Source organism: Bacillus salipaludis, from assembly GCF_004358205.1.
In genome coordinates, this window is record NZ_SMYO01000005.1 from 288,357 (window position 1) to 489,260 (window position 200,904).

General features: G+C 35.7%; 213 protein-coding genes, 3 pseudogenes and 1 other annotated feature (1 of these 217 cut by a window edge). Of the genes and pseudogenes, 176 read left to right on the top strand and 40 right to left on the bottom strand.

What is annotated here, in order from left to right; translation table 11 throughout:
• The 24 genes from mnmA to E2K98_RS12125 all read left to right on the top strand — a co-directional run.
• On the top strand, window positions 1-153 hold the final stretch of the coding sequence (mnmA, locus tag E2K98_RS12010) for a tRNA 2-thiouridine(34) synthase MnmA (RefSeq protein WP_133334461.1). 966 nt of this gene lie to the left of the window's left edge; only the last 153 of its 1,119 coding nucleotides appear in the window; the start codon falls outside the window, past its left edge; the stop codon is at window positions 151-153.
• Between the two features lie 140 nt (window positions 154-293).
• On the top strand, window positions 294-947 hold the full coding sequence (locus E2K98_RS12015; protein WP_133334462.1) for a tetratricopeptide repeat protein: 654 nt from the start codon (window positions 294-296) through the stop codon (window positions 945-947).
• A 43-nt stretch (window positions 948-990) separates the two neighbouring features.
• Window positions 991-3,405, top strand: a complete 2,415-nt coding sequence (gene recD2 / locus E2K98_RS12020) for an SF1B family DNA helicase RecD2 (RefSeq protein ID WP_133334463.1) — start codon at window positions 991-993, stop codon at window positions 3,403-3,405.
• 32 nt (window positions 3,406-3,437) lie between these two features.
• Window positions 3,438-3,911 carry a PRC-barrel domain-containing protein gene (locus E2K98_RS12025; protein ID WP_133334464.1) on the top strand — a complete coding sequence of 158 codons (474 nt, stop codon included), beginning with the start codon at window positions 3,438-3,440 and terminating at the stop codon, window positions 3,909-3,911.
• Between the two features lie 12 nt (window positions 3,912-3,923).
• Window positions 3,924-4,115 carry a hypothetical protein gene (locus E2K98_RS12030; RefSeq protein ID WP_026572354.1) on the top strand — a complete coding sequence of 64 codons (192 nt, stop codon included), beginning with the start codon at window positions 3,924-3,926 and terminating at the stop codon, window positions 4,113-4,115.
• 57 nt (window positions 4,116-4,172) lie between these two features.
• Entirely contained in the window at window positions 4,173-4,307 is a 135-nt protein-coding gene (locus E2K98_RS12035; protein ID WP_133334465.1) for a YrzQ family protein, read from the top strand.
• 84 nt (window positions 4,308-4,391) lie between these two features.
• Window positions 4,392-5,471, top strand: a complete 1,080-nt coding sequence (locus tag E2K98_RS12040; RefSeq protein WP_133334466.1) for an AI-2E family transporter — start codon at window positions 4,392-4,394, stop codon at window positions 5,469-5,471.
• A gap of 591 nt (window positions 5,472-6,062) precedes the next feature.
• Complete coding sequence (gene alaS, locus E2K98_RS12045; protein WP_133334467.1) at window positions 6,063-8,696, top strand: alanine--tRNA ligase; 2,634 nt, start codon at window positions 6,063-6,065, stop codon at window positions 8,694-8,696.
• Between the two features lie 119 nt (window positions 8,697-8,815).
• Window positions 8,816-9,082 (top strand): IreB family regulatory phosphoprotein, encoded by a 267-nt coding sequence (locus E2K98_RS12050; RefSeq protein ID WP_026572357.1) that lies wholly within the window; start codon window positions 8,816-8,818, stop codon window positions 9,080-9,082.
• Between the two features lie 3 nt (window positions 9,083-9,085).
• The gene (ruvX, locus tag E2K98_RS12055) at window positions 9,086-9,502 is read left to right on the top strand and encodes a Holliday junction resolvase RuvX (RefSeq protein ID WP_133334468.1); all 417 of its coding nucleotides are present in this window, start codon (window positions 9,086-9,088) and stop codon (window positions 9,500-9,502) included.
• A gap of 12 nt (window positions 9,503-9,514) precedes the next feature.
• Window positions 9,515-9,805: a DUF1292 domain-containing protein gene (locus tag E2K98_RS12060; protein WP_026572359.1), complete on the top strand. Its 291-nt coding sequence runs from the start codon at window positions 9,515-9,517 to the stop codon at window positions 9,803-9,805.
• Between the two features lie 185 nt (window positions 9,806-9,990).
• Window positions 9,991-11,127, top strand: a complete 1,137-nt coding sequence (gene mltG, locus E2K98_RS12065) for an endolytic transglycosylase MltG (RefSeq protein ID WP_133334469.1) — start codon at window positions 9,991-9,993, stop codon at window positions 11,125-11,127.
• 151 nt (window positions 11,128-11,278) lie between these two features.
• A complete protein-coding gene (locus E2K98_RS12070; protein WP_133334470.1) occupies window positions 11,279-11,929 on the top strand; it encodes an O-methyltransferase in 651 nt (216 codons plus the stop codon).
• Entirely contained in the window at window positions 11,926-12,855 is a 930-nt protein-coding gene (locus tag E2K98_RS12075; RefSeq protein WP_133334471.1) for a peptidase U32 family protein, read from the top strand. The genes E2K98_RS12070 and E2K98_RS12075 overlap by 4 nt, the downstream gene beginning before the upstream one ends.
• A 17-nt stretch (window positions 12,856-12,872) precedes the next feature.
• Window positions 12,873-14,144: a peptidase U32 family protein gene (locus E2K98_RS12080; protein WP_133334472.1), complete on the top strand. Its 1,272-nt coding sequence runs from the start codon at window positions 12,873-12,875 to the stop codon at window positions 14,142-14,144.
• A 1-nt stretch (window position 14,145) separates the two neighbouring features.
• On the top strand, window positions 14,146-14,778 hold the full coding sequence (udk, locus tag E2K98_RS12085; RefSeq protein ID WP_133334473.1) for a uridine kinase: 633 nt from the start codon (window positions 14,146-14,148) through the stop codon (window positions 14,776-14,778).
• 167 nt (window positions 14,779-14,945) lie between these two features.
• On the top strand, window positions 14,946-15,422 hold the full coding sequence (gene greA, locus E2K98_RS12090; RefSeq protein WP_133334474.1) for a transcription elongation factor GreA: 477 nt from the start codon (window positions 14,946-14,948) through the stop codon (window positions 15,420-15,422).
• A 63-nt stretch (window positions 15,423-15,485) separates the two neighbouring features.
• Window positions 15,486-17,246, top strand: coding sequence for a peptidoglycan D,D-transpeptidase FtsI family protein (locus tag E2K98_RS12095; RefSeq protein ID WP_133334475.1), 1,761 nt, complete (start codon window positions 15,486-15,488; stop codon window positions 17,244-17,246).
• 90 nt (window positions 17,247-17,336) lie between these two features.
• Window positions 17,337-17,984 (top strand): YrrS family protein, encoded by a 648-nt coding sequence (locus tag E2K98_RS12100; protein ID WP_133334476.1) that lies wholly within the window; start codon window positions 17,337-17,339, stop codon window positions 17,982-17,984.
• 199 nt (window positions 17,985-18,183) lie between these two features.
• Complete coding sequence (locus tag E2K98_RS12105) at window positions 18,184-18,822, top strand: class I SAM-dependent DNA methyltransferase (protein WP_133334477.1); 639 nt, start codon at window positions 18,184-18,186, stop codon at window positions 18,820-18,822.
• Between the two features lie 51 nt (window positions 18,823-18,873).
• A complete protein-coding gene (gene mtnN / locus E2K98_RS12110) occupies window positions 18,874-19,569 on the top strand; it encodes a 5'-methylthioadenosine/S-adenosylhomocysteine nucleosidase (RefSeq protein ID WP_133334478.1) in 696 nt (231 codons plus the stop codon).
• Between the two features lie 20 nt (window positions 19,570-19,589).
• On the top strand, window positions 19,590-20,513 hold the full coding sequence (cysK, locus tag E2K98_RS12115) for a cysteine synthase A (protein ID WP_133334479.1): 924 nt from the start codon (window positions 19,590-19,592) through the stop codon (window positions 20,511-20,513).
• A gap of 1 nt (window position 20,514) precedes the next feature.
• Complete coding sequence (locus E2K98_RS12120) at window positions 20,515-21,648, top strand: bifunctional cystathionine gamma-lyase/homocysteine desulfhydrase (RefSeq protein WP_133334480.1); 1,134 nt, start codon at window positions 20,515-20,517, stop codon at window positions 21,646-21,648.
• A gap of 127 nt (window positions 21,649-21,775) precedes the next feature.
• Complete coding sequence (locus tag E2K98_RS12125; protein ID WP_133334481.1) at window positions 21,776-22,033, top strand: YrhC family protein; 258 nt, start codon at window positions 21,776-21,778, stop codon at window positions 22,031-22,033.
• Window positions 22,034-22,421: 388 nt separating this feature from the next.
• Here the strand turns inward: E2K98_RS12125 and E2K98_RS30915 are convergent, their stop codons facing one another.
• Complete coding sequence (locus E2K98_RS30915) at window positions 22,422-22,589, bottom strand: hypothetical protein (protein ID WP_165976249.1); 168 nt, start codon at window positions 22,587-22,589, stop codon at window positions 22,422-22,424.
• 1,028 nt (window positions 22,590-23,617) lie between these two features.
• Between E2K98_RS30915 and E2K98_RS12130 the strand changes: the two genes are divergently transcribed.
• The 3 genes from E2K98_RS12130 to sigK all read left to right on the top strand — a co-directional run bounded on the left by E2K98_RS12130 (window position 23,618) and on the right by sigK (window position 25,416).
• Window positions 23,618-23,758, top strand: a complete 141-nt coding sequence (locus tag E2K98_RS12130) for a YrzI family small protein (RefSeq protein ID WP_081810617.1) — start codon at window positions 23,618-23,620, stop codon at window positions 23,756-23,758.
• A 42-nt stretch (window positions 23,759-23,800) separates the two neighbouring features.
• Window positions 23,801-23,941, top strand: a complete 141-nt coding sequence (locus E2K98_RS12135) for a YrzI family small protein (RefSeq protein WP_133334482.1) — start codon at window positions 23,801-23,803, stop codon at window positions 23,939-23,941.
• A 758-nt stretch (window positions 23,942-24,699) separates the two neighbouring features.
• On the top strand, window positions 24,700-25,416 hold the full coding sequence (sigK, locus tag E2K98_RS12140; protein WP_133334483.1) for an RNA polymerase sporulation sigma factor SigK: 717 nt from the start codon (window positions 24,700-24,702) through the stop codon (window positions 25,414-25,416).
• An 18-nt stretch (window positions 25,417-25,434) separates the two neighbouring features.
• Here sigK and E2K98_RS12145 read toward each other — a convergent pair whose 3' ends face one another.
• A complete protein-coding gene (locus E2K98_RS12145; protein WP_133334484.1) occupies window positions 25,435-26,406 on the bottom strand; it encodes a F510_1955 family glycosylhydrolase in 972 nt (323 codons plus the stop codon).
• A gap of 185 nt (window positions 26,407-26,591) precedes the next feature.
• Here E2K98_RS12145 and E2K98_RS12150 point away from each other — a divergent pair, with 185 nt between their 5' ends.
• On the top strand, window positions 26,592-28,391 hold the full coding sequence (locus E2K98_RS12150) for a M3 family oligoendopeptidase (protein WP_133334485.1): 1,800 nt from the start codon (window positions 26,592-26,594) through the stop codon (window positions 28,389-28,391).
• A 53-nt stretch (window positions 28,392-28,444) separates the two neighbouring features.
• Here the strand turns inward: E2K98_RS12150 and pssA are convergent, their stop codons facing one another.
• Window positions 28,445-28,984, bottom strand: a complete 540-nt coding sequence (gene pssA, locus E2K98_RS12155; protein ID WP_026572376.1) for a CDP-diacylglycerol--serine O-phosphatidyltransferase — start codon at window positions 28,982-28,984, stop codon at window positions 28,445-28,447.
• A gap of 129 nt (window positions 28,985-29,113) precedes the next feature.
• On the opposite strand from pssA, the gene E2K98_RS12160 reads away from it, so the two are divergent.
• Window positions 29,114-29,896 carry a phosphatidylserine decarboxylase gene (locus tag E2K98_RS12160; protein WP_133334486.1) on the top strand — a complete coding sequence of 261 codons (783 nt, stop codon included), beginning with the start codon at window positions 29,114-29,116 and terminating at the stop codon, window positions 29,894-29,896.
• Window positions 29,897-29,974: 78 nt separating this feature from the next.
• Here E2K98_RS12160 and E2K98_RS12165 read toward each other — a convergent pair whose 3' ends face one another.
• A complete protein-coding gene (locus tag E2K98_RS12165; protein ID WP_133334487.1) occupies window positions 29,975-30,115 on the bottom strand; it encodes a sporulation histidine kinase inhibitor Sda in 141 nt (46 codons plus the stop codon).
• A gap of 380 nt (window positions 30,116-30,495) precedes the next feature.
• On the opposite strand from E2K98_RS12165, the gene E2K98_RS12170 reads away from it, so the two are divergent.
• From E2K98_RS12170 to E2K98_RS12205, 8 genes are read left to right on the top strand one after another with little or no spacing between them, the layout of a single operon-like run.
• Window positions 30,496-31,011, top strand: coding sequence for a YqeG family HAD IIIA-type phosphatase (locus tag E2K98_RS12170; protein WP_133334488.1), 516 nt, complete (start codon window positions 30,496-30,498; stop codon window positions 31,009-31,011).
• A gap of 3 nt (window positions 31,012-31,014) precedes the next feature.
• Window positions 31,015-32,121: a ribosome biogenesis GTPase YqeH gene (yqeH, locus tag E2K98_RS12175; RefSeq protein ID WP_133334489.1), complete on the top strand. Its 1,107-nt coding sequence runs from the start codon at window positions 31,015-31,017 to the stop codon at window positions 32,119-32,121.
• A gap of 21 nt (window positions 32,122-32,142) precedes the next feature.
• Window positions 32,143-32,991, top strand: coding sequence for a shikimate dehydrogenase (aroE, locus tag E2K98_RS12180; protein ID WP_133334490.1), 849 nt, complete (start codon window positions 32,143-32,145; stop codon window positions 32,989-32,991).
• Window positions 32,978-33,268, top strand: a complete 291-nt coding sequence (yhbY, locus tag E2K98_RS12185; RefSeq protein WP_026572382.1) for a ribosome assembly RNA-binding protein YhbY — start codon at window positions 32,978-32,980, stop codon at window positions 33,266-33,268. The genes aroE and yhbY overlap by 14 nt, the downstream gene beginning before the upstream one ends.
• Before the next feature lie 21 nt (window positions 33,269-33,289).
• Entirely contained in the window at window positions 33,290-33,862 is a 573-nt protein-coding gene (locus E2K98_RS12190; RefSeq protein ID WP_133334491.1) for a nicotinate-nucleotide adenylyltransferase, read from the top strand.
• A complete protein-coding gene (gene yqeK, locus E2K98_RS12195; RefSeq protein WP_133334492.1) occupies window positions 33,849-34,415 on the top strand; it encodes a bis(5'-nucleosyl)-tetraphosphatase (symmetrical) YqeK in 567 nt (188 codons plus the stop codon). Before E2K98_RS12190 ends, yqeK begins: the two co-directional genes overlap by 14 nt.
• Before the next feature lie 3 nt (window positions 34,416-34,418).
• On the top strand, window positions 34,419-34,775 hold the full coding sequence (gene rsfS / locus E2K98_RS12200) for a ribosome silencing factor (RefSeq protein WP_026572385.1): 357 nt from the start codon (window positions 34,419-34,421) through the stop codon (window positions 34,773-34,775).
• On the top strand, window positions 34,772-35,524 hold the full coding sequence (locus tag E2K98_RS12205; RefSeq protein WP_133334493.1) for a class I SAM-dependent DNA methyltransferase: 753 nt from the start codon (window positions 34,772-34,774) through the stop codon (window positions 35,522-35,524). Before rsfS ends, E2K98_RS12205 begins: the two co-directional genes overlap by 4 nt.
• A gap of 58 nt (window positions 35,525-35,582) precedes the next feature.
• Here E2K98_RS12205 and comER read toward each other — a convergent pair whose 3' ends face one another.
• Complete coding sequence (gene comER / locus E2K98_RS12210) at window positions 35,583-36,407, bottom strand: late competence protein ComER (RefSeq protein ID WP_133334494.1); 825 nt, start codon at window positions 36,405-36,407, stop codon at window positions 35,583-35,585.
• 87 nt (window positions 36,408-36,494) lie between these two features.
• Here comER and E2K98_RS12215 point away from each other — a divergent pair, with 87 nt between their 5' ends.
• The 3 genes and pseudogenes from E2K98_RS12215 (at window position 36,495) to E2K98_RS12225 (ending at window position 40,087) form a co-directional block, all read left to right on the top strand.
• The gene (locus E2K98_RS12215) at window positions 36,495-37,148 is read left to right on the top strand and encodes a helix-hairpin-helix domain-containing protein (RefSeq protein ID WP_235824792.1); all 654 of its coding nucleotides are present in this window, start codon (window positions 36,495-36,497) and stop codon (window positions 37,146-37,148) included.
• Window positions 37,149-37,224: 76 nt separating this feature from the next.
• A pseudogene (locus E2K98_RS12220) lies at window positions 37,225-37,665 on the top strand (ComE operon protein 2); the annotation flags it as partial.
• A gap of 94 nt (window positions 37,666-37,759) precedes the next feature.
• On the top strand, window positions 37,760-40,087 hold the full coding sequence (locus tag E2K98_RS12225) for a DNA internalization-related competence protein ComEC/Rec2 (protein ID WP_133334495.1): 2,328 nt from the start codon (window positions 37,760-37,762) through the stop codon (window positions 40,085-40,087).
• A 96-nt stretch (window positions 40,088-40,183) separates the two neighbouring features.
• On the opposite strand, the gene E2K98_RS12230 is transcribed toward E2K98_RS12225, so the two are convergent.
• The gene (locus E2K98_RS12230) at window positions 40,184-40,318 is read right to left on the bottom strand and encodes a YqzM family protein (protein ID WP_026572391.1); all 135 of its coding nucleotides are present in this window, start codon (window positions 40,316-40,318) and stop codon (window positions 40,184-40,186) included.
• Between the two features lie 344 nt (window positions 40,319-40,662).
• Here E2K98_RS12230 and holA point away from each other — a divergent pair, with 344 nt between their 5' ends.
• Window positions 40,663-41,679 carry a DNA polymerase III subunit delta gene (holA, locus tag E2K98_RS12235; protein WP_133334719.1) on the top strand — a complete coding sequence of 339 codons (1,017 nt, stop codon included), beginning with the start codon at window positions 40,663-40,665 and terminating at the stop codon, window positions 41,677-41,679.
• A gap of 51 nt (window positions 41,680-41,730) precedes the next feature.
• Here the strand turns inward: holA and rpsT are convergent, their stop codons facing one another.
• A complete protein-coding gene (gene rpsT, locus E2K98_RS12240; RefSeq protein WP_133334496.1) occupies window positions 41,731-41,991 on the bottom strand; it encodes a 30S ribosomal protein S20 in 261 nt (86 codons plus the stop codon).
• A 190-nt stretch (window positions 41,992-42,181) separates the two neighbouring features.
• Between rpsT and gpr the strand changes: the two genes are divergently transcribed.
• From gpr to deoC, 12 genes are all read left to right on the top strand, one after another.
• On the top strand, window positions 42,182-43,309 hold the full coding sequence (gene gpr, locus E2K98_RS12245; RefSeq protein WP_133334497.1) for a GPR endopeptidase: 1,128 nt from the start codon (window positions 42,182-42,184) through the stop codon (window positions 43,307-43,309).
• 301 nt (window positions 43,310-43,610) lie between these two features.
• A complete protein-coding gene (locus E2K98_RS12250) occupies window positions 43,611-43,937 on the top strand; it encodes a DUF3679 domain-containing protein (RefSeq protein ID WP_133334498.1) in 327 nt (108 codons plus the stop codon).
• Between the two features lie 122 nt (window positions 43,938-44,059).
• On the top strand, window positions 44,060-45,895 hold the full coding sequence (gene lepA, locus E2K98_RS12255; protein ID WP_133334499.1) for a translation elongation factor 4: 1,836 nt from the start codon (window positions 44,060-44,062) through the stop codon (window positions 45,893-45,895).
• A 76-nt stretch (window positions 45,896-45,971) separates the two neighbouring features.
• Complete coding sequence (gene hemW / locus E2K98_RS12260; RefSeq protein ID WP_133334500.1) at window positions 45,972-47,111, top strand: radical SAM family heme chaperone HemW; 1,140 nt, start codon at window positions 45,972-45,974, stop codon at window positions 47,109-47,111.
• A gap of 114 nt (window positions 47,112-47,225) precedes the next feature.
• Window positions 47,226-48,257 (top strand): heat-inducible transcriptional repressor HrcA, encoded by a 1,032-nt coding sequence (gene hrcA, locus E2K98_RS12265; RefSeq protein ID WP_133334501.1) that lies wholly within the window; start codon window positions 47,226-47,228, stop codon window positions 48,255-48,257.
• Window positions 48,258-48,365: 108 nt separating this feature from the next.
• Entirely contained in the window at window positions 48,366-48,965 is a 600-nt protein-coding gene (grpE, locus tag E2K98_RS12270; protein ID WP_308913888.1) for a nucleotide exchange factor GrpE, read from the top strand.
• A 30-nt stretch (window positions 48,966-48,995) separates the two neighbouring features.
• Window positions 48,996-50,828 carry a molecular chaperone DnaK gene (dnaK, locus tag E2K98_RS12275; RefSeq protein WP_133334502.1) on the top strand — a complete coding sequence of 611 codons (1,833 nt, stop codon included), beginning with the start codon at window positions 48,996-48,998 and terminating at the stop codon, window positions 50,826-50,828.
• 159 nt (window positions 50,829-50,987) lie between these two features.
• Window positions 50,988-52,115, top strand: a complete 1,128-nt coding sequence (dnaJ, locus tag E2K98_RS12280) for a molecular chaperone DnaJ (RefSeq protein WP_026572401.1) — start codon at window positions 50,988-50,990, stop codon at window positions 52,113-52,115.
• Between the two features lie 17 nt (window positions 52,116-52,132).
• The gene (gene prmA, locus E2K98_RS12285) at window positions 52,133-53,074 is read left to right on the top strand and encodes a 50S ribosomal protein L11 methyltransferase (protein ID WP_133334503.1); all 942 of its coding nucleotides are present in this window, start codon (window positions 52,133-52,135) and stop codon (window positions 53,072-53,074) included.
• Between the two features lie 106 nt (window positions 53,075-53,180).
• On the top strand, window positions 53,181-53,930 hold the full coding sequence (locus E2K98_RS12290; RefSeq protein ID WP_133334504.1) for a 16S rRNA (uracil(1498)-N(3))-methyltransferase: 750 nt from the start codon (window positions 53,181-53,183) through the stop codon (window positions 53,928-53,930).
• Window positions 53,931-53,936: 6 nt separating this feature from the next.
• Entirely contained in the window at window positions 53,937-55,304 is a 1,368-nt protein-coding gene (gene mtaB, locus E2K98_RS12295; protein ID WP_133334505.1) for a tRNA (N(6)-L-threonylcarbamoyladenosine(37)-C(2))-methylthiotransferase MtaB, read from the top strand.
• A gap of 106 nt (window positions 55,305-55,410) precedes the next feature.
• A complete protein-coding gene (gene deoC, locus E2K98_RS12300) occupies window positions 55,411-56,085 on the top strand; it encodes a deoxyribose-phosphate aldolase (RefSeq protein WP_133334506.1) in 675 nt (224 codons plus the stop codon).
• Window positions 56,086-56,111: 26 nt separating this feature from the next.
• Here the strand turns inward: deoC and E2K98_RS12305 are convergent, their stop codons facing one another.
• Window positions 56,112-57,038, bottom strand: coding sequence for a Na/Pi symporter (locus E2K98_RS12305; protein ID WP_133334507.1), 927 nt, complete (start codon window positions 57,036-57,038; stop codon window positions 56,112-56,114).
• Between the two features lie 230 nt (window positions 57,039-57,268).
• On the opposite strand from E2K98_RS12305, the gene rpsU reads away from it, so the two are divergent.
• The 24 genes from rpsU to E2K98_RS12420 all read left to right on the top strand — a co-directional run bounded on the left by rpsU (window position 57,269) and on the right by E2K98_RS12420 (window position 78,745).
• The gene (gene rpsU, locus E2K98_RS12310) at window positions 57,269-57,442 is read left to right on the top strand and encodes a 30S ribosomal protein S21 (protein ID WP_026572407.1); all 174 of its coding nucleotides are present in this window, start codon (window positions 57,269-57,271) and stop codon (window positions 57,440-57,442) included.
• Between the two features lie 15 nt (window positions 57,443-57,457).
• The gene (locus E2K98_RS12315; RefSeq protein WP_026572408.1) at window positions 57,458-57,904 is read left to right on the top strand and encodes a GatB/YqeY domain-containing protein; all 447 of its coding nucleotides are present in this window, start codon (window positions 57,458-57,460) and stop codon (window positions 57,902-57,904) included.
• 180 nt (window positions 57,905-58,084) lie between these two features.
• Window positions 58,085-58,276, top strand: coding sequence for a hypothetical protein (locus E2K98_RS30920; protein ID WP_165976250.1), 192 nt, complete (start codon window positions 58,085-58,087; stop codon window positions 58,274-58,276).
• Between the two features lie 16 nt (window positions 58,277-58,292).
• Window positions 58,293-58,928: an NfeD family protein gene (locus E2K98_RS12320; protein ID WP_133334508.1), complete on the top strand. Its 636-nt coding sequence runs from the start codon at window positions 58,293-58,295 to the stop codon at window positions 58,926-58,928.
• A gap of 18 nt (window positions 58,929-58,946) precedes the next feature.
• A complete protein-coding gene (floA, locus tag E2K98_RS12325; RefSeq protein ID WP_165976251.1) occupies window positions 58,947-59,933 on the top strand; it encodes a flotillin-like protein FloA in 987 nt (328 codons plus the stop codon).
• Between the two features lie 42 nt (window positions 59,934-59,975).
• Complete coding sequence (locus tag E2K98_RS12330; RefSeq protein ID WP_133334509.1) at window positions 59,976-60,416, top strand: hypothetical protein; 441 nt, start codon at window positions 59,976-59,978, stop codon at window positions 60,414-60,416.
• 88 nt (window positions 60,417-60,504) lie between these two features.
• Complete coding sequence (yqfC, locus tag E2K98_RS12335) at window positions 60,505-60,807, top strand: sporulation protein YqfC (protein ID WP_026572411.1); 303 nt, start codon at window positions 60,505-60,507, stop codon at window positions 60,805-60,807.
• Window positions 60,804-61,997 carry a sporulation protein YqfD gene (yqfD, locus tag E2K98_RS12340; protein WP_133334510.1) on the top strand — a complete coding sequence of 398 codons (1,194 nt, stop codon included), beginning with the start codon at window positions 60,804-60,806 and terminating at the stop codon, window positions 61,995-61,997. Before yqfC ends, yqfD begins: the two co-directional genes overlap by 4 nt.
• Window positions 61,994-62,962: a PhoH family protein gene (locus E2K98_RS12345; protein ID WP_133334511.1), complete on the top strand. Its 969-nt coding sequence runs from the start codon at window positions 61,994-61,996 to the stop codon at window positions 62,960-62,962. The genes yqfD and E2K98_RS12345 overlap by 4 nt, the downstream gene beginning before the upstream one ends.
• 263 nt (window positions 62,963-63,225) lie before the next feature.
• A complete protein-coding gene (locus E2K98_RS12350; RefSeq protein WP_133334512.1) occupies window positions 63,226-65,388 on the top strand; it encodes an HD family phosphohydrolase in 2,163 nt (720 codons plus the stop codon).
• A complete protein-coding gene (gene ybeY / locus E2K98_RS12355) occupies window positions 65,385-65,855 on the top strand; it encodes an rRNA maturation RNase YbeY (RefSeq protein WP_133334513.1) in 471 nt (156 codons plus the stop codon). Before E2K98_RS12350 ends, ybeY begins: the two co-directional genes overlap by 4 nt.
• Window positions 65,833-66,222, top strand: a complete 390-nt coding sequence (locus tag E2K98_RS12360) for a diacylglycerol kinase family protein (protein WP_133334514.1) — start codon at window positions 65,833-65,835, stop codon at window positions 66,220-66,222. Before ybeY ends, E2K98_RS12360 begins: the two co-directional genes overlap by 23 nt.
• Before the next feature lie 175 nt (window positions 66,223-66,397).
• Window positions 66,398-66,799 carry a cytidine deaminase gene (locus tag E2K98_RS12365; protein WP_026572417.1) on the top strand — a complete coding sequence of 134 codons (402 nt, stop codon included), beginning with the start codon at window positions 66,398-66,400 and terminating at the stop codon, window positions 66,797-66,799.
• Window positions 66,789-67,712: a GTPase Era gene (gene era, locus E2K98_RS12370; protein ID WP_133334515.1), complete on the top strand. Its 924-nt coding sequence runs from the start codon at window positions 66,789-66,791 to the stop codon at window positions 67,710-67,712. Before E2K98_RS12365 ends, era begins: the two co-directional genes overlap by 11 nt.
• 158 nt (window positions 67,713-67,870) lie before the next feature.
• On the top strand, window positions 67,871-68,014 hold the full coding sequence (locus tag E2K98_RS12375; protein WP_081810619.1) for a YqzL family protein: 144 nt from the start codon (window positions 67,871-67,873) through the stop codon (window positions 68,012-68,014).
• Window positions 68,015-68,047: 33 nt separating this feature from the next.
• Window positions 68,048-68,800, top strand: a complete 753-nt coding sequence (recO, locus tag E2K98_RS12380) for a DNA repair protein RecO (protein WP_133334516.1) — start codon at window positions 68,048-68,050, stop codon at window positions 68,798-68,800.
• Window positions 68,801-68,851: 51 nt separating this feature from the next.
• Window positions 68,852-69,039: a binding site (T-box leader), on the top strand.
• 252 nt (window positions 69,040-69,291) lie between these two features.
• Window positions 69,292-70,674 (top strand): glycine--tRNA ligase, encoded by a 1,383-nt coding sequence (locus E2K98_RS12385; RefSeq protein ID WP_133334517.1) that lies wholly within the window; start codon window positions 69,292-69,294, stop codon window positions 70,672-70,674.
• A 125-nt stretch (window positions 70,675-70,799) separates the two neighbouring features.
• Window positions 70,800-71,429 carry a helix-turn-helix transcriptional regulator gene (locus tag E2K98_RS12390; protein ID WP_035423590.1) on the top strand — a complete coding sequence of 210 codons (630 nt, stop codon included), beginning with the start codon at window positions 70,800-70,802 and terminating at the stop codon, window positions 71,427-71,429.
• 34 nt (window positions 71,430-71,463) lie between these two features.
• Window positions 71,464-72,273 (top strand): pyruvate, water dikinase regulatory protein, encoded by an 810-nt coding sequence (locus E2K98_RS12395; protein ID WP_133334518.1) that lies wholly within the window; start codon window positions 71,464-71,466, stop codon window positions 72,271-72,273.
• 586 nt (window positions 72,274-72,859) lie between these two features.
• Window positions 72,860-74,668 (top strand): DNA primase, encoded by a 1,809-nt coding sequence (dnaG, locus tag E2K98_RS12400; protein ID WP_133334519.1) that lies wholly within the window; start codon window positions 72,860-72,862, stop codon window positions 74,666-74,668.
• 42 nt (window positions 74,669-74,710) lie between these two features.
• The gene (gene rpoD, locus E2K98_RS12405) at window positions 74,711-75,838 is read left to right on the top strand and encodes an RNA polymerase sigma factor RpoD (RefSeq protein WP_026572424.1); all 1,128 of its coding nucleotides are present in this window, start codon (window positions 74,711-74,713) and stop codon (window positions 75,836-75,838) included.
• Window positions 75,839-76,365: 527 nt separating this feature from the next.
• Window positions 76,366-76,734, top strand: a complete 369-nt coding sequence (gene cccA / locus E2K98_RS12410) for a cytochrome c550 (RefSeq protein WP_026572426.1) — start codon at window positions 76,366-76,368, stop codon at window positions 76,732-76,734.
• A gap of 186 nt (window positions 76,735-76,920) precedes the next feature.
• On the top strand, window positions 76,921-77,652 hold the full coding sequence (locus E2K98_RS12415) for a tRNA (adenine(22)-N(1))-methyltransferase (protein ID WP_133334520.1): 732 nt from the start codon (window positions 76,921-76,923) through the stop codon (window positions 77,650-77,652).
• Entirely contained in the window at window positions 77,630-78,745 is a 1,116-nt protein-coding gene (locus tag E2K98_RS12420; RefSeq protein ID WP_133334521.1) for a Nif3-like dinuclear metal center hexameric protein, read from the top strand. Before E2K98_RS12415 ends, E2K98_RS12420 begins: the two co-directional genes overlap by 23 nt.
• Before the next feature lie 63 nt (window positions 78,746-78,808).
• On the opposite strand, the gene E2K98_RS12425 is transcribed toward E2K98_RS12420, so the two are convergent.
• Both E2K98_RS12425 and vrrA read right to left on the bottom strand, forming a co-directional pair.
• Window positions 78,809-79,750 (bottom strand): 4-hydroxy-3-methylbut-2-enyl diphosphate reductase, encoded by a 942-nt coding sequence (locus tag E2K98_RS12425; protein ID WP_133334522.1) that lies wholly within the window; start codon window positions 79,748-79,750, stop codon window positions 78,809-78,811.
• A gap of 183 nt (window positions 79,751-79,933) precedes the next feature.
• Window positions 79,934-80,677 carry a VrrA/YqfQ family protein gene (vrrA, locus tag E2K98_RS12430; RefSeq protein ID WP_133334523.1) on the bottom strand — a complete coding sequence of 248 codons (744 nt, stop codon included), beginning with the start codon at window positions 80,675-80,677 and terminating at the stop codon, window positions 79,934-79,936.
• 258 nt (window positions 80,678-80,935) lie between these two features.
• Between vrrA and E2K98_RS12435 the strand changes: the two genes are divergently transcribed.
• Window positions 80,936-82,252: a DEAD/DEAH box helicase gene (locus tag E2K98_RS12435; protein ID WP_133334524.1), complete on the top strand. Its 1,317-nt coding sequence runs from the start codon at window positions 80,936-80,938 to the stop codon at window positions 82,250-82,252.
• A gap of 21 nt (window positions 82,253-82,273) precedes the next feature.
• Window positions 82,274-83,167 carry a deoxyribonuclease IV gene (locus E2K98_RS12440; RefSeq protein ID WP_133334525.1) on the top strand — a complete coding sequence of 298 codons (894 nt, stop codon included), beginning with the start codon at window positions 82,274-82,276 and terminating at the stop codon, window positions 83,165-83,167.
• 39 nt (window positions 83,168-83,206) lie between these two features.
• Here the strand turns inward: E2K98_RS12440 and E2K98_RS12445 are convergent, their stop codons facing one another.
• Window positions 83,207-83,467: a DUF2624 domain-containing protein gene (locus tag E2K98_RS12445; protein WP_133334526.1), complete on the bottom strand. Its 261-nt coding sequence runs from the start codon at window positions 83,465-83,467 to the stop codon at window positions 83,207-83,209.
• Between the two features lie 167 nt (window positions 83,468-83,634).
• On the opposite strand from E2K98_RS12445, the gene E2K98_RS12450 reads away from it, so the two are divergent.
• From E2K98_RS12450 to E2K98_RS12460, 3 genes are read left to right on the top strand one after another with little or no spacing between them, the layout of a single operon-like run.
• Entirely contained in the window at window positions 83,635-84,408 is a 774-nt protein-coding gene (locus tag E2K98_RS12450; RefSeq protein ID WP_133334527.1) for a metal ABC transporter ATP-binding protein, read from the top strand.
• Window positions 84,405-85,250 carry a metal ABC transporter permease gene (locus E2K98_RS12455; RefSeq protein WP_026572435.1) on the top strand — a complete coding sequence of 282 codons (846 nt, stop codon included), beginning with the start codon at window positions 84,405-84,407 and terminating at the stop codon, window positions 85,248-85,250. Before E2K98_RS12450 ends, E2K98_RS12455 begins: the two co-directional genes overlap by 4 nt.
• An 11-nt stretch (window positions 85,251-85,261) precedes the next feature.
• A complete protein-coding gene (locus E2K98_RS12460) occupies window positions 85,262-85,675 on the top strand; it encodes a Fur family transcriptional regulator (RefSeq protein ID WP_133334528.1) in 414 nt (137 codons plus the stop codon).
• A 358-nt stretch (window positions 85,676-86,033) separates the two neighbouring features.
• Here the strand turns inward: E2K98_RS12460 and E2K98_RS12465 are convergent, their stop codons facing one another.
• Entirely contained in the window at window positions 86,034-86,633 is a 600-nt protein-coding gene (locus E2K98_RS12465) for a hypothetical protein (protein ID WP_133334529.1), read from the bottom strand.
• Between the two features lie 183 nt (window positions 86,634-86,816).
• Here E2K98_RS12465 and E2K98_RS12470 point away from each other — a divergent pair, with 183 nt between their 5' ends.
• Window positions 86,817-87,188, top strand: a complete 372-nt coding sequence (locus tag E2K98_RS12470) for a hypothetical protein (protein ID WP_051590888.1) — start codon at window positions 86,817-86,819, stop codon at window positions 87,186-87,188.
• Between the two features lie 71 nt (window positions 87,189-87,259).
• On the opposite strand, the gene ispG is transcribed toward E2K98_RS12470, so the two are convergent.
• The 4 genes from ispG to E2K98_RS12490 all read right to left on the bottom strand — a co-directional run bounded on the left by ispG (window position 87,260) and on the right by E2K98_RS12490 (window position 90,492).
• Window positions 87,260-88,360 carry a flavodoxin-dependent (E)-4-hydroxy-3-methylbut-2-enyl-diphosphate synthase gene (gene ispG / locus E2K98_RS12475; RefSeq protein WP_208025366.1) on the bottom strand — a complete coding sequence of 367 codons (1,101 nt, stop codon included), beginning with the start codon at window positions 88,358-88,360 and terminating at the stop codon, window positions 87,260-87,262.
• A gap of 144 nt (window positions 88,361-88,504) precedes the next feature.
• On the bottom strand, window positions 88,505-88,834 hold the full coding sequence (locus E2K98_RS12480; RefSeq protein WP_133334531.1) for a hypothetical protein: 330 nt from the start codon (window positions 88,832-88,834) through the stop codon (window positions 88,505-88,507).
• An 87-nt stretch (window positions 88,835-88,921) separates the two neighbouring features.
• Window positions 88,922-89,695: a DUF1189 domain-containing protein gene (locus tag E2K98_RS12485; protein ID WP_133334532.1), complete on the bottom strand. Its 774-nt coding sequence runs from the start codon at window positions 89,693-89,695 to the stop codon at window positions 88,922-88,924.
• 101 nt (window positions 89,696-89,796) lie between these two features.
• Complete coding sequence (locus E2K98_RS12490; RefSeq protein WP_133334533.1) at window positions 89,797-90,492, bottom strand: Crp/Fnr family transcriptional regulator; 696 nt, start codon at window positions 90,490-90,492, stop codon at window positions 89,797-89,799.
• Window positions 90,493-90,855: 363 nt separating this feature from the next.
• Here E2K98_RS12490 and E2K98_RS12495 point away from each other — a divergent pair, with 363 nt between their 5' ends.
• The 4 genes from E2K98_RS12495 (at window position 90,856) to E2K98_RS12510 (ending at window position 96,189) form a co-directional block, all read left to right on the top strand.
• Window positions 90,856-91,464 carry a superoxide dismutase gene (locus tag E2K98_RS12495; RefSeq protein WP_133334534.1) on the top strand — a complete coding sequence of 203 codons (609 nt, stop codon included), beginning with the start codon at window positions 90,856-90,858 and terminating at the stop codon, window positions 91,462-91,464.
• Between the two features lie 119 nt (window positions 91,465-91,583).
• A complete protein-coding gene (locus tag E2K98_RS12500) occupies window positions 91,584-92,801 on the top strand; it encodes an MFS transporter (RefSeq protein WP_133334535.1) in 1,218 nt (405 codons plus the stop codon).
• 214 nt (window positions 92,802-93,015) lie between these two features.
• Window positions 93,016-95,085, top strand: coding sequence for a peptidoglycan D,D-transpeptidase FtsI family protein (locus E2K98_RS12505; RefSeq protein ID WP_133334723.1), 2,070 nt, complete (start codon window positions 93,016-93,018; stop codon window positions 95,083-95,085).
• 189 nt (window positions 95,086-95,274) lie between these two features.
• On the top strand, window positions 95,275-96,189 hold the full coding sequence (locus E2K98_RS12510) for a phosphate ABC transporter substrate-binding protein (RefSeq protein ID WP_133334536.1): 915 nt from the start codon (window positions 95,275-95,277) through the stop codon (window positions 96,187-96,189).
• 59 nt (window positions 96,190-96,248) lie between these two features.
• Here E2K98_RS12510 and E2K98_RS12515 read toward each other — a convergent pair whose 3' ends face one another.
• Complete coding sequence (locus E2K98_RS12515) at window positions 96,249-96,464, bottom strand: hypothetical protein (protein ID WP_133334537.1); 216 nt, start codon at window positions 96,462-96,464, stop codon at window positions 96,249-96,251.
• Between the two features lie 276 nt (window positions 96,465-96,740).
• Here E2K98_RS12515 and E2K98_RS12520 point away from each other — a divergent pair, with 276 nt between their 5' ends.
• The 20 genes from E2K98_RS12520 to E2K98_RS12615 all read left to right on the top strand — a co-directional run bounded on the left by E2K98_RS12520 (window position 96,741) and on the right by E2K98_RS12615 (window position 113,829).
• Window positions 96,741-97,649, top strand: coding sequence for a phosphate ABC transporter substrate-binding protein (locus E2K98_RS12520; RefSeq protein ID WP_133334538.1), 909 nt, complete (start codon window positions 96,741-96,743; stop codon window positions 97,647-97,649).
• Window positions 97,650-97,914: 265 nt separating this feature from the next.
• A complete protein-coding gene (gene pstC / locus E2K98_RS12525) occupies window positions 97,915-98,835 on the top strand; it encodes a phosphate ABC transporter permease subunit PstC (RefSeq protein ID WP_133334539.1) in 921 nt (306 codons plus the stop codon).
• The gene (pstA, locus tag E2K98_RS12530; protein ID WP_133334540.1) at window positions 98,835-99,722 is read left to right on the top strand and encodes a phosphate ABC transporter permease PstA; all 888 of its coding nucleotides are present in this window, start codon (window positions 98,835-98,837) and stop codon (window positions 99,720-99,722) included. The genes pstC and pstA overlap by 1 nt, the downstream gene beginning before the upstream one ends.
• A 30-nt stretch (window positions 99,723-99,752) precedes the next feature.
• Complete coding sequence (gene pstB / locus E2K98_RS12535) at window positions 99,753-100,571, top strand: phosphate ABC transporter ATP-binding protein PstB (protein WP_133334725.1); 819 nt, start codon at window positions 99,753-99,755, stop codon at window positions 100,569-100,571.
• 10 nt (window positions 100,572-100,581) lie between these two features.
• Complete coding sequence (gene pstB, locus E2K98_RS12540) at window positions 100,582-101,355, top strand: phosphate ABC transporter ATP-binding protein PstB (RefSeq protein ID WP_133334541.1); 774 nt, start codon at window positions 100,582-100,584, stop codon at window positions 101,353-101,355.
• Between the two features lie 13 nt (window positions 101,356-101,368).
• Entirely contained in the window at window positions 101,369-102,028 is a 660-nt protein-coding gene (gene phoU, locus E2K98_RS12545; protein WP_133334542.1) for a phosphate signaling complex protein PhoU, read from the top strand.
• Window positions 102,029-102,333: 305 nt separating this feature from the next.
• A complete protein-coding gene (locus E2K98_RS12550) occupies window positions 102,334-103,014 on the top strand; it encodes a DUF4912 domain-containing protein (RefSeq protein ID WP_133334543.1) in 681 nt (226 codons plus the stop codon).
• Window positions 103,007-104,245 (top strand): glycosyltransferase family 4 protein, encoded by a 1,239-nt coding sequence (locus E2K98_RS12555; protein WP_133334544.1) that lies wholly within the window; start codon window positions 103,007-103,009, stop codon window positions 104,243-104,245. Before E2K98_RS12550 ends, E2K98_RS12555 begins: the two co-directional genes overlap by 8 nt.
• 40 nt (window positions 104,246-104,285) lie before the next feature.
• Window positions 104,286-104,918, top strand: coding sequence for a hypothetical protein (locus tag E2K98_RS12560; protein ID WP_133334545.1), 633 nt, complete (start codon window positions 104,286-104,288; stop codon window positions 104,916-104,918).
• A 55-nt stretch (window positions 104,919-104,973) separates the two neighbouring features.
• On the top strand, window positions 104,974-105,123 hold the full coding sequence (gene rpmG / locus E2K98_RS12565; RefSeq protein WP_015594975.1) for a 50S ribosomal protein L33: 150 nt from the start codon (window positions 104,974-104,976) through the stop codon (window positions 105,121-105,123).
• Between the two features lie 57 nt (window positions 105,124-105,180).
• Window positions 105,181-105,747, top strand: a complete 567-nt coding sequence (locus E2K98_RS12570; RefSeq protein WP_208025361.1) for a 5-formyltetrahydrofolate cyclo-ligase — start codon at window positions 105,181-105,183, stop codon at window positions 105,745-105,747.
• The gene (locus tag E2K98_RS12575) at window positions 105,744-106,532 is read left to right on the top strand and encodes a DUF92 domain-containing protein (RefSeq protein ID WP_133334547.1); all 789 of its coding nucleotides are present in this window, start codon (window positions 105,744-105,746) and stop codon (window positions 106,530-106,532) included. Before E2K98_RS12570 ends, E2K98_RS12575 begins: the two co-directional genes overlap by 4 nt.
• Window positions 106,533-106,559: 27 nt before the next feature.
• Complete coding sequence (locus E2K98_RS12580; protein WP_133334548.1) at window positions 106,560-107,513, top strand: L-lactate dehydrogenase; 954 nt, start codon at window positions 106,560-106,562, stop codon at window positions 107,511-107,513.
• Between the two features lie 103 nt (window positions 107,514-107,616).
• A complete protein-coding gene (locus tag E2K98_RS12585) occupies window positions 107,617-107,811 on the top strand; it encodes a hypothetical protein (protein ID WP_133334549.1) in 195 nt (64 codons plus the stop codon).
• A 158-nt stretch (window positions 107,812-107,969) separates the two neighbouring features.
• Window positions 107,970-109,511 carry a rhomboid family protein gene (locus E2K98_RS12590; protein WP_235824793.1) on the top strand — a complete coding sequence of 514 codons (1,542 nt, stop codon included), beginning with the start codon at window positions 107,970-107,972 and terminating at the stop codon, window positions 109,509-109,511.
• A 135-nt stretch (window positions 109,512-109,646) separates the two neighbouring features.
• On the top strand, window positions 109,647-109,853 hold the full coding sequence (locus E2K98_RS12595; RefSeq protein ID WP_133334551.1) for a YqgQ family protein: 207 nt from the start codon (window positions 109,647-109,649) through the stop codon (window positions 109,851-109,853).
• Between the two features lie 9 nt (window positions 109,854-109,862).
• The gene (locus E2K98_RS12600) at window positions 109,863-110,837 is read left to right on the top strand and encodes an ROK family glucokinase (RefSeq protein WP_133334552.1); all 975 of its coding nucleotides are present in this window, start codon (window positions 109,863-109,865) and stop codon (window positions 110,835-110,837) included.
• Between the two features lie 93 nt (window positions 110,838-110,930).
• Window positions 110,931-112,121, top strand: a complete 1,191-nt coding sequence (locus E2K98_RS12605; protein WP_133334553.1) for a M14 family metallopeptidase — start codon at window positions 110,931-110,933, stop codon at window positions 112,119-112,121.
• Between the two features lie 176 nt (window positions 112,122-112,297).
• Window positions 112,298-113,425: a YqgU-like beta propeller domain-containing protein gene (locus tag E2K98_RS12610; RefSeq protein WP_133334554.1), complete on the top strand. Its 1,128-nt coding sequence runs from the start codon at window positions 112,298-112,300 to the stop codon at window positions 113,423-113,425.
• 89 nt (window positions 113,426-113,514) lie between these two features.
• Complete coding sequence (locus E2K98_RS12615; RefSeq protein ID WP_133334555.1) at window positions 113,515-113,829, top strand: MTH1187 family thiamine-binding protein; 315 nt, start codon at window positions 113,515-113,517, stop codon at window positions 113,827-113,829.
• 40 nt (window positions 113,830-113,869) lie between these two features.
• Here the strand turns inward: E2K98_RS12615 and E2K98_RS12620 are convergent, their stop codons facing one another.
• Window positions 113,870-114,046, bottom strand: a complete 177-nt coding sequence (locus E2K98_RS12620) for a DUF2759 domain-containing protein (RefSeq protein WP_026572464.1) — start codon at window positions 114,044-114,046, stop codon at window positions 113,870-113,872.
• A gap of 248 nt (window positions 114,047-114,294) precedes the next feature.
• On the opposite strand from E2K98_RS12620, the gene E2K98_RS12625 reads away from it, so the two are divergent.
• Window positions 114,295-114,930: an MBL fold metallo-hydrolase gene (locus tag E2K98_RS12625; RefSeq protein ID WP_133334556.1), complete on the top strand. Its 636-nt coding sequence runs from the start codon at window positions 114,295-114,297 to the stop codon at window positions 114,928-114,930.
• 153 nt (window positions 114,931-115,083) lie between these two features.
• Entirely contained in the window at window positions 115,084-116,169 is a 1,086-nt protein-coding gene (locus tag E2K98_RS12630) for a class I SAM-dependent methyltransferase (RefSeq protein ID WP_133334557.1), read from the top strand.
• Between the two features lie 228 nt (window positions 116,170-116,397).
• Here E2K98_RS12630 and E2K98_RS12635 read toward each other — a convergent pair whose 3' ends face one another.
• The gene (locus tag E2K98_RS12635; RefSeq protein WP_026572467.1) at window positions 116,398-116,640 is read right to left on the bottom strand and encodes a DUF2626 domain-containing protein; all 243 of its coding nucleotides are present in this window, start codon (window positions 116,638-116,640) and stop codon (window positions 116,398-116,400) included.
• Between the two features lie 84 nt (window positions 116,641-116,724).
• A complete protein-coding gene (locus tag E2K98_RS12640) occupies window positions 116,725-117,420 on the bottom strand; it encodes a helix-turn-helix transcriptional regulator (RefSeq protein WP_133334558.1) in 696 nt (231 codons plus the stop codon).
• Window positions 117,421-117,680: 260 nt separating this feature from the next.
• Here E2K98_RS12640 and comGA point away from each other — a divergent pair.
• The 12 genes and pseudogenes from comGA to E2K98_RS12705 form a co-directional block, all read left to right on the top strand.
• A pseudogene (comGA, locus tag E2K98_RS12645) lies at window positions 117,681-118,472 on the top strand (competence type IV pilus ATPase ComGA); the annotation flags it as partial.
• A 528-nt stretch (window positions 118,473-119,000) separates the two neighbouring features.
• Window positions 119,001-119,627 (top strand): zinc metallopeptidase, encoded by a 627-nt coding sequence (locus tag E2K98_RS12650; RefSeq protein ID WP_133334560.1) that lies wholly within the window; start codon window positions 119,001-119,003, stop codon window positions 119,625-119,627.
• 617 nt (window positions 119,628-120,244) lie between these two features.
• Window positions 120,245-121,066: a hypothetical protein gene (locus E2K98_RS12655; RefSeq protein WP_133334561.1), complete on the top strand. Its 822-nt coding sequence runs from the start codon at window positions 120,245-120,247 to the stop codon at window positions 121,064-121,066.
• 840 nt (window positions 121,067-121,906) lie between these two features.
• Window positions 121,907-122,218 carry a hypothetical protein gene (locus tag E2K98_RS12665; RefSeq protein ID WP_133334562.1) on the top strand — a complete coding sequence of 104 codons (312 nt, stop codon included), beginning with the start codon at window positions 121,907-121,909 and terminating at the stop codon, window positions 122,216-122,218.
• A 471-nt stretch (window positions 122,219-122,689) separates the two neighbouring features.
• The gene (locus E2K98_RS12670; protein WP_133334563.1) at window positions 122,690-123,253 is read left to right on the top strand and encodes a hypothetical protein; all 564 of its coding nucleotides are present in this window, start codon (window positions 122,690-122,692) and stop codon (window positions 123,251-123,253) included.
• A 36-nt stretch (window positions 123,254-123,289) separates the two neighbouring features.
• A complete protein-coding gene (locus E2K98_RS12675; protein ID WP_133334564.1) occupies window positions 123,290-124,243 on the top strand; it encodes a hypothetical protein in 954 nt (317 codons plus the stop codon).
• A gap of 240 nt (window positions 124,244-124,483) precedes the next feature.
• Complete coding sequence (locus E2K98_RS12680) at window positions 124,484-125,017, top strand: hypothetical protein (RefSeq protein ID WP_133334565.1); 534 nt, start codon at window positions 124,484-124,486, stop codon at window positions 125,015-125,017.
• A gap of 202 nt (window positions 125,018-125,219) precedes the next feature.
• Window positions 125,220-125,654: a DUF3888 domain-containing protein gene (locus E2K98_RS12685; protein ID WP_133334566.1), complete on the top strand. Its 435-nt coding sequence runs from the start codon at window positions 125,220-125,222 to the stop codon at window positions 125,652-125,654.
• 234 nt (window positions 125,655-125,888) lie between these two features.
• Window positions 125,889-127,040 (top strand): hypothetical protein, encoded by a 1,152-nt coding sequence (locus E2K98_RS12690; protein ID WP_133334567.1) that lies wholly within the window; start codon window positions 125,889-125,891, stop codon window positions 127,038-127,040.
• Entirely contained in the window at window positions 127,027-128,646 is a 1,620-nt protein-coding gene (locus E2K98_RS12695; protein ID WP_133334568.1) for a hypothetical protein, read from the top strand. Before E2K98_RS12690 ends, E2K98_RS12695 begins: the two co-directional genes overlap by 14 nt.
• A gap of 758 nt (window positions 128,647-129,404) precedes the next feature.
• Window positions 129,405-129,911, top strand: a complete 507-nt coding sequence (locus tag E2K98_RS12700) for a CDI toxin immunity protein (protein ID WP_133334569.1) — start codon at window positions 129,405-129,407, stop codon at window positions 129,909-129,911.
• Between the two features lie 133 nt (window positions 129,912-130,044).
• Complete coding sequence (locus E2K98_RS12705; RefSeq protein ID WP_133334570.1) at window positions 130,045-130,398, top strand: DUF2019 domain-containing protein; 354 nt, start codon at window positions 130,045-130,047, stop codon at window positions 130,396-130,398.
• 123 nt (window positions 130,399-130,521) lie between these two features.
• Here E2K98_RS12705 and E2K98_RS12710 read toward each other — a convergent pair whose 3' ends face one another.
• Window positions 130,522-130,761, bottom strand: a complete 240-nt coding sequence (locus E2K98_RS12710; protein ID WP_133334571.1) for a hypothetical protein — start codon at window positions 130,759-130,761, stop codon at window positions 130,522-130,524.
• Between the two features lie 282 nt (window positions 130,762-131,043).
• Between E2K98_RS12710 and E2K98_RS30925 the strand changes: the two genes are divergently transcribed.
• The 11 genes from E2K98_RS30925 (at window position 131,044) to E2K98_RS12755 (ending at window position 140,981) form a co-directional block, all read left to right on the top strand.
• Window positions 131,044-131,193 carry a hypothetical protein gene (locus E2K98_RS30925; RefSeq protein ID WP_165976252.1) on the top strand — a complete coding sequence of 50 codons (150 nt, stop codon included), beginning with the start codon at window positions 131,044-131,046 and terminating at the stop codon, window positions 131,191-131,193.
• A 125-nt stretch (window positions 131,194-131,318) separates the two neighbouring features.
• Complete coding sequence (locus E2K98_RS12715) at window positions 131,319-131,801, top strand: hypothetical protein (protein ID WP_133334572.1); 483 nt, start codon at window positions 131,319-131,321, stop codon at window positions 131,799-131,801.
• 487 nt (window positions 131,802-132,288) lie between these two features.
• A complete protein-coding gene (locus E2K98_RS12720; RefSeq protein ID WP_133334573.1) occupies window positions 132,289-132,747 on the top strand; it encodes a DUF2716 domain-containing protein in 459 nt (152 codons plus the stop codon).
• 455 nt (window positions 132,748-133,202) lie between these two features.
• Window positions 133,203-133,829: a hypothetical protein gene (locus tag E2K98_RS12725; protein ID WP_133334574.1), complete on the top strand. Its 627-nt coding sequence runs from the start codon at window positions 133,203-133,205 to the stop codon at window positions 133,827-133,829.
• 122 nt (window positions 133,830-133,951) lie between these two features.
• A complete protein-coding gene (locus E2K98_RS12730; protein WP_133334575.1) occupies window positions 133,952-134,626 on the top strand; it encodes a DUF3885 domain-containing protein in 675 nt (224 codons plus the stop codon).
• Window positions 134,627-134,720: 94 nt separating this feature from the next.
• Complete coding sequence (locus tag E2K98_RS12735; RefSeq protein ID WP_133334576.1) at window positions 134,721-135,056, top strand: YolD-like family protein; 336 nt, start codon at window positions 134,721-134,723, stop codon at window positions 135,054-135,056.
• Between the two features lie 148 nt (window positions 135,057-135,204).
• Window positions 135,205-135,336, top strand: coding sequence for a hypothetical protein (locus E2K98_RS32035; protein ID WP_268884081.1), 132 nt, complete (start codon window positions 135,205-135,207; stop codon window positions 135,334-135,336).
• Window positions 135,337-135,529: 193 nt separating this feature from the next.
• Window positions 135,530-137,668 carry an immunoglobulin-like domain-containing protein gene (locus E2K98_RS12740; protein ID WP_133334577.1) on the top strand — a complete coding sequence of 713 codons (2,139 nt, stop codon included), beginning with the start codon at window positions 135,530-135,532 and terminating at the stop codon, window positions 137,666-137,668.
• 185 nt (window positions 137,669-137,853) lie between these two features.
• Window positions 137,854-138,174, top strand: coding sequence for a hypothetical protein (locus E2K98_RS12745; protein WP_133334578.1), 321 nt, complete (start codon window positions 137,854-137,856; stop codon window positions 138,172-138,174).
• A gap of 1,075 nt (window positions 138,175-139,249) precedes the next feature.
• Window positions 139,250-140,095: a hypothetical protein gene (locus E2K98_RS12750; RefSeq protein ID WP_133334579.1), complete on the top strand. Its 846-nt coding sequence runs from the start codon at window positions 139,250-139,252 to the stop codon at window positions 140,093-140,095.
• A gap of 679 nt (window positions 140,096-140,774) precedes the next feature.
• Window positions 140,775-140,981, top strand: coding sequence for a DUF1657 domain-containing protein (locus E2K98_RS12755; protein WP_133334580.1), 207 nt, complete (start codon window positions 140,775-140,777; stop codon window positions 140,979-140,981).
• A 239-nt stretch (window positions 140,982-141,220) separates the two neighbouring features.
• Here E2K98_RS12755 and E2K98_RS12760 read toward each other — a convergent pair whose 3' ends face one another.
• Window positions 141,221-141,433, bottom strand: coding sequence for a DUF5316 family protein (locus E2K98_RS12760; protein ID WP_133334581.1), 213 nt, complete (start codon window positions 141,431-141,433; stop codon window positions 141,221-141,223).
• A gap of 637 nt (window positions 141,434-142,070) precedes the next feature.
• Window positions 142,071-142,541, bottom strand: a complete 471-nt coding sequence (locus E2K98_RS12765; protein WP_133334582.1) for a hypothetical protein — start codon at window positions 142,539-142,541, stop codon at window positions 142,071-142,073.
• Window positions 142,542-142,765: 224 nt separating this feature from the next.
• On the opposite strand from E2K98_RS12765, the gene E2K98_RS12770 reads away from it, so the two are divergent.
• From E2K98_RS12770 to E2K98_RS12790, 5 genes are all read left to right on the top strand, one after another.
• On the top strand, window positions 142,766-143,113 hold the full coding sequence (locus E2K98_RS12770; protein ID WP_133334584.1) for a hypothetical protein: 348 nt from the start codon (window positions 142,766-142,768) through the stop codon (window positions 143,111-143,113).
• A gap of 157 nt (window positions 143,114-143,270) precedes the next feature.
• Window positions 143,271-144,932: a single-stranded-DNA-specific exonuclease RecJ gene (gene recJ / locus E2K98_RS12775; RefSeq protein ID WP_133334586.1), complete on the top strand. Its 1,662-nt coding sequence runs from the start codon at window positions 143,271-143,273 to the stop codon at window positions 144,930-144,932.
• A 369-nt stretch (window positions 144,933-145,301) separates the two neighbouring features.
• Window positions 145,302-145,712 (top strand): BlaI/MecI/CopY family transcriptional regulator, encoded by a 411-nt coding sequence (locus E2K98_RS12780; protein ID WP_133334588.1) that lies wholly within the window; start codon window positions 145,302-145,304, stop codon window positions 145,710-145,712.
• Window positions 145,705-147,930: a M56 family metallopeptidase gene (locus tag E2K98_RS12785; RefSeq protein ID WP_133334590.1), complete on the top strand. Its 2,226-nt coding sequence runs from the start codon at window positions 145,705-145,707 to the stop codon at window positions 147,928-147,930. The genes E2K98_RS12780 and E2K98_RS12785 overlap by 8 nt, the downstream gene beginning before the upstream one ends.
• A 207-nt stretch (window positions 147,931-148,137) precedes the next feature.
• Window positions 148,138-148,644 carry a GNAT family N-acetyltransferase gene (locus tag E2K98_RS12790; protein WP_133334592.1) on the top strand — a complete coding sequence of 169 codons (507 nt, stop codon included), beginning with the start codon at window positions 148,138-148,140 and terminating at the stop codon, window positions 148,642-148,644.
• Window positions 148,645-149,189: 545 nt separating this feature from the next.
• Here E2K98_RS12790 and spoIIP read toward each other — a convergent pair.
• Entirely contained in the window at window positions 149,190-150,335 is a 1,146-nt protein-coding gene (spoIIP, locus tag E2K98_RS12795) for a stage II sporulation protein P (RefSeq protein WP_133334594.1), read from the bottom strand.
• A 135-nt stretch (window positions 150,336-150,470) separates the two neighbouring features.
• Here spoIIP and E2K98_RS12800 point away from each other — a divergent pair, with 135 nt between their 5' ends.
• The gene (locus tag E2K98_RS12800; RefSeq protein WP_133334596.1) at window positions 150,471-150,809 is read left to right on the top strand and encodes a hypothetical protein; all 339 of its coding nucleotides are present in this window, start codon (window positions 150,471-150,473) and stop codon (window positions 150,807-150,809) included.
• Window positions 150,810-151,100: 291 nt separating this feature from the next.
• Here E2K98_RS12800 and E2K98_RS12805 read toward each other — a convergent pair whose 3' ends face one another.
• A complete protein-coding gene (locus tag E2K98_RS12805; RefSeq protein WP_133334598.1) occupies window positions 151,101-151,577 on the bottom strand; it encodes a DUF3888 domain-containing protein in 477 nt (158 codons plus the stop codon).
• A 392-nt stretch (window positions 151,578-151,969) separates the two neighbouring features.
• Here E2K98_RS12805 and E2K98_RS12810 point away from each other — a divergent pair, with 392 nt between their 5' ends.
• Entirely contained in the window at window positions 151,970-152,527 is a 558-nt protein-coding gene (locus E2K98_RS12810) for a DUF3916 domain-containing protein (protein ID WP_165976253.1), read from the top strand.
• 305 nt (window positions 152,528-152,832) lie between these two features.
• Here the strand turns inward: E2K98_RS12810 and E2K98_RS12815 are convergent, their stop codons facing one another.
• A complete protein-coding gene (locus E2K98_RS12815; RefSeq protein ID WP_133334602.1) occupies window positions 152,833-154,266 on the bottom strand; it encodes a hypothetical protein in 1,434 nt (477 codons plus the stop codon).
• Window positions 154,267-154,455: 189 nt separating this feature from the next.
• On the opposite strand from E2K98_RS12815, the gene E2K98_RS12820 reads away from it, so the two are divergent.
• Window positions 154,456-154,794, top strand: a complete 339-nt coding sequence (locus tag E2K98_RS12820) for a helix-turn-helix domain-containing protein (protein WP_133334605.1) — start codon at window positions 154,456-154,458, stop codon at window positions 154,792-154,794.
• A 527-nt stretch (window positions 154,795-155,321) separates the two neighbouring features.
• Here the strand turns inward: E2K98_RS12820 and E2K98_RS12825 are convergent.
• The gene (locus E2K98_RS12825; RefSeq protein WP_133334607.1) at window positions 155,322-155,738 is read right to left on the bottom strand and encodes an SF0329 family protein; all 417 of its coding nucleotides are present in this window, start codon (window positions 155,736-155,738) and stop codon (window positions 155,322-155,324) included.
• Between the two features lie 147 nt (window positions 155,739-155,885).
• Window positions 155,886-156,083, bottom strand: coding sequence for a hypothetical protein (locus tag E2K98_RS12830; protein ID WP_133334609.1), 198 nt, complete (start codon window positions 156,081-156,083; stop codon window positions 155,886-155,888).
• A gap of 582 nt (window positions 156,084-156,665) precedes the next feature.
• Here E2K98_RS12830 and E2K98_RS12835 point away from each other — a divergent pair.
• From E2K98_RS12835 to E2K98_RS12860, 6 genes are all read left to right on the top strand, one after another.
• Entirely contained in the window at window positions 156,666-157,205 is a 540-nt protein-coding gene (locus E2K98_RS12835) for a DUF3916 domain-containing protein (protein WP_133334611.1), read from the top strand.
• Between the two features lie 55 nt (window positions 157,206-157,260).
• Window positions 157,261-158,115: a hypothetical protein gene (locus E2K98_RS12840; RefSeq protein ID WP_133334613.1), complete on the top strand. Its 855-nt coding sequence runs from the start codon at window positions 157,261-157,263 to the stop codon at window positions 158,113-158,115.
• Between the two features lie 138 nt (window positions 158,116-158,253).
• On the top strand, window positions 158,254-159,096 hold the full coding sequence (locus E2K98_RS12845) for an Imm26 family immunity protein (RefSeq protein WP_133334615.1): 843 nt from the start codon (window positions 158,254-158,256) through the stop codon (window positions 159,094-159,096).
• 159 nt (window positions 159,097-159,255) lie between these two features.
• Entirely contained in the window at window positions 159,256-159,564 is a 309-nt protein-coding gene (locus E2K98_RS12850; RefSeq protein WP_133334617.1) for a TIGR04104 family putative zinc finger protein, read from the top strand.
• A gap of 177 nt (window positions 159,565-159,741) precedes the next feature.
• Window positions 159,742-160,359, top strand: a complete 618-nt coding sequence (locus E2K98_RS12855) for a hypothetical protein (RefSeq protein WP_133334619.1) — start codon at window positions 159,742-159,744, stop codon at window positions 160,357-160,359.
• Window positions 160,360-160,505: 146 nt separating this feature from the next.
• A complete protein-coding gene (locus E2K98_RS12860; protein WP_133334621.1) occupies window positions 160,506-160,706 on the top strand; it encodes a hypothetical protein in 201 nt (66 codons plus the stop codon).
• A gap of 140 nt (window positions 160,707-160,846) precedes the next feature.
• Here the strand turns inward: E2K98_RS12860 and E2K98_RS12865 are convergent, their stop codons facing one another.
• Both E2K98_RS12865 and E2K98_RS12870 read right to left on the bottom strand, forming a co-directional pair.
• Entirely contained in the window at window positions 160,847-161,440 is a 594-nt protein-coding gene (locus E2K98_RS12865) for a hypothetical protein (RefSeq protein WP_133334623.1), read from the bottom strand.
• Window positions 161,441-161,557: 117 nt separating this feature from the next.
• A complete protein-coding gene (locus E2K98_RS12870) occupies window positions 161,558-162,076 on the bottom strand; it encodes a tubby C-terminal domain-like protein (protein ID WP_133334625.1) in 519 nt (172 codons plus the stop codon).
• A gap of 206 nt (window positions 162,077-162,282) precedes the next feature.
• Here E2K98_RS12870 and E2K98_RS12875 point away from each other — a divergent pair, with 206 nt between their 5' ends.
• The 10 genes from E2K98_RS12875 to E2K98_RS31655 all read left to right on the top strand — a co-directional run bounded on the left by E2K98_RS12875 (window position 162,283) and on the right by E2K98_RS31655 (window position 169,754).
• Complete coding sequence (locus E2K98_RS12875) at window positions 162,283-162,591, top strand: hypothetical protein (RefSeq protein WP_133334627.1); 309 nt, start codon at window positions 162,283-162,285, stop codon at window positions 162,589-162,591.
• Window positions 162,592-162,729: 138 nt separating this feature from the next.
• On the top strand, window positions 162,730-163,191 hold the full coding sequence (locus E2K98_RS12880) for a DUF4288 domain-containing protein (protein ID WP_235824794.1): 462 nt from the start codon (window positions 162,730-162,732) through the stop codon (window positions 163,189-163,191).
• 73 nt (window positions 163,192-163,264) lie between these two features.
• The gene (locus tag E2K98_RS12885; RefSeq protein WP_133334629.1) at window positions 163,265-163,774 is read left to right on the top strand and encodes a DUF3916 domain-containing protein; all 510 of its coding nucleotides are present in this window, start codon (window positions 163,265-163,267) and stop codon (window positions 163,772-163,774) included.
• 62 nt (window positions 163,775-163,836) lie between these two features.
• The gene (locus E2K98_RS12890; protein WP_133334631.1) at window positions 163,837-164,913 is read left to right on the top strand and encodes a DUF1835 domain-containing protein; all 1,077 of its coding nucleotides are present in this window, start codon (window positions 163,837-163,839) and stop codon (window positions 164,911-164,913) included.
• Window positions 164,888-165,802, top strand: a complete 915-nt coding sequence (locus E2K98_RS12895) for a tetratricopeptide repeat protein (protein WP_133334633.1) — start codon at window positions 164,888-164,890, stop codon at window positions 165,800-165,802. Before E2K98_RS12890 ends, E2K98_RS12895 begins: the two co-directional genes overlap by 26 nt.
• A gap of 771 nt (window positions 165,803-166,573) precedes the next feature.
• Complete coding sequence (locus E2K98_RS12900; protein WP_133334635.1) at window positions 166,574-166,777, top strand: hypothetical protein; 204 nt, start codon at window positions 166,574-166,576, stop codon at window positions 166,775-166,777.
• 136 nt (window positions 166,778-166,913) lie between these two features.
• The gene (locus tag E2K98_RS12905) at window positions 166,914-167,540 is read left to right on the top strand and encodes a hypothetical protein (protein WP_133334637.1); all 627 of its coding nucleotides are present in this window, start codon (window positions 166,914-166,916) and stop codon (window positions 167,538-167,540) included.
• Window positions 167,541-167,637: 97 nt separating this feature from the next.
• A complete protein-coding gene (locus E2K98_RS12910; RefSeq protein ID WP_133334639.1) occupies window positions 167,638-167,856 on the top strand; it encodes a hypothetical protein in 219 nt (72 codons plus the stop codon).
• 75 nt (window positions 167,857-167,931) lie between these two features.
• Window positions 167,932-168,360, top strand: a complete 429-nt coding sequence (locus E2K98_RS12915) for a DUF4275 family protein (RefSeq protein WP_133334641.1) — start codon at window positions 167,932-167,934, stop codon at window positions 168,358-168,360.
• Between the two features lie 1,016 nt (window positions 168,361-169,376).
• On the top strand, window positions 169,377-169,754 hold the full coding sequence (locus tag E2K98_RS31655) for a hypothetical protein (RefSeq protein WP_235824795.1): 378 nt from the start codon (window positions 169,377-169,379) through the stop codon (window positions 169,752-169,754).
• A gap of 613 nt (window positions 169,755-170,367) precedes the next feature.
• Here E2K98_RS31655 and E2K98_RS12930 read toward each other — a convergent pair.
• Both E2K98_RS12930 and E2K98_RS32315 read right to left on the bottom strand, forming a co-directional pair.
• Window positions 170,368-170,910, bottom strand: a complete 543-nt coding sequence (locus tag E2K98_RS12930; RefSeq protein WP_328591974.1) for a YkvA family protein — start codon at window positions 170,908-170,910, stop codon at window positions 170,368-170,370.
• 328 nt (window positions 170,911-171,238) lie between these two features.
• Window positions 171,239-171,355, bottom strand: a pseudogene (locus tag E2K98_RS32315) (excisionase family DNA-binding protein); the annotation flags it as partial.
• A 186-nt stretch (window positions 171,356-171,541) separates the two neighbouring features.
• Between E2K98_RS32315 and E2K98_RS12940 the strand changes: the two are divergent.
• The 7 genes from E2K98_RS12940 to E2K98_RS12970 all read left to right on the top strand — a co-directional run bounded on the left by E2K98_RS12940 (window position 171,542) and on the right by E2K98_RS12970 (window position 182,444).
• Complete coding sequence (locus E2K98_RS12940; RefSeq protein ID WP_268884086.1) at window positions 171,542-173,407, top strand: TniQ family protein; 1,866 nt, start codon at window positions 171,542-171,544, stop codon at window positions 173,405-173,407.
• Window positions 173,408-173,850: 443 nt separating this feature from the next.
• A complete protein-coding gene (locus tag E2K98_RS12945; protein ID WP_165976254.1) occupies window positions 173,851-175,167 on the top strand; it encodes a Mu transposase C-terminal domain-containing protein in 1,317 nt (438 codons plus the stop codon).
• A gap of 102 nt (window positions 175,168-175,269) precedes the next feature.
• A complete protein-coding gene (locus tag E2K98_RS12950) occupies window positions 175,270-175,830 on the top strand; it encodes an ATP-binding protein (protein WP_133334651.1) in 561 nt (186 codons plus the stop codon).
• Window positions 175,831-176,014: 184 nt separating this feature from the next.
• Entirely contained in the window at window positions 176,015-178,018 is a 2,004-nt protein-coding gene (locus tag E2K98_RS12955; RefSeq protein ID WP_165976255.1) for a Mu transposase C-terminal domain-containing protein, read from the top strand.
• A 1-nt stretch (window position 178,019) separates the two neighbouring features.
• Window positions 178,020-178,931, top strand: coding sequence for a TniB family NTP-binding protein (locus tag E2K98_RS12960; protein ID WP_133334655.1), 912 nt, complete (start codon window positions 178,020-178,022; stop codon window positions 178,929-178,931).
• A gap of 443 nt (window positions 178,932-179,374) precedes the next feature.
• Window positions 179,375-180,103 carry a DUF4352 domain-containing protein gene (locus E2K98_RS12965; RefSeq protein WP_133334657.1) on the top strand — a complete coding sequence of 243 codons (729 nt, stop codon included), beginning with the start codon at window positions 179,375-179,377 and terminating at the stop codon, window positions 180,101-180,103.
• A gap of 508 nt (window positions 180,104-180,611) precedes the next feature.
• Window positions 180,612-182,444, top strand: coding sequence for a TniQ family protein (locus E2K98_RS12970; RefSeq protein WP_133334659.1), 1,833 nt, complete (start codon window positions 180,612-180,614; stop codon window positions 182,442-182,444).
• A 129-nt stretch (window positions 182,445-182,573) separates the two neighbouring features.
• On the opposite strand, the gene E2K98_RS12975 is transcribed toward E2K98_RS12970, so the two are convergent.
• Together E2K98_RS12975 and E2K98_RS12980 are read right to left on the bottom strand one after the other, a co-directional pair.
• On the bottom strand, window positions 182,574-184,394 hold the full coding sequence (locus E2K98_RS12975) for an ATP-dependent helicase (RefSeq protein ID WP_133334661.1): 1,821 nt from the start codon (window positions 184,392-184,394) through the stop codon (window positions 182,574-182,576).
• Window positions 184,394-186,394 (bottom strand): ATP-dependent nuclease, encoded by a 2,001-nt coding sequence (locus E2K98_RS12980; protein WP_133334663.1) that lies wholly within the window; start codon window positions 186,392-186,394, stop codon window positions 184,394-184,396. Before E2K98_RS12980 ends, E2K98_RS12975 begins: the two co-directional genes overlap by 1 nt.
• A gap of 143 nt (window positions 186,395-186,537) precedes the next feature.
• On the opposite strand from E2K98_RS12980, the gene E2K98_RS12985 reads away from it, so the two are divergent.
• The 6 genes from E2K98_RS12985 (at window position 186,538) to E2K98_RS13015 (ending at window position 191,911) form a co-directional block, all read left to right on the top strand.
• Window positions 186,538-187,641: a YecA family protein gene (locus tag E2K98_RS12985; protein ID WP_165976256.1), complete on the top strand. Its 1,104-nt coding sequence runs from the start codon at window positions 186,538-186,540 to the stop codon at window positions 187,639-187,641.
• 661 nt (window positions 187,642-188,302) lie between these two features.
• Window positions 188,303-188,821 carry a hypothetical protein gene (locus E2K98_RS12990; RefSeq protein WP_133334667.1) on the top strand — a complete coding sequence of 173 codons (519 nt, stop codon included), beginning with the start codon at window positions 188,303-188,305 and terminating at the stop codon, window positions 188,819-188,821.
• A gap of 493 nt (window positions 188,822-189,314) precedes the next feature.
• Window positions 189,315-189,863: a carbon monoxide dehydrogenase gene (locus E2K98_RS13000; protein ID WP_133334671.1), complete on the top strand. Its 549-nt coding sequence runs from the start codon at window positions 189,315-189,317 to the stop codon at window positions 189,861-189,863.
• A 559-nt stretch (window positions 189,864-190,422) separates the two neighbouring features.
• Window positions 190,423-190,602, top strand: coding sequence for a hypothetical protein (locus E2K98_RS13005; RefSeq protein WP_133334673.1), 180 nt, complete (start codon window positions 190,423-190,425; stop codon window positions 190,600-190,602).
• Window positions 190,603-190,765: 163 nt separating this feature from the next.
• Window positions 190,766-191,254 (top strand): DUF4367 domain-containing protein, encoded by a 489-nt coding sequence (locus tag E2K98_RS13010; RefSeq protein WP_133334675.1) that lies wholly within the window; start codon window positions 190,766-190,768, stop codon window positions 191,252-191,254.
• A gap of 111 nt (window positions 191,255-191,365) precedes the next feature.
• On the top strand, window positions 191,366-191,911 hold the full coding sequence (locus E2K98_RS13015; protein ID WP_235824796.1) for a hypothetical protein: 546 nt from the start codon (window positions 191,366-191,368) through the stop codon (window positions 191,909-191,911).
• 57 nt (window positions 191,912-191,968) lie between these two features.
• On the opposite strand, the gene E2K98_RS13020 is transcribed toward E2K98_RS13015, so the two are convergent.
• Window positions 191,969-192,538, bottom strand: coding sequence for a hypothetical protein (locus tag E2K98_RS13020; protein ID WP_133334677.1), 570 nt, complete (start codon window positions 192,536-192,538; stop codon window positions 191,969-191,971).
• Window positions 192,539-192,689: 151 nt separating this feature from the next.
• Window positions 192,690-192,947 carry a CPBP family glutamic-type intramembrane protease gene (locus E2K98_RS32320; protein ID WP_165976257.1) on the bottom strand — a complete coding sequence of 86 codons (258 nt, stop codon included), beginning with the start codon at window positions 192,945-192,947 and terminating at the stop codon, window positions 192,690-192,692.
• Window positions 192,948-193,034: 87 nt separating this feature from the next.
• Here E2K98_RS32320 and E2K98_RS13030 point away from each other — a divergent pair, with 87 nt between their 5' ends.
• The 5 genes from E2K98_RS13030 (at window position 193,035) to E2K98_RS31440 (ending at window position 196,013) form a co-directional block, all read left to right on the top strand.
• The gene (locus E2K98_RS13030; protein WP_133334679.1) at window positions 193,035-193,340 is read left to right on the top strand and encodes a hypothetical protein; all 306 of its coding nucleotides are present in this window, start codon (window positions 193,035-193,037) and stop codon (window positions 193,338-193,340) included.
• A 146-nt stretch (window positions 193,341-193,486) separates the two neighbouring features.
• Complete coding sequence (locus tag E2K98_RS13035) at window positions 193,487-194,107, top strand: nucleotidyltransferase domain-containing protein (protein WP_133334681.1); 621 nt, start codon at window positions 193,487-193,489, stop codon at window positions 194,105-194,107.
• A gap of 118 nt (window positions 194,108-194,225) precedes the next feature.
• A complete protein-coding gene (gene bamE / locus E2K98_RS13040) occupies window positions 194,226-194,819 on the top strand; it encodes an outer membrane protein assembly factor BamE domain-containing protein (protein WP_133334683.1) in 594 nt (197 codons plus the stop codon).
• Between the two features lie 185 nt (window positions 194,820-195,004).
• Window positions 195,005-195,424 (top strand): DUF4279 domain-containing protein, encoded by a 420-nt coding sequence (locus E2K98_RS13045; protein ID WP_165976258.1) that lies wholly within the window; start codon window positions 195,005-195,007, stop codon window positions 195,422-195,424.
• Window positions 195,425-195,530: 106 nt separating this feature from the next.
• On the top strand, window positions 195,531-196,013 hold the full coding sequence (locus tag E2K98_RS31440; protein WP_208025362.1) for a hypothetical protein: 483 nt from the start codon (window positions 195,531-195,533) through the stop codon (window positions 196,011-196,013).
• A 393-nt stretch (window positions 196,014-196,406) separates the two neighbouring features.
• Here the strand turns inward: E2K98_RS31440 and E2K98_RS13060 are convergent, their stop codons facing one another.
• The 4 genes from E2K98_RS13060 to E2K98_RS13075 form a co-directional block, all read right to left on the bottom strand.
• Window positions 196,407-196,658 carry a hypothetical protein gene (locus E2K98_RS13060; protein WP_133334687.1) on the bottom strand — a complete coding sequence of 84 codons (252 nt, stop codon included), beginning with the start codon at window positions 196,656-196,658 and terminating at the stop codon, window positions 196,407-196,409.
• A gap of 421 nt (window positions 196,659-197,079) precedes the next feature.
• Complete coding sequence (locus tag E2K98_RS13065) at window positions 197,080-197,490, bottom strand: DUF3888 domain-containing protein (protein WP_133334689.1); 411 nt, start codon at window positions 197,488-197,490, stop codon at window positions 197,080-197,082.
• 439 nt (window positions 197,491-197,929) lie between these two features.
• Entirely contained in the window at window positions 197,930-198,760 is an 831-nt protein-coding gene (locus E2K98_RS13070; RefSeq protein WP_133334691.1) for a hypothetical protein, read from the bottom strand.
• A gap of 188 nt (window positions 198,761-198,948) precedes the next feature.
• A complete protein-coding gene (locus E2K98_RS13075; protein ID WP_133334693.1) occupies window positions 198,949-199,554 on the bottom strand; it encodes a hypothetical protein in 606 nt (201 codons plus the stop codon).
• Window positions 199,555-199,800: 246 nt separating this feature from the next.
• On the opposite strand from E2K98_RS13075, the gene E2K98_RS13080 reads away from it, so the two are divergent.
• On the top strand, window positions 199,801-200,106 hold the full coding sequence (locus tag E2K98_RS13080) for a hypothetical protein (RefSeq protein ID WP_133334695.1): 306 nt from the start codon (window positions 199,801-199,803) through the stop codon (window positions 200,104-200,106).
• A gap of 407 nt (window positions 200,107-200,513) precedes the next feature.
• Entirely contained in the window at window positions 200,514-200,732 is a 219-nt protein-coding gene (locus E2K98_RS13085) for a hypothetical protein (protein WP_133334697.1), read from the top strand.
• Window positions 200,733-200,904 lie beyond the last annotated feature (172 nt).

The window sequence follows — 200,904 nt, forward strand, 5'->3', positions numbered from 1 at the left end:
GAAGACAACAAGGCGAAAGTGGTCTTTCATGAGCCAATCCGCGCCGTTACCCCAGGACAAGCCGTCGTCTTCTATAACGGTGACGAATGCCTCGGCGGCGGAACCATCGACGAAGTCTACAAAAATAACGAGCGCCTGACCTACGTCGGCTAAAAAAATCCCTGATTCCCCTTTTGGAATCAGGGATTTTTTCGACAAATTTCGGGCGGTGCCTGTCACCGCCCGAAATTTATCGAATGAACTTACCATAGAAAAAAATATGGTATACTCTCAATAGAATGGAGTTGACTAGTTTGGATAAGAACCAATTGGGTGTTAAATATATGCAGGAGGGTAATTGGGAGGAAGCGGCGAAGGCTTTTAATGAGGCGATTTCTGATAGTCCGCAGGATCCGGTTGCTTATATTAATTTTGGAAATGTGCTTTCTGCTGTTGGGGATGATGAGAAAGCTTTGAAGTTTTATGAGAAGGCGATTGAGCTAGATGAGAATGCTGCAGCAGCTTATTATAGTGCGGGAAACCTCTATTTTAATAAGGAACATTTTGAGCAGGCGAAAAAAATGTTTGAAATGGCGTTGAAAAAAGGGCTTGAATCAAGTGATAACTTTTTTATGCTCGGTATCACCCTTATTCAGCTCGATCAAGGGAAATTTGCACTGCCTTATTTACAAAGAAGTGTGGAATTAAATGAAGAAGATGCTGAGGCACGCTTCCAATATGGATTATGTCTCGCTCAATTACAATTCATTGATGAGTCAATTGTGCAATTGGAAAAATGTTTAGATCTTGATTCCCAGCATGCAGATGCCTGTTATAATTTAGGTGTTGCCTATGGCTTTAAAGAAAATCCAGAAAAAGCAGCAGAAATGTTTGATAAAGCACTTGAAATTCAGCCGGATCATTTGCTTGCCGGCTACGGAAAAAAACTAATTGAGAATGAAAAATAATTATTAACCCTTATGTCTCAAGGCCATGGAAGGAGGGAGTGTAATGGAAAAGCAGGACTCACTTGATTTATTTGCCGAACAAGGAAAGTTCGTGAAGGGGAAGCATCTTGTAACGATTTTTCATAATGAGCAAAATCTATACACCGTCCTGAGAATTCGTGTGGAAGAAACCAATGACCAATATGAGGACAAAGAAGCAGTGGTAACTGGTTATTTTCCGAAAATTCACGAACAGGAAACGTATATTTTTTACGGTGAATTTAAGGAACATCCGAAATTTGGTCTTCAATTTCACACCAATCATTTCCGAAAAGATATTCCTCAAACCGAACAAGGTGTTATTACTTATTTATCAAGTGAAATGTTTAAAGGGATTGGCAAAAAGACGGCGGAGAATATTGTTAAAGTATTAGGAGAAAATGCAATATCAAAAATTCTTAATCAGCCATCATTGCTCGATTCTATTCCAAAGCTGCCTCCTGAGAAGGCGAAAATGCTTTATGATACGTTAATGGAACATCAGGGACTCGAACAAGTCATGGTCGCCTTAAATCAATATGGCTTTGGTCCGCAGCTTTCGATGAGAATTTATCAAGCTTATAAGGAAGAAACCCTTGGTATTATTCAGAAAAATCCTTATAAATTGGTCGAAGATATCGAAGGAATCGGTTTTGGCCGGGCAGACGAACTAGGGTATCAGCTTGGCATCTCCGGAAATCACCCAGACCGAATCAAAGCAGCTTGCCTTTACACGCTTGAAAATGAAAGCATGCAGACAGGACATGTATACATACCTGCCAAAGACTTATTAGAAAAAGTAAAAAACCTTCTAGAAGAAAACAAACGAGATCAAATTGAATTTTTGGATATCTCGAATGAAGTTGTTAAGCTTGAAGAAGAGGGGAAAATAATTGGCGAAGAGCAGCGTGTTTACCTCCCCTCTTTATATTTTGCTGAAAAGGGCCTCGTGACCAATATTCATCGAATCTTAGAGCAATCCGAGTACAAAGAACAATTTCCTGAATCAGAGTTTTTACTTGCACTTGGAAACCTTGAAGAAAGACTCGGCGTGGAATATGCCCCCTCGCAAAAAGAAGCGATCCAAACGGCCTTAATGTCCCCAATGCTTATTTTAACAGGCGGACCAGGCACTGGTAAGACGACCGTCATCAAAGGGATTGTCGAGCTTTATGCCGAACTTCATGGCTGCTCCTTAGAGCCAAAGGATTATCAAAAGAAAGACGAACCCTTTCCTTTTTTACTTGCCGCACCAACGGGCAGAGCGGCGAAAAGGATGAGCGAGTCGACAGGTCTTCCTGCCGTTACAATTCACCGTTTACTTGGTTTTAATGGAACAGAAGGTTTTGACCGAGATGAAACAACACCGCTTGAAGGAAAAATTATTATTGTAGATGAAACGTCCATGCTCGATATTTGGCTGGCCAATCAGTTGTTTAAGGCGCTTCCGGAGCATATACAAGTCATTTTGGTCGGAGATGAAGATCAATTGCCATCTGTCGGGCCAGGACAGGTTTTAAAAGATCTGTTGAACTCAGAAAGAATTCCGACGGTTAGATTAACCGATATCTATCGTCAGGCAGAAGGGTCTTCTATCATTGAACTTGCCCATGATATTAAAAAGGGGTTTATACCGGCTAATGTAACATTCAAACAAGCTGATCGATCCTTTATCCGCTGTTCAACTGCACAGGTTGCGCAGGTTGTGGAAAAAGTCGCATTAAATGCAAAAAACAAAGGATATTCGGCAAAGGATATCCAGGTGTTGGCACCTATGTACCGCGGACCGGCAGGGATTGACCGCTTAAATGTTTTACTACAGGAAATTTTTAATCCCAACCCAGATGGTTCGCGTAAAGAAATTACTTTCGGTGATGTAAAATACCGAATCGGTGACAAAGTGCTTCAGTTGGTCAATCAGCCGGAAAATAATGTTTTTAACGGTGATATTGGCGAAATTATTTCGATCATCTATGCAAAAGAAAATACCGAAAAACAAGATATGATTTACATTTCCTATGAGGGTCATGAGGTAGAATATACAAAGCAGGATTTGACGCAAATTACCCATGCTTATTGCTGCTCAGTCCATAAGTCGCAGGGAAGCGAGTTTCCGATTGTCATTCTCCCAATCACAAGAAGCTACTACCGAATGCTGCGGCGGAATTTAATTTATACAGCGATTACCCGCAGTAAACAATCATTAATTCTCTGTGGTGAAGAAGATGCCTTAAGGATGGGCGTCGAAAGAGCGGATGAATTAAGCAGACTTACGACCCTTTGCCATAAGCTGCAGGAATCCATCCCTGCCAATGGAACCGAAACAAATTCGGAAACACAAATTACCGATGGGTTGACATTAGAGGAAACCTTAATGAAGGTTGATCCAATGATTGGAATGGAAAACCTTACACCTTATGATTTTATGGTTAATAACTGAAACTATAAATGTTCGGAAAGGTGGGACACTTTTTGCGGACATTTTCTTTATTAAAAAATCAACCGGTGTTTGACATCAAATCAGGGACGAAAATCGGTGAAGTAAGTGATTTGTTTATCACAAGCAATGGAGTCGTAAAAGGTTTATTGGTCAAAAAAGGCGTTTTCAAACAAACCGTTTTTTTGGACATTCAGAACATTGCTTCCTTTGGGGCGGATGGTGTCATGATTGAAGATGCTGACCATTTAGAAAAGCTTAAAACACCTCCGGAATATACTTTTTCGCATCAACATCCCTTAAATGGGCACATGATTGTATCAAAGAGCGGAGATTCAATCGGCTTATTAAAGGATGTATATTTTCTGGAAGAATTGGGCACAATCGTAGGGTATGAAATTACGGATGGCTTCTTTTCAGAAATCACTGAGGGGAAACAGGTTATTCAATCCGAAAAGCCCCCGGCGATTGGAAGAGATGCCATCATCGTAGATGTTAACCAAACGTGAGGTGTCTTTTTCATGTTAAAGTGTCCCAATTGCCAGAGTAAGGATATCGGAAAAATTGGTATTAACCAATATTATTGCTGGAATTGTTTTATTGAATTGTCCCTTTCTAAAGGCATTATTAATACCCATCAAGTCGAGGAAGATGGGACTCTTAGTTCCTTAGATGATTTGTTTGAAGAAGAAGAGCGTCGTTACACCATTTAATTTTAATCAGCTAGCACCTGTTCGGAGAATTCCTATCTTAAAGAAGAGGTGATACGTATGAATAAAATGATGACGACTGTTGTTGCTTTTGGGGCGGGAATGGCAGCTTACAACTGGGCACAGCGAAACAATGTTATGTCAGCCCGCAATATGAAAAAAATGCAGAGGAAAGTTAAACGAACGATCTTTTAAACCAAAACCCCCTCCATTAGAGGGGGTTTTTAATGCATAATTCCTACCTCCCCCTCCAACACTAACCAAAAAGGGGTGAGTGGGTTGGATATTCGTATGAAATGGTATTACCGAATTGGGTTCTTGCTCCTTTTATTAGTGGCGATTTATTTGTTTTTTAAAATTCGTTTTGTCTGGCTGCCAATAGTAAAGGTTGTATTTTATATTTTATTACCTTTTCTAATAGCAGGTTTTATTACCTATCTGCTTCATCCGATTATAGAAAAGCTTCATGAAAAAGGACTTCACCGTGGCCTTGCAATATTCCTCATCTACTGCCTATTCTTTGGAGGTCTCGGCTATGCTTTATACAAGGGAATTCCAGCTTTTATCAATCAGTTAAAAGATCTATCGGAAAGTGCTCCACTTTTAGCGGAGCAATACCGTGGCTGGATTCATACTCTTCAATCCCATACACGGGAATGGCCGGATGGACTTCAAGGAAAAATGAATGACGGAATTGATGCATTTGAGGAAAAGTTAAATTCTTTGCTCACTATCATGGTCGAAATTCTCTTAAACTTTCTTAATTCTGCGTTAATCGTGATGATTATTCCATTTATCGCATTCTATATGTTAAAGGATTTCCCCTTAATTAAACGAGTGGTGTGGTATTTAACCCCTCGGAAATGGCGCAGACAGGGAAAACGTTTTTTAAGGGATGTAGACGATTCATTGGGGAGTTACATAAGGGGGCAGCTCCTTGTTTGTGTCATTATTGGCAGTGCTGCATCACTATTATTTTGGGTTTTTCATTTGCGTTACCCGCTCCTTTTAGGATTTATTGTTGGGATAACGGATGTCATCCCTTATTTTGGTCCTATTTTAGGTGCAGTTCCGGCAGTTATTATTGCCGCTACCCTTTCAGTAAAGCTTGTGATTGTTACAATCGTAATTATTTTAGTGCTACAATTTCTTGAAGGGAATATTCTTTCCCCTTATATTGTCGGAAGAAGTCTTCATATGCATCCGCTCCTCATTATGCTCGCCATCACGGCCGGTGGAGAAATTGGCGGTGTTATTGGGCTCATTTTGGCTGTCCCGGTACTTGTTGTCTTAAAGGTGGGAGCTAATCATGCAAAAAATCATTTTATCCAAAAAAATACGAAGGATTCCCCGTCCTAATTGACAAACAATTTTAGAGTGGCTATAATTCGTCATATAGTATGAATAAAAATGTATGTAACATGTTGAAGGATCGAGTATGTTGTAGACCATTTGTAACGCCTAAAGTGCGTGAAGAGAGGAGCTTCCAAGGCTGAAAGAAGCTCTAAATGAAGGATGACAGAAAGCTAATCCAGAGTGCAGCTAATCCCTGCCGTTTTGCCGCGTTAAGGCAGCTGAGAGATGAATACAGCTTTTGTATTCATAATCAGGGTGGTACCGCGAGTCAAGTCCTCGTCCCTGTTTTAGGGATGAGGGCTTTTTTGTATTTTTTTAAATATAGGCTGTGTTAAAGGTCAATGTTGATTTTTTAACCCTATTGATTGGAGCGGAAGGCACGAAGACTCCTCGAAAATGCTAACGCATTTTCTTCGTGCGTGGGCGGATTCAAGGAAGCAATTCAGTGTCCTGTGGGAGTACGGGGCAGGGGAGACCCCGCTTGGAGCAAAGCGACGAGGAGGCTCCCCGGACCGCCCACGAACCGCTTGTGCCTGAGAGCGGAAATCAACAGACAAGTTTAACACACCTAAATATATTAGGAGGTCTAAACAAATGAAAAATTTAACAGGCTCTGAAATCCGCAAAATGTTTTTAGACTTTTTTAAAGAAAAAGGTCATTCCGTTGAACCAAGTGCACCCCTTGTACCGATTGATGATCCATCGCTTCTTTGGATTAACAGCGGGGTTGCAACCTTAAAGAAGTATTTTGACGGCCGGGTCATTCCGGAAAATCCAAGGATTACAAATGCACAAAAATCAATCCGTACCAATGATATTGAAAATGTTGGTCAAACAGCCCGACACCATACATTTTTTGAAATGCTTGGGAATTTCTCCATCGGTGATTATTTCAAAGAAGAAGCGATTATTTGGGCATGGGAGTTTTTAACGGATCAAAAATGGATTAATTTTGATCCAGAATTGCTGTCCGTTACCATCCATCCGGAAGACGAAGAAGCATATGAAATTTGGAACAAAAAGATTGGGATTCCTGAGGAACGCATTATCCGCCTTGAAGGGAACTTCTGGGATATCGGTGAAGGCCCAAGCGGTCCAAACTCAGAGATATTTTATGACCGCGGTCCGGAATATGGTGATGACCCGGCAGATCCAGAGCTTTATCCTGGAGGAGAAAACGAACGATATCTTGAAGTATGGAACCTAGTATTTTCGCAATTTAACCATAATCCAGATGGAACCTACACGCCGCTGCCAAAGAAAAATATTGATACCGGCATGGGCTTAGAAAGAATGGCGTCTGTCGTTCAAAATGTTCCAACAAACTTTGATACGGATTTATTTATGCCAATTATTCGTGCAACAGAAGAAATTTCAGGCGAAAAATATGGTGCAGACAAGGAAAAAGATGTTGCCTTTAAGGTAATTGCCGATCATATTCGGACAGTTGCATTTGCTGTTGGTGATGGTGCATTGCCTTCTAATGAAGGTCGTGGTTATGTATTGCGCCGCTTGCTTCGCCGCGCGGTCCGTTATGCAAAACAAATCAATATAAACCGTCCGTTTATGTATGAACTTGTTTCTGTTGTAGGGGAAGTGATGCATGACTTCTATCCTCAAGTAAAGGAAAAATCAGAGTTTATTCAAAAGGTAATTAAAAATGAGGAAGAGCGTTTCCATGAAACACTTCATGAAGGCTTAGCGATTTTATCAAATGTCATTAAAAAAGAGAAGGAAAAGGGAAGCGACACGATTCCTGGAGCAGATGTTTTCCGACTGTATGACACATACGGATTCCCTGTTGAATTAACGGAGGAATATGCTTTAGAAGACGGGATGAAAATTGATCATGACGGGTTTGAAGAGGAAATGGAACAACAGCGCGAGCGTGCCCGCGCAGCTCGTCAAGATGTTGATTCCATGCAGGTTCAAGGCACTGTGCTTGGAAATCTGAAAGTCGAAAGCCAATTTATTGGCTATGGAAATCTTCAAACAAATGCTAAGGTTGTTGCGATTATTAAAGATGGTGAATTAGTCCAGGAAGCAGCAATTGGCGAAGAAATCCAGTTTATCCTGGATGCTACTCCGTTCTATGCAGAAAGCGGTGGACAAATTGCAGACCATGGTGTACTTCAGGCTGATGGTATTTCTGTAAAAATTAAAGATGTTCATAAGGCTCCAAATGGCCAAAACCTTCATAAGGCTGTGGTTGAAGCGGGAACCCTAAAAACCGGTCAAACGGTTACAGCTGTGGTTGACCAAGTAAACCGTGTGAAAATTACAAAGAACCATACGGCTACCCATTTACTTCATCAAGCATTAAAGGATGTACTTGGAACCCATGTTAACCAGGCAGGATCATTAGTTGAACCTGATCGGCTTCGTTTTGACTTTTCCCATTTTGGACAGGTAAAACCGGAAGAACTTGAGCAGGTTGAGCAAATTGTGAATGAAAAGATTTGGCGAAACATGGAGGTAGATATCAATTTAAAACCAATCGCTGAAGCAAAGGCAATGGGGGCGATGGCCCTATTTGGCGAAAAATACGGTGATATTGTCCGCGTGGTAAAAGTTGGTGATTACAGCCTCGAACTTTGCGGTGGCTGCCATGTTCCGAATACTTCCGTTATTGGTTTATTTAAGATTGTCTCAGAAGGCGGTATTGGTGCCGGGACAAGAAGAATTGAAGCGGTTACTGGTGAAGCGGCATACCTGCTTTTAAATGAACAGGTTGGATTGCTAAAAGAAGCAGCTGAAAAGTTAAAAACTAATCCAAAGGACATCGTATCTCGTATTGAGGGTCTTTCTGCCGAAATTAAGCAGCTGCATCGTGAAAATGAATCATTGGCAGCAAAGTTTGGAAACATTGAAGCAGGAAATCTTGTTTCCAGGGCAAAGGAAATTGATGGTGTTAACGTATTGTTTGCAAAGGTTCAGGCAGCTGATATGAATAACTTAAGGAATATGGCTGATGATTTGAAACAAAAACTTGGATCTGCTGTCATTCTTTTAGGAAGTGTTCATGAAGGAAAAGTGAATTTAATTTCTGCTGTTACAAAGGATTTAAATGAAAAGGGCTATCATGCCGGAAAATTGATAAAAGAAGTGGCAACACGATGCGGCGGCGGTGGCGGCGGTCGCCCTGATATGGCTCAGGCTGGCGGTAAGGATCCTGAAAAACTTGATTCTGCCCTGCAATTCGTCGAAGAATGGGTAAAATCCATTTGATAATGGGACAAAGTAGTGTAAAATGTAGGTAACTGAATTAAAAAGCTCCAGCGACTTATCCAGACACTGGAGCTAGATTAGACAATTTTCTCCTTATCACGAATGCGAGGTGCAATAAAATGAGCTCATTTGACAAAACGATGAGGTTCAGTTTTCCTGAAGAGCCTTTTGAACACGATGTAAACGATGTTCTTTTCCAAGTATACGAAGCCTTACAGGAAAAGGGGTACAATCCAATTAATCAAATTGTCGGCTACCTTTTATCCGGTGATCCTGCGTATATTCCAAGGCATCGGGATGCCCGCAACATTATTCGCAAGCTTGAACGGGACGAAATTATTGAGGAATTGGTTAAATCATATTTAAAACAACAGCGTGAGGTTTAATGAATGCGCATCATGGGATTGGATGTAGGCTCAAAAACAGTCGGGGTGGCCTTAAGTGACGAACTTGGCTGGACTGCACAGGGTTTAAAAACGCTCAAAATCAATGAAGAAAAGAACGAGTTTGGTTTTGATGAAATTGGTCAAATAATAAAAGAGAATCAAGTCAGCCAGGTTGTCATCGGACTCCCAAAAAATATGAACGGCACAATTGGTCCGCGCGGAGAAGCAAGTCAAAATTTTGCAGCGGAGCTTGAAAGACGCTTTGATGTTCCGACCGTTTTGTGGGACGAGCGGCTTTCCACCATGGCCGCCGAGCGCGTGCTTCTTGAAGCAGATGTAAGCCGGAAGAAACGGAAGAAAGTAATCGATAAAATGGCTGCAGTGATGATTTTACAAGGCTATCTAGATAGCAAAAATTAATGAGGTGAAAAAATGGATCACGGCGAAAACAATATTACAGTAGTAGATGAGAATGGAAATGAACAATTATGTGAAGTATTATTTACCTTCGATTCAGAAGAATTCGGTAAATCATATGTTCTTTATTACCCATTAGGTGCGGAGGAAGATGATGCAGATGATATCGAAATCCATGCTTCTGCCTTTATCCCGACTGAGGACGGGGAAGACGGCGAATTAATGCCAATCGAAACCGATGAAGAATGGGATATGATTGAAGAAATGCTCAATACCTTCCTTGAAGAACAAGAGGACGAAGAATAAATGTAAGAAAAATGACCTATTTTATAGGTCTTTTTTTTTGCCGAAAATCCTACTTTTTTCTGCAATTTCACTGAAAAATTGACATTTTTCGCTGCGTATGATGAAATTACTACGATATCTTATTATAATATTTTATTTATTATTGGTAATTTTGTGAACGTTTTACTGGCACAGGGGGGAGACTATTGGCAACTGAAAATAAAGGGCCAAATAAAGAAGCAATTAGAAAAAAATTATTGGAACATCAAAGTGAAGCAAAAATTGTCAGACGTATTGTCTTAATCATTTCGATCATCATTATTTTACTCATTGTTGTCATTGGCGGCGGCGGATATTTATACATTCAATCAGCACTCAAACCAGTGGATCCAAAGAGTAAAATATCAAAAAAGGTCGATATTCCAATCGGTTCATCTGTCACAGGAATAGCTGAAAGATTAGAGTCGAATGGAATTATTAAAAATGCAAAAGTATTTAAATACTATGTGAAATTAAAAAACGAGGGCGGATTTATGGCCGGAAATTATGAGCTAAGCCCTTCGATGGATATCCCGGAGATTGTCGGCCGTCTGAAAACAGGGAAGGTTCTCCAGCAGGCAGCCTTTAAGATTACCATTCCGGAAGGAAAGCAATTAAAAGAAATTGCCCATCTTATGGCAAAGGCAATCCATAAAAAAGATCAAGATGTGTTCAATCAATTAAATGATAAAAATTTTGTTAAAGGCATGATGGCGAAATACCCAATGTTATTAACAAATGAAATTCTAAATTACAATATCAAGTATCCACTTGAAGGATACTTGTACCCGGCAACCTATTCCTTTTATAAGAAAAATCCATCTGTCGAAGAAATAGTATCGGCGATGCTCGATAAAACAAAAACAGTATTATCGCAATATACAGCTGAAAGTGAAAAGAAAAAACTTTCAGTTCATCAACTGTTAACAATGGCATCGTTAATTGAAGAAGAGGCTACCGAAAAGGCAGACCGGAAAAAAATATCAAGTGTTTTTTATAATCGGCTAAAAAAGGGAATGCCCCTGCAGACGGACCCGACCGTGCTTTATGCACAGGGGAAACATAAGAAGAAAGTCTATTATGCAGATTTAGAAGTGAGTTCACCTTATAATACGTATAAAAATACCGGTTTACCTCCAGGTCCCATCTCGAATGCTGGGAAAATCTCCATAGAGGCCGCACTTCGCCCTGAAAAAACAGATTATTATTATTTTCTTGCTACAGCTGATGGGTCGGTTATTTTTACAAAAACACTTGCTGAGCACAATCAGGAAAAAGCCAAGCATATTTCCAATAAAAAATAGGTATAATTTAAGGGGGGAAATTAGCATTCCCCTTTTTTTTATGATAAAATAATTCAAGTGTTTTAATAAAGCAACCCATAGCGTTTCTGTGAACGCTATTTTTTCATGTCTAAAGAGAGCATTATGCTTTTATAGGATTGAGGTGAGTAGCTTGCATTACGAAAAGCTACATTCTTATATAGAAAATTTAATTTTGGATCGAATTCCATTGCTGCAGGAAATGGAAGAATTTGCAAAGAATCACCATGTCCCGATCATGGAACTGGCAGGAATCGAAGCGATGCTGCAACTTCTCAGGATACAGGATTCAAAAAAAATCCTCGAGGTTGGTACTGCGATTGGCTACTCGGCACTGCGCATGGCTTATACCTTACCCGATGCCAAAATTGCCACCATTGAACGAGATGAGGAGCGCTTTGCATTAGCAGAGGCCTTTATCAACCGTTCCGGAAAGAGTGAGCAAATTTCCCTTATTAAGGGGGATGCGCTGGAAGTCGAAGGCCTTGTGGCTGGCCATGCTCCATTTGATGCGATTTTCATTGATGCCGCAAAGGGCCAATATAAGAGGTTTTTTGATATTTATTCAAAGTTCCTTTCTTCAGGTGGAATGATTATCACGGATAATGTCCTATTTAAAGGACTTGTTTGTGAATCAGAAATCGAATCGAAACGAACAAGAAATCTTGTAAGAAAAATAGATGATTTTAATCGCTGGCTTATGGCCCATCCTGACTATGATACGATCATACTCCCTGTTGGTGATGGTGTGGCTATTAGTAAAAGAAGAGGTGAAAAAGAATGAAAAATCCAGAAATTTTAGTGACTCCTTTATCTGTAGAGGATATTCTGCCACTTGCAGAAGCCGGTGCAGATGCATTTGTAGTTGGAGAACAACGATATGGTTTGCGGTTAGCCGGTGAATTCAACCGTGAACAGGTTCAAAAAGCGATTGAACTTGCCCATTCTAAAGGAAAAAAAGTATATGTAGCCATGAATGCCATTTTTCATAATGAAAAAGTGGCGGAATTAAATGATTATATCCGTTTTGCTGAGGAGGCTAATGCGGATGCAATTATTTTCGGTGATCCTGCAGTATTATTGGCTGCTCGGGAAACTGCCCCAAACATGAAGTTACATTGGAGCACAGAGACAACCGGAACAAACTGGTATACCTGTAATTATTGGGGGAGAAAGGGCGCAAACCGGGCCGTTCTCGCACGTGAAGTAAATATGGATGCAATCGTTGAAATCAAGGAAAAAGCGGAAGTGGAAATTGAAGTTCTTGTTCATGGAATGAGCTGCATGTTCCAATCGAAGCGTTCCTTACTTGGTAACTATTATGAGTACCAAGGAAAAGTCATGGAAATCGAAAATCGTAAAATGCAAAAGAATATGTTCCTGCATGACAAAGAACGTGAAAATAAATATCCGATTTTTGAGGATGAAAACGGTACGCATATTATGAGTCCAAATGATATTTGTATCATTGATGAATTGCAGGATATGTTAGAGGCTGGCGTCGATTCTTTTAAAATTGACGGAATTCTGAAAAGCTCTGAATATATCCTTGAAGTGACAAAGGCATATCGAGAAGCCATTGATTTATATTTTAAAGATGAAGAGCTTTATGAAGATAAAAAAGAAGAATTATTAGCGGCCATTGAAGAAATTCAACCGCCTAATCGTCCTTTAGATACAGGGTTCTTTTTCAAAGAAACGGTTTATTAAAAGGAGGGAAATTGAATATGAGTATTGTTAAAGATAAAATATCAGAGATTATTGATGGTAAGCGCGTGATTGTTAAAAAACCCGAGCTGCTTGCACCTGCAGGAAATCTTGAAAAATTAAAAATCGCTGTTCAATATGGGGCTGACGCCGTATTTATCGGTGGCCAGGAATACGGCCTCCGCTCGAATGCCGATAACTTTACATTTGAGGAAATGAAAGAGGGCGTGGAATTTGCTAAAAAGTATGACGCAAAAATCTACGTAACCACTAATATTTATGCCCATAATGAAAATATTGATGGATTAGAAGAATATTTAATGGGCTTAAAAGAAGCTGGTGTAGCCGGAATTATCGTAGCAGACCCGTTGATTATTGAAACATGTAAAAGAGTGGCACCGGGTATTGAAATCCATCTTAGTACGCAACAATCTCTTTCTAACTGGAAAGCTGTCCAATTTTGGAAGGAAGAAGGCTTGGAGCGGGTGGTATTAGCACGCGAAACAAGTGCGGAAGAGATTAAAGAAATGAAAGAAAAAGTGGATATCGAAATTGAAACCTTTATCCATGGCGCCATGTGTATTGCCTATTCAGGACGTTGTACGTTAAGTAATCATATGACAGCACGGGATTCCAACCGCGGCGGCTGCTGTCAATCATGCCGCTGGGATTATGATTTATATCAACTCGAAGGCGAACAAACGGAAGCTCCGCAATTTGCTGAGAATGATGCGCCATTTGCGATGAGTCCGAAAGACCTAAATTTGATCAAAGCCATACCGCAAATGATTGAAATAGGAATCGACAGCTTGAAAATTGAAGGACGGATGAAATCGATTCACTATATTGCCACAGTTGTTAGTGTATATCGTAAAGTCATCGATGCCTACTGTGCAGATCCTGAGAATTTTGTCATCAAGCGTGAATGGTTAGAAGAGCTTGATAAATGCGCAAACCGTGAAACGGCACCGGCATTTTTTGAAGGCGTTCCAGGGTATAAAGAGCAAATGTTTGGTAATCATAGCAAGAAGACAACGTTTGAATTTGTCGGCCTTGTGTTGGATTATAACGAGGAGACGCAAATGGTTACCCTTCAGCAGCGTAATCATTTTAAACCGGGAGATGAAGTCGAATTCTTCGGTCCGGAAGTTCAAAACTTTACGCATGTCATTGATAAAATATGGGATGAAAAGGGTCAAGAGTTGGATGCTGCAAGACATCCGCTTCAAATTGTACAATTTAAATTGGACAAACCGGTTTACCCTAACAACATGATGCGAAAGGAGAACTAAAATGCGCAAACCGGTTGTTATTGGTGTAACCGGCGGCTCCGGCTCCGGAAAAACCAGTGTAACAAAAGCTATTTACGATAGCTTTAAAGGACATTCCATCCTTATGCTTGAGCAGGATTATTACTATAAGGATCAAAGCGAGCTCCCTTTTGAGGAACGGCTGAAAACGAATTATGATCATCCGCTTGCATTTGATAATGATTTGCTAATTGACCATATTGAAAGGCTTTTGCGCTATGAACCGATTGAAAAGCCAGTATATGATTACGCGCTTCATACCCGTTCAGATAAAATTATTCCTGTTGAACCAAAAGATGTTATAATCTTAGAAGGAATCATGGTTCTCGAGGACGAACGTCTTCGGAATTTAATGGATATTAAACTCTACGTGGATACTGATGCCGATTTAAGAATTATCCGCCGAATGCAGCGTGATATTAAAGAACGGGGCCGGACATTGGATTCAGTCATTGATCAATATGTGAACGTTGTACGGCCTATGCATAATCAATTTATCGAACCTTCGAAACGGTATGCGGATGTTATTATTCCTGAAGGCGGACACAATCATGTAGCAATTGATTTAATGGTCACAAAAATTCAAACAATTCTTGAACAAAAGTCATTTTTATGAAACAATAACAAATAATAGCCTAATTGATTCCAATTTGGAAAAATATTATTGCGGCGCGCCCTGATAAAAGGACGCGCTCCTATGCATTTACAAAAGATGCATACAACCTACATATATCTCAAACACAATCTTTTGGGGGATTGTGATACTAGAAGGAGTGAGAAGTTTTGGCAGCAGAAAAAGTATTTCCAATGACACAGGCTGGTAAAGAAAAACTTGAACAGGAACTTGAATACCTAAAATCCGTTAAGCGGAAAGAGGTAGTGGAGCGGATTAAAATTGCCAGAAGTTTTGGTGACTTATCTGAGAACTCTGAGTATGATTCAGCGAAAGAAGAGCAAGCATTTGTCGAAGGCCGTATTACCACATTAGAAAACATGATTCGAAATGCAAAGATCATCGAAGAAGGCGAAATGGCAAGTGATTCCGTAACCCTAGGAAGATCGGTAACATTTATTGAACTTCCTGATGGTGAAGAAGAAACCTATACGATTGTCGGCAGCGCCGAAGCAGATCCATTCGAAGGGAAAATCTCGAATGATTCACCAATCGCGAGAAGCCTTATAGGTAAAAAGGTTGGAGACGAAGTCTCTGTACAAACTCCAGGCGGCGAAATGAGCGTTAGAATTATTACCATTAAATAATAAAACAGAATAAATTGTTTGAAATTTCCAAACCTCGTCAAAACTTTTGACGAGGTGTTTTTTATGTGGAGAAGACGAGCAAAAGGATGGCTTTTCATCTGTATTTTCTTTTTAACGTTTTTATTATTCCGGCTTATGCAGATTCAATTAATGGATACAGAGTCTTTCTCCAAGCATCATATTAATTTGTTGGAGGAAAGCGTTAAACAGCGAACTCAGGAATTAGTGATTGACAATGGCAGAGGGGATTTTCTAGACCGGAATGGAAATATGCTGGCCTATAAAAAGGAATCAGTTCTTGTGCTTTTTCCTTTTTTAAAAAAAATGAATTGGGATGTTGAGAAGGTTTCGTCCATTACTGGTATTCCTCAAGAATCTCTTCAGCATGCGGTTGAAACAGCTAAAAAACCATTTGCCTATGGGAATCCAGAACCCTTGGAATTAACCCATTCACAGGTGGAAAGAATTAATGCACTGGAAATTCCAGGTGTCTTTGCGATTGATAAAAAGTTTGAAAGGGCAACTGTTCCCGCTGAGCAATTAATTGGTCTTACAGGTGAGAATCTAAAGGTAATGATGGAGCGTTATCCAAAAAAGGATCTTCCAAGGGAAACCTTAATCGGAGTGTCCGGCTTAGAGAAAAGCTTTGATGAATTTCTGCTTCCTGAAGGGAAATCAAAGCTTGTTTATCATGTTGATGGTGATGGTGCTCCGCTATTCGGGATAAATGTAAAGTATGTTGACCCTGCCAACCCGTTTTATCCTGTTAATGTAAAAACCACTATTGATAAAAAAATCCAGAAAAAGGCAGAAGAAATCGTCGATAAATATAAAATTAAAAAGGGCGGTTTAGTGCTTTTAGATATTAAAGATAACAGTATTTTAGCAATGGTATCCCGTCCTCATGTAAATAAACAGGATCCATACAATGGTTCAGGAGTCGCAAATCGAATGTTGAAGCAGCAAATTATGGGGTCCGTTTTTAAAACTGTGGTAGCTGCTGCTGCTATTGATCAAAATCTAGATAATCCGGCAAGGTTATTTAATTGCAGTAAGAAAATTAATGGTGAGCCTGAGGTGAAATATGATTACGGAGAATTGAATTTTTCCGAAAGCTTTGCCAGAAGCTGTAATCGTACTTTCGGTGAACTCGCAAAAGAATTACAGAAAATCGATCCAAGTCTATTAGAACAATACGCAGCTAAATTATCATTAATTGGCCCTGTTGGCTGGACGGGGGATGTCTATCATACGAACGATTTTAAACAGCTCGGTGAAGAGGAGAAAGGCCGGGTGTTTCTGTCTGATGCAGCTAGAAAGGACCCTAATTATGTTTCGATGTCCGGTATTGGCCAGCATGAGGTAAGATCCACCCCGTTAGCTGTTGCCAACATGATGGCCACTATTGCTAGAGGCGGTAAAAATGAAATGGTCAGGGCAGTGTCTAAGATTCAATATAAAAATGGGACAACAATGGTGAATTTTCCTCTGCAGGAATTGCCAGGTGATACGATTTCCCCTTATACCGCTATGAAATTGCAAAAATTGTTAAGGGAAGTTGTAATAAACCCAAATGGTACCGGAAAATGGTTTCAGGACCTGCGCTATGAGGTTGCCGGGAAATCAGGTACTGCTGAAACGGGTAAGTTTCAGGACGGAAAGCAGCTTCATAATAAATGGTTTGCAGGGTATTTTCCTTATGAGAGCCCTAAATATGCGCTGGTAGCTGTAAATTTAGATGTGTATGACAATGAGGGCGGGGTTAATTTATTATTTGCTGACATGGTCAAAATGCTTTATGCCTATGATCAGGAGAGTGAATAGTCTTTTCGATTGGTTTTGAGTGATATCTCTTCAAGTTCACGGAGAATCATGGTAGAATGTTGACAGCCTTATTTTTAGGAGGAGAGTAACTTGAATAACGATTTTGATTCTCGTTCGGGATACAGAGCAAAACGTAAAAAGACAAATTTAATATTAAATGGTTTGATTGTCGTTGTAATCGTCTTAATAGTTTTCGTTGCTTACAGAATCTTTGCGTCAGGTGATAGCAGCGCGTCACCGAAAAATGATGTTCAACATACAACTGAAAAACAAACAACACAAAATAAGAATCAAACTGATTCAGCTGAGGAAACCAATGCATCTGTAGCAGATGAAAATGCTTCCTCTGATACTGCAACAGACGGTACATCAGTAGAGGATCAAGAAGGCAGTACAAATGATTCCCAGGAAGAAGCTACAGACAAAGAAAGTACCGCCAATGACGAAAAAACTACTGAAAACAAAGATTGGAAACCAGTAGGGACTACGCAAACAGGTGAACATACCCCAGTATATGACACCAGCTCGGCAGATTGGCAGGAGATGCTTAATGCTATATCCTATGCAACGGGCTTAGACCAAAATAATATGATTGTATGGCATCTTGGCAGGGACCGAAGCAAACAGAATGCTTCGATTGGTACGGTATCATCAAAAGATAAAAAACAAAATTATACAGTCTATATTGAATGGGTTGACGGTCAAGGCTGGAAGCCGACAAAAGTAGATAAAAACTAAGGATGGGCCTAGCGGCTTCATCCTTTTTTAGGCTTGTGCTATTCCATGTTGGCTTTTAAACAAAGTAATTGGAACGGAAATCAAAAACCAGGTTTAACCATATATATTGAGTAAAAAAATGTATTATGGTAACATAGTATTCGTCTAATCCATAGTATGCTTATAGGAATTATATGTTTGCATCAGGAGTGTGGAAATAATGGGCAGAGAATTTTTAGATCTATTTGAACAATGGGCAGATTCATATGATGATACAGTCATTGGCCGTGATCAAGAATATAAAGAAGTATTTTCCGGATATGAGGAAATTTTAGAGTTAACAGCTTTCCAGTCTTCTGGTCATGTGGTAGAGTTTGGGGTTGGAACTGGAAATCTGACTAAAAAGCTACTAGCACGTGGTTTAATCGTAACAGGGATTGAGCCTTCCTCGTCCATGAGGGAAATTGCTCTCCAAAAACTAAATAACCAAGTCGTGGTTCTTGATGGCGATTTTCTAGAGTTTCCAGAGATCAAAAACATCGACACATTTGTAAGCACCTATGCCTTCCATCACCTGACAGATGATGAAAAAGCCTTTGCAGTTGAAAAATATAGCAAGCTGCTTTCAAAAGGTGGTAAAATAGTGTTCGCGGATACGATGTATGAATCCGAGGAAGATTACTATCATGCAATAGAAAAAGCAAAAAGCGAAGGCTTTCATAATCTGGCAAACGATTTGGAAACTGAATACTATACAACAATTCCCGTTTTAAAAGATATATTGGAAAATAACGGATTTAGTGTTTCATTTAAAAAGTGCAACGAGTTTGTCTGGTTAATGGAAGGAATAAAACGCTAAGAAAAGCAAAAGCGCCTAGGTGCAGTAGCTGGACTGGAAAGAGGTTAAGGAATGAAAATCGCAATCATTGGAGCTATGGAAGAAGAAGTAACTTTACTAAGAGATCATATCGAGGGAAGAAGTCAAGAAACAGTGGCAGGCTGTGAATTTACATTTGGCCAAATGCATGGGGTAGAAGTGATTTTGCTTCGTTCCGGAATTGGAAAAGTAAATGCTGCCATGTCAACGACTATTCTCCTTGAAAAATATAAGCCTGACTATATTATTAATACGGGATCTGCAGGAGGCTTTAACCCATCACTTAACGTAGGGGATGCGGTGATATCAACTGAGGTTCGTCATCACGATGTAGATGTAACGGCTTTTGGCTATGAATATGGGCAGGTTCCCCAGCTCCCTGCTGCATTTACCGCAGATGAAAAATTAATTTCCATTGCAGAAGAAGCTGCAAAAGAGCTAGAAAATTTCCAAATTGTAAAAGGCTTAATCGCCACAGGAGATTCCTTCATGGAAGATCCTGCACGGGTTGATTTTGTCCGTTCTAAATTTAATGACCTGCAGGCTGTTGAAATGGAAGCTGCTGCAATTGCACAAGTATCCCATCAATTCGGTGTTCCATTTGTCATCATTCGTTCCCTTTCAGATATTGCAGGTAAAGAATCAGAAGTTTCCTTTGACCAGTTTATTGATCAGGCAGCACGGCATTCAGCTACTTTAGTAATGAAGATGGTAGCAGCATTAAGATAGACTTTGAAAGTGGTGGGAAAATGAATGTTTACAATAATGTTCATGAATTAATTGGTCATACACCTATTGTAGAAATTACGCAGTTTCCATTACCTACGGGTGTTCGTTTATTTGCAAAGCTGGAGTTCATGAATCCGGGTGGCAGTGTAAAGGACCGGCTCGGTGTTGAATTACTAAACGATGCCATTAAGAGTGGAAAAATACGTGAAGGCAGTACCGTCATCGAACCAACCGCAGGGAATACGGGGATTGGCCTGGCACTTGCAGCCATCAATAAAGGCATCCAGATCATTTTATGTGTACCGGAAAAATTCAGTATTGAAAAACAGGAGTTAGTGAAGGCGCTTGGCGCAAAAATTGTTCACACTCCAACGGAAAAAGGAATGAAGGGCGCTATTGCAAGAGCGGAGGAACTTCTTAAGGAAATTCCAAATTCTTATTGCCCACAGCAATTTGGTAATCCGGCAAACCCTGAGACGTATTATAAAACACTCGGCCCGGAAATTTGGGAGCAACTGGATGGCCAGGTGGATGTTTTTATAGCTGGAGCAGGAACCGGCGGAACTTTTATGGGAACGGCCCGGTATTTAAAGGACCAGAAAAAAGAAGTAAAAACAGTTATCGTAGAACCGGAGGGGTCCATCTTAAACGGAGGAGAATCCGGTCCGCATAAAACGGAAGGAATTGGAATGGAGTTTCTTCCAGGATATATGGACCCAGCCTATTTTGATTCGATTTATACGGTTTCCGATGACGATGCATTTGCCCTTGTAAAGGAATTAGCGGCAAAAGAGGGCTTACTTGTCGGAAGCTCTACAGGTGCGGCATTTTATGCTGCCTTAAAAGAGGCAGAAATAGCAAAACCAGGGACAAATATTGTTGTCATCTTCCCTGATGGCAGTGAACGATACTTGAGTAAAAAGATTTTTGAAGGGGGACTTTAGGGTGAAAAGGAAAACAAAATTAATACATGGCGGCATTAGTGAAGACCCGGCAACAGGTGCGGTATCATTTCCAATTTATCAAGTAAGTACGTATAAACAAGAGGGGGTAGGAGGCCATAAAGGCTTTGAGTATTCTCGAACCGGGAATCCAACCAGACACGCACTTGAAGAGCTGATTAAAGATATTGAGGGTGGTAAGGCAGGTTTTGCCTTTGGCTCTGGTATGGCGGCGATTACTGCCGTTTTCATGCTGTTTAACAGCGGTGATCATGTCATTCTAACAGATGATGTATATGGCGGTACCTTCCGTGTGATGACCAAGGTCTTAAACAGAGTCGGGATCGATTCCACTTTTGTTGATACAAGTAATTTAGAAAATATTAAAAAGGAAATTAGACCAAACACAAAAGCCATTTACTTAGAAACACCAACCAATCCGCTTTTAAAGGTAACCGATATTGAAGCAGCGGCTATGATGGCAAAAGAACATAATCTGTTAACGATTGTTGATAATACCTTCTCAACACCATATTGGCAAAACCCTCTTGAGTTTGGAGTAGATATTGTCCTTCATAGTGCGACTAAATATATTGGTGGGCATAGTGATGTCGTTGCAGGTCTAGTTGTTGTGAACGACGACCAGCTTGCCGAAGACCTTCATTTTGTTCAAAATTCCACTGGCGGAATTTTAGGGCCTCAGGACTCATGGCTTCTGATTAGAGGGATAAAAACATTAGGAATTCGCATGGAAGAAACGGAAGCAAATACAAAGGAAATTGTTGAATTTTTGCAATCACACCCTAATGTGAAAAAGGTCTATTATCCTGGGCTTGAAACCCATCCAAATCATGCTATTGCGAAAAAACAAGCCCGCGGTTTTGGCGGTATGGTTTCATTTGATGTTGGCAGTGCGGAAAATGCCGACAAATTATTAAGCAGGGTAAAATACTTTACGTTAGCTGAAAGTCTCGGCGCTGTAGAAAGTTTAATTTCTGTACCGGCTAGAATGACCCATGCATCAATCCCTGCCGAGCGTCGTGCGGAATTAGGAATTGTAGATGGTTTGGTCCGTATTTCCGTTGGACTCGAGGATGTTGAAGATTTAATCGATGATTTGAAACAAGCGTTAAAATAAATCTCTTGACCCGGCTCAGATGCAGCCGGGTTTTTCAGTTCACTTTTTCTAAAATTTACATCCGCTTTCCATTTGGTTTCTATGTTAAAGTAGGTTAGTAGATTTTAAGAAAAGCAGGTGAACAGCATTGAAAATACAAACAAAATATCTTTTTGAGAAGATGGTGGACTTTAAACGGTTTGCAACTGTCTTATTAGCTGTCGGTGTCTTTTTTTACTTAGGCGTAATCATTCCATCCGGGTCAAAGGATCCAACGGATTTAAATATTATGATGCTTGTATCAGCAAGTTTTTTAGCTGTTTCCATTTTATTTTTTGCTCAGTCGAAAATTTACAAATTGAAATTAATGGAAATAGAAGATGACCATGAACATAACTCAAATTAATTAGCGTTCCAAAAAGTGACGTTCAGATTGTCGAGAAAGGTAATTTTTCTCGGCAATTTTTAATTTTGTTAAATGATCTTTATTAAAAGGTTGTCCATGCTAATGGGCCTGTTGATTTCCGCTCCAGGTGCTTCGCTTTCCGCGGGCGTGCCGGGGAGCCTCCTCGGCGCTTTGGCGCCCGTGGGGTCTCCCCTGCCCCGTACTCCCGCAGGACACTGAATTGCTTCCTTGAATCCGCCCACGCACGAAGAAAATGCGTTAGCATTTTCGAGGAGTCTTCGCACCTTCCGCTCCAATCAACAGGGAGCTTTTTCCTAGTACTCCTCCCATATATGTCGTGTTAGGGCTAATAACTTATTTTTCAGATAAGGGGCCTGTTGATTCGGACTCAATCATCTTTGAAATCAACATCCCTGTGGATTATGACTCCATTCAACTCAATCGGCTTTGAAATCAACATCCCTGTCTGAATTAGGGCTCCATCCGGACTTGACCGTCTTTGAAAATAGCATCCCCTGTCTGAATCAGAGCCCCATTCGGACTTGGCCGTCTTCAAAATCAGCATCCTTGTCTGAATTAGGGTTCCATTTGGACACGATCATCTTCGAAATTAACATCCCTGTCTGAATCAGGGCTCGATTCGGACTCAATCATCTTCGAAATCAACAATCCTGTCTGAAGCAGGGCTCCATTCGGACACGACCGGCTTAGAAATCCACAACCATGTCTAAATCAAGGCTTCATTCGGACTCATCGTCTTGGAATCATCAAATTTGTACAATAGTATTTTTGCGAGTAAATTTAGTAAGAGAGCAACAAAGTTTACGAAAATAGCCTTTTAAAAAAAATATGGGGAACAAATGGGCATCATTATCCTCGTTGGGAATGAAAATTTTATCCATTACGGAGAAAAAACTATATATTTGTCAATCAGGCGAAAAGGTGGTTGTCCGGAACTTATACATCAATAAAAACAAATTCAAATTCCCTTTAGCTAGGCTCTTTTGGCTTAAAAAATAAATTTAACACTTATTTTTATTAATTTATTGAGAGTTGTAGAATTTTTAAATCAACAGACCAGTTGAACAGCCTATATATTATGCTTTTTATATAAATTAACGCAGTGAATTGTTAAAGTAAGTGAATGAAATAAAAGGCTATGAAAGTTGTTCGCGCCTTCGAAAAGGGACGCTTATTTTTTTGCCTATTTTGAAAAAATTGCTAAAAAAAGGTTTACAAAGTAATTTGATGTGGATATAATTACCGTAGTTAGTAAAAAATTCTAAAAGGAGGTCGAATCAAATGATGATGTTATTAATTCCATCAGCAGCGAAATTTAATAAACTAAATAATGTGCATTCGACCAGACTGGAATGGATTGCTTAACGTATTTTACAATACATATCCATGCCGCAGGGAGAATGACGCCTTGCGGTATTTTTGTGCCTAAAATTAGCTAATGCTAAAAAGCCGCAGGAGGAGTTGCTTCTTGCGGCCTTTTTGTGCCCTTTTTATAGTCCCTTTGGATATGTACTGCATAATGTGTAGAGGTTGTATAAATTTCTTTAAAGGAGGTGAACCAATATGACCCTGAATATTTTATTCTTTTCAATTACGATCAAAAAACGAAAAATGAGCCTTGAAGAAGCTGTTCAGCAGGAAATGGTTGAAAAGCTATATGAGCAAACAAAAGATCGTCAAAGCTCCATGTATCACATATTCTAATTGCTGCTTGAAAAATAAATCTGTTTTAGGAGGTGAAATCTAATGACCCTGAATATTTTATTCCTTTCGATTACGATTAAGAAACGCCGGATCAGTGCTGAGGAAGCAATGCATCAAGAAATGGTAGAGAAGCTTTACGAGGAAAATAGAGATCGGCAAATTTCAATGCATCATTGGATGTAAGTTCCAAAAATTCGCTAACAAAGAAAGGTGGTTTTATATATGATTTATTTCATTCAAGGAAGAAAAGCTAGTTTGTGGGTTATGAAAGATACCACCTAACGAACGTTAAATAGGAGGTTATGGTAATGCCGTTGCATGTTGTTTTATTATCACTTTTCCTAAGGGGTAAGAAAAAGAAGTCATCATGAATCTGTTTATCATATACTTTGATCGTTAACAAAATGTTCACAACCCTTGAAGATAGATACTGTGAAAATATGATAAATTCTAATTAGACATAGCAGAATCATTCTTAAAGGGGTGGGGAATATGTTGTTTATGGTTGCACTTTCTCTTGTCATTACAGGAGCGATTGCCTGTTATATCGCCGCAGAGGTAGCAGCATAATGATTAAACTCAAGCACCAACCGTTCCAATGGTTGGTGCTTATTTTATTCGACTTCGAGAATTTGTCCAGCTCCAGCGCCTAGCCCTCGAGATTGCTTCGGCCCTGCCAATGAAGTCAAAGAACGACTTCACCGTCAGGTCCTCCAGCACTTGGCTGCAGAAAGCTAACGCTTTCTGTACGCATTAAGTGCGACTAAGTCTTTGGCTTCGCTACGCTCGCCAACCGACTAGTCTTACTATATCGGGGCTGGACAAGGCGCTTCCGCTTTTCTTATAAGAAATAAAAAATAATGGACAGACACAATCTCCCTGTTTTCTACATAGGAATTAGTTATAGGCACTAGTCTAATATGGCTCGGGGGTGGAGATGCATGTCTGGAATTTTTACGGCTCTCGGTTATTTAGTAAAGGAATTTCTTTTTCTTGTTTCCTATGTAAAAAATAATGCCTTTCCACAGCCCTTGTCTGCTGCTGAGGAAAGAAAATATCTTCGTTTAATGGCAGAAGGGGATCCACATGCACGCAATATGCTGATTGAACATAATCTTCGTCTTGTCGCCCATATCGTCAAAAAGTTTGAAAATACTGGTGAGGATTCAGAGGATTTAATTTCAATCGGAACCATTGGACTGATTAAAGCAATCGAGAGCTATTCTGAAGGAAAAGGAACAAAGCTTGCCACTTATGCCGCAAGATGTATTGAAAATGAAATTCTCATGCACTTAAGGGCCCTGAAGAAAACAAAAAAAGATGTTTCCCTTCACGACCCGATTGGGCAGGACAAAGAAGGAAACGAAATTTCTCTCATTGATGTACTCAAATCAGAATCAGAGGATGTTATCGACACCATTCAATTAAATATGGAACTTGAAAAAATCAGAAAATACATTGATGTCCTTGATGATCGGGAAAAAGAAGTCATTATTGGCCGCTTTGGACTGGATTTGCAAAAAGAAAAAACCCAACGGGAAATTGCAAAAGAACTTGGGATTTCAAGAAGTTATGTATCGAGGATTGAAAAGCGAGCCCTTATGAAAATGTTCCATGAATTTTATCGAGCGGAGAAAGATCGAAAGAAAAATCGCTAATGAAAAAATGGAGCGGGATTAATCCTGCTCCATTTTTCCATTCTTTAAGAGAACCTTCCAATTCTTACCGCCATCGGTTGTTTCATATACATCATTCTTATAGGTTGTGAAAGCAATTTCCTTCTTGTTTTTCGGATTAACTGCTAAATACGTAATCGGATTGTCATAATCCAAGAAAGGGATTTTCCAATTTTTTTGGCTTTCATTTTTAGGGTTAATGGTTTTTAATAAGATGTTTCCATCTTCAACACTTGAATATAAAAGGTCATTATCCATAAATGTTAAGGCTGTTACCATAACAGGATTTGTAATCAACTTCATTGTATTTCCATTGTCTTCTGAGTAATAAATACCTGACCTCGTTGACATGGCCATTAAATCACCATTAATAGGGTGAACGGCAATCATACCGAGCGAATCAGCGGTAAAATCTTTGAATTCACTCTTCTTCCAGCTCATCCCGTTATCCTTTGAATAATTGACACCGGGTGCTAGTTTGTCGCTTTGTTCTTCATTAATGACATAAATGCCATTTCCTGAAAAGCTTGCGGCCATGAAATGAAAATCCTTTTGACCGTAAAAAGCCAATTGATCGATTGTTTTGCCTTTATCTATGCTTTGAACTAATCCAAGCGGATTCTTTAAATCCGTTCCTTTTTGCGGATGACCGCTTGCCAGAAATCCCTTTTCGGTTGCTTGAAATCCCATATAGTCATGGAGATTGGCGGTTGTTTCAAACCATTTTGAATCCTTATACATTTTCAAGCCATCATGCGCGGCAATATAAAGCTTATTGTCATTGCCGGGATAACCAATCCCATGGATATGATCCACTTTTAAAGTCTTTGCCTCGATAATCTTATAGGAAATGTTAGTTTTAGAATTTTTTGTTTCTTCTTGTGGTTTCTGGCTTTGACCTTTATTTGAGCAGCCGGCGGCAACCATCATTAATCCTAATAAAATAGTAAAAGTAATCTTTTGAATCTTCACTTCTTCTCCTCCTGAACGAACCAAAAATCATAATCCTTCACGGATCTCTTACTGAATCCTTTTCCTTCCACTTATACCCCAGTCTCTGCAAAGTTGTCAAATTTCTAATTACTTTTCCTAAAAATAGAATTCTTTGAAATATAAACATATAATAAATTTGTACATATATAAAGGAGGGAAAAACATTGACAGCCGTTACATATTCAGATGTTTGGGATCTAGATGTGATTTTTAAAGGTGGGAGTGATTCTCCTGAATTTACTACTCACTTACAAAAAGCAGAACATTTAATTCAGCTGTTTCACACAAAGGTTAATCAGTGGACACCAAAAAATAATCTGGAGGATACGATCTATTTACATGAGTTATTAGTAGATTTTGAGAGCGTTGCCAAAAAGCTGCGTCAAGCCGGGGCGTTTGTTGGCTGCCTGCAGGCACAAAACACGGAGGATCAAAAGGCAAACCAACTTGATTCGAAAGTAACGAGTTTAAGTGCTGTTTTTCAGACAGCTCTTGCAGGCTTTGACAACCTACTAACTTCAATTGGCGATTCCATTTGGGGACAAATGCTAAAGGATGAATCATTGATTGACCTTTCTTTTGTGTTAAATGAACGCCGGGAACGGGCGAAGGATAAATTATCGAAGGAAGAAGAGGCATTAATCAATGCCCTTGGGGTAGATGGCTACCATGGATGGGGACAGTTATATGACTTAGTAGTAGGGAAAATTAAAATTCCATTTACAGAAAATAGCGAAGAAAAGCGGCTGTCAGTCGGTCAGGCATTTAATAAATTTTCAAGCCCTAATCGAGAGATTCGCGCCGAAGTATTTAAAAATTGGGAGCAAGCCTGGGGAGAGCAGGCAGATCTTTTAGCTAAAACATTGAATCACCTCGCAGGCTTTCGTTTAAGTGTTTACGAAAAAAGAGGCTGGGAAGATGTGCTAAAGGAACCGCTTACCATCAGCCGCATGGAAAAAGCAACACTTGAAACGATGTGGGCCGTCATAACAGAAAGTAAGGAATTGCTTGTCCAATATTTAAACCGAAAAGCAAAACTGCTGGGATTAGAAAAATTAAGCTGGTTTGATTTAGATGCCCCATATGGCAAGACGGAATCTAAAGTTTCCTATCAGGAAGGTGCAGAATTTATCCAACAGCAGTTTTCACATTTTGGCGAAAAAATGGCGGCATTTGCCCGAAAGGCTTTTGAAGAACAGTGGATTGAAGGCGAGGATCGTCCTGGAAAAGCACCAGGTGGTTTTTGTACCTTTTTTCCGGAAAGTAATCAATCACGAATTTTCATGACCTATTCCGGGACTCCATCCAATGTCTCCACTCTTGCGCATGAATTAGGGCACGGCTTCCACACATTTGCAATGAAAGGTGTCCACTATTTAAATCGAAATTACGCAATGAATGTTGCGGAAACAGCCTCTACCTTTGCTGAAATGATTGTTGCTGATGCCGCCGTAAAAAATGCAAAAAATGAAGAAGAAAAGCTTGTTCTCCTGGATGATAAAATTCAAAGAACGGTTGCCCTATTAATGAATATTCACGCGAGGTTCTTGTTCGAAACAAGCTTTTATGAAGAAAGAAAACAAGGTCCTGTGTCGTCAACAAGGTTAAATGAACTGATGCTCTCAGCGCAAAAAGAAGCGTATTGTGATGCCTTAGATGAATACCATCCATTATTTTGGGCCTCAAAGCTTCATTTCTTTATTACAGGGGTGCCGTTTTATAACTTCCCGTATACTTTTGGTTATTTATTCTCATTGGGGATTTATGCAAAGGCTCTTGCGGAAGGAAAAGGATATGAAGAAAAGTATATTGCTTTGTTGAGGGATACGGCTTCCATGACCGTAGAGGATCTGGCAGAGAAGCATCTGCAGGTAGATTTGACACAAAAGGATTTCTGGGAACAGGCCGTAAAACCTTGCTTGGATGATATTTTCGAATTCCTTGAATTAACGAAGGATAAGTAAGAACAATAAGCGAAAAGCCCGGCAAAAAGGATCGCCGGGCTTTTTCGATTAAATTATACTTTTTTAAGTTTAAAGGAACTGACCATAAGAAATGATAAAATAATAATGATGAATAAGAAGGTTTGAGGCGGCAGATAGGGAATTGCAAGAAAGCTTAGGGTGACTAAACAGCCTGCTGCTGTAATGGGTAATCCTGTAAAATACCCATTGCTTTCGGTAATGTTAAAACGTGCTAATCTAAAAGCACCACATCCGATGTAAAATACAGTAAAAAACGATCCGGGACCGCCAAAATCGTTTAAGATTCCTTGATACAATAATAGTGCCGGTGCGACTCCGAATGATATAATATCACTCATGGAATCCAATTGTTTACCTAGCTCTGATTCAATGTTGAATTTTCTGGCAATCATTCCGTCAAATCGATCGGCTAATGCTGCAATAAAGATTAATAACAGGCTTAATCTTAGGTTTCCGTGAATTCCTAAAACAATTGCAAAACCGCCTAATGATAGGTTTGTTAAGGTGATAACATTCGCTGTTTGGCTTTTAAGTTTTTTTATTGTTTGATCAACAACGTCCGATAAAAACATTTCCGCTCACTCCTTTTTAATTAAACGGGAGAGAATCAATTTTTCTAAGTATTTACTCTATAATATTTAATATTAAGGGTTTTATGACTAATCGTAAAGAGTATTTTTACACTATTTGGGGGGAATTCAATGCTACAGCCTTTTTATCGGCTACTAATCGAATTAACAAATGGAAGGTGGACATCGTTCCTGTTAAAACGGTTTGCCCGTTCTCGAATCAGCCGTATTGCTGTCCCGTCCTTTGCAAGGGTTTATCGATTAAATCAGGAGGATATCGAAAATTCTTTTCAAGATTTTCCTACACTTCATGATCTTTTTATTCGAAAGCTGCGGAAAGATGCGAGACCGGTGGATCTAAGTTCAAATGCAGTTGTAAGCCCGGTAGATGCCGTAATTGAAGATATTGGACCCATTAAAGAAACCAGCGAAATTGTGGTTAAGGGTAAAATCTATTCAATAGAAGAGATGCTGGGAGATCGTTCAGTGTTAGAAAAGTATTTAAATGGGAAGTACATTATTCTTTATTTGAGTCCAAGTCATTATCATCGCATTCATAGTCCCGTTGATGGCACCATTACAAAACAATGGACTTTAGGAAGGAAATCCTATCCGGTGAACAAATGGGGCCTGAAATATGGTGTAAGAACCCTTGCAAAAAACTTCCGGGTGATCACGGAGCTTGAAACTCAATTTGGACATGCGGCTGTTGTAAAAGTGGGGGCAATGTTTGTTAATTCGATTGAAACCACCCACAATGGAAGTCAATTAAAAAAAGGCGAAGAAATGGCTTATTTTAGTTTTGGTTCTACCGTGGTCTTACTATTTGAAAAAGGGATGTTCGAAATGGACTCCTCTATCCATCCGCCAAAAGAAATTAAGGTTGGAGAGAAAATTGGAAAAATTGGTAAATGAACCTGCGATCACGGCACTTAAATGTGCCGTTTTCAAATGCAAAGAAAAAAGCCCGTAATCGGGCGTATTCAAAAATGGTTAGGAAGAAATTTTAATTTTATTAAATAGAGAACGCCGGTGAATTTCCGTTTCAATGAGGCGAATAAAATCAGTACTTAAATTTAATTCTCTAGCTTTATAATAGGATTCAATCAATAATTCATCTGAAAGTTTACGCATGGCAGAATTCACCTCCAATTTAATGGTTCTATAAAGATAAAAACAAACATATAATGTAGATTCATTTGCTGTAACCTAAATCTACCAAATATATTAAATTAGAACAACCGTTCCAGTTATCCACATAAATGGGTGGATAACTTGTGATTAATTTGTTTATAAATTTTCAAAATCTGGATATTTCAATGGGTATAATGTTAATAATGTTATCCACAAAAGCCTAAAAAGGAGGATTTTGTCGAAAAATATTTTTAAATAAATAATATACTTTGAAACAAAGGGTAAAATTGGTTATGATGATACAAGGAAAAGCAGAGCAGCTTGATTTGGTGCTTAAGCTAGACAATTCTTAAAGTCCTATTTAATGAGGTGTAAGCTTCGTGTTAAAGCAATTTTTACCGGATGAACATGTGAAGAGCATTCTAGACATAAATCCAAATGAATTAAAAAAACGAGGGATTAAGGGAATTATTACCGATTTAGATAATACCCTTGTCGAGTGGGACCGTCCCAATGCAACCCCTCAATTAATTTCTTGGTTTGATGAAATGAAAAAACATAATATTCTTGTCACGATTGTTTCAAATAATAATGAAGATCGTGTGAAGGCATTTTCTGACCCACTGAGAATTCCGTTTATCTTTCGAGCACGTAAGCCGATGGGACCTGCTTTCCAGAAGGCGATTTCCCAAATGGGCATTAAAAAAGAAGAAACAGTGGTAATTGGGGATCAGCTATTAACAGATGTACTAGGCGGGAATCGGAGCGGATTATATACCATCCTTGTCGTTCCTGTTGCGCAAACCGATGGGTTTTTTACTAAATTCAACCGTTTTGCCGAACGAAGAATTATGAATTGGTTTCGTAAAAGAGGCTTAATTCAATGGGAGGATTAATGTGTGAGTGAACAGCAAAATATTTGCCTGGGCTGCGGTGTTAAGGTTCAGACGGATGACCCAAGTGAATTGGGTTACGCACCGAAAGCTGCATTAGATAAAGAAATCTTAATTTGTCAAAGATGTTTTCGGTTAAAGCATTATAATGAAGTTCAAGATGTCAGCTTAACCGATGATGACTTTTTAAAAATATTAAATGGACTTGGCAGCACAGATGCCCTGATTGTTATGCTGGTCGATATCTTTGATTTTAATGGCAGCTGGCTGCCTGGTTTACACAGGTTTGTTGGTAATAATAAGGTACTTCTTGTTGGAAATAAGGTGGATTTATTACCGAAGTCGGTAAAGCATCATAAATTAATCAACTGGATGAAACAGGAATCAAGAGAACTAGGCTTAAGACCGGAGGAAATTCTTCTCGTTAGTGCGGCCAAAGGGCAGTATATTAAAGAGGCAGCAGCCGTTATCGATGAAATGCGTGACGGAAAAGATGTATATGTGGTCGGTTGTACCAATGTAGGAAAATCGACTTTTATTAATCGAATTATTAAAGAAGTAACCGGGGAAGAGGATGTTATCACCACATCACATTTTCCTGGTACTACCTTGGATATTATTCAAATCCCGCTTGATGATGGGAATTCCTTAACTGACACACCTGGAATTATTAATCACCATCAAATGGCCCATTTTGTTGATAAACGTGATTTAAAAGTGATTACACCGAAAAAAGAAATCAAGCCAAAGGTGTTCCAATTAAATGAGGGACAAACTTTATTTTTTGGCGGACTGGCTAGATTTGATTATGTCAGCGGGGGTCGAAAATCTTTTGTATGTTACGTTTCAAATGAATTAAATATTCACCGCACTAAGACAGAAAACGCGGAAGATCTTTATCAAAATCATGTTGGCGAAATGCTGACCCCTCCACGACAGGAGCAGCTGGATACGTTTCCGGAGCTTGTCAAACAAGAATATGTGATTAAAGAAGGAAAAACAGATGTTGTTTTTTCCGGACTCGGCTGGGTAACCGTTAACGAACCCGGTGCAACCGTTGTTGCATACGTACCAAAAGGCGTACAAACCTTATTAAGGAAATCATTAATATAAAGAGAGAATGGGGAGAAACAGGTGAAAAAGCTTTTTGCAGTGTTGGGAGATCCGATTGGGCACTCGATGTCCCCAGTCATGCATAATGACTTATTTTCTTTTTATAATATCGATGCGCATTATCTTCCTTTTCAAGTGAAACCAGAGAATTTAGGGGATGCCGTAAAAGGCTTAAAGGCCATCGGTGCCGGGGGATTTAATGTTACTATACCGCATAAAAGTGCAATCATCCCTTTTTTGGATGAAGTGGATGAATTAGCTCTTCAGATTGGGGCAGTTAATACAGTTGTAAATAAAAACGGCAAATTCATTGGCTATAATACAGATGGATTAGGGTTTTTAAAAGGCTTGGCTGATGACGGTCTTTCAATAACCGAAAGCAAAGTATTAATTATTGGCGCTGGCGGGGCAGCAAGGGGGATTTACTTTACGATTGCAAAAAGCGGACCAAAAGCTGTCGATATTGCCAATCGGACGGTTGAAAAGGCTGCGAAATTGGTTGAGGAATGTCCATTCCAAATCCCTTCAAAAGCGATTTCGTTATCCGAAGCAGCTGAAACAATGGGAGAATATGACTTAATTATTCAAACGACCATGAGTGGGATGTCCCCGAATCTTGATGAGCAGCCAGTAAGCATGGAAAATATTCAAGATCAGGCACTTGTTTGTGATATCATATACAATCCGCTTGAAACAAAGCTTTTACGAGAAGCAAAACAAAAAGGTGCCAGGATTCAAATTGGAATAGAGATGTTTGTGTATCAAGGGGCACTTGCATTTGAAAAATGGACAGGTATTTTCCCTGATGCTAAAAGAATGAGAGAGAATGTTTTACAACAGCTGGGAGGCACATCAAATGTTAACAGGTAAACAAAAAAGGTTTTTACGATCAAAAGCGCATCACCTAGACCCTATTTTTCAAGTAGGCAAGGGTGGCGTAAATGAAAATATGATTAAACAAATTTCGGATGCCCTAGAGGCAAGGGAATTGTTTAAGATCAGCATTTTGCAAAACTGCGATGAGGATAAAAATGTAGTGGCTGAGCAGCTTGCTGAAGGCACAGGGGCTGAAATTGTCCAAATTATTGGTCATACAATTGTCCTCTATAAGGAATCTCTCGAAAAAAAGCAAATTGTACTACCATAAGAAACTAGGGAGGCGCTTTTCATGAAGAAGGTTGGAATATTGGGAGGAACATTTGATCCACCACATTACGGGCATCTTTTAATTGCAAATGAGGTCCTTTCCGTACTTCAGCTTGATGAGATTCGGTTTATGCCGAATCAAGAGCCTCCTCACAAGAAGAAAACACAATCAGTTGATAATCATGATCGAATAAATATGCTGAATCTAGCCATTGAAGGAAACAGCGCTTTTAAAATTGAAACGATAGAGCTTGATAGAACAGGTCCTTCCTATACCATTGATACGATAAAAATCTTAAATTCACGGGATTCTGATGATCAATTTTACTTTATTATCGGCGCTGACATGATTGAATATCTGCCGAAATGGAATAAAATTGACGAACTGATTAAGCTCGTAAAATTCGTTGGTGTTGAGAGACCTAACTATAATCATTTGACAGAATATCCGATTCAATATGTAGATGTACCTGCTGTTGATGTTTCGTCAAGTATGATTCGAGAGCGTCTCGAGAATGGCAGGACGATTCGTTATTTATTGCCTGACTCGGTAATTCGTTATATTGAGGAGAAACAGCTATATGGAACGAAATGAGGCACTTAAAGTCGTAAAGGAACAATTGACAGACCATCGCTATCAGCATACGCTTGGGGTAATGGAAACAGCAATAATCCTTGCTAAACAGGTTGGTGCAGATGAAAAAAAAGCAGAATTGGCAGCAATTTTTCACGATTATGCAAAATTCCGACCGAAGGAAGAAATGAGAGAAATTATTCTCACTCAAGGGTTTCCACAAGATTTATTGGAATATAATGCAGAATTATGGCATGCGCCAGCAGGAGCTTATTTAGTGGAAAAAGAAGCAGGGATTACTGACACTGATGTCCTAACAGCCATACGCTATCATACTTCCGGCAGACCAGGAATGTCTTTACTTGAGAAGGTAATCTATTTAGCGGATTATATTGAACCTGGAAGACACTTTCCCGGCGTAGAAGAAGTAAGAGAGATGGCAAAAGAAAATTTGGATAAAGCTCTAATTAAATCGATTCAGAATACAATCAGCTTTTTATTGAAAAAAAATCAACCAATTTACCCTGAAACATTTCAAACCTATAATGATCTTGTCAAAAAACTGGAGGATTGATGAATGAACAATCAAGAATTGCTTAAAATTGCGGTTAAAGCTGCCGATGACAAAAGAGCGGAAGAGATTATTGCCCTGAATATGAAGGGAATTTCCTTAATTGCTGATTACTTTATTATTTGCCATGGAAATTCAGATAAGCAAGTACAAGCTATTGCTAAAGAAATGAAGGAAAAGGCAGAAGAACACGGTTATGATGTAAGAAGAGTAGAAGGCTTTGATGAGGCAAGATGGGTCTTGATTGATCTCGGCGATGTGGTTGCCCATGTATTCCATCGAGAAGAACGCAGCTATTATAACCTCGAACGTTTATGGGGAGATGCTCCGCATGAAGATGTTCTCAGTGAGTTAAATTCATGAGTTACGAACAATTTGCCTATCTATATGATGAACTGATGAAGGATGCTCCCTATGAAAAGTGGGTCAGATTTGTTCAAGATAGGCTGAAAGAAAACGGTGATAGTGGTATTCGTTTTCTTGATTTAGCGTGCGGGACTGGCGAACTGTCCATTCGATTCGCCAAGGAGGGTTTTGATGTTACAGGAGTCGATTTATCAGAGGATATGCTCGCTGTAGCTCAAGCAAAGTCTGAAGAACAGGGGATGTCTATTTCATTTTATCAGCAAGATATGACCAGGTTGGAGGGACATGGTTCATTTGATGTTATTGGGATCTTTTGTGACTCGCTTAATTACCTGAAAACCGAAGAGGACGTTCTTCAAACCTTTTCATCGGTATATCAGCATTTGAAACCAGGTGGAATATTCATTTTCGATGTTCATTCGATTTTCAAAATATCTCAAATTTTTATCAATCAAACCTTTGCATTAAATGATGAACATGTCTCTTATATATGGAATAGCTTTCCGGGTGAGTTTCCAAATAGTGTCGAGCATGACCTCAGTTTTTTCGTTTTAGATGAAAAGTCGGGGATGTATGACCGATTTGATGAACTTCACTTTCAACGAACCTATCCTGTGGAAGACTATAAAAATTGGTTGCATCAAGCTGGTTTTGGTTTTGAAGAAATCAAAATATGTGCAGATTTTGAAAATACAGCTCCATTGCCACAATCCGAAAGAATCTTTTTTGTGGTCAGTAAAAAATAAAAGCCATCTTTTTTAAAAAGATGGCTTTTTATAGAGGAATTTGTCTTTTAATGGCGAATTAATGATTAAAGAACTGCAGCCCGACCTTCTCGAGATCCTCGTCAAACTTTGCGTGTGTGGCTTGAAATACATGCTCGAAAACTTCACCTATTTCTTTTTCCAGCACCTTGATCCCCTCACCTGTTATGCCGCCCTTTACACAAACCTTTTCTTGTAATGATGGTAATGTATAATGCCCTTGTTTAATTAGCTCTCCTAAACCAACAATCATTTCACTTGCTAGTATGGTTGCCGTTTCTTCATCAATTTCCGTTTCTTTAACCGCTGCTACGACAAAGCGCTGGAGTAAATAGCTAAAAAATGCAGGGCCGCAGCTGACGATATCGGAGGCAACTCTTGTTATCTTCTCATCGATAAAAACCGGAACAGAAATCTTCGAAAACAGATTCTCCACTTTTCTCTTCCAAACATTATTACAATGGTCTCCATAGGTGATTAATGAAACTCCCGACAGCGCCCGGTTCGTTATGCTTGGAATCACCCGGGCAGTTGAACAAGTAACCTTCTGTTCTATTTGGATGGTACTAATAGGGCTTGTAATTGAGATCACGCATTTGTCTTCATTTAAATAGGGATTGATTTCTTCGAGAATTTTGTACACATCAAGTGGCTTTACACAAATAAACACGAGATCGGATTCAACCGCCACCTCTGCTGCATTGTTCCCAACCCTTAGTTTTTTATATTTATCTTTAAGCAGCATCGCTTTTGATTTTGTTCTGTTTGTGATCAACGTTGAAGAAGGGGAAATGGCTTTTCCATCGATTAAGGCTTCCACTAAAATCCTCCCCATATTTCCGGTGCCGATGAAACCTATATTCATTGTTCCGACCCTCCTTTGCATACAAGTTTCTCTTTTAACAATATGAAAATCAATAGCGAAATATACCTTTAGAAAGGATGGTTCTTTGTGAAAGATTGGTTTATGGAACATAAGCTCTTTGTAGTTATTGCTGTATTAATTTCTATAGGTGGAATTTATTATTTTTTTATTTATCAAGAGAATCCTACCTCTGTAACCGCGCCACAACTGAATAGCACGGAAAGTGAGTTTCAAGGAGAGAACACGGCCAAGCAACCGGAAGAACCGGCAAAGAAAGAACAAAAAGCAGAAGCGATTATGGTGGATGTGAAAGGACAAATTAGGCACCCTGGAGTATATCCTGCTACAACAGGAGAACGGGTGATTGATTTGATTGAGCGTGCAGGTGGTTTAGCGAATAAAGCAGACGAAAGCCAAGTAAACTTTGCTGAACATGTTCAGGATGAAATGGTTATTTATATTCCTGCGAAAGGGGAAACAGATTCTCCTCCTGCCGCTATTGCGGGAAGCGGCCAAATGGGTTCTACCGGAGGCACTCCTGCCAACGTAAAAGTGGATTTGAATAAAGCCGACGCTACTCAATTACAAACCTTACCGGGGATTGGACCTGCAAAAGCTGCTGCAATCCTTGAATATCGTGAAACATCTGGTGGGTTTAAAACGGTTGAAGATTTAAAAAACATCAGTGGAATTGGAGATAAGACATTCGAAAAACTGAAGGATTTGGTAGAAGTTCACTGATTTCTTTAGTTTGACCAAATGAAATATCCCCATTACACTTAAATCAGTGATTAATGAAGTTTTGGGGGAGTAGAGAATGGAAAGAATTTCGTGGGATCAATATTTTATGGCACAGAGCCATTTGCTTGCTTTAAGAAGTACATGCAGCCGCCTAATGGTAGGGGCAACGATTGTTCGCGATAAACGGATTATTGCCGGGGGTTACAATGGTTCAATTGCGGGAGGTGACCACTGTATCGATAAGGGGTGCTATGTCATTGACAATCATTGTGTGAGGACAATTCACGCTGAAATGAATGCATTGCTTCAGTGTGCGAAATTTGGTGTCCCTACTGCAGATGCAGAAATATATGTGACTCATTTTCCTTGTCTGCAATGTTGTAAGTCAATCATTCAGGCAGGCATTAAAACTGTTTATTATGCTGAGGATTATAAAAATCACCCCTATGCAATCGAGCTTTTTCAACAGGCGAAGGTTCATGTCGAAAAAGTAGAATTAAAGGAACAAAGCATTGATTTTAGCACGCTAAATCAATAAGGAATTATATTAGCGCCGGCAATCCCAACCGACCGGCGTTTTTGTTTCTTTAATTCAGAAATGGAGAAATATCATGGAAGGAAAATATTTTTATTTTGCTATTTCTGCCTTACTGGGTGTTTTATCTTCGCTCAATATAGCCGTTCCATTTATTTTCGCTGCAATTGTTTTCTTTTCTTTAGTGTTTACATATAAAAAGTATTCTTCCCCGCAGTTATTCCTCCTGTTTGGTGTTTTCCTGGTGTTTTTCCTGTCTGCCCAGAATGTCAAAATTAACAGCCAAACGGTTATTCCATCGAGTACGAAGGTTTTTTACCTAGAGTTTATGGATGATACGAAAATAGATGGTGATTTATTGCAGGTAATGGCAAAGGAAAAAGCGTACAAAGAAAAACTCTTAATTCGTTACCGGATTCATTCGGAGGCTGAAAAGGGAGCTATGAAAAATAAAAGTTTTTATGGAAGGTTATGTAAGGTCTCAGGAGAATTGTCTAAACCTTCAATTGCTAAAAATCCGAATGCCTTTAACTACCGTGCGTATTTAGCGAATAAAAAAATTTATTGGATCGTTGAAACCCAGAAAAATCCTTTGCAAACCTGTATCCCCCAAAAATTGACACCGGTTGTTTTTATTAAAGAGCTCCGTTTTTATGGTATCCATTACCTTGAAACTCATTTTCCACCAGAAATCTCCTCGCTTTCAGCTGCCTTAATCTTTGGGGATCGAAGCCTGCTTGGTCCTGAGGCTTTAGTTGATTATCAAAAAACGGGAATTGTTCACCTGCTCGCTATATCCGGTTTACATGTATCTCTTTTAATTGGAATGGTTTATTATCTTGGGATTCGAAGTGGTCTTACAAGAGAATTTATGACGCAATTTCTGCTTTTTTTACTGCCAATCTATGCTATTTTAACTGGCGGGTCCCCGTCCGTCATTCGTGCCGTTTTAATGATTTTTCTTGTCCTTATAACGGTAAAGTGGAAAAATAAAATAAAACTGATCCCAATTGATGCAATCAGCATTGCCTTTATCCTCTATTTACTCATAAACCCCATGGTCGTTTATGATGTCGGTTTTCAGCTATCATTTACAGTAAGCTTTGCGATTATCGTATCCGCCAAAATCATCCTCAAGAAATATCGAAATAGCTTAGCTAAAATGCTGGTAACATCGATTATCTCCCAATTAGCTTCACTACCATTATTGCTTTACCATTATTTTGGGGTTTCATTGATCAGTATTGCAGCCAACCTGCTGTACATCCCTTTATTTTCATTTGTTTTTCTTCCTGGTTTATATTTTTTATTTTTTATTCAAATTATTTTTCAAACAACTCCTTCCATCCTGCTTGCTTTTTTTATAAAAACCATTACGCTTTCCAATCAACTAATCCATTATCTTTCTGATTTTTCTATCGCCCTTTTTGTTCCAGGCAGACCCGGAATTCTTTTCCTCATTCTGTATATGGCAGCCATTCTTGCTGTTTTTTTTGTATGGGAAACTCCTTCCTATGTAAAAAAGCAACTTCATATTGTTGTCTTAACCGGCTTTTTAGTAAGTTTTCAGATCGTTTGGAATTGGCTGAATCCAGTTGGAGAGGTGACAATGATTGATGTTGGGCAAGGGGACAGTATTTTGATTCATCTCCCATCTGGGAAAGGAAATTATCTGATTGATACAGGCGGGACTGTCTCCTTTACAGAAGAAAACTGGAGGAGGAGGGAACGGCCTTATGAAATAGGAAGAGATGTCGTTATCCCATTTTTAAAAGGAAGGGGAATTACGAAAATTGACAAGCTTATTTTGACCCATGGGGACATGGACCATATTGGCGGTACATTCGCGATCCTTAAGGAAATGGAAATTGAACAAATTCTAATGCCTTCTGTTAAGGAACCATCACAAACTGAATTGGAAATTATTCATGAAGCGGAGAAAAAGGGCATTTCAGTCATGAAGGTTTCAGGAGGTATGAAATGGAAAACTAAGAACTATTTATTTTATGTCCTGTCTCCTGAAAAAAATTTTGAAGGAGAGCGGAACAGTGGGTCTATTACCATATTTGCTAAAATTGGCGGCCTTACCTGGTTCTTTGGCGGTGATCTTGACAAAGAAGGAGAAGAAAGGATCATTCATCACTATCCCGAATTAACCGTCGATATATTAAAGGCGGGGCATCATGGAAGTAAAACCTCGAGTTCTGAAGACTTTATTCAACAAATAAAGCCAAAAGTGGCCCTCATTTCGGCCGGTGAAAAAAATCGATTTGGTCACCCGCATAAGGAAACATTAGATATTTTACAAAAGTATCATGTGTTTATTTATCGTACGGATCAACAGGGAGCCATTACCTACCGTTTTTATAATGGACATGGAACCTTTTCAACCTTTCTGCCATAGGATAAAACATATTCAAAATAAATTTTTTCCAGAAAAAACGGCAAAGAGACTGCAGTACACTGCAGTCTCCTGAAAAATAAGTATGTAGCTAATTTATTAGGATCCAATTAACTTAATGACTGTTGCAATAATAAACATAATGGCAAAAAAACCAAATGAAACCCCAAAGCCTACTCCAGAATCAATAGCATCGTTCCGTTTACTTTGAACATCTTTCTCGAATTCATTCACAGTCTACCCCTCCTATTTCAACATATAGTATATGATATTTAAGTAAAAAAATCCAGCGTACTTAGAATTTTGCTCCACAGTGCAATGCTTAAAAAAATGGCGATTTACTTTCCTAAACTGACAAGAGTTAACACAAATAGTTTGTCCCGTCCCGTTCAAAATAATAGTACAAAAGAAACTCCGCCGAGCGATGATGGTTCCTAGGGCTAATGTTGCAGGCGTTCAATATAGATCGGGAATTGGTACTATCCAAAAAGCTGCCAATTCCCTTTAACTACTTGTCAAATCGTCCAAGCTTCTTTACGATAGGAAAGGAGATTTTTTTTTTCGGGGAGCGTAAAGTGATGGTATTGGATATTTGGAAGAGAATAAAAAAAGGGGATTTTGCTCCCGTTTATTTATTGTACGGGAAAGAGGCTTTTTTAATAAATGAAACAAAACAGCTGTTACTCGACCGGCTTTTAAAAGAGGATGAGAAGGATTTTAATTACACTGCCTATGATTTAGAAGAAACACCAATCGAGGTCGCCTTAGAGGATGCCGAAACCTTTCCTTTTTTAGGTGATAAAAAAGTAATTTTTCTACATAACCCGCAATTTTTAACCTCTGAAAAAATAAAAGAAAAGATTGACCATAATTTATCCCGGTTTGAAACCTATCTAAAGGAGCCGGCGCCTTATACGGTGTTGGTCATTTCCGCACCGTATGAAAAGCTGGATGAGCGGAAAAAAATTACGAAGGAATTAAAACGAACGGCAGAGGTCGTCGAAGCAAAGAAACTGAATGAACACGAATTAAAATCATGGGTGAAAGAACGTGCAAGAGGGTATGGAATTGATATCGAACCGAGTGCTCTTGAGTTATTACTGACACTTGCAGGTACCAATATGTTTATGTTGTCTAGCGAAATGGATAAACTGGCCTTATACGCCCAAGATGAAAAAATGATTCATGCTGATTTGGTAGAAAAGCTGGTGTCGAGAACATTAGAACAAAATATTTTTACCTTGATTGAAAAAGTAGTGTCCCGGAAATTGGATGAAGCTCTAAGAATTTATTTTGATTTACTAAAACAAAATGAAGAGCCGATTAAAATTTTGGCTTTACTTTCCGGACAGTTTCGCTTGATTTATCAAGTGAAGGAGCTTTCAAGAAGAGGCTACGGACAGCAGCAGATTGCCGGTTTTTTAAAGACTCACCCCTTTAGGGTTAAATTGGCTGCCGGTCAGGCAGATAAATTTACGGATGAGGAATTGACAAACTTAATGAATTTGCTTGCCGAGGCAGATTATCAGATGAAGACCGGCGGGATGAATAAATCGCTGCTGATTGAAATGCTGCTATTCCGCCTGAATAAGTAAGTGAATATAAGAAAAAAACGATTCCAAGGAGGAATCGTTTTTTTTGGCTAATTATAGAGCGTTCGCTTTTTTAGCAAGGCGAGATTTTTTACGAGCAGCAGCGTTCTTATGGATAAGACCTTTTGCAGCAGCCTTGTCTAATTTACTTGCAGCAGTAACGAAAGCTTCCTTTGCAGCAGCAGCATCATTCGTTGTAACAGCAGCTTCTACTTTTTTAACAGCAGTACGCATTGCAGATTTTGCAGTTGTATTTTGAGCGTTACGTGCTTCGCTTGTTTTCACACGCTTAATAGCAGATTTAATGTTAGGCATTACATTCACCTCCTAAAGAGAATCGAGACTATATGAACTCGACTTTAACATTCATTCACAATTATTCAGAACAAGAGATATTTTATCAAACGAACGCTTATATTGCAATACTAGAATTATCGCTTGCATGTTTTTAAGTAAAAGGGGAAAAAATAGGAAATAGTATTTTTGGATGGGAGCGTTGTCTACTATGAAGGAGCAATCAATTGATCTTAGTAAATACTCTATTCGAACAGACCTGGCTATTGAGGCACGGGAGATGGTACTTGCCGGACGAGGGGACTCAGTTCAGCAGGAGGAAAATCTATCCCAAATTGAAGGCGTCATAATAAAAGAAAAAGATGTGGATGATATAAAAGTTTCATTAGTAGAAGTTACCAAAGAAGGAGAAAAACAATTAGGAAAAAAAGCTGGGAGATATTTAACACTCGAAGTGCAAGGAATACGTGGGCAGGACACAGAGCTGCAGAAAAAAGTAGAAGAGATTTTCGCGCATGAATTTGCCCATTTTTTAGAAGGGACAGGCATTAAAAAAACACACTCCTGTCTTGTGGTAGGGCTCGGGAATTGGAATGTTACTCCTGATGCACTTGGGCCGATGGTTTGTGAAAATTTGCTGGTAACCAGACATTTATTTCAGCTTCAGCCTGAGAATGTGGAAGAAGGATATCGCTCTGTTAGTGCATTGTCACCAGGTGTTATGGGCTTAACGGGGATTGAGACAAGTGACATCATTTTCGGTGTGGTTGAAAAAACAAAACCTGATTTTGTCATTGCCATTGATGCCTTAGCCTCTCGATCGATTGAGCGTGTAAATTCGACGATTCAAATTTCTGATACAGGTATTCATCCCGGGTCAGGGGTTGGTAATAAAAGAAAGGAATTAAGTAAAGAAACTTTGGGAATTCCTGTCTTTGCAATTGGGGTGCCAACCGTTGTGGATGCGGTTTCGATTACGAGTGATACGATTGATTTTATCCTTAAACATTTCGGAAAAGAATTGAAGGAAGGAAATCGTCCGTCGAGATCGCTTGCACCCGCCGGTATGAGCTTTGGGGAAAAACGAAAGTTGACGGAAGAGGATTTACCGGAAGAAAAGCATCGAAAAACCTTTTTAGGGATCATTGGGACATTATCGGATGAAGAAAAGAGAAAATTAATTTATGAGGTTCTATCGCCGATTGGCCATAATTTGATGGTCACACCAAAGGAAGTGGATGTTTTTATTGAAGACATGGCGAATTTAATTGCCAATGGTTTGAATGCATCGCTTCACGGGGCAGTCAATCAGGAAAATGCCGGGTATTATACGAGGTAGTTTTACTTTAGGCTTCCTACTTCTACTAAGAGCCCTTTTGGTGTCTAGTTAATAAATCGGTTCTATTAACTCTAGCATCGACATAATATTTAGTAGAAAAGTCTATGGGGAATCTTGTCTGTTGATTTGCGCTTCAGGCGCTTCGCTTTCCGCGGGCGGGTTCGGGGAGCCTCCTCGGCGCTAAAGCGCCTGTGGGGTCTCCCCTGTCCCGTGCTCCCGCAGGAGTCTCGCGCCTTCCGCTCCGATCAGCACAGAGTTTTAACACTGGTAAAGAATTTATAGAAAGAAAGGAAGCGGCTGTATGAAGTTGTTTATGCTTAAAAGTTTAGGGATTGCAGCTTTAATGTTTATCTCTGTTTTAGCGGGAATGCAGCTGGCGAATGACGGGATTCATCGAATGAAGGGCTATAATGATCCTAATTTTCAAAAGGCTGTTACGATAAATGATAAAGGGAATGACTTACATGCCTCGGTAATGGGAAATCAAATTACCAGCCATGATATCGAAACAAAAAAGAAAAAGCTAGAAGAGATGAATGCATTTAATTTATTTTCTTCAATGGGCAAAAAAATGTCCGAAGGAATTTCCGGTGCGTCTAAAAAATTAGTGGAAAGCATTTCTAAGTAACGCGAGTACGGTACCAGACGGCGTGTTGCCTTTTCTATTTTCACTTTTCATTGAATCTTGATTATCCTACTGCTATAATCAAAAATAGTGTACTTGTGTGAGTATAGTAGGAGTGAACGACCATGAACAGAGAAGACAAGCTCAAACGACAATCAAAGATTAGAAATTTTTCAATTATTGCCCATATTGACCATGGGAAATCAACGTTAGCAGACCGAATTTTAGAAAAAACGAATGCATTATCATCCCGCGAGATGAAAGATCAGCTTTTAGATTCAATGGACCTCGAGCGTGAGCGCGGAATTACGATAAAGTTAAATGCTGTACAATTAAAATACAAAGCAAAAGATGGAGAAGAATATATTTTCCATTTGATTGATACACCGGGACACGTCGACTTTACCTATGAGGTATCAAGAAGCCTTGCTGCCTGTGAAGGCGCGGTATTAGTCGTTGATGCTGCTCAGGGAATTGAAGCACAGACACTTGCAAACGTATACCTTGCTTTGGATAACAATCTTGAAATTTTACCTGTTATTAATAAAATTGACTTACCGAGTGCTGAACCTGAAAGAGTTCGTAATGAAATTGAAGAAGTCATTGGCTTAGATGCATCTGAGGCTGTTTTAGCTTCTGCAAAAGCAGGAATCGGAATCGAAGAAATCCTCGAACAAGTGGTAAAAACAGTACCAGCACCAACTGGAGACCCTGAAGCGCCATTAAAAGCCCTGATTTTTGACTCTCTTTACGATGCCTATCGCGGCGTTGTTGCCTATATTCGTGTGGTAGAAGGATCCGTCAAGGTTGGCGATAAAATTAAAATGATGGCTACTGGAAAAGAATTTGAAGTAAATGAAGTAGGCGTGTTTACTCCAAAGGCTACGATGCTGGACGAATTAAACGTTGGTGATGTCGGCTTTTTGACTGCATCTATTAAAAATGTTGGCGACACCCGTGTCGGAGATACCATTACAAATGCAAAAAATGGCGCTGTTGAGCCGCTGCCAGGTTATCGTAAACTAAATCCAATGGTGTATTGTGGACTTTATCCAATTGATACTGCCAGATTTAATGATCTAAGGGAAGCACTTGAAAAACTTCAATTGAATGACTCTGCCCTTCAATTCGAACCTGAAACCTCACAGGCACTGGGCTTTGGCTTCCGTTGCGGTTTTTTAGGACTCCTTCATATGGAAATCATTCAGGAACGGATTGAACGTGAATTTAAAATCGATTTGATCACAACTGCACCGAGTGTTATCTATCATGTTTATATGACAGATGGAACACAATTAAATGTAGATAATCCGTCCAACATGCCGGAACCGCAAAAACTTGACCGTGTTGAGGAGCCGTATGTAAAAGCAACGATGATGGCTCCTAACGATTATGTTGGTGCGATTATGGAACTTTGCCAGTTAAAGCGCGGAATTTTCGTCGATATGCAATACCAGGGAGAAAATCGGGTAAGCATCATTTATGAAATTCCATTGGCCGAAATTGTTTACGATTTCTTTGACCAGTTGAAATCAAGTACCCGGGGTTATGCATCTTTCGATTATGAACTGATTGGCTATAAACCATCCAGTCTGGTAAAAATGGACATATTATTAAATACGGAAAAAGTCGATGCATTAAGCTTTATCGTCCATAAAGATTTTGCCTATGAACGTGGGAAAGTCATTGTTGAAAAGCTGAAGGAGTTAATTCCAAGACAGCAATTTGAAGTGCCTATTCAAGCGGCAATTGGTCAAAAAATTGTTGCACGTTCCACGATCAAAGCGATGCGTAAAAACGTATTAGCAAAATGTTATGGCGGCGACATTTCTCGTAAACGTAAGCTGTTAGAGAAACAAAAAGAAGGTAAAAAACGAATGAAACAGGTTGGATCTGTTGAAGTACCGCAGGAAGCCTTTATGGCGGTATTAAAAATGGATGACAACAATACAAAAAAATAAATGAAAGGGAGGTTAGGATCTGTCTGATATCAGGCAAGTCTAACCTCTTTTTGTTACTGAAATAGAAGGTGAAAAAATGATTAATGCAGCCTATCTTCATATCCCATTTTGTGAGCATATCTGTCATTATTGTGATTTTAATAAAGTGTTTTTAAAAGGCCAGCCGGTAGATGAATATTTGGACGCCCTGAATAAAGAAATGATTTTGACAGTAAAACAATTTCCATCCAAACAAATAGATACGATTTTTGTTGGAGGAGGAACACCCACTTCATTAAACGAGCAGCAGCTTTACCGGTTTTGTGAAAATATAAATCAGAACCTGCCAAAAAGCGAAAATTACGAGTTCACCTTTGAGGCGAATCCAGGGGACTTAACAAGGGAAAAATTAAAAATATTAAAGGATGCGGGTGTAAATCGAATCAGCCTTGGTGTGCAAACCTTTAATAATGAGCTTTTAAAAAAAATCGGCAGAGTACACCAGGCGAAGGATGTTTTTCAATCAGTTGCAAATGCAAAAGAGGTTGGTTTTGAGAATATTAGCATTGACCTAATCTTTAGCTTACCGACACAGACTATTACGGATTTAAAAGAAACTTTAACAGAGGCATTTTCTCTAGATATTACCCATTACTCAGCCTATTCTTTAATCATTGAACCTAAAACTGTTTTTTACAACCTATTGAAAAAAGGCAAGCTGCCAACTCCAGGCGAAGATACAGAAGCTGTGATGTATGAATTGATGATGGAAGAAATGGACAAACATGGTTTTAAACAATATGAAATCAGCAATTTTTCAATTCCGGGCTATGAGAGCAGGCACAATCTAACCTATTGGAATAACGACCATTATTATGGATTTGGAGCAGGAGCACACAGTTATGTAAATGGGGTCAGACGATCCAACCTAGGCCCCTTAAAAAAATATATCGATCAAATAAACAATGGAAATCTTCCAGTCCTTGATGAACATCCTGTATCGTTTGCGGAACAAATGGAAGAGGAAATGTTTTTAGGTTTAAGGAAAACAGAAGGTGTTTCCATATCTAAATTTACATCTAAGTTTGGAAAAAATCCTTTTGAGTTGTTTCGGAAAGAATTAGAGGATTTAATAAATAAAAAGTGGCTGGAAATCAACGATGAATATATCTTTTTAACGAAAGAGGGACGCTTTTTAGGGAATGAAGTTTTTCAATCATTCTTGGGAGTTGTTTAGCCCTAAGGTTATTCTTCTTTTCGATTACAAATGATTGACACCTTCCCCCCTTTTTGATAATTTATTAGTAGAATTAGCACTCGATGGTTATGAGTGCTAACAGAGGTGATGCGTGTGTTAACAGATCGTCAATTGTTAATTCTTAAGGTGATTGTTGATGACTTTATTCGATCTGCGCAACCTGTTGGCTCAAGAAGTTTATCGAAGAAGGAAGAAATTTCGTTTAGTTCGGCAACGATTCGGAATGAAATGGCTGACCTTGAGGATTTAGGCTTTCTAGAAAAAACTCACACTTCATCAGGCAGAGTTCCATCAGAATTAGGTTATCGTTATTATGTTGATCATTTGCTTTCACCACAAAAGCTAAATCAGCATGATGTTTCCATTATTCAATCGCTTTTTGCAGAAAGAATTTTTGAGTTTGAAAAGATTATTCAAAAATCTGCAAAAATCCTATCTGAATTAACGAATTATACATCGATTGTCCTAGGACCAGCTGCAAGTATTAATAAACTTAGGAAGATTCAAATTATCCCATTAAATAAAGAAACAGCTGTTGCCATCTTTGTTACGGATACAGGACATGTAGAAAATCGTACTTTTTATTTGCCGCCTTCTGTTGATGCGAGCGATTTAGAAAAAACCGTTAACATTCTAAATGAACGGCTGACAAATGTTCCCCTTGAGGAATTAACCGGTAAAATTTATAAAGAAGTTGCCCTGTTACTTAAACAGCATATTCATAATTACGATTTTATGATGAAGACCATCACTGAATCCCTGAAAATGCCTGTGAATGAAAAACTTTTCTTGGGCGGTAAAACCAATATGTTAAGTCAGCCTGAATTTCACGATCTATCCAAAATTCGCGGCTTGTTAACAATGATTGATCAGGAGGATTGGCTTTATAACCTAATCAGAAAAGAATCGGAAGGGCTAAATGTTAAAATCGGCCGTGAAAATGAAAATAGTGCAATGGAGAATTGCAGCCTGATAACGGCTACCTACTCTGTTGGGGCTGAAAAATTAGGGACGATTGCCATCCTCGGCCCGACCCGCATGGAATACTCTCGTGTCATTAGTTTACTTCAGTTAGTTAGTAAGGATTTAAGTTCAGTCCTTACGAAACTGTATCAAAACAATTAGCACTGGTAATATTGAGTAAGGGTGAAATGTCCTAGTGTTTCGCCCCTCTTACCATGAATTGGGATATTTTAATAAATGATGATAAATGCTTTAAGGGAGGTGAGTAAGTTGACGAACGAGAATCAAAATACGATTAATGAAGAAATGGCTGAACAGACACAAGAAGCAAATCAAAAGGTAGAACTTACTGAGGAAAATACAGCAGAGACTGTATTTGCTGAGGAAGGGACAACAGGTGAATCAACCGTTCAGGACCTTTTAAAAGAAATAGAGGGATTGAAAAGCAAATTAGATGAAGCTGATAACCGTTATCTAAGGCTTCAAGCTGATTTTGATAATTTCCGCCGTCGTTCTAGATTGGATCAAGAAGCGAGCGAAAAATATAGAGCACAAAAGCTAATCACAGATTTATTGCCTGCATTGGATAATTTTGAAAGAGCCATGAAAGTGGAAGTGGACAATGAACAGGCAAAGTCACTGCTTCAAGGTATGGATATGATTTACCGCGGTATAGTGGACGCCTTGAAAAAAGAAGGCGTGGAACCAATTGAAACAGTTGAAAAAGAGTTCAATCCACATTTGCATCAGGCTGTGATGCAGGAATCAAACGAAAACTATGGTTCAAATATTATCATTGAGGAGTTCCAAAAAGGTTATTTATTAAAAGACCGAGTGATTCGCGCATCAATGGTAAAGGTAAATCAATAAGCCTACATATTATTTTAGGAGGAAAAGGCAATGAGTAAAATTATTGGTATTGACCTTGGTACAACAAACTCATGTGTTGCTGTACTTGAAGGCGGCGAGCCAAAAGTTATTCCAAATCCAGAAGGAAACCGTACGACTCCATCTGTTGTGGCATTTAAAAATGGTGAACGCCAAGTAGGGGAAGTGGCAAAACGCCAAGCAATTACAAACCCTAATACGATTATTTCAATTAAACGCCATATGGGTACTACTCATAAAGAGGATGTGGAAGGAAAGAGCTATACTCCACAAGAAATTTCAGCCATCATCCTTCAATATTTAAAATCTTATGCAGAAGATTATCTTGGCGAGCCGGTAACAAAAGCGGTTATTACTGTTCCTGCATACTTTAATGATGCAGAGCGCCAAGCAACAAAGGATGCAGGGAAAATTGCCGGTCTTGAAGTTGAACGTATTATCAACGAACCAACTGCTGCCGCTTTAGCGTACGGCTTAGACAAAACGGATCAAGATCAAACGATTCTTGTTTATGACCTTGGCGGCGGTACTTTTGACGTTTCCATTCTTGAACTCGGAGACGGTGTATTTGAAGTTAAAGCAACGGCTGGTGATAATCGCCTCGGCGGTGATGATTTTGACCAAGTCATTATTGATTATCTTGTAGAACAATTCAAAAAAGAAAACGGAATTGATCTTTCTCAAGATAAAATGGCTCTTCAGCGCCTTAAAGATGCTGCTGAAAAAGCAAAGAAAGATTTATCAGGTGTTACTTCAACACAAATTTCCCTGCCATTTATTACGGCTGGTGCTGCTGGACCACTTCATTTAGAAGTAACGATGTCTAGAGCGAAATTTGAAGAATTGTCTGCATCACTTGTAGAACGTACAATGGGACCTACTCGTCAGGCACTAAGTGACGCTGGCCTTTCTCCATCTGAAATTGATAAGGTCATCCTAGTTGGGGGTTCAACAAGAATTCCAGCTGTTCAGGAAGCGATTAAGAAAGCAACTGGAAAAGAGCCGCACCGCGGTGTTAACCCTGATGAAGTTGTGGCAATGGGGGCTGCTATTCAAGGCGGTGTTATTACTGGGGATGTAAAAGACGTAGTATTACTAGACGTAACTCCTTTATCCCTTGGTATTGAAACAATGGGCGGGGTGTTTACCAAGTTAATCGACCGTAACACAACAATCCCAACATCTAAATCTCAAGTATTCTCTACTGCAGCTGACAATCAAACAGCTGTTGACATTCATGTTCTTCAAGGTGAGCGTCCAATGGCAGCGAATAATAAAACATTGGGCAGATTCCAGTTATCCGATATTCCACCAGCACCACGTGGAATTCCGCAAATCGAGGTAACATTCGATATCGATAAAAACGGTATTGTTAATGTCCGCGCTAAAGATCTTGGTACTAATAAGGAACAGCAAATTACGATTAAATCTTCTACCGGCCTTTCTGATGAAGAAATTCAAAAAATGGTGAGAGAAGCAGAAGAAAACGCTGAAGCGGATAAGACACGAAAAGAAGAAGTAGAGCTACGCAATGAAGCAGACCAGCTTGTCTTTACAACGGAAAAAACGTTAAAAGACCTTGAAGGCAAAGTCGATGCAGCTGAAGTGGCAAAAGCAAATGATGCCAAGGATGCATTGAAACAAGCCATTGAAAAAAATGATTTGGATGAAATCCGCAGCAAAAAAGATGCATTACAAGAAATTGTTCAGGCTTTATCTGTTAAGCTTTACGAAGAAGCTGCGAAGCAAGCACAGGCACAGCAAGGAGCAGAAGGTGCTAGCGCTGGCGGTAAAGATGACAATGTAGTAGATGCAGAATTTGAAGAAGTAAAAGACGATAAGTAATAAATGAAAGAGAACATATGGAAAAGGTCAAAGTCAGTCTAGCGGCTTTGGCTTTTTCTTTGATTATTTATTATAAGGACATTAAGCTTTTTATTCTTGCAATATAAATCTTTAGAGTGTTAAAATAATCTTTATGTGAATGATTCGGGAGTGGTAATCATGAGTAAACGGGATTACTATGAGGTGCTGGGAGTTAGTAAGAGCGCTTCAAAGGATGAAATAAAAAAAGCTTACCGTAAGCTCTCCAAAAAATATCATCCAGATATTAATAAAGAGCCGGATGCAGCGGATAAATTTAAGGAAATAGCTGAAGCTTATGAAGTATTAAGTGATGATCAAAAAAAGGCCCACTATGATCAATTCGGCCATACTGATCCAAATCAAGGATTTGGCGGCGGAGCTGATTTCGGAGGCGGCTTTGGCGGATTTGAGGATATCTTTAATACGTTCTTTGGCGGCGGCGGTTCTAGAAGAAGAGATCCAAATGCTCCAAGGCAGGGTGCTGACCTTCAGTACACGATGACGGTAACTTTTGAGGAAGCAGCGTTTGGTAAAGAAACCGATATTGAAATTCCCCGCGAGGAAACGTGTGGAACCTGCAGCGGTTCCGGTGCTAAGCCGGGAACAAAGCCGGAGACATGTAACCATTGTCATGGAACAGGTCAATTAAATGTTGAACAGAATACTCCGTTCGGTCGGATTGTTAATCGCCGGACATGTCATTATTGTAATGGAACAGGGAAAGAAATTAAAAATAAATGTTCAACCTGCGGCGGAACAGGAAAAGTGAAAAAACGGAAAAAAATCCATGTAAAAATTCCTGCTGGTATTGATGATGGCCAACAATTAAGGATGGCTGGTCAAGGAGAAGCAGGTATTAATGGAGGTCCAGCAGGAGATCTTTATGTAGTTTTCCATGTGCGTGACCATGAGTTTTTTGAAAGAGATGGCGATGACATTTATTGTGAAATGCCAATCACTTTTGTTCAAGCGACATTGGGGGATGAAATTGAAGTACCTACCCTGCATGGAAAGGTTAAGCTAAAAGTGCCTGCAGGAACTCAAACAGGAACCCAGTTCCGCTTAAAAGGAAAAGGTGTTCCAAATGTTCGCGGCTATGGTGTCGGTGATCAACATATCATTGTCAAAATCATTACGCCGACCAAGTTGAATGATAAGCAAAAGCAGCTTCTTCGTGAGTTTGCTGATATTAGTGGAAATGCACCAATTGGTGAACATGAAGAAAGTTTTTTCTCTAAAGTAAAACGTGCCTTTAAAGGTGAGTAAGGATTGGAGTTGGTAGTATGAAATGGTCCGAAATTAGTATCCATACAACAAATGAGGCAGTCGAACCTATTTCTCATATATTGCATGAGGCTGGAGCAAGCGGTGTAGTCATTGAAGATCCATTTGAGCTGACAAAGGAGAGGGAAGACCAATTCGGGGAAATCTACCAACTTAATCCCGACGATTATCCGGAGGAAGGGGTAATTGTCAAAGCGTATTTACCTGTAAATAGTTTTTTAGGGGAAACGGTGGATGCCATTAAGGAATCAATCAATAATTTGATTATTTATAATATTGATATTGGCCTAAATAAGGTGACCATCAGTGAAGTGAATGAAGAAGAATGGGCAACCGCCTGGAAGAAGTATTATAATCCAGTAAAAATTTCTGAGAAATTCACGATTGTTCCAACATGGGAAATTTACACTCCGGTGAGCAGTGATGAACTAATCATTGAATTGGACCCTGGGATGGCATTTGGAACTGGAACACACCCGACAACCGTTATGTGTATACAGGCTCTAGAAAGAACCGTTAAGCACGGCGACAGAGTAATTGATGTTGGTACAGGTTCTGGCGTATTAAGTATCGCAGCAGCCATGCTTGGTGCTCTTGACGTGAGAGCCTATGATCTTGATGAAGTCGCAGTTACCCAAGCTAAATTGAATATCAAGCTGAATAAGGTAAGTGAGTCTGTCTCTATTTCGCAAAATAATTTGCTTGATGGTGTAGAAGAGACTTCTGCGGATGTCGTTGTGGCTAATATTTTAGCTGAAGTGATATTAAGGTTTACCGATGATGTGGCGAAGGTCTTAAAACCAGGTGGGTGCTTTATCGCATCCGGCATCATTCAGCAAAAGAAAGACCAGGTCAAAGAGGCTCTTGTTGAGTCTGGCTTTGAAATAACAGAAACGATTTTAATGGAAGATTGGGTTGCGCTAATTGCTAGAAGGGTATAATGGATAAAAAAGGAGCTTAGACTCCTTTTTTTAATTTCATGGCTTTAATAATCAATATTTTTTTAGTAAAATAAAGAGTAAAATGTTTTTAAAGAGGGTGCATCGTGTGCAACGCTACTTTGTTAAAGACCGAGCAAACGGAAATCGTTTTATGATTGATTCCGAAGATCGACATCATATTTTAAAGGTCATGCGCATGCATATTGGTGATCAACTCATGTGTGTGGACCCGCAGGGGAAAACGGCTGTATGTGAAATTGCAGAAATTACCGATGAACAAGTCGTTGCAGACGTTGTACAATGGAAAGAAGAAAATTCTGAGCTTCCGATTTCTATTACAATCGCCAGCGGTCTGCCAAAAGGAGACAAGCTGGAGTGGATTATTCAAAAGGGGACTGAGCTTGGTGCCCATGGATTTATGCCCTTTTCAGCGGCAAGGTCCGTTGTAAAATGGGATGACAAAAAAGCAGCGAAAAAAATAGAGAGATGGCAAAAGATTGCCAAAGAAGCTGCGGAACAATCCCATCGTGCTATTTTACCAGAAGTGTCCAACTTGGTAAGCTTTAAAAATTTGCTTGCGGAAAGCAAAAACTTTGACTATAAATTAGTTGCATATGAAGAAGAAAGCCGAAGCGGGGAAACTTCGATTTTTTCCTCCACTCTTCAAAAAATGGAAAATGGTCAATCACTTTTATTCGTTTTTGGACCGGAAGGTGGATTAACGGAGGAAGAGGTTCGGCTTTTAAAAGAAAATGGTTTTTCTATTTGCGGATTGGGTCCGCGGATTTTACGAACGGAAACGGCGCCTTTATATTCACTTGCGGCGATTTCCTATCATTTTGAATTAATGAGGTGAGTTCTAATGGCAACAGTCGCGTTTCATACACTTGGATGTAAGGTAAATCATTATGAAACTGAGGCCATTTGGCAGTTATTTAAACAAGAAGGTTACGAACGGGTCGATTTCGAAGCGATTTCCGATGTATATGTGATTAACACTTGTACGGTAACAAACACGGGTGACAAAAAAAGCCGACAAGTGATTAGAAGAGCTGTAAGGAAAAATCCGGATGCTGTTATATGTGTCACCGGTTGTTATGCACAAACATCCCCGGCAGAAATTATGGCCATTCCCGGGGTGGATATTGTAGTGGGAACACAGGATCGGATTAAAATGCTTGGTTATATCGAGCAGTATAAAAAAGAGCGTCAGCCAATTAATGGCGTAGGGAACATTATGAAAAGCCGTGTTTATGAGGAACTGGATGTACCTTCATTCACAGATCGAACGCGCGCTTCATTAAAAATCCAAGAAGGCTGCAATAATTTTTGTACCTTCTGTATTATTCCATGGGCACGCGGCTTAATGAGATCACGTGATCCAAAAGAAGTCATTCATCAGGCACAGCAGCTTGTGGATGCCGGCTATAAAGAAATCGTGTTGACAGGTATTCATACCGGCGGTTATGGAGAGGACATGAAGGATTATAACCTTGCAGCGCTCCTTCGTGATTTAGAAGCGCAGGTGAAAGGGTTAAAACGCCTTCGTATTTCATCGATTGAGGCAAGTCAGATCACTGACGAAGTCATTGAAGTCATTAAATATTCAAATATTATTGTCCGCCATTTGCATATTCCGATTCAGTCCGGATCGAATACGGTCTTAAAGCGGATGCGCCGGAAATATACAATGGAATTTTTCGCTGAAAGATTGGATCGTTTAAAGGAAGTACTTCCAGGTCTAGCTGTTACATCCGATGTAATTGTTGGTTTCCCGGGTGAAACAGAAGAAGAGTTTATGGAAACTTATCATTTTATTAAGGAGCATAAATTCTCTGAACTCCATGTCTTCCCGTATTCTAAAAGGACTGGTACTCCTGCTGCACGAATGGAAGATCAAATTGATGAGGAAGTTAAAAATGAGCGGGTTCACCGTCTCATTACTCTTTCCGATCAATTGGCGAAAGAATATGCTTCACAATTTGAAGACGATGTTCTTGAAGTTATACCGGAAGAAGAATATAAAGAGGAACCAAATTCCGGTTTATATGTTGGATATACAGATAATTATTTAAAAGTTGTACTTTCGGCAACAGAAGAAATGGTTGGGAAAATTGTAAAAGTGAAAATTACGAAAGCCGGATACCCTTATAATCAAGGGCAATTCGTTCGGATTGTTGAGGATACTACAGTAAAAGAATTGTTTATAGAAGAAGAAGCTGCCATGTAAGGACCCTATATTCGGGTCCTTTTTTCTTTGAAAGGGGTATCCTATATTCAGCAGCAGATTTCATTTTACTTCGCCATATCCATTGAATCGTGAAGGGAGCAAACAAATGACAACTGTCAAGATTGCTGCAATGATTGATCATACTTTGTTAAAACCGGATGCAACCAGGCAACAAATTGAAACCCTTTGCCAAGAGGCAATAGAGTATAAATTCTTTTCCGTTTGCGTGAATCCTGCATGGGTAAAAACTTGTAGTGATTTATTAAATGGAAGTGATGTTAAGGTTTGTACGGTTATTGGTTTTCCATTAGGAGCGACAACATCCGAAACAAAGGCATTTGAAACAAAAAATGCGATTGACAACGGTGCTGATGAAGTTGATATGGTTATTAATATTGGGGCATTAAAGGACCGTAATGACCAATTAGTGGAAAGTGATATTCGGGCTGTTGTGGATGCTGCAGAAACAAGGGCGTTAACGAAAGTAATCATTGAAACAAGTCTTTTAACTCAGGAAGAGAAGATTCGTGCCTGCCAGCTTGCCGTTCAAGCTGGTGCTGACTTTGTAAAAACCTCTACAGGTTTTTCTTCCGGTGGGGCTACAATAGAGGATATTTCGTTGATGAGACAGGCTGTGGGTCCGGAACTGGGTGTAAAAGCATCCGGCGGGGTTAGAAGCACTGAGGATGCACTTAAAATGATTGAGGCAGGCGCAACAAGAATTGGAGCAAGCTCAGGTGTTGCCATTCTTAAAGGGCTAACCGTTACAAGCTCCTATTAAAAAAGACGGCCTTCATGGCCGTCTTTTTAAGCTTTTTTTCCATGTAAATATAAAATCATTTCTCCAAATTTTGTCGCAAACGGCAAAACAATAATGGAAGTAGCCACATTAAAGATCACGCTAATATGTGCAAGTTGTACATCTTTATGGCTGGCCAGCAGATCTGCATGTTCGGTTAGATAGGGGATGAGCGGGATAAACAGTGCAACCCCAAAGACGTTCAGCCAAACATGGGCATATGCCGCAAGCCTGGACTCTTTACCACCGCCGATAGAAGCAATAATAGCTGTAATACATGTCCCAATATTGGCTCCAAGCATGATGGCAATTCCGGCGTCGAGTTGAAGGAGCCCGGCTGTTAAAAATCCCATTGCAATCCCAGTCATGGCGGTGCTGGATTGAATTATTGCAGTAATGAATGTTCCTGTAAGCAAACTAAGGAAAATATGATCATTAATTAAGAGAATATATTTATTTATATAGCTCAGCGATGTTAAAGGATGTGCTAATAATTCAAATCCTTTCATTGCCGTGAAAACAGAGGCAATTCCAAATAAAAGCATTCCTATGCTTCTCGCCTTTCGATTTTTAAGGATGATTAGAAAGGCGCCCAAAATAGCTAATGGTGCTAAAATAGCATCTATATCAAAAGTAATTAACTCAGTCTTAAAGGTTGTTCCAATATTTGTTCCTAAGATAATCCCAATCGATTGCGGGAAGGTCATAATCCTTGCTGAAATCAATCCAATTGTGATGACCATTACGGCGGAACTGCTTTGGAGCAGTGCTGTGATAAATGTCCCTGTTACCATCCCTTTTAAAGGGGTCCTCGTTAATTTAATCAGCCATGTCCTCAATTTTTCTGCAGATAAATTAAATAATCCAAACCTTATAATGGTCATTCCAAATATAAATAATAAAATACAAAGAACAAATAATATGATGTATAGCATGTCTTTAGGCCCCCTCGCTTCATTCTATGGCCTATATTGTTAGGACATGCCACTTTTAGGGGAAAATTAGACATATTTTCATTAATTATTCTTGTCAATTATGAATAAAAAATTAAAAAGCTTGGATAAGCACCTGTAATTAATATTGACCTTGTTTCAAGGTTATATTATAATTGCAAGGTACATGGATTGAATGTAAGTGTGTTGTGTTTCGGAGGGAGGGAAAGAGAATGTCTAAAACCGTCGTTCGTAAAAACGAATCGCTTGAAGATGCTCTTCGTCGCTTCAAACGTACTGTATCAAAAACAGGTACTTTGCAAGAGGCAAGAAAGCGCGAATTCTACGAAAAACCAAGTGTAAGACGTAAGAAAAAGTCTGAAGCAGCAAGAAAACGTAAGTTCTAAGAGAGGGTGTAATTTATGAGTCTTCTCGAGCGTTTAAATAATGAAATGAAACAAGCAATGAAAAACAAGGAAAAAGACAAACTCAGTGTGATTCGGATGGTGAAAGCTTCACTGCAAAATGAAGCGATTAAGCTTGGTTCAAGTGAGCTGTCTGAAGAACAAGAGTTAACAGTACTTTCTCGCGAAGTAAAACAACGCAAAGACTCCCTCCATGAATTTGATAAAGCAGGTCGCGAAGACCTTGTTGATAAATTGCGCACGGAACTCTCGATCGTTGAGTTGTATATGCCAAAACAGCTTACTGACGAAGAGGTATCGGATATTGTAAAAGAGACAATCGCTGAAACCGGTGCAACATCAAAAGCGGATATGGGAAAAGTGATGGCTGCGATTATGCCGAAGGTAAAAGGTAAAGCAGATGGATCACTTGTAAATAAACTTGTACAACAACACCTTTCATAATTATTCTGACATCAAAGCCGCAGGCATATAATGCCTGCGGTTTTTATTTTTAATAATTATGCTATGTTAAAGGAGAATGTTGATTTTTGAACAGTGTTGATTGGAGTGGAAGGCACGAAGACTCCTCGAAAATGCTAACGCATTTTCTTCGTGCGTGGGCGGATTCAAGGAAGCAATTCAGTGTCCTGGGGGAGTACGGGTACAGGGGAGACCCCGCAGGAGCGAAGCGACGAGGAGGTTCCCCGAACCGCTTGTGGTTGGAGTGGAAATCAACAACTAAGTTTAACAGCCAATAATTTATGCATTCTGGTTTTAAATATCCAAGAAGGTGAAACTTTAACCAATGTCGAACGTAAATATAGCAATAGATAGAGAAGGGGGGATTTAATTGGTTGCTTTTCTTACGGATCCAATTGTCATAACCGTTCTATTAACCATCGCTGGTGTTGGTATTGTCATGGAACTTTTTTCTCCCAAATTTGGGATACCTGGGTTTATTGGTGTGTTTGCCCTCCTATTATTTTTTTACGGACATTATCTCGCCGGACTTGCTGGGGTTGGTTCATTTGTCCTTTTTGTTGCCGGAATCATCCTCATATTTTTAGAACTATTTCTGCCGGGGGCAATCTCCGGGACCCTTGGTTTGGCAGCGCTTATCTTCAGTCTCTTCTTAGCTGGTGGAGACACCCTGCAAATGGGCATCTCCATATTAATCGCTTTATTTTTTTCGATTTTGATGTTTTTTATTATGATCAAAATTTTTGGTAAAAAACTTGTTCTCTTTAATAAAATGATACTCTTTGATTCAGCAAGAAAAGAGGATGGGTATGTCTCAAATATCAATCGAACAGATCTTTTGGGCATGGAAGGGACAGCTCTCACCATTTTACGCCCGGCTGGTACTGCCATTTTTAACACTGAACGGGTGGATGTGGTCAGCGAAGGAGGCTTTATTGATCAAAATGCAAAAATAAAGGTCATTAAGGTTGAGGGAGCACGTATAGTTGTGAGAGAAATTAAATAATTAGGAGGTTGTTTCATTATGCCAAGCGGAACGATTTTTGTCATTGCAATTATCATTGTCGCACTCATTTTCTTAGGGATCTTATTATCCTTTGTTCCTGTGATGCTTTGGATTTCAGCACTTGCTGCCGGTGTACGTGTAAGCATCTTTACACTGGTTGGAATGAGACTTAGAAGGGTAACGCCAAGCAAGGTAATTAATCCGTTAATAAAGGCTCACAAAGCGGGGTTAAACGTAACGACCAATCAGCTTGAAAGCCATTACCTGGCCGGAGGTAACGTTGACAGGGTTGTAAACGCCCTTATTGCCGCACACAGGGCAAATATTGAATTATCGTTTGAACGCTGCGCAGCCATCGATCTTGCGGGCCGTGATGTGTTAGAGGCTGTTCAAATGAGTGTCAATCCTAAAGTGATTGAGACCCCCTTTATCGCGGGTGTTGCAATGAATGGGATTGAAGTTAAAGCCAAAGCAAGAATTACCGTTCGGGCCAATATAGAGCGCCTTGTCGGGGGGGCAGGTGAGGCAACCGTCGTGGCTCGTGTAGGAGAAGGGGTTGTATCAACCATTGGTTCCTCTGAAAGCCATAGTAAAGTGTTAGAAAACCCTGATTCCATTTCGCAAACCGTTTTATCTAAAGGACTAGATGCTGGAACAGCTTTCGAAATTCTTTCCATTGATATTGCGGATGTTGATATTGGTAAAAATATTGGTGCGGAACTTCAGATGGAGCAAGCGGAAGCGGATAAGAAAATTGCCCAGGCAAAAGCGGAAGAACGCCGGGCTATGGCTGTAGCCCAAGAACAGGAAATGAAGGCAAAAGTCCAGGAAATGAGGGCCAAGGTGGTCGAGGCTGAAGCAGAAGTACCGCTTGCTATGGCCGAAGCGCTTAAGTCTGGAAATATTGGGGTTATGGACTATATGAATATTAAAAATATCTCAGCGGATACGGATATGAGAGGATCGATAGGCAAGATAACGGGTGATAAAAAAGACGATCGCTAAAACGGCCGCCATCCATAAGGAATAATCTAAGGAGGATCGGTCATGGAAACCATTATTTTTTTAATTATTATCGGTGTTCTTTCATCTGTTTTTGGAAAGGCAAAAGCAAATAGGACACCATCAAAGAATAAATCTTTCACGTTTAATCAATTTGATGAATTTCGTGAAATTTTTTCGGAAAAAGTTACGCCAAAACAAGTAAAATCTATTAACAGAATAGAAGAACCTACTGTCACTCCGCGGAATATCGAAATCAACTATGACCAAATTAAGCAGGAAGCTGAATCTATCACCACCGGGGTCAGCAGGGTGCATGAGAGGCAAAGGGTTGAAGATCTGAAGCCCCAAGCATTGGATAAAGAAGATCATAATGAATTAATTTCGGATAGTCCTGATGCGCAAACCCTAATTAATGGAATCATCTGGTCAGAGATCTTGGGTGCTCCTAGAGCAAAAAGACCGTTTTATTCAAGAAGACGCTAAAATAATAAACCTGGTTTTGAAAAGGAAAAAGATGTGCTAGAACTTCCTTACATTTCATAAATATGAGATGAAAGGGGGTTCTTTTTTTATGGCAAAAAAATGGGGGCAACTTGTCCGGAATTGGATGACAAAGAATATGGATCTTCCTCAAGATGTCATGATGGATTTACCCCGTATCACGATGATTGGCCAGATTCATATCTATATCGAGAACCATAAAGGTTTATTGACCTTTACTGATAAAGAACTCCGCCTGCTTTTAAAACAAGGGCAGCTTTTGATAAAAGGTAAGTCCTTCGTGATTAAAACCATTTTACCTGAAGAGATTTTATTGGAAGGAAGAATTGATCAGGTCATCTATATAACTGAAAATCCGGGAGGAACAAAATGAAAAACCAGTGGATTGAATTTTTATTTGGCAGGGTAACAGTAAAAGTTACGGGGAGAGGAATTGAAAGATTCTTAAATGTACTAAGCAGAAATGGCCTGCTCGTTTGGAATGTTAAAAGGCATGGAACTGAAACGATTACGTTTAAAATGAGGCTGCAGGATGCACTGAAAATAAGACGGTTTGCCCGAAAAAGTGAATGTTCCATCAGCTTCTTACAGCGGAGCGGTGTTCCGTTTTTATTTAAAAGATTATTAAAAAACAGCGGCTTTTTGGCAGGAGCTGCTTTGTTCTTACTTATCATTTTAGTGTTATCCAATGTTATCTGGGGAATTGAAATAAAAGGAGCTAAGCCTGCAACAGAGCACAAAATTCGCAAAGAATTGGACAAGATGGGGGTGAAAATTGGCAAACTACAGTTCTTTGTTGATAACGTGGAGGGTATTCAAAGAAGGCTGACAAACAATATCAACGACCTTACATGGGTCGGTGTGGAGTTGAACGGGACAACCTATCACTTTCAAGTGGTTGAAAAAAACGAGCCAAAGAAGCCTAAAAAATTTGCTCCCAGGAATTTAGTCGCAAAGAAGAAAGCCATAATTGCTAAAATGTATGTTGAAGATGGACAACAAGTCGTTAATATCAATGATCATGTTGAGCCAGGTCAATTACTGGTTTCAGGGGAAATCGGGATGGAAGGCAAAACAAAAGCGATTGCTGCAAAAGGAGAGGTATGGGGAGAGACGTGGTATAAAAGTCACGTAGAACTCCCCTTTGAAACCAATTTTACTGTATTCAACGGTAAGGAAAAGGAGAAACATTTTGTAAAGGTAGGAAATTTTGAAATTCCTGTATGGGGGTTTGGAAAACCGGAATTTAAGGAATATGAAACAGAAACGAATGAACACAAAATTCACTTTTTAAAATGGGAATTGCCTGTTTCCTTTGTTAACAAAACTCTCCGTGAACGTGAAGAAATTAAAAGAAGTTATACTGTAAAACAAGCTGAACAAATTGCACTTGAGATGGCTAAAAAAGAAATAAAAAGTCATTTAGATGAAGATGCTATTATTAAGGATGAAAAAATTTTACACAAGTCAATTAAGAATGGTAAAGTTATACTAGATATCCATTTTAAGATAATCGAAAATATAGCAATCGGACAACCAATAACCAAGGAGATACATGAATGACAGTAAACCTAAAAACAATCAATATGCAGCTGGAAAATCCAAATGAGGCGATTGCGCTTTTAGGAAATGCAGATGCTAATATTAAAATTATCGAACAAGAGTTAAATGTTTCAGTCGTCACTAGAGGGGAATCTGTTAGCTTATCCGGGGATGAAGAAAAGGTTATTCTTGCGGGACAGGTTCTTGACAAACTAGTTGTATTAATTCGTAAAGGAATAAACATTAACCAAAGGGATGTTCTTTATGCCCTTCGAATGGCTGAAAAAGGAACACTAGAGTACTTCGTCAATATTTATGATGAAGAAATTGCCAGGACAGTAAAAGGAAAATCTATTCGGATTAAAACAATTGGTCAAATGCAGTATGTAACAGCAATCAAGAAGAATGACCTTGTGTTTGGAATTGGTCCGGCAGGTACCGGTAAAACCTACCTAGCGGTTGTCATGGCTGTCAACGCGCTAAAAAATGGTCAAGTAAATAAAATTATTTTAACCAGGCCTGCTGTTGAAGCGGGTGAAAGCTTAGGATTTTTACCCGGTGATTTAAAGGAAAAAGTTGATCCGTATTTAAGGCCGCTGTATGATGCGCTTCATGATGTTTTGGGAGCAGAGCATACCGGTAGGCTGATAGAGCGTGGTACAATTGAAATCGCCCCGCTTGCATATATGAGGGGACGGACATTAGAAGATGCATTCGTTATTTTAGATGAAGCCCAAAATACAACGAATGCCCAAATGAAAATGTTTATAACCCGTCTCGGATTTGGTTCGAAAATGGTTATTACAGGAGATCAAACACAGGTTGACCTTCCAAAAGGGGTTAAATCGGGTTTAATTGTTGCAGAGGAAATTTTATTAAATGTTAAGGGCATTTCATTTATTTTCTTAGAACAAAGTGATGTTGTCCGTCATCCATTGGTAGGCAGGATCATTGAAGCGTATGAAAAGAAAACAGTAAAACATTAAAAATGGGGATAGACCTTAAAAAATGGGTTTATCCCTTTTTTTTATTTTGTTATAATGATTAATCCATTCTATTTTGCAGATGAAACTTATCTTAAAAACTGTTATCATTTTACATAAAGCTTGCATCAAGAAAAACAGCTAGTTATTGATAAATTTTTATCCGATTAAAATGAAACGTACATAACGATTTGATTTTTATGGTTTTAAAAACCCATAATAATGGTGAAGGAACCTTGCATTTGGGTCTTTTAGGGAGGATAAAGATGGAAAAAATGCAGCAACATTTTATTCGAATACGTAAGCTGTTAGATTATACGTTTTTTCGTGTATTATTTTTTCTTGTTTTAGGATTAGCTTTATATGCTTCAATGTACAGTAATGTAAAACCTGAAAAATTGGACTTAAGTTTGTTTTCTGTTGCTGAAAAAACTATACGCTCGCCTGCGACCATTGAGGATAAGAAAAGTACAGAAATTAAGAGGCAAGAAGCTGTAGACCAAGTTCAGGATGTCTATACTCTAAAGAAGGAATATACGCAAAACAGAGTGGATTTAATTACTTCCATTTTTGATACGGCTTCAGAAATTAATGATGAGGAAAGTAAGAGCACAAAAAAAGAGAATGACGTAAAAACCACTCATGACGAGGAGCCTAGTGTATCTGAAAAGGTATCGAAGTTAAAAGATAATTTAACTGAAAATGTTACAAAGGATTTACCTGATTCTGTTTTTACTGCACTTGTACAGGCTGATAAAGATGAACTCTCTATCACCAAGGATCTAACCGTTACCGCGATTAATAATGTTATGACGAAAAGAATTTCTACGAATGATGTGGAGAATGCCAAAAAAAGGGTGGAAGAGGAATTAAAATATTCGACATTGAATGATGACCTTAAAAGTGCAGCCATAGAACTCGGCAGATATGCAGTTGTGCAGAATGAATTTTACGATCCAGTGGCAACGGAGGATTTAAGAAAGCAGGCTGCAGAAGGTGTGGAATCTGTGAAAATCCTTCAAGGGCAAATTATCGTGGAGGAAGGGGAATTAATTAATCAGGAAATTTATCGGCAGTTAAAGCTTGTCGGTTTATTAGATAATGAAAAATCCTATAAACCATTCCTGGGATTATTTATTCTGATTACCATTATTCTTTTAGCTGTTAACTATTATTTTTATCAAACAAAAACCCAGCAGGAAAAACGTCAGACAAATCTGCTTTTGTTTGGGATTATTTTTGTCCTGTCCATCTTTATTTTAAAGGTCATTAGCATGCTGCAAATCTTTAATTATTCAGGGATTGGCTATTTATTCCCGGCAGCAATGGGCGGGATGCTGATTAAGATTTTAATTGATGAAAAGCTTGCGATTCTAACATCGATCATTATGGCGGTTTGCGGCAGTATTGTCTTCAATGAAGGTGTAACTGGAACCCTGAATTTTTCAGAAGGAATTTATATTCTTTTTAGTTCACTTGCAGGGATTTTGTTCTTAAGTTCCCATAACCAGAGGTCAAAAATATTACAGGCCGGTTCGATTACAGCAGGTGTCAATCTTATAACGATTTGGGCGTTAATGTTCCTTCCAAATGGCCAATTTTCTGGTCTGGAATATGGGTATTACTTTTTAACTGCACTCGTTTCAGGCATTGCCTCTGCTGTTTTAACCATTGGTTTGCTTCCTTTATTTGAAGCTAGTTTTGGGATTCTTACAACCATGAAGCTGATAGAATTATCAAATCCGAATCATCCGCTTTTAAGAAAAATATTAATGGAAGCACCAGGTACTTATCATCATAGTGTCATGGTTGCTAACCTTTCAGAATCAGCCTGTGAAGCGATTGGGGCAAATGGTTTGTTAGCACGGGTCGGTAGTTATTATCATGATATTGGGAAAACACGGAGGCCAAACTTTTTTATTGAAAATCAAATGCATCTTGAAAACCCGCATGACAAACTGCCGCCGGAAAAAAGTGCGAATATCATTATTGCCCATGTGACGGATGGGGCCAATGAATTAAAGAAATATCATATGCCAAAAGAAATTATCGATATTGCAGAACAACATCATGGAACCTCTTTACTAAAGTTCTTTTACCATAAGGCACTGCAAAATGAAGAGGAACCTAAGGAAGAGGATTTTCGCTATCCTGGTCCAAAAGCACAAACAAAGGAATCGGCTGTCGTTGGAATCGCCGATAGTGTCGAGGCCGCTGTCCGCTCTCTTACACAGCCTACTCCGCTATTAATCGAATCCCTTGTTAAAAAAATTGTCGCGGATCGTCTCCAGGATGGGCAGTTAAATGAATGTGATTTAACTTTAAAAGAACTTGAAGCGGTAACCCATACTCTATGTGAAACATTGAAGGGGATTTTTCACTCGAGAATTGAGTATCCAGAAATGACTAAGAAGGTGAAGCAAGCATGAATTTAGTGATTGATTTTTTAGATGAAACGAATGAATTGTCTGATGAACAAATCAAAGAGATTGAAAATCTGTTAACCTTTGCTGCTGATAAACAGAAGATTGAAGATGGAAGCGAAGTTTCTCTAACATTTGTTTTGAATGACAGGATACAAGAAATAAATCGTGAATATCGCCATAAAGATTCCCCAACAGATGTCATATCCTTTGCAATGGAGGAGCCTGGGGAAGGGGAAATTGAATTAGCAGGTATGGAAATGCCGCGCGTTTTGGGTGATATTATCATCTCGATTCCAAAAGCGAAGGAACAAGCCGAGGAATATGGGCATTCTTTTTTACGGGAGCTTGGTTTCCTCTCCGTTCATGGATTTTTGCATTTATTAGGCTATGATCATATGACGGAGGAAGATGAAAAGGAAATGTTTACGCTGCAAAAGGAAATTTTAGATGAATATGGACTCACGAGGTAAGGGTAAGACGATTCCATTACTACGTTCCTTTGCCTATGCAATAGAAGGGATTAGGACAGCTATAATAGCTGAAAGAAATATGCGGATTCATCTCCTTTTTTCTTTCCTTGTAATCGGAGGATCATTTTTCTTTTCGATAACAAGAATGGAGTGGCTGTTTATCATTTTAGCAATTAGCGGCATGTTTGCCTTAGAGCTAATCAATTCAGCAATTGAGCGTGTTGTTGACCTTGTGACGGAGGAATATCACCCGCTTGCCAAACAAGCTAAGGACCTTGCTGCGGGTGCTGTCTTCCTTTACGCCATTTTTTCGGTTATCATTGGAATCATTGTATTTTTTCCATATATCCGAGAGTTATTTTCGTAAACTTTTTCAACCATTCTTAAAAAATATTGGAAATTGTGAAGTTGTTTACAAATAATTGACTTTTGGGAAAATTCTAAATTTTTTTATTACGTTTTTGCTACAAGTAATGATTTTATTTGGAAAATGAGGTAAAATAAAGTAAGCAGAAATTTCCTGCTTGAAAGGAAGAAGATTTGTGAACATTCAGCAACTAATTGAAGAAGCAAAAAAAGCAAGAGAAAAAGCCTATGTTCCTTATTCAAAATTTGGTGTTGGTGCTGCACTGCTGACAACTGATGGAAAAGTTTATCATGGCTGTAATATCGAAAACGCTGCATATAGCATGTGTAATTGCGCTGAACGAACGGCCCTTTTTAGTGCCTATGCGTTAGGAGATCGTGATTTTCAACTGCTGGCAGTTGTTGCAGATACCGACCGTCCTTGCTCTCCTTGTGGTGCATGCCGCCAAGTTATTTCTGAGCTATGCCCTAGGGACATGAAAGTCGTATTAACGAATCTAAAAGGTGATACTTTAGAAATTACAGTGGAAGACTTACTTCCTGGTGCTTTTTCACAGGAGGATCTGCATGCTGAATAATTGGAACGAAAACAAAGGCTATAAATCAGGGTTTATTTCCATCATAGGAAGGCCAAATGTAGGGAAATCAACATTTCTAAATCGAGTTATTGGTCAAAAAATTGCCATTATGAGTGACAAACCGCAAACGACTCGAAATAAAATTCAAGGTGTGCTCACACTCGATGATACCCAGATGGTTTTTATCGATACACCTGGAATTCATAAACCAAAACACAAATTAGGCGACTTTATGATGAAGGTTGCTCAAAATACACTAAAAGAAGTGGATTTAGTTTTATTTATGGTAAATGCAGAAGAAGGATTTGGCCGTGGCGAGGAATTTATTCTTGAAAAATTCCAAACTGTCAACACACCGATTTTTCTTGTGATTAATAAAATTGATCAAATTCACCCTGATGATCTATTGCCGATTATTGAGTCTTATAAAGAAAAATATCCGTTTAAAGAGATTGTTCCAATCTCAGCCCTTGAAGGAAACAATGTCGAGCGTCTTTTAGATCAAATAAAGACATATTTGCCGGAAGGACCGCAATATTATCCAGCGGATCAAGTAACTGACCATCCGGAAAGGTTTATTATTACAGAGTTGATAAGAGAGAAAGCGCTTCATTTAACAAGAGAAGAAATCCCTCATTCCATCGCAGTCGTTCTTGATAAAATTGAACGTCCAGCGGGGAAAGATATTATTAATGTAATGGCGACCGTTATAGTTGAAAGAGACTCGCAAAAAGGGATTATTATTGGAAAACAAGGCAGTATGCTCAAGGAAATTGGTAAACGTGCCCGTGTGGATATTGAAAATCTCCTTGGGTCAAAGGTGTTTTTAGAGTTATGGGTAAAAGTCCAAAAAGATTGGCGGAATAAAATGTCCCAGCTTCGCGATTTTGGCTTTAATGAAGATGAATATTGAACGAATCACCCTAACTAAAATATTATCCTTTCAATCAAATTATGCATGGACAACATTAACAAATTTTTCGTCTTATGATTTTGGCAAAGGCAGGCTATGATAAGTGTAAGGTTTGGGATATTTAAGGCTAGTCTAAATAATGAAAGGTGGGGTTTTCGATGATGGATTTTACGTGGAAAGTATTTACCCAAACAGGTAATATTGACACATATCTTCTCTTTAAAGAGCTTGAGAAGGAAAACCAAGAAATACCCGGAAATCAGAATGAAGATCTAGCGGAACTTGATTTTCCCATTTCATAAGCACGTCTTTCGCATCCATTGGATGGTGATATCATGCTTCAGAAATGTGAAGGCATCATCATTAGAACGACTGATTACAGTGAAACAAATAAAATTGTAACCATATATACCAGGGAATGGGGGAAGGTTGGCGTTATGGCTCGAGGAGCAAAAAAGCCTAACAGCCGGCTATCCTCCATTACCCAGCTTTTTACACATGGATATTTTCTTATCCAAAAGGGTACTGGCCTAGGGAGTTTACAGCAGGGCGAGTTGGTTACTTCAATGCGTTCAATTGGTGAAGATATATTTTTAACCGCATATGCGAGTTATATTGTTGAATTAACGGATAAATGTACAGAGGACCGAAAGCCAAATCCTTATCATTTTGAATTGTTATTTCAAACATTAAATTATTTAAATGAAGGTTACGACCCTGATGTTCTAATGAATATTTATGAGATGAAAATGTTAAATGTATTGGGATTGTATCCAACATTAAATCAATGTTCCGTTTGTGGCAGTACAGACGGGCATTTTTCTTTTTCTATTCGAGAAGGCGGGTTAATCTGCCATCGTTGCTTGGAAAAAGATCCCTATCATTTAAAAATTTCACAGGCTACAGTAAAATTACTGCGCTTATTTTATTATTTCGACTTATCAAGGTTAGGCAATATTTCAGTAAAACCAGAAACAAAAGCGGAGTTAAAAAAGGTCATTTCAACATATTATGATGAATATTCCGGACTTCATTTAAAAACAAAAAAGTTTTTAAGTTCTATGGATCAATTTCGAAATCTTTTATGATTGTTGTGTTGACTTTTTACCTTGTTTTAGGTAATATTTTCTTTAAAATAAATAATTGCCATGATGGAAAAGAGTACTTAGAAACTTCTATAAAAGCGAACCTAGGATGGTGGAAGCTAGGTTATAGAACTCCAAGGAAGGGCGTTCCTGAGCAATCATGTGCTGAAATGCACATTTAAAGAGGCTGACTTTACTTTCAGCAAATAGGGTGGAACCGCGGGTTAACTCTCGTCCCTATGCTTATTCAAGAGCATAGAGACGGGAGTTTTTTATTTTATTGGCTTTGTTAAAGAACAATGATGATTTTTAAACAAAGTTGATTGGAGCGGAAGGTGCGAGACTCCAGCGGGAGCAGCGGGACAGGTGAGACCCCACAGGCGCTTTTAGCGCCGAGGATGCTCACCGCCCGCCCCGCGGAAAGAGAGCATCCTGGAGTGTAAATCAACAACCAGTATAACACAGCCATTTTATTAAAAAAGGAGACGAAAAAAATGAGTGTAACAATGGACCAAATTGTATCCCACGCTAAACATAGAGGCTTTATTTTTCCGGGATCTGAAATTTACGGAGGACTTGCAAATACATGGGATTACGGCCCATTAGGTGTTGAATTTAAAAACAATATTAAACAAGCTTGGTGGAAAAAATTTGTACAGGAATCTCCCTATAACGTAGGTTTAGATGCAAGTATTTTAATGAACCCTAGAACATGGGAAGCTTCCGGCCATATCGGTAATTTTAATGACCCAATGATTGACTGTAAGAATTGTAAAGCTAGACACCGCGCCGATAAATTAATTGAAAATGCTCTTGAAGAAAAGGGTATTGAGATGATTGTAGACGGTCTATCTTTTGATAAAATGGAAGAGCTCATTAAAGAGCATAACATTGCCTGTCCTGACTGTGGAAGCCACGATTTCACTGGCATCCGTCAATTTAATTTAATGTTTAAAACTTTCCAAGGGGTAACCGAAACAAGTACGAATGAAATTTTCCTTCGTCCTGAAACAGCCCAAGGAATTTTTGTTAACTTTAAAAATGTGCAAAGAACGATGAGGAAGAAACTTCCATTTGGTATTGCGCAAATTGGCAAGAGTTTCCGTAATGAAATTACACCGGGTAATTTCACCTTCCGTACAAGGGAATTTGAACAAATGGAATTAGAGTTCTTCTGTAAACCGGGAGAAGAGTTGGAGTGGTTTAATTATTGGAAGGGATTTGCTGAAAAATGGCTGCATTCATTAGGTTTAACTAGAGAAAACTTGCGTCTTCGCGATCATTCGGAAGATGAACTTTCACATTATAGTAATGCAACCACTGATTTTGAATATAAATTCCCGTTTGGCTGGGGAGAACTATGGGGCGTAGCTTCAAGAACTGATTATGATTTGAAACAACATATGCAATTTTCCGGTGAAGACTTTAATTATATTGATCCGGAAACAAATGAAAGATATATTCCGTTTTGTATTGAGCCTTCATTGGGAGCGGACCGTGTAACCCTTGCATTCCTTATTGATGCTTACGATGAGGAACAGCTTGAAGATGGAACATCACGTACAGTGATGCATTTCCATCCTGCTTTAGCTCCAATCAAGGCTGCAGTTCTTCCGTTATCGAAAAAACTTTCTGAAGAAGCAAAAGAAGTGTTTGGCACATTATCTAAATATTTTACTGTGGATTATGACGAAGCAGGTTCAATTGGTAAAAGGTATCGTCGCCATGATGAAATTGGTACGCCTTACTGCATTACCTATGACTTTGACTCAAAAGAAGATCAGATGGTTACAGTAAGAGATCGGGATACTATGGAACAAACACGTATTCCAATTGCTGAACTTGTAAGCTTTTTACAAGAAAAGATGGTGTTTTAAGAAATTTAAAAAGGTGCGGGATTCCGCACCTTTTTGAAATGTTATCTTTTTAACTTAAGATAAAAATCGTATATAATATTGCTAAAGAAGATTAATTGTCGCTATATTCATGAGCGAGTAAGGCGGTGAGGAAAATCGAACTGACAAAAAGGCAAGAGCACATTTTACAAATTGTTCAGGATAATGGTCCGATAACGGGAGAACATATTGCTGAACAATTAAATCTGACAAGGGCCACACTTAGACCAGACTTAGCGATTCTTACGATGGCCGGGTATTTAGACGCACGGCCTCGCGTTGGCTATTTTTATACAGGCAAATCTGGAACTCAGCTTTTAACGGAAAACTTGAAAAATTTTTTAGTAAAGGATTATCAGTCTATTCCCGTTGTAGTGAATGAGAATGTTTCAGTATATGATGCGATTTGTACTATGTTCCTTGAGGATGTAGGTACATTATTTGTGGTGGACCAAAACACCCTTTTGGTAGGGGTTTTGTCCCGAAAGGATTTATTGCGAGCGAGTATAGGAAAGCAAGAGCTGACATCCATACCCGTTAACATCATCATGACAAGAATGCCCAATATTACAATGTGTGAAAAAGAGGACCTATTAATTGATATTGCCCAAAAATTAATTGATAAACAAATTGACGCTTTACCGGTGGTAAGAAAGACTGACAAAGGTTTCGAAGTAATTGGCAGAGTTACGAAAACAAATATTGCAAAAGCTTTTGTTGCTCTTGGGAATGAATAAGGTAAAGAATTTGCAGAGGAGCTGTTTAAGGGGAATGAATATACCGATTATTTACGTTGTATCTGATTCAGTGGGGGAAACAGCTGAATTGGTAACCAAAGCAGCAATTAGCCAATTTAATGGATCAGGGATGGTTTTAAAAAGATATCCCTATGTTGAAGATAAGGAACATATTGATGAAGTGATTTCGCTGGTATTAATGGATCAAGCGATGATTGCCTTCACGTTGGTAAAACCTGAAATGCGTACATATATGATGGAAAAGGCAAATGAATCGGGAATCCATACGGTTGATTTAATGGGTCCATTGATGGATCAAATTCAGGTTTTTAGCGGGAAAACACCTTTATGTGAACCAGGGTTAGTAAGAAAACTAGATGAAGATTATTTTAAAAAGGTTGAGGCTATTGAATTTGCTGTAAAGTACGATGATGGAAGGGACCCGCGCGGAATTCTCAAGGCGGATATCGTGTTAATTGGGGTATCAAGAACTTCAAAAACGCCTTTATCGCAGTATCTTGCTCATAAACGGTTAAAGGTTGCCAATGTTCCTTTAGTACCGGAAGTAGACCCTCCTGAAGAATTATATAAGGTTCCCGCCGAGAAATGCTTTGGACTAAAAATCAGCCCTGAAAAATTGAATAATATCAGAAGAGAACGCTTGATTGCCTTAGGGTTAAATGATAGCGCCAGCTATGCGAACATTGAGCGGATTAAGGAAGAATTATCTTTCTTTGATCAAGTTGTACAGAAAATCAGCTGTCCGGTAATTGATGTAACCAATAAGGCAGTAGAAGAAACCGCGAATGTCATTTTAAATTATTTTCATAAAAATAGACGGTGACACATAATCTCTTTTGATTATGTGTTTTTTCTGTAAACAATTGGCTTGAAAAAAAGAAAATAAAATGATGGTAAAATCAAAATGAATATACTATAATAAAAAATTGTGATAAAAATGAATCTTTTAGGTTTAGACTTGCATGTGAACGAATAAACTATTTATTGTTAGATGTCAAGGAAACTCTCCTAAAAAAAATTCGACATAATTCCTTTTATAAAAGTTACCGGCTAAAGAAGGAATATGTGGGTTGATGTAGAATTATTACTACTATTAACGGCAGTCCGACTATTTTTGTCGATGCGACTCTTGCCCAGTAAAAGAGGAATTTGTCGAAATTGCTTCTGGTTTTTCTGATAAAGTTCTTTTTGTCACTTCCTATGACTCATCATAGAATAAAGGTTTCTACATACTCAGTTTGGAAATATGTTGATTCTAGGATAGAAACCGCTGATTTGGGAAAGGACAAAACCTTTTAGTTCACAAGACCGGGCAAAATTTATCATGCATTAAGAAAAAAATGTCGAAAATTGCAGGAATTTAATTATTCTTTGTAGAATAATTGTTTGAACAAATGGAGTTGTTTTTCATGGCTGACCGAATTGCAGATGAAAAAATAGACCAAATTCGTCAGGCTGTTGATATTGTTGAAGTAATCAGTGATTATGTTCAACTTAAAAAACAGGGTAGAAATTATTTTGGATTATGCCCATTCCATGGAGAAAATACCCCATCATTTTCCGTTTCATCCGATAAACAAATTTTTCATTGCTTTGGATGTGGCGCGGGCGGAAATGCTTTTACATTTTTAATGGAGCTTGAAGGTATTTCTTTTCAGGAAGCTGCTGTGAAGTTGGCAGAAAAGGCGAATATTGAGCTTCAAGTGAATTTCTCCCATGATGGAAAAGAGAAACGAATTTCAAAAGATCTTCAATCCATGCAAGATGCTCATGAACTTTTACGTAAATTTTATCATCACTTGCTTGTAAACACAAAAGAGGGTCAGCATGCATTAGAATATTTGCTTAAAAGAGGCTTTACCAGGGAATCGATTGATAAGTTTCAAATAGGCTATTCTTTAAATTCTTGGGATTTTGTTTATAAATTTCTTACAAAAAGAGATTTTCCACCGGAATGGATGGAGAAAGCCGGTTTGATTATCAAGCGTGAAAAGGACGGAACCTATTTCGACAGATTTAGGGATCGTGTCATGTTTCCAATTTTTGATCGAAATGGTAAAACGATTGCTTTTTCAGGGAGATCTCTAGGGGCTGACGAGCCCAAATATTTAAATAGTCCCGAAACAGCAATCTTTAATAAGAGTAAAATTTTATATAATTTTCATTTGGCAAGGCCAAGTATGAAAAAAGCTCAGCAGGCTGTTTTATTTGAAGGCTTTGCAGATGTTATTGCTGCAGACCGGGCCGAAGTTGAAAATGGGATTGCTACCATGGGTACGGCGCTGACAGAGGAGCATATATCCTTGTTAAGGCAAAATGTTCAATCTGTTTTGATTTGCTACGATTCCGATAAGGCTGGAATTGAAGCGGCCTATCGTGCAGGGAGATTGCTTGGCGATACGGGTCTTCAGCTTAAAGTAGCAATGATGCCCGAAAACAAAGACCCAGATGAATATATTAATAAATTTGGCCCTGAAAAGTTCCGCAATGAAGTAATAAGCGCAAGCTTAACCTGGATGTCTTTTAAGTTCCTTTATTTTCGAAGAGGAAAAAATCTTCAGCTTGAAGGAGATAGGCTAACCTATATCGAAGAAATAATTAAGGAAATAAGTAAATTACAAATGGCTGTTGAAAGGGATCATTACCTAAGACAGCTTGCGGCTGAATTTTCGTTATCGCTCGATGCTTTAAAGCAACAGCAAAAACAAATCTTTTTTGCAGAAAAAAAGAAATCAAATGCGACCAATGTACCGCTTAATAAAACAATTATTAAGCCGGTGAAAGTGAATGATTTAAAACCTGCACACATCAATGCAGAACGGTACTTAATTGCCCATATGCTTAAAAATAGAGATGTTGCCTACAAGGTACAGGAATTATTGCAGGGGCAAACGTTTAATGTGGATGAACATCAGGCAATAATAACCTATCTGTTTGGATTTTATGAAGAACATCTCCAGCCTGACTCAAGTGCTTTTTTATCCTATATCCAAGATGATAATCTCAGAAGTTTGGTTGCAAACATTGAAATGATGTCCATTAATGATGAATTAAGCAGCCAAGAATTAAATGATTATATCAAACAGGTGTTGAATTATCAAAAAATGTTAAAGATAAAAGAAAAAGAACTTGAAGAAAGAGAAGCTGATCGAAATAAGGATTACAAGAAGGCAGCTGCAATTGCAATGGAAATTATTCAATTACGAAAATCACTTTAGTACTCATTATAGTGTCTTTGATTTCTGGAAGGAGGGGGACATATGGCTGAAAAATCTGCCCGTTCAAAAGAGGTTGAAAATGAATTAACCCTTGAACAAGTAAAAGACCAGATTACCGAGCTGGGAAAAAAAATTGGTGTCCTTGCCTACGATGATATTGCTGAAAAAATGGCTAATTTTGATCTGGAATCTGATCAAATGGATGAATTTTATGAATTCCTAGGTGATCAAGGAATAGAATTAGTCGGAGAAAGTGACGAGGAAGACCCAAATGCTAATCAATTAGCAAAAGAAGATGATGATGAATTTGATTTAAATGATCTTAGCGTGCCTCCTGGAGTTAAGATTAATGACCCTGTCCGTATGTACTTGAAGGAAATTGGCCGAGTTGATTTACTTTCAGCTGAAGAGGAAATTTCCTTGGCAAACCGGATTGAACAAGGTGATGAAGAAGCGAAACGACGTCTTGCAGAAGCAAACCTGCGACTTGTTGTTAGTATTGCCAAACGTTATGTTGGCCGTGGAATGCTATTCCTTGATTTAATTCAAGAAGGAAATATGGGTCTTATTAAAGCGGTAGAAAAATTTGACTATCGCAAAGGCTTTAAGTTTAGTACGTATGCCACTTGGTGGATTCGTCAGGCTATTACACGCGCGATTGCCGACCAAGCTCGTACAATCCGTATTCCGGTTCACATGGTTGAAACCATTAATAAATTAATTCGAGTTCAGCGACAATTACTACAGGATCTTGGCCGCGAACCAACTCCTGAAGAAATTGGTGAGGATATGGATTTAACTCCTGATAAGGTAAGAGAAATCCTTAAAATTGCGCAGGAACCCGTTTCCCTCGAAACTCCAATTGGAGAGGAAGACGATTCGCATCTTGGCGATTTTATCGAGGATCAGGACGCAACCTCTCCTTCTGAGCATGCAGCATATGAATTGCTTAAAGAGCAGCTAGAGGACGTTTTAGATACATTAACCGACCGCGAAGAAAATGTTCTTCGTTTGCGTTTCGGCTTAGATGATGGACGTACCCGTACTCTAGAAGAGGTAGGTAAGGTTTTCGGTGTAACTAGAGAACGTATCCGCCAAATTGAAGCAAAAGCATTGCGTAAATTGCGACATCCTAGCCGCAGTAAGCGTCTTAAAGACTTTTTAGAATAAAACCCCTCTAAATAGTTTACTTCTTTATTGAAGTAAACTATTTTTTTTACTTAAAAGACTTTTGTTTTTTATTTTACTGAATTGTCTTTCATTTTGCAAATAGACGCCAAAATACTTTTTTGCCTTAAATGAGTTAAATGTTTTTCTGGAAAAGGAATTATTTGGGTTTTTGCGAACGAAGAGTAGGTTTACACTTCTAATTTCACGTATACCTATATAATAATATTTGTATAAAATTTTTAAATATTGGAAAAAAAGTCCTTGCGTAATATAATTAGAAAGCGCTTATAAAAGATTCCTTAAAGTGGATTAAAATTACCAGAAAAATTGGTTGTTAAAAAGAAAATAGGGAAAAATAGAAAGAGGCTGAGTGGGGATAAAATTTCGGTCTCTTTTATCTTTTTTATAAAGAATATTGGACAAAGTAAGATTAGGACTTTTCCTTCTGTCAATTTTCAAGTAAAATAGTAGTTGTTTGTAGACGTTCTATTATTTAACAGCAGTACTTACATAAGGGAGGTTATAGCATGAAGCGAAATCCGGTTATTCCTTACATTTTGATCTTTGTTTTTGGAATCGGATTAACATTCTTATTATCCTTTAAAGGCCTCGGCGATATGAAAGAGGTTGCGAAGGATAAAAATGGAGGTAAAGGCGCCGAAAAGACAGAAACGGTCGCTTCTAAACCTGAAGACATTTATAAACAAACATGTATTGGCTGCCATGGTGATCAATACCAAGGTGTGGTAGGTCCTTCATTAAAAGGTATCGGCAGTAAGATATCTAAGGATGAGATTATTCACATCATCACAAAAGGTAAAGGCAACATGCCGCCAAACTTAGTTCCACAAGAACAAGCTGAAGCAATGGCAGAGTGGGTATCAAAGATTAAATAAAAAATGTAATTTAAAGAAAGTCCTTTGCATCTGTAAAGGACTTTTTTTATACTTAGAAAAGCGGATAGGTGCTTAGCTTTAAGCGACAATCGAGACAATGGCGCCTAGAGCTGGACAATTCTCGAAGTAGAATGTCTTATTCAGATTATTTATAAGATGGAATTCTAAAAGGTGTGGTGAAGATTTTTGAACACAGATAAATTATCTAACCGTTTGGCGACGGTTGCAAAATATGTTCCAAATGGAGCAAGGCTTGCCGATATCGGCTCAGATCATGCCTATTTACCTTGCTTCCTTGCAAAAAACGAAGCAATTTTATTCGCTATAGCTGGTGAAGTGGTGGAGGGACCATTTAAATCCGCCGTCGGAAATGTACAATCAGAGGGTCTGTCGGAGATTGTTTCGGTTCGTTTCGGTAACGGCTTAGAAGTCATCGAGGTTGGTGAAGTCGATTGCATAACCATTGCGGGGATGGGCGGAGCCCTGATTGCAAATATATTAGAAAATGGGAAAGAGAAGCTACAGACCGTTAGGCGGCTTATTTTACAACCGAATATAAGTGCTGCTTCCATACGAAAATGGCTTATCGAGCACCAATGGGAGCTTATTGCGGAAGAAATTCTAGAGGAAGATGGAAAAATATACGAGGTTTTGGTAGCTGAAAATGGCGACACTTTTAAACCATATAAAAACACCCAATTAGAACTTGGGCTTTTAGTAGGTCCCTTTTTATTAAATAAAAAAGATGAAGCATTTAAAAAGAAATGGCATTTGGAAATGGAAAATTGGAAAAGAATTTATTCCCAGCTTGAAGGGGCGGCAACTACCGAAGAAACTGAGCTGAAAAAACAGGAACTTTTAGAGAAAATTAAAATGGTAGAGGAGGCGCTAGGGGATGAAGATAGCGAACGGTCATGAAATTATCCAATTATTTGAACGATTTTCTCCAAAAGGTTTAGCAATGGAGGGCGATAAAATTGGTCTGCAGATTGGCAGGCTCAACAAAAAAATAGACCGAATTATGATTGCCCTTGATGTTCTGGAAGAAGTCATTGACGAAGCGATTGAAAAAAATGTTCAGCTCATTATTGCTCATCATCCTCCTATTTTTCGGCCGCTAAAAAATCTGCTTACAGATACAACTCAGGGAAGAATGATTGAAAAACTGTTAAAACATGATATTGCTGTTTATGCAGCTCATACCAATCTTGATGTGGCTAAGGGGGGGGTTAATGATTTACTTGCAGCAGCTCTTGGCTTGGAAAATTCAAAAGTCCTTGTCCCTACTTATGAAACCCCATTAAAGAAAATGGTTGTTTTTGTACCGAAAAGCCATGAGGAGCAAGTTAGAAAGGCACTTGGAAATGCAGGTGCAGGCTTTATCGGAAATTATAGCCATTGTTCCTTTTCAACAGATGGTACAGGAAGGTTTTTACCTGGTGAAGATACAAAACCATACTTGGGAGTACCCGGACAATTAGAAGAAGCAGTGGAGGTACGGATTGAAACCATTATTCCGGAGCCGTTGCTTAAAAAAGCCATTTCGGGGATGATTAAAGCCCATCCATATGAAGAGGTTGCCTATGATGTCTATCCGGTTGAAAATACAGGTGAAGTACTTGGATTGGGCAGAATTGGAACAGTTCAAGAGATGACATTAAGGGAATTTACCGAGAAAGTAAAAAACGCTCTTGAGGTAGATCAGGTAAGAGTGGTTGGTGATTTAACCGCTAAGATTAAAAAGGTTGCTGTGTTGGGCGGCGACGGAAATAAATATTTTACACAGGCAAAGTTTAGCGGAGCAGATGTCTATGTTACCGGGGATATTTATTATCACACAGCACATGATGCAATGATGTTGGGATTGAATATGATTGACCCAGGTCATAATGTTGAAAAGGTAATGAAAAAAGGAGTTACCGCCGTACTTCAAAAAATGTGTGAAGAATCCGGCTACCAAGTAGAGATATTTCCTTCTGAAATCAATACTGATCCATTTACTTTTGTTTAAGAGTAAAGTTCATGGAAACCGATAATTTATATAAAGCGAAAACCGGTCCATGACCGGTTTTTGTTAACTTTTTTTCACTTTAGGAAGAATCTTGTTCAATGGGACGTTTTTTCTTCGTTCCCATGTGGCTTCATTATTTGGGTCAAATTGTTCAAGAAAACTAATTACTTCTTTGGTGATTGGTGTTGGTGTGGAAGCACCGGCTGTTACAGCCACTGTTTTAGCGTCCTTAATCCATTCAATTTCCAGCTCTTCGATATTCGCAATACGATATGCTTTTGTTCCGGCAATTTCCTCTGAAACCTGTGCAAGACGATTTGAATTATTACTTTTTGGATCGCCAACAACAATTGTCACGTCCGCTTCAGTTGCTTGACCAGCCACCGCCTCTTGACGGATTTGTGTAGCATGACAAATTTCATTATGGACCTCTACATGCGGATACTTTTCCTGAACCTTCTTCATTGTATCTGCGACATCCCATTGGCTCATCGTAGTTTGATTTGTAACGATCAGTTTGTTACTATCGATGTTTAATGCTTCTACATCCTCAGGAGTCTGAACTAAGTGGACAAATCCCGGAGCAACGCCAACAGCACCTTCTGGTTCTGGATGTCCTTTTTTTCCAATATAGATTGTTTGGTAACCCTGACTAGCTTTTTCATGTATTAAATCATGGGTCCTTGTTACGTCCGGGCATGTAGCATCAATCGTAACAAGCCCTTTTTCTTTAGCAATCTGACGAACCTCTGGAGAAATACCGTGGGCTGTAAAAATTACGGTACCTGATTCCACTTTATCAAGGATGTCCTTGCGATTTTCTCCGTCAAGGGTAATAATCCCTTCCTCGGCAAAAGCATCTGTGACATGCTTATTATGAACGAGCATTCCGAGAATATAAATCGGACGTGGTAATGTTTTATCTAATGCGGCATTTCTAGCGATGACCATGGCATCGACAACGCCATAACAATAACCGCGTGGTGATATTTTTATTATTTCCATATAAGTAAGTCCTCCCAAAAAGAACATGAAATTCACAATCTATGTATTTATTATATAAAACTAATAGAAATAAAACAAAGATACATTTTTCCTTTATTTTTATTAACGCCAATAAGGACGTGGCTTCACTGTCCTTTTTTCGACAATAAAAATAAAAAGAATGCTGTTCCCAGCATTCCTGGTTTAAATATAGAGTTTAGGAACTGAAGTTCCTTTCTGACGCTTTGTTTCCTGGTGGTCTGGGCGTTTTCTTGATTCTGATTTTTGACTGCTGGAATGTTTCCTCGTTGTGTGCTGTTTTTTTGGCTGAGTCCGTTTTTTACCTTCTTTAGTAGTGTTAGAGGTAGTTTTTGAACTCGATTCATCCTTGTCTGTGCTTTCGTCAACTTTTGCTGATTCTTCCGTGTGGTCAGGTGCATTTTTTAAACCCCTGTATAATTTCCACATAGCCGGCAAATTTTTGACGAGCGGGCCATACTGCTGGATCATCGGGCCAATGGTTTGCGCCGTTTTTAACACTTGCTGGGTGTTATTTAATAAGCCGTTAATACTACCTGGATTACTTAAGGACTGCAGTAGACCTCCACCACCGGAAGCTGCTCTACCGGCGCCCTGTATAGCTCCAAGTCCATTCATTCCGCCTGCTGGATTGCCTCTTCCTAAAATCCTTGAAAGCAGTCCTCCGCCTCCACCTCTTCCCATTTGTCCGGCCCCGCCCATCATAGGGTTTCCGCCGCCGAACATATTAGTGCCTGGTCCAGCCATCGGATTTCTGCCGCCAAACATACTTGCACCTGGTCCGCCCATTGGGCTTCTGCCGGCAAACGGGTTCATCATTGGTCCGCCTCCGCCAAATGGACTTGATCCTGGTCCCATCATTCGGGGGCCCATTCCCCCTTGCATTCCGTTCATAGGTCCTGGTTGCATCTCTATACCTCCCCCCAAAAAACGTCTTCATGCTTTAAAATATGCATATAACCAATTTTGGTTTAGGTCTAATGCACAGGACAACAGGAATTTTTCTGATTTAAAATGTGATAAAAGGTAAATGATGTAAATAGAAAAAAGATTACTGGAGTTTTGGATGATTATTTACTATAATTGCATGATGGACGAAAAGCGGAAACTCTTGTAAATGCAAGAAAACCATTCCTAAAACAGATTAATTTAATGAGGAGCAATTAAATGAAGGAAAATCAATTTGATCGTTTTAAATTTCAACCTTTTATCATAGAAGCACTAAATCAACAAGGTTTTTATCAGCCAACTGAAATTCAAGAAAAGATGATTCCACTGGTTTTAAAATCAGAAAGCGCCATTGGGCAATCACAAACCGGAACAGGTAAAACACATGCTTTTGTTTTGCCTATTCTTGAAAAAATTAAACCGGAGGTTCAGCAGGTTCAAGCAGTCATTACCGCCCCAACAAGGGAACTAGCCTCGCAAATTTATCATCAAATTTTAAAAATGACAGAACATTGCAGCGCAGAACAAGCGATCATGACTAGATGTTATATTGGTGGAACGGACAAGCAGCGGACAATTGATAAATTAAAGGTGCAGCCTCATATTGTGGTAGGGACACCTGGAAGAATTAAGGATCTTATGACAGAGCAAGCCTTATTTGTGCATACTGCGGATACTCTCGTTGTCGATGAAGCAGATATGATGCTCGATATGGGATTTATTGAAGATTTGGATCAAGTTGCGGCGAAAATGCCGGAAAAATTACAAATGTTAGTTTTTTCTGCAACCATTCCCGAAAAGCTGAAACCGTTTCTTAAAAAATATATGGAAAACCCAAAAATTATCCAAATTGATTCAAAACAAAGGGCAGCAGTTAATTTAGAGCATATTCTTTTACCATCAAGACATCGAAATAAAAAACAATTGGTTCATGATGCATTACTAGCTTACAATCCTTATTTGGCTATTGTTTTTACGAATACCAAAAAAATGGCGGAAGAAGTCGCTGGTTTTTTAATTGAAAAAGGGTTAAAGGTTGGTAGAGTCCATGGGGATTTAAATCCGCGTGAACGTAAGAAAATGATGAAACAAATTCAAGACCTTGAATTCCAATATATTGTTGCCACCGATTTGGCTGCAAGAGGAATTGATATTGAAGGGGTCAGCCACGTCATTAACTATGAATTGCCGACGGATTTAGATTTTTATGTTCATCGGGTAGGGAGAACGGCAAGAGCCGGAAATTCGGGGATTGCTCTTACCATCTACGATCTTTCCGATGAAGATGCCCTTAACCGTTTAGAAAAAATGGGGATCCAATTTAAATATGTAGATCTTAAAAATGAAGAATTTGTTGAGATAGAGGACCGAAATAGGCGTAAAACAAGGGTTAAGCAAGAAGACGAGGCGGATAAAATTGCTAAGTCAATGATTAAAAAACCGCAAAAGGTTAAACCGGGCTATAAAAAGAAAATGCAATGGGAAATGGATAAAATTAAAAAACGGCAGCGAAAATTAAACCAGAGAAAAAAATAACGAGTGAATGGAGAGGGACAAATGTTGAAAATTGGATCTCACGTTTCCATGAGCGGCAAGAACATGCTTCTGGCTGCAAGTGAAGAAGCTGTATCATATGGTGCAAATACGTTCATGATTTATACCGGCGCTCCACAAAACACACGAAGAAAAAAGATTGAGGATTTGAACATCGAAGCCGGAAGAAGACATATGGAAGAGAACGGGATTTCTGAAATTGTTGTTCATGCCCCCTATATTATTAATATTGGGAATACAACAAATCCGGATACCTTTGAATTAGGTGTAAGATTCCTTCGGTCAGAAATTGAGCGGACAGAAGCACTCGGAGCAAAGCAAATTGTTCTCCATCCCGGTGCACATGTCGGTGAGGGAACAGAAGCAGGTATTAAAAAAATTATTGAAGGATTAAATGAAGTCTTAACTGGAAAAGAAAATTTGCAAATAGCATTGGAAACAATGGCGGGGAAAGGCTCGGAATGCGGGAAATCCTTTGAGGAACTTGCGATGATAATCGATGGAGTTACCTATAGTGATAAGCTTTCAGTTTGTTTTGATACCTGCCATACCCACGATGCCGGCTATAATATTGTCGAAGATTTTGATGGTGTATTAAATGAATTTGATAAAATAATTGGAATTGACCGCTTAAAGGTTCTGCATATTAATGATAGTAAGAATGCTGTCGGAATGAGAAAGGACCGTCATGAAAATATTGGATTTGGGCATATTGGTTTTACTGCCCTGAACTATATTATTCACCATCCGCAGCTTACGGACATTCCTAAAATTTTAGAAACTCCATTTGTCGGCGAGGATAAAAATAATAAAAAGGCTCCTTATAAATTTGAAATTGCTATGCTTCTTGAACAGAAGTTCAATGACAATCTACTTGATGAAATCATGCAATCATAATCAAAAAAGCTGTGCGACTTTGCACAGCTTTTTTGAATCCTAATTAGCTTTTGTTAATTGCATAAATAGTTTATTTACTTCACGTGCTGTTTCCGGTCCGGCGGCTTTGGCTATTTCTTTTACTAATGCAGCGCGTTCACGGTCATCAAAAATATTAATATTTTTTCCTCGTAAGTATTCAGCGATTTTTTTCGCTTGGGTTCGGTTTACCGAAATATTAAATTGCATGGCATACTTTAATAATTCTTCGGCAGTAATGGTATTAATTTTATGATTAATGATGTTTTCAAATATCCTCACCTTCATCACTCCTCTGTGCTAATGTATGAAAAAGGAGGAAGAATGTGACTCATCCTAAAGAATTTTATGGGCGTATTTTGAATTACTTTACAACTGGGAAGACCTATTGTATACTACATGATATTAAATCGGAATGATTCTTAAAATTAAAGGTGAGAGTTCAGCATATGCAATCAATCATTGAAATTAAGCATCTTTTTTATCGTTATGAAAAAGATACGGTCCTTGAGGACATTAATCTTTCAGTTCCAGACGGCTCTTTTTTAGCGATTGTCGGACCAAACGGTTCAGGAAAGTCAACGCTTTTAAAGCTAATCCTAGGTCTTTTGAAACCGCAAAAAGGCGATATTTATTTATTCAACCAAGAGCTAAGTAAATTTAAAGATTGGCAAAAAATTGGTTATGTCTCCCAAAAGGCCAATTCTTTTAATACCGGATTCCCGGCAACTGTATTCGAAGTCGTCTCGAGCGGCCTAACAAAAAAAATAGGGATGTTCCGGTTCTTTAAGAAAGAACATTCACAAAGGGTAATGGAGGCACTCGAGGCAGTCGGAATGGATAAATTCAGCAGGCGGAATATTGGTGAGCTTTCAGGTGGTCAACAGCAGAGAGTATTCATAGCACGTGCACTTGTCAGCGAACCGAAGCTCTTAATCCTAGATGAACCGACGGTCGGAGTAGACGCACAAAATGTAAATTCGTTTTATCAAATGCTGGGAAATTTAAATCACAAGAGGGGAATTACCCTTTTACTGGTGACCCATGATATTGGCACGATATCAGAAAAGGTAACACAAGTCGCCTGCCTAAATAAACATATGCATTTTCACGGGGATACAGAGGAATTTGAGAGGTATAGAACAGAAGGTATCTCGGATTTCTATGGGCATGGTGTTCACATGCTATCCCATCAACATGATCATGGAGGCGAGTCAGATTGATTCAAGGAATTTTTCATTATGAATTTTTACAAAATGCCTTTTTAACCGGAATCATGATTGGCTTCCTCGCTCCTTTATTAGGTGTATTCATTGTTGTAAGAAGACTTTCCTTAATTGCCGATGCCTTAAGCCATGTTACGCTGGCAGGAATTGCAGCAAGTCTTTTAATCGAAAAATACTTCACGGTGATGGCGGGGTTAAATCCACTTTATTTGGGGATGGCCTTTTCAGTGGGCGGCTCCTTATTTATTGAAAAGCTAAGAGGAGTTTATAAACATTACCAAGAATTAGCGATTCCGATTATCCTTTCAAGCGGGATTGGACTTGGAGTTATCTTTATTTCACTTGCCAATGGATTCAACACTGATTTATTTAGTTATTTGTTTGGCAGTGTATCGGCGGTTAGCCGTACTGATTTATGGGTTATTTTTATTATTTGTCTTTTAGTCGTTCTTGCAATTATTTTATTGTATAAAGAATTGTTTTTATTATCATTTGATGAAGAGCATGCCAAGGCATCTGGAATTGCAGCCAAAAGTATTCATTTTATTTTTATCGTAATGGTCGCACTTGTCATAGCGGCTTCGATGCGGATTGTCGGAATTCTATTGGTTTCCTCGTTAATGACTTTACCTGTTGCTGCAAGTATCCGAATTGCCAAGGGGTTTAAACAGACTATTTTCTTTTCAGTGCTCTTTGGGGAAATCGCTGTAATGGGAGGACTCTTTACTGCTTATTATTTAGATTTGGCACCAGGTGGAACGATTGTCATGATTGCAGTTCTTATTTTAATTTTTTCCATTCTTTCTAAAAAAATGACCGTTCATAAACAGGTGCAATAGAGGTGAAACACGTGAACGTTAATGATGCAATACAATATTTAAAAGAAAAGGGTTTTAAGCACACAGGGAAAAGGGAAGAAATGCTGCAGCTATTTGCGGATAGTGATAAATATTTAACGGCTAAGGATGTGTTAGACCGATTAAAAGAAGGGTATCCTGGATTGAGTTTTGATACCATCTACCGCAATCTTTCTTTATTTGTAAAAATGGGAATCCTGGAAATGACTGAATTGTCGGGGGAAAAGCATTTTCGTTTTACCTGCTCCCATCATAGCCACCACCATCATTTTATTTGCCTTGACTGCGGAAAGACAAAAGAGATTGAAACTTGTCCCATGAATGAGTTAAGTGAGGATTTAATCGGGTATGATATATCGGGCCATAAATTTGAGATTTACGGAAGATGCCCGGACTGTATCCAATAAAGATAATAAAAAAACAGTTTGTTTAAATAAGCTGTTAGGCTGTCGAAAATCTTTCGATAGCCTTTTATTTTATTTGTTACTTTAATAATTCACAGCGTTAATTTATTCTAATTTTAGAGTTTTGTCGTGCAACAAGTTTGTTGATTTCCCCTCCAGGACCTCCCCGTGGAAAGCGAGTGACCGGAGCGGAAATCAACAGGCCCTTTTGCAGGGACAATCAATAAATTTGACAAAGTAAAAAATTGAAAATACCCTTTCTGTAAAAAAAACAGCTTGTCATTGATCTGCCCCCCCTAAGTTGGATTATTAGTCCAACCTAAGGGGGTCACTTCATCATAACAAGATGTTTTTTTTGTAATTAAACGGTTAGTATCGCTTTTTTTTCTTCATGATTTGTTTTTAACCAATGTTCAACCCATTTAAATGCTTCAAACCAATTGTTGACACGGACCACCCCAGATGGAATTGGATCTTGGTTATAGGGGGTATTAAATAAAATAACCGGGATATGACATTCTTCATGTATCATTACAGCATTATCGTGCTTATCCTCAAAAAATATGTCAACCCGATGTTTTTTTACCGTCTCAACTTTATCATGTGATCCAATTAAATCAATGTTATGGTAGGTTAACCCTTTTTTTCTGAACCAATTTTTTGTATTTTCTAGTAAATGTGGGCCGCGGGCGCTGATGAAATATAGTTGATGTTGATCCTTCCACATATTTAGAATATCGTCAGCACCGTCTGAAAGAGGTGACTCCTCATAGATCTTTGGCTCGTTTTCACTAAACCATTTTGAAAATTCCTCTTCCGGAACATTTACAAAGGGAGTCAAATCGTATTGGTTTATATCGGAAAGGTGAAGATTTAACCCAAAGTCTTTATTTATAAAGGGTAAAAGCGCTGAAGGACTTGTTACCGTTCCATCAATGTCAATGCCAAATTTTTTTTTCATTGCCGTCACCTACATTGCTAATTAGTATCTTATTTTATTGTACCAAAGAGAGTTATTACACTAAAGCTAAATATTTTTGAAGTTCTTGAAGAAAAACCCTATTGCAGACAAACATTAACAAACTAAAAAGAAAAAGAAAACAAATACTAATAAGGCTCCTATAACTGAAAGTGAGGGATCAAGATGGCAGACCAAGAGAGAGACACTGGGGTGCGTGAAAATACCGAAAGTGCATACATTGGACAAGACATCCCAAATAACCCTTCAGACTATAGGGAAGAAACGGCAGCAGAAATTGCTGCACCTATACCTGTTGCTAGGCGGAGGGAACATGATGATATTAGAGGCCGGGCAGAGGCTGGAACGGGTACTGGTTATGTTGCATTAGCACTATCGATTTTATCTCTGTTTGTATTGCCGATTCTTTTTGGTGCAGCAGGTATTGTGTTAGGATTCATTGCTAGAGGCAGAGGTGCAACTGGTCTCGGTGCATGGGCAATCGGGATTGGTGTCGTATCGATTATCATCGGTATTTTTATCCTCCCATTCTTTTAACCAATAACCTGCAATAGGGGCAATTGATACGAAAAAACCCGGTAGTTTTTAATTAACTACCGGGTTTTTTCTTATCTCGTCACTTTTTCTTCTGCAGCTTTTTTCCTGAAATATTCCTCTGCGACTTGGTCTATTTCTTTTTTCAATTCTTCGACCATTTGGTCTTCTGGAACTTTACGGACAATTTCTCCTTTTCTAAATAACAGGCCTTCACCGCGGGCACCTGCAATCCCAATATCAGCTTCCCGTGCCTCACCAGGACCATTGACAGCACATCCCAGCACAGAAACCTTGATAGGGGCCTTAATGTTCTGAATGTATTCTTCCACTTCATTAGCAATACTAATTAAGTCGATTTCAATCCGTCCACATGTAGGACATGAAATGAGTGTTGCGGCATTGGAGGAAAGTCCAAATACCTTTAAAAGTTCTCTTGCTACTTTGACTTCTTCAACAGGGTCCGCACTTAAAGATACTCGAAGTGTGTTTCCAATCCCTTTGTTGATGATTGCTCCTAATCCAGCTGCACTTTTCACTGTTCCGGAAAAGAGTGTCCCCGATTCTGTAATCCCCAAATGTAGTGGATAATCAAAAGCACGAGCAGCTTTTTCATATGCTTCAATTGCAAGATTGACATCAGATGCTTTCATGGAAACAATGATGTCGTGGAAATCGAGATCTTCAAGAATTTTGATATGATGGAGGGCGCTTTCGACCATTCCATCAGCAGTTGGATAGCCGTATTTTTCAATGATTCGCTTTTCAAGAGAGCCGGCGTTTACACCGATACGGATTGGAATCCCGCGTTCTTTTGCCGCTTTTACAACAGCTTCAACTTTTTCTCGTTTTCCAATATTACCAGGATTGATACGGATTTTATCTGCTCCGCCTTCAATCGCCTTTAATGCCAATTTATAATCAAAATGGATGTCAACTACAAGTGGAATATTAATTCTTTTTTTAATTTCAGATATAGCATTGGCAGCACGCTCATCCGGACAAGCTACCCTGACAATTTGACATCCGGCTTCCTCTAGTCGCTTGATTTCGGCTACTGTAGCCTCGACATCATGTGTTTTAGTGGTTGTCATACTTTGTATAATGATTTCATTGTTTCCGCCAATCGTTAAATTACCAACTTTAATTGGCCGGGTTTTCGTACGATGTATAATTTCACTCACGTGGAATTCGCTCCTTTAAATTGGAATTCGAATAAAAGGTAAATAATAATCAAATCAATTTATTTTATCAGTCATTTACTAATCTTGACAAGACAAACGGTTTTATCCCGATTACTTAGATTAATCAGAACTTGATTAATTTGAATAATCAGGAAATTGATAAGTGGCCCCAACTTGAATTTTTTCGGGTGAATATCCAGGATTTAAAAGTTTGAAATCCTTTACTAAATCGGTAATCGACACGGGCAGGGGCTTCTTTAATTGATGTTCAACAATGGATATCACCGTTTCACCTGGTTCAACGGTTGCTTCAAAAGAAGGAATAGCTGATTTTTTTTGTGAATTAGGTTCGACCTTTGCCTCGACTGTTTGGATTGAATCGCTTGGCAGCGTACCGACCGTTAAGTCAATGTATATAACATATATAATCAAAGCAGTAAGCACTAGACCAAATAATTTCTTCATATGTACAGACCTCCAAAAGGAAAGTTTGTACATTTTTATGCTTGTCCACTTTTAAATAGACCAAAAAACACACCAAAAATGGTGTGTTTAGTCGATTTTTTTCGGTTTTGGTATTTCATTGATTGCTAAATATAACACAATGATGATGACAAACCAGTTAATTAAAAAGCTGTTTGGTACAGAGGTCTTTAATGCAGCCATAATGGTGAAGAATAGGGTCGGTAATGTTTCACTATAAGCAGCCATTCTCCATAAATGACGGTAATTTAATTTTCTTCCTAGAAGGTTTTTTAATGCTAATCCAATAAAGGCTAAAACGGAAACCTCAATAAAACTTGCCGCACTTGAAAATAAATAAATTAAAAGAGCAGCGATCGGAATAATGATCGTTTTCATATCGTCTAAAGCTTGAATGAAGTCCATTAAATCATTTTGAGCTATGTGTAATCCTTGAAGCATTGAATAAGGATAGGTTTGGACCTCTCCACCGGAGGCTAATACAAACTCGTCCTTTAATAAGGCAAAGGCATTTTCCTCATCGGCAACATCCTTTTCAGAGACAGCTCCTGTCGGATCAAGCATGATGGAGAATTGATTTTTATTGATGGTAATGGGAACTTTCGTATCTGCTTCAAGTTTGCCGTTCTTAATTTCAAATGAAGGAATTTCATCTTTAATAACAGTCCTTGCCGTGTCAATACCGTTTGCAAGGGAAGTACTTAAATAATATACAGACGGGAGAATAGAAATGAAAGTAAGGAAAAATACATATAAAATTGTTTTTCCAATACCCTGAAACCGAAATAGAGCTATATCCTTAGGGGAATATAAACTTTTATAAAATTGTTTAAAAATATTCATAATGACCACCTTTATATTGATTCACCATTCTATTGTAGCCGCTTAAAGCGTTATATACAAGAATGATCAAAGTTAACAAAGGTAAATTGAAAATTCCTCGCTTAATTAATTCCGCAAATTTCATTTTTACAATTCTGGCAGTCAACTTCTTGTTTCAGGTAACTTAATTTTTTGATAATGAATTTTTGCTGATCATAGGAAATGATTTCTTTCTCTCTCAAATCTTTTAATAATCGTTGAATGACTTCCCGTGTTCCAAATGTTAAATTGGCTAGCTCCTGATGGGTTATGGGGATGTCGATGAGAATTCCATCAGGAGTTGCAACCCCGTAGGAATTGCTAAGACGAATTAAAATTGAATATAAACCGCCCCTTTTTCCATTCATAATTAAATCCATGCATTTTATTTGGGCCTTGATATAACTGATGCTCAACCAAGCGAAGAGAGCATTCATGGCATCTGGATCTAAGGAAACAAATTCTTCAAATTGCTCCTTTTTAATCATGATTAGTTCACAGTCTGTGTGTGTTTTTGCGTTAAATTGGTAATAGGGGTTTTTAGAAAAAAGCTGATACTCTACCAGAATTTCATGATGACTTAAAATTTTTAGTGTAAAGTCCTTGCCGATTTCATGAACCCTCCCAATAGCGATACTTCCTTTAACTATTAAGTATATATAGTTTACAAGCTCCTTTTCTTGAAATAGAATCGTGCCAGCTTTAACTTGTTGAATGGGCTCATTTATAGAAAAAAAATTATGTAATAACTGATAGATCATCATATTTGATTTTTGCATATTCTCCACTCCTCAATTTGATTTAAATGCGGAAAGGGTATCCTGTCAATAAGTGGTTTTTCATTAATTAGAGACAGGTTTTTCTCATTTAGCTCTAAATGTTGATAGAACAACCTTTTGAAATCATGACAACTTTTTGAAAAATTCCAGGGATAGCAATATGTTTTTTTATTTACCTTTTTGATGAATAAAAACTGATATTCAGGGGATTGTATCTTTGTGGTATTAGCGCAGGCATTTCATTTGAAACCGGCTGATATATTTGGTAATCTTAAGGAGAAAAGCTTTAGAAATATTCTAATATCATTATGATTTTAGTTTACTAAGGCCCAAAATAAAAACGTATACATAGGAGGATGTAACATGGCATTCGAATTACCACAATTACCTTATGCAGAAGATGCACTTGAGCCACACATCGACAAAGAAACAATGAACATTCACCACACTAGACACCACAATACGTATGTAACAAACTTAAACAACGCTTTAGCAGGAAATGAAGAGTTATTATCTAAGTCTGTTGAAGAAGTAATCTCTAACTTAGATGCAGTTCCTGAAGCTGCACGTACTGCTGTACGTAACAATGGCGGCGGACATGCTAACCACTCTTTATTCTGGACAATTCTTTCTCCAAACGGCGGCGGTGCACCATCTGGCGAATTAGCTGATGCCATCAACAGCAAATTTGGCAGCCTTGAAGCTTTCAAAGAAGAATTTGCTAAAGCAGCAACTACTCGTTTCGGTTCCGGCTGGGCTTGGTTGGCTGTAAATAACGGAGAATTAGAAGTTACTAGCACTCCTAACCAAGACTCTCCATTAATGGAAGGTAAAACTCCAATTCTTGGTCTTGATGTTTGGGAGCATGCTTACTACTTAAAATATCAAAACAAGCGCCCTGACTACATCGGTGCATTCTGGAATGTAGTAAACTGGGATGAAGTAGCGAAGCGTTACAGCGCAGCGAAATAATTATGTATTGAAAAGGACAGCTAACTTTTAGCTGTCTTTTTTAATGGAATTGTTTGCAGAAAGGTGAATAAGAAAATCTTGCTTGTTAAAGACTACCCTTATGAAAAAGGGGAGTTTTTATGGCAAAAAAATTTAAGTTTTTGGGTGAAGTAGAACTAACAAAGGATCTCACATTATTGCTATTAATTGGTGGATTATATTCCCTAAGCGTTGCTCTTTCCAACACATTTGTGAACATTTACTTATGGAAACAAACAGGACAATATTCTGATTTGGCATTGTACAACCTATCCATTGTTGTTCTTCAGCCATTGACCTTTATTTTAGCCGGAAAATGGGCGAAGAAAATTGACCGAGTCATTGTTCTTAGAATTGGTGTAATCTTTCTGACATTCTTTTACGTAACTGTTTTAGTAGCCGGGAAACATGCATCAACCTATCTTCTGCTTTTAGGAAGCCTTTTGGGGATTGGCTACGGGTTTTATTGGCTCGCCTATAATGTTTTAACATTTGAAATAACCGAGCCGGAAACTCGAGATTTCTTTAACGGTTTTTTAGGGATTTTATCATCGGCAGGAGGTATGATTGGTCCTCTAGCAGCAGGGATTATCATCACACGATTTGAGAAATTTGCTGGTTATTCCATTGTCTTTGGCTTATCACTTAGTTTATTTGCTCTCGCTGTTTTCTTAAGCTTTTCTTTAAAACGCAGGCCAGCGCATGGAAAGTATTGTTTTACGAGAATTTTGGCGGAAAGAAAACAAAATGAAAATTGGCGTCTCGTAACGAATGCTCATTTTTTTCAGGGCTTAAGAGAAGGGACGTTTTTGTTTGTCATTTCTGTATTCGTGTACATTTCAACAGGCAGTGAAATGGCCTTAGGAACTTATGGCCTCCTTAATTCCGGTATTTCCTTTATTGCCTATTACTTTGCCTCAAGGTTAATTAAAAAAAGAGCCAGAAAAAAAGCGATTCTCATTGGCGGCATCCTTCTTTATTTAGCGATCTTGTTAATTGTTTGGGATGTGAATTTCGTTAAATTGTTAATTTATGCAGCCACCATTGCGATTGCTTACCCACTTTTGCTGGTACCATACATTTCAACTACATATGATGTCATTGGTACAGGGTGGAAAGCAGCTGAAATGAGGATTGAATATATTGTTGTTCGGGAAATTTTCTTGAATGTTGGCAGGGTTGTTTCGATTTTATTATTCTTAGTCGCCATTACTTGGTTTAATGAGAAAAACAGTATCCCGATCCTCCTATTAATATTAGGGGCGGGACATACATGTATTTATTGGTTTATCAAACGAGTTCAAATACCTACTGCCTAAAGCGATGAGAAGAAATTTACTCATCGTTTTTTCCATTTTTTATAAAGAATATGTGACTTTAGTCGATTGTTGTAAATTGGTAAGGGTTGATAATAGTAAAAGTGAGCTTTTTCTTATAGAATAAAGAATGTTATGTTGAGCAATAAGGAAGTGAGAATCGATTTTGAATCAAAAAAAGAAAAAGAAGAAGACACATGTTCCCTTTCGGTTAAATATGTTATTCTTTGTTGTGTTTTTACTTTTTTCTATACTTATCCTGCGTCTTGGTGTAGTCCAAATTGTCTATGGGGATGATTTTAAACGGGAAATTCAGCGGACGGAAGATATTACAGTCAATAATCCTGTCCCCCGCGGTAAAATGTTTGATCGAAATGGGAAGGTTATTGTTGATAACAAGCCATTAAATGCGATCACCTATACGAAATATCAAAATACAAACCAAGAAGAAATGATCCAAACAGCTGAAAAGCTGGCTAGATTAATTAAAGTGGATACGTCTAAAATTCGTGACCGTGATAAGAAGGATTTTTGGATGATCAAGAATCCAGAAAAGGCGAAAGAAAAAATAACAAAAAAAGAATGGACATTATTTGAACAGAAAAAATTGGATGATAAGGATCTTTATCAATTACAACTTCAAAGAATTACTGACAAAGACCTTAGTAGTTTTTCTCAGGAGGACCTAAAAACATTAGCGATTTATCGGCAATTTAACAGCGGCTATGCTTTAACTCCGCAAATCGTGAAAAATAAAAAGGTGTCAGACAAAGAGTTTGCGGTCGTAAGTGAGAATTTGGAGAATCTGCCTGGTGTAGATACGACAACCGATTGGGATCGCAAATATCCATTTGGGAAAACGTTAAGAACGGTCTTAGGCAATGTCACTTCTTCTGAGGAAGGTATTCCAAAGGAACAGATTGAGGAGTATCTTGCCCGGGATTACAGCCGAAACGACCGAGTGGGAAAGAGTTATATTGAAGCGGAATATGAAGATGTACTTCATGGTCAAAAGGCTAAAGTGAAAAACCAGACTGATAAATCTGGAAATGTTTTATCTACAGAGCTTCTTTCGCAAGGTAAACGCGGCAAAGACCTCGTTTTAACCATCGACATGGATTTGCAGCTAAAGGTTGAAAAAATTATTGAAGAAGAACTATGGAAAGCAAAAGCTTATCCAAGAACCGGATTATTAGACCGTGCCTTTGTTGTTTTAATGGACCCTCATACTGGTGAAGTGTTAACCATGGCTGGTAAGCAAATTGCCCGCAATGATAAAACCGGTAGATTGGAAATGAGGGACTTTGCCCTGGGAAATATAACAACCTCTTATAATGTTGGTTCTGCAGTTAAGGGTGCTACAGTTTTAACAGGATATAAAACAGGTGCAATTCATCCAGGGTCAATGCAATTGGATGAACCGTTAAGAATTGCCAGCACGCCAATTAAAGCTTCATGGAAAACCTTTGGGTGGATTAATGATTTACAAGCACTTCAAGTTTCTTCCAACGTCTATATGTGGAAAACTGTTATTGCCATGGCTGGGGGACATTATGCTCCCGGGCAGCCGTTGCCATTGGACTTAACAAAAGTTAATACAATTCGGCAATCCTTTAATCAATTTGGCTTAGGATCTATGACGGGTATCGATCTCCCTAATGAAAGCGCAGGGTTTAAGGGGATTGTAAGACAGCCAGGTAACCTTCTTGACCTTGCAATTGGTCAGTTTGATACGTATACCACTATGCAGCTTGCTCAGTATATCTCTACTATTGCTAATGGTGGGTACCGCGTACAGCCGCATCTTGTAAAGGAAATACGTGAACCAATTATGGAAAAAAATCAATTGGGGCCGATTGTTCAAGAAATTCAACCGAAAATATTAAATCGGATAGATGAAAAGGATTCGTGGATTAATCGTGTAAAAGAAGGATTTAGAATGGTCATGCAGACAACAGGAGGTACAGCTTACAGTTATTTTAAAGGTGCTGATTACAGTCCTGCAGGGAAAACTGGAACGGCTCAAGCATTTTACGATGGACCTGACCGTCAGAAATTTGGGAAAATCCCTCCTGAGGTGATGAACTTAAGTCTTGTGAGTTTTGCGCCATCTAATAACCCTGAGGTCGCTATGGCTGTTTTAGTTCCATGGGTTTATCAAGGAAATAGCGGACCAAGTGTAAACAACTATATTGGCCGCCGAGTATTAGATGCTTATTTTGATTTAAAGAAGGAACGGGCAAAGAAAAGTCAAAAAGCGCTATCGGCTGATAAAAATAATGGTTAATAAAAACCTTGTCTCATTTAATTTGAGGCAAGGTTTTTTTGCTTTTTACACATTGATAAAAGTAAAAAAATCGACATGGATTTACAAAAGGTTTACATTCCCTTAAAACACAGTTAACAGTCAGGTATTATCATGAAACATGTAAGCAAAACAAAAAACCACCAAATTTCTTAGGGGGAATTACAGAAAATGAAAAGCTTTAAAAAAATTAGTCTTGCAACAATTTTAGCAGCTTTAATGGTAGTGATGGCTGCCTGTGGAAGCACAACATCCAAGGAAACAAAAGAATCTGCAAAGAATGATCAGTCGAATACAAAAGAACTTTCCGGTTCATTAGTTATCTCCGGTTCAACTGCATTACAGCCATTAGCGTCTGCGGCGGCTGAAGAATTTATGAACAAAAACTCAAAAGTAAGCATCCAAGTAAACGGCGGTGGATCCGGTACTGGTCTATCACAAGTTGCCCAAGGTGCGGTCCAAATTGGTAACTCTGACCTTTTCGCTGAAGAAAAAGGTGTCGATGCAAGCCAATTAGTTGACCATCAAGTTGCTGTAGTTGGTATTACTGCTGCAGTAAACTCTAAAGTTGGTATTAAAGATATTAAAAAAGCTGACCTTATCAAAGTTTTCACTGGTAAAATTACAAACTGGAAAGAGCTTGGCGGAGCAGACCAAAAAATTACGCTTGTAAACCGTCCTGATTCTTCAGGTACACGTGCAGTATTCAATAAGTTAGCATTAGATGGAGCTACTCCTGCTGAAGGCGTTACAGAAGATGCATCAAATACAGTTAAAAAGATTATTAACGAAACTCCAGGTGCAATTGGATACCTTGCATTCTCATATTTAACTGACAACACAGTAACAGCTCTTTCAATCGATGGTGTAGAACCAACTACAGAAAATGTAACAACTGGTAAGTTCCCAGTTTGGGCTTATGAGCATGCTTATACAAAAGGTGAGCCAAACGAAGTAGCAAAAGCATTCCTTGACTACATGATGAGCGATGAAGTTCAAACTAATATTGTAACTAAACAAGGCTATATTCCTGTAACATCAATGAAAGTAGAACGTGATGCAAAAGGGAATGTTACGAATAAGTAATCAAAACAAAGAAAAATGGGGTACCCAGTAATTGGGTACGCCATTTTTCTTGTAATCAATTATTTTTTAATGGGAGGGTTGTTTACATCAACATGAAAGGGTAATGAGTTTATTCCTTTTTCTTTACCATAGAACAGCTCTTGAATTTTTTGATTAGCCTCTTCTGCCTCTGAGTTTACAGATGCTGAACTCCGAGCACCATAGTCTTTAAATCCTTCATTCATTTCTCGATTTGCTTCCTCTGCTTCATTTTCAAATAGACGATCTTTCCTCACTGTAATTCCTCCTTTTTTCCATAGTTATATCTTCTCTGCTTCGGGATATATTATTAATTTTTTATACTCACTACCAACGTATGGATTATTGTTATTTGTTAAAAACTATTTCTGTTCCATTTCATCCGAATTGTAAACTTATGTAAATGTTTTTACAAAAAATTAATATTACTTTACGTAGCGTTTACACAGAATTCAAATGCAGTTAACACTTCACCGTTACTATGTAATATGTAAGGCAGACAAGTAATCAAAATCCTTAGGGGGAATGAATAAATGAAAAGCATAAAAAAGTTTAGCCTTGTAACAATTTTAGCAGCTTTAATGGTAGTAATGGCTGCCTGTGGAGGCGGAACAAATAAAGATCAATCAAAGAATAATGACGGAGCTAACACAAAAGAACTTTCTGGTTCTTTAGTAATTTCCGGTTCGACAGCATTGCAGCCTTTAGCGTCTGCAGCGGCTGAGGAATTTATGAACAAAAATTCAAAAGTAAGCATCCAAGTAAATGGCGGTGGGTCTGGTACAGGTCTATCACAGGTTGCACAGGGTGCGGTTCAAATTGGTAACTCTGACCTTTTTGCTGAAGAAAAAGGAATGGATGCAAGTCAGTTAGTTGACCATAAAGTCGCTGTAGTTGGAATTACAGCTGCAGTAAACCCTAAAGTCGGAATCAAAGATATTAAAAAAGCGGATCTTATCAAAGTTTTCACTGGTAAAATCACTAACTGGAAAGAACTTGGCGGTGCAGACCAAAAAATTACGCTTGTAAACCGTCCGGATTCTTCAGGTACTCGTGCAGTATTCAATAAATTGGCTTTAGATGGTGCAACTCCTGCTGAAGGAATTACAGAAGATGCTTCAAATACAGTTAAAAAGATTATTAATGAAACTCCAGGCGCAATTGGATATCTTGCTTTCTCATATTTAACTGATGATACAGTAACAGCTCTTTCAATCGATGGAGTAGCACCAACTACTGAAAATGTAACAACTGGTAAATTCCCAGTTTGGGCTTATGAGCATGCATATACAAAAGGTGAGCCAACTGGAGCAGCAAAAGCGTTCTTAGATTACATGATGAGCGATGAAGTTCAAACGAATATCGTAACTAAACAAGGTTATATTCCTGTAACACAAATGAAAGTAGAACGTGATGCAAAAGGGAATGTTTCGAACAAGTAATTGAAATACTAAATGAAAAGGGTGTGTCATCAAAAGTAAACCTTTTGGTGCACACCTTTTTTAGTTACATTTTCATATACCGATCATGAAATACATTGAGGAAAATTAATCATCTTTACAAAAACTTAATATTACTTTACCTATCCTTTACATTGAATTCAAATTAGATTAACACTTTGACGTTAATATGTAACAAGTAAGGCAAACAGTAAATGTATCAGGGGGTACCCTGTTAAAACGTAAGATAGGGGTGTTTTACTTTTATATGGAAAAAGTGATTCCAGCAAAAGATAGATTATTAAAATCACAAAAGAATTGGATGAACGGGGAAGTAAGAGGAAAGATCATTGTTTTTATATGTGCGATTATCATGATATCAGCAACGATTGCGATTACAATTTTTCTAGGGCAAAAAGGATTGCAATCTTTTATCAAAGATGGTGTAAATCTTTTTGATTTCGTAACCGGTAAGATTTGGAATCCTACCGACCCAGCAAAGCCGCTGTACGGAGCACTTCCATTTATTTTGGGATCTTTCGCAGTAACGTTTCTTTCGGCACTTATTGCTGCACCATTAGGAATTGGCGGAGCCATTTTTATGACTGAAATTGCGCCATCTTGGGGAAGAAAAATACTACAACCCGTAATAGAACTTTTAGTAGGTATTCCTTCTGTTGTTTATGGATTCATTGGACTTACAGTATTGGTACCATTTATAAGAGGACATGTTGGTGGACTCGGGTTTAGTTTGCTTTCAGGAATGATTGTGCTTTCGATTATGATCTTACCGACTGTAACAACAATTGCTACAGATGCTATGAGTTCTCTTCCGAATAATCTTCGAGAAGGATCATATGCGCTAGGTGCAACTCGTTGGCAAACCATTCGAAAAGTGTTAATTCCGGCAGCCTTGCCAAATTTATTGACAGCAGTTGTTCTAGGGATGTCTAGAGCATTTGGAGAAGCGTTAGCCGTACAAATGGTTATTGGAAATGTGAAAACCATGCCTCACAGTCTTTTAGATGCATCAGCCACATTAACAACGATTATTACTTTAAATATGGGCAACACGACGTTTGGAAGCCCTGAAAATAATGTTTTATGGTCTTTGGGGTTAATTTTATTAATAATGTCATTCGCTTTTATTCTTTTGATTCGCTACCTTTCATCTAGGAGGAAGATTTAATGAATTCGAGAGTAGCCGATCGGATCGCAACAGGTGTTTTTGTTCTGATTGCCGTCATTATCATTGCAGTTTTAGTGGGTTTATTTGGTTTTATTTTATTTCACGGTTTGCAGCATGTTTCTTTCAAGTTTCTAACCACCCCATCAAGTAATATGATGGCTGGCGGAGGAATTCGCGATCAATTATTTAATTCATTTTATGTCCTGTTTATTACGATGTTGATTACTATTCCTCTAGGCGTTGGCGGCGGGATTTATATGGCTGAATACGCTAAACCGGGGAAAGTGACAAATTTTATTCGCTCTTGTATCGAGGTTTTGGCTTCCATGCCTTCGATTGTAATTGGGATGTTCGGTCTATTAATGTTTGTTACCTTAACAGGTTGGGGCTACACCATTTTAGGGGGAGCACTTGCACTTACTGTTTTTAACTTACCTGTAATGGTAAGGGTTAGTGAAGATGCGATTCGTACGGTTCCACGGGAGTTAAAGGAAGCGAGCCTTGCACTTGGAATCACTCATTGGCATACGATTAAGACGGTTTTATTGCCAAGTGCCTTTCCGGTTATTTTGACGGGTGCAATCCTTGCTTCAGGTCGTGTCTTTGGTGAGGCAGCAGCTTTATTGTTCACAGCTGGATTATCAACACCAAGATTAGATTATACGGATTGGAATCCTTTTTCTGATGTGTCACCATTGAATATCTTCCGTCCTGCTGAAACTTTGGCAGTTCATATTTGGTCGGTTAATACCCAAGGGTTAATTCCGGATGTTAAAGACGTTTCAAACGGTTCAGCAGCTGTTTTAGTACTTTCTGTTTTAATTTTCAACCTGCTTGCCAGATGGATTGGCAGTCTAATTCATAAAAAGATTACTGCTACTAAATAAAGAAAAAGGTGAGATTGGATGGTTACAGCCATGAAAGAAAGAGAAACAGTAGAAACTGCAGCAAACCTAGAAGAGTATATTACTCCAATACCAAAAGAAAACATACTAAAGGTAGATAATCTTGAAATTTTTTACGGTGAAAAACGTGCAGTGAACGGTATTTCAATGGATATTGAAAAAAACTCCGTTACAGCACTAATAGGTCCTTCAGGGTGCGGAAAGTCTACATTTTTACGCAGTATTAATAGAATGAATGACCTTATCCCAGGAGCGCGGGCAGAAGGGGAAATTAATTATGAAGGTCTCAATATTTTATCGGATCAAATCAATGTAGTTGCATTGAGAAAAGAAATTGGAATGGTTTTTCAAAAGCCAAATCCATTTCCAAAATCAATCTACGAAAATATTACCCATGCACTAAAGTTTAGTGGAATAAGAAAGAAAAGTCAGCTCGACGAGATCGTAGAGGAGAGCCTACAAAAAGCAGCTCTATGGGATGAAGTGAAAGACAGACTTCACAAATCAGCTCTTTCTCTTTCAGGTGGGCAGCAGCAGCGTCTTTGCATTGCACGGACGATTGCCATGAAACCAACGGTTATGCTTTTGGACGAACCTTCTTCTGCGCTTGACCCAATCTCGAATGCAAAGGTAGAGGACTTGATTGTTGAATTGAAAAAAGATTACTCCATAATCATTGTAACCCATAATATGCAGCAGGCATCACGGATTTCCGATAAAACAGCCTTCTTTTTAAATGGTGACTTAATCGAGTACGATGCAACAGAAAAGATATTTACAAATCCTTCAGTACAAAAGACAGAGGAATATATTTCAGGAAGGTTTGGCTAAGGAGGATATTATGACTTCAATAACAGTTCACAGACAAGCTTTTCAAATAAATGATTTAAACTTGTGGTACGGAGATCACCACGCACTCAAGAGTATAAACTTTCCAATTAACAAAAAAGAAGTAACGGCGATTATTGGTCCTTCAGGATGCGGGAAATCAACGTTTATTAAAACCTTAAACTTAATGATTAACTATGTACCAAATGTAAAAATGACTGGGGAAATTAATTATAATGACCAAAATATCTTAAATGAAAAAACGGACCTTGTAGACCTGAGAAAAAATGTTGGTATGGTTTTTCAAAAAGGTAATGTTTTTCCTCAATCGATTTTTGATAACGTAGCATATGGACCTAGAATCCATGGAGTTAAACGAAAAGTCCATTTGGAGGAAATTGTCACAAAGGCATTAATAGATGTAGCGTTATGGGATGAAGTAAAGGACCGTCTACATGCACCGGCACTAGGTCTTTCCGGTGGACAGCAGCAAAGATTGTGCATTGCAAGGGCACTGGCAACTAAACCGGATGTTCTACTTATGGATGAGCCTACTTCCGCTCTTGATCCAATTTCCACCTTGAAAATTGAGGAATTAATCCTAGAATTGAAAGAAAAATATACCATTGTTATTGTAACACACAATATGCAGCAGGCATCCAGAGTATCAGATAAGACTGCCTTCTTTTTAATGGGAGAGTTAATTGAGTTAGACGAGACAGCTAAAATATTCTCGCAGCCTTCAGACCAACGTACTGAGGATTATATTTCAGGAAGATTCGGATGATAGAGGTGATAAAATGAGTACAAGATCGAATTTCGACAATCAATTAAATGAGTTAAAAAAATTAGTATTGGATATGGCAAAAAAGTCGGAAATTGCCATTAAGGATGCAATGGATGCCCTCATCCAACAAGATCTTGAAAAGGCTAAAGAGATTATAAATGCAGATAATATTATTGATGATTTAGAGCAAGACATTAATAATAAAGCAATCATTCTTATAGCGAAAGAATCACCAGTAGCAACAGACCTCAGAAGAATTATTGCAGCCTTAAAAATTTCTTCAGAGGTGGAGCGTATAGGTGATTTAGCCGTAAATATTGCAAAATCCTCACTTCATATTGGGCAGGAAAAGCACGTTAAAGAAATCATCGATATTCCGAACATGATGAATCTGGCACTAGAAATGTTGTCTGAAGCCTTATCAGCCTTTTATACTGAGGATATAACACTTGCACAAAGCTGTGCAGAGAAAGATGATATAGTAGATGAAATGTACGGGAATTTGGTCCACGAATTAATGGGCTATATTCCCAAAAATCCGAATGCAACCAATCAGATTACTCAATTAGCATATGTCTGCCGCTACATTGAAAGAATTGCTGATCATTCCACCAATATTTCAGAAAATGTTATCTTTTTAGTAACAGGAAACCGTTATAATTTGAATGCTTAAAAATCAATGTAAACACCCAAGGATGAGGCCATAAAACGCCTCATCTTTTTTATTTTCACTTAAAAAAATGTCGTAACCATTCATTCGGATATGAGGAAAATGTCGATTTCTTATTGATAGAAGGTGTTTGTTCTCAAAAATAAATTTTTTCCAAGTCATAATTAACTATGTCATAAGGAATAGCAAGATACGACAAAATGTGTTTATTGTGCCTTTTACGTTCAAGTGATACGATAAAATTATAAAAAATATGAATAATTTGGAATTTTAAGCATAAAATGATTGTTTACCATTAGGAGGGCATTATGATTGATGAAATAATAAAACTACGAGAGGAAGGATTATCGTTTAGAAAAATCGCCTCAGAACTAGACACAACGGTAGGAAGAGTCCAATATCGCTGGAATAAATGGATCAATAGGAATGAAAGAAATACGAACGATGAACCGGATATACAAAACAATAAGGAAAACCAATCCTCTGCAAGCGGGTCTCCTTCGGCCTTTGTTCCCGTAAAGGGGGAGTTGACAGCAAGGCTTGTCACACCACAGAAAATGATCCTATTCTGGGAAGTTTCCGAATTACCTCGAAATGTTATTCAACTATTCTTTGATCAGCCATTTGATGATTTCATATCCGTTGTTCGGATTTACGATGTAACTGACATGACCTTTAATGGCAGAAATGCACATCATTTCTATGAGATAGCCGTACCTTACCAAAATGGTCATTGGTATGTAAAGGGGTTACTTTCTAATCGTCATTATATTGCTGAACTTGGTGTCAAACTCGGAGCGGGCTTTTTTCCAATTATTCGATCCAATACCATTCAAACTCCATCAATGGAGACGGTAAGTGGATATCAAATAAGTGATAACCTAAACCAGTTTCAAAAAATAGAGACACAAACTCCAAAATGGATTGACCATGTAAGCACCTATACTTACTATGCACAAACAGAAAACATGGAGGAGAACAATGGATAATACAAAATACTCGCTCACTGATATGGAGCGGATATCTCAGATTCATCGCCCATTAAACATTTTGATGTTAAGTTGGGAGTACCCTCCGCATGTAGTGGGTGGGCTTTCAAGGCATGTATATGGATTATCTGTTCATCTTGCCGAATTGGGTCATGAGGTTCATGTTGTCTCATTGCTAAGAAATGACTTGCCTTCTTATGAAAAAATAAATGATGTTCATATACATCGCGTTAAGCCATTGAACGAACAGGATGAGGATTTTCTATCCTGGATCGGCGGACTTAACTTGGCGATGGCGTATAAAGTGGCAAAATTGGCTGATGAATATAGCTTCAGTATGATTCATGCTCATGATTGGCTCGTAGGGACCGCAGCCATTGCCTTAAAGGATTCGTTATCCATTCCATTACTAGCTACCATTCATGCTACAGAATATGGAAGGAATAATGGGATTTATACTGAAATGCAGAAGTTTATTCATAGCAAAGAGCAGCAGCTTGTATCAGCGGCTCACCAAGTTATTGTATGCAGCGAATATATGGTTGAGGAAGTGACCTCTATTTTTGATGCAGCTGCTGAAAAATTAGCCATTATTCCAAATGGGGTTGATTTGTTAACCAATAGCGAAGAATCAGTTGATTTTCCCCATAATCTCCAAGATAAAAAATATATCTTTTCAATGGGAAGAATGGTGAAGGAAAAAGGATTCGAAACGATAATCGAGGCGGCAGCCATTGCAAAGGAGCTAAAGCTTGAATACACCTTTGTAATTGCCGGAAAAGGCCCGATGCTGGATACCTATCGTAAGCTGATTCAAGAAAAACATTTGGAAGACAAGATCACGTTTATTGGCTTTATATCCGAGCAGGAGCGAAATACTTTCATACAAAATTGTGAAATGGTCGTTGTTCCAAGCTTGTATGAACCTTTTGGAATTGTTGCACTTGAATCAATGGTTCTTGGAAAGCCGACAATTGTTTCAAAAACAGGCGGATTAAAAGGGATTGTGAAACATTTGCAAACGGGGTTGCTAATGACTCCTGGAGATGCCAAAAGCTTATTGGAACAAATTTTATTTATTTACAAAAATCCTAAAAAGGCAGCGGAGATGGCTAAAGAGGGTCAGCTGGTGATGAAAAGCTTATATAGCTGGAAACGCGTTGCAATGGAGACAAGCAGATTAATCGAAGATCTATTATTAATCCAATTAGTGGATGAAACAGAATGCTAAGTAAATACCCTATTTAGGGCAAAAAGGTGGTGTTAATCCGATGAGCCTAATGGAGCCGTTAAAGATTGTTCCAACCTCCCTTAATCATTTCGTTATCGAGCAGCTGCAGTTAATTCCGGGAATATGGGTAAATGGTAAAGTTTATTGGATGCAAAATTGTACAGAAAAAGTAATTTACGATGAAGAATTGGTAATTAAGCTAAAACTTGAGCATATCCATTCAAAAATTTCCTTCGCAAAAATCTACATTAGTAATCACAGCATAGCAACAAAAGAAATCAAAGTTTTAGTTATGCATCATAATCCGAATTTAACGGGGGAGAATTTTACGTTTATCTCTCCGGTGGAGAATCGTATTTTTCATCTTACCAATGAAAAGCTAATCCTCGTAAATGGTAAATACAATGGTTCTGACATGAAAGAATGTACTGTTCATCCGTCATGGAATATCTTTACTGATAAACTATGGAGTAATTTAAATAAAGGCAGCTTAGTGTACCAGCCTATGGCAAAGGGTCCGGCTGCAAGTGTTTTTACGATGAAAATGTCAATAGGGCCTCGTGATACCAATAAAATCAGTACTTGGGCAATCAATGGGAGCAATAAAAATGAGCTTATTTCTATGGAATGTGCACTTTTAAAAAACACACTAGCATTTCCTTTCGAAAAATGATATTATAGAAAAGTCGTATGAACGAACTAGCTTAATGGTTTGGAGGGAAATCAACATGCGTGTAAATATTACGCTAGCTTGCACTGAGTGTGGAGACCGTAACTATATTTCAACAAAAAATAAACGTAATAACCCAGATCGTCTTGAGCTTAAGAAATATTGCCCAAGAGAAAAACGTACAACCGCACACCGCGAAACAAAATAAGCAGTAGGAGCTTCCTGCTGCTTTTTTTGTTGTCCTAAAATAAGGAGGAATCCGATAATGATCGATAAAAGATCCTTTCGAAAACAAATGATGGATAGATTATCACAAGTTTCGAGGCCTATTTATGAAGACCTCTCTTATAAAATTGCCAATCGGATGTTTGATGAACAAGATTGGAAAAATGCACGCGTTATTGGAATTACCATTTCTAAAGTACCTGAGGTAGATACATATCAAATTATCAGAAAAGCTTGGGAATTGGGAAAACAAGTGGTTGTCCCTAAGTGCCTGCCTAAAGAAAAATTGCTATCTTTCCGAATCTTGACTGAATTCTCGCAGCTTGAATCCGTATATTATGGTTTATTTGAACCAAAAGAGGAACTTACCAAAGAGGTTGAACCTGGCTTAATTGATTTATTAATTGTACCGGGTTTAGCTTATACAAAAGAAGGATATCGAATAGGTTTTGGTGGAGGGTATTATGATCGATTCTTATCAAATTATAGCGGTAAGACAACATCGCTTGCTTTTGATATGCAAGTAGTTCCCGAGTTTAGCATTGAGGAACATGATTTACCGGTTTCAAAGATTATTACGAACCATGAGGTTATTATTATAAAATGATGGAAAAATGGATCATTATTGCTATCATTATCTTTGCCGGAATTCTCGCCTACCTTGTTAAAGCACTTACGAAATCGGGGGCTCTAGCAGCTATAATTGTAGGGGCTGCAGTCATGCTCGGTTTTGGTTTAAATGGTCTTTTTCTCCTTGGGACTTTTTTTGTTTCTTCAAGTTTATGGTCTGAGTATAAAAGCTCTGTGAAGAAAACCATTGAAGAAAAATTAGCAAAAGGAGCAACAAGGGACTGGAGGCAGGTTGCTGCTAATGGTGGTGCTGCAGCTCTTTTCAGTCTAATTAACTTCCTTCAACCTAACATCATTTGGCTGCTTGCTTTTGCTGTTTCACTTGCAAGTGCTAATTCGGATACATGGGCATCGGAAATCGGATCATTAAGTAAAAAAAATCCGCTTTTTATCCGAACATTTAGGCCAGTGGAAAGAGGGACCTCGGGTGCAATCAGTTTTTTGGGTACTAGTGCTGCATTGGCAGGGGCGTTGTTAATTGCTCTTTTAACATTATGGCTATTTCATTTACATATTTTTCTTGCCTTCCTTATTTTTCTATTCGGTTTTTTGGGTAATTTGATTGATACGTTATTTGGGGCTTTTTATCAACAATTATACAAGTGCAGTCAGTGCGGGATTGAGACGGAAAGACGAATTCATTGTCAAAAGGAAACCTTACGGATAAAAGGTATTAACTATATTGATAATGACATGGTAAACTTTTTATCGGGTTTAATTGCAGCATTATTGGCATTGGGTATAGTGCTTTTAGTAGTATGAAAACTATTTTTTAAAGGTGGGTTTGAAATGGTCAATCGAGTGAATCGGGTTGCGCTTATTGGAACAGGTTTTGTTGGTTCAAGTTATGCTTTTGCTCTTTTAAATCAAGGGATAACAGAAGAGCTTGTCCTGATTGATTTAAATAAGGAAAAAGCTGAGGGTGATGCCATGGATTTAAATCACGGTCTGCCTTTCGCCCCTTCCCATACAAAAATTTGGTATGGAAGCTATAAAGATTGTGATCAAGCTGATCTTGTAGTCATAACCGCTGGGGCTAATCAAAAGCCCGGTGAAACAAGACTGGATCTTGTTGAAAAAAACACAAGGATTTTTAAAGGCATTGTCCAAGAGATTATGTCTTGCGGTTTTGATGGGATTATTCTTGTAGCAACAAATCCTGTAGATATCTTAACTTATGCTGTTTGGAAATTCTCCGGTCTTCCGAAAGAAAGGGTTATCGGTTCAGGCACAATTCTCGATACGGCCAGATTCCGGTATTTATTAGGCGATTATTTTAGTGTGGATGCCCGTAACGTACACGCTTATATCATTGGAGAACATGGTGATACGGAATTACCTGTCTGGAGTCATGCTGATATCGCGGGTATCTCCATTTCAGAATGGACAAAAAATAAAGAAGGCTACACAAAAGATGACCTTAATCAAATCTTTTTAAATGTTAGGGATGCTGCCTACCAGATCATCGAACGAAAAGGAGCAACCTTTTACGGAATTGCTATGGGACTTGTAAGGTTAACCAAAGCGATATTACAAAATGAAAATTCTGTCTTAACCGTTTCGACGTATCTCGATGGGGAATATGGGCATAGAGATCTATATATCGGGGTTCCTGCAGTGGTTAACCGTAATGGTATTCGAGAAGTTGTAGAGTTGGATTTAAGTGAGGAAGAAAGAAATAAATTTGCAAATTCAGTCGCTGTTTTAAAGAAAACAATGGGGCCGGTGTTAAAAAATATTTAACCTATAAGGTTTGAGTTCCTCCATTGATTTTGTCCCATTATTATTGGTAACAATGGATAAAACTTATATCTATTACACAGAATAGTTGTAGGAGGGATCTATTATGTCTCGTGCTATTACATCTATTTTTTTAATTGGTTCCATCGGGTATTTTGGATTTCGTTACCGATATCGGCTTATTAATTTGCTGCTGGCATCCGGCTGGCTACGCCGCCTTGCGGTAGGTTCCATTATGAGTTTCCCAGGAGTAAAAAATAAAATGCTGCAAACTGTTTTTGGAGGACCATCTGAAAGGTGAAAACCGCAGATGGTTTTTTTTATTCTGTAGAAACCATAATAAAATTGCCGGAATGAGGACATTTAGTCATGGATTTGAATGGATTTCGGTTATAATGAAACCATCCAATAATTATTCATTCTATATAGCTATTACTTAGATAGAAAGTGGGAGGAGTATTGAATAAAGAGGAATTCATCTTTTGGCGCTTAGCTCATTTCTTTATTACAGAACAAGGTTATCGCATCATTCAATTATTTGATAATCAAAAAGAGCTATGGCTAGAAAAATTAGAAAATAAGAACGCACCTATAGTACGTTTATACAATCAAGACCTTAATTGGAGCAATTCCATGCAAAGGGATATCGAATTTACCGCAGCGAATGGAGAGAATATTCGTAAACAACTTCGTCGTGGTGATTTGATTATGGCGAACATTTATATCAGTTCCTATCCACCAGTAGATGAATATGAATATCGTCTGGAAAAGCCTTATTTTTATCCGGAGGGAAATAAAACCTCAATTGTCTCTATTTTATTTGCAAATGAGAATTATGAAACAGGCTTTCAAACTCTTTCTCGTCTACTAGAGAAGCAGGTATTCTTCGATATTAATGACTCGTATACAGAAGAAACCATCCAGGCTTTAAAAAAATCTACACTTGAGTCTGCTTTAAATCAGGCAGAAGCGGAAAAAGCTGTTTTTGAAAATGGTAGGCCGTTATTTACCTATTTATTCATGATTGTGCAAGTCCTCGTCTTTTTTTGGCTGGAAATGCACGGAGGAAGTACCAACAATTCCACATTAATTAAATATGGGGCCAAATTTAATCCTCTTATCTATGAAGGTCAGTGGTGGCGTTTTATTACACCAATCTTCCTTCATATTGGTTTTTTGCATTTAGCTATGAATACACTTGCATTATATTATTTAGGAGTTGCCGTTGAAAGATTATATGGTAATCTACGATTCCTTTTTATTTACTTGTTCGCTGGTATTGTTGGGGTTATTGCCAGTTTTATTTTTAGCCCAAATCTATCAGCAGGAGCCAGCGGCGCCATTTATGGATGTTTTGGAGCATTGCTTTATTTTGGAATGATACAGCCAAAGCTTTTTTTCAGAACAATAGGCCTCAATTTAATTGTTGTTCTGGGAATCAATCTTGTTTTTAGTTTTACAGCTTCGGGTATCGATAGTGCTGGTCACTTGGGGGGCTTAGTAGGAGGATTTCTTGCAGCCGGAGTGGTTTACCTTCCAAAGCAGAAAAAAGTATTCCTCCAAGCAGTATTTTTCCTATTGGCTGCAGCTCTTATTTGGGGGTCCTTATCTTATGGGTATAGTTCTGGCGCAAGGACAAGAGATGAAAGCTCCAGTTTAGCCCTTGCCCAAGAATATATAAAGCAGGATAATTATGATCAGGCTTATCAGGTATTAAGGGAAACAGAAAAAAAATTAAAGAGTCCTTCGGCAAATGTTTATTTTCTTCTATCTTACACGGAAATTAAAAAGGGAATGCTTTCGGAGGCAAAAATTCATTTAGACAAAGCGATCCAGTTGTACCCTGATTTTGAAGAAGCTTATTATAATCTTGCGCTGATTAATATCGAGGAAGGGGACTTTAAAGAAGCGAAGGTAAATGCGGAAAAAGCCGTTAAGATAAATCCAAACCGCAAGGATTACTCGGATTTAGTCCAAAAAATTAACCAACATCTTCAATAATCTTTTGTCCGGAATAATTCGGATTTTACTGTTGCTGTTACAAAAATATTTTCTTGAGGCGTGAATTGGCATAAGGTATACTTTTTTTGTACGATTCATTGTATTTCCAATTTATAGAATTTTAAGGGGCAGGAAATGAAAACAGTTTACGAGATTCAGCAATTTTTAAAACAATTTGGAACGATTATTTATATTGGTGATCGAGTGGCCGATATGGAACTGATGGAAACGGAATTAAAAGAACTTTATCAATCTCAATTAATTGAACCAAAAGAATACCAAACAGCAGTATTGATCCTAAGACAAGAGATTCAATTTCAAAAAGAAAAAAGTCGAAGATAGGTGAATAAATTGCAAGATAAATGGATTGTAGGCGTGGACCTTGGCGGCACAACGACAAAATTAGCATTTCTGACTACTAGTGGAGAGATCCTACAAAAGTGGGAAATACCAACTGATAATTCAGATGAAGGCCGAAATATTACCTGTAATATTGCAAAGGCGATTAATGAAAAATTAGCAAGTCTCGGTGAAAATAAAAATAGATTAATCGGAATTGGGATGGGTGCTCCAGGTCCGGTTGACTATGAAAATGGAGTAATCCTGAATGTTGTCAATTTAGGATGGAAAGAGAACTATCCCCTTAAGGAACAACTAGAAGTAACGACCGCTCTTCCTGCTGCAATTGAAAATGATGCGAATTGTGCAGCGCTAGGTGAAATGTGGAAAGGGGCGGGTGGTGGAGCAAAAGATTTAGTTTGTGTCACGCTTGGTACCGGTGTTGGCGGCGGAGTCATAATCGGCGGGAACATTGTCCAAGGTTCTAATGGTGCTGCTGGGGAAATCGGACATATTACGGCTATTCCAAATGGCGGTGCACCTTGTAATTGCGGGAAAACCGGTTGTCTTGAAACGGTTGCTTCAGCAACGGGGATTGTCCGGTTAGCAACGAAAGAAATTTTAAAAGGCGATTTAAAAGGTGAATTAGCTGCGAAACAGGCTGCAAACGGTAAAATAACGGCAAAGGATGTTTTTGACTCTGCAAGAAATGGAGACCAGATGGCAGTAAAAGTATTAGATGAGGTAACATTTCATTTAGGTCTCGTTTTAGCAAATATCGGAAATACCCTGAATCCGCAAAAAATAGTTATAGGCGGCGGTGTTTCAAAAGCTGGTGATATCCTCTTAAACTCTGTGAAACAACAATTTAATCAATTTGCATTTTCTTCCGTTAAGAAATCAACAGAGCTCGCATTAGCGACATTAGGAAATGATGCAGGTGTCATCGGTGCAGCATGGCTGATTAAAAATAAATTAAATTTATAAATCATCGGAAACCTGCCATCGCAGGTTTTTTGTTTTATAAAATTCATCTTTTTCTTTTCTTTTCATATGATTTTTATGATGGGAGGGGGAAAAATGGAGGTCCTGTTTCGATCTGAAGACTCCTTATGGTATTATAGCAGGCTATTTATGGTACCGTTAAATTTGATTGAGGACTCAAATCGTGATATAAATCCGAAGAATATCGAAACCTCAAAGAAAATAATCATTCCTGGTTATGAAGCAGTCCCATACAGAATAAAAAACGGGGATACGTTAGCCGGAATAGCTGCTTCAAATAATTTTCCACCAGATGCCTTACTTTTACTAAATCAAACACAAAAACCTGATCAATTGCTCCCGAATGAAACCATCCTACTACCTGAAAGAGTCACAATGCCTTTTTTAACTACCACAAAGCCATGTTGTTCTGCAATTCTTTACGACGCAATCTCTTCACTAGAAAGGGTTTACCCTTTTATCAACGTGTCTATCATAGGGAAAAGTGTCTTAGGAAACCCAATCCATGAAATCAGAATTGGGAAAGGAACAAAAAAAGTTCATATGAATGCATCCTTTCATGCAAATGAATGGATCACCACCTTGATTTTGATGGATTTGTTAAATCATTATTTACTCTCGGTAACAAATGGAATGGCCTTTAGGGGAGTTTCTTCTTTACAATTGTACCAAAGTGTAGAGCTTTCTATTGTACCCATGGTTAATCCGGATGGGGTTGACCTTGTTATAAATGGGCCGCCTGAATCAGTTCGCAAGAAAGTGATGAAAATTAATAATGACAGCGATGATTTCGTTCACTGGAAAGCGAATATTCGCGGGGTGGATTTGAATAATCAATATCCGGCAAAATGGGAGATTGAAAAAGAGCGGAAACTGCCGAAGCTGCCGGCTTCAAGAGACTTTCCCGGGAATGCTCCGTTAACTGAACCTGAAGCGATTGCCATGGCTAAATTAGCGAAAAGCACTCCTTTTGACTGTGTTGTCGCTTTTCATACCCAGGGAGAAGAATTTTATTGGGGATATGAGGGTTTGGAACCACCTGAAGCTGAGAAGATTGCAAAAGAAATGGAACGATTAAGCGGGTATAAAGCCATTCAGTATGTTGACAGTCATGCAGGGTATAAGGATTGGTATATTCAGGAATTTAAGCGTCCTGGCTTTACCATTGAGCTAGGAAGGGGGATAAATCCGCTTCCTCTTTCAAAATATGAAGAAATTTACTTACGGGCTGAGGCGATTTTTTTAGCTGCGCTACTTCATTCATAATTTAAAAAACACGCCTTGTAAAATTAAAAAATTCTCATTAAAATAATCGGTAATGGATCTTTTTATTTACTTTGGAAAGCCGTTAAAACGGCTTTTTCATTTTTTGGGGACTGAAACATTCTGTTAATATGAACGTCTTAAATTATATATAGAATTTTTAAACGGAGGGGTTTGGATTGGTTCATTTTGGAATACAAAAAGCTGTCCGATATATTTTTCCAATCATTTTGTTTCTTTCCCTCCTCCTTGGAGCTTGTAATCTTCAAACGCAAAAAAAATCTAATCAGACTCCCCAAAAAAAAAATGGAACTACTTTCTCCATAAAGGATTGGAAGCTCCCGCTTACTGTCTCGAAGGGTGAGTTTTTTAAGATCGCAGGCTGGGTTTCTGAAAATCAAATCCTATATATTACGAATATAGAACAATCCTCAAATATTTATATTTATGATTTCTTAACGGGGAAAAGTAAGTTTGTTTTTAAAACAGATTCCCCAATTGTTAATGTTCAAATAAGTCCGTCTAAAAAGTACTTCTTAGTACAGTCCTCCCCTTCTACCTATGAAGGTTTGATTGAGATTATAAATCAAGAAGGGAAAGTATCTTGGAAACACCCCATGGCATCTTATGAATTAGAATTTGAATGGAATCCCTACGACGAATCAAAAATCCTTATTTCAAACTTTAATGAAGACTGGACCTTTAAACTTTTTTTAATTGAAATGAATCATTCAAAAATGAAAGGGATTTCTGTGCCCCAGCCTTTTCTTCAATGGGTAAATCGAGACCGGATTGCCTATTTAAAATGGGATGAAAAAAAATCAACACTATCTGCACCGCTAGTTTTTAAGGACTTGGAGAATGGAGAGGAAAGGCCAGTGTTCTCTGGTGTGTTTCATTTTACCGTGTTTCCTGATTTGCTTTTAACCATCGAAGCAAATAAGGTGGATAAAACAAACTCGACATATACATTTTTTGACAAAAAATTAAAGCCTATTTTCTCATTTTCCATTCCACAGCTTACTAACTATTCGGATTGGGTCGTGCCCAATTATGATTTTATCGAAAATAAAAAGGAATTTATTGCTTTTAGTCCATTAGAAAGTACCGAGGCTGACTCGTATACGGAGGGGTTTAATCTTGTTACATATAATCTTAAGGATGGAAAACACCAGTTAATCCTCTCTGGGATGAACGATGCTCCGCTAAGTTGTTCACCATCGGGGAATGCTTGCTTATATGGGAACAGCTTTGAAAAGCTGATTGATTTAAATACCAAAAAAATTTACGATTTGATAAAAGAATGACTGTGAAAAGCCATTCTTTTTTTCTTGCTTTGCCAGGTATGATAAAATCACACTGTACTAAAAATTAATGAACCAAGCAGGTGATTAGGATGGCAATTGTTGATGTTACCGTTATTCCACTGGGGACTGAAACACCCAGTGTGAGTAAATACGTGGCTAGTGTACAAAAGGTATTAAAAAGATATGAGGCAGAGGGGAAAATTCATTACCAGTTGACCCCCATGAATACGATTATTGAAGGGGACCTGCCCGTTTTATTTGAAGTGATTCAGGCGATGCACGAAGCACCATTTGCAGAGGGGATTCAGCGGGTAGCAACAAATATCCGTGTGGATGACCGCAGGGATGTAAAAAGAAGCATGGAGTATAAGGTAGATAAAGTAAATAGCCTTTTGCAAGATTAATAAAAAAGACTGCCTAAAGGGCAGTCTTCTCTATATTGTCTTAGTGCGTTCCAGTCGGAATTCCGTGGTGAATGATGGTCATGACAACAAACCAGCCAAAGACCAAGAATGAAGCGACTCCCCAAAATGCAGCTAATAAATTTTTATTTTTTAGTGCACGAAGTCCAGCAAAGAAAGCAAGGATGGTTACTAAAGCAAAGATAATAACTAAACCCATGAACAAATCCCCCTTTATTGGTTATTTACCAGGCAGTATGCCTAACATTTTAAAATAGTTATGTAAGAATATTATATACATTCGTTTCTTATTTTATAGTTTTTTCATTCGTTTGTCGAGGACAAAAAAGAGACAACTTTATGTTCGAGGCTTTAAGTTGCTTTTAAGAATATCATTCGTTTCTTTATCTACAATTAAAGAATAGTGTAAAATGTTATTATTGCATTTATTAACTGGAGGTATACAAAATGAAGTGGTCGCAAATCCCCTTAGGGGTTCTGCAAACAAACTGTTACATAGTTGAAAATCCTGATCAAACATGTCTAATTTTTGACCCAGGTAGTGAAGGGAAAAAGTTGATTAATTGGTTGACCAAGCGTGAATTAAGGCCGGTGGCCATTTTCCTGACTCATGCTCATTTTGACCATATTGGGGCAGTAGATGAGGTAAGAGATTTTTTTAAGATTCCTGTTTATGTCCATGAGGAGGAGGAAGAGTGGCTAAGTGATCCAAAATTAAATGGTTCAAAATTTTTTATGATGAAGGAAAGCGTTAACGCGCGGCCAGCAGAGTTTGTTTTGAAAAAGGAAGAGGACATAAATATAGCTGGTTTTGAATTCAAACTGTTTGAAACTCCAGGCCATTCACCGGGCAGTGTTTCTTATTATTTTGAACATGACGGATTTGTCGTTTCTGGAGATGCCTTATTTAAAGGAAGCATTGGCCGAACAGATCTACCAAAAGGAAATCAAGCACAACTATTAAAAAGTATTCACGAAAAGTTGTTATTTTTGCCAGAGGAAACAGTGGTCTTACCGGGGCATGGTCCTGAAACCACTATTATCGAAGAGATGGATAGCAATCCTTTTTTAAATGGTTTTTGATTACTCAAATAGAAAAGCCCTTCTCTCGAGGAGAAGGGCTTTTCGGGGGATGTTCTATTCATATAATGGGAGGGGATATAGTTAAGCTACTGATTTAACAATAATATATAGTAATCACTATGTCAATAGTGGAAAATCAAAAAGGAGCAAAAGATGATTACATATTTTAAAAAAATTATTTCGGAATCACCCAATCATTTTATTTCCTATGCAGATTTCATCAGTGCAGCCCTTTATCATCCCGATTTTGGCTACTATATGAAAGAAAAGGTGAAAATCGGGCGCAATGGTGATTTTATCACAACCAGCAATATTTCAGATATTTATGGCCGGCTTTTTGCAAAATGGTTTTCAAAAATATATAAGCAATACGAATTACCGGTTGTATTTTGTGAAATTGGGGCGGGAAACGGCCGCTTTGCTAACGCTTTTTTAACGGAATGGTATGAATCAGTTCAAATTCCGATTGAATATATGATTGTCGAAAGCAGTCCTTATCATAGGAAATTACAAAAAGAGCTTCTCGGTTCTTCCTTCTCTGTTACTCAGTTAGAAACGCTAGATGAAATCAAAGGCTTTACAGGAATGATTTTTTCAAATGAGCTTTTCGATGCACTTCCTGTCCATGTAATCGAGAAGGAGAATGGCAGGATTTTTGAAGTGATGATTGGAATTGAAAATAATAAATTGTTTGAGAAAAGGGTTCCGTTATCGAATCAGGAAATTGTTCAATATTTATCAGAGTATAAATTGGAGTTACAGGAGAACCAACGGTTTGAAGTTCCTCTAGCAATGGAAAAAATGATTGGGGATATTTCGAAATTTATTACAGAGGGTCTTGTTGTTAGTGCTGACTATGGTTATACCAATCAGGAATGGATGCAGCCTGCGAGATCGAGGGGGAGTTTACGGGGATACTATCAGCATCAAATGTTCGATAATATTTTGCAGCATCCCGGGGAAATCGATATTACAACACATATTCAATTTGATCAGCTTATTCAACATGGAGAAAATGCTGGCCTAAATTTTGTTACAATGCTTAGGCAGGATGAATTTTTACTAAAAGCAGGCATTCTTGAAGAATTACAAAGTCATTTTGATCCTAACCCGTTTTCTGAACAAAGCAAGCAGAACCGGGCAATACGAAGTTTAATAATGCCTTCGGGAATAAGTTCCTATTTCCATATCATTATTCAACAAAAGGGTTTGAACGTTGATTTTACTAAAATATTTTAAAGAAAGGCGTTGTTAAAGAACAATGTTGATGTTTAAACAAAGTTGATTGGAGCGGAAGGTGCGAGACTTCTCGAAAATGCTAACGCATTTTCTTCGTGCGTGGGTGGATTCAAGGACGTAATTCAATGTCCTGCGGAAAGCGAGCATCCTGGGAGCGGAAATCAACAACCAAATTTAACACAGCCTAAAGAAAAAAACACTGGAGGCATTTCCAGTGTTTTTTATTTCTTATTCTGCTGCACCTAGAGGCATCATGAAAGTTGTCCAATAAGTGAAACCTGCAAAGAAAATGGTTAAATATGCTCCGAAAACGTACATGTACATACGTTCGGATAGTTTTAGATAGCTGAGCAGAACGAAGAATCCTGTTTGGGCTAAAAATAACATTGCCGTTTTATCCAAATCTCCTAGATAAAACATAACGGTAAAAATACCCGTCCAGAAACCCAATACTCTGAACATGCGATCCATATGTATCCCTCCTTTTACCCTACGAATACCATCATTACAATATTATAAGGTAAAAGTTAGGGTAATGTAAATAATGGTTTCGTATTAGTTTGTGACGAATGCTTGGTAGGAACATGTTTCACAGCCATTAAACATATTCTCTTTTTCAATCAACTCCACGGAAGAGAATAAGACCTCAAACATCCCCTTAAGGAATTCACGATGCATACTGCAAACGGTTTCGTGTTCCTCTGCCACTTCTTTAAATGGGCAATTATAAATCTGAAAATAGATTTTGGTTTGATCCCCGTTTACATCAAATTCCGGATAAAAGCCTGCAAGTGTTGATGCACTCTTTAATATATTTAGCTTTTCGTTAAAATCTAATTCATCACCGAAAGATCTTTTTGCCATTTCTTGTTCTATAATTTCAGTTCCAAAACGTTTTCCCGTTATATATAATGCTTTTTTTCCTTCCTCACCAAGTGTAAGCATGGTTTGAATCGCCACTTTGGATAACAGCATATAATCGCGGAATGGAAAATGCAGTTGAATTACATCATCTGATAAGCGGTACAACCGGCTAGGACGGCCGCCCTTACCAGTTTTCTTTGTTTCAGAAATTAACATATTTACATCTTCGAGCTTGGAGAGATGCAATCTTGCTACATTTGGATGGATATTAAAATTTTCAGCGACCTCTTGGACAGTTACCTCTTGGTGTCTTTTTGTAATGTATTGATAAATATAATAACGCGTTGGATCTGATAAAACATTTGTTATTTTTAACGTTTGTTCCATCTGGTTTCACCTCGAACCCCCATAATTTACACTCATTATAATACAGCGATTTTAACAAGGGAATGTGGTTAACAACATAAACACTATAAGTTTAGAAAATGTTCACAATTATCGTCAAAAATTTGTAATATTTAGCTCAAAATTCTTGTGCCTGAATGGTGTCCATTGAGTTATTCTAATAATGGTTAACAAATTATAAATAAGGGGGAATCCTGCTGAAACATGTTGTTTTCTGTCAGTAGTAATACCAAAAGGAGGTTATTCTCATTGTCAGCGCTATCGAAATTTTAGCCAATCGAATTATTAAAGATGCCACTCGAAACCAAGCAACTGATATTCATATCATTCCGAGAAAGAATGATACACTCGTTCAAATCCGCCTTACGAATAAACTTATTCCTCGGTTATCCCTTCCAAAAGAAGAATGCGACAAATTAATTTCACATTTTAAATTTACCGCAAACATGGATATTGGGGAAAGAAGACGCCCGCAAAGCGGTTCAATTTTTTGCGATGTCAACGGTCAATTGATGGGGCTCAGATTATCTACCCTGCCTTCAAACAATCGAGAAAGCCTTGTTATCCGGCTTTTACCTCAACAAGAACAGATTCCATTTCACCAGCTTTCCTTATTCCCTTCAATGACAAGAAAATTACTTGCTCTTCTTAAACACGCTCATGGCTTAATTATATTTACCGGGCCAACCGGCAGTGGGAAGACCACTACCTTATATTCACTCCTCAATGAAACTGCACACTTATTCCATCGGAACGTTATTACACTAGAAGACCCTATCGAAAAGAATTATGATACCGTCCTGCAGGTCCAAGTAAATGAAAAAGCGGGGGTTACCTATGCCACCGGATTAAAAGCTATTTTGCAGCATGATCCGGATATCATTATGGTGGGGGAAATAAGGGATAGTGAAACCGCAAAAATTGCTGTTCGAGCTGCGCTTACTGGCCATTTAGTACTTTCCACTATGCATACAAGGGATGCGAAGGGAGCGGTTTATCGGCTCCATGAATTCTGTAATCCTTCAAAGAAAGTGAGAAATGTTCACAGAACCTGAGAAACGTTCATAATTCATGAGAAAGAACATCTTACAAACCTTGATAAATCAACCTCACTATTCACAAAAAGTGAGAAAGGCTTTTTTTCTTGAAATGATGTTTCACGGAATACATATTAATATCCTATATCATTTTTTGTGAACATTTTTTTGTTCATAGAACTTGAGAAAACGAGAAATTTGTTCAAAGAAGTTGCGAAAAAATCAGATGCGGAGAGCGCCACACCAACTCTAAAACATACTGGTCCACACATCAAGATATATATAAATAACATAACATTTAAAATAAACAGATGTAAGTTTCCGATGAAAAATATTTTGGATGGAGGGAGAAAAAACAATGGTTTAATTTTTATTATAAGAAATTATTCAATAACACAAAATATATATTCCATCGATTAACCTTATTCTTGTTATTAAGTATGAATATTCAAATCATTTATCCCTTTTTCCTTATTATTCCTGTATACTTAACCGTAGGTACAAAATAGAGATGGGTGAAAGGGAATGATTACAGGGGAAATCTTTGCACTAGAGCTACTTCAAAATCTTAATATCAACAAAGATGAATGTGAGGTGGTAACTAAGGAATCTAAGGATGCAAGTGAAACTGTTTATAAAATTAAAGGTAAATCAAAAATAATTCTTCGAGACGATAATACTGAAACAAGCAGAATTGTAACCGCTGCACATGAGGTGGGACATTTTATTAACAATCGAAAGAGCATATTGAAATTTTTAACTTTCAAGTGGTCAGGGAGAATATTAATTGGACTAGTAATTTTAGAATTGTTTTTGATTTTAATGGACTTTTTCTATAAACATTCTACTGCAATGATTTATCTTATTGTTGTCCTATGCTTCCTTTTATCATTTTGGTGCAATTTTGTAAAATTGAGGGATGAGTACGGTGCAAATAGAGAAGCTTTAAAATTGTTATATCGGTACTCAGACCGTATTTTTTTAAAACACAATGATAATAGGAATTGGAAATCAATTAGAAAAGAAGCTAAGGAACAATTATGGAAAGGGCAAAAGAAATATCAAGGAGCGAATTATTTATTACCAATTGTGAGTATAGCTCCATTTCTTGTTTACATAGCTATTTTATTTTTAATATTGATGTTTTCTTGACATTATTATATTTTTACTTACTGTATCGAGAGGGTGGTTTCATGAAATTTATCATCTTTATCTTGATACAATTTTTTTTACATTTATTAGTCTATTATAGCTTATATGTTGTTGAAAAATTAAAAAAAGCACGGCTAAAATGTAGCATGGAAAAATTCGGGGCATTTTTTATTACATTTAATGTATTTCTTTTTCATATTATTGTGCTTATTGAATATCAACAAACTGTTTTATTTATATACAATTTAATCGGAATGTGGACTTTATTATCAAATTTAATATTTTTTTTCTTTTTTAAACGAATCATTTAGGAGTGTAATGCTGCGGTTTGTTTTTTGGATTTGTAAAATTTTGAATGAATTATCGACAGCTTTCAAGTAATCTCCTCGAAGGACATATCTCTGGTCGACACACCTGAAGGTTTAGGTTAAATGTGAAACTCTTCCGGTCAAATCAGACCTGTTTGCTATCCTTTTTTGAATTGTTCAAATTCAATGCCCATTCTACTTCTCTCCCTTGACGATAAAAATAATTAATTCAGAATGAATTTTTGGTATATTAATATATATTCTTTCTAGAAGAATCTTAATCAAGGAAGTTATTTCGGAGGTTAGTGAATGAATGAAATTGTATCAACAATTATTGACGAGTTAAAACAATTGTTTGGAAATAATACTATAAACTTATTAGTGTTTTTTGCCTTTCTTTTCTTGGTAATCTGGCTTTATAAAGAATTTAGAAATAAAATGGTTGAGGACGAAAGAGTCCGTAAGGAAAAAATAAATACAATTCTCGTAGAATTAACGGATTTGGAGTTTGAACTGGATGAGTTCATTCGGAACAAATCCAATTTTGAAAAACTTAAAGAAAAATTGATAAAAGTATATCCACATCTCTCATACCAACTCAGTGAAAAAGTAAACAAATTTACTCCTGATGTTGAAGAAGCTTTTATTAAAGAATTTAAAAAAGAATTAAATGTGGAAAAAGGGTTAATTAAGCTCAACCAAAATGATGAAATTTCCCATATAAACGAAAGAAGTCTTATGAAGCTATGGGAATATCATTATAAGACCAAATTTGAACCCATAGTAAATCCATTAATATTGGCAATATTTTCGGTGCTTTTTGTTGTAATAATATTAATGGTGTGGCTAGGGTACACGCAAGCAGATTCTAATGCTAAAAAATATTTTTTAACCCAAGAAATAGCTAATATTATAATATTTATTCCTTTTGCTCTAGGCTTCTTAGATTCAATTAAGAATAAGAAGTTGGTAAAAAAGTGGTCTTCATATATTTATTTGATTTCTTTTTTTACCATTTCAATTTTATCATTTATGTTTTTTGAAAAGGTTCCATTTTTGTCAACCTTAGTAGGTCTGTTTTATCTTCTTTCGATTTATTTCATACCGAAAATTATTGATAAAAATAATTGAATAACTTTTTCAAAGCTATTATTAAGTTTAAAAAGCTGTTTAGATGCATAAGCTTTTGCAATTAAACAGCTTATAAATTATTTATTAGATTAAATTTTATTGATTTTAATATCATGTTTACTAAATAGTCTTTCAAAAAATTCTTTATCATAAGAAGACATTTTTCCTCGATTATAAACTCAAAACCTCCAAATCTATATACCTCATAACCGTTAAGTTTTAATTGTTTGTCTGCATTTACCATTTCCGAATACTTCTTCGGGATAGAAATGTCTCCATCAGAGTAATGTTGTTTCCCGTCTATCTCTAAAACTATTCGTTGTTTGTTTAGAAGTAATAAAAGGAAATCCATTCGTTGCTGTAATTCTTCGCGAAGTTTGAGGTATGTTCATAGTCTTTGATACAGATTCAAAAGCGTGAGATAAAAACCGCTGTAAACGTGATTATTAAGGAATTTTCTTCACGAAGTTTTGAGACAATATTTTGACGTGAAATAGAGAGAGTGTTAATTTCCCTTATAAAGGTTTTATTTCAAATTAAATATTCATGAAGTTTGAGACGGGTTTGCTTTAGTGATGAAAATAAGTAAAACCTTGGTTTCCCCATTCTCCGCAATCACCTAAAATGATAACAAGCGGATATTAAGTATAAACTTTTGTTATTCGATTTAATTAGAAGGCTCTGATAATCAATATTGTTGATTATCTTCATCGACTAATGGATTAATTTAGTTTAATAGTATATTCCTATTACTACCAATTTATTGGTAAATTGTGTTAGTATTAAATTAAATAGTCTTACAGACATAAGTTAAATATTAATTTGAAAGGTTGTTTTAATTTGGAAAACAAAACTGTTGCGCTAAAGAGATACAGTTTTATCAGTTATAGTTCGTTTGCTATTGGAATTGTTTGCTTCTTTATAGTCTTTGTAACACCAACAAGAATAGCTAATAACGGGAATTTAGTTGGGGATTATATAACGTTTTTTCTTACTGTTATGGGTGTTTTTCTATCTATAGTCGGAATAGCGAAGAAAACGGAGAAAAAGATAATTCCTATAGTGTCTTTAATCCTCTCTTTGTCTTTCTTTATCTTCTGGATAATCACGTTCATCTTGTTACTTACTGGTAAAATTCAATTTGCTCCGTAGTATACATATGTTTTTTAAACGACGGTTGTATTAAGCAGGTAATTTTATTATCAATAAAAATAAAAGGTTTAATAATGGCTAACAGAAACGCTTAGGGATACGACTAAGTGTTTTTGTCTTTAAATCACTTATTGAATTAAGTTCTTGCTAATTAAAAAAGAATAGCAAACTAGTTTTTAGTATTTCAATTTGTTTGTTTGAAAACGGTTATTTGATGAAACTTCTTTAATTTGTATAATTGTTATTTTCTCTTCTTTTGTTATTATTGCTTATATCTCCCATAAATTTAATTTTAACTGCTTTTGCTTATTCAGTGGCACCCATAGAGTGACCCTCTTATCCAAAACCAGCAATCTATCTAACTTGATGTATAGTTGCTTCTCATTTTTTGCCTCATAGACTTTTCAAAATTAAATTATACATTTATGGTAATATAAGGATTGAGCAAAACTATGATAAAGGAAAATAAAAATGAAACTTAACTTAATGAAGATTTTTGATGGCTATGTTAGAAACTACCACACTTTAAATCTTACCAGACATCACGGTAAGCATTCTTTTACGATGACGGAAATTGAATATTTTTCACGCTTAGGTTCCATGTTAGGGTACTATCCTTTTACGGAAGATACTTGTAATGCATCTTATAGACCAATGGATTTGACCTGGTGGGATAATTATGATGGTGAGTATTGGTATGATTTTATACTACATCTGGAGCGTGAAAACCACTTTAAGAAGGATTACGAGACGCTTGAAAAGCTTTTTGATGAAAGGGAGTATGTTCCCGAGAATGTAATTGGTATTATAACAGTTCCTAATATTAATCGAATGAACGAATTGATGAAGCAGGCTCAAGTGATGTGTAAAATTGAAAATGCATTGCTCATTTTTCGGACAAATTCAACAGATAATAAGAAAGGGTATTTTAATGAAGTCTATGCCTTTCTCTTGAACACAAAGAGTATAGTTGATAATAAGAAAGCGATTGTTAATGAAATTGCAGGAACATTTTATATGGAATTAGAAGTTTAAATGATAACCATTTTTGAATAGATTGTGGGGATGGTAATGAGGCAAGATAAAGAGCTGCTTGAATTTGATTTATTGGAAAATGGGTTAGATTTTATACTTTCTGCTATTAATAACTTAAGCAATGAAGGGAAGGCTGAATTGAAATATGGAATCCTTCACTTATCAGCCGGTGTAGATTTAATTTTAAAATACAGATTATCAAAAGAGCATTGGACACTTCTATTCTCCAAAATAGATGCTGCAAGTAAAGAAAAACTAAAATCTGGAGATTTTACTTCTGTTGATTCTAGTGGATGCATCGATAGGTTAAAGAAAATTTGTGGAATTGATTTTGAAACAGAAGATTTAAATCAATTGAAGCATTTGAGAGAACGCCGTAATCGGTTAGAACATTTCGGGATTACAGAATCAGCCGCAGCATTAAAATCAACAACCTTGAAAGTATTAAATTTTATTTTAGATTTCATAAATGACCAAATAGATTATTCTAAACTTAATGTAAGTGAAAAAAATCAATTAGATTCAATACGACAACAGTTACCTGAACTTGAAGAGTTTGTCGAGGAAAGATTGGAATTAATTGAAGATGAAATAGAATCATATAAAAAGTTAACTGCAGTTACAATATGTCTTACTTGTTATCAAACAGCACTTGTTATTGATGAGGGGACAAAATGTTTATTTTGCGGAGCACATGGTGAAGGTGAAAAAGTAGCTGAGGAATTTGTGTTTAAAATTTTAGGCATCAGCCAATATGATACAAAAGACGGTGAAGAATATCCTGTTTATGAATGTTTTGAATGCGGAGCTGAATCCATGGTTCATTCGAATCAAGAATATGATTCCTTTGATTGGCTTTGTTTTACTTGCGGTACAAAATGGGATGAAGATGAAATAGAATATTGTGAAACTTGCGGGGGTCCCTACATGACTAGTAAACATGATATTGGGATGTGCTCGAATTGCATCGAACACCAAATGAATCAATAAAAGTAAAAAAAGTAGTAGAATACGGAATATCTCTAGTCGATTCTCCTGTTGGGAGTACCATGAACAGACTGCTAAGAATACCCGTAACTGTTTTGGTAATTAAAAAATTTAATCTATGGTAACGGGTTTGGTTTTGAGGTATAAAAATGGATTAGGAATATAATTAAAAGTCAGTTTATTTGAATTGGACCACTTTTATTTGTTGGTATAAAGATATAACTGCAAATTCGGAGAGATTAAATGAAGAAGATAATTATTCTGTTCTTATTGCTTACTTTATTTATTTTATCAGCGTGTAGTAATGATAAAAATGAAGTTAAGGATAGCCCATTATATAACGGCAAGAAATTAACAATCGGTGTGGTTGGTAAGTTTCCGAAAGTTCGTGAACAAAATATCGTTTTTAAAAATATTAAATTAGAGGATTTAAGTCAAGAAAACCTAGCCTCAAAATATAATGCAGTTTTTATTATAAAGGAGCATTTATCTGAAGCTGCTAAAGCTCCTTATGCAAAAATTTATAAAAATTCTGGCATTCCATCTTTCTTTATTGAGTCTAAAAAATCTTTTGTCCCCTTCATTGATGAAGAAACGGATTATGAAGAGTTCCCTGATTCAAAATCAGGAGATTATGCATCGGGATATTACCAATCTGGTAAGGAGGGAACATCTTGGGGATTCGGTCTTTATAATAATACAGTTAACGAAGCAAACATTAAGGATGTTTTCTCAAGAATTTTTAAAACCATTGAAGGCATTGATAATCAAAAGTAAATCTAAAAAGAAAACACTTGGATAAGCCTAACGACTTCCGTTTTGGGAGGGAAATTTCTTTATTAACTTAAATAAACAACCTAAATAGCATCAAAATTATTATAAAATGCATCAAAAAACAGCATCGGAATAGCCGATGCTGTTTTTTGGTGGAATGATAATTATCAGGGAAAGCTAACAAAAATAAATTTGGAGGAACTTCATGAAAAGATTTCTTTCGGTATTGGTATTAACGATTATTTTTACAGCGGGGCTAGGTTTCAGATGTGAAGCGGAAACTCATTATACTCCTCCGATGAAATCAAGAGAAGAATTGTATCAGGATATTTTCATATCATTACTTAGTCCCCAAATAGAAAAGGTTATAAATAATTACTATAAAAACGTTTTAACATCACCTCCTATTGTTTATCCTTATGATGTCTATATTGAGAAAGTGGAACGCATTGGGGAGTATCGAAGTTTTGAATTTACTGTCATAATAAAAGTCCATCCTATTGTAGGACCTCATATAGATGTTGGACTAGACAGGGTAACTTTTTATATCGATGGGAGTGGAAACGTGAAGGTCCGAAAATTTGAACACTTAAAGGACTATGAATTACCTGAACACTACAAACACATATTAAAACACTAAACCAAGGAACATTATCTCATTATAAATACAATAAATTAGTAATCAATTTAGCATATCACTTTCATGTAAGACAATAATTATTGTTCGCTTGGTAAATAACGTGCTAATTAAATTAAAAAAAATATTAAATTGATACTTTTAAGCCAGTTGTTAAATACAACTGGTTCTTTTTTGGGAAAAATTATAAAATGAGAATATAGTCGAATTGAGTCGTATGCTAAAAGGAGGATGTTTATGGGGGAAGCAGTAGCGGCAGTAGATACTTCTGAATCACTTTTTGCACCGAAAGAATTAGAAAGCTTGGTAAGAAGCATAGGAAAAGATGCCTTTTTATTCTTACTTGAGGAAAAATATGAAATAAAAGAGGAATTATCAAAAACAATTAGTGATTTAGCACTAATAATAGAAAATCATAAAAACAGAGATGAAATGATAGGTATTTTAGTAGAAGTAAAAGAATGTTGTTCTTCCGTACATGAAGAAACTTTTTTAGAATTCTGTGAAAAATACGGTATTACCGGAATAGTCTTTAATGAATCTCTTAAAATATCTGCACTGCGGTGTTATTTGCAACAACCTGAACACTTTGCAACGATTAAGATGTTTTCTGCCATAAATAAAGAAAAACAGTTTGATGTTTATGGGGGCAAAACAACGGATGAAGAAGTGAATTTAAAAAAAGAACATAGAACTGAAATCAAATCAGTATTAGAAGATTTGATAGAAAAGGGAAGAAAATGCATCATTAGTACCACTCAAATTCAAAACGAAATTATTATGTCGGCGCACTTTGAATCAAGAAAAAAAACATTTACAACTATCTCTAGTGGTGAAAAGATTGAAACTGTCACAATTACTCCAACTGTAAAAGCGGTTGCAAAATACAATATTAAGGAAAACCGGCTAAGGGTAAAAGGCGGTCCCTCGTCCAAATTAAAGGACAGCATTATTCAAACCTTTGGAAAAGTATTTTTTGGCGATAATAGCCATTTTACAGGTGAAAATTACGAGATATATAAATTAGACAAAGTGAAAAAAGATGATTTTTCTTTAACGCTTGATGAAGAACTCGAAGAAGAAGTTATCTCAGCAGTAATTAAAGAAGAAATACTAATCGTACCAATTGAGGATGATACAATCAGATTAACCGTTGCAGGGAAAGATGTTGAAAAGGCTTTAGAATTTCTATCCAATGATAAAATTAATCTTAAAACTCAACAAAGAGAGCAAGTAAAAATCGAAATTACATTAAAACAGCCGAATGATAAAACAAAAAAAATCGCAGTAACGATATCAAATAACAGTAAAATTAATTTTAATCCGCAATACTCTGGAATTGTTCATAAATGTTTAACAAAGTGGGGAATAGAGCTTGGAACTGAGTGAAAAGTCATTTATTGATGAAATGTTATCAATATTAAACGAGAACATTTTTACTAGTTTATCTTCTTTTGAATATCAAAATATAAAAAATGAGCATAAAGAAAAATGGCTTTTGAAAAAAGAGGTAAATTCTAAGATTTGTAAAATTTGTTTTGGGAAAAGGTGTCATATCGAATTTGACACGCATGATACATTTCTCCCTTGCCCCGAAGGTGAAGCAGAAATTATTAAAATTCATAAAGATGACCGTTATAACTATTATTTTGATTTAAATAAACTTTTTAAAGAAATTCAAAAAAACATTGATATAAAAGGTGATATAGGACAATTCAAACATTTTCACATTCTTGGCGAAACAGAGTATAAGAAAACTAATTGGAAAGTTGTATTTACGTTCGGTAAACATTTGGAGAGGTCCATTGGGGATTTGATTGAATTCCAACTTCGGTATGGAACCACTTTTACATTGTTATTCCTGGACAAGCTCCCTCGTTATAACGAATTCATGCTTTCCATATTTAAAAATTTAGGAATACATTTGTACGATTGGAAAGACTGCAAAAAATCGGTAATAGAAAATATTTATCAGACCAAGAGAGCTGAAATAGAGGTCAGAAAAGAAATTGAGGCATTACCGATAAAGGATGCTAAGCAAAAATTATTGGCTACATTAGAAAAAGCAGCTACTAGCGGAGATGGAGACTGGTTTGAGGATGAAGCATATAAGAATTTCAAAAAAATCTCACCTCACACCGTTCCATTTGGGGCTCAATATAAAGGATTTTCAATTCCTGATGGAATGATATTTGGCGGAAATACCTATCCTTTTCCGATTGTCTTTTATGATTGCAAATCATCCAAGACGGATGATTATGCTACAAAGCCTGGTGTTGCCATGCAAGTGAATTACTACATGGATTTTCTAAATCATTTTTATAACCAGCCTCAAAAATATGATAACTACGGATTTATCATATTCGCAGAAAAATTTGATGCTGCCATTCAAAAAAGTATAAATGGTTCCCCGCAATGGAAACTAGTTCAAGAAAAATGTCATTTATTTTATGTTGACCGGAAGTGCTTAGATAAAATTGAACAAATAACTGGGCGATTTGGAGAAAATGGGCGTTTTAACAATGTTACTATTTTTGATATTTGTTTTGGGGAAAAACTCACCGTATTTGAGGATTATCAAACACAGCAATATTATGAAAAACTGTTTCCTACATCAACATTCAATAATTTCCGTTACCTTAAACCTGAACAGTTTGAAATAGCTATCATTGCAGCCATTATTAATGATTTCTATAAAAATAATATTGTAGATGGGACAAGGGATGATTTGAAGGAAGCATTAAGAAAGGCTAAACATGACAATATGAGGCGTGGTATTAAAAGACCGATTTTATTCCCTTTTTTAGATGAGTTCATAAAAAGTGCAAAGGAAGACAGGGAATTGGCTTCTTTCCATCCTTTGGCAACATTATTGATTGTTAACCGAACTGATAGTCATTTAATTGAGGTTTTAGGAGAAGATGTTGTAGATGAGATTGCAGATAAAGCTGAACAGAAGATAACAATTCTATTGGAATCAATTAAAGTTAAATGATTTCTTCATTTTATTTAACTACAATTTATTAAAATGGGCTTGGTTTCCAGGCTCATTTTAAATTTTCTTTTGTGACTTTTACTAAAATACTATGCACCAGGGCATTATTCATATTTCCTTTCAATATTTCTCTCCTCGTAAACACCAATAGTACAACAAAAGGATGGTTCAAATAATCAAAGATGAGGGAATTTCCTAAATATTTAAAAGGGGAATGCTACGGCAAACCCTTTTCTTGTTCAACACGTAGAATTAGTTGAAGTTTGATAATGAGCTGAAAGGTGATAATTGGAAATGTACAGATTTCCAGAAGAACAAGATTTAATTTCATTATTTGAAAGTGAACCCAAATTGTTAGATAGCACTTCAAGTGATTTTTTTAATGTAGCAACATATCAATTTTCTAATGGAGAAGAAGACTTCATTGTTACATTTTCCCGTCTGACGGTGAAGTAAACATACAATAACACTTAAAATTACAACTGAATTAATACCATTAATTGATTTAAAAAGAGTTGCATATGTACTATTAAGGGTTCTAAATGATGATTTCTTACAAACCATTGGAATCGCTTTTAAGCCCATATTCAAATTTATTTTTAAAAAACACCTCTTAAAGTAAGTGAAAAGTTTCATATTCTTTTCTTCATCTAAAATATAAGAATTGTGAAGTAAAAGAAAAATTTTATTTTTTGGGGAAGATTAATTAAAAATTTAAATTAAATCTCTAAATAAATATAAAAAAGGGAAAATTTAAAATGAAGAAAGAAGAACGAAAAAAAAGATTAAAGGAATTATTAAACCTTCAAAAGCAAAAAGAAATGCTGAATAATAGACTCCAAGAGGAAAAGATTGTAAGGGAAGCATTTGAAGAAACCTTTGGGAACGAATTAGAATATGAAATATTGAGTAGTGACGAGACGGAATTAATAATAAAAGATTTTACCGACAATTTTCCAATAGCTTTTTGGAACAGAATTAATTGGGCTGAAAAATCAGTAAACCAACTAGCAATCAATGAAGTGGAGATTAACAGTATTCCTTTTATCCTTAACAGGAAAGGTTTTGATACTTCTAGTTCTATTTATATTTTTTGGGGAACAGGTAATTTTCCAGGTGTCAGAACTACATTAACATCTGGGTTATTACAGAAATATGATGAAATCCTTTGGGTAGGTAGCGATATGTATTATTATTGCCCTGTTCAAAAATATATTATTGAGTTTTTCCACGATGACAGCATTAACATTGGTTGGGTTCCCTAATTATAAGATTATTGAAAATTGGCTTAATAATGTAGGGTCTGCCTTGGAATTTCTTTTATCGGTCCACAAACGGAGAATATTAATTGGATAAAGAATGGAAAATGTTTAATGAACTTGACTAAGAAGGTGAAATATGGACCTAGAAGGGATTATTAATAATTGCATTGAATCTTCAATAAATTATGGAGTTTCAGCGTATGAAATTGTTGTTAATTCAAAAAAAATAAATAAGCTATATGATAGACAATACAAGAATTTCAAAATCCTTAAGAATCATCCAAAGGGTACAGAATCCTTATACCGTTTAATAGAACATCACCACATGTATGTAAGATATACCTCTGCAATACATTTACTTTCGGTCAATGAAAAAAAGGCGAAAGAAGTTATTTTGGAAGTTGCAACGTTATCAAAAGATTTAGAGTTGGACTCATTTTATCTTTTACAAGAGTGGGAAAATGGTAATTTAAAGGATTATTATAATTAAATCGCCCTTATGTTCTTGTTTTGCTTAACGAGGGCTTAGTTGAGTAATAAATAAATAATGAGAAACAGATTATATTTACTTAAACAACCTGGAGAGGGGATTTCTCCAGGCTGTTTGGAGAATTTATTTTTGCTTATGATGCCATTTTTGAATGTGACCACGTTCAAAGTGATGCTCAAAATGAGTAGCCCTTCCTCCTCCAAAGCCAATCAAAACTCCGAGGGCAAAGATGCATACAGAATAGATTATACGGCGTTTTCTTTTTTGATAGAAATTGATAAATTCAACTTTTAATTCCTCTTTAATTTCATTTTTCAGAGTTTGGCTATTTTCTTGCAGTTGTTCTTGAGGTTCATCTGACATCTACCTCACCTCCTTTATTCCAAATATATGGAGACGAGAACTTTTCATTTCTTAACGAATTGTTAAATTTGTTGAATATTTTAATGAATTTTAGATGCACTAGAATTTGCATAGGACTTATTGGTGAAAGTGTAAACCATTAAGCGGCTGCTCTTATTTCATATGCTTACAGGTAAGGTTAGCTAAATAACAAATATAGGGAATTTATTCGCATTTTATCCACAGACACAATCGGAATAGGTATTTTATTATTAGAATAAAAAGTTATTGGAAGTGTTAAAAATGGAAAAAATTCCTGTTATTTTTCAAGGAAAAGATTATATAATGATTTTTCAATACGCATCTGGTTATTGTGAAATTATCGAAGAAGGGGAACCCAATTATAAAGTTAAATTGGTGCATTTTTCAGAATTGAAGCTAAAAGGAGTATGACCGTCGAGTGGTGGTCCTTTTTTTATTATTGCACTAAAGGATAGGTTAATTAAATCAGAATCGACTTTAATAATAGAAAATAAATTATAATTAAGAGAAGTTTTGATTGTAGGTGAAGGTTTCTAATGTTTGATGGTGTAGGTGAAATGTTAATAGCCTATTCAGACTTGTTTCTTGTTCGCTGTCCTAGGTGTAGCAGTTGCGCTAGAATTTTTACTCCTAATAACGCAAAAGGTAAAGATGAGCCTAGATATTTGGGACATGAATCGAAGCGGTTGTTATGTGTTAAATGTGGGTACACCAAAGAGATTTATCCTAAAAGAAAATGGGATAATCTTTGGGCTTTTAGACTCGAATTATTTGATGAGAAACAGGGAGTAGATTGGTATTTTGGTTTGCCCTTATATCTTCAAACTCAATGTTGTGGGCATAAACTATGGTTCTTTAATTATGAACATCTATTCGATATAGAAAATTACATTAAAGAAAGTTTGAGACCTTCTGGCTTATATTATTTAAGTGCTAAAAGTAGATTACCAAAATGGATAAAACTTTCGAAAAACAGGTATGAAGTCCTTAGAGCAATAAAAAAATTAAAATTACTTTAATCAAGATTTCTTCAAATTAGCATTTATTTTTGCACTTTAGGTGTTTTTCTTAAGAAATGGCTGTTATTTTTTTTATGGAAAATTATTATGTTAAGGGGATAAGTACGAATTTTAATCAAGATACGGTGATTATAGATGTATGAATTTAAACATGAGATAGAAAAGAAAGAAAAGAGGTTTAAGCTGTATTTAATTCTTTATTTTATTTCTTCGCTAATAAATGTAATTTTTGACTTTACTGACCTTTGTACAGGGAAAATTTCTATTCCACGCTTTATTTTTAATATATTGTTTTATGTTTTTATTCTTTATTTTAGTCTAAAAAGAAAGCAATGGGCTATGTGGTTAGTTAGGTTGGTAGTTTTGTTAAATATATTGTTACTGGTACTTATTTTAATAAGTACGATAAAGTCATTTCTTATATAGGTTAATAAACCGAAGGGTACATTTATTTAAAAGGGTAAAATAAAAGGACGTGTTTAAAAATATGATACAAAAATTAAATGATAAAGAATATAGGAAAGTATGGGGGAGATTTGACAAAGAGTTTAAGTTTAAACCTAGTATGACAAAATTTCCTTCATTTGAGGTGCCATCACCCTTTATCACTTACGATATATCCCATGTGGACCTTATTGATGTAGAAATGTCCGATGAAGATTATGAAAAAATTGTATTAGACATAATTAACACTGCCAAAAAGAATGAAAATGTGTATTTACTTGATTGGCAACATGAGTGTTTTAAGTCGAATCAACTAGAACTCAAAGATTTTTCTTTGTTTCTTTTTCCTGACGGAGATTATACTTTTATTGTTAATGAAAATTTTACTTGGGGTTATTTAGGTCACCCTTGGGAGGAAACTATTACGGTTTTTGGTGATTTGCTAACTGAAATATTAAAGTGTAAACCTTATATTTTTACTAAAATATTAAGACAAGGCTAACAGTTCTACTTCAACAAAGGGGTGCTTTCCCTTAAAATGAGATGGCTGCTAATAATAAGGCAGCCTTTTCTTATTAATAAAGGGGCATGTATAAGAAGGACTTTGCATAAGTTTACTAATCTTACAAGTAACATAGTGCTATTATATGGTAAAATTTATTGGAAATATTTGAAGAATCGATACCGAATTAATAAAGGGGATTGCAAATGCCTATAAAAGAAACAATAACCTACAATTCTCCCGTAACTGAATTTCTGCCAATAATAACAGTCGTTTTGGCTGTTGGATTAATAAGTTATTTCATATTCCGTTTTACTAGTAAAATTCGAAGATAGGGCATTTCTAAATCGCTGGGAATAGAAACAAGTTTTTTAGCGTACTTTCGTTGAGCGGTTGGATGGCAGTCGGAAAAAAACATGTATAGCGATTTAAGCATTTTTTAAGGGGATATTAAAGTGACATTTAAGATAGATGTAGGATATAAAAAAATTAAGTCTTTTAAACCAACAGATGAAGATGAAGTATTCGAATTGTACAATACCTCTATCAACTTTATACATAATAGTAAATCGTTTTTTGAGAAATTTTCGCCGATTACAAAAGACAGTGAAATGGCAAAGTATATTGTTCATAGTGAATGGGAAAGTAATGCGTTTACCTATCCTCATAAACATGCTAATTTTCCTTTATTTAATATCGTAATGGATATAAATTTTGGATTAAAACAAATTAAACTTCACGAAATGATTATTATGACTCACGATGCATATCAAACTGAATTTGTATTTTATAGAGATGAAGAGGGAATCCATATATTTTTCCATCTTAAATATGAAGGATTATGGTATGACGGAAATAAAATAATTTTTTCAAGACAAGTTCCTGAAAAATCTAGTTTTGTGGTTAATACAAATGAATTTATTAAAACTTTGGACGATTTTATTAATCAACTACAAGATTATTTATCGATAAGCCATCCAGAAATACTTAAAGACTTTTTAATTAAAAGAAGTTTTGGATACGATAAGCGTTTTAATCAGTATGCAGAAAACAATACAAATAAAAATACTTTTGCTGAATAGGGGTTTAGTTAATAAGCTACGAGGTGCGATTGTTCAATAAGGGCAATCGCTTTCTTTGTTCTCTTACGAAAGGTTAATTCAAGAAAAAAGGTTTAATGAACGAAATAAAAAGAGGTGTGCAAATGCTTTTAAACGACTTTAAAAATGAGAATTTCCCTAATTTAGAACTTGGACCTCCTTTATTTTATAGCTGGGATATCGGTATAAGGTTTGAACTAGGGACAGATTGGAGAAAAGAATACGTTTATCCTAACAATCCTTATATACAGGGGTGTTATAAAAGGGTTATTGCTTTATTCGAAGAATTACATTCTCCATTGGATGATATTTTAATCATGATTGATGTAAATGATTTTGAAAAAGGCAAAAACATAAGAAGTAAATTGAAGAACTTTCCCCCTTATGTTGAGAAGCCATTATTGTATAAGTTAAACCATCAAAAGATGCCTTATATTTTTTCGGAAGATGATGAAGACGGAGCATATAAAACACACAGATTTACTCTAAAATGTAAAACATCTGATTTCAAATACATTCCTCTGTTAAAAGCAATTTGCAATCAGGATATGGGAATAAAACCAAGTATGTTTCATCGAGTGTATTTCATAAACATCAACAAGAAGACTATATTCCATGTATATGATGACAGGGGGTGCGATTTATTAGCAACCTCGCCCGAAACAATAAAAGATGTTTATCACAAATACAATGATTGGATATTGGATTACGACAGGCATGAAATAGATAAGGTGTTTAATAATGGTTTTCCATACTCAACTATCGAATGTTTTAAATGAATAAGAAAGCTAATTACGGAATAAAACAGTCATTTTTTCTTTTTCTTTGCATAGGGAACGTTCGTTCGTATATAATAAAACTGAGGTGAGAGCGATGGCGATACGTGACCGTGGAATAATGAAATGGCAAAGTGCATTCCAATTGCCAGAATTAGTGAAAACACAGCGTAATTTTTGGCGAGATACGAACCGGATAAGAAAGCCAATCATTGATGAGCATGAAGCCGAGGAGTTCGACTTGCGCATCATTTACTCCATGGAATACAACCATTTGGTAAAGCTGACGATATGGGATGACGGATTTACTCACGAAATGACCGGACGTGTTCATTATGTGGTTCCTATTACGCATGAGCTCCGTATTGAAGTAAAACCTGGCGAATTTATGCTAGTACCATTTGATAGTGTTATCGGAGTGAAGGTCATTTGATTAAGCAGAGCTAAGCGTCAGCCTTACGTGGGTTGGCGTTTTAATTTTTTCATATTATACAAAAAGAGGGAGGGATATTGGCTTAATTATTTTTTGCTAATAAAAGGAAAATAAACAAAAAGAAAATACCCAAAAGGCTGTTGATTGGATGAAAATAAAGTTGTTCGTAATCATATTCGTTGAGTTATTAATTACCATTGTTCCTGCCGCAAATGCTGCGATTCCTTTAAAAGTGTTTGTGAATGGGCAGCCAGTTTTCGGTGTCCCTACCATTGTCTAAATAATAGGCAACTTATGGATGTCAATTATGACAAGAAATATAACACGGATTGCTGCTGCCGAAGAGAGCCCTTTGTGACTTGCATTGGTTCCAATATCGTAATATTCTCCTGAAAATAATATATTTGGAATTTCTAGGTGTTTAAACATGGTAAAATAGTTGTATCTATCTTTTATTGTTTAGGGGGTACAAAATGCGAAATTTAACCAAAATTATTAGTTTTACCATCGCCATTACGTTATTATTAAACTTTTTACCGCCCAAATTATTTCATAATAACTTTGAAAATATGAAAGTAGCAAAAGCTGACGGTCTTTTAACAAGGGATGAAGCAAAAAAATATGAAGGCATGATTGCAGCGGGACAAATAACTACAATTGGATTAAAAAGTGATGGGACTGTCATGGCTATAGGTGGTGATTATCAGGGGAGAACAGATGTTGGTGACTGGAGTAATATTACTCAGGTTGCTGCGTATCATCAAACGGTTGGCTTAAAAAAGGATGGGACCGTCGTAGCTGTTGGATTGAATACCTACGGTCAAACGAATGTGAGTGACTGGGAGGATATAATAGCTGTATCCGCCGGTTTGTATCATACGGTTGGCTTAAAAAAGGATGGGACTGTTGTTGCAGTGGGACAAGGGAGATTTGGGGAAACCAATCTTTATGGATGGAAGGATATTGTACAGATATCCGCAAGTGCCAGTACAACATTAGGACTCAAAAGTGATGGGACTGTCGTTCAAGCTGGACGATGGGATTATGGACAAAACAAAGTTAATGATTGGACGGATATCGTGCAAGTTGCTTCAGGTTCCGCTTTTTCTGCTGGTTTAAAAAGTGATGGGACGGTTGTCATTGCGGGCAAGTTAGATAATAGTGATAGCGTTAGTTCTTGGAACAATATCGTTTCTATATCTGCTGGTGATGGACATTTAGTTGGATTAAAAAGCGACGGGACCGTAGTGGCGGCAGGAAATGATGATTATGGGCAAACGGATGTTAGTTCCTTTAAAGATATCATTGCCGTTTCCGGAAGCTCCGAATCAACTGTATTGTTAAAAAGAGATGGGACAGTAGTAGCTAGCGGTAGGAACAGGTACGGAGAATTGAATGTAGGGAGTTTTGGACATTTAATTGACATTGAAAAGCCTAGCCTTTATGGAATCACAGATAGAACGATTGGTCTCGGTTCAACATTTGATGTGAAAAATGGTGTCACAGCAGAAGATAATGTTGATGGTAATTTAACCTCCGATATTGTCATCACAGGAGAGGTAGACACTTCGAAAACGGGAATCTATCCCTTAACATATACTGTTTCTGATAAGGCTGGCAATACAGCGACAATAAGTAGGACCATTACAATAGTGGTGGATGATGTCAAACCTATACTTACTGGGGTAAGCGATAAAACGATTCCTTACGGAAAGAGCGTGGATGATTTTCTTACTTATCATATTTTTGACGGTTTATCGGCTTGGGATAACATTGATGGCGATATAACCACTAAAATTAGCGGAATGTATTCTGGAGATATTACAAGACCTGGAACCCACGTAATAACGTATACCGTTTCGGATGTTGTGGGAAATACCACGTCAGCAACAAGTCATTTAACTATCGTTGACGCTATAAAACCTGTGATAACAGGCGCAACTAATAAAACGATAAATATTAACTCTTCCTTCGATTCAAGATATAAGGTTTCTGCGACGGATAATGCCGAGGGTAATTTGACTAAAGCCATAAAAATCACAGGAAGTGTAAATACAAAGAAAAAAGGTGTCTATACCCTAACCTACTCGGTGGCGGATAGTTCAGGTAATAAAACGGCGGTTGTAAGGAAAATAACGGTCATAGATAATGTTAAACCGGTTATTTCAGGAACAGGTAATAAAACGATTAAATTAAATTCGTCTTTTAATCCTAAAACAGGTGTAACCGCTAAGGATAACTCGGACGGGAGTTTAACAAATAAAATAAAAATTACAGGAAGTGTAAATACAAAGAAAAAAGGTGTTTATACCCTAACTTACTCAGTAGTGGATGGTTCAGGTAATAAAACAGTGGTCGTAAGGAAAATAACGGTAGATAATGTTAAACCCGTTATTAAGGGAGCCGCCAATAAAACGATTAAATTAAAAACACATTTTAATCCTAAAACGGGTGTAACCGCAAAGGATAACCTAGACGGAAATGTAACAAGTAAAATAAAAATCACAGGAACGGTTAATATAAAGAAAAAAGGCGTATATAAGTTGTACTACACTGTGTCAGATTCATCAGGCAATAAAACGGTGGTAACGCGAAAAATAACCGTTAAATGATATGATTAAAAGAAAAGGTCTGGTATATTTCGAACATCATTCGAAAAAGCTAGACCTTTTCAATTATACTATTTTGTAACTTATTAAAAAGAAAATCTTGAACTAACTGACAAGGTACAAGTTTAATATTGCTTTTGTTGTTTGCGATTTCTTACCGCTTATAAAGAGTATAAGGAGTCAATAAAATGTTTATAAGAACATATATTCAAGCCAAGACGAGAACAGAAGCAGCAAACCATTTAAAAAATTTATTAGTTTTGGCAGAAGCATTAAATCTAAAATTGACAATAACAAATTTTGAACCGTACTGGAAATTTGATGATAGCTTTCAAATTGAAATTAGCGGGACAAATCCAACAGATGAACAATTAAGTAAGTTTCTAGAAGGTATTGCATCAATATGGAGTAGGTTTCCAGACAGCTATTTAGCAACTAAAGAACTCGAAGGCTGTATCATATTTATTGAGAACATTGAGTTTATTGAAATATTCGAAGGCGATTTCTAATTTCAAAATTAAGTTGTGATATATTGTACTAAAGCGGGATGCGTTTCTGTAAAAAGGAACGCTTTTTAATTTTCACATGGTTATTTTAATATCTATGTTAAAAATGCAGTATCTAGCAAATAAAATATTTTTACAATTATTAATGGGTGAGTTGGTGTAATAGTATGTATGATTTGATACATTGAAATAAATTAAAAGAGTTTTTAAATGAAATTGTTACTCCCTATCTTTCCCCGTTAGGTTTAAAATGGCGGGGGGACTATTATTGGAGTGGTGAAAATAATAAGTCCATTCGAAAAGTATTTAGTTATACCCACTCAAAGGAGGTATAGGAATCTTTTCATATGGGTTTTGTCTAGATTTCATTCCTCTTCCTTCTGGAAGTAAACTTAAATACTTCCGGACAGACAAGAGTGCAAGAGAACATATATATTTTTTTTGGAAAGATTCGATTTCACAGTGGACAAAAGATAATGTCAAGGATTTTATCACCAAAGCAATAAAGAACGAAATCAAATGTATCGAAGCTTGGTTTAGCAAAGTCAACTCACTTGAAGATATCCGAAAAATAGCAATTAAAAAAACAAAGGGAAATGATGTTTATTTTCGTTACCCTAGTCCGCTATATGTTCTAGCTTTTATTGAAGCAAAATTAGGTAATGTAGATAAGGGATTAGAATTGTTGGAAAAATACTTGTCTTGGTCACATGAAAAAGAGAATATCAAGGAGTTATTAATAAGTAAGCTAGTAAATATAAAATAATCTTGATTTAATTACTTTATTAATAAAATCGGAGGTGTATGTATTAAGGTGAAAACCTTTCTAGAATTATTCTTTGAAAAAAGGAAAAAAACTAAAAAAGAGGTATTATTATTAATAATCGTTTTAGTTTACTTAATCTTAATTAGGTATTTTAAAGGATTCGATACATTGTGGTTATCGATTGTAGTTGGGATTGCAATATGTATATTTGGAATTTTTATATACAAAGATAGGAAAAAAAGTAATCTATAATTGCTTCACCCTAATTTTCATATTCAACAACTGGTCTTATTATTTATTTGGGGGACAAAAATGAACAATATAAAAGCTAAACATTATATTAACGTTGAACATATAGCTGGTCCACAGAATGACTTTAGAATTAGTATTGATTTTGCTGGAAATCTAATTTTATTAACTGAAAAAGAAGTACAAAAAAAGTATTTACATAAGATATATCACATGGTGAATGGAAAAATAAATAAAATCGAACTTCCTTCGGTATCGGAAGCATTTGACTTTGCTCAACCTCTTGAAGAGAATTGGTTATTGGTTAGTGCAAGAACCGACGAGGAAGAGGGATATTTAAGGAATGCAACTTTATTTGATGTGCAAGGAAATATATTGAAAACCTTCACCTTTGATGATGCAATTCAAGATGTGCAAACGACAAAGAATTCTGAGATATGGGTAAGTTATTTCGATGAAAATATGGATTCAGGTTTAAGGTGTTTTGATAAAGACGGACTTCAAACATTTGATTACATCGATTTTGTAATACAAACGGGAAGAAAGATTCCTTTCATAGACGATTGTTATGCTTTAAATGTAACTTCAGAAAGCGCCAATATTTATTATTATTCTGACTTTCCGCTTGTAAAAATAAATAAGTCGGGCTATGAGATTTTTCGTAAGATTCCAATTAAAGGAAGTCATGCGTTTGCTATCCTTAATGATGTTGTTTTATTTAGTCATGGTTATGACGGTAGTGCAGTGGTGTACTTGTATTCTTTGAGGGATAAGAAAAGAAAAACTTTGCATACAGTTAATCAGAATGGAGAAGAACTGAAATATGATTATGCTGTTGGCAGAGGAAGCAAATTATTCTTAATAAAGGATAAGGATGTTTACTTAATAGATTTGGAAGTGTCCACTTAACGGTAATTTTGGCTTTTAAGAACAACAAATCCCTGTAAATAAAATGCTTTATAAATAGAATTAAAAAAGGTGTGTGCAATTTTAAGTAAGGGGTTCTCCTTTGGGAAAGAAAAGCAAAGATTAAACATCCAATTGACAGAACAAATAATAAAATTTTGGTCTGTCTTTTTTATTGTTATATCAAGGGGGGTATTGAAAGTGTAATTAGAACGGCAGAAAATTAACACATAAAAACTTTGGTTGATTTTTAATTATATTGAATGGGATTTTTGTTCCTTTACTTAATACTTCAGAAATAGAAAAGTTTTTAGAAGGGTATTTTCCTTCTGTTTCTTAGTTGAACAAGCACCTCTTTTAATGCACTATGTGTTCGTATTTTTGTTAAGCATATTTATATTTTCGTCATTAATTTTAAATTGAAGCGTCAATAACACTACCAACCTTAATAAAAATATCTTTACATCTCACACCAAAAATGTTTTATTGCCTAGATACATTTGCGAAAATGCACATAAAATATTGAGTAAAAAAATATCGTCCGTTTTCCTTAACCATCCTTTTTATAGGATGGTTTTATATTAATTTTTAATTTGTTTAAAGTTGGAAAATCCTAATACATAAGTTTATAAATATTCCGCATACTACTTTAGATATCAATTTTTTAGAAAAGAGGTCTAAAATGACAGTAGGAAAAGATGTTCAAACCGCTTTAGCAAGTTTAAAAAGTGCTCAAGCCAGCTTTGAAACCTTTGCTTTAGCAACTGATAATCAAAATGCAAAGCAACTTTATCAACAGGCTGCCCAACAAACAAAAACAGTTCTTGATAGTCTTGAACCACGTCTTCAAGAAATTCAATCTGAAGAACCACAGTACAATCAACAATAAATTTGTTCTAATTACCAAGGACCGGCATAAATTTCTCAAAGGAGGTGTGACCCTCCTCCTTTGCCTTTGACTACTCAGTTAATTGAGTGGTTTTTTTATTTTTTTAAAGGTGAAAATACTTTATTTCAAATTACATTTAAGGGAATGGTTTTTATTTCCTCATTTTCCGTTAAGCCGCCATTTAGTTGAATAAGAAAAAGGCTTTACTCTATTTTTAAAGTAAAGCACTTCAGAATCGATTATTGAAATATGAAATAAATTAACCCAGAAATTACTAAAGAAATTATTCCTACGAAACCAGATATTAATGCTATTTTCGTTCTGGAATTTCTGTCTTCTGGGGTTTCTGAATAAAAATTTCCTCTTTGACGGTCTCCATCAACCCAAGCCCCGATAAAAACACCTGAAATAATAATACCTACTATCCCTACAATTAGAAAAAACTGAAACAATAAAATACCCCCTTTTTCACCGCCTTATCAATACATACGCATTAAGGGTATCTTTTTTACATATTAGTTTTCCTTTTTCAACTATTCTGCCCAATATATACTGTATGATTTTTGACCGTATCCATTGTAAATAATGAAAAAAAACAGCCACTTTTCTAACTTTGCTTACTAAATATATTCAGTAAGTAAATATAGTTTTCAACGTAAATGCTTATTTATGAATACATATAAACTAAGATAAAGGGTGCATCACATCAATGTTTTTTTGCTGATACTGTATATATCTGCCAGTTAGTGCAGCAAGCATAACTTCACAAATATACTGCCAAAACATACATTAATTTAATTTCAGAAACAGCAAATGAGGGTCTACCTGATTAACCAAGGCAATCATTTATGCCTCTTGTAAAAATTTACGTTTCAATCTGGAAAAAGTTTCCTAATTATTCAAGCAAAATCTGTGTCATCTCTTTCAAGCGGTCACAACAGGACGTTGCTGCATCCTTTATAAAATTATTGCTAAGTATGTACTTAAACTAAAGGTTACGTTTGTATAATAACAAAGAGAAATCTTTTTTCTTTTGGAACCTTAAAAAAATTCCCCTTAGTGGTTGCATTAAGGGGAATTTTTTTATTATCACTTATACAATGGAATTTCTTTTATAATGTTCACACCGTCTAATATAAGTAATGTGGAGTCAAAAGCTAATTTCTTAACCTCTTTAAGATTCGCGCCTTTTTTTATTTTATACTCTAAGTGAAAAGAGCCTTCCGTTCCTGGTTCAATACTACCAGTAGCACCACTGCCCATTGGAAGCATTTTGAAAAACTTGCTATCTTCAACCATTTCCATTTTAGATGCCAATTTCTTGTTTGGTCTAACTACCAACTCTATCCCATAATAATGCTGACCAGGATAATCAAATTCGCTTTTTAATGGTGTTGTACCTGAATTCTTTAATTTAATGTCGTAACGTAGAACATTTTCAGCCTTAATAATAGTAGTTTCGATATTAGATATGTTTATCAGTTCTGTTTTATCGAAACCAGTTAGGAAGAAGAATGTAAAAGTCGAGAATAGCAATAATAACCTTTTAATGAACTTCAACCCCCTTATATATTTATTTTCCCTTTTTAGTATTAACGTTACTGAATAGACTATTCAAATATTTGTTCCTTTCCTTAAAGAACTAAATATATATCAAGAAGCCTTTTATTATTTACTAAATGGCAAAAAAATTAATTGATACATATCATGCTTGTCTTTTAATTGCATATATTTAGTAAAAATAACATTTTTAAGTGTTGTTTATTTAGGAATATATCCAAGGAGTGGTATTCATAAGGAACTTAGAATTATTAGAAGATGTCGAATTTAGGAGTTTTATAGTTCAGGAATGTAATAATTATTACAGAAATGTTGAAAATTATAAGGAACTTGCAAAAACAAATTTTGTAAGAATTATTGCTTTATCTCAGTATGGAAAAGTGCATGAACTTTCTCTTTATGCTGCAATTAAGAGAGAATTCAAAGAAATAAAATTTTATGAGGAGGTTGTAAAGGAATATCCGATTATCCAGGAGTGGTCAATTCGGTACAGATTGAACCCAAAAACAATCATATTAGCAGTCCTTACTTCAATTTTGTATGAAGGCTGGATAATCCATAAGGTAAAATAATAACATTTAGGAGATTGGCATGTAGCTGGTCTCCTTTTTGTTTTGATTTGATACATTCTATAAAATTTATTTTCTATGATTCTGTATAAAATAATCATTTATTGGAAATTATGTTGATGGATATTTTAAAACCAAAGCTTTTAGAAAGGGAAGAAACATGAATTGGATAACAAAAGATGTTCCACTGGAACTACATCCTGAAAAAAATCAAATTATCTATTTTTCAAGAAGCTTTAATTTCCATCCTTTATTAATTCAATATTTGTATTCGCATGGTATCAAAGGTTTTGAGGGATTATATGATTTTTTCTATCCATCCTATGGTAATCTGCATAATCCTTTTCTGTTAAAGGACATGAAAAAAGCAGTTGATAGAATCCATAATGCCATCAATAACCAGGAGCGAATCTTAGTTTACGGGGATTATGATGCAGACGGCATTACGTCCACTTCAATTTTATTTAAATGTTTAAAAAAGTTTGGCGCAAATGCACACTATCGTCTTCCCACAAGAGCTGATGGATATGGAATTACACCTGAAGCAGTAAAGAAAGCAGCAGAAAAAAATACAGCTCTTATTATCACGGTTGATAACGGCTCTGCGGCTCACGATGCTATGGATGAGGCCGCCCGAAGGGGAATCGATGTCATTGTTACTGACCATCACCTTATTTTGGGGAAGCATCCGAAGTGCTTTGCCTTTATAAATCCAAAAAGGGAGGACGAACTTTATCCGTTTACGGACCTTTGTGGAGCAGGTGTAGCATTCAAATTGGTTCATTCTCTTTATCTAGCAACCAATAAGAATTGGTCAAGAGACATTCAGGAATACATTGAATTAGTTACATTGGGAACGATTTGTGACCTTATGCCTTTGGCGGGTGAAAATCGTATTTTATGTTCTCTAGGCTTAAGAAAAATGAATTCATCTCCTTCTCCTGTCTTTAGGGAGATTTTTAATCAGCTTAAAGTATCAAGGGTAAATAGCGGAACAATAGGATATCAACTTGGTCCCATTTTCAATGCATTAGGAAGGATTGATGACCCTAATGTTGCTGTGGAGGTTCTAGTGAGTGAATCGATTGATGAAGAGAGCATAAAACAACTTATTGAACTTAATAATAAACGGAAGTTTTTGACCCAAGTACAATTCGAAGACTGTGATGGGATTATTCATAAAAATTCCCTTCATAATAATAATGTTATCATTGTTCATGGTGACTTTCATCATGGCATAATCGGGATTTTGGCATCGAAGATTCAGGAAAAATATAAAAAGCCCGCCATTGTTATCTCACAAAACGGGACGGGTTCCTGCAGAGGAGTCAATGGAACTGATTTTTCTATAATTAATACATTAGAAAGATGCAAGAAGCATTTTAAAAAATATGGGGGGCATCAGGCAGCGGCTGGTTTTTCGATAGTACCGAATGAAACAGTTTTAGAAGAATTTCATAAAGATATACAAATGTCTGCCATGAAAGAAGGAACTATCAATCCAGTAAAGCATTATTTTACAACCCTAACTCCTCAGATGTTTTCAGAACATTTATATCAGGATTTTCAAATATTGGAGCCGTTTGGTAATGGTTTTACCCAACCGATTTTCCTATCTGATGAATTGTTTATTCATGAAGTTCAAACGTTTGGAAATAACAACCTACATGCAAAGTGTATTGTTCCGAATGGAGAAAGTTTTTATTTGTTTAATAAAGGTGAACTTGCTAGCAAACTAAAGGGGATGAACTTCAAGTTTTTTTATTCATCTACACTAAGTCAGAGAAATGAATTTATCATTCATGGAATAAATAGAATTTGATTAACATTAATTTAAATTGCAAATTCAATTGGCAAATAATTGGAGATTTTATTGAGCATTGGTATCAACCAATGCTTTTTTGTTCATTCTTAACTCTTTGTTATGTACTTTAAACTTTATACGTATTAAAAACTAATGGTAAACATGCACTAGACGCAAGGATTAAGGTCAGTATCAGTATTAACACTTCCTACCTATTTTCATTCTCTGTGGAGCAGCACTGATTTTGTGTTTCATGGATGGCTAACGAGGTAGGTTTGTTCGATAAGGTTGTTTATTATGGAAATACAACCAATATATGGTTGACATATTAAGATTACAAATGTAATATTATTTATAAGATTACATTTGTAATATCGGAGGTATCTTATGGAAAAATACATACCTAAAATATCTGAAGCTGAATTAGAAATTATGAAAGTTCTTTGGGAAAAGTCCCCTCAAACAGCGAATGAAGTAATTGAAAATCTTGAGTCAAAAATGGACTGGAAGCCAAAAACCATTAGAACACTTATTAACAGATTAGTACAAAAAGAAGCAGTGTCATATCATCAGAGGAATGGGAGAATGTATGAATATTATCCTTTGGTCTCTCAAGATAGTTTTATACAAGTAGAAACAAAATCCTTGCTTAAACGTTTCTATGGGGCTTCGCTAAAACCATTACTTGTAAATTTTTTGAAAGAAGAAAAACTATCATCAGAAGATATTAGGGAACTCAAACGTATTCTTGATGAAAAGAACGAAGAGAATTTGAGGAAGGATATAAAAAATGATTAAAACTTTTTTAATTTACCTACCTCACTTCTTTGACTGGATGCTAAAAACGACTATTATGGCAAGCGTCCTAGTGGGACTCATCTTGTGTGTCAAAGCCCTTCTGAGAAACAAGCTAAACCCAAGGTGGCATTACTTACTTTGGATGGTTTTGCTTGTGAGATTATTACTTCCTTGGTCTCCAGATAGTTCATATAGTATTTATTCAATCATCTCAAATAGTTATAAATCCACTACTTCTTTCAAAAACGAACCTAATATTGGAACGAAGGCTTTACCTAATGAAACCGTAGTCATGGAAGAGGGAAATTTCGTACCAAATTTACAACAAACAACTATGGAAAGCATTAAAGGAACAAGTAATAAAGATACAATTAGTATCGAGAAGCAAAAGGACAAACCAATTTCCTTTCATACAATTGCTATGTACCTTTGGTTAATCGGAGTTTTTATAGTAGGTCTTAAAACACACAGGCAAAATAGCGGCTTAATGAACTTAATAAAAAAACAGCCTGTTATTACGGATAAAAGAATTTTAGATATATTTAATACCTGTAAGGAATCTATGTCTATCCAAAAGGATATCCCACTAATTCTGGCTGGAGTAGTATCTAATCCAACTGTTTTTGGATTCTTTCGTCCCAAAATACTACTCTCAATAGAGTTAATCAATCGGCTTACAGAGGAGCAGCTAAGTCATATCTTTTACCATGAATTAGCCCACATCAAACGAAGAGACGTTGGATTTAATTGGTTAATGCATAATTTATTAATATTAAATTGGTTTAACCCTATTCTTTGGTTTGCATACATTTGCATGAGGGAGGACCAAGAACTTGCATGCGATGCGTATGCTCTTACATTTATGGAGGAAGAGGAAAAAATCCCATATGGACATACGATTATCAGTCTTTTAGAACAATACTCATCAAAGTATTATCAAGTCCCCAGTATGGCAAATTTAAGTAGAAATAAAAGGACCTTAAAGAGGAGGATTTTAATGATTAAAAAATTCAAAAAGAAATCGTATGGTTGGTCTGCATTCGGAATCATTGTTGTCCTTGGTGTTTCATCGCTGTCCCTGCTCAATGCACATGTAGAAGGGTCTAATGGTAAGGTGATAGAACAAACCACAGAAAAGGTCTCAACGAAAGAAAACAAATCAGGCGAAACTGTATATATACCACCAATAAAAACAGAAAATTTTAAAGACATGACAAAAGAAGAAATTCTTACGAAAATGCTTAATACTGTTGATAATTTTGAAACTGCCAAGGGTGAATATAAATTACATTGGGCAAATATAAACGGTGCTGATGGTTATACTTTGACCGATTATGAACTTAGTATGAAAAATAATTATAATGCAGGCGGTTATAGTAAAATAACTAACATTGTAAATGGAAAAGAAGAGACAAGCTATAGTTATTATAATAATGGTACTATGTGGTATATAAAACCAGACGGCACCTATGAAGAAGAAAAATATCAAGAACCTCCACATCAAGGCACTTTAAAGATTAAGGATGCTTTTTCAAAGGATAGCGAGGGAACCAACGTAACAAAAATGAGAGAAAGACCTATATTGGCTGGTGGTTCCGATTCACTATTTCCATATGAAATTGCATCAAACTATACAAGGGATTTAAATGACTGGGAAATAGAAAAACAAAACGAACAACTTTTAGGGCACAATACTGTAGTGATAAAAGGAAAATTAAATGATTATGCAAGGATAAAGCATAGCTCTAATACTTTTCGTTTTTGGATAGATAAGGATACTGGAATATTGATGAAGTATGAAACTTACAATTCTGCTGGAAATGTAGTCAATTATTTACACCCTACTAAACTTGAGATAAATGTGCCTATTGATAGTAAGGATTTTGTTCCAAATTTAAATGGTTATAAAAAATTTGACAGGTCATCAATTGAAAATGGACCTCGTATCATGACTGGAAATATTGATAATGAAATTCCGAAGGAATTAAAGACTCAATGGGAGGAAGCTAAGAAAAAACCAAATGATACTACCATCTTGCATAAAGATGATAAATGGTATATCTGTGCTAAAAAAGGATACCTTGTTGATGGAATTGAGGTAAATGGTAAAGAGGGTACGTTATTGTTGGCAAAGGTTTCTGCCCAAAAATCACAATATATTTTCCATGCCTTGGCAGAGAAATATAAAGTTGATAGACTTAAAATTGTTTATGAATAATTTATTAGGAAAGCGATACTAATATTGTATCGCTTTCCTTTTTTATTCTAAGTATGTGTTAATAGTTGATGCTTATAAAGGCATCGCATTTTTTAGTTTAACTAACGGAGCTAGTGGAAAAAGGATTTTAAAATATTTTATAGAATTTTTTGAGTTGACCAGAATTTTGAGTCTTATATATCTAAAGTATGGAAAGAAGATGAAAATATGAGTATTGGTGTAATTGAATTTGAAAACAAGTTGTTAGATTTGAATGTACGTGTAATTGATATTGAAAAGGACAAGGATGTACTTATTCAATTTAGAAAAGATACTCAAATCCAAAGTGTTGGAAAGTTGGATGGTTTTGATTTTGGCTCTTATTTAAATCGCGTGAGAGAAAGGATAAATAAACTTCCCAATGGGCAATTATTAATTGAAAAGGATAATATACCAGTTGGGCAAATGGGGCTTGGTATTGTAGATTATGAAGGAATTGATATTGGTTATGTAGATTTATTCTATCTTATACCAGAATATCGTGGAAAAGGTCTTGGGGAGGATTTAATTAGATATGCAGAAAATTTTTTTAAGGAGATAAACGTATATGAGTACCAATTACGGGTGTCTTCTGCCAATCAAAGGGCAATTCGTTTATATACTAATTCGGGATTAGTCAAAATAAGCGAAGATAATGAAGAACATCCTGTGTGGAGAATGAGAAAAATATTATAAATTAAGCATTTTTAATATGAGTGGAATAAACTTACATTTGATTGTATGCCTAACGCTTTTGATAGCTTCGTAACATGAAAAAGAACTTGGTATTCCAAGTTCTTTTTAGCGCTATTACAAAGTGACGTTCTAATTGGATTAATTAGAACGTCATATGGGTTAAGGTAGCCTGTACGCTGTTAACAGGTAAAAACGGAACAAATAACTAACCCTTTTACTATCATCTGTATGAAGAAGATTGCTGAATTTCATTAGTAACCGTTTTATCCATTAGGATGTAAAAGGAGAGAGTAAAAATCCATTAAACATTAATCTCAATTAAGGAAACTATTGCTAATATAAAACCCGAAATAAAGAAAGCAAGAGTTACTGCCCAATGAAAGTTATAGAAAGAAAATATTGTGGTGAAAAAGGTGAAAATTAACCAGTAATGTGGGTTTTTTAATTTCATTTTTGCCACTTCCCTTTCTTTATCTCTCTACATTTTTTGATTTAACATTCTAATGAACATTTCTTAGAGGCTAAAAAAATATTTCTCTTCTCTTTTATTCTTTACTTCCTTTGTTCTCTTCCCAATATACATCTGCAAATACTTCACCAAAGGCACTAATTGTTCTATCTAATTCATCAAGATTATTATCGACTCCACCTACTTCGACTAATATGGCTCGATTTGAGATATCTTGATTATAAACACCGTTACCTTCAAATTGACTTTTTTCAAAGACGCCTCTACATAGTCCTGGATATTTTTGTTCAACTGCATTATAAAGTTTTTTTGTGAACGCCTCATTCTCTTTATAGTTTTTATTTTCTCGTCCAACAATAAAAGATATCTTTGCGTATGATTCTCCGTTTATTACTTTTGTTGTTAAGTTTTTACGAGATGAATCGCGATGAATATCAATAAAATATTTTATATTAGGATTATTAGATACTGCTGCTTGTACTACCTGGTGTGATATTTCATAAGAAGACGAATATTTTAAACCTTTTTTAAGTAATTCTGCATTAACATTGGTTGTATCATGGTAAGCACTAATACCCTTTTGCACTAATTCAAAAGTTAATTCTTTTCCTAACCCTACAACGCTAGCCCTCGGGTCGGAAGAAATCGCTTGATTGGGGTTCGATGTATTTTTTAAAAGTGGAAGATAAGACTCTAAATTATGTGTATTGTAAATAAATACTTTACTTCCTTTTGGTGAAGAAGGTAATTTGATATTTTCTTCATTATTTTTATTTGTATGCTTATTTAATTCTTCTTCTGACACTTGTCTTTCATGTAATAACACTTCTTCAGGGGGAGACGATTCAAAAGGTAGTGTAGTTAAATTAGTTCCTTCTCCAGCTACTACTATCTGAGTATCATAGGCTGCCAAGCCTGGTAACTCATGGACTAAATATGTTCGTGCATCTGTAGGTTTTAAATTTGTTGCCATTAAGAATAAAAGGGAGGAAATTTTAGAAAATGTAAAGACTTTACTTTTATCGGGTGCAAATGCATGATTTTCTGAATTAATAAAGGTGACATATAAACTATCAGATTTTATATTTTTAGTTAAATTCTCTAGTAAATCTGAACTGTATCGAGAGTTCAAAATCCAAATAAAAAGGATAACTGTAATTACTACTAAAAAGAATAAAGTTGGGTCATGTTTCTTTTCTCTCGTATTATTAAATTTTTGCATATAAGTCACCTCTTTTTATTTTTATGACAAAAAAAGGTAAATATAACAGAAAATGATACACTTACTGTAATCGAATGATTATTCCATTCTTTATTACTAATATTGTAGTGTAGTTGAATAAGAGGAGGAGTTTATATGAGTATAGCGACCTATCTAGGATGCAATTTAAATTTAGAAATAACTGACGAATTGACAACATACAACCTTATTGATGTGGGGTATATCTTTTCAGAAGAAGAAAACAGAAAGAATGTTAAGGAAAAGCATTTTTCAACTAAAAATGTTTATGAAATTCAATTACCCAATCCTCTTTACGATTTAAATGTATTTCAAAAAAAGAACAATCCACGTAATTACAAAAAATCGAAAAAAGATTTTATTGCTCTGTGTAACTTTCTAAACCAACATCTTAATCCTGGTGAATATTGTGAAATCTATCCCTGTTGGCTGGTGAAGAACTCGAATCAAAATTAGGAAGCTTGATTATTCCATTAGAGGGCTATGATTTTGATAAAATTGAGATTTATGAAAAATGTCTTGTTAAATTAGAAAAGTAAGTTATTCAACTCGCGGGTGATATAGAATATGAAGATAATAAGCCGTTTGATGTTATCTCAGACGGCTTTTTTATTTACCAGTAAGGGCGGAGGACTGCCCTGTATAGTGTGCAGCCTAATTATAGTAGTCGAAAGGGGTAGATTTTTATTTCAACTAGTGAAAAGGCTGAAACCAAAAAAGACACCTATTAGGTGCCTGTATGTAATGTTATTTTTTAGTTGGTGCTTCTTTATGGTCGTATTTAATCAATTTTATCGCTGGGAGGTTTTTGGGCAGATTTTGTTTATTGATTCGCATGGGTTCAACTGCAAAATATAGCGTATCAGTTCCAAATATTTTTCCATTACCATTTGAAGGTAACAGAGTGATTTTTAACACATAACTAAAGCCTTTAATGTCTTTATGACTATTTCCTTGTGTTATTCGAACCATATCATACTTTTGCCACCAAGGAGTTGCGTATCCATTAATAGTGCTGTCATTGTAATATTCTTTTATGGATTGAAAAATCTCATCCTGAAAAAGGTCAAGAAAAAAATACCCATACAATTGATGATTATCTTTACTTGACTGTGAGAACTGAGGGAAATCTTTGGAATCTCTATTATAAGCTCTAGCTTCTTTAAAAAATAAACTTGAACTTAACATTAGCATGGACATACCAATTATAATATACCTTTTCAAACAAGCACCTCCTGAATTTTATTTGTTATTTTATGTAAACAGGTATTCTTTATACATTTAAGATGTTCTGATTAGTACGCCGTTTGATAAAATTGTGTCATTCGTTTTTCATATTTTCATTTATTTTCGCGTTATATTATGCGTTAAAAAGTTGATAATAATATCTTGAACTAAACAGAAGAAATAAATCATTTACGAGAAAAGTTAGAAAAGAATAATAAAAATTAAGATTGTCTTTTTCGACTAATGAAAACAATAAATTGAAGAAGATTATCCGCTTGTTTATTTGTCATTTCTATTAGAAAAGATGAGATTGCCCAAAATATCTACACAAAATTCCCATATAAAATGTGTTATCGATGAAATATAAAAATGAGGAGGAATTTAACAATATGAGTGAATGGGAAAACGAAAACAATTCAAAAAAGAAAGTACGTGGCTTAAAAAGGAGATGCCGCAATTTTTTTAAATATTTAACCGAACAAACAGATTCTTTGCCTGCCCCAAAAAATGATGACCCTTCGTATCCAAGTTACTCGGTTCTTCGGCTGAACTTCGATAAATTCTTTACTGATTCTAAGAAGACTCCAAACTCTATAAGAAAATTATTTATACAAACAGTTATCAACAGAACTCATTATTTAATCCAGATGAGAGGAGAGTCCCAGAAAGAATATCGTATCTTCTGCACTTTCTACCTGCCAAATTTAGACGGAGCTGCAATTATTATTTTATTTACGAAAAACGGTTTAGAAAGTTTTTATGAGGGTTTATTTCATAGAGAGCCGGAGGGAATGCAGCTTATATCCTTGCATCAAGACCGGAATATTGAAAAGGAGTTGGGATTAATTGTTCCCAAAGGGTTAGGCATCAAGGGATTTAGAGCAGAAGATGACGATTATATTAATTTCCATTCTTATGAAATTTGGTTAATCGGTATATTGGAATAAAAAAACTACTGTTGGCAATGGTTATAAGAGCCTTTAGAAATAGAAAATGATATTTTTTTATTTCATTGTTGCTAAATCAGTATCAAGCTTGTTTTTAACAACATTAATCGGAAAAGAAAAATACTGTTTTAACTATGGATTGAAATGAAATTTAACGAGAATATTATCAAACTGACTGTTGCCCAAAACAATGACCCTGATTGGCAATGGATTGAGAGTTTTATGAGAGCTTAAAATTTTCAAAAAATATTTAGACTAAATATGGAGAAGAAAGACTTTACTGATTCTTCTCCACAAAATACTTATTAATTGCTTTCATCAAACGATAAAACTTTCCATCCATCTTTTTCTTTATAGAGGGTTACGGAAATTACTAGTCTTTTTGATTCTCCGTTATCATTTAGACTAATGGTAGCATTATATGTTTCTAATTCTGCCCCGGCTGGTAAATTGGTGAAGCTGCGTACTTTATCAGATTTTACAATATCTACAATCTCAAAACTCGGTAAATTGGCCGCAAAAAATGGTTCTTCAAGGTGAGTTTTTGCTTCATCACCAAAATCATTAACCAAGTAACTTCTAAATGTTTCTTTATCCTTTTTGTTTCCTGCTTTAAGGACCCCTGATACTATCTTCTGATTTTCCTCTTCATTGATGCCATTAGAATTCTCCTTTGAAGAATTACTTGATAAGGCAGAGGATTTGGAAACCCGGATTAACTCAATAGTTGGGTCCTGTTCGAACGAATACATATCCCAAATGTGTAGTTCACTGGAAGTGACAGAAACCGCAACATCCTTTGGATTTTGAACAGGAACTTCAAAATCCTCAGCTACTAAATCAAGATTATTGTTATAAAGAGAAACCGTCACGTTATCTCCCGATTGAACGACATATAAATCTCCGCTTGCATCTCCAATAATGGAAGTAGAGCCATTGTCTTTAATTTCAATCTTCTTCATTTCTCCATTCACAAACAATGGTTTTCCTGTTTCTAAATCTAGTTGGTTAATTTCATTTGTATTTTCCACTATAAAGTACATTTTTTTCTGTTTTATATCCACATACACTTTTGACTCATAAAGAAATTGGGATTGCTGGGGGACTCTTGACATGATTTGTTTAATATCCTGGAAGTCCAATATTTTTTCTCCATCTACATACAATGAATATTTATCGTTGCCATCTGGAATAATAAAACCCTCGCCTTCAGAAGTATTAACCAAATATAAATCATTTACTGGAACACTGCCTGCTTTATGCGATTGGTTATTGGTGTTTGAAAAATCAAAATGTCCTGAAGTGATTTCTTTTTTTTCTATATCAAAAAAATAGTAACCACGTGGGTATTGACCAACTAAATAATTGTTTTCCAATCCATCGGAAATACTTTGCCATTTTTCCAAATTCCCTGAGACTTCACGGTAATTTCCATACATATCATCCCGAATGGTTAGAAAAACATTTCCATCCTTCTCTGAGACATAAAAATTCCCGGGCGTTTTAATTTCTTTATTTAAATTGACGGTTCCGCCCCCAAATTGCTTAATGGTTTCGAGGATTTTAAAAGATGTTTGCTCTTTATTATCTGTGTTATTTTGGTTGTTTTTTTCTCCCTTAACTTCCTGAACAGACGATTTTACTGCCTCTTTTTTCTTACCTTCTTCCTTGTTCCCGCATCCGCTTATCATGGATAAAGCAAGTAAGGAGGCTGCACCGCCTAAAATAATCTTTTTCATTCTCTTTCCCCCTGTTTTTCTCTGCCCATTTGTATTAAGGGCGTGTAATTGTTCACCAGAAACTGGTTCATGAGGAAATTTTACCATAATCAATACTATAGGTGTGATAATAGATTAAATAACATTTATAGAATGTTAAGGTTGGGGTTCATCTCTTATAAGCTTGTTTTAATAAGGGGTGAGGGGAAAATGGAACTCATAAAAAAATTGGGCGAACGAATTCGGATTCTTAGGAAAGAAAAAGGATTGAGCCAAGAGGAACTCGGTGAACGGGCTGACATACATACCAATCATATTGGTGCTATAGAACGCGGAGAAAAAAATGTTACGATAGAAAGTTTAATCAAGGTTACCAGAGGTCTTGGAATCACTTTAGATGAGCTGTTCCGACACCTCGAACCGGCTGAAAAAGATGATGATTTAGATAAAATCGTACAATTATTAGCCAACCTCTCTGCGGAGGATAAACAATTGGCTTTACAATTAATTTCAACTGTCTTTGAATGGGAAAAAGAAAAATATCAATGAATTTTATATACTTTTAAAAAAGAAAATGGTTAAAATCGTAAGTGCTGATAATGTGTAGAAACAGAGAAAATTGTAAATAACACATCAAATATTGGCTATTATCGTAGTGAATTAGCCAATAAAGGACCAAACAAAAAAAGACACTTGGAGCAGAGTCTAAGTAGTTCTGATAAAATGGGGAAAAAGTGAAAAAACAATCAAAAGCGTACATTCAATGAAAACCGTAATCGAATAGAAAATGACATTATAATTACCGACAAAAAACGCTTGGTTATCAAAATCCATGCGTTTTTTATTTTAAACTTTGTTTTCTTCAACTAACGCACCGATTAGCTTAATAAGGGTTGTCATAATTCACCTCAAGGAAAATGTCCATCTAAGATGCGAGATAAAACATAAACAATTAACCCAAATATCAGTAATTTTACATGTTTTGATTTACTTTTCTTTTGTTCACTCTTCTTATTTTTCTTGTCCATAATCCACATATTAATAAAGCTAATAAACATAATTAAAATTCCAAAGAATTACATTAAATTAAATAAAAAATCCTTCATTAAATCATTCATCTTGTCTACTCCTATTCTTTGGTTTAAAGGACGCTTATTTCTTTTTTCGAATAAAAGATTATCGGTAATATGATATGTGTCATGAATACCGAGTTTTAAAAGCTCTTTTGTTTTTTTAGATTTTATTTGTACGTTCAAAGCTTCTTTGTTGAATGCGTGGCTGTTAGCAATTTCACTATCAGATTTACTCGGAAACGGGGTTACATACCAATGATAATAGCCTCCGCCAAATATTTTCTCGCCATCTAATGTTATCCACACTTCACCAACATCATCATGTGCATCGTGATAACATGTCAAGTGAACATCAATTCTTTTTCTTAATTTAGGAGCGATGAACTCCTTAAATTTTTTCCTTAATTTTGACCACTTCATTTTTGGGGAATTCCTCCATTTAATTTAGTCCTTACTAGTCGCTTATTGTTGAACTCTTGCACCCTATAGTTTAATTACAATATTTCAACAAACTTTCTTCAAGAATAAGAAAAAAAGGGACATTTATTTTGAAGAATCGCACTTGTCTTAATTCATAGCCATCGACATAAAAAAATAACCAGCCATTAATCCCCAGACGGTTAAAGCAACATTTAGTATTAAACCCAATACTTTATCCTTATTGAACATCCAATAATAAACAAAGAAAAAGATGGTGTATTTTAGGAACAAGAAAATGATAGACGTTGTCATACTTGTATTAAAATTATCTGTTAAAGAATTCATAAATAAATAGCCCGAAATACCACAAGAATAGGCTATAAAGTGTTCAAATTTATCAATATTAGGATTTACCATAAAGGTGAATGCAAATATAATTGGTAGTCCCACCAATATAAGATATTGAATAATTTGGTAAGTTTTATGGTTTAACTCCATTGTAATTATTAATCCCTCACTAACATCGTTCAATTAAAATCATTGTTGCAGTAAAAGCAATATACATTTTGAGAATTTATCCTTGTTGTTGTTTATATAAAATTATCTCAGATAAAAGTAATCCTGTTGATGGTAACTAATGGTTGTTCAACTAACCTTTGGGAATATTCACAATATTATATTTAATTTAATTAAAACTACAATCACCTTCTTTTATCTTGAATTGGTTTCGAACGAACGGTTCAAAAGTTCTCTAAGAAGGCTGAAAGCCGTTTTGAAATAAGGGGTTGAAGTATAAGATTATAATTGCATATGCGGTTTTATTGTTTTATCAGACTAATTTGCAAAAATGTCTATTAATACCAGCACAAAAAATTACATATATGTGATATACATAGAGAAAAGAATGATATGGGGGATTATTGAAACATGAACCAATGGGTTACATATAACTGCTCAAAGAAGAAAGTACGAGGAATAAAAAGAAAAAGCCGTACTTTTTTGAACTATATAACAGAACAAACCGATGCTTTACCAATATCAAAAAATAGTGACCCTGACTATTCAGGATATACGTATCTGCATCTTAACTTCGATGATTTCTTTCCTGACTCTAGGAAGACTCCAAATTCTGTAAGAAGAATGTTTTTACAAACCGTTATTAATCGAATTCAACATTTAATCAGTACAAAAACAGAACTGCAGAGAGAATATCGTATTTTTTGTGTTTTTTCGTTACCAAATTTCGTGGGAGCTAAAATCGTTATCTTATATACGAAAAAGGGATTAGAAAGTTTTTACGAGGGATTTTTTAGTAGGGAAGCGGAGGGACACAAAATTATTTCCTTACAAAATGACCTAGAATCGGATTGGGGCTTACACTTGCAAAAGGGATTAGACGTTAAAGGGTATGAAATAGAGGGAGAGAATTCTCCAGATGGATTATGGTTAATTGGAGAGTTGCATTAATAACTTATGTTACCTATGGAAATGGCATGTCAGACATTGGGGAAATGGGGATAAAATGTTTACCAAAATGTTACGGCAGTTGATGTTGGTTATAAGAAAATTAGTTATTCGCTTCAACAATGATTATTACACCTTGAGACGAAAATTGAGAAGAAGCGGTGGTGGTTGGACTATTTATGCTTCATTAGCAGAAGTTGATGATGGGCCCAGAAACGAAGCAAACGCATATCCTTTTAATTGGATTAAGGAAATTGAAGAACATTACTTTGACGGCTTCTTTGAAGAAAATGATGAAGAAGAATTTGATATGGGTAAAATGATGTTTAAATCTATTAAATCTGATATTAGTTTAAATCAAATGAGCGAAGTCTGTTTCTTCTTCTCTGCGCCCAATGTGATATTGAATGATAACTATTTACTTATGTTTCAAGATGTTTCACCTTTAGTGCTCGAAACCCTTATGAAGGAATTTGTGCCCCATTATAAAAATGTTAAACAAATGTTTATACAGGGAGAATGTAAGGAGATACATCTAGAGGAAATGAAAGAGGAATCAAAAGAATTAATTAAAAATTTAATTTCCACTGGCTTTTATCCAGTTATATCAGATTTATATAGAGGTAAGGATTCGGAGAAATCTTCTGGACCACGGAAGTTAAAATATTTTCTCATAAATAAGGAATCCATTCCCCCTTTGTATTTAAAAGAAACCAAGAAAATCCAGGAGTTTATTCAGAATGCATTTTTTGACAAAAAGAAGCCCTTTTTGATTCAACCAGTAGGGTGGAAACTAGAACAAAATTTACAGGACTCTATTACAATACGTTCCTTCTCTACTTTTGCAAAGCAAATTGTGTTATTGGTCAATACTGTTGATGACAGCGTGGAAGGCATGTATATTTTTGGTTGAAAAATTTTTACAATAAGTAAATTGATTCGGATTGTTCAACAAAGGTGGAGCAGTAGCTTATTATGATAACGAAAAGGGTTAATCAACAGGAAATGTAGTTTAACCTTTTTAAAGTGTAGCTGTGTTGGGAGGTTTAGTATGGTTCATTATCATGATTGCATTATAGAAATAGGCATTGTAAAAATTCATCTTCCCGACGCGAATAATCCATGCTTCATGATTGCACAGAGTCTTGGTGAGGAATTTGGTCTTGAAACCAATTATGAAGCTGAAGAAAAATTACGCAATACTTTGAAAACCAAAGATAAAAACATTTTAAAAAAAGTTAATATCGATGCTGAAGGTGGCTGCATTTTTATAAATGCAAATTCAAAACAAGGTAATAGTATCCTCGAAGTGGCGATTATAATCAATCAGTTAGCAACACAACCATTTCGTGAAGACCTAACTTTTGAATATATCGAAGAAGCAAGAAAGATTCTAACTACATGGAAACGCCCTAAACCCCAAAAATGGCAAGAAGGTGATATATTTTCCATTCCATTGTCTGACATGTCATTTGGATACGGACAGGTATTATGGCATCAAAATAAGAAGTCATCTGCAACATGTGCTATATTTGATTGCCACAGTAATGAATTTAAACCAATTGATGAAGTAGTTCAATCAAAGGTTATATCTGTTATTACAATAAAAAATTTATTTGATTTAAATAGTGCCAAATGGAAAGTAATAGGTAATTGTTCAAAAGTGATAGAAAAATCAATAGTCCCTTGGGAACATAGTGGGGATGCTGCTGTTGGTTCAAAGATATATCAAGATTCCACGTTAACCGATTTCGTTGAAGCTTATTTTGGGATTAAACCTTGGAATCATTTACAATTTAAAGATACCTTCATGGATACACTTCTTTTGCCAGGTGTTGTTCGACCTAATAATGCTATTTTACTTACGAAAGAACAAAAGAAATTAAACAGATAAGAATACAATACGAGTGGTTACTATAAAGTTATCTGTTGCCAATCAAAGGTATCTTTCTTTTGGTACAAACGAATAAAGTTACTTGAATAATGATTATGATAAAGATATTTGCGATATGAATTAGGGTTAGTATTGTCTGAAAAGAAGGGATGATTATTTTTGGGTATTCAAAAGTGTGAATCCTGTGGTAATCAATTTAGATGGAAAGAAATTATTCGTCAAGAATCTGGCTTGGGGTTTAAACCATTAGCTTGTGGTAGATGTGGTTTGGAACACCATATTACTCTCCAGACAAAGTTAATACCAGGTCTGGTATTTGCAGTATTTATATTCTTTTCCTTTTTCATCAGTAATGTTCCTTATGCTATGCGGTTATCGTTATTTGGTTTATTTTTATTATTATCCATACTTAATTTATTAATTTTCCCTTATTATGCAAAATATAAAGCTGTTAAAAATCAAAAATAAATATTTCTACTTTAATTAACGGGTAGCGATTGCTAAAAAAAGCAGTCGCTTTTTTACAAACGAGCAATTCGAATAAGGAAAATTGAATGATTATCTATGTACCTATTTTAGGAGGAATTATTGATGGGGTGGTCCCAGTGGTTGCAAGGCGGTCCTTTCCTTGAAGTTAGTTTCCTATTGGAACTTAAAGAAAAGAAAACGAAATCTATACGGGATATTATAAATAAATTCTCTACAGTCACAAATAAAATTGAAATCGTTGATAGGAATGTAAATGAAATCATTGATGCTTTTGAAGCAGGTTATCCTACTGATGAAAGTGACTTAAACTTATTTTACATACACTCCTTAAAATTAAGAATTTATGTTTATTTATCAAGGAAGCGAAAGGCGACGTTACAAATAGAAAAGGTTTCTTCAAATGCGCTTATGGTGAATTTTTGGTTTTTTGGCTCTATTTTTGATGCCCAAGAATGGGACCAAATTGGAATAAAAGAAGAGGAGTTTACAGACTTTTCAAATTTCCTTGAAGAGTTGTATCATGTTTATCAGTTTAAAGTCGGTGGAATTGCATTTGAAGAAGATGTCCTTAACCTATTTAGCTGCAACGAAACATACCCTAACGAATGCTATCGTTTTGAAAAAGTTGTTCCTGACCATTTTCTTCAAAAACCATCTAATTTCATAGAGATTATTTGGAGTGAAAAATACAAGAAATTAAGCCATATTCCATATAATCATATAAGGCTTGATAAGGAAGGAATCCTTATTAAAACAGGGAGTTTTAATGAATAAGTCATCTTTTGAGTTCTCTTATTGAGTGAAATAGAGGAAGATGCTTTATTTATAATTGGGATTATATGTTTAAATGCCTATTTAAATGGGGTGGGGATTTGGCTTTCTTTTTTTCTGTTATTTGTATCGTTTGGGGGATTATAATTTTGTTTAATTCCTTATTCAAATTAAAAAAAGAGAACTTTAATGAAAAATTTAATTTTATAGGTGCTGGTGACGCTTCTGCGGAGTCATCATTATTGGAAATTCTATTTAGTTTGATAAGTTTCTTCCCATGGTGGGCTATTAAAGGATTTGTTATTATTGTTGGGATTGCTTTTGTAATATTAGGGATTATGATTGTCTGAACTATTTATTCAACAGGTATAAGAGTTGAAAGGGGTCCCGTTATGAAGTGCAACAAGTTTTTAGCAGTTAAAAACATATTAATTACAATTAAATTGAACAACAAAACGGCAATGCTTTCGCTGCCGTTTTAACACTTTCATTAGGAAGAACTGACAAAGTACCAGTTTTTGTCCATCTTATCTATTTCTTTCATGTCCCCATCAAACGCTTTTTTAGAAGGTTTTTGTCCATTCGGTGTATATACGAACCCTGAAAAGTTATCTAATATTCCACGATAGGTAAAGAAAAGAATCTGGTAACTATCGCCTGATTTTTCCACCACAATTTCACCGCCACTACTAGAAAGATGTTCATATTTCTTAGGTAAATGAATGAGCGATGAATTGTATGAAACATTTGGTTTGAGTGTTTTGTTTTCAACCATTTTCGCTACTTGTTCTCTTTCAGATTTGTTCCATTTAAAATTTATATCCAATACGATTTGATTAAATGGAATGAAAAATAGCAATATTATTGTAATTAATTGGATGAGAATAGGCTTCCAATCCTTATTTTTAAACAAGGTAACTATTGCTCGTACTGTTATATAAATAAAAAATCCAAATACTAATAAAAGAATAGGTAACATCAAAAATTCGGTTAAAATATCGATTATCTTCCATTGAAAAAATTCATATAGAATGACCAATATGCTGCTGATAATGGAGAGGCTTAACAACTTATTTGGTTTCATTTTTACCCCACTTTTTATAAAACAAATTAACAAAAATTTTAGCATTCAAACTTTATTAGATATACAATTTACACCTTAGGACTGAATTCGTTAATATACGCTAAGCCTCTTACCCATTTAAGCATCATAAAAATAAAACGTATGAAACAATACGGCTGCGAGAGCTGCGTTTTCCAGCGTTATTGATTGAATTATAATTGTATCAATCGTGGAAATCTTTGTCGAAGAAGGCATCGAAACAGTAGCTACTTGTTTATTGTCGCATTTTAAGTAACCAGCATTCGTATAATCTTTTTCAAAAAAATATTCGTGGTTATCTAATCTAAAATTATACGCTTTTTCAATTAATTGAACTCTCTGGGAACCAATTGAAATCGTTTGTGAGGACAAATGGTCAGTCAATTTGTACCTAATGCCAGGAAACGTACAGTCTATAGTATAAAGTGGTTTTCCAAACGCATTAGCTATTTTATAACTATAGGGAATGCCACCACGTATTGAGTTGTGGACGATACGGGCAAGGAATTTATGTTGTTGTTTTCTTATTTCGAATACAGTCTCTCCTTGTTCGTTTATTATTGGTATTATTGTTGAAATATGCACCTTTTCAGGTACTTGATAAGTAAACTGTTCCATAGTTTCCCCCAGCACATTCGATTCATCATTTATTATTATATAGCATTGCTGAATTAAAGAGAGCCACTTGTTGACTAAGGGTTTGTCAGTCAGGTTCTTGATGGAAAAATTGTAGTTCGACCAGTGTCACTCTATGCAGTAGCGCTATTCCATAAACAGAATCAGAGTAATTAATCAAAAAAGTTAAAGTGTAAGGGGTACATTCGATGGATATTATTGAATCTTCTTATATTGATTTAGCGGAGACACCTTCTGCATTTCAGAAAGAGGTTAAAGAAACACTTCTGGAGTGGGATTATAAATTACTTTGTGTAAGGAGAATTAAAAGCAATCCATACGGTAATATAACTCAATATCAATATACAGCGTTCATGCATTGTCGAACATTTGAGTGGCTAGAATTATGCGAATTGATTGTTAATGATGATGTAGGAGAAACAGAAATTGTATCTAAGAAAATGTATATTGATGATATAAAAGAATTTTTAAAATTTTGCCCGGAACTTTTTAAATAGAAATTTCAATTACAATAGTCTCGTTCTCCAACGAGGGGGTTCGATTACTAAAAGAAATTATCGCCTTTCCCTTAATAAAGAAAATTGGACAGATAGTTGATTAATAAAAATATATAAAGAGTTAGGTGGCGGATTCCAGTGATAAAAAAGAAAAGAAAATCTAGTTGGGAATGGTATGCAGTTAAATTATTATATGAATGTATCATCACAGGAAACCCTAATCCAGAAACAATAGATATAAATTACACTAATACACACAAAACTTTTGAAGAGAGCATTATGCTTGTTAAAGCACAATCCTTTGACCACGCCTATTCCATTGCTGAAAAGAAAGTAATGGAAGCGGAATTAAATTACCAAAATCCATATGATGAGTTTGTTGAATGGAAATTTGTTGAGTCTCTAGATTGCTTCCATTTATTTGACGATGACCTAAAATCAGGAACCGAGTTATATTCACGTTTCTTACGTGTTCCTAAAGGTTTTCCTAGAAAAGAAGTTATTTCCCACTACTATCCAGAAACAATTGAAGAAAACGAAGTTGACCAAAACTTTATTATAAGAAACAAGGATTTTAACTCACGCCCAAACGCTAAATAGGTGACTGGGGAGAAAAAATAACTTATTTTTCATAATACATACTTGACCTTCTATATATAAGGAGATTTATTAAATGAGAATGAAAAAATTTCGGGGTTTAAAAAGAAAAATCAGAAAGTTTTACAAGGATTTTGAAGAAGAGACCAAAGTTTTTCCAACAGATTTTGAAGGATATTATGAGTACCATCTCCCTGATAATGGAGCGTACTGGTTAAATTCCTCAAAAGTTTCTTACAAGTTAAAATCTGAATGTTTTCAGTTTTTAATTGACAGAACAAAACATTTAATTGATTTAAAACCAGCTCAATTAGAAGCAGCGAAAGTCGTTTTAATGATTGATTTTCACTATTGGTATGCCACAAAAATCTATATTTATAATGAACCCGAAGAAGTCGAATTTGAACGGACCGATGGAAATGTTTCGATAGTAAAATTAGAGGGTTTTCGGGATTTTGCAAAAGAGTGGAATGTAAAAATTCCCCCTGGACTTGATGTTAAAGGGACTAAATCTAAAGTGATAAATAAGGACTATTATTTTGCTGATGTATACGGTGGCGAAACTTGGTATATTGGACACCTATAATTATCTAAAGGGTGCGTTTATTAACAAGGAGAAAATGGAAACCAAATTATGGGGGAAAGACAATGGAATTAGAAATATTAAAAAAGGTCATTAAAGAGCTGCCCGAAGGCAATGTAAGGTCACTGCTTTTTCATATCTTACAACGGGTGCAATTTCTGGACGAGATGGAATATTCTGAGGAAAAGTTTGTAAAGGATATGAAAGAGGTTTACAGAATGATTTTTGATTTATCCAGAGAAAAATCGGAAGCGAAAATGGAAGAACCATTTAAGACCGTACATATTCTTTTTGGGATTTCCGCCGCAGGGACTTTTAAGATGGTTCTTAAAGAAATGGGTGACTATAATACAGAAAAAGTAATTTCATTTTGGGACATGTTCTCGTTAGGTCCAATTATGCAATTACATCATGAGAATGGAAAAGAAGCCAGGTTCGATTGGATGAAAAATATCATCCCTAATGAATATGGTGAGTTTGAAGAATATAAACAAAAATTTCAAGAAGTAATTAATCAAATCATATCTATTCCCGAAGGAGCTTCAATAATTGTGTGGGTTTCGGAAAACGCTCATGAGCAAACAGGACTTCGATTTGTACTTCATCTACTCAAAGAAAGTAATAATGATGTTTCCATTATTAATACAACAAAGGTTTATAATGAACTTTTCCAAAAACGGAAAGTGAAATACACTGTATTGCATTCGGGTGAAATTCCTAATGAAAAGTTCAAAAAAATATACGAACAAAGCAAGACAGAACCGCCTCTAACTCAACATGAACGTGAGGACTATGGAAGAGAATGGCTGTTACTTTCAGAGAATCAGGAAACTTTAAGAATTTGGAGAAATGGAAAAATACAATGCGTTCCAGAAAACTATTTTGACGAATTTATTATAGGCAGAGCAAAAAAGCTTCATGGCAAACGTAATAATAAAGAATTTATTAAATCAGTAAGATTAATTGGCGAAGTATTAGGACATTTAGACCAATTTATAGATGATTCTTTTCTAGAGTATCGGCTTAAGAAGTTGATTGAAATGGGATGTTTCGAAGCGGAAGGCAGCCTAAAGGCAATGAGATTATACAGTGTGCGATTGAAAACGGAGGAAATGATTGAATACGAACCAAAAAGCTATTGATTTATTAGAACAAAATGAATATGAAGAAGCCTTAAAACTTTTTCAAATAGCGGTTGAAGAATCAAGAAATATTCAATCGCTAAATAACCTTGCCTGGATGTACAGTTATGAAGAAAATGATGATGAAAAAGCTCTTGAATTAATCGAAGAAGCAATAAGCTTGAATCCTTCCACTTATTTCCCTTTTAACATACTTGGGGAAATTTATATAAGACAAAAAAAGTGGCAGCTTGCCTCTGAAGCATTTCTGAAGTCCATTTCAATTCAACCATCCAATGAAGCCTATCATAATTTAGCGGTGGCAAAGTATCATCTTGGAGACCTAAAGGAAGCTTCTGACATTTTCCTACAGGTAGCAGGCGATTCCGATGATGCCATGTTTGGTCATGTCAAATGTTTAATTGACCTTGGAATGAAAACAGAAGCAAGAAAGAAACTAGAAGCATTTAATGAAGAGGCAGATGAATTTGTGGGTGAGATTGCAGTTGCCGACTTGTATGTTGAATTGGATTGTTATAAAGAAGCGATATATTGGTTTGAAAAAGGGTGGAAAGAATACTGGAAAGTCCCTTATTGGGTCAGCAGATTTGTCTACTCACTTTTCAAAACAAAAAATATCAACCGCATCTATGAAGTAATACAAGAATCGCTTGAGCAAAAAGACGAGGAAATTAAAGACGCATTTGAAGAAGAATGTGAAGAAAACTGGACAGAAAACGATAAAAAAGAAAATATAAAACAATTATGCGAAGAGAAAGACAAATATCAAAATATGCTGGAACTAATATCATCTGGTCATATCCCATTAATAGAATTTGACCCCGCTGCAACTGGTGGATGCTATCTGTTTGGATGTAAACGACATAACCATCCAGAATACCAAGAGTAAACATGAAAGATAGACCTTCAGCGGTTATTCGAGTCAAGGTATAATAGTGCATTTTGTGGAACTATGGAATACAAAACAAAAACGAAGAGTCTGTTTAATGGGAATTAAACAAGGCTCATTTTTTCATTAATTTAGTTTTATTTTAGTTAAAACTAATGTCCCCATTTTGTCCCGTTATTGTCCCCATTATTTGTCTAAAATATATTTAGTACCAGCTCCAATACCCGTCACTCATACTCCTTCATCATAAAGAGATTACATTAAGCGTTGTACTTGTTTTTTATCATAACCCTTCATGGCACGAATTTCTTTTTTACGCATCTTTTATCAGTTTAATTCAATAAAAATTAAAAATGGGGTTAACTCCCAATATTTCTCGCGGGGAAAATCGATTATTATAGAGAAAAATAAATCCTAATTAAAAATGGCGGAAAGGTGATTTGCAAAAGTGGGAAAATGTAGCAAGAGGTAAATCGTTTATATTTATAGTTATTTTCCTTCGTTATCTTGAGAAAATTGGAACATCGTTTGGCTCAATAGGTTGTAAAGCATTATATTATTTTTTGGAGTTACACTTATTTTGTCTAAAATCAAATTCCTTCAGAAGCCAATAACTAATAAAATGGCTGGTCAACTTTAATTGTATCTTTCATCATAATAGAAGTTATGTTCTATTTAACTAATGTTTTGAATTAAATATTGTTATCGTAATTGTACAAAAAATTAACAATAAAATGGATAAATACATTCAAAACAAAGAAAGGAATCCTTATGAAAGATTATTTTATTAGATTGATTTTCGGACTGCTGACTATCGGTGTTGTCTTAGGGATAGCATATATTTTTAATTTTGAATGGCTCAAAGACGGAGAACTTGACCGCAACCTTTATATACTACCAATAGCAATAGTTGGAGGTTGGGTTGGCTGGTATCTTTACAAAGGGATTAAAAGAAGAAATGATAATATTTTTTAACTAATATCTCCTGTAGGTTTTGTTGGAGATATTTTATTTTACTAAAAGGCTGCCTTTGTAAAATTGTAAATGAACTGAACTGGTAGATATAGTCCTCTATCATCAAAATTAAAAATTGTTTCAAGGAGGATATTTAGTGAAGACTCATATAATTTTTATTGGAATTATTTTCGTCATAAGTTTTACATTAGGTTACTTCGATGTTAATTGGATACTTTATCTCATTACTATTTTCGGAGTATTAAGTGCCTATTTATATTTATTATATTCTCCGATTTTATTTACAAACGATATTTTAAAAACAGAGGCATTTTTAAAAAAGAATCAAAACAAACCTATATTCTATTTAATTTATTCCTTGGCAAACCATTTAGAAAGTAACGTTGAAGATGCAATAAGTAAGGTATTGTTAAAGTACAAATCTCCAACTAAACAGGCACATTTTATTGCAATTTATTCTTTATATAAGCATGACATTGAACGGGCAAAAGCAAGCGTAGGACAAATACAAGTTTTAAAAAATAAAGAATATTACCAGGCTTTAATCTGCATAGAGGAAGGTAAACTTAAGGAGGCTCTTACAATAGGAAATAAAATAGATTCTAGTTGGATGAAACATACGATTAATGCCGAAGTTTATCTTAAGGAAGGCAATGAGGAAAAAGCTAGAAATTATGCAAAGCAAGCAATTAGAGAAACAAAAGGTATTCAGAAGTATTTGTTATATAAAAATTTTGAAAAAATCCTTGATGGGAAGCTGTAATAAAAAGTTGTTAATGGGAACCTCGGTTTAAAGTGACGTTCCTTTTTTATTAAACTAACGGTCATTGGAATTTTAGGGATGGTGATAGCGGAAAATTATGGAGATAATGATTTTTGGAATAATATTGGTTGTTGTTGGATGTAGCATTTTAGGGTGGTTAATTAAAGAAGCATACAAAAATACTAAGGAAGAAAGTACAAGAAATAAAATTTTTTATATCTTATGGGTAGTTATAGGTGTCCTACTAGACACAAGTGGATTAATTGTTATCGTTGGTTTTATTTTTTTAGGAGTTCTCTTAATCATTTATCATTGAAAATAAAGTGAAATCATCCAATGTTAACTAACGGAGTGCGTTCGTTGAATATTTGGAGAAAGTATGAGGAATAAAATGGAGCAGATTAACTTGTTAAAATCTAAAGGAATCCTTGTTACCGAATTGATGAACAAAAGAGAAGAACTTTTGAAACAGTGGGGCGAAGCATTTGCAAAGGACATTAGTAAAAACCAAAAAAGAGAAATTTATTTTGGAAAGTGTTTATGGCATGTATTCAGCTATAATGTATTACCCAGTAAAAAAGGTCAAAGAGCAAGGAATGCATTTAATATGTTAGTAAAAGATGAATGTTATATTTTTTACCAAGAATATAAAAATGCTTTAATGATTGAAAACGCCAGAAGTTTAAAGCCAGAAGATATAGTAAATGAAATAGAGGAATATATACATGATGTTTATGTCGTTGATACAGATTTTTCATGGACATATATCCAAACCCATGAAGAAGATTGTGGACCGTATTTCTACAATATTGGAAAATAACAGATTATTCTTATGAAATTGACGGGTGTGGTGCATAAAAGAATGGGGTATTAAAACTGTTGCTAGTAAAAAAAAGTTTCAGCAGTACCATAAAACGGCGATTTGTCCCAATTGTGGGAAGGTAACTTCCTATATTGATGAATACAAACAATTTATGAGTGAATCAACGCCAATCATATTTACTTTACATACTGCCAATGAAAGAAATTAGAAACCACAAGAAAATTATTGATAAGGACAGAAATAATACAACCCATACAATATTTTCGAATTTCCTCTTTAGCAGATAAACAAGGGAAACGATTAACCCATAGACAGGAATACATAACCAAACTATGTCCTGCAATATTTCACTTTTTGAGCCAATAAATCCAAGTATATTTGTAAAGAACATTAAATACCAAAGTATTTGTAGATATAGTCCAACTTTCAACAAGTTTCTTAACAAAACTCATCACACCTCCCATTATCTGTATATTCCAATTAGTAATAGATGATATTTTATTTTAATATAAAAGAAATAAATAATAACCATATTCATTACTTTAAAAGTATATAGAAAAAGTGTGAGAGAAGGTAATTCTACTAAATGGGGGAGAGTAATGTTATTGTTTCCAACGGGAAATCAACCAAAATTTGTTTAAGATTTAAAATTTATCGAGGAAACGCCTAAAGAAATTGCACTTCAAGGCAAAACTGAAAATCTGGAGTTTTTAAATAACTTTCCTGATATTGAAACGGTATGGATATATACAATAAATCAAAAAGAATTTGATTTACTTATTAACTCCATTAACCCTAAAATCTTATATATTTATGAGATGCGAGTAGAAGATTTAACAGCTTTAGAAAAACTAAAAAACGTTGAAAAGCTGTATCTTTGTTGGAATACTAAAGCAACAAAATTATGGGATATGTCTAAAAACCCCAATTTGAAATATCTCTCTATTGAAGATTTTAAACGATTGAATTAAATAAACCCAATTGTATCATGCAGCTCTCTGGTGAAACTAAATTTGGCCGGTGGGATTTGGAATACTTTAAATCTCGATACAATTGAACCAATTAAACATCTTTATAACCTTAAAATTTTGGGATTAACAAACATAAAAATAAAAAATGAATCATTGGAACCGATATCACATTTAAAAGGATTATTAGAGCTTGAATTATCGAACCAATTTCCTACCGAAGAGTTTGCAATGTTGTCAGTTAAGCTACCTAAAACTAAATGCGATTACTTTCAAGCATACGTGAAATTAGATGAGCCTATAGATAATAAGGATGTAATGGTAATTGGTAAACGAAAGCCATTCTTAAATTCTTCTATCGATATTAAAAAGCTGCAAAAGTATGAAGAGCAGTTTGCGGCGTTACAAAAGAAATATAAATAATAGATATGTAAAAAGCGTTGACGGAAACCGATGCTTTTTTATGTGAATTTATTCCGTGTAACACAAAAATAAAGATTCTAAAAAGAACCGCTGCAGAATTATTAAATCTACGCAGTAGAGCACAGGAGATAAGGGGAATCGCCTAATGCCTAATTCATTTCTAATGGCAGCCAACACACAGAAGGTGGAATTATCATCAGGTCTTTACACTTCAATTTCCATCGAAAGTGATTGGCGCTAAGCTTACATTCATAATAATTGTAAAAATCCCTTTTGCTAAATTTCCTTTAAAAATCTTAATTAAAAAAAGAATTTTTACCAGCACAGAATAAAAGCGCGCTATTATACCAGTAAGGGAAAGAGAGAGGATTGTAATTATTATCAAAAAAATGATTTGACCGAATAATTGGTCATCCATTGCCTTCGTACCATCCATTGTATTACGAGAAAAATCAAAAAAATAGGAAGGGTTAAAAATCACAAAGAAAAGAAAAAGGAACATGATACATCAATTATGCATTCTAAATAATTTCTTGAAGATAATTCGGTTTGTTTGCAAAATAAAAGCTCCTGTAAATTGGAGCTTCAAACTTCATTTCCTTTAAGTGTAAATCTATTTTAATTTATTATCTATTTCAGATGTATCAACATCGTCTCCAAACCAATCAGAAAGTTTTTCTTTTGCTTGTTTTTTGATACCATCATCGATGTGCATAGCTACTTGAAATAGAGCTGCCATTAAGATGCCTAAATCATCAACATACCCTACACCTATTGCAACATCTGGAATTAAATCTATTGGAAGTATAAAATACCCTAATGCTCCAGCAATAGTTGCTTTGACTTTTAAAGGGATTCCTGGTTTCTGCAATGTATAATAGAGGATTAGAACAGCATACACAACTGAAGAACCAGCCTTCTTGGAGAACTTTTGAACCTTCTTCCATAATCGTTCGTTCGAATAATGTTTTTCGTGTTTTTGAATATCTTCTTCTTCCATATTTTCTGCTTCCATTTTTAATTCTTCAATCTTCGATTCCTCTATGCTTAATTCCTTTAGACTTAATTCTTCTTCATTTAATACTTCTTCTTGAGATAATTCAACTTGTGTCGTGTTCAATTCATTTTTTTTCTTCTTTTTAAATATTTCAAACAATAGTATCCCTCCGTAGCTTGCCATTATTTCACATTTTAATCATACACCATTTTTATTAAAGAGAATATACTGGAGATTCGTTATACATCAATGTTTTTTTCTTATTAAGAACATAATATTTAAGTTAAGTTTCTAAGCCTTGCAGGGAAAAATATAAATTTAAAAATAAGATAGAAAGTATTATTTAAGGTTCTTCAAATTTTGCTATTGACTTATCAAAAGCGATTCTTCTTTTTTCTTCTTCTTCGTCAATCCTTTTGAGTATTCTTTTCCAATAGATGTTTCCACTGTGTGCGTAATTCTCAGCAGTCGTACGCCATAAAAAGGCTTATTCCCCTTCTAATAGAATGATATATCGATTTCCCAGGCGTAAATGAGGTATCCCTTCGTCATGGATAAGGCTGAAGATGGTTGCGTTACTGGTTCTAAAATATTTGGCCGCCTCTTGGACGGTAAGATTAACTCCTAAAGGGGTATGTGGGGGAGGTTCATTGTCTGATTAATATAATTATTGTTTTTATGTTTTTCTCAAAAACTTATAGAAATAAGTATAGAAATAAAAGATTAGGTTAATACTCCGTAAAAACAATGAGGAGCGATTAAAATAAAATCTTTTATTCAACGGATTGAAATCAACGAAGAAGAAAGTTTAAGTAGTTTTATATATAGGCTTTCTATTGAAAATCTTCTGGATTCGATTAATCCAATAGGAAATGCTTTGGGGATAAAATGGTGGGAAATGCCACTAAATTTATTTGATGAAGTAGCGTGCCGGAAAATTTCCTCTTTAAGTGGTATTCATAAAAATGTTCTATATTCAAAATCCTATCATGCATTGCTAAATGGAATGAGCGAAAAAGAAATAAAAATGTGGTTCCATCGTACAAAAATAAAATATTGTCCAAAATGCTTAGCAGATAAGAAAATCCATCGATACCTGTGGGGACTAAAACCAATCTGTATATGTTTAAAGCATAAACAGATTCTAATAAATGAATGCCCTGGATGTAAAAATCAAGTTTATATGAAGGCTTTAATCAATGGTAGGTGCGGATATTGTAATTTACATTTGGAAAGAGGGGAATCTTTTAAAGTAAATGAGAATGATTTCATTTATCTATCCCAAAACCAATTTCAACAATTGATTATTGGGAACAAAAAAACTGCCATAAGAGGATTATCACCAACAAAATTAATGAGCCTTTTCGATTCCATGTTTCGATTATTTGATGGCTTCGAAAGTTTTATTAATACAAATGTTAGTCATTTGGGAAACAAGGTTAAATATAAACCTGGAAACCAATTGGAAATGTCTGTTTCTATTGCTAATATATATTGGATGTTATTTGAGGATTTCCCTAACAATTTTTTGTATTCTTTAGATACTTTTTATAAAAGTGATTCACCGCGAAAAAAATATAGAAAACGGCTTTTTTCAAATTTCATATCCACTCATTGCGAGTTTGATTTTATAAAAAAAGAATTTGAATCATATAAAGAAACTCAAATAAAAAATGGTTTGGTTCCAAGGAATATTGAAACATTTGACGAAAGTTCCGCCTTGAAACTAAAACAGATGTATTACACGAAAAAGGATATTTATCAGAAGTTCAATATATCAAGAGGAGAAATAGCCAAATTGTGTAATAAAAACCTTTTAAATCCCAAAAAGGTCGTGGTAGAAGCTCACACAAATTACTATTTTGATAAACATGAAACAGAAAAAATTTTGGAAACTTATTTAAAAAAGGAAAACAATTTAATCACTAAAAAAGAAGCTGCTAATTTCCTTGGCGTTAGTGTCGAAGCGATGGTGCATTTGATTGAAAAGGATTTAATAATTCAACAAGAGGCTTTTATTAAAAAGCAATACCCTTATATAAGTAAAGAGTCGGTAATCTATTTAATCCAGCAATTAAGTAAAAATGTAAAACCAATAAATTACGATGATACAAAACGCTTCATTGTTTATCAAGAATGTTTAAATAAATATGTAACAAGTGGTCTTCAAATCGCAAAACTACTTCAATGGGCGATTTCAGAAGAAATAAATGTTTATTCATTAAATGTGGATATAAAAATTAATCAGTTATTGTTTGATGAAAAAGAGATAAAAAAACTGCTTCAAAAAGAAGATATCGAAAATAATGGATATAATCTTGGAGATGTTTCGAAGGTTTTAGGGTTTACCGACCGAACCCTTCATAAAATGATTCAGGCAAAATTAATTGTTCCGATAGGAGTGTCAATAAGCAAAAATGGCAGACGGATATATTTTTTTGATAAGGAACATATTGACGAATTTAAGGAAGCTTATATTTCCCCAGTTGCAGCAGCTTCTAAGTATAATGTGAATTATTCGATGTTAAATAAATATTCTCATAAAAAGGTGCTAAAAAATTATATGAATGGAATTTGCCAAAAGACACTGTTCAAAAAAGAAGAATTAGAAGAAATATTAATGAGGAAAGGTTATATATTACGGGGGAATCGCTAGAAACTTCAAAAAAAGATATTTTTTTAGAATGCTAAATCGATGGCATTCTTTTTTTATAGAAAAAAATATGTTTTTTTATAACTCTATAAAATAAATCATAGGAAAAGATATTTCAATAAGTTTTGAGTTATTTCCAGCAATTTACTATTTTATAAGAACGCGAATTCTGATACTCTGGGTTGCAGATAACTTTTTCGCCTTCGACGTATAAAAATACAAAAATGCGCCCATAAAGTTATCAAGCAATTAAGCAAGCAATCTATGAGATGAAAGTTAGTGATGCCTTGAAATAGTATCACTATCAATCTTAAATTAGGGTTAATTGCTTAAATGAGGTGATTCTAAATGTTTATCTAAATGTTAACACGAATGAATTAAAAATTTGAAAGGAGTGAAGGGCATTCTAAGTACATCTTATGTCAGATTGTACTTGCCTTAGGAAGATGAAAAACAACAACATGTTAAGTGACCGAAGTAGAATTCAAAAAGAAGTTGAATTTATTATTGAACGGACTATAAAGTGCTTTTACTTAAGGAAAGAATCTTTCAGCATTACATCCATTCATGAAATCGTTTGGGACCGGATTCGAGAAGAAAACAAGAATAGAGGGGTGGAGGACCAACTTAAATTACCTTCTTTTTCAACAATAAGAAGACGATTAAAGTGTTGGGACCGTTCAGATTTTGATTTAAACGAAAAAATTAACAAAGCATCATATCCGCTTGAAAGAGTTTGGGTTGAACATACTATTCTTGAAGTCTTGGTGATTGATGATGAAAGTGGAATCCCAATTGGAAGACCAACTTTTACAGCAATCATTGACGAATATACCGGTTGTATCCTTGGGTATCATTTATCCTTTGAAGCGCCTTCGTCTGATTCTGTTTTAAGAGCGTTAAGACATGCTATCTACACAAAACAATATATTGATGACAAGTATCCCGAAATAAAGAATAAGTGGGTTGCACATGGTGTTCCTCAAACTTTGATGGTGGAAAACTCTAAGGAATTTATTAGTAAATCATTTGTTGAAGCTTGCAATAAAATCGGGATTATACTTCACTATTATCCGATAGCAAAGCAGAGATTTAAAGGTCAAGTCGAGCAGCATTTCCGGATGATTAAGCAGCACTTACTTGAAATAAATACAGACCCAGTGGATTTTAAATCCATTGGAAATCAGTCATTTAATCCAAACAAGAATGCAGGAGTTATTCGTTTAAATAAATTGCACAAATTACTTCATCAATGGATAGTTGATTGTTATGGGCAAAAATATCAAAAAGTCGTTCGTGGAATTCCTTCTAAACTCTGGAAGCGTTCAGAACCCGTGCAAACCGAGCCAAGTTTTGAATCAATGATAGCAATTCTGCCAAAGAAGAAGTCGAGAGTTCAGGCTTTCGGAATTCGATATTTGTGTTTATATTATCTATCGGCTGAACTTCACTCATTGCATGACAAAAAACGAGAAGACATTGAGTTCCATTATAATCCTGATGACTTGTCTGAAATTTATGTGTACGACGAATTGCAAAAGAAATACCTTGTTGTTCCTTGTACCAATCCTGAGTATTCCGATGGTCTTAATAAAGAAAAGCATTGTCTTAACTTAAGACAAATAAAAGCTGAGGAAAATCGAGCTAGACTAGAGCTTTTGGAAGCGAAGCAAAAGATGATTGAAATAAAGAGGGAAGAAACACTCCAACAGCGACAAGCTACCTTGTCTTCCAATGAAGCTGCTGATTCGTCTGAAGTTTAATATGAATACAGGATTAATTCTTTTAAACCTAATATTATTGGTTTTTCTAGATTCGGAAAATTGACAATCGAATTACAACATAATGTTAAAGGAGATATAGAAATGAATGCTTTTGAACACCCTGATTTCTTAAACGAAATGAATTTCATGAATTACATTTACCGTGATGCCGAAAAATTTCATAAGCCTAAAGGTGTTTTAATTACTGGTCAGGAAGGAACAGGAAAATCTACACTGGTTGCCCATTTTCTTGAAAACAACCCTTCCCAAAAAGGGATTCTGGCAATAAATATACCAAGCCGGACAACATTAAGGAGTTTCATATATACCCTATTGAAAAAATTAGGCGAAGAAACTTTAGATGTAAAGAGCCCAGTGGAACATTTAATGAGCAAAATCATTTACCTGTTAAATGAAAAAGAAATCTTCATGATTATCCTAGACGATTTCGAGTTAGTTCTTGATGAAAATAATTTAATGCGTAATCAAGGAGTATTGAACCTTTTAAAGCAGATTCAATTAGATACAAATGTTTCAATCTTCGCACTGGGGTTACCAAGCTGTCATCTTATCATTAAACAAAATCCACAATGGACAAGACTTTTCCCTTTCCATTTAGATTTGGATTTTTTAAGTAAAGAAAAAGATAAAAAAAGAATGTAGTGGAGTCCTAATCCAACTACATTTAAAAAAGACTTGTATCAAGAGTATATCAAGAAAAGTAGAATGTGCCCAGCACAATATTGTTAAAGGTTGAACGAACAAATTTGAGTTAACTATAAATTTTAGGGTATGGGATACATTTCTATTGATGTATCCTCCTCGCCATAACCGAAGGGGTGACAACATGCAAAGAGTTCCAGTCGGGAGAGGAACCGTTTTTATTTTAAACAATAGAAAATTTCAAATTATGGACGAGATTGAAAGAGATACATTTATTGCAAGAGATGTAGAATTTGAAAGTGTTGAAGAAAAGTTTACCCTTTTTCAAATACTACATCAACTTGAACTGGGAAACCTTGAATTTTCTATAAAAGGAAAAAGTCTTTCCACAGAAAAAAATGGTGTTCATTATATAGATGACTTTTCTATGTTACCGGTTGATAAACAGGATGAGGCAAAGGAAAAATATCGCGCCATTGAGCCCTTACTAAAATTAGATGTAAAGTCTCTTAATCCATATATCAAAAAAAGGATAGAAGATTTATTCAAGGAAGGTTATCAAGTTTCAGAAGCAACATTATATCGCTGGCTAAAAGTCTATAAAGAAAGTGATGGAGACATCTGCTCACTAGTTCCAAACACTGAAAAAAGAGGAGCTAAAGGTTCAAAATTAGAAAAAGAAGTAGAAATGATTATTGACCGAATTATCAATGATAATTACTTAGTGCGCGAGGCAAGAACGATAACCACAATCTATGAACTGGTCCGCAATGAAATAAACAAAGAGAATAAAGAACGAGAGCTAGATGAAAGAATGAAAGTTCCTTCTGTTTCAACTGTAAGAAGAAGAATATTAGATTGGGACGCATATGAACTTGAAAAAGCTAGAAAAGGCTCTAATGCTATTAGAAATAAATACAAGCAGGTTCAATATAACGAGAAGCCTAAATACCCACTTCAAAGGGTGGAAATTGACCACACGCAGCTTGACATAATGGTATTAGATGACAAAACATTACTACCAATTGGTAGACCGACTATAACCTGCGTACTAGATGTATTTACGGGATACCCTCTCGGTGTCTATATTGGATTTGAACCTGCTTCCTACACTTCGGTGATGTATGCATTGCGTAATGCAATTATGCCTAAAACCTTAATTAAAAAGGAGTTCCCGAAAATAAAAAATGATTGGCATGCATATGGTTTACCGGAGTTATTAGTATGTGACAATGGCAAGGAATTCTTAAGCAAACATCTGAAGGAAGCATGTTTACATCTTGGGATTGAGCTATATTATTGTCCTGTTAAAAAGCCTTGGTATAAAGGCGCAATTGAAAGGCATTTCCGAACTATTAACCAAGAACTGCTACATCAAACACCAGGGACAACTTTTTCAAATGTAGTGATGAAAGGGGACTATGACCCTACTAAGACTGCAACGATTCGCTTTAGAAAACTGCAAGAAATGTATTTTAAATGGCTCCTAGATTATTACTGTATAAATAAAAACAAAGGGGTTAAAGGTGTTCCAGCAAATCTATGGAAAAAGCATTTCGAGTATAACCCAAGGCCAGCGGTACCTCCTTCGATGTTAGATTGGGGAATCGCATTAATGAAGTTAGGATATGGAAGTATTCAATCCACAGGAATTAGGAGACTACACCTTTTTTACCAAGGTTCGGAACTTCATGTTCTCAAACAAAAACTTGAAAAAGCGGGTAAAAAAAATAAGGTGAAATATAAATTCGACCCATCTGATTTATCAAAAATTTATGTTTATGATGAATTTGACCGGAAGTACATTCGAATTCATTGTTCGGACCTTGAATATTCTGAAGGACTAAATGAATATGCTCATCGTGTTGTCTTAAGAAAGGCAAGGGTAGAAGATATGAAGGTTGATTTGGATGCACTAGCTGCAGCAAAAGCAGAAATAATCCAATTGATGAAAGATGAGAAAGATTATTCGATAAAAAAGAGAAAGCAAAATCAGCGTTTCCAGCATAAGGGGACTAATAACGTTCTTATTGAGGAGTCTCCTGAAAAATCAATAAAAGACCTTGAAGCCCCAAAAGTCATAGATGAACCGAAAGTGATTGAAAAGTCAAAACCTGTAATTGTTGAAGAGCCAAAACCTATTGTAGATATGTTCTATGTCGATATTGAAAATGATTGGGATGATTAAGATGTCAACTGAAGATAGACAAGTATACGCGACAATGGATATTAAACAAAAAAAGGCACACCTATATAACCTTTTGATTCAGCATCCGCGCTTTAAGAAAGCATTAACCAAAATAAGACATTGTCATGAATCAAAGGAAATTTCTAATGAACCGCTATGTATGTTTGTAACGGGTCAATCGGGTTGCGGAAAATCAAAAATTTTTGAAACCTATATCAATAAATATAGCAAAACATTATATGGACAGACAGGAACTAAAAAGAATATTTTATCTGCCAAAATACCAAGTCCTGTTCGGATATCAACTTTTACAGAAGCGTTATTGGACAAATTAGGAGACCCCTATCCTACAAGTGGTAAATTGGGGAATAAAATTCACCGCTTACAAAAATTAATTATAAAATGTGAAGTGGAACTGATTATGTTGGATGAATTTCAGCATTTTGTCAAAACAGAAAAACCTAAGGATATGTATCATGTTGCAGATAATTTCAAATCCTTAATTAATGAAACCGGCGTTTCTGTAGTTTTGTTTGGTTTAGATGAGGCTGAAAAGATTTTTTCGGAAAATAAACAGTTAGGTAGAAGGTTCACGATAAAAGAGGTTATTTTTCCATTTAACTATAATGACCAAGCATCCATAAACGAGTTTCGTGCTTTGCTAAGCCAAATTGACAGAAAGTTGCCTTTTGTAGAATTAGCTGGACTAGGAACAGCAGAACTGGCTGATAAGATAATGATTGCAACTAATGGAGTTATGAATTCTATAATGAAGCTCATAAAGGATGCTGCATTGAATGCGTTAATTCAAGATAAAGAGAAGATTGATATGGCAGATTTAGCGATGTCGTATGATTTACATTCGTTTTTTTTAAGCGGTTTAGTTGAAAAAAAAGCTAACCCATTTATTTAAAGCCTTTATCAATATATTTTGGAAATAGAAGCGAACAAAATGCAAAAGCAAAGTATCTATTATTTTAAGATGCTTTGCTTTTTTATTTTACTTATTAAATAAAGCCCTTAGAAATATAATTTTTAATTACTTATCAACAAAACGGCACTATGTTACCTTTATCAGTTGGAATACGCAGGAAGAAAGAATTAGCAACAACATGCAGATAAAAATGATTTTTGTAAGTTGACCGAAGAAAATTTGAAGGATTACCCAATTAAGCAAAAATGTTCGAGAACATAGTCGTTAAAAAATAGTAATGAAGAGACCAAAATGGTGATATTAAAACAGATTTAACTACTAGCCAATTAGTATAGCTAAAGGTTTGATTTCAATAGTAAGGAATCATGATAAAATAGTTTGAAAGAATGATTTACAGAACAAACAAGAGAGAGGGAAACGCTTTGGATTCAGAAAAAAAAGAAGATAATGACCAAAAACAATCGGGTTGCGGATGTCTTGGATGTCTCATCCCAATACTTATACTTGCCTTTTTAATTCATTCATGGTGGGATTCTCATAGTAAACCTGAAACCCATCCTGTCAAGAAAATAGAAGAACACAAAACTTATCATGTCCATCAAACTGCGGTACATAAAGAAGATAAGAAAGCAGAAGTAAAACTCGATTCTACTCCAAAACCACCTGTAAAGCCCCCTAAAGCAGAAAAACTTCCCTCATTCGGGGATAAGGTAAAAGTAGGGAATTTGATTTATCATATTACGAGTCTAAGACTTGCAAAAACCGTAGGTCATTCAATAAAACTCGACCAAACGGCTAAAGGAATCTATTACATTGTAGGCTTTACGGTGGAATTGGACGATTCGAGCAAAAATACGTATATAACCAATGAGATGTTTAAATTGGAAGTAAGCAATCATGAATACCTCCCCGACGATGACGCAACAAGTTCCGTTAACTCAGAGGAACTAGACATCTACAAACATAACTATATGGGGCAATTAGGGGATTCATTAGATTTTGTAAATAACCCTCTAGTTGGAGAAATAGCGTTTGATTTGCCTGCTAATTCGCCTGTTAATAACGTTCAAGTGAAGGTAAGCGGGTCGTTCGATAATCGGGATAGTGATTATAACAAAACAGCCCTTATTCAAATTTATCAAAACAAATAGAGAAGAATTAGAGGAAGCGACAATTTGTTCTTATTCAACTTTCGGATGCTTTAACACAATTAGGAATAAAGTAAAGAGCCAAATATATGCAAGTTTTTTATGCATTACTTGTTTATTTTTGGCTCTTTTTACATTCATAAAAGATACTGTCTTTTATAGTTTTTTAATTGCCAAATACATCTTTGTTTTAACCGATAATTTTGATTGATGAATTAAAACTCAATCTATACATGTAGTTTATAAAAAGGAGCCTTAGATATTAAATTCTATAATTATAAAACTAATGGATTATGAGGGAGAAGCTGGAATAATAAAGATGATAAATATGGTATAATTGTTTATTTATAAAAATAAATATATATATTATAATTTTTTAATAAAAAAAATACCAAAATAAATATTTTATATGATTAGGGAATAAAATACAACTACTTCCAGATAATACATAATGAACTTCCTCCTGTGTGTGGCTTATACTGGCATTACTGCATGAATAGGAGGAAGTAATATGAGACCATTATTAGTTAAAGAAACACCCAAGCCTAATGAGAGCTTATACTCTTTATTTTATAGACTCGCAATAGCTAATTATGCTGACCATTTAGGGTCGATGTTAAGACATATTGAAAGAGATATCTATTCAACTAATTGTAATTATTTGGACGAAAATCTTGTTAGAACGCCTGCATTATTGGAATTTGCAAAAAAGGCGGATATAGAACCCTTCCAATATACATTAAATAAATATAACCATCTGTTGGTCAATTCACTGCAAATCAGTTCTCCTAAAGCTGCTGATTTTCAGAGTCATCGCGTGTACCAAAAATATGCTACCAAATATTGTCCTGTTTGCATTAAAGAAGATTATTATCACCGACTTGATTGGGATATATCACTGGTTACGATGTGCAAAAATCACCAAGTAAAATTAATAGATTGTTGTCCTAATTGTAATAAAAAGATTTTGCTTAATCGATTCATGAGGGATGAATGCAAATGTGGATTTCATTTTAGTCAAACAAAGGACATTGATTTGGAAGAAAATCATCTAGTCATTCAAGCACAGAAAACCATTCATCAATATTTAAACGGTGGATTGTCTCAAGAGTTTAACGGGATAGATTTCCAGGCTGAAGATTATTTTTTTCTGTTTTTTAAATTTTGTTGTCTATTTGATTTAAAGGAAGCAAAAAAATTTCCATCATTTAGTGGTATTAGTCCAACAAGAAAAATAAACTTCTTAAAACGTAGCTCAGTAAAAAGAAATATAGAAATGATGCGGTTCATAACTGCCCTTGCTCATTTTACCACTATTGAACCTGATAAATATTTACCTGAAGTTTTAAGCGTTTTTCATAAAACAAAAAATAAATCTAAAGATTCTTACCATGCTGATTATTTACATTTAAAAACGATATTAAATCATAAAATAGGCTACCTATATCAAAATGTATACGACACTTACCTTTTGGAGTCTACTGATGTATATATTAATAAGAATACATTGTTTAAAGGGAACAAGAAGAATAAAAAATATATTACACGGTTGGAAGCTCTAAAATTGCTGAAAACAGAATGGACTACATTACAAAATTTGTGTATTTTTGGTTTGTTAAAACTTCACAAATCAGATGTAGGCGATAAAAAAATTTACCTAATTGAAAAAGAAAGTGTTACTGATTATCTGAAAATGAAAAAAGAATGCTTAAATATATCAAAACTAATGAATTTTTTAGGTGTGACGTTTCATATGGCAACTGGAATTTTAGAAAAGGAACTTATCCTTGCTCTTCACGGACCGAAAATAGATGGTTATCCATTGTGGTATATAAAGAGGGAAGAAGCAGAACGATTTTTTCAAAACCTGATTGCTTTGTCAAAAAAGGAATTACTTGAGGTCAATTCTAATTGGGTGGATTTAAAAAAAGCAAATATGAACCTAAGACCATTTGAGATAGATAGTGCTACATTAATCGAATTATTGCTAAACGAAGAATTGCCATTTGCTACCCTAAAGAACCCAAAGAGTTTAAATGACATTTATATAAATGATAAAGTCCTAGGTTGCTTTATACGTAAGAAAAAACTGGATATAATCGAGACTCACGGATTCAAAATAAAAGAGTTACAGAAGGTTTTTAAAGTAGGGGAACCTAAAATTAAACGTTGGATTGATGAAGGGAAAATAAGAATAACATCTAAACGCAAAAGTTGGACCGGGTGTGAGAGTAAGTATATTTCAGTTGAGGAAACAAAGAAAGTTTTGATGGAGATTAAGGGATGGGATTATATCATTGTTGATGAATATATAAATGTCATTTTGTGTAATGACTATTATTAAAAATATAAAAGCGAGCATAAAATTTTTTCAAACGCTCGCTTTGATTATTAAAGGCGTTGCAAGTTCTACTAGGAAATAAAATGCGTTATTTATTTAATCAACCTTTGTATATCTTATCACTAACTATTATTAATTTATAAACGTTGAAATATTTTTTTCTTGACATGCATTATATAATTCAATCCAAAACATCGAAGGTTCTTTCTGATTATATCCATATCCTGATTTCTTCAAATATCTTTTTGACCTTAAAAGATAACAAACTCTTTTTGCTCTTGTTAAACAAACAAAGAATAATCTTCGGTCTTCATTTAGCTTATTTGCATCATCCACGTTTTTATAATAAGGAAAAATCCCCTCTTCCATTCCTAACATGATGACAACTTCGAATTCCAATCCTTTTGAGCTGTGCCTTGTTGAAATGGTCACTTGATTGCTAGGTTTTCCTAGCAATGAAAACTGTGTTATATCGTAGAATTTGTATTTTCCCTTTTTAGCGGATTCGAATAAATTATTCAGATATTTCTGTTCCTCCTGGTATTTATCTACACTTTTTACTGTTTGAATAAGGTTAAGATGCTGGTCTAGAAAAGTTAACCAGTCTAATAAATCTTGCTCATGTTTTTTACTAGCCACAAGGGTGCAATAAAACTTTTTTCTTAATACAATTAGCTCATCTTCTAAAATATTAGTTGAGAAGTTCCTGGATAATTTAATCCAGAAATCAGATATCTCCGTGAACAGTTTAGATGATGGGTCTGTTAACCAAGAAGTGCAATCTTTTAACCATAAAACCACATCGCTATTTGCAAAATCAAATTTAGCTAAATAACAAGGGATATTATTTTGCTCCATTATTGAAGCTAAATTGTTTGCGGCCGCCCCACTATTTACCAACACACATATTTCATCAAAATCAATCCCATCTTTCTTACACTGTGGGATTATTGTATTTATAACATAATCATATTGGCCGGTTAGTTCTCTATCACATGTAATAAAGTGAAACTCTGCTGATTCCCCGTGTCTAGTTCCGGCCTTATATTCACGGTCGTCCACATTAAGTGCAATCGAAGAAGCATCGATTATTTCTTGATTACTCCTATAGTTGGTTTTTAAATGGATGGATTCCAGTTCTGGGTTATCGTGTAGTTCTAATAAAAAGTCAGGGACAGCGCCATTAAAGCTGTAAATTGACTGGTCAGGGTCCCCAACTGCAAAAATTTTAATATTCGTTGTTTGAAGGAGAGCCAATATCATTTCATGCATTGGTTTTGCATTATCTTGATATTCATCAATAAGTATCCAAGGAAACTTTGCTTCCAAACATTGGCGAACATATTCCTCACGGACGATAAGTTCGTTGGAATACTTAATAATTTCAATAAAATCAGTCTTACCTAAATTTCTTAGCCTTTGCTCATAATCTTTTATCGCATCAGTTAAAATTGGATTCGGAGTAAAAGGAACTTTGCTTATCCCGTTAATGGAATGGCATCTTTCTGTGTCTAATCTTTCCTTTGTATACTCCCATGGGTCTAAATTAAACTTTTCTTGTATTGCATTATAAAGACTCGTTTTTTCGCTTTCTGTAATAATATCTAATGGAAGAGGAAAACCATCATCAAACAGGTGGGCGAACGGTTTTAAAATGTAGGCGATACAAAATGCATGAACAGTCCCCAAAAAAACGTTATTTCTTTTTTGATATCCCATTTTTTTTATCCTAGAAGTAAATTCCTTAGCCGCCTCTTTACTAAAAGTAATACAAGCTAATCCTCTTGGTATATCAATCTTTTCGTTTAATAATTTCATTATTTTTAATGTCAATACTGTCGTTTTTCCACTCCCAGGACCTGCTAGGACAACAGTGCTTGTATTTGATTCAAACGCTTCAAATTGTTCCCTGTCTTTTTCTATTTGCTGAAGTTTTTGTGCATATAATTCCATTAGATATCATCTACTTTTTTGTATATAGTTTCGATTGCCTCTTTTATATAGTTAGGTATATGATTCATGTTACAATCAATAGAGAATTGTTGAGCGAAGCGCCCTTTACCAATACCAGAATTGCTGCTTTCAATTTTTGCAAGGCAGGAGACAAAATCCCCGTTATTAAATGCTTTTTTAAAATTCTCCTTTTGTTGCTTTTTACCTAATGTGAGGTCATTGAATAATTTAATAATGATTTCTTTATCTTTTTCAGTAACCGTTTTTTTGAAAATATCAATTTCCATTGTGTACATACCAATAAAAAAACCATAATTCTTAAAAAAGATATCCTGTGATGGGTAATCTTTTGGAACTTTACTTGGTATTACTTTGTTTGTTTCAATTAATAGTTTTGCAACTCTGTCGTTCCCATCGTATCCGAACCTAGTATGAGCATCAATTGCCATTTTCCCAAAAATTTTTTTATCCTTCCCATCTTCTTTACCAACAAAGTAGTAATCCCCATCAGTTACTACCACATGAGGAATGCCCAATGCATCTAAAAACTGAACATAAGGCTTAAAATTCGTGGAGCTGATATTACAGCAGATAATCCCTTTAATATCTAACGGCATTCCTAACTTCTCAGCAAAACTAGGAATTAGGTATTCCTCTGCATCACCTTCCACTAAAATAACGCCTTTACCAAAGTAAATTTCTCCTCTTTTTACATCAACAAAACGTTCCAAATCTTTCTGATTACGTTCCTCTAGCTTTAGAGAGGCTGTAGTATTGACTTCGGTACCCTTTGTTGAATATCTCATATGAACAATGGAGTCGATAGGAGCTACAGATGTTATGAAAGGTGAATGTGTGGTCATTAGTAATGATGTATTTTGCTTCATTACATCTTTATAAATGATTCGCTGAAGAGCAGGGTGTAAGTGGGACTCAGGTTCTTCAATTGCTAAAATAGTAACACCCTTATTTGACGAATGATTATCCATAAATTCATATAATTTTTTTCGTTTGATAGTGGTTATGTTCTTTTTTAGTATATATTTGTCTTTTTTATGATTTTTCTTATAGCATTCCAGTATGATTTCATGTCCGGCTTCCTGGAGTAACTCTTCAAATCTTTCCATTTTTAAAATCGAAGGAATAGTTTTATCTTCAAGGGAGAGCAGGATTAATGAAATATAAAGGATATTATTTAATCCAAGACTTGTATCGCTTGTAGGTCGTTTTGCACTAGACCCAATCATAAGCTTCAAAGTATTTAATAATCTGTTCGGGTCGACATCAATGGTTTCTAATGACACTGCTGCGTCTACTTGTGTCCCTATAATATCCGAATATCTTTTATTGATATTTTTGGTTAAGTCCAGTAATTCATCAATGGACAACACCTCATCGCTTTTTTCTTTTAATTCTTTTGCAATAAATTGAAGTTCTTCCTTATTGATTTCATATTGTTTTATCAATTGATTAACCGGAGACCTTCTAGTATTCCTCATCTCAGATTCTACATCACGTATAGCAGGAATTACTTTAATATTTAAGTAACGGCGAAGAAATGGAGTAAAGGCATTATCAACGTCATTTCCTTGATAGATACGATACATGTACTGATATTTGCCATTTACCTTTTTGACAGGGTAATATTCGTAAGTAAAACGTAACGTTTTGGGAGAAGTTGAAACGGTAGCATCACATAATGTGGATAAGATGGTTTTGTTATGTTCATATCCTTGAATTTCTATCATGACTTCAATTTTTTCACCGTTTTCCATCGGATTATTTAGTCCCTCGTAGAAGTCTGATTCCAACAAAAAACGGTCTTCATCTGATAGTTGTGGGTCAAGAATAAGTTGTATTGCCCTTAAAAAATTTGTTTTTCCAACGTTATTTTCACCAATAATTATTTGTTTGTGATTTAAATTCACATCTATTTCATTATAATTTCGGAAATTCTTTATTTTAACTCGGGATATAAAAGGAGAATTAGGCGAATACATTATCATGACCTCCATATTTCTACAAAATCTACCATAATTTTATATGAATCTAAATGATTAGACAATATGAACTACTATTAATCCTTATATTAGTAGAAAATATATTATAATATAAATAATTAGTAATGGCAGGAGGAAGTCATTTGAAAGTAAAAATTGGTCGAAATGAACCTTGTCCATGTGGTTCTACGAAAAAATATAAAAATTGTTGTATTGATAAACAGGATACTTCGTCGATTAATATCAGTGATGATATGGAATTAAAAAAAGGGCTGGATAAATTAATGAAGGATAGTCGGATTAAACAATGCCTACATCCTCAGCAAAATGAATGTTCTGAAGATATCATCAAAGCCCATTCCATTCAAAACAATGGAATTCTTTCGAAACTTTCCGATAACGGAAAGTTAATCGTAATTAAACCAACTGTTAGCAAAGAAGGAATTTCATTTGGAACTGAGTATAAGGGGAGGAAAATTGCTAGTACCTTTACTGGTTTCTGCGGTAAACATGATAAGATTTTTTCTGAAATAGAAAACAAACCTTTTAAAGGTGAGGCTAAGCAAAACTTTTTACTTGCGTATAGGGCTTTTGCTTTTGAAGCTCATAAAAAAGCTGAGGCACTTAATGTTTTTAGGGGTACTGTTTCTCAAAAGCCTAGCATATTAAAAACTGAAGAATTCCTTACCCAATATAGAAGTTACCAGGCTGCTATTGTAGACATTGAACATCAGAAAAAAATATTTGACCAAGCTATTTTAACAGATGATTATAGTGTAGTTGAATCTTACATTGTAGAAATGGGAGCAGAAGCTAATATTGCGGTTTGTTCTTCTGTGCATTTAGAGTATGACTTGTTAGGGAATCCTTTAAATGATGTTACATCTTTAAATACTGATGAAACGTTAAAACCGCTAATGTTTAATTTGTTTCCTCAGGATGGTAAAACATTTGCAGTTTTATCATGGATGAGCGAAGATAATGAATTTTTCAAGGAATTCATTAATCAACTAAGACAGTTGGATAAAAACAGCTTATTGCAGTACCTCAATAACTTTATCGTAAGTTATATTGAAAATTTTTATATTAATCCTACATATTGGGATACCTTTAGCACCACAGAAAAAAATGCTCTTTATCGTTACTTTAAAGAGGATGTCACGCTTATGAGATTTCATCAAAAAAGAAATTTAATGAAAAGTAGCAAATTTGATTTATTTAAGAATTTAAAGGAACAAGTGATTTAAAATATCTAAGACTAGGCTAAATAACGCTTGGTCTTTTTATTTTACGAAATATTTTGTATTGATTGCTTTTTCACCTAAAAGAAGAGAAACATGTTCAATTAACTTTTCTCCTTTATTTTAATTTAGATATATTATTAAATTAACAATTAATAACGTTATTGTAAACTACCAAAAATAGAATTTTTTTCTATATGCCATTAAGGGGCTAGTTTCGTACTCAGATTATCGTGAAAATTATTAAATAGTAGGCTCTGTTAATGAATCGAAACAAAATGTTTTAAGCAAAATCAATTGAATTTCAACCCGCTGAATTATGAGTTATTAAATAACGAACTGTCTGCGTTTCTGTAATAAACGGGAACGCTTTTTTGTATTGTACTAAAAGAGCGTGTTGGAGGAGGCGTAATACAGGAAGACATGCAGATTCTCAGAATGGGTTGATATGGCGTATTACAGCTCCTTTGTCACCAAACTAGAATCAATAGAAGGTAAAATAATAAGTTAATGTGAATTAATATGATATTAGTAATTTAGAAGTGGGAAATTGTACTGATGTTGGATATAATTGGTATGTTGTAAGTTTCGTAGAAGAGAATTTCTTAATAAAAGATAGGGTAAATAGGTTCCTATTTTGAACTATTATTGGAAAGGATAACAGTAAATGGAATTGGTGAAAAAAGGATTATTTCTATTTTTTTGTTTTAGTTGTATGCTTGGAATGCTTTTTGTAGTTGTTGTTAAATATTTTGATGAAAAAGAAAAAGCTGAGCAATTAAAACATCCATTGAATAGTGAAATTGTAGCAAGGATTCCCCAACAATTCATGCTTCAAAAATGGAATGGAAAAACATATGAGATTTTAAAAAAAACCTCCAACCGTGATGAAATTTATAAAGTAGAAAATAAACTACAAAATGTTAAATCCAAAGCTAAAGAAATGACGATACCTCCAGATTATAAAATTGAAATAAAGTGGGTAAATGACATTCAAAAGTATGTTAGACCTACTGGTTCTACAGATGTCCATTTTGTTGGAGAAGATAAAAAAACTAAAATTGATAAATATCTAGTCTGGGTTGATAAAGATAGTTTAAAGGTAATTAAGGATGGAAAGACAAATCAAAATGTTTTTCTGTCAAATGAAGAGTCTGAATCTTTGTATAAAATTTTAACAGAATAAATTGTATTAACCCAGTACAGCAATAAGGGGCTTGGAATTCTCCAAGTGCTTTTTTATGTAAATTAGGATGGGGAGGGTTTAAGTTTGTTCTACCTCCCTTTCCCCAACCTTCACAGTTTTTCGTGAAGTAATTGGATTATTATGGTAACGCTTTAAAGGTAGAAGGGGATTGGTTATGGCAAAGTTTATTAGCATTTTGCGTAACTTTAATGGTGAGTGTGATTTACTTTTTCATTTTTTTTAGTGTATTTGATGGCGGAAATCCTGCCGAAACAGCGATTTATACAATCGGAACAATAACTGTAATACTTCTATCATTTTTGATTACATTAATATTCTATTTAATAGAATTGGTTCAAAGGAAATAGTAGCGTTTTGCGTTTCTGTAATAAACAGGAACGCTTTTTTTGTTGTTGGGGTAAAGGTTATTTTTAGGGATGACTTCCTTTTTGTAGGCGAAGACTATTTAAAAAAGGTTAAGGGTGTGTGGCAAGTGCGTAGAAAGATATGTTTAATGTTTTCATTAATCTGTACGGTTATTTTATCTGCTAGTGACCTGGTGTTTGCAAAAACCATTGATAGACCTCTTACAACTGAGGAATGTTATATTAAAATGGGTTATAAATCTGTTGAAGAAGCAGTCAAGGACTTTGAAAATCATTTTAAGGAAGATGTAAGGCTTCCATCTATGAAGCCTTCTATTCCTTTCAACCTTCAATTTGGGAAATTTCATGAAGATAAAGCGTATAACACAAATGATTATCTGGATATACAGTTTATGCACAAAAAATTACTAGGAAATAATTTCACAATTAATATTCGAACTCTTGAGAATAAACTTGTTTTTAAGGAAAAACCTGGTCAAAAACTGTATACACTTAAAAATGGACAAAAGGCTCTTTATTTTGAACATCGATTTTCATCTAATTTTCTTGTTTTTGAAAGTGACCATTGGCAATATATGTTTGGAATCGACAAAAGAGTGTCCGACAAAGTTACTCCAGAAGTATTAGTTGAAATCGCTAATTCCATTCCCGAATAGGAAGGGACATTAAATGAGCATTGGTTAATCACAGCCAATGCTTTTTATTCCCATTTAAATAGTATTCCTTTATCAGAAGCTTAGTGGAAACGGGACACCCACAGATGTTCTGAATGGCTTTAGGAGGCGTTTTAAAAAGGAATTTTTAAGGATGTTAAAGAATAAAATGGGGTAAGAAAATTATGGGGATATAAATGGGTCTATTATATATTATCTTACATAAATTAAGTCCATTCTTTGAAGTAATTAATACTGTTGCTTTAGTTTGGATTGTTGTTTTATTAAAACAACTTATTAAAAGTAAAAAATAAAGGCTTGTTCTACTTCAACTTCAGCTACGTTTCTGTACCTTGCAAGAACGTTTTTTGTATTGGATTAAAGGAGTTGGTTAGCGGAAGCATGTGCAAAGTATTGAATTTGAGGGGAAATATGAAGTTCAGATGTGGAGATACTCCGTATCTAAACCCGTTAAGAAACGAGGTGTCATTTTGGCGACACTCTGTTCTCGATTGATTGTATTGTGTATTACTTAATATTGTGTAATGGAAGGAGAAGTTCTATGTCAAATATTACTTGGGTCGTACTAGGAGCATTATTACTTAGCATTATTGATTTCATCATGTTTAATAATGAAAGCAAAAGATGGAAATGGTTTGCAAAAAAGCCTTTGGTTCAAAGGGTTGGTTTACTTTGTGGAGTTTTTATAGCGATTTTCTTGCTTAATTATGTAGTTTCATAGTCATTAGTTATCACTAAAGAGAAAAGCAATAATCAGCCAATGTTTGCGTTTCTGTAATACACAGGAACGCTTTTTTGTTGTTGCTACAAGGAGAAGGATTCTAATAAGAAGTAACAGATAGGAGATAATACTATGGAAAACTCATTAGACTCGAGGTAGTAAAATGGCATTTTCTATTCGTTTATTCGTGTTTATTCTCCTACTTATGTTTAGTAGTAACCCAATGATAATAATGGCTAAAGAAATTAAGTATAACCACAACAGCGAAACCATTTCAGAAATAAAGGAAAAAGTTGATTTTACCATTTTGACTCCAAGAAAGATTCCTAACGATTGGATATTAGATACTAAAACTTCCCCTTGGATAATGTTGCTTTATATGAATAGTAAGGATACAAAATTGATGATTGCTATTCATTTGAGAAAAGGATTCCCATTATCCAATGAAGATTTTCCTCATTCTCAGCAAGTGGATATTAATGGAAACAAAGGTTATTTTCACAAATGGATAGATAGTGGTGAAGTTGATAAAAATGGAGACACAATTACTGGTGGCTTACTTAATTGGGTACAAGATGGTACTTATGTAGAAATGAATAGTTCAAGATTTTCCAAAGAGGAAATGTTAGAAATTGCAAGGTCAATGAAATAACGTATTGAACAAAGATGCGTTTCTGTGATAGGCAGGAACGCTTTTTTGTATTGTGGTAAGGGTTAACTTCTACAAGCTACGAAATGCTCAAGAGCACTTAGAAATAAGGATGTGGTCATTATCAAGCTTTTAAAAGTTTTGGTTTTGTGTATTGTTTTAACCTTTTTCTTTTCAATTGGAGCAAAAGCTAACTATACCAGCGAGCAGTTCCAACAATCATATTTTGAAATTGGCTATACAGGTATTCATAAAGCGTTAAAAGAGAGTAGCAAGCATTTTAATCGTAATATCGAATTGCCAGTTCAATTACCTCCAATTGCTTTTACCCATACCTTTGCAAGGGGAGATAATATTGAAGAAAAACCTAATACTAAACTTGAAATCGAATACATAAATAAGGATATGCCTCAGAATCACTATATGATTTTTGTCCAACCCACAAATTTTGGATTAAAAATTAAAGAAAATTTTATTGACCAAAGGATAAAGGAAAATGATGGTGTTAAAGCAATCTATAGTACCAAAATTGTAAGGGGATTTAACCTCTTTGTATTCGAAAAAAATGGATTCCAGTACGTTTTAAGTGTTGATAAGAGAATATCTAACAAAGTAACACCAGAAGTATTACTTGAAATTGCTCATTCAATTCCCGAATAAGCATGGACATTAAATAGCATTGGTTTATTACAACCAATGCTTCTGTTTAAATTATAGCTATTTTTTATTTAAATCAAACCGAGTTATTTCTTTACCATCTAGAGTTACTATTAAAGAAGCATCTAAAGCATTGTTTTTAAGTTTTTCTAACTTTTCCTTCGATGGAACTCTTAATGGTACTTGGGGGTTTTCTTCGCTTACACCTAATTCGAAAGTAAGTATGAAATCCCCGTTTTTATTAGGTTGGATTTCCCCATCAAAAGAAGTTCCATAGCCTACACCCGTTCCATCATATGAAGAAGGTTTAAAAATATTAAAACCAACTGTTTCTTTGGAGATAGCTACTAATTTATCATCTGGTTCAATTTTTACTTGCAATCCCTTACCACCAATTCCTCCAATTTTTTGATTTCCAATATTTTTAATCTTAAACTCATAGTATAACGCCGTTGGAACAAGTTCCTGTCCTTTCTTATCACCTTCTGTTATTCCAATTGAACCAACTATCCTCTTGTCTTTAACAATATCAACTTTTGAATTTACAAGTTCTAAAGATTGTTTGGATGAGCAAGCTGTAAAAAGAGCAATAACCGATATCAATCCTAGCAGCTTAATAAACCGTTTCATATTTAACCCCTTTTTTAAAATTCTATTATTTTATCATGATATTTCCATATTTTTGAAAAAATACCTTAAATATTATATATCTCCATTTGTAAGCATACTGCGATTTAGACTGTGAGTGTGGCTAGTTTGGATGATACAGATACACATTCAATCACAAACTGGCATTCGGTAGGTTCCGAATAGCAAAATAGTTGTAAGTTATATGTAAAAAAATAGGGAGTATTAACGATTTGGATTTATTGAAAATCAATCCTAAAACGATACTCATTCCAATAATCAATAAAGTTTGATGAGAAAAAAGCACATTATTGAATTTATTAATTAAAATCCATTCAGGAAAATGTGTTATTAAAAATAGGAAAGAAGTAACTATATTCCTAATAAATGGTGGTGATTTTTTCTTGTTCAAGTAAAGGTAGCAGGTTAGGGGAAGGAGGATTTTTAAAATGTTTCGCAGAATAAAACCTCATAAAGGAAAAATATGGGGGTAAAATTTTTGAAAAAATTAATTGGGATTGCAGTAATATTAGGAGTCATTTTTCTTATGTTACACTCAACTCCAAAACTGGCTTTAAGGACTTGTGTATTTTTTATGGGGTATCCAAAAGCAGCTTTTATAACCGACATAGGTGATGATGAATATCATAATAAATTTGATAAGAAAAAATTTACTAAGTTAAATGCAAAAGCATACACCCTGACAAAACCACCATTCGATAAAGCAACTGAAAGTGAGTTAAGGAATTACCTTGTACGGAAGAAAGGCTTTTTATATTTTGCTGATTATTATGGTGAATTATAAATTTTCTACATCAACTAAATGGGTAAGTTTAACAAGGAATCGTAGTTGTGGCTCTTTTTCTTGTTCAGTAACTGGAGGGAGGTTAGTACAAGGGGATTTCCAATATTATCCTAATAAACTAATTGCATGATAATGGGGAGGAATCTATGAACGAGTCTGTTTTATTTGAAAAAGTTAAAAGGTATCTAGCACAAAAATACAATTGTCACACGATAATATTATATGGTTCATATAGTAGGGGTGATTTTACTAAAGAAAGTGACTTAGATATTGTTTGCTTCTCAGATATAGATGAGGATATGAATAACGTAGATTTTTTCGAAGGTAAACAATTAGACGTTTGGATTTATAACACGGAAAAGATGAATAATCCTGAACACTTTTTGCATGTGAATAGAGGGAAAATATTGTTGAATGAAAAGGGCTTTGCCAAAAAGTTTTTGTTAGGAATTGAGAATATATTTAATAACGGTCCCAAAAAACTATCAAATGAAGAAAAAGAGTTTTTGAAATCCTGGCTGAGAAAGATGTATCTACGGTCAAATAAGAATGATATTGAGGGTAATTATAGGTTTCATTGGATGCTTAAAGACAGCTTGGAAATCTATTTTTCACTAAAGGGTTTATGGTATTTAGGTCCAAAAAAAGCATTCAGTTGGCTTCAAGATAATGATGGGGTTGCTTATAATCTTTTTAATAATGCTTTAGCAAAAGATGTAAAAAAGAATAACATTGAAGAATTACTTGAATACTTGTACGGAATGTAGTGATTTCTTTAACAAATAACGGGTGCTTGAATACAAGAAGGGAATGCTGCTGTAGCAGCCTTTTTTATTGTACTAGCATGAAAGAATATTAAATTTGAATAAGGTGAGGTGAAAATTCGTGAGTGAAAGAAAATTGAGATATAAAAAAAATTTATTGTGGGGTACGTTTTGTTTAATCGGAATTTTGTATGTATTACTATTTATTGGGTACCAATTTCTAATAAACCTTTATCATTCTTCTCTCAGTCTAATTAGCATTTCAGCTATTTTATTACCATTTGCATTTTTAATATTATTTCAATGGGTTTTATGGACCCATAACTATTTTAGGAACAAAGGAAAAGGAAAAGTAAAAAGTGCATTTGTTGTGATAACAACGCTCGGCGTCATTCCACCTTTATTCTGTTTAGTCAAGTTAGGATTAAACGAATATAAATATAATTTCACTGTTGAAAATTGGATAAAGTCCCCTACCGAAAGAGTGTATATTGTAGATGATTTATTGAATGATTATGAACTAATAGGTATGACAAAAGACCAAGTAAATACTCTGTTGGGAAAACCAACTACAGCCGATTATTTTAAAGATGACAATAATATCGTTTATTATCTAGGGAATGAGCGAGGACTAATTAGTATTGATAGTGAATGGTTAGTCATTTGGTTTAACAGTAGCGGGAAGGTCGTAAAGTATAAGGTACTTAAAGATTAAAGATGAGATTTTTTCTGTTGTATCAACAAAAAATTTCTTCAACTAACTGGCTGTTTGAGTTGAACATTGGGGTTGTTGCGGGCAATCCCATTTTTTCTTCAACAAACCCGGGCAGTTTAGTTCAGGGATTTTGGTGCTTATAGGAGAAAAATAATTATTATGTTTTCTTGGGGATGTGTTTAGGAATGAAAGATAGTTTTGTCACTGGCTCGTTTGATTTCATTATTCGTGGGATAGATTTATCCCCTGATGAAATAACAAAGATGTTAAACCTTAAACCTTCAAAAGTTAGAAAAAAAGGGGAAATAATAACCAAAGACATAAAAATGAAGGATTCTTATTGGAATTATCAAGTGAAATTTAAAGGTTACGATGAATTAAATCAAGCGTTAGAGAAATTTTTAAGCACACTATTGCCTTACAAGGCTTTTATCCGTGAAATCTCTGAAGGTTTTGATGCTTATATATTTTTTAGTTTACGTTCAAATTTAGGACAAATAGGCTTTGATTTACAACCCAAGACTTTAAGGGCATTAGGTGATTTAAATATTAGATTTGAAGTGAATATACTTTCATATGGTGAAGTTGAGGATACTTCTAATTGAACAAAAGTAAAGGTAAAACAAATCTGAATGCAAGAACGAGTTTGTGAAAGTTCTACTTAAACAAACGGGTGCTTTCAAGTTTTTGTATAGAAAGAGCTGATTTAAAATGTCTAAACAAGGGTTAAAGGCTGCAATCCAATATGGAGAAAAACTACCTGTGTTTAAAGGTTTAAAGGAAGCACAAACGTTTTTCTTTAATTACAAAGATGAGTTATTAAAACAATTTGAATTAATTAGCCAAGAATCTACATTATTCAAAGCGAATTATAAAGTGGAAAGCTTGAAAGGCTTGGAAAAATGGTACTTTGAGTTATATGAAAAGAATGAATTTGTTAAATTGGGGATAAATAGAAATGAATTTGAAAAAGCAATGGCAATTTATTTTGGAGAATTAGTCGTACTCAATAATAAAGATGCAATTTGGGAAGTTGAGGAATACCCTTTTGTACCAGAAAGATACACATTTGGAGTAAGGAAAGGATTAGGCAGTATGTCATTAGGTAATTGGTTTATTGACCATTTTAAAGAACCAAGTAATAAAAGAAGAAATTCTTTGTTTAGAAGGTACAATCATTACTTTAATGATTAAAACGATATGTCTTATTCAACATACGGGTGCTATAGTAAAACAACAAAAGGACTGTTTCAGTCCTTTTTCTTTCGTTATTGTATTCTATTGATTCTTATTAGTTGAGTGGTTTAGTAAGAACGTATTTAAATAAAGGTGGTAGCTTGTTAAAACCAAGCGATGTCTGTGTTTCGCTAGGATAATTATAGGTCTTTAAGTGCGTGTGATTTATTAACTTCACTTCAGGTCCATAAGAAATCTGCATTAGGGAAACAGAGTAATTCATAGTAAGCTACGAGGTGTTTACCAAAGAGTTGGGCAAAAAGGTGTTACCTTAACTGGTAACACCCATTTTTATAAATTAAAGTTAGTTTTTATTTAGGGAAGTAAATGTATTTAAATTATAAATAAGGGCTAGGCAATCTGAGGACTAAAATTTTTAACAACTTTTTCTGATTGCAATAATTCATTTAAGGCTTGCTGATTAATCACTTCATTAAAATCAGAAGGTTGGTCTAAGGAAATTCCTCTACGATTAGCAACAGAAAAAATTATACCTATTTCATAATACATATTTTTCGTAAGAATACCTTTTTCGATATTATTAATAATTTCGTAGTAAAAACGAATTAATAACTCTTCAGGTAACTTTTCATAGAAATCCATTTTTTATTCACCTCAAACTTCAATGATTGTAAGCCTTTTCAATAATTATACCATTATTCGTATTATTATTAATTTTAAAATTGTGTGAAATTAAAAACACTATGATTTGTATCGTAAATAACGGAGTGATAAACCATTTAGCTATGCGAAGGATTTAGTGAAAGTAAGAATATCTTCATCTTGGGATAGCCTTAAAATTGGTATAATTATGATTTCAAAATAGAAATATTACGTAATATACATTGTCTCATTAAGAAATATCAAAAAAACTGGGCAATTTGGATGTTAAAGGGGGTAACTAAAAAGCTAATTGGTTCGGTTGACAGGGTGAAAACTTCAAAAAGTAAAACAAATAGTAAACAAAAGGGGCAGCTAATTCGCTGCCCTTTTAACATCGAAACTGGCATAAACTTAATAACCCTTATTTGGACAAATGTTTGTAATCAACTATTTCGATTTTAAAACCGTGATTACATTTCTGCTTATTAATCTTTCCACTATCACAGGATGGAGATACTCTTACCTTAACTAAATCTTCTTTAACATTATCACTATTTCTGTAAGGAATATTAATACTTACGGTAACATCATAAGAATGATTGTCGTTGTACTTTATACCGACGATTCTTTGCCATTCCCAGCCAAATAGTTCACCGCCTCCATACTCTTTTATCACTCTTTTATCAATAGTTGGTAATAAAAGGTCTGAAATAATATCCTCTGTTGTGACATACAAGTCTACTGCCTTTGGTACGGTTTCTGCTTTAACAGTTTGCATTGGAGTAAAAGCAAATATGAAAAATCCTATTAAGATTAAGCATCGTATTTCCATTGATATTCACCCATATCCACATTTAATCTTTATCCTTCCCTGATTATCCTTGTTTAAAATTAATTTCCTGTTAGCTAATCTATTATCCATCCAATTAGCGCTGCATTTAGCAAGTAAATTGGCAAAAGCACAAAAATTTATATGCTCCTGCCAAATGGTGTGCGAATTTATATGCTAATTCTAAGGCTAAAGCAAAAAACATTGATTTAACGATAAAAAAAGAGGTACCAAATCATTTACGATTTTTACCTCTAATTGTATTGCTATTTAATATTTTCTCCCTCTGTACCGAACACGTTATTAAAAAGCTACCCTTTTTATTTAATTTTTCTGTTATTCTACCTCTCAATCGAACCTTTTACTTGTTGCAGCTCTATCTCTTTCTAATCATTTTACTTCCAATGTACTATTGGAGAAATGAACGGATGAATAGTAACTGTTAGTCCCTGTTTTCTGTTATACATTCCTCTTCGGGCTTCATATTAATCTGTTTCCACTTTTCATTCCCTGCTTTACGGAATTGAGCAATTTCTACGTCAGTTCCATTTGTTAAAGTAAAAAATATAAAACAATAATCAGCCCCATCATTCCCGTTAAAATAAATATTTTTTACAAAACCATTTTTTACTGTTGGATATATTTTATGAATCAATTTGCACCAATTGCCATACTTCACCTCTACAACTGATTCAGCATCATGACTCCATCCATGATAGGGTGCGCAAAGAAAGTCCTCTTCAAATTTTTGCATATCTGATATTCGATAACCTTCTTGTTTGTGAACAAGTTGGATAAATCCGTAAGAATATCCAAAATATTCAGCACTTTTACCTTCAAATCCTTCAATCGTTTCAATTTCATAAAAAAACCTAATCCCATGGTTTATATCTGGTACTCGACAAAGCTTTATTAAATTCGTATGCCCTACGCCAGCAAAAGAATTCAAATAGTCTTCATAGCTTAATTTTTGTTGATACTCCTTAGACAAAAAATTGTATGCAAGGGGAAATGGAATACGCGCATGACCAATTGTACCGCAACTTCGCCAACCCATATTTTCCGCTTCACGCAGAATACTAAAATAATTGAGAAGAGTATCATCAGGTGTTCTTGTCAATTCGATTGGTACTATGATTTGGTCATAGGTTTTATCATAATAAGGAGAGAAGGACTCCCAAGTGTTAAATCTCAAATTTAAAGCAGGCAAACAAGATGGACGAAAATATTTTTGATGATAATCAGTTAGGTTCATTTGATTCCGTAATAACACATTCATCACCCACATTTAGTTTATGGGTGAACGAAGGATAGGTGATAGACCACTATCTTTCTAATTATTTAATGCTTATTTCGTAAAGTGGTGAGTTGCAGTAACAAAAAGCAATCAAAGTTTCCCTTAAACGCCCTTCATCTTTATAGCAATAAACTAGTTCTAATGAAAAACTGTAATTTTTATAATTATTCTATGTGGATAACAACCTCAAATCCTGTTGGTTTTCCTTTAAAAGGAGTTTGATTTTCTCTAAAAACCAAGTCCAAACCAGAAATCTCATCTGGTAACGGAGGAGAAACAATGAAGTTATAATTCATGTGTCCATTATTTCCTCCTCCGCCAGTAATTCTACAATCATATTCTTCTCCTAGTGATAATTCCCAAAAGCTGTGTCGATGAAATCTGTCTCTAGATGGCTCCTCTTCAGGTTCCCAATCAATATTAAAATTAATAACACTTGCATTTGCGTATTGCCGAATAAATGTTACGGAATACAAACACTGTTCTTTTTCCACTGACTTTGAGACAGGTAGGTACTTTTTGAAATCTGTTGGTTCAACCTGCGGTCGAAAATGGTCATCATTTTCTAATACACCAAATATCGACCTCAGCAGGTCCTCATAAAGGTCAAATTTTTCTGCCCACTTTGAAATATCTTCAAGTGGCGGAAAACCTGGGTTATTGTTTGAAATATCCTTTCTCTGTTTTAATAAAGAACATATTTGCTCATCAATTGGGATTAATCGTTCATCATAATGCTCGGTTGGTCGTTCAAACGGCATTCGTTTCATAATATTTCCACCTCAATTTTATTTATTAGCTCGTTCCTATATTAACAAATATTGGGATTCCGAAAAACCATTTTAATTAGCAAATGGTCCTAAATTTACCTTAATTCAAACTATCTTATCCAAATGAGGGAGGTCTTTCATATTCAACTACTCATTTTTGTGCTTCTAATTAGATTCTTTATTTCTCACTGTTGAACAAGAATTAAAAAAGGATGGTACAATAAGAAAAAAAGAAGGTGGGATATATTGGAAAATATTTTATTTGTGGTTTTGATAATCATAGCGATTCTAATTGTTGGTTCCTGCTTGATTAAAACATCTTTTAATAAAAGAAAAAGAATTATAACCGGAATTGTTTTAATACTTTCAGTCTTTTTATATCCAATGTTTGTACCGTTTTTTGGCGGAATTGGTGGATTGGATGGAGTAGTAAGTTTAATGGCTTTTCATTTTATTCTATTGGTAGGAGGTTTATTAACTTTAATTGTCGGATTCTTTACTAAGTCAGAATATAAAAAAATAGATAAACAAACCAATAACAAGCAGCAATAATAAATTACACTGTAGCTCAAAAAGCAGGATAAATTCATATTCGAATAGCCCTTCTTTTTCTGTTGTTCATGAATATTATTTTTTTTGTTTTGTGCTTTAAAAGAGAAACCGTTTAATTTGCCTAGTATTTTCCGGATTTGTTGTTTCTGGCATTTAATTAATGTATGTTTGGTCATTATGTTAATAAATTTTTTATGAATTATTTCTCAAAGAAATGCTGTATAAATATTAGTATTTATACATATTTTTGAGACTATTCTTATTGAACAAACGGGGCAGTATAGTTAAAGAAGGAAATCCCTTCTTTAGAGGTGAATATGGTGGTAACAACTTTATTAGGAGAATGATATGAAAAAAATGTTCAGGTAATTGACGGTGCAATTAACAGTACGTTTGAAATTTATGAAGTGGATATTGAACTGTTTGATATTCTTTTTCCAAATGGTAAAGATATTGCATTTGCAAGTGACTTCCCAAACCTTGACGACACTGATTTCTATACAAGATTTTACTCAAAAATGGTGGATAAGAAAAAAGTTAATGGCATACACGGAACACTTCATCTTGAGGATTTAGCAAAGAAAAATTTTCCAAACAGAAGAGAGACAGACGCTGGAAAGTATTAGACATTCATAAATCTTATTAAGCTCTAACGGGTGCTTGTGCGGCCGAGCATAGGTCGTATCATATAACGGGTGGGATTCCCGTCGAGTAAGAACTAGCCATTCGCTCGTAGCGAGTCTTGGAGGGCTAAAGGTAACTTTAGTCTTTAAGCGTAGACAGTTAGGTAGCGGGCCG

Bases quoted from the DNA above. Each gene is read 5' to 3' on its own strand.
- E2K98_RS13035 (WP_133334681.1), top strand. From the start codon at position 193,487: ATGAACGAGTCTGTTTTATTTGAAAAAGTTAAAAGGTATCTAGCACAA.
- E2K98_RS12630 (WP_133334557.1), top strand. From the start codon at position 115,084: ATGATTACATATTTTAAAAAAATTATTTCGGAATCACCCAATCATTTT.
- E2K98_RS12675 (WP_133334564.1), top strand. From the start codon at position 123,290: ATGAGGCAAGATAAAGAGCTGCTTGAATTTGATTTATTGGAAAATGGG.
- floA (WP_165976251.1), top strand. From the start codon at position 58,947: ATGCCAAGCGGAACGATTTTTGTCATTGCAATTATCATTGTCGCACTC.
- pstB (WP_133334725.1), top strand. From the start codon at position 99,753: ATGAAAGAAAGAGAAACAGTAGAAACTGCAGCAAACCTAGAAGAGTAT.
- holA (WP_133334719.1), top strand. From the start codon at position 40,663: ATGGTATTGGATATTTGGAAGAGAATAAAAAAAGGGGATTTTGCTCCC.
- E2K98_RS12470 (WP_051590888.1), top strand. From the start codon at position 86,817: ATGGCAGACCAAGAGAGAGACACTGGGGTGCGTGAAAATACCGAAAGT.
- E2K98_RS12555 (WP_133334544.1), top strand. From the start codon at position 103,007: ATGGATAATACAAAATACTCGCTCACTGATATGGAGCGGATATCTCAG.
- deoC (WP_133334506.1), top strand. From the start codon at position 55,411: ATGACAACTGTCAAGATTGCTGCAATGATTGATCATACTTTGTTAAAA.
- E2K98_RS12305 (WP_133334507.1), bottom strand. From the start codon at position 57,038: ATGCTATACATCATATTATTTGTTCTTTGTATTTTATTATTTATATTT.
- dnaG (WP_133334519.1), top strand. From the start codon at position 72,860: ATGGCTGACCGAATTGCAGATGAAAAAATAGACCAAATTCGTCAGGCT.
- dnaK (WP_133334502.1), top strand. From the start codon at position 48,996: ATGAGTAAAATTATTGGTATTGACCTTGGTACAACAAACTCATGTGTT.
- E2K98_RS12620 (WP_026572464.1), bottom strand. From the start codon at position 114,046: ATGGGTTTAGTTATTATCTTTGCTTTAGTAACCATCCTTGCTTTCTTT.
- E2K98_RS12690 (WP_133334567.1), top strand. From the start codon at position 125,889: ATGGGGGAAGCAGTAGCGGCAGTAGATACTTCTGAATCACTTTTTGCA.
- E2K98_RS12815 (WP_133334602.1), bottom strand. From the start codon at position 154,266: ATGAAAAAGATTATTTTAGGCGGTGCAGCCTCCTTACTTGCTTTATCC.
- E2K98_RS12095 (WP_133334475.1), top strand. From the start codon at position 15,486: ATGTGGAGAAGACGAGCAAAAGGATGGCTTTTCATCTGTATTTTCTTT.
- cysK (WP_133334479.1), top strand. From the start codon at position 19,590: ATGAATGTTTACAATAATGTTCATGAATTAATTGGTCATACACCTATT.
- E2K98_RS12885 (WP_133334629.1), top strand. From the start codon at position 163,265: ATGAGAATGAAAAAATTTCGGGGTTTAAAAAGAAAAATCAGAAAGTTT.
- E2K98_RS12625 (WP_133334556.1), top strand. From the start codon at position 114,295: ATGAAGTGGTCGCAAATCCCCTTAGGGGTTCTGCAAACAAACTGTTAC.
- E2K98_RS12975 (WP_133334661.1), bottom strand. From the start codon at position 184,394: ATGGAATTATATGCACAAAAACTTCAGCAAATAGAAAAAGACAGGGAA.
- E2K98_RS12360 (WP_133334514.1), top strand. From the start codon at position 65,833: ATGAATATGGACTCACGAGGTAAGGGTAAGACGATTCCATTACTACGT.
- E2K98_RS12190 (WP_133334491.1), top strand. From the start codon at position 33,290: ATGAAGAAGGTTGGAATATTGGGAGGAACATTTGATCCACCACATTAC.
- E2K98_RS13075 (WP_133334693.1), bottom strand. From the start codon at position 199,554: ATGAAACGAATGCCGTTTGAACGACCAACCGAGCATTATGATGAACGA.
- E2K98_RS12450 (WP_133334527.1), top strand. From the start codon at position 83,635: ATGCAATCAATCATTGAAATTAAGCATCTTTTTTATCGTTATGAAAAA.
- E2K98_RS12570 (WP_208025361.1), top strand. From the start codon at position 105,181: ATGATCGATAAAAGATCCTTTCGAAAACAAATGATGGATAGATTATCA.
- E2K98_RS12715 (WP_133334572.1), top strand. From the start codon at position 131,319: ATGTTTGATGGTGTAGGTGAAATGTTAATAGCCTATTCAGACTTGTTT.
- E2K98_RS12670 (WP_133334563.1), top strand. From the start codon at position 122,690: ATGAAACTTAACTTAATGAAGATTTTTGATGGCTATGTTAGAAACTAC.
- mtaB (WP_133334505.1), top strand. From the start codon at position 53,937: ATGGCAACAGTCGCGTTTCATACACTTGGATGTAAGGTAAATCATTAT.
- E2K98_RS12735 (WP_133334576.1), top strand. From the start codon at position 134,721: ATGGCGATACGTGACCGTGGAATAATGAAATGGCAAAGTGCATTCCAA.
- rpsT (WP_133334496.1), bottom strand. From the start codon at position 41,991: ATGCCTAACATTAAATCTGCTATTAAGCGTGTGAAAACAAGCGAAGCA.
- rpmG (WP_015594975.1), top strand. From the start codon at position 104,974: ATGCGTGTAAATATTACGCTAGCTTGCACTGAGTGTGGAGACCGTAAC.
- gpr (WP_133334497.1), top strand. From the start codon at position 42,182: ATGAAGGAGCAATCAATTGATCTTAGTAAATACTCTATTCGAACAGAC.
- E2K98_RS31440 (WP_208025362.1), top strand. From the start codon at position 195,531: ATGTCTAAACAAGGGTTAAAGGCTGCAATCCAATATGGAGAAAAACTA.
- E2K98_RS12635 (WP_026572467.1), bottom strand. From the start codon at position 116,640: ATGGATCGCATGTTCAGAGTATTGGGTTTCTGGACGGGTATTTTTACC.
- E2K98_RS12440 (WP_133334525.1), top strand. From the start codon at position 82,274: ATGTTGAAAATTGGATCTCACGTTTCCATGAGCGGCAAGAACATGCTT.
- E2K98_RS12700 (WP_133334569.1), top strand. From the start codon at position 129,405: ATGAAGAAAGAAGAACGAAAAAAAAGATTAAAGGAATTATTAAACCTT.
- E2K98_RS12865 (WP_133334623.1), bottom strand. From the start codon at position 161,440: ATGAAACCAAATAAGTTGTTAAGCCTCTCCATTATCAGCAGCATATTG.
- E2K98_RS12910 (WP_133334639.1), top strand. From the start codon at position 167,638: ATGGAGATAATGATTTTTGGAATAATATTGGTTGTTGTTGGATGTAGC.
- E2K98_RS12585 (WP_133334549.1), top strand. From the start codon at position 107,617: ATGTCTCGTGCTATTACATCTATTTTTTTAATTGGTTCCATCGGGTAT.
- E2K98_RS12520 (WP_133334538.1), top strand. From the start codon at position 96,741: ATGAAAAGCATAAAAAAGTTTAGCCTTGTAACAATTTTAGCAGCTTTA.
- E2K98_RS12385 (WP_133334517.1), top strand. From the start codon at position 69,292: ATGAGTGTAACAATGGACCAAATTGTATCCCACGCTAAACATAGAGGC.
- pstA (WP_133334540.1), top strand. From the start codon at position 98,835: ATGAATTCGAGAGTAGCCGATCGGATCGCAACAGGTGTTTTTGTTCTG.
- udk (WP_133334473.1), top strand. From the start codon at position 14,146: ATGCGCAAACCGGTTGTTATTGGTGTAACCGGCGGCTCCGGCTCCGGA.
- E2K98_RS13010 (WP_133334675.1), top strand. From the start codon at position 190,766: ATGGCATTTTCTATTCGTTTATTCGTGTTTATTCTCCTACTTATGTTT.
- E2K98_RS32035 (WP_268884081.1), top strand. From the start codon at position 135,205: ATGAAAATAAAGTTGTTCGTAATCATATTCGTTGAGTTATTAATTACC.
- recJ (WP_133334586.1), top strand. From the start codon at position 143,271: ATGAATTGGATAACAAAAGATGTTCCACTGGAACTACATCCTGAAAAA.
- recO (WP_133334516.1), top strand. From the start codon at position 68,048: ATGCTTCAGAAATGTGAAGGCATCATCATTAGAACGACTGATTACAGT.
- E2K98_RS12680 (WP_133334565.1), top strand. From the start codon at position 124,484: ATGAAGAAGATAATTATTCTGTTCTTATTGCTTACTTTATTTATTTTA.
- E2K98_RS13065 (WP_133334689.1), bottom strand. From the start codon at position 197,490: ATGGAAATACGATGCTTAATCTTAATAGGATTTTTCATATTTGCTTTT.
- E2K98_RS12755 (WP_133334580.1), top strand. From the start codon at position 140,775: ATGACAGTAGGAAAAGATGTTCAAACCGCTTTAGCAAGTTTAAAAAGT.
- E2K98_RS12730 (WP_133334575.1), top strand. From the start codon at position 133,952: ATGCTTTTAAACGACTTTAAAAATGAGAATTTCCCTAATTTAGAACTT.
- E2K98_RS12945 (WP_165976254.1), top strand. From the start codon at position 173,851: ATGAAAAACAACAACATGTTAAGTGACCGAAGTAGAATTCAAAAAGAA.
- E2K98_RS12825 (WP_133334607.1), bottom strand. From the start codon at position 155,738: ATGAAGTGGTCAAAATTAAGGAAAAAATTTAAGGAGTTCATCGCTCCT.
- E2K98_RS13060 (WP_133334687.1), bottom strand. From the start codon at position 196,658: ATGGATTTCTATGAAAAGTTACCTGAAGAGTTATTAATTCGTTTTTAC.
- E2K98_RS12810 (WP_165976253.1), top strand. From the start codon at position 151,970: ATGAGTGAATGGGAAAACGAAAACAATTCAAAAAAGAAAGTACGTGGC.
- E2K98_RS12615 (WP_133334555.1), top strand. From the start codon at position 113,515: ATGGCAATTGTTGATGTTACCGTTATTCCACTGGGGACTGAAACACCC.
- E2K98_RS12780 (WP_133334588.1), top strand. From the start codon at position 145,302: ATGGAAAAATACATACCTAAAATATCTGAAGCTGAATTAGAAATTATG.
- E2K98_RS13005 (WP_133334673.1), top strand. From the start codon at position 190,423: ATGTCAAATATTACTTGGGTCGTACTAGGAGCATTATTACTTAGCATT.
- E2K98_RS12650 (WP_133334560.1), top strand. From the start codon at position 119,001: ATGATTACAGGGGAAATCTTTGCACTAGAGCTACTTCAAAATCTTAAT.
- E2K98_RS12685 (WP_133334566.1), top strand. From the start codon at position 125,220: ATGAAAAGATTTCTTTCGGTATTGGTATTAACGATTATTTTTACAGCG.
- E2K98_RS12720 (WP_133334573.1), top strand. From the start codon at position 132,289: ATGATACAAAAATTAAATGATAAAGAATATAGGAAAGTATGGGGGAGA.
- E2K98_RS12205 (WP_133334493.1), top strand. From the start codon at position 34,772: ATGAGTTACGAACAATTTGCCTATCTATATGATGAACTGATGAAGGAT.
- vrrA (WP_133334523.1), bottom strand. From the start codon at position 80,677: ATGCAACCAGGACCTATGAACGGAATGCAAGGGGGAATGGGCCCCCGA.
- cccA (WP_026572426.1), top strand. From the start codon at position 76,366: ATGAAGCGAAATCCGGTTATTCCTTACATTTTGATCTTTGTTTTTGGA.
- E2K98_RS12580 (WP_133334548.1), top strand. From the start codon at position 106,560: ATGGTCAATCGAGTGAATCGGGTTGCGCTTATTGGAACAGGTTTTGTT.
- E2K98_RS12485 (WP_133334532.1), bottom strand. From the start codon at position 89,695: ATGAATATTTTTAAACAATTTTATAAAAGTTTATATTCCCCTAAGGAT.
- rsfS (WP_026572385.1), top strand. From the start codon at position 34,419: ATGAACAATCAAGAATTGCTTAAAATTGCGGTTAAAGCTGCCGATGAC.
- E2K98_RS13045 (WP_165976258.1), top strand. From the start codon at position 195,005: ATGAAAGATAGTTTTGTCACTGGCTCGTTTGATTTCATTATTCGTGGG.
- E2K98_RS12745 (WP_133334578.1), top strand. From the start codon at position 137,854: ATGTTTATAAGAACATATATTCAAGCCAAGACGAGAACAGAAGCAGCA.
- ybeY (WP_133334513.1), top strand. From the start codon at position 65,385: ATGAATTTAGTGATTGATTTTTTAGATGAAACGAATGAATTGTCTGAT.
- era (WP_133334515.1), top strand. From the start codon at position 66,789: ATGCTGAATAATTGGAACGAAAACAAAGGCTATAAATCAGGGTTTATT.
- E2K98_RS12960 (WP_133334655.1), top strand. From the start codon at position 178,020: ATGTCAACTGAAGATAGACAAGTATACGCGACAATGGATATTAAACAA.
- E2K98_RS12420 (WP_133334521.1), top strand. From the start codon at position 77,630: ATGAAGATAGCGAACGGTCATGAAATTATCCAATTATTTGAACGATTT.
- mtnN (WP_133334478.1), top strand. From the start codon at position 18,874: ATGAAAATCGCAATCATTGGAGCTATGGAAGAAGAAGTAACTTTACTA.
- phoU (WP_133334542.1), top strand. From the start codon at position 101,369: ATGAGTACAAGATCGAATTTCGACAATCAATTAAATGAGTTAAAAAAA.
- E2K98_RS12465 (WP_133334529.1), bottom strand. From the start codon at position 86,633: ATGAAAAAAAAATTTGGCATTGACATTGATGGAACGGTAACAAGTCCT.
- yqeK (WP_133334492.1), top strand. From the start codon at position 33,849: ATGGAACGAAATGAGGCACTTAAAGTCGTAAAGGAACAATTGACAGAC.
- E2K98_RS12710 (WP_133334571.1), bottom strand. From the start codon at position 130,761: ATGTCAGATGAACCTCAAGAACAACTGCAAGAAAATAGCCAAACTCTG.
- E2K98_RS12350 (WP_133334512.1), top strand. From the start codon at position 63,226: ATGGAAAAAATGCAGCAACATTTTATTCGAATACGTAAGCTGTTAGAT.
- hemW (WP_133334500.1), top strand. From the start codon at position 45,972: ATGATTAATGCAGCCTATCTTCATATCCCATTTTGTGAGCATATCTGT.
- E2K98_RS12890 (WP_133334631.1), top strand. From the start codon at position 163,837: ATGGAATTAGAAATATTAAAAAAGGTCATTAAAGAGCTGCCCGAAGGC.
- E2K98_RS12080 (WP_133334472.1), top strand. From the start codon at position 12,873: ATGAGTATTGTTAAAGATAAAATATCAGAGATTATTGATGGTAAGCGC.
- prmA (WP_133334503.1), top strand. From the start codon at position 52,133: ATGAAATGGTCCGAAATTAGTATCCATACAACAAATGAGGCAGTCGAA.
- E2K98_RS12980 (WP_133334663.1), bottom strand. From the start codon at position 186,394: ATGTATTCGCCTAATTCTCCTTTTATATCCCGAGTTAAAATAAAGAAT.
- E2K98_RS12345 (WP_133334511.1), top strand. From the start codon at position 61,994: ATGACAGTAAACCTAAAAACAATCAATATGCAGCTGGAAAATCCAAAT.
- E2K98_RS12790 (WP_133334592.1), top strand. From the start codon at position 148,138: ATGAGTATTGGTGTAATTGAATTTGAAAACAAGTTGTTAGATTTGAAT.
- sigK (WP_133334483.1), top strand. From the start codon at position 24,700: ATGTCTGGAATTTTTACGGCTCTCGGTTATTTAGTAAAGGAATTTCTT.
- E2K98_RS12550 (WP_133334543.1), top strand. From the start codon at position 102,334: ATGATTGATGAAATAATAAAACTACGAGAGGAAGGATTATCGTTTAGA.
- E2K98_RS12505 (WP_133334723.1), top strand. From the start codon at position 93,016: ATGTTATTCTTTGTTGTGTTTTTACTTTTTTCTATACTTATCCTGCGT.
- E2K98_RS12135 (WP_133334482.1), top strand. From the start codon at position 23,801: ATGACCCTGAATATTTTATTCCTTTCGATTACGATTAAGAAACGCCGG.
- recD2 (WP_133334463.1), top strand. From the start codon at position 991: ATGGAAAAGCAGGACTCACTTGATTTATTTGCCGAACAAGGAAAGTTC.
- pssA (WP_026572376.1), bottom strand. From the start codon at position 28,984: ATGTTTTTATCGGACGTTGTTGATCAAACAATAAAAAAACTTAAAAGC.
- E2K98_RS13020 (WP_133334677.1), bottom strand. From the start codon at position 192,538: ATGAAACGGTTTATTAAGCTGCTAGGATTGATATCGGTTATTGCTCTT.
- alaS (WP_133334467.1), top strand. From the start codon at position 6,063: ATGAAAAATTTAACAGGCTCTGAAATCCGCAAAATGTTTTTAGACTTT.
- E2K98_RS12785 (WP_133334590.1), top strand. From the start codon at position 145,705: ATGATTAAAACTTTTTTAATTTACCTACCTCACTTCTTTGACTGGATG.
- ruvX (WP_133334468.1), top strand. From the start codon at position 9,086: ATGCGCATCATGGGATTGGATGTAGGCTCAAAAACAGTCGGGGTGGCC.
- E2K98_RS12655 (WP_133334561.1), top strand. From the start codon at position 120,245: ATGAATGAAATTGTATCAACAATTATTGACGAGTTAAAACAATTGTTT.
- E2K98_RS12820 (WP_133334605.1), top strand. From the start codon at position 154,456: ATGGAACTCATAAAAAAATTGGGCGAACGAATTCGGATTCTTAGGAAA.
- E2K98_RS12915 (WP_133334641.1), top strand. From the start codon at position 167,932: ATGGAGCAGATTAACTTGTTAAAATCTAAAGGAATCCTTGTTACCGAA.
- E2K98_RS12990 (WP_133334667.1), top strand. From the start codon at position 188,303: ATGGAATTGGTGAAAAAAGGATTATTTCTATTTTTTTGTTTTAGTTGT.
- E2K98_RS12030 (WP_026572354.1), top strand. From the start codon at position 3,924: ATGTTAAAGTGTCCCAATTGCCAGAGTAAGGATATCGGAAAAATTGGT.
- E2K98_RS12490 (WP_133334533.1), bottom strand. From the start codon at position 90,492: ATGCAAAAATCAAATATGATGATCTATCAGTTATTACATAATTTTTTT.
- E2K98_RS12425 (WP_133334522.1), bottom strand. From the start codon at position 79,750: ATGGAAATAATAAAAATATCACCACGCGGTTATTGTTATGGCGTTGTC.
- E2K98_RS12955 (WP_165976255.1), top strand. From the start codon at position 176,015: ATGCAAAGAGTTCCAGTCGGGAGAGGAACCGTTTTTATTTTAAACAAT.
- E2K98_RS12060 (WP_026572359.1), top strand. From the start codon at position 9,515: ATGGATCACGGCGAAAACAATATTACAGTAGTAGATGAGAATGGAAAT.
- E2K98_RS12035 (WP_133334465.1), top strand. From the start codon at position 4,173: ATGAATAAAATGATGACGACTGTTGTTGCTTTTGGGGCGGGAATGGCA.
- E2K98_RS12640 (WP_133334558.1), bottom strand. From the start codon at position 117,420: ATGGAACAAACGTTAAAAATAACAAATGTTTTATCAGATCCAACGCGT.
- E2K98_RS12250 (WP_133334498.1), top strand. From the start codon at position 43,611: ATGAAGTTGTTTATGCTTAAAAGTTTAGGGATTGCAGCTTTAATGTTT.
- E2K98_RS12705 (WP_133334570.1), top strand. From the start codon at position 130,045: ATGGACCTAGAAGGGATTATTAATAATTGCATTGAATCTTCAATAAAT.
- spoIIP (WP_133334594.1), bottom strand. From the start codon at position 150,335: ATGCAAAAATTTAATAATACGAGAGAAAAGAAACATGACCCAACTTTA.
- E2K98_RS12575 (WP_133334547.1), top strand. From the start codon at position 105,744: ATGATGGAAAAATGGATCATTATTGCTATCATTATCTTTGCCGGAATT.
- E2K98_RS12395 (WP_133334518.1), top strand. From the start codon at position 71,464: ATGAATATACCGATTATTTACGTTGTATCTGATTCAGTGGGGGAAACA.
- comER (WP_133334494.1), bottom strand. From the start codon at position 36,407: ATGAATATAGGTTTCATCGGCACCGGAAATATGGGGAGGATTTTAGTG.
- E2K98_RS12315 (WP_026572408.1), top strand. From the start codon at position 57,458: ATGAGTCTTCTCGAGCGTTTAAATAATGAAATGAAACAAGCAATGAAA.
- E2K98_RS12480 (WP_133334531.1), bottom strand. From the start codon at position 88,834: ATGAAGAAATTATTTGGTCTAGTGCTTACTGCTTTGATTATATATGTT.
- E2K98_RS12435 (WP_133334524.1), top strand. From the start codon at position 80,936: ATGAAGGAAAATCAATTTGATCGTTTTAAATTTCAACCTTTTATCATA.
- E2K98_RS12875 (WP_133334627.1), top strand. From the start codon at position 162,283: ATGGATATTATTGAATCTTCTTATATTGATTTAGCGGAGACACCTTCT.
- E2K98_RS12970 (WP_133334659.1), top strand. From the start codon at position 180,612: ATGAGACCATTATTAGTTAAAGAAACACCCAAGCCTAATGAGAGCTTA.
- E2K98_RS12830 (WP_133334609.1), bottom strand. From the start codon at position 156,083: ATGAATTCTTTAACAGATAATTTTAATACAAGTATGACAACGTCTATC.
- E2K98_RS12605 (WP_133334553.1), top strand. From the start codon at position 110,931: ATGGAGGTCCTGTTTCGATCTGAAGACTCCTTATGGTATTATAGCAGG.
- E2K98_RS30925 (WP_165976252.1), top strand. From the start codon at position 131,044: ATGGAAAAAATTCCTGTTATTTTTCAAGGAAAAGATTATATAATGATT.
- E2K98_RS12510 (WP_133334536.1), top strand. From the start codon at position 95,275: ATGAAAAGCTTTAAAAAAATTAGTCTTGCAACAATTTTAGCAGCTTTA.
- yhbY (WP_026572382.1), top strand. From the start codon at position 32,978: ATGTTAACAGGTAAACAAAAAAGGTTTTTACGATCAAAAGCGCATCAC.
- E2K98_RS12750 (WP_133334579.1), top strand. From the start codon at position 139,250: ATGAACAATATAAAAGCTAAACATTATATTAACGTTGAACATATAGCT.
- E2K98_RS12160 (WP_133334486.1), top strand. From the start codon at position 29,114: ATGCTACAGCCTTTTTATCGGCTACTAATCGAATTAACAAATGGAAGG.
- rpoD (WP_026572424.1), top strand. From the start codon at position 74,711: ATGGCTGAAAAATCTGCCCGTTCAAAAGAGGTTGAAAATGAATTAACC.
- E2K98_RS12900 (WP_133334635.1), top strand. From the start codon at position 166,574: ATGAAAGATTATTTTATTAGATTGATTTTCGGACTGCTGACTATCGGT.
- E2K98_RS12130 (WP_081810617.1), top strand. From the start codon at position 23,618: ATGACCCTGAATATTTTATTCTTTTCAATTACGATCAAAAAACGAAAA.
- E2K98_RS12050 (WP_026572357.1), top strand. From the start codon at position 8,816: ATGAGCTCATTTGACAAAACGATGAGGTTCAGTTTTCCTGAAGAGCCT.
- E2K98_RS12800 (WP_133334596.1), top strand. From the start codon at position 150,471: ATGAGTATAGCGACCTATCTAGGATGCAATTTAAATTTAGAAATAACT.
- E2K98_RS12950 (WP_133334651.1), top strand. From the start codon at position 175,270: ATGAATGCTTTTGAACACCCTGATTTCTTAAACGAAATGAATTTCATG.
- E2K98_RS12375 (WP_081810619.1), top strand. From the start codon at position 67,871: ATGATGGATTTTACGTGGAAAGTATTTACCCAAACAGGTAATATTGAC.
- E2K98_RS12500 (WP_133334535.1), top strand. From the start codon at position 91,584: ATGGCAAAAAAATTTAAGTTTTTGGGTGAAGTAGAACTAACAAAGGAT.
- E2K98_RS12845 (WP_133334615.1), top strand. From the start codon at position 158,254: ATGGTTCATTATCATGATTGCATTATAGAAATAGGCATTGTAAAAATT.
- E2K98_RS12165 (WP_133334487.1), bottom strand. From the start codon at position 30,115: ATGCGTAAACTTTCAGATGAATTATTGATTGAATCCTATTATAAAGCT.
- E2K98_RS12495 (WP_133334534.1), top strand. From the start codon at position 90,856: ATGGCATTCGAATTACCACAATTACCTTATGCAGAAGATGCACTTGAG.
- lepA (WP_133334499.1), top strand. From the start codon at position 44,060: ATGAACAGAGAAGACAAGCTCAAACGACAATCAAAGATTAGAAATTTT.
- E2K98_RS12870 (WP_133334625.1), bottom strand. From the start codon at position 162,076: ATGGAACAGTTTACTTATCAAGTACCTGAAAAGGTGCATATTTCAACA.
- E2K98_RS12560 (WP_133334545.1), top strand. From the start codon at position 104,286: ATGAGCCTAATGGAGCCGTTAAAGATTGTTCCAACCTCCCTTAATCAT.
- pstC (WP_133334539.1), top strand. From the start codon at position 97,915: ATGGAAAAAGTGATTCCAGCAAAAGATAGATTATTAAAATCACAAAAG.
- E2K98_RS12225 (WP_133334495.1), top strand. From the start codon at position 37,760: ATGGAAGGAAAATATTTTTATTTTGCTATTTCTGCCTTACTGGGTGTT.
- E2K98_RS12330 (WP_133334509.1), top strand. From the start codon at position 59,976: ATGGAAACCATTATTTTTTTAATTATTATCGGTGTTCTTTCATCTGTT.
- E2K98_RS12105 (WP_133334477.1), top strand. From the start codon at position 18,184: ATGGGCAGAGAATTTTTAGATCTATTTGAACAATGGGCAGATTCATAT.
- E2K98_RS12840 (WP_133334613.1), top strand. From the start codon at position 157,261: ATGTTTACCAAAATGTTACGGCAGTTGATGTTGGTTATAAGAAAATTA.
- E2K98_RS12740 (WP_133334577.1), top strand. From the start codon at position 135,530: ATGCGAAATTTAACCAAAATTATTAGTTTTACCATCGCCATTACGTTA.
- dnaJ (WP_026572401.1), top strand. From the start codon at position 50,988: ATGAGTAAACGGGATTACTATGAGGTGCTGGGAGTTAGTAAGAGCGCT.
- E2K98_RS12835 (WP_133334611.1), top strand. From the start codon at position 156,666: ATGAACCAATGGGTTACATATAACTGCTCAAAGAAGAAAGTACGAGGA.
- yqfD (WP_133334510.1), top strand. From the start codon at position 60,804: ATGAAAAACCAGTGGATTGAATTTTTATTTGGCAGGGTAACAGTAAAA.
- rpsU (WP_026572407.1), top strand. From the start codon at position 57,269: ATGTCTAAAACCGTCGTTCGTAAAAACGAATCGCTTGAAGATGCTCTT.
- E2K98_RS12075 (WP_133334471.1), top strand. From the start codon at position 11,926: ATGAAAAATCCAGAAATTTTAGTGACTCCTTTATCTGTAGAGGATATT.
- E2K98_RS12595 (WP_133334551.1), top strand. From the start codon at position 109,647: ATGAAAACAGTTTACGAGATTCAGCAATTTTTAAAACAATTTGGAACG.
- yqfC (WP_026572411.1), top strand. From the start codon at position 60,505: ATGGCAAAAAAATGGGGGCAACTTGTCCGGAATTGGATGACAAAGAAT.
- pstB (WP_133334541.1), top strand. From the start codon at position 100,582: ATGACTTCAATAACAGTTCACAGACAAGCTTTTCAAATAAATGATTTA.